The organism is Bacillus sp. WC2507 (genome assembly GCF_052656125.1).
In genome coordinates, this window is record NZ_JBQXPN010000001.1 from 2,112,217 (window position 1) to 2,342,902 (window position 230,686).

Annotated in this window: 222 protein-coding genes and 7 pseudogenes (2 of these 229 running past the window's edge); 164 read left to right on the plus strand and 65 right to left on the minus strand. The window is 34.7% G+C overall.

Annotated features, from left to right (window positions below; translation table 11 throughout):
• The 4 genes from ACUN28_RS11255 to ACUN28_RS11270 form a co-directional block, all read left to right on the plus strand.
• Positions 1 to 456 carry the 3' portion of a protein phosphatase 2C domain-containing protein gene (locus ACUN28_RS11255; RefSeq protein ID WP_016086797.1) on the plus strand. The gene continues 348 nt to the left of window position 1, outside the view, so the window shows 456 of its 804 coding nt (coding positions 349-804); its start codon lies beyond the left edge, outside the window; its stop codon occupies positions 454 to 456.
• Positions 457 to 470: 14 nt separating this feature from the next.
• Entirely contained in the window at positions 471 to 923 is a 453-nt protein-coding gene (locus tag ACUN28_RS11260; protein WP_016086798.1) for a peptidoglycan recognition protein family protein, read from the plus strand.
• Between the two features lie 17 nt (positions 924 to 940).
• Positions 941 to 1,192, plus strand: coding sequence for a DUF2164 domain-containing protein (locus ACUN28_RS11265; RefSeq protein WP_001983516.1), 252 nt, complete (start codon positions 941 to 943; stop codon positions 1,190 to 1,192).
• Positions 1,193 to 1,674: 482 nt separating this feature from the next.
• Positions 1,675 to 3,153, plus strand: a complete 1,479-nt coding sequence (locus ACUN28_RS11270; RefSeq protein ID WP_016086799.1) for a DUF4822 domain-containing protein — start codon at positions 1,675 to 1,677, stop codon at positions 3,151 to 3,153.
• A gap of 212 nt (positions 3,154 to 3,365) precedes the next feature.
• On the opposite strand, the gene ACUN28_RS11275 is transcribed toward ACUN28_RS11270, so the two are convergent.
• Together ACUN28_RS11275 and ACUN28_RS11280 are read right to left on the minus strand one after the other, a co-directional pair.
• Positions 3,366 to 3,569: a CsbD family protein gene (locus tag ACUN28_RS11275; RefSeq protein WP_016086800.1), complete on the minus strand. Its 204-nt coding sequence runs from the start codon at positions 3,567 to 3,569 to the stop codon at positions 3,366 to 3,368.
• Between the two features lie 171 nt (positions 3,570 to 3,740).
• Positions 3,741 to 4,496, minus strand: a complete 756-nt coding sequence (locus ACUN28_RS11280; protein ID WP_223267304.1) for a GNAT family N-acetyltransferase — start codon at positions 4,494 to 4,496, stop codon at positions 3,741 to 3,743.
• A 209-nt stretch (positions 4,497 to 4,705) separates the two neighbouring features.
• On the opposite strand from ACUN28_RS11280, the gene ACUN28_RS11285 reads away from it, so the two are divergent.
• The 8 genes from ACUN28_RS11285 (at position 4,706) to ACUN28_RS11320 (ending at position 12,760) form a co-directional block, all read left to right on the plus strand.
• A complete protein-coding gene (locus tag ACUN28_RS11285; protein ID WP_016086802.1) occupies positions 4,706 to 4,909 on the plus strand; it encodes a hypothetical protein in 204 nt (67 codons plus the stop codon).
• A gap of 452 nt (positions 4,910 to 5,361) precedes the next feature.
• Positions 5,362 to 6,150 (plus strand): helix-turn-helix domain-containing protein, encoded by a 789-nt coding sequence (locus ACUN28_RS11290; RefSeq protein WP_016086803.1) that lies wholly within the window; start codon positions 5,362 to 5,364, stop codon positions 6,148 to 6,150.
• Between the two features lie 45 nt (positions 6,151 to 6,195).
• Entirely contained in the window at positions 6,196 to 7,047 is an 852-nt protein-coding gene (locus ACUN28_RS11295; protein WP_016086804.1) for an ABC transporter ATP-binding protein, read from the plus strand.
• Positions 7,048 to 7,698 carry an ABC-2 transporter permease gene (locus ACUN28_RS11300; RefSeq protein WP_016086805.1) on the plus strand — a complete coding sequence of 217 codons (651 nt, stop codon included), beginning with the start codon at positions 7,048 to 7,050 and terminating at the stop codon, positions 7,696 to 7,698.
• 136 nt (positions 7,699 to 7,834) lie between these two features.
• A complete protein-coding gene (locus ACUN28_RS11305; RefSeq protein WP_002167835.1) occupies positions 7,835 to 9,448 on the plus strand; it encodes a long-chain fatty acid--CoA ligase in 1,614 nt (537 codons plus the stop codon).
• A gap of 123 nt (positions 9,449 to 9,571) precedes the next feature.
• Positions 9,572 to 10,147 carry a biotin transporter BioY gene (locus ACUN28_RS11310; protein WP_016086806.1) on the plus strand — a complete coding sequence of 192 codons (576 nt, stop codon included), beginning with the start codon at positions 9,572 to 9,574 and terminating at the stop codon, positions 10,145 to 10,147.
• A gap of 65 nt (positions 10,148 to 10,212) precedes the next feature.
• Complete coding sequence (locus ACUN28_RS11315) at positions 10,213 to 11,676, plus strand: acyl-CoA synthetase (protein WP_016086807.1); 1,464 nt, start codon at positions 10,213 to 10,215, stop codon at positions 11,674 to 11,676.
• Positions 11,669 to 12,760: an acetyl-CoA C-acyltransferase gene (locus ACUN28_RS11320; protein ID WP_016086808.1), complete on the plus strand. Its 1,092-nt coding sequence runs from the start codon at positions 11,669 to 11,671 to the stop codon at positions 12,758 to 12,760. The genes ACUN28_RS11315 and ACUN28_RS11320 overlap by 8 nt, the downstream gene beginning before the upstream one ends.
• 7 nt (positions 12,761 to 12,767) lie before the next feature.
• On the opposite strand, the gene ACUN28_RS11325 is transcribed toward ACUN28_RS11320, so the two are convergent.
• Positions 12,768 to 13,349 (minus strand): DUF6434 domain-containing protein, encoded by a 582-nt coding sequence (locus ACUN28_RS11325; RefSeq protein ID WP_016086809.1) that lies wholly within the window; start codon positions 13,347 to 13,349, stop codon positions 12,768 to 12,770.
• 104 nt (positions 13,350 to 13,453) lie between these two features.
• Between ACUN28_RS11325 and ACUN28_RS11330 the strand changes: the two genes are divergently transcribed.
• A complete protein-coding gene (locus ACUN28_RS11330; protein WP_016086810.1) occupies positions 13,454 to 13,897 on the plus strand; it encodes an NUDIX hydrolase in 444 nt (147 codons plus the stop codon).
• 44 nt (positions 13,898 to 13,941) lie between these two features.
• On the opposite strand, the gene ACUN28_RS11335 is transcribed toward ACUN28_RS11330, so the two are convergent.
• Positions 13,942 to 15,144 (minus strand): alanyl-tRNA editing protein, encoded by a 1,203-nt coding sequence (locus ACUN28_RS11335; protein WP_016086811.1) that lies wholly within the window; start codon positions 15,142 to 15,144, stop codon positions 13,942 to 13,944.
• 137 nt (positions 15,145 to 15,281) lie between these two features.
• On the opposite strand from ACUN28_RS11335, the gene ACUN28_RS11340 reads away from it, so the two are divergent.
• Both ACUN28_RS11340 and ACUN28_RS11345 read left to right on the plus strand, forming a co-directional pair.
• Positions 15,282 to 15,689 (plus strand): hypothetical protein, encoded by a 408-nt coding sequence (locus tag ACUN28_RS11340; protein WP_000965133.1) that lies wholly within the window; start codon positions 15,282 to 15,284, stop codon positions 15,687 to 15,689.
• A gap of 67 nt (positions 15,690 to 15,756) precedes the next feature.
• The gene (locus ACUN28_RS11345) at positions 15,757 to 16,995 is read left to right on the plus strand and encodes an MDR family MFS transporter (protein ID WP_016086812.1); all 1,239 of its coding nucleotides are present in this window, start codon (positions 15,757 to 15,759) and stop codon (positions 16,993 to 16,995) included.
• Between the two features lie 93 nt (positions 16,996 to 17,088).
• On the opposite strand, the gene ACUN28_RS11350 is transcribed toward ACUN28_RS11345, so the two are convergent.
• Together ACUN28_RS11350 and ACUN28_RS11355 are read right to left on the minus strand one after the other, a co-directional pair.
• Positions 17,089 to 17,475: an Hsp20/alpha crystallin family protein gene (locus tag ACUN28_RS11350; RefSeq protein WP_016086813.1), complete on the minus strand. Its 387-nt coding sequence runs from the start codon at positions 17,473 to 17,475 to the stop codon at positions 17,089 to 17,091.
• A gap of 124 nt (positions 17,476 to 17,599) precedes the next feature.
• Positions 17,600 to 17,722, minus strand: a complete 123-nt coding sequence (locus tag ACUN28_RS11355; protein ID WP_016086814.1) for a small acid-soluble spore protein P — start codon at positions 17,720 to 17,722, stop codon at positions 17,600 to 17,602.
• Between the two features lie 121 nt (positions 17,723 to 17,843).
• On the opposite strand from ACUN28_RS11355, the gene ACUN28_RS11360 reads away from it, so the two are divergent.
• Positions 17,844 to 18,107: a hypothetical protein gene (locus ACUN28_RS11360; protein ID WP_001146292.1), complete on the plus strand. Its 264-nt coding sequence runs from the start codon at positions 17,844 to 17,846 to the stop codon at positions 18,105 to 18,107.
• Between the two features lie 46 nt (positions 18,108 to 18,153).
• Positions 18,154 to 18,879 carry a polysaccharide deacetylase family sporulation protein PdaB gene (gene pdaB / locus ACUN28_RS11365; RefSeq protein WP_098405149.1) on the plus strand — a complete coding sequence of 242 codons (726 nt, stop codon included), beginning with the start codon at positions 18,154 to 18,156 and terminating at the stop codon, positions 18,877 to 18,879.
• A 41-nt stretch (positions 18,880 to 18,920) separates the two neighbouring features.
• Here pdaB and sspO read toward each other — a convergent pair whose 3' ends face one another.
• Positions 18,921 to 19,070: a small acid-soluble spore protein O gene (gene sspO / locus ACUN28_RS11370; protein ID WP_016086816.1), complete on the minus strand. Its 150-nt coding sequence runs from the start codon at positions 19,068 to 19,070 to the stop codon at positions 18,921 to 18,923.
• A 291-nt stretch (positions 19,071 to 19,361) separates the two neighbouring features.
• On the opposite strand from sspO, the gene acnA reads away from it, so the two are divergent.
• The gene (gene acnA / locus ACUN28_RS11375; protein ID WP_016086817.1) at positions 19,362 to 22,085 is read left to right on the plus strand and encodes an aconitate hydratase AcnA; all 2,724 of its coding nucleotides are present in this window, start codon (positions 19,362 to 19,364) and stop codon (positions 22,083 to 22,085) included.
• Between the two features lie 117 nt (positions 22,086 to 22,202).
• Positions 22,203 to 23,851: pseudogene (locus ACUN28_RS11380) on the plus strand (ABC transporter ATP-binding protein).
• A gap of 23 nt (positions 23,852 to 23,874) precedes the next feature.
• Here ACUN28_RS11380 and ACUN28_RS11385 read toward each other — a convergent pair.
• On the minus strand, positions 23,875 to 24,132 hold the full coding sequence (locus ACUN28_RS11385) for a hypothetical protein (RefSeq protein ID WP_016086819.1): 258 nt from the start codon (positions 24,130 to 24,132) through the stop codon (positions 23,875 to 23,877).
• A gap of 249 nt (positions 24,133 to 24,381) precedes the next feature.
• Here ACUN28_RS11385 and ACUN28_RS11390 point away from each other — a divergent pair, with 249 nt between their 5' ends.
• From ACUN28_RS11390 to sspN, 4 genes are all read left to right on the plus strand, one after another.
• Positions 24,382 to 24,957, plus strand: a complete 576-nt coding sequence (locus ACUN28_RS11390) for a redoxin domain-containing protein (RefSeq protein ID WP_445423377.1) — start codon at positions 24,382 to 24,384, stop codon at positions 24,955 to 24,957.
• Between the two features lie 117 nt (positions 24,958 to 25,074).
• On the plus strand, positions 25,075 to 26,022 hold the full coding sequence (locus tag ACUN28_RS11395; protein ID WP_016086821.1) for a 3'-5' exonuclease: 948 nt from the start codon (positions 25,075 to 25,077) through the stop codon (positions 26,020 to 26,022).
• Positions 26,023 to 26,161: 139 nt separating this feature from the next.
• A complete protein-coding gene (locus ACUN28_RS11400; RefSeq protein WP_001254697.1) occupies positions 26,162 to 26,305 on the plus strand; it encodes an FbpB family small basic protein in 144 nt (47 codons plus the stop codon).
• Positions 26,306 to 26,348: 43 nt separating this feature from the next.
• Complete coding sequence (sspN, locus tag ACUN28_RS11405) at positions 26,349 to 26,483, plus strand: acid-soluble spore protein SspN (RefSeq protein WP_000527988.1); 135 nt, start codon at positions 26,349 to 26,351, stop codon at positions 26,481 to 26,483.
• Positions 26,484 to 26,578: 95 nt separating this feature from the next.
• On the opposite strand, the gene ACUN28_RS11410 is transcribed toward sspN, so the two are convergent.
• On the minus strand, positions 26,579 to 27,871 hold the full coding sequence (locus tag ACUN28_RS11410) for a glycosyl hydrolase family 18 protein (RefSeq protein WP_000614842.1): 1,293 nt from the start codon (positions 27,869 to 27,871) through the stop codon (positions 26,579 to 26,581).
• 317 nt (positions 27,872 to 28,188) lie between these two features.
• Here ACUN28_RS11410 and ACUN28_RS11415 point away from each other — a divergent pair, with 317 nt between their 5' ends.
• Together ACUN28_RS11415 and ACUN28_RS11420 are read left to right on the plus strand one after the other, a co-directional pair.
• Positions 28,189 to 29,307, plus strand: coding sequence for an RNA-guided endonuclease InsQ/TnpB family protein (locus ACUN28_RS11415; protein WP_033660107.1), 1,119 nt, complete (start codon positions 28,189 to 28,191; stop codon positions 29,305 to 29,307).
• A gap of 164 nt (positions 29,308 to 29,471) precedes the next feature.
• The gene (locus ACUN28_RS11420; protein ID WP_016086823.1) at positions 29,472 to 29,891 is read left to right on the plus strand and encodes an acyl-CoA thioesterase; all 420 of its coding nucleotides are present in this window, start codon (positions 29,472 to 29,474) and stop codon (positions 29,889 to 29,891) included.
• A 28-nt stretch (positions 29,892 to 29,919) separates the two neighbouring features.
• On the opposite strand, the gene ACUN28_RS11425 is transcribed toward ACUN28_RS11420, so the two are convergent.
• Positions 29,920 to 30,210: a HesB/YadR/YfhF family protein gene (locus tag ACUN28_RS11425; protein WP_001054451.1), complete on the minus strand. Its 291-nt coding sequence runs from the start codon at positions 30,208 to 30,210 to the stop codon at positions 29,920 to 29,922.
• Between the two features lie 108 nt (positions 30,211 to 30,318).
• Positions 30,319 to 30,915 (minus strand): glycerol-3-phosphate 1-O-acyltransferase PlsY, encoded by a 597-nt coding sequence (plsY, locus tag ACUN28_RS11430; protein ID WP_016086824.1) that lies wholly within the window; start codon positions 30,913 to 30,915, stop codon positions 30,319 to 30,321.
• Between the two features lie 225 nt (positions 30,916 to 31,140).
• Here plsY and ACUN28_RS11435 point away from each other — a divergent pair, with 225 nt between their 5' ends.
• The 8 genes from ACUN28_RS11435 to ACUN28_RS11470 all read left to right on the plus strand — a co-directional run bounded on the left by ACUN28_RS11435 (position 31,141) and on the right by ACUN28_RS11470 (position 42,106).
• A complete protein-coding gene (locus ACUN28_RS11435) occupies positions 31,141 to 32,997 on the plus strand; it encodes an anaerobic ribonucleoside triphosphate reductase (protein WP_016086825.1) in 1,857 nt (618 codons plus the stop codon).
• The gene (nrdG, locus tag ACUN28_RS11440; protein WP_016086826.1) at positions 32,994 to 33,446 is read left to right on the plus strand and encodes an anaerobic ribonucleoside-triphosphate reductase activating protein; all 453 of its coding nucleotides are present in this window, start codon (positions 32,994 to 32,996) and stop codon (positions 33,444 to 33,446) included. The genes ACUN28_RS11435 and nrdG overlap by 4 nt, the downstream gene beginning before the upstream one ends.
• Positions 33,447 to 33,464: 18 nt before the next feature.
• On the plus strand, positions 33,465 to 34,142 hold the full coding sequence (locus ACUN28_RS11445; protein ID WP_001044675.1) for a response regulator transcription factor: 678 nt from the start codon (positions 33,465 to 33,467) through the stop codon (positions 34,140 to 34,142).
• A gap of 203 nt (positions 34,143 to 34,345) precedes the next feature.
• Complete coding sequence (locus tag ACUN28_RS11450; protein ID WP_016086827.1) at positions 34,346 to 35,587, plus strand: S1C family serine protease; 1,242 nt, start codon at positions 34,346 to 34,348, stop codon at positions 35,585 to 35,587.
• A 79-nt stretch (positions 35,588 to 35,666) separates the two neighbouring features.
• Positions 35,667 to 36,080, plus strand: a complete 414-nt coding sequence (locus tag ACUN28_RS11455) for a CoA-binding protein (protein ID WP_016086828.1) — start codon at positions 35,667 to 35,669, stop codon at positions 36,078 to 36,080.
• 374 nt (positions 36,081 to 36,454) lie between these two features.
• Complete coding sequence (gene parE / locus ACUN28_RS11460; RefSeq protein WP_001062208.1) at positions 36,455 to 38,419, plus strand: DNA topoisomerase IV subunit B; 1,965 nt, start codon at positions 36,455 to 36,457, stop codon at positions 38,417 to 38,419.
• 1 nt (position 38,420) lies between these two features.
• Positions 38,421 to 40,844: a DNA topoisomerase IV subunit A gene (gene parC, locus ACUN28_RS11465; protein ID WP_016086829.1), complete on the plus strand. Its 2,424-nt coding sequence runs from the start codon at positions 38,421 to 38,423 to the stop codon at positions 40,842 to 40,844.
• 230 nt (positions 40,845 to 41,074) lie between these two features.
• Entirely contained in the window at positions 41,075 to 42,106 is a 1,032-nt protein-coding gene (locus ACUN28_RS11470; protein WP_016086830.1) for an oxidoreductase, read from the plus strand.
• A gap of 58 nt (positions 42,107 to 42,164) precedes the next feature.
• Here ACUN28_RS11470 and ACUN28_RS11475 read toward each other — a convergent pair whose 3' ends face one another.
• Positions 42,165 to 42,608: a VOC family protein gene (locus ACUN28_RS11475; RefSeq protein ID WP_016086831.1), complete on the minus strand. Its 444-nt coding sequence runs from the start codon at positions 42,606 to 42,608 to the stop codon at positions 42,165 to 42,167.
• An 82-nt stretch (positions 42,609 to 42,690) separates the two neighbouring features.
• Between ACUN28_RS11475 and ACUN28_RS11480 the strand changes: the two genes are divergently transcribed.
• Positions 42,691 to 43,635 (plus strand): helix-turn-helix transcriptional regulator, encoded by a 945-nt coding sequence (locus ACUN28_RS11480; RefSeq protein WP_016086832.1) that lies wholly within the window; start codon positions 42,691 to 42,693, stop codon positions 43,633 to 43,635.
• A 94-nt stretch (positions 43,636 to 43,729) separates the two neighbouring features.
• Here ACUN28_RS11480 and ACUN28_RS11485 read toward each other — a convergent pair whose 3' ends face one another.
• The gene (locus ACUN28_RS11485) at positions 43,730 to 44,323 is read right to left on the minus strand and encodes a TetR/AcrR family transcriptional regulator (protein WP_016086833.1); all 594 of its coding nucleotides are present in this window, start codon (positions 44,321 to 44,323) and stop codon (positions 43,730 to 43,732) included.
• A gap of 164 nt (positions 44,324 to 44,487) precedes the next feature.
• Here ACUN28_RS11485 and ACUN28_RS11490 point away from each other — a divergent pair, with 164 nt between their 5' ends.
• The 10 genes from ACUN28_RS11490 to ACUN28_RS11535 all read left to right on the plus strand — a co-directional run bounded on the left by ACUN28_RS11490 (position 44,488) and on the right by ACUN28_RS11535 (position 56,310).
• Positions 44,488 to 45,381 carry an ABC transporter ATP-binding protein gene (locus ACUN28_RS11490; protein WP_016086834.1) on the plus strand — a complete coding sequence of 298 codons (894 nt, stop codon included), beginning with the start codon at positions 44,488 to 44,490 and terminating at the stop codon, positions 45,379 to 45,381.
• The gene (locus ACUN28_RS11495) at positions 45,374 to 46,180 is read left to right on the plus strand and encodes an ABC transporter permease subunit (RefSeq protein ID WP_016086835.1); all 807 of its coding nucleotides are present in this window, start codon (positions 45,374 to 45,376) and stop codon (positions 46,178 to 46,180) included. The genes ACUN28_RS11490 and ACUN28_RS11495 overlap by 8 nt, the downstream gene beginning before the upstream one ends.
• A 49-nt stretch (positions 46,181 to 46,229) precedes the next feature.
• The gene (locus ACUN28_RS11500; RefSeq protein WP_016086836.1) at positions 46,230 to 46,601 is read left to right on the plus strand and encodes a VOC family protein; all 372 of its coding nucleotides are present in this window, start codon (positions 46,230 to 46,232) and stop codon (positions 46,599 to 46,601) included.
• Between the two features lie 127 nt (positions 46,602 to 46,728).
• A complete protein-coding gene (locus ACUN28_RS11505; RefSeq protein WP_016086837.1) occupies positions 46,729 to 47,262 on the plus strand; it encodes an RNA polymerase sigma factor in 534 nt (177 codons plus the stop codon).
• A 12-nt stretch (positions 47,263 to 47,274) separates the two neighbouring features.
• Positions 47,275 to 48,273 (plus strand): hypothetical protein, encoded by a 999-nt coding sequence (locus ACUN28_RS11510; protein ID WP_016086838.1) that lies wholly within the window; start codon positions 47,275 to 47,277, stop codon positions 48,271 to 48,273.
• A gap of 17 nt (positions 48,274 to 48,290) precedes the next feature.
• Positions 48,291 to 49,328 (plus strand): LCP family protein, encoded by a 1,038-nt coding sequence (locus ACUN28_RS11515; protein WP_016086839.1) that lies wholly within the window; start codon positions 48,291 to 48,293, stop codon positions 49,326 to 49,328.
• Positions 49,329 to 49,675: 347 nt separating this feature from the next.
• The gene (locus ACUN28_RS11520; RefSeq protein WP_016086840.1) at positions 49,676 to 51,388 is read left to right on the plus strand and encodes a peptide ABC transporter substrate-binding protein; all 1,713 of its coding nucleotides are present in this window, start codon (positions 49,676 to 49,678) and stop codon (positions 51,386 to 51,388) included.
• A 373-nt stretch (positions 51,389 to 51,761) separates the two neighbouring features.
• On the plus strand, positions 51,762 to 53,468 hold the full coding sequence (locus tag ACUN28_RS11525) for a peptide ABC transporter substrate-binding protein (protein ID WP_000728453.1): 1,707 nt from the start codon (positions 51,762 to 51,764) through the stop codon (positions 53,466 to 53,468).
• A 303-nt stretch (positions 53,469 to 53,771) separates the two neighbouring features.
• Positions 53,772 to 55,478, plus strand: coding sequence for a peptide ABC transporter substrate-binding protein (locus ACUN28_RS11530; protein WP_016086841.1), 1,707 nt, complete (start codon positions 53,772 to 53,774; stop codon positions 55,476 to 55,478).
• 112 nt (positions 55,479 to 55,590) lie between these two features.
• On the plus strand, positions 55,591 to 56,310 hold the full coding sequence (locus tag ACUN28_RS11535) for a class I SAM-dependent methyltransferase (protein WP_016086842.1): 720 nt from the start codon (positions 55,591 to 55,593) through the stop codon (positions 56,308 to 56,310).
• Between the two features lie 40 nt (positions 56,311 to 56,350).
• Here the strand turns inward: ACUN28_RS11535 and ACUN28_RS11540 are convergent, their stop codons facing one another.
• A complete protein-coding gene (locus tag ACUN28_RS11540) occupies positions 56,351 to 56,746 on the minus strand; it encodes a hypothetical protein (protein WP_016086843.1) in 396 nt (131 codons plus the stop codon).
• Between the two features lie 136 nt (positions 56,747 to 56,882).
• Between ACUN28_RS11540 and ACUN28_RS11545 the strand changes: the two genes are divergently transcribed.
• From ACUN28_RS11545 to ACUN28_RS11570, 6 genes are all read left to right on the plus strand, one after another.
• Complete coding sequence (locus tag ACUN28_RS11545) at positions 56,883 to 57,218, plus strand: hypothetical protein (RefSeq protein ID WP_016086844.1); 336 nt, start codon at positions 56,883 to 56,885, stop codon at positions 57,216 to 57,218.
• 71 nt (positions 57,219 to 57,289) lie between these two features.
• A complete protein-coding gene (locus ACUN28_RS11550) occupies positions 57,290 to 57,628 on the plus strand; it encodes a VOC family protein (RefSeq protein ID WP_016086845.1) in 339 nt (112 codons plus the stop codon).
• A gap of 257 nt (positions 57,629 to 57,885) precedes the next feature.
• Complete coding sequence (locus tag ACUN28_RS11555) at positions 57,886 to 59,985, plus strand: vWA domain-containing protein (RefSeq protein WP_016086846.1); 2,100 nt, start codon at positions 57,886 to 57,888, stop codon at positions 59,983 to 59,985.
• Between the two features lie 76 nt (positions 59,986 to 60,061).
• Positions 60,062 to 63,424 carry a tubulin-like doman-containing protein gene (locus ACUN28_RS11560; RefSeq protein ID WP_016086847.1) on the plus strand — a complete coding sequence of 1,121 codons (3,363 nt, stop codon included), beginning with the start codon at positions 60,062 to 60,064 and terminating at the stop codon, positions 63,422 to 63,424.
• A gap of 57 nt (positions 63,425 to 63,481) precedes the next feature.
• A complete protein-coding gene (locus ACUN28_RS11565) occupies positions 63,482 to 63,622 on the plus strand; it encodes a hypothetical protein (RefSeq protein ID WP_016086848.1) in 141 nt (46 codons plus the stop codon).
• 494 nt (positions 63,623 to 64,116) lie between these two features.
• The gene (locus ACUN28_RS11570) at positions 64,117 to 65,499 is read left to right on the plus strand and encodes an APC family permease (protein WP_016086849.1); all 1,383 of its coding nucleotides are present in this window, start codon (positions 64,117 to 64,119) and stop codon (positions 65,497 to 65,499) included.
• A 74-nt stretch (positions 65,500 to 65,573) separates the two neighbouring features.
• Here the strand turns inward: ACUN28_RS11570 and gerSC are convergent, their stop codons facing one another.
• The 3 genes from gerSC to gerSA are packed head-to-tail and all read right to left on the minus strand — an operon-like array spanning position 65,574 to position 69,343.
• Positions 65,574 to 66,710 carry a spore germination protein GerSC gene (gene gerSC / locus ACUN28_RS11575; protein ID WP_016086850.1) on the minus strand — a complete coding sequence of 379 codons (1,137 nt, stop codon included), beginning with the start codon at positions 66,708 to 66,710 and terminating at the stop codon, positions 65,574 to 65,576.
• Positions 66,711 to 67,808, minus strand: coding sequence for an endospore germination permease (locus ACUN28_RS11580; RefSeq protein WP_016086851.1), 1,098 nt, complete (start codon positions 67,806 to 67,808; stop codon positions 66,711 to 66,713).
• Positions 67,805 to 69,343: a spore germination protein GerSA gene (gene gerSA / locus ACUN28_RS11585; RefSeq protein ID WP_016086852.1), complete on the minus strand. Its 1,539-nt coding sequence runs from the start codon at positions 69,341 to 69,343 to the stop codon at positions 67,805 to 67,807. Before gerSA ends, ACUN28_RS11580 begins: the two co-directional genes overlap by 4 nt.
• Positions 69,344 to 69,710: 367 nt before the next feature.
• Here gerSA and fdhF point away from each other — a divergent pair, with 367 nt between their 5' ends.
• The 17 genes from fdhF to ACUN28_RS11670 all read left to right on the plus strand — a co-directional run bounded on the left by fdhF (position 69,711) and on the right by ACUN28_RS11670 (position 85,188).
• Positions 69,711 to 72,650 (plus strand): formate dehydrogenase subunit alpha, encoded by a 2,940-nt coding sequence (fdhF, locus tag ACUN28_RS11590; protein ID WP_016086853.1) that lies wholly within the window; start codon positions 69,711 to 69,713, stop codon positions 72,648 to 72,650.
• Between the two features lie 12 nt (positions 72,651 to 72,662).
• Positions 72,663 to 73,145 carry a DUF1641 domain-containing protein gene (locus ACUN28_RS11595; RefSeq protein ID WP_000729894.1) on the plus strand — a complete coding sequence of 161 codons (483 nt, stop codon included), beginning with the start codon at positions 72,663 to 72,665 and terminating at the stop codon, positions 73,143 to 73,145.
• A gap of 115 nt (positions 73,146 to 73,260) precedes the next feature.
• Entirely contained in the window at positions 73,261 to 73,605 is a 345-nt protein-coding gene (locus ACUN28_RS11600) for a DUF2294 domain-containing protein (RefSeq protein ID WP_000039582.1), read from the plus strand.
• Positions 73,606 to 73,621: 16 nt separating this feature from the next.
• Positions 73,622 to 74,419, plus strand: coding sequence for a formate dehydrogenase accessory sulfurtransferase FdhD (gene fdhD / locus ACUN28_RS11605; RefSeq protein WP_016086854.1), 798 nt, complete (start codon positions 73,622 to 73,624; stop codon positions 74,417 to 74,419).
• Between the two features lie 20 nt (positions 74,420 to 74,439).
• Positions 74,440 to 75,456: a GTP 3',8-cyclase MoaA gene (gene moaA / locus ACUN28_RS11610; protein ID WP_016086855.1), complete on the plus strand. Its 1,017-nt coding sequence runs from the start codon at positions 74,440 to 74,442 to the stop codon at positions 75,454 to 75,456.
• Between the two features lie 200 nt (positions 75,457 to 75,656).
• Entirely contained in the window at positions 75,657 to 76,445 is a 789-nt protein-coding gene (locus ACUN28_RS11615) for a formate/nitrite transporter family protein (RefSeq protein WP_016086856.1), read from the plus strand.
• A 15-nt stretch (positions 76,446 to 76,460) separates the two neighbouring features.
• On the plus strand, positions 76,461 to 77,477 hold the full coding sequence (locus ACUN28_RS11620) for a molybdopterin-synthase adenylyltransferase MoeB (RefSeq protein ID WP_016086857.1): 1,017 nt from the start codon (positions 76,461 to 76,463) through the stop codon (positions 77,475 to 77,477).
• Between the two features lie 18 nt (positions 77,478 to 77,495).
• On the plus strand, positions 77,496 to 78,803 hold the full coding sequence (gene moeA, locus ACUN28_RS11625; RefSeq protein ID WP_016086858.1) for a molybdopterin molybdotransferase MoeA: 1,308 nt from the start codon (positions 77,496 to 77,498) through the stop codon (positions 78,801 to 78,803).
• Positions 78,784 to 79,248 (plus strand): molybdopterin synthase catalytic subunit MoaE, encoded by a 465-nt coding sequence (moaE, locus tag ACUN28_RS11630; RefSeq protein WP_016086859.1) that lies wholly within the window; start codon positions 78,784 to 78,786, stop codon positions 79,246 to 79,248. The genes moeA and moaE overlap by 20 nt, the downstream gene beginning before the upstream one ends.
• Before the next feature lie 4 nt (positions 79,249 to 79,252).
• Positions 79,253 to 79,489 carry a molybdopterin converting factor subunit 1 gene (gene moaD, locus ACUN28_RS11635; protein ID WP_016086860.1) on the plus strand — a complete coding sequence of 79 codons (237 nt, stop codon included), beginning with the start codon at positions 79,253 to 79,255 and terminating at the stop codon, positions 79,487 to 79,489.
• Between the two features lie 72 nt (positions 79,490 to 79,561).
• Positions 79,562 to 80,611, plus strand: coding sequence for a P-loop NTPase (locus ACUN28_RS11640; protein ID WP_016086861.1), 1,050 nt, complete (start codon positions 79,562 to 79,564; stop codon positions 80,609 to 80,611).
• Between the two features lie 13 nt (positions 80,612 to 80,624).
• Positions 80,625 to 80,849, plus strand: a complete 225-nt coding sequence (locus ACUN28_RS11645) for a hypothetical protein (RefSeq protein WP_016086862.1) — start codon at positions 80,625 to 80,627, stop codon at positions 80,847 to 80,849.
• Between the two features lie 41 nt (positions 80,850 to 80,890).
• Positions 80,891 to 81,289, plus strand: a complete 399-nt coding sequence (locus tag ACUN28_RS11650; protein ID WP_016136791.1) for a hypothetical protein — start codon at positions 80,891 to 80,893, stop codon at positions 81,287 to 81,289.
• 159 nt (positions 81,290 to 81,448) lie between these two features.
• Complete coding sequence (locus ACUN28_RS11655; protein ID WP_016086864.1) at positions 81,449 to 81,697, plus strand: DUF1294 domain-containing protein; 249 nt, start codon at positions 81,449 to 81,451, stop codon at positions 81,695 to 81,697.
• A gap of 91 nt (positions 81,698 to 81,788) precedes the next feature.
• Complete coding sequence (gene rarD, locus ACUN28_RS11660; RefSeq protein WP_016086865.1) at positions 81,789 to 82,730, plus strand: EamA family transporter RarD; 942 nt, start codon at positions 81,789 to 81,791, stop codon at positions 82,728 to 82,730.
• A 79-nt stretch (positions 82,731 to 82,809) separates the two neighbouring features.
• Complete coding sequence (locus ACUN28_RS11665) at positions 82,810 to 83,235, plus strand: divergent PAP2 family protein (RefSeq protein ID WP_016086866.1); 426 nt, start codon at positions 82,810 to 82,812, stop codon at positions 83,233 to 83,235.
• A gap of 99 nt (positions 83,236 to 83,334) precedes the next feature.
• Entirely contained in the window at positions 83,335 to 85,188 is a 1,854-nt protein-coding gene (locus ACUN28_RS11670) for a terpene cyclase/mutase family protein (protein WP_016086867.1), read from the plus strand.
• A 72-nt stretch (positions 85,189 to 85,260) separates the two neighbouring features.
• Here the strand turns inward: ACUN28_RS11670 and ACUN28_RS11675 are convergent, their stop codons facing one another.
• A complete protein-coding gene (locus ACUN28_RS11675) occupies positions 85,261 to 85,410 on the minus strand; it encodes a YfhD family protein (protein ID WP_016086868.1) in 150 nt (49 codons plus the stop codon).
• A gap of 133 nt (positions 85,411 to 85,543) precedes the next feature.
• On the opposite strand from ACUN28_RS11675, the gene fabG reads away from it, so the two are divergent.
• Positions 85,544 to 86,284: a 3-oxoacyl-ACP reductase FabG gene (gene fabG, locus ACUN28_RS11680; protein WP_016086869.1), complete on the plus strand. Its 741-nt coding sequence runs from the start codon at positions 85,544 to 85,546 to the stop codon at positions 86,282 to 86,284.
• Between the two features lie 51 nt (positions 86,285 to 86,335).
• Here fabG and dhaS read toward each other — a convergent pair whose 3' ends face one another.
• Positions 86,336 to 87,820, minus strand: a complete 1,485-nt coding sequence (dhaS, locus tag ACUN28_RS11685) for an aldehyde dehydrogenase DhaS (protein WP_016086870.1) — start codon at positions 87,818 to 87,820, stop codon at positions 86,336 to 86,338.
• A gap of 272 nt (positions 87,821 to 88,092) precedes the next feature.
• Between dhaS and ACUN28_RS11690 the strand changes: the two genes are divergently transcribed.
• From ACUN28_RS11690 to ACUN28_RS11715, 6 genes are all read left to right on the plus strand, one after another.
• Positions 88,093 to 88,371 carry a YhdT family protein gene (locus ACUN28_RS11690; protein WP_016086871.1) on the plus strand — a complete coding sequence of 93 codons (279 nt, stop codon included), beginning with the start codon at positions 88,093 to 88,095 and terminating at the stop codon, positions 88,369 to 88,371.
• 3 nt (positions 88,372 to 88,374) lie between these two features.
• Complete coding sequence (gene panF, locus ACUN28_RS11695) at positions 88,375 to 89,814, plus strand: sodium/pantothenate symporter (RefSeq protein ID WP_016086872.1); 1,440 nt, start codon at positions 88,375 to 88,377, stop codon at positions 89,812 to 89,814.
• Between the two features lie 118 nt (positions 89,815 to 89,932).
• On the plus strand, positions 89,933 to 90,865 hold the full coding sequence (locus ACUN28_RS11700) for a nucleoside hydrolase (RefSeq protein ID WP_016086873.1): 933 nt from the start codon (positions 89,933 to 89,935) through the stop codon (positions 90,863 to 90,865).
• Between the two features lie 117 nt (positions 90,866 to 90,982).
• The gene (locus ACUN28_RS11705; RefSeq protein ID WP_016086874.1) at positions 90,983 to 92,092 is read left to right on the plus strand and encodes a serine hydrolase; all 1,110 of its coding nucleotides are present in this window, start codon (positions 90,983 to 90,985) and stop codon (positions 92,090 to 92,092) included.
• A gap of 101 nt (positions 92,093 to 92,193) precedes the next feature.
• Positions 92,194 to 93,702: an argininosuccinate lyase gene (argH, locus tag ACUN28_RS11710; protein WP_016086875.1), complete on the plus strand. Its 1,509-nt coding sequence runs from the start codon at positions 92,194 to 92,196 to the stop codon at positions 93,700 to 93,702.
• Between the two features lie 66 nt (positions 93,703 to 93,768).
• Positions 93,769 to 94,602 (plus strand): GNAT family N-acetyltransferase, encoded by an 834-nt coding sequence (locus ACUN28_RS11715; protein ID WP_016086876.1) that lies wholly within the window; start codon positions 93,769 to 93,771, stop codon positions 94,600 to 94,602.
• Positions 94,603 to 94,637: 35 nt separating this feature from the next.
• Here the strand turns inward: ACUN28_RS11715 and ACUN28_RS11720 are convergent, their stop codons facing one another.
• Positions 94,638 to 95,387, minus strand: coding sequence for a (S)-benzoin forming benzil reductase (locus tag ACUN28_RS11720; RefSeq protein ID WP_016086877.1), 750 nt, complete (start codon positions 95,385 to 95,387; stop codon positions 94,638 to 94,640).
• Between the two features lie 116 nt (positions 95,388 to 95,503).
• Here ACUN28_RS11720 and ACUN28_RS11725 point away from each other — a divergent pair, with 116 nt between their 5' ends.
• Positions 95,504 to 102,976 carry a DUF7507 domain-containing protein gene (locus ACUN28_RS11725; RefSeq protein ID WP_016136790.1) on the plus strand — a complete coding sequence of 2,491 codons (7,473 nt, stop codon included), beginning with the start codon at positions 95,504 to 95,506 and terminating at the stop codon, positions 102,974 to 102,976.
• A 51-nt stretch (positions 102,977 to 103,027) separates the two neighbouring features.
• Here ACUN28_RS11725 and ACUN28_RS11730 read toward each other — a convergent pair whose 3' ends face one another.
• Entirely contained in the window at positions 103,028 to 103,585 is a 558-nt protein-coding gene (locus tag ACUN28_RS11730; protein WP_016086879.1) for a CatB-related O-acetyltransferase, read from the minus strand.
• A 139-nt stretch (positions 103,586 to 103,724) separates the two neighbouring features.
• On the opposite strand from ACUN28_RS11730, the gene ACUN28_RS11735 reads away from it, so the two are divergent.
• The 3 genes from ACUN28_RS11735 to ACUN28_RS11745 all read left to right on the plus strand — a co-directional run bounded on the left by ACUN28_RS11735 (position 103,725) and on the right by ACUN28_RS11745 (position 105,165).
• Positions 103,725 to 104,066, plus strand: coding sequence for an ASCH domain-containing protein (locus tag ACUN28_RS11735; protein ID WP_016086880.1), 342 nt, complete (start codon positions 103,725 to 103,727; stop codon positions 104,064 to 104,066).
• Positions 104,063 to 104,458 carry an NUDIX hydrolase gene (locus tag ACUN28_RS11740; protein WP_016086881.1) on the plus strand — a complete coding sequence of 132 codons (396 nt, stop codon included), beginning with the start codon at positions 104,063 to 104,065 and terminating at the stop codon, positions 104,456 to 104,458. Before ACUN28_RS11735 ends, ACUN28_RS11740 begins: the two co-directional genes overlap by 4 nt.
• A gap of 86 nt (positions 104,459 to 104,544) precedes the next feature.
• Positions 104,545 to 105,165, plus strand: a complete 621-nt coding sequence (locus ACUN28_RS11745; RefSeq protein WP_016086882.1) for an acetate uptake transporter — start codon at positions 104,545 to 104,547, stop codon at positions 105,163 to 105,165.
• 724 nt (positions 105,166 to 105,889) lie between these two features.
• On the opposite strand, the gene ACUN28_RS11750 is transcribed toward ACUN28_RS11745, so the two are convergent.
• The 3 genes from ACUN28_RS11750 to ACUN28_RS11760 form a co-directional block, all read right to left on the minus strand.
• Positions 105,890 to 106,165 carry a hypothetical protein gene (locus ACUN28_RS11750; protein WP_001176332.1) on the minus strand — a complete coding sequence of 92 codons (276 nt, stop codon included), beginning with the start codon at positions 106,163 to 106,165 and terminating at the stop codon, positions 105,890 to 105,892.
• Positions 106,166 to 106,311: 146 nt separating this feature from the next.
• The gene (locus tag ACUN28_RS11755; RefSeq protein ID WP_445423379.1) at positions 106,312 to 106,842 is read right to left on the minus strand and encodes a hypothetical protein; all 531 of its coding nucleotides are present in this window, start codon (positions 106,840 to 106,842) and stop codon (positions 106,312 to 106,314) included.
• A gap of 609 nt (positions 106,843 to 107,451) precedes the next feature.
• Positions 107,452 to 108,513 carry a toll/interleukin-1 receptor domain-containing protein gene (locus ACUN28_RS11760; RefSeq protein ID WP_445423380.1) on the minus strand — a complete coding sequence of 354 codons (1,062 nt, stop codon included), beginning with the start codon at positions 108,511 to 108,513 and terminating at the stop codon, positions 107,452 to 107,454.
• Between the two features lie 534 nt (positions 108,514 to 109,047).
• On the opposite strand from ACUN28_RS11760, the gene ACUN28_RS11765 reads away from it, so the two are divergent.
• On the plus strand, positions 109,048 to 109,815 hold the full coding sequence (locus tag ACUN28_RS11765) for a hypothetical protein (protein WP_445423381.1): 768 nt from the start codon (positions 109,048 to 109,050) through the stop codon (positions 109,813 to 109,815).
• Positions 109,816 to 110,224: 409 nt separating this feature from the next.
• Here the strand turns inward: ACUN28_RS11765 and ACUN28_RS11770 are convergent, their stop codons facing one another.
• Positions 110,225 to 110,371 (minus strand): hypothetical protein, encoded by a 147-nt coding sequence (locus ACUN28_RS11770; RefSeq protein WP_445423382.1) that lies wholly within the window; start codon positions 110,369 to 110,371, stop codon positions 110,225 to 110,227.
• 337 nt (positions 110,372 to 110,708) lie between these two features.
• Between ACUN28_RS11770 and ACUN28_RS11775 the strand changes: the two genes are divergently transcribed.
• The 3 genes from ACUN28_RS11775 (at position 110,709) to ACUN28_RS11785 (ending at position 114,970) form a co-directional block, all read left to right on the plus strand.
• The gene (locus tag ACUN28_RS11775) at positions 110,709 to 111,101 is read left to right on the plus strand and encodes a hypothetical protein (protein WP_445423383.1); all 393 of its coding nucleotides are present in this window, start codon (positions 110,709 to 110,711) and stop codon (positions 111,099 to 111,101) included.
• A gap of 465 nt (positions 111,102 to 111,566) precedes the next feature.
• Complete coding sequence (locus ACUN28_RS11780; RefSeq protein ID WP_445423384.1) at positions 111,567 to 113,984, plus strand: ATP-binding protein; 2,418 nt, start codon at positions 111,567 to 111,569, stop codon at positions 113,982 to 113,984.
• A 20-nt stretch (positions 113,985 to 114,004) separates the two neighbouring features.
• Complete coding sequence (locus ACUN28_RS11785) at positions 114,005 to 114,970, plus strand: toll/interleukin-1 receptor domain-containing protein (protein WP_445423385.1); 966 nt, start codon at positions 114,005 to 114,007, stop codon at positions 114,968 to 114,970.
• A 541-nt stretch (positions 114,971 to 115,511) separates the two neighbouring features.
• Here ACUN28_RS11785 and ACUN28_RS11790 read toward each other — a convergent pair.
• The 5 genes from ACUN28_RS11790 to ACUN28_RS11810 all read right to left on the minus strand — a co-directional run bounded on the left by ACUN28_RS11790 (position 115,512) and on the right by ACUN28_RS11810 (position 121,753).
• Complete coding sequence (locus ACUN28_RS11790; protein WP_445423386.1) at positions 115,512 to 116,666, minus strand: zinc-ribbon domain-containing protein; 1,155 nt, start codon at positions 116,664 to 116,666, stop codon at positions 115,512 to 115,514.
• Positions 116,667 to 117,150: 484 nt separating this feature from the next.
• Complete coding sequence (locus tag ACUN28_RS11795; protein ID WP_061183427.1) at positions 117,151 to 117,633, minus strand: hypothetical protein; 483 nt, start codon at positions 117,631 to 117,633, stop codon at positions 117,151 to 117,153.
• Positions 117,602 to 119,779 (minus strand): site-specific integrase, encoded by a 2,178-nt coding sequence (locus ACUN28_RS11800; protein WP_445423387.1) that lies wholly within the window; start codon positions 119,777 to 119,779, stop codon positions 117,602 to 117,604. Before ACUN28_RS11800 ends, ACUN28_RS11795 begins: the two co-directional genes overlap by 32 nt.
• A 29-nt stretch (positions 119,780 to 119,808) precedes the next feature.
• Positions 119,809 to 121,194, minus strand: a complete 1,386-nt coding sequence (locus ACUN28_RS11805; RefSeq protein ID WP_445423388.1) for a tyrosine-type recombinase/integrase — start codon at positions 121,192 to 121,194, stop codon at positions 119,809 to 119,811.
• Positions 121,195 to 121,210: 16 nt separating this feature from the next.
• Positions 121,211 to 121,753 carry a helix-turn-helix transcriptional regulator gene (locus ACUN28_RS11810; protein WP_445423389.1) on the minus strand — a complete coding sequence of 181 codons (543 nt, stop codon included), beginning with the start codon at positions 121,751 to 121,753 and terminating at the stop codon, positions 121,211 to 121,213.
• Positions 121,754 to 122,203: 450 nt separating this feature from the next.
• On the opposite strand from ACUN28_RS11810, the gene ACUN28_RS11815 reads away from it, so the two are divergent.
• From ACUN28_RS11815 to ACUN28_RS11835, 5 genes are all read left to right on the plus strand, one after another.
• On the plus strand, positions 122,204 to 122,647 hold the full coding sequence (locus tag ACUN28_RS11815; RefSeq protein WP_001062763.1) for a flavodoxin: 444 nt from the start codon (positions 122,204 to 122,206) through the stop codon (positions 122,645 to 122,647).
• Between the two features lie 16 nt (positions 122,648 to 122,663).
• Positions 122,664 to 123,563, plus strand: coding sequence for a WD40/YVTN/BNR-like repeat-containing protein (locus tag ACUN28_RS11820; protein ID WP_016086883.1), 900 nt, complete (start codon positions 122,664 to 122,666; stop codon positions 123,561 to 123,563).
• Positions 123,564 to 123,779: 216 nt separating this feature from the next.
• Positions 123,780 to 123,980, plus strand: a complete 201-nt coding sequence (gene cspB / locus ACUN28_RS11825; RefSeq protein WP_001179148.1) for a cold shock-like protein CspB — start codon at positions 123,780 to 123,782, stop codon at positions 123,978 to 123,980.
• A gap of 188 nt (positions 123,981 to 124,168) precedes the next feature.
• The gene (locus ACUN28_RS11830) at positions 124,169 to 125,014 is read left to right on the plus strand and encodes an exonuclease (RefSeq protein WP_016086884.1); all 846 of its coding nucleotides are present in this window, start codon (positions 124,169 to 124,171) and stop codon (positions 125,012 to 125,014) included.
• 353 nt (positions 125,015 to 125,367) lie between these two features.
• Complete coding sequence (locus ACUN28_RS11835) at positions 125,368 to 125,715, plus strand: hypothetical protein (protein ID WP_016086886.1); 348 nt, start codon at positions 125,368 to 125,370, stop codon at positions 125,713 to 125,715.
• Positions 125,716 to 125,914: 199 nt separating this feature from the next.
• Here ACUN28_RS11835 and ACUN28_RS11840 read toward each other — a convergent pair whose 3' ends face one another.
• Together ACUN28_RS11840 and ACUN28_RS11845 are read right to left on the minus strand one after the other, a co-directional pair.
• Positions 125,915 to 127,006, minus strand: a complete 1,092-nt coding sequence (locus tag ACUN28_RS11840) for a DUF3900 domain-containing protein (protein ID WP_000345048.1) — start codon at positions 127,004 to 127,006, stop codon at positions 125,915 to 125,917.
• A gap of 117 nt (positions 127,007 to 127,123) precedes the next feature.
• A complete protein-coding gene (locus tag ACUN28_RS11845) occupies positions 127,124 to 127,465 on the minus strand; it encodes a hypothetical protein (protein WP_116329409.1) in 342 nt (113 codons plus the stop codon).
• A 364-nt stretch (positions 127,466 to 127,829) separates the two neighbouring features.
• On the opposite strand from ACUN28_RS11845, the gene ACUN28_RS11850 reads away from it, so the two are divergent.
• Both ACUN28_RS11850 and ACUN28_RS11855 read left to right on the plus strand, forming a co-directional pair.
• A complete protein-coding gene (locus ACUN28_RS11850; protein WP_016086888.1) occupies positions 127,830 to 128,741 on the plus strand; it encodes a VanW family protein in 912 nt (303 codons plus the stop codon).
• A 189-nt stretch (positions 128,742 to 128,930) separates the two neighbouring features.
• Positions 128,931 to 129,839: a VOC family protein gene (locus ACUN28_RS11855; RefSeq protein WP_016086889.1), complete on the plus strand. Its 909-nt coding sequence runs from the start codon at positions 128,931 to 128,933 to the stop codon at positions 129,837 to 129,839.
• A gap of 21 nt (positions 129,840 to 129,860) precedes the next feature.
• Here the strand turns inward: ACUN28_RS11855 and ACUN28_RS11860 are convergent, their stop codons facing one another.
• Positions 129,861 to 130,778 (minus strand): hypothetical protein, encoded by a 918-nt coding sequence (locus ACUN28_RS11860; RefSeq protein WP_016086890.1) that lies wholly within the window; start codon positions 130,776 to 130,778, stop codon positions 129,861 to 129,863.
• Positions 130,775 to 131,293 carry a GNAT family N-acetyltransferase gene (locus ACUN28_RS11865; protein WP_016086891.1) on the minus strand — a complete coding sequence of 173 codons (519 nt, stop codon included), beginning with the start codon at positions 131,291 to 131,293 and terminating at the stop codon, positions 130,775 to 130,777. Before ACUN28_RS11865 ends, ACUN28_RS11860 begins: the two co-directional genes overlap by 4 nt.
• A 290-nt stretch (positions 131,294 to 131,583) precedes the next feature.
• Between ACUN28_RS11865 and ACUN28_RS11870 the strand changes: the two genes are divergently transcribed.
• The 3 genes and pseudogenes from ACUN28_RS11870 to ACUN28_RS11880 form a co-directional block, all read left to right on the plus strand.
• On the plus strand, positions 131,584 to 132,261 hold the full coding sequence (locus ACUN28_RS11870) for an MgtC/SapB family protein (RefSeq protein WP_016086892.1): 678 nt from the start codon (positions 131,584 to 131,586) through the stop codon (positions 132,259 to 132,261).
• 204 nt (positions 132,262 to 132,465) lie between these two features.
• Entirely contained in the window at positions 132,466 to 135,381 is a 2,916-nt protein-coding gene (gene colA / locus ACUN28_RS11875; RefSeq protein WP_016086893.1) for a collagenase ColA, read from the plus strand.
• A 15-nt stretch (positions 135,382 to 135,396) separates the two neighbouring features.
• Positions 135,397 to 135,588: pseudogene (locus ACUN28_RS11880) on the plus strand (beta-channel forming cytolysin); the annotation flags it as partial.
• A gap of 252 nt (positions 135,589 to 135,840) precedes the next feature.
• Here the strand turns inward: ACUN28_RS11880 and ACUN28_RS11885 are convergent.
• A complete protein-coding gene (locus ACUN28_RS11885) occupies positions 135,841 to 137,094 on the minus strand; it encodes a sensor histidine kinase (protein WP_016086894.1) in 1,254 nt (417 codons plus the stop codon).
• A gap of 636 nt (positions 137,095 to 137,730) precedes the next feature.
• On the opposite strand from ACUN28_RS11885, the gene ACUN28_RS11890 reads away from it, so the two are divergent.
• The 4 genes from ACUN28_RS11890 to hlyIIR all read left to right on the plus strand — a co-directional run bounded on the left by ACUN28_RS11890 (position 137,731) and on the right by hlyIIR (position 142,575).
• Positions 137,731 to 138,171, plus strand: a complete 441-nt coding sequence (locus ACUN28_RS11890; protein WP_016086895.1) for a hypothetical protein — start codon at positions 137,731 to 137,733, stop codon at positions 138,169 to 138,171.
• Positions 138,172 to 138,729: 558 nt separating this feature from the next.
• A complete protein-coding gene (locus ACUN28_RS11895; protein WP_016086896.1) occupies positions 138,730 to 139,965 on the plus strand; it encodes an N-acetylmuramoyl-L-alanine amidase in 1,236 nt (411 codons plus the stop codon).
• A gap of 301 nt (positions 139,966 to 140,266) precedes the next feature.
• Positions 140,267 to 141,505, plus strand: coding sequence for a hemolysin II HlyII (gene hlyII, locus ACUN28_RS11900; protein WP_016086897.1), 1,239 nt, complete (start codon positions 140,267 to 140,269; stop codon positions 141,503 to 141,505).
• A gap of 464 nt (positions 141,506 to 141,969) precedes the next feature.
• The gene (gene hlyIIR / locus ACUN28_RS11905; protein WP_016086898.1) at positions 141,970 to 142,575 is read left to right on the plus strand and encodes a hemolysin II regulator HlyIIR; all 606 of its coding nucleotides are present in this window, start codon (positions 141,970 to 141,972) and stop codon (positions 142,573 to 142,575) included.
• A gap of 467 nt (positions 142,576 to 143,042) precedes the next feature.
• On the opposite strand, the gene ACUN28_RS11910 is transcribed toward hlyIIR, so the two are convergent.
• Positions 143,043 to 143,549 carry a GNAT family N-acetyltransferase gene (locus ACUN28_RS11910; RefSeq protein ID WP_016086899.1) on the minus strand — a complete coding sequence of 169 codons (507 nt, stop codon included), beginning with the start codon at positions 143,547 to 143,549 and terminating at the stop codon, positions 143,043 to 143,045.
• A 255-nt stretch (positions 143,550 to 143,804) separates the two neighbouring features.
• On the opposite strand from ACUN28_RS11910, the gene ACUN28_RS11915 reads away from it, so the two are divergent.
• The 6 genes from ACUN28_RS11915 (at position 143,805) to ACUN28_RS11940 (ending at position 148,397) form a co-directional block, all read left to right on the plus strand.
• Entirely contained in the window at positions 143,805 to 144,203 is a 399-nt protein-coding gene (locus ACUN28_RS11915) for a DUF2871 family protein (protein ID WP_000737904.1), read from the plus strand.
• Between the two features lie 171 nt (positions 144,204 to 144,374).
• Positions 144,375 to 145,766, plus strand: coding sequence for an FAD-binding oxidoreductase (locus ACUN28_RS11920; RefSeq protein ID WP_016086900.1), 1,392 nt, complete (start codon positions 144,375 to 144,377; stop codon positions 145,764 to 145,766).
• Between the two features lie 4 nt (positions 145,767 to 145,770).
• Positions 145,771 to 146,739, plus strand: coding sequence for a bile acid:sodium symporter family protein (locus tag ACUN28_RS11925; protein WP_016086901.1), 969 nt, complete (start codon positions 145,771 to 145,773; stop codon positions 146,737 to 146,739).
• Positions 146,740 to 146,751: 12 nt separating this feature from the next.
• Positions 146,752 to 147,099 (plus strand): DUF4260 domain-containing protein, encoded by a 348-nt coding sequence (locus tag ACUN28_RS11930; protein ID WP_016086902.1) that lies wholly within the window; start codon positions 146,752 to 146,754, stop codon positions 147,097 to 147,099.
• A 23-nt stretch (positions 147,100 to 147,122) separates the two neighbouring features.
• Complete coding sequence (locus tag ACUN28_RS11935; protein ID WP_016086903.1) at positions 147,123 to 147,650, plus strand: GrpB family protein; 528 nt, start codon at positions 147,123 to 147,125, stop codon at positions 147,648 to 147,650.
• 141 nt (positions 147,651 to 147,791) lie between these two features.
• Positions 147,792 to 148,397, plus strand: coding sequence for an FMN-binding negative transcriptional regulator (locus ACUN28_RS11940; RefSeq protein ID WP_016086904.1), 606 nt, complete (start codon positions 147,792 to 147,794; stop codon positions 148,395 to 148,397).
• A 197-nt stretch (positions 148,398 to 148,594) separates the two neighbouring features.
• Here the strand turns inward: ACUN28_RS11940 and ACUN28_RS11945 are convergent, their stop codons facing one another.
• From ACUN28_RS11945 to ACUN28_RS11965, 5 genes are all read right to left on the minus strand, one after another.
• Complete coding sequence (locus tag ACUN28_RS11945) at positions 148,595 to 148,729, minus strand: hypothetical protein (RefSeq protein ID WP_016086905.1); 135 nt, start codon at positions 148,727 to 148,729, stop codon at positions 148,595 to 148,597.
• Complete coding sequence (locus ACUN28_RS11950; protein ID WP_000495320.1) at positions 148,726 to 149,838, minus strand: Rap family tetratricopeptide repeat protein; 1,113 nt, start codon at positions 149,836 to 149,838, stop codon at positions 148,726 to 148,728. The genes ACUN28_RS11945 and ACUN28_RS11950 overlap by 4 nt, the downstream gene beginning before the upstream one ends.
• Before the next feature lie 303 nt (positions 149,839 to 150,141).
• Positions 150,142 to 151,608 carry a protein adenylyltransferase SelO gene (locus tag ACUN28_RS11955; RefSeq protein ID WP_016086906.1) on the minus strand — a complete coding sequence of 489 codons (1,467 nt, stop codon included), beginning with the start codon at positions 151,606 to 151,608 and terminating at the stop codon, positions 150,142 to 150,144.
• Between the two features lie 176 nt (positions 151,609 to 151,784).
• The gene (locus tag ACUN28_RS11960) at positions 151,785 to 152,783 is read right to left on the minus strand and encodes an NADP-dependent oxidoreductase (RefSeq protein ID WP_016086907.1); all 999 of its coding nucleotides are present in this window, start codon (positions 152,781 to 152,783) and stop codon (positions 151,785 to 151,787) included.
• 18 nt (positions 152,784 to 152,801) lie between these two features.
• Entirely contained in the window at positions 152,802 to 153,146 is a 345-nt protein-coding gene (locus tag ACUN28_RS11965; RefSeq protein WP_016086908.1) for an ArsR/SmtB family transcription factor, read from the minus strand.
• A gap of 517 nt (positions 153,147 to 153,663) precedes the next feature.
• Between ACUN28_RS11965 and ACUN28_RS11970 the strand changes: the two genes are divergently transcribed.
• From ACUN28_RS11970 to ACUN28_RS11990, 5 genes and pseudogenes are all read left to right on the plus strand, one after another.
• Entirely contained in the window at positions 153,664 to 155,283 is a 1,620-nt protein-coding gene (locus tag ACUN28_RS11970; protein WP_016086909.1) for an FAD-dependent oxidoreductase, read from the plus strand.
• Positions 155,284 to 155,505: 222 nt separating this feature from the next.
• Positions 155,506 to 155,853, plus strand: a pseudogene (locus ACUN28_RS11975) (type VII secretion protein); the annotation flags it as partial.
• A 15-nt stretch (positions 155,854 to 155,868) separates the two neighbouring features.
• Positions 155,869 to 156,522 carry a hypothetical protein gene (locus ACUN28_RS11980; RefSeq protein WP_016086910.1) on the plus strand — a complete coding sequence of 218 codons (654 nt, stop codon included), beginning with the start codon at positions 155,869 to 155,871 and terminating at the stop codon, positions 156,520 to 156,522.
• Positions 156,497 to 157,297: a hypothetical protein gene (locus ACUN28_RS11985; RefSeq protein ID WP_016086911.1), complete on the plus strand. Its 801-nt coding sequence runs from the start codon at positions 156,497 to 156,499 to the stop codon at positions 157,295 to 157,297. The genes ACUN28_RS11980 and ACUN28_RS11985 overlap by 26 nt, the downstream gene beginning before the upstream one ends.
• A 71-nt stretch (positions 157,298 to 157,368) precedes the next feature.
• Positions 157,369 to 157,713, plus strand: a pseudogene (locus ACUN28_RS11990) (glycerophosphodiester phosphodiesterase family protein); the annotation flags it as partial.
• A gap of 50 nt (positions 157,714 to 157,763) precedes the next feature.
• Here the strand turns inward: ACUN28_RS11990 and ACUN28_RS11995 are convergent.
• From ACUN28_RS11995 to ACUN28_RS12005, 3 genes and pseudogenes are all read right to left on the minus strand, one after another.
• A pseudogene (locus ACUN28_RS11995) lies at positions 157,764 to 158,425 on the minus strand (YdcF family protein).
• 93 nt (positions 158,426 to 158,518) lie between these two features.
• Positions 158,519 to 159,028: a DUF3916 domain-containing protein gene (locus ACUN28_RS12000; RefSeq protein ID WP_016086914.1), complete on the minus strand. Its 510-nt coding sequence runs from the start codon at positions 159,026 to 159,028 to the stop codon at positions 158,519 to 158,521.
• Positions 159,029 to 159,030: 2 nt separating this feature from the next.
• Positions 159,031 to 159,873: a LysR family transcriptional regulator gene (locus tag ACUN28_RS12005; protein ID WP_016086915.1), complete on the minus strand. Its 843-nt coding sequence runs from the start codon at positions 159,871 to 159,873 to the stop codon at positions 159,031 to 159,033.
• Positions 159,874 to 159,982: 109 nt separating this feature from the next.
• Here ACUN28_RS12005 and ACUN28_RS12010 point away from each other — a divergent pair, with 109 nt between their 5' ends.
• Positions 159,983 to 161,191 carry an MFS transporter gene (locus ACUN28_RS12010; protein WP_016086916.1) on the plus strand — a complete coding sequence of 403 codons (1,209 nt, stop codon included), beginning with the start codon at positions 159,983 to 159,985 and terminating at the stop codon, positions 161,189 to 161,191.
• A gap of 110 nt (positions 161,192 to 161,301) precedes the next feature.
• On the opposite strand, the gene ACUN28_RS12015 is transcribed toward ACUN28_RS12010, so the two are convergent.
• Entirely contained in the window at positions 161,302 to 161,532 is a 231-nt protein-coding gene (locus ACUN28_RS12015; protein ID WP_016086917.1) for a hypothetical protein, read from the minus strand.
• Positions 161,533 to 161,794: 262 nt separating this feature from the next.
• Between ACUN28_RS12015 and ACUN28_RS12020 the strand changes: the two genes are divergently transcribed.
• The 8 genes from ACUN28_RS12020 to ACUN28_RS12055 all read left to right on the plus strand — a co-directional run bounded on the left by ACUN28_RS12020 (position 161,795) and on the right by ACUN28_RS12055 (position 171,165).
• Complete coding sequence (locus tag ACUN28_RS12020) at positions 161,795 to 162,922, plus strand: serine hydrolase domain-containing protein (protein WP_016086918.1); 1,128 nt, start codon at positions 161,795 to 161,797, stop codon at positions 162,920 to 162,922.
• Positions 162,923 to 163,181: 259 nt separating this feature from the next.
• A complete protein-coding gene (locus ACUN28_RS12025) occupies positions 163,182 to 164,339 on the plus strand; it encodes an agmatine deiminase family protein (protein ID WP_016086919.1) in 1,158 nt (385 codons plus the stop codon).
• A gap of 233 nt (positions 164,340 to 164,572) precedes the next feature.
• Positions 164,573 to 164,992, plus strand: a complete 420-nt coding sequence (psiE, locus tag ACUN28_RS12030) for a phosphate-starvation-inducible protein PsiE (protein ID WP_016086920.1) — start codon at positions 164,573 to 164,575, stop codon at positions 164,990 to 164,992.
• Positions 164,993 to 165,170: 178 nt separating this feature from the next.
• Positions 165,171 to 166,103, plus strand: coding sequence for a bestrophin family protein (locus ACUN28_RS12035; RefSeq protein ID WP_016086921.1), 933 nt, complete (start codon positions 165,171 to 165,173; stop codon positions 166,101 to 166,103).
• Positions 166,104 to 166,358: 255 nt separating this feature from the next.
• Positions 166,359 to 167,336, plus strand: a complete 978-nt coding sequence (locus ACUN28_RS12040) for an agmatine deiminase family protein (protein WP_016086922.1) — start codon at positions 166,359 to 166,361, stop codon at positions 167,334 to 167,336.
• Between the two features lie 38 nt (positions 167,337 to 167,374).
• On the plus strand, positions 167,375 to 168,196 hold the full coding sequence (locus ACUN28_RS12045; protein WP_016086923.1) for a MerR family transcriptional regulator: 822 nt from the start codon (positions 167,375 to 167,377) through the stop codon (positions 168,194 to 168,196).
• A gap of 81 nt (positions 168,197 to 168,277) precedes the next feature.
• Complete coding sequence (locus ACUN28_RS12050) at positions 168,278 to 170,020, plus strand: amidohydrolase (protein ID WP_016086924.1); 1,743 nt, start codon at positions 168,278 to 168,280, stop codon at positions 170,018 to 170,020.
• Between the two features lie 107 nt (positions 170,021 to 170,127).
• Positions 170,128 to 171,165 (plus strand): agmatine deiminase family protein, encoded by a 1,038-nt coding sequence (locus tag ACUN28_RS12055; RefSeq protein ID WP_016086925.1) that lies wholly within the window; start codon positions 170,128 to 170,130, stop codon positions 171,163 to 171,165.
• A 48-nt stretch (positions 171,166 to 171,213) separates the two neighbouring features.
• Here ACUN28_RS12055 and pepF read toward each other — a convergent pair whose 3' ends face one another.
• From pepF to ACUN28_RS12070, 3 genes are all read right to left on the minus strand, one after another.
• Positions 171,214 to 173,001: an oligoendopeptidase F gene (gene pepF / locus ACUN28_RS12060; RefSeq protein ID WP_016086926.1), complete on the minus strand. Its 1,788-nt coding sequence runs from the start codon at positions 172,999 to 173,001 to the stop codon at positions 171,214 to 171,216.
• A gap of 136 nt (positions 173,002 to 173,137) precedes the next feature.
• Positions 173,138 to 174,495 (minus strand): IS3 family transposase gene (locus ACUN28_RS12065; RefSeq protein ID WP_154214472.1). Its coding sequence is split into 2 segments (ribosomal slippage): positions 173,138 to 174,039 and positions 174,039 to 174,495, totalling 1,359 coding nucleotides; the frame shifts between segments, so codons are not numbered across the junction.
• A gap of 75 nt (positions 174,496 to 174,570) precedes the next feature.
• Positions 174,571 to 175,362, minus strand: a complete 792-nt coding sequence (locus tag ACUN28_RS12070; protein WP_016086927.1) for an arylamine N-acetyltransferase family protein — start codon at positions 175,360 to 175,362, stop codon at positions 174,571 to 174,573.
• A 203-nt stretch (positions 175,363 to 175,565) separates the two neighbouring features.
• On the opposite strand from ACUN28_RS12070, the gene amyS reads away from it, so the two are divergent.
• From amyS to ACUN28_RS12100, 6 genes are all read left to right on the plus strand, one after another.
• A complete protein-coding gene (gene amyS, locus ACUN28_RS12075) occupies positions 175,566 to 177,107 on the plus strand; it encodes an alpha-amylase (protein WP_033659740.1) in 1,542 nt (513 codons plus the stop codon).
• Between the two features lie 494 nt (positions 177,108 to 177,601).
• On the plus strand, positions 177,602 to 179,503 hold the full coding sequence (locus ACUN28_RS12080; RefSeq protein WP_016086929.1) for an endonuclease MutS2: 1,902 nt from the start codon (positions 177,602 to 177,604) through the stop codon (positions 179,501 to 179,503).
• Positions 179,504 to 179,509: 6 nt separating this feature from the next.
• The gene (locus ACUN28_RS12085; protein WP_016086930.1) at positions 179,510 to 180,034 is read left to right on the plus strand and encodes a GNAT family N-acetyltransferase; all 525 of its coding nucleotides are present in this window, start codon (positions 179,510 to 179,512) and stop codon (positions 180,032 to 180,034) included.
• Between the two features lie 161 nt (positions 180,035 to 180,195).
• A complete protein-coding gene (locus ACUN28_RS12090) occupies positions 180,196 to 180,906 on the plus strand; it encodes a histidine phosphatase family protein (protein ID WP_033660106.1) in 711 nt (236 codons plus the stop codon).
• Between the two features lie 259 nt (positions 180,907 to 181,165).
• On the plus strand, positions 181,166 to 181,867 hold the full coding sequence (locus tag ACUN28_RS12095) for a hypothetical protein (RefSeq protein WP_016086932.1): 702 nt from the start codon (positions 181,166 to 181,168) through the stop codon (positions 181,865 to 181,867).
• A 163-nt stretch (positions 181,868 to 182,030) separates the two neighbouring features.
• Positions 182,031 to 182,288, plus strand: coding sequence for a hypothetical protein (locus ACUN28_RS12100; RefSeq protein ID WP_016086933.1), 258 nt, complete (start codon positions 182,031 to 182,033; stop codon positions 182,286 to 182,288).
• 100 nt (positions 182,289 to 182,388) lie between these two features.
• Here ACUN28_RS12100 and ACUN28_RS12105 read toward each other — a convergent pair whose 3' ends face one another.
• Complete coding sequence (locus ACUN28_RS12105) at positions 182,389 to 183,354, minus strand: quinone oxidoreductase family protein (protein WP_016086934.1); 966 nt, start codon at positions 183,352 to 183,354, stop codon at positions 182,389 to 182,391.
• Positions 183,355 to 183,476: 122 nt separating this feature from the next.
• Here ACUN28_RS12105 and ACUN28_RS12110 point away from each other — a divergent pair, with 122 nt between their 5' ends.
• The 3 genes from ACUN28_RS12110 (at position 183,477) to ACUN28_RS12120 (ending at position 185,681) form a co-directional block, all read left to right on the plus strand.
• Complete coding sequence (locus tag ACUN28_RS12110; protein ID WP_016086935.1) at positions 183,477 to 184,370, plus strand: LysR family transcriptional regulator; 894 nt, start codon at positions 183,477 to 183,479, stop codon at positions 184,368 to 184,370.
• A 304-nt stretch (positions 184,371 to 184,674) separates the two neighbouring features.
• Complete coding sequence (locus ACUN28_RS12115; RefSeq protein ID WP_016086936.1) at positions 184,675 to 185,187, plus strand: DUF2690 domain-containing protein; 513 nt, start codon at positions 184,675 to 184,677, stop codon at positions 185,185 to 185,187.
• A gap of 17 nt (positions 185,188 to 185,204) precedes the next feature.
• Complete coding sequence (locus tag ACUN28_RS12120; protein ID WP_016086937.1) at positions 185,205 to 185,681, plus strand: DUF2690 domain-containing protein; 477 nt, start codon at positions 185,205 to 185,207, stop codon at positions 185,679 to 185,681.
• 261 nt (positions 185,682 to 185,942) lie between these two features.
• Here ACUN28_RS12120 and ACUN28_RS12125 read toward each other — a convergent pair whose 3' ends face one another.
• Positions 185,943 to 186,479, minus strand: coding sequence for a GNAT family N-acetyltransferase (locus tag ACUN28_RS12125; protein ID WP_016086938.1), 537 nt, complete (start codon positions 186,477 to 186,479; stop codon positions 185,943 to 185,945).
• 204 nt (positions 186,480 to 186,683) lie between these two features.
• Positions 186,684 to 187,172, minus strand: a complete 489-nt coding sequence (locus tag ACUN28_RS12130) for a DinB family protein (protein WP_016086939.1) — start codon at positions 187,170 to 187,172, stop codon at positions 186,684 to 186,686.
• A 205-nt stretch (positions 187,173 to 187,377) separates the two neighbouring features.
• Between ACUN28_RS12130 and ACUN28_RS12135 the strand changes: the two genes are divergently transcribed.
• Positions 187,378 to 187,833, plus strand: coding sequence for a DinB family protein (locus ACUN28_RS12135; protein WP_016086940.1), 456 nt, complete (start codon positions 187,378 to 187,380; stop codon positions 187,831 to 187,833).
• A 310-nt stretch (positions 187,834 to 188,143) separates the two neighbouring features.
• A complete protein-coding gene (locus tag ACUN28_RS12140) occupies positions 188,144 to 189,181 on the plus strand; it encodes a DUF4003 domain-containing protein (RefSeq protein ID WP_016086941.1) in 1,038 nt (345 codons plus the stop codon).
• A gap of 134 nt (positions 189,182 to 189,315) precedes the next feature.
• Here ACUN28_RS12140 and ACUN28_RS12145 read toward each other — a convergent pair whose 3' ends face one another.
• Complete coding sequence (locus ACUN28_RS12145) at positions 189,316 to 190,080, minus strand: DUF817 domain-containing protein (protein WP_016086942.1); 765 nt, start codon at positions 190,078 to 190,080, stop codon at positions 189,316 to 189,318.
• A 276-nt stretch (positions 190,081 to 190,356) separates the two neighbouring features.
• On the opposite strand from ACUN28_RS12145, the gene ACUN28_RS12150 reads away from it, so the two are divergent.
• The 5 genes and pseudogenes from ACUN28_RS12150 (at position 190,357) to ACUN28_RS12170 (ending at position 194,435) form a co-directional block, all read left to right on the plus strand.
• Entirely contained in the window at positions 190,357 to 191,391 is a 1,035-nt protein-coding gene (locus ACUN28_RS12150) for a FecCD family ABC transporter permease (protein ID WP_016086943.1), read from the plus strand.
• The gene (locus tag ACUN28_RS12155) at positions 191,392 to 192,408 is read left to right on the plus strand and encodes a FecCD family ABC transporter permease (protein WP_016086944.1); all 1,017 of its coding nucleotides are present in this window, start codon (positions 191,392 to 191,394) and stop codon (positions 192,406 to 192,408) included.
• Positions 192,409 to 192,429: 21 nt separating this feature from the next.
• Positions 192,430 to 193,338 (plus strand): iron-hydroxamate ABC transporter substrate-binding protein, encoded by a 909-nt coding sequence (locus tag ACUN28_RS12160; RefSeq protein ID WP_016086945.1) that lies wholly within the window; start codon positions 192,430 to 192,432, stop codon positions 193,336 to 193,338.
• Positions 193,339 to 193,554: 216 nt separating this feature from the next.
• Positions 193,555 to 194,110 (plus strand): annotated as a pseudogene (locus ACUN28_RS12165) (GNAT family N-acetyltransferase).
• Between the two features lie 97 nt (positions 194,111 to 194,207).
• The gene (locus ACUN28_RS12170; RefSeq protein WP_001047523.1) at positions 194,208 to 194,435 is read left to right on the plus strand and encodes a hypothetical protein; all 228 of its coding nucleotides are present in this window, start codon (positions 194,208 to 194,210) and stop codon (positions 194,433 to 194,435) included.
• 72 nt (positions 194,436 to 194,507) lie between these two features.
• Here ACUN28_RS12170 and ACUN28_RS12175 read toward each other — a convergent pair whose 3' ends face one another.
• Positions 194,508 to 195,833 carry an ArsB/NhaD family transporter gene (locus tag ACUN28_RS12175; protein WP_016086947.1) on the minus strand — a complete coding sequence of 442 codons (1,326 nt, stop codon included), beginning with the start codon at positions 195,831 to 195,833 and terminating at the stop codon, positions 194,508 to 194,510.
• Positions 195,834 to 196,084: 251 nt separating this feature from the next.
• Here ACUN28_RS12175 and ACUN28_RS12180 point away from each other — a divergent pair, with 251 nt between their 5' ends.
• Both ACUN28_RS12180 and bshB2 read left to right on the plus strand, forming a co-directional pair.
• Complete coding sequence (locus ACUN28_RS12180) at positions 196,085 to 196,435, plus strand: YojF family protein (RefSeq protein WP_000407039.1); 351 nt, start codon at positions 196,085 to 196,087, stop codon at positions 196,433 to 196,435.
• 15 nt (positions 196,436 to 196,450) lie between these two features.
• On the plus strand, positions 196,451 to 197,113 hold the full coding sequence (bshB2, locus tag ACUN28_RS12185; protein WP_000439469.1) for a bacillithiol biosynthesis deacetylase BshB2: 663 nt from the start codon (positions 196,451 to 196,453) through the stop codon (positions 197,111 to 197,113).
• A 104-nt stretch (positions 197,114 to 197,217) separates the two neighbouring features.
• Here the strand turns inward: bshB2 and ACUN28_RS12190 are convergent, their stop codons facing one another.
• Together ACUN28_RS12190 and ACUN28_RS12195 are read right to left on the minus strand one after the other, a co-directional pair.
• On the minus strand, positions 197,218 to 197,646 hold the full coding sequence (locus tag ACUN28_RS12190; protein ID WP_016086948.1) for a cytidine deaminase: 429 nt from the start codon (positions 197,644 to 197,646) through the stop codon (positions 197,218 to 197,220).
• A gap of 106 nt (positions 197,647 to 197,752) precedes the next feature.
• Complete coding sequence (locus ACUN28_RS12195) at positions 197,753 to 198,304, minus strand: DUF5823 family protein (RefSeq protein ID WP_016086949.1); 552 nt, start codon at positions 198,302 to 198,304, stop codon at positions 197,753 to 197,755.
• 365 nt (positions 198,305 to 198,669) lie between these two features.
• On the opposite strand from ACUN28_RS12195, the gene ACUN28_RS12200 reads away from it, so the two are divergent.
• Positions 198,670 to 199,869, plus strand: coding sequence for a multidrug effflux MFS transporter (locus ACUN28_RS12200; RefSeq protein ID WP_016086950.1), 1,200 nt, complete (start codon positions 198,670 to 198,672; stop codon positions 199,867 to 199,869).
• Positions 199,870 to 200,447: 578 nt separating this feature from the next.
• Positions 200,448 to 201,839, plus strand: coding sequence for an amino acid permease (locus ACUN28_RS12205; RefSeq protein WP_016086951.1), 1,392 nt, complete (start codon positions 200,448 to 200,450; stop codon positions 201,837 to 201,839).
• A gap of 47 nt (positions 201,840 to 201,886) precedes the next feature.
• Here ACUN28_RS12205 and ACUN28_RS12210 read toward each other — a convergent pair whose 3' ends face one another.
• Positions 201,887 to 202,906 (minus strand): zinc-binding alcohol dehydrogenase family protein, encoded by a 1,020-nt coding sequence (locus ACUN28_RS12210; RefSeq protein ID WP_016086952.1) that lies wholly within the window; start codon positions 202,904 to 202,906, stop codon positions 201,887 to 201,889.
• 185 nt (positions 202,907 to 203,091) lie between these two features.
• On the opposite strand from ACUN28_RS12210, the gene aiiA reads away from it, so the two are divergent.
• Complete coding sequence (gene aiiA / locus ACUN28_RS12215; protein ID WP_016086953.1) at positions 203,092 to 203,844, plus strand: quorum-quenching N-acyl homoserine lactonase AiiA; 753 nt, start codon at positions 203,092 to 203,094, stop codon at positions 203,842 to 203,844.
• A 40-nt stretch (positions 203,845 to 203,884) separates the two neighbouring features.
• Here the strand turns inward: aiiA and ACUN28_RS12220 are convergent, their stop codons facing one another.
• From ACUN28_RS12220 to ACUN28_RS12230, 3 genes are all read right to left on the minus strand, one after another.
• The gene (locus tag ACUN28_RS12220) at positions 203,885 to 204,379 is read right to left on the minus strand and encodes a hypothetical protein (RefSeq protein WP_116329303.1); all 495 of its coding nucleotides are present in this window, start codon (positions 204,377 to 204,379) and stop codon (positions 203,885 to 203,887) included.
• An 89-nt stretch (positions 204,380 to 204,468) separates the two neighbouring features.
• The gene (locus tag ACUN28_RS12225; RefSeq protein WP_016086955.1) at positions 204,469 to 204,933 is read right to left on the minus strand and encodes a DMT family transporter; all 465 of its coding nucleotides are present in this window, start codon (positions 204,931 to 204,933) and stop codon (positions 204,469 to 204,471) included.
• 13 nt (positions 204,934 to 204,946) lie between these two features.
• On the minus strand, positions 204,947 to 205,393 hold the full coding sequence (locus ACUN28_RS12230; RefSeq protein WP_223267296.1) for a DMT family transporter: 447 nt from the start codon (positions 205,391 to 205,393) through the stop codon (positions 204,947 to 204,949).
• A gap of 109 nt (positions 205,394 to 205,502) precedes the next feature.
• Between ACUN28_RS12230 and ACUN28_RS12235 the strand changes: the two genes are divergently transcribed.
• The 3 genes from ACUN28_RS12235 to ACUN28_RS12245 all read left to right on the plus strand — a co-directional run bounded on the left by ACUN28_RS12235 (position 205,503) and on the right by ACUN28_RS12245 (position 207,200).
• Positions 205,503 to 206,195 carry a cyclic nucleotide-binding domain-containing protein gene (locus tag ACUN28_RS12235; protein ID WP_016086957.1) on the plus strand — a complete coding sequence of 231 codons (693 nt, stop codon included), beginning with the start codon at positions 205,503 to 205,505 and terminating at the stop codon, positions 206,193 to 206,195.
• Positions 206,196 to 206,208: 13 nt separating this feature from the next.
• Positions 206,209 to 206,562 carry a glyoxalase superfamily protein gene (locus ACUN28_RS12240; RefSeq protein ID WP_016086958.1) on the plus strand — a complete coding sequence of 118 codons (354 nt, stop codon included), beginning with the start codon at positions 206,209 to 206,211 and terminating at the stop codon, positions 206,560 to 206,562.
• A 389-nt stretch (positions 206,563 to 206,951) separates the two neighbouring features.
• Positions 206,952 to 207,200 (plus strand): hypothetical protein, encoded by a 249-nt coding sequence (locus ACUN28_RS12245; RefSeq protein WP_033660105.1) that lies wholly within the window; start codon positions 206,952 to 206,954, stop codon positions 207,198 to 207,200.
• Positions 207,201 to 207,236: 36 nt separating this feature from the next.
• Here the strand turns inward: ACUN28_RS12245 and ACUN28_RS12250 are convergent, their stop codons facing one another.
• Together ACUN28_RS12250 and ACUN28_RS12255 are read right to left on the minus strand one after the other, a co-directional pair.
• Positions 207,237 to 208,274, minus strand: a complete 1,038-nt coding sequence (locus tag ACUN28_RS12250; RefSeq protein ID WP_016086960.1) for a serine hydrolase domain-containing protein — start codon at positions 208,272 to 208,274, stop codon at positions 207,237 to 207,239.
• A gap of 111 nt (positions 208,275 to 208,385) precedes the next feature.
• A complete protein-coding gene (locus tag ACUN28_RS12255) occupies positions 208,386 to 208,580 on the minus strand; it encodes a hypothetical protein (protein ID WP_000819667.1) in 195 nt (64 codons plus the stop codon).
• A gap of 133 nt (positions 208,581 to 208,713) precedes the next feature.
• On the opposite strand from ACUN28_RS12255, the gene ACUN28_RS12260 reads away from it, so the two are divergent.
• Entirely contained in the window at positions 208,714 to 208,995 is a 282-nt protein-coding gene (locus ACUN28_RS12260) for a hypothetical protein (protein WP_016086961.1), read from the plus strand.
• Positions 208,996 to 209,024: 29 nt separating this feature from the next.
• On the opposite strand, the gene ACUN28_RS12265 is transcribed toward ACUN28_RS12260, so the two are convergent.
• On the minus strand, positions 209,025 to 209,315 hold the full coding sequence (locus ACUN28_RS12265) for a DUF3784 domain-containing protein (protein WP_016086962.1): 291 nt from the start codon (positions 209,313 to 209,315) through the stop codon (positions 209,025 to 209,027).
• Positions 209,316 to 209,511: 196 nt separating this feature from the next.
• Here ACUN28_RS12265 and bla2 point away from each other — a divergent pair, with 196 nt between their 5' ends.
• The 6 genes from bla2 to ACUN28_RS12295 all read left to right on the plus strand — a co-directional run bounded on the left by bla2 (position 209,512) and on the right by ACUN28_RS12295 (position 215,186).
• On the plus strand, positions 209,512 to 210,282 hold the full coding sequence (bla2, locus tag ACUN28_RS12270) for a BcII family subclass B1 metallo-beta-lactamase (RefSeq protein WP_016086963.1): 771 nt from the start codon (positions 209,512 to 209,514) through the stop codon (positions 210,280 to 210,282).
• Positions 210,283 to 210,899: 617 nt separating this feature from the next.
• On the plus strand, positions 210,900 to 212,186 hold the full coding sequence (hcp, locus tag ACUN28_RS12275) for a hydroxylamine reductase (RefSeq protein ID WP_033660177.1): 1,287 nt from the start codon (positions 210,900 to 210,902) through the stop codon (positions 212,184 to 212,186).
• 595 nt (positions 212,187 to 212,781) lie between these two features.
• Complete coding sequence (locus ACUN28_RS12280; RefSeq protein ID WP_000429486.1) at positions 212,782 to 213,102, plus strand: PadR family transcriptional regulator; 321 nt, start codon at positions 212,782 to 212,784, stop codon at positions 213,100 to 213,102.
• Between the two features lie 75 nt (positions 213,103 to 213,177).
• Complete coding sequence (locus tag ACUN28_RS12285; RefSeq protein ID WP_000891990.1) at positions 213,178 to 213,519, plus strand: DUF1048 domain-containing protein; 342 nt, start codon at positions 213,178 to 213,180, stop codon at positions 213,517 to 213,519.
• A 155-nt stretch (positions 213,520 to 213,674) separates the two neighbouring features.
• A complete protein-coding gene (locus ACUN28_RS12290) occupies positions 213,675 to 214,436 on the plus strand; it encodes an ABC transporter ATP-binding protein (RefSeq protein ID WP_016086965.1) in 762 nt (253 codons plus the stop codon).
• Positions 214,437 to 215,186 (plus strand): ABC transporter permease, encoded by a 750-nt coding sequence (locus tag ACUN28_RS12295; protein WP_016086966.1) that lies wholly within the window; start codon positions 214,437 to 214,439, stop codon positions 215,184 to 215,186. It abuts the gene before it with no gap.
• Positions 215,187 to 215,337: 151 nt separating this feature from the next.
• Here ACUN28_RS12295 and ACUN28_RS12300 read toward each other — a convergent pair whose 3' ends face one another.
• Positions 215,338 to 216,297 (minus strand): helix-turn-helix transcriptional regulator, encoded by a 960-nt coding sequence (locus ACUN28_RS12300; protein ID WP_016086967.1) that lies wholly within the window; start codon positions 216,295 to 216,297, stop codon positions 215,338 to 215,340.
• A gap of 109 nt (positions 216,298 to 216,406) precedes the next feature.
• On the opposite strand from ACUN28_RS12300, the gene ACUN28_RS12305 reads away from it, so the two are divergent.
• The 9 genes and pseudogenes from ACUN28_RS12305 to ACUN28_RS12345 all read left to right on the plus strand — a co-directional run bounded on the left by ACUN28_RS12305 (position 216,407) and on the right by ACUN28_RS12345 (position 223,518).
• Positions 216,407 to 216,886, plus strand: a complete 480-nt coding sequence (locus ACUN28_RS12305; protein ID WP_033659876.1) for a GyrI-like domain-containing protein — start codon at positions 216,407 to 216,409, stop codon at positions 216,884 to 216,886.
• Between the two features lie 146 nt (positions 216,887 to 217,032).
• Complete coding sequence (locus tag ACUN28_RS12310; protein ID WP_016086969.1) at positions 217,033 to 217,290, plus strand: DUF3963 domain-containing protein; 258 nt, start codon at positions 217,033 to 217,035, stop codon at positions 217,288 to 217,290.
• A 151-nt stretch (positions 217,291 to 217,441) separates the two neighbouring features.
• Positions 217,442 to 218,075 (plus strand): annotated as a pseudogene (locus ACUN28_RS12315) (LysE family translocator).
• Between the two features lie 183 nt (positions 218,076 to 218,258).
• On the plus strand, positions 218,259 to 218,858 hold the full coding sequence (locus ACUN28_RS12320) for a TetR/AcrR family transcriptional regulator (RefSeq protein ID WP_016086971.1): 600 nt from the start codon (positions 218,259 to 218,261) through the stop codon (positions 218,856 to 218,858).
• 4 nt (positions 218,859 to 218,862) lie between these two features.
• On the plus strand, positions 218,863 to 219,408 hold the full coding sequence (locus ACUN28_RS12325; protein WP_016086972.1) for a hypothetical protein: 546 nt from the start codon (positions 218,863 to 218,865) through the stop codon (positions 219,406 to 219,408).
• A 580-nt stretch (positions 219,409 to 219,988) separates the two neighbouring features.
• Positions 219,989 to 220,711: an RNA polymerase sigma factor SigI gene (gene sigI, locus ACUN28_RS12330; RefSeq protein ID WP_016086973.1), complete on the plus strand. Its 723-nt coding sequence runs from the start codon at positions 219,989 to 219,991 to the stop codon at positions 220,709 to 220,711.
• A complete protein-coding gene (locus ACUN28_RS12335) occupies positions 220,704 to 222,050 on the plus strand; it encodes an anti-sigma-I factor RsgI family protein (protein WP_116329301.1) in 1,347 nt (448 codons plus the stop codon). Before sigI ends, ACUN28_RS12335 begins: the two co-directional genes overlap by 8 nt.
• Before the next feature lie 210 nt (positions 222,051 to 222,260).
• Positions 222,261 to 222,527, plus strand: coding sequence for an ArsR/SmtB family transcription factor (locus ACUN28_RS12340; RefSeq protein WP_016086975.1), 267 nt, complete (start codon positions 222,261 to 222,263; stop codon positions 222,525 to 222,527).
• Between the two features lie 190 nt (positions 222,528 to 222,717).
• On the plus strand, positions 222,718 to 223,518 hold the full coding sequence (locus ACUN28_RS12345; RefSeq protein WP_016086976.1) for a hypothetical protein: 801 nt from the start codon (positions 222,718 to 222,720) through the stop codon (positions 223,516 to 223,518).
• Between the two features lie 192 nt (positions 223,519 to 223,710).
• On the opposite strand, the gene ACUN28_RS12350 is transcribed toward ACUN28_RS12345, so the two are convergent.
• A complete protein-coding gene (locus ACUN28_RS12350; protein WP_016086977.1) occupies positions 223,711 to 224,034 on the minus strand; it encodes a winged helix-turn-helix transcriptional regulator in 324 nt (107 codons plus the stop codon).
• A 124-nt stretch (positions 224,035 to 224,158) separates the two neighbouring features.
• Here ACUN28_RS12350 and ACUN28_RS12355 point away from each other — a divergent pair, with 124 nt between their 5' ends.
• The 7 genes from ACUN28_RS12355 to ACUN28_RS12385 all read left to right on the plus strand — a co-directional run bounded on the left by ACUN28_RS12355 (position 224,159) and on the right by ACUN28_RS12385 (position 230,151).
• Positions 224,159 to 224,692, plus strand: coding sequence for an NAD(P)H-dependent oxidoreductase (locus tag ACUN28_RS12355; RefSeq protein WP_016135036.1), 534 nt, complete (start codon positions 224,159 to 224,161; stop codon positions 224,690 to 224,692).
• Positions 224,693 to 224,825: 133 nt separating this feature from the next.
• Positions 224,826 to 226,328, plus strand: a complete 1,503-nt coding sequence (locus tag ACUN28_RS12360; protein ID WP_016086979.1) for a class I adenylate-forming enzyme family protein — start codon at positions 224,826 to 224,828, stop codon at positions 226,326 to 226,328.
• Positions 226,329 to 226,494: 166 nt separating this feature from the next.
• Positions 226,495 to 227,043 carry a GNAT family N-acetyltransferase gene (locus ACUN28_RS12365; RefSeq protein ID WP_016086980.1) on the plus strand — a complete coding sequence of 183 codons (549 nt, stop codon included), beginning with the start codon at positions 226,495 to 226,497 and terminating at the stop codon, positions 227,041 to 227,043.
• A gap of 159 nt (positions 227,044 to 227,202) precedes the next feature.
• Positions 227,203 to 227,766, plus strand: coding sequence for a GNAT family N-acetyltransferase (locus ACUN28_RS12370; RefSeq protein WP_016086981.1), 564 nt, complete (start codon positions 227,203 to 227,205; stop codon positions 227,764 to 227,766).
• Positions 227,763 to 228,467 (plus strand): SDR family NAD(P)-dependent oxidoreductase, encoded by a 705-nt coding sequence (locus tag ACUN28_RS12375; RefSeq protein ID WP_016086982.1) that lies wholly within the window; start codon positions 227,763 to 227,765, stop codon positions 228,465 to 228,467. Before ACUN28_RS12370 ends, ACUN28_RS12375 begins: the two co-directional genes overlap by 4 nt.
• Entirely contained in the window at positions 228,464 to 229,240 is a 777-nt protein-coding gene (locus ACUN28_RS12380) for a GNAT family N-acetyltransferase (RefSeq protein ID WP_016086983.1), read from the plus strand. The genes ACUN28_RS12375 and ACUN28_RS12380 overlap by 4 nt, the downstream gene beginning before the upstream one ends.
• A gap of 11 nt (positions 229,241 to 229,251) precedes the next feature.
• Positions 229,252 to 230,151, plus strand: a complete 900-nt coding sequence (locus tag ACUN28_RS12385) for a PhzF family phenazine biosynthesis protein (protein WP_016086984.1) — start codon at positions 229,252 to 229,254, stop codon at positions 230,149 to 230,151.
• A gap of 33 nt (positions 230,152 to 230,184) precedes the next feature.
• Here the strand turns inward: ACUN28_RS12385 and ACUN28_RS12390 are convergent, their stop codons facing one another.
• Positions 230,185 to 230,394 carry a hypothetical protein gene (locus tag ACUN28_RS12390; RefSeq protein WP_016086985.1) on the minus strand — a complete coding sequence of 70 codons (210 nt, stop codon included), beginning with the start codon at positions 230,392 to 230,394 and terminating at the stop codon, positions 230,185 to 230,187.
• Positions 230,395 to 230,569: 175 nt separating this feature from the next.
• Between ACUN28_RS12390 and ACUN28_RS12395 the strand changes: the two genes are divergently transcribed.
• A protein-coding gene (locus tag ACUN28_RS12395) for a phosphotransferase (protein WP_016086986.1) crosses the window boundary here: on the plus strand, positions 230,570 to 230,686 show its 5' end (the start). The gene runs 732 nt beyond the window's last position; only the first 117 of its 849 coding nucleotides appear in the window; it begins with the start codon at positions 230,570 to 230,572; its stop codon lies off the right edge, out of view.

The window sequence follows — 230,686 nt, forward strand, 5'->3', positions numbered from 1 at the left end:
CAGTTAGGGGACTGTATGATTGTCGCAATACTTCAAAATGGAACGATGCAAGCATTAACGCGAGATACGGTCGAAGGAATTAGTAAACGAGCAAAAAAGAAGAGAGAAGAAGATCGTAAAAAGGGGTTATCTGTACCAGAAGAACATATTTTTCAAGATGTGCGAGAACAGTTAAAATACAATCGTTATCTTGCAAATATACAGGGCGGGTATTCCGTTGCAAATGGAATGAAAGAAGCGGTACATTATTTACAACATGGTGAATTACATATAGAGGAAGTGAGCGGGATTTTTATTTGTTCAGACGGATTATTCCATCCAGATTGGCCACTCGAACAAACTGTTGCATATATAAGAAATACTAGTATAAGCGAATATGTAGCAATTATTGAAGAGTTGGAAGGGGAAAAGAGAATAAGACCAGATGATAAAACAATTGTGATGATTGACTTTTAAGGGAGGATGTTCAAATGGAAATTAAATGTGCAAATTTAACATTTCAAGATGAATTAGTTCCTTTAGAAAAAGTAAATAAATTGATTATCCACCATACATCCGAAGATGGATGGGATGTGTATAAAACACATGAATTTCATCAAAAAGTAAGAGGATGGAGCGGGATCGGTTACAATTATTTTATTGAAGAAGATGGAACTGTAGTCGAAGGGCGAGGTATACATATTGGAGCACATGCGAAAGATAATAATAGGGATACAATTGGAATATGTATGACGGGTAATTTTGATAAATATGATCCAACTACCGCACAAATGAATGCATTATATTCTTTATGTAAAATGTTTATGAAGCAGTTTGCTATAGAGAAAAGGAATATACTTGGCCATAGAGAGCTAGAAGGGGTTACAAAAACTTGTCCAGGAAATCGCTTTTCTATGGTAGAGTTAAGAAACGTATTATCTTAAATATAGAGGAGTAACGAATGATGATGAATATAAAAATACCAAATGATAAAAAAGAAGAGCTTGTAGCACAAATTCAGCAATTTTTTGTTGAAGAAGATTTAGATGAAATTGGACGTTTCCAAGCAGAGCGTTTAATAGAAGAAATGATAAAATTAGTAGGACCATTTGCATACAATCAAGCAATTGGAGATGCTAGAAAACTTGTAACTGAAAAATTATCAAATATTGAAGAAGATTTGTATGTGCTAGAGAAGAGCGAAGGGAAGTAAAAAGAGCCATTTTGGTCGTCTTCCGTCAATTATAAAATAAGTATTATGCCACGGCTTTTTTCCGATGTTTTGTTTGGAAAAGGCCGTGAAGTTGTTTTTGGACGTATAAAATAAGCCTTTTCTTTTTTGTCACAAGGAACCTAGAATTAAAAAACGTTATTCTTTCTTAGCAAGCTAGATGAGAAAGAATAACGTTTTTTTAGATTGAGATTAAAAATATATTATCTTAATTTTATCTTTTTTTAATAATTTATTTATGGGCAATTTATAGTTGCTATTTATAATTCCTATATATAGCAGCTATGAATACTATGAAAAAGAACTTTGGAGGTGTAATACTTCGTATCAAAGTTGGGGGAATTGAAAATTTGTATACAATTAGCTGTAATCAAAATTTAAAACATGAATTACTCACATAGAATCTTCTTTTGGAAGATAAGTGGTGTGATTTTTTGTTAAATGAAGGAAGGGATTGGGAAGCTATGAATAAAACAATTTTAAAAACATGTATCATATCAGCAGTTTTAGGTGGAGTTCTATTAACTGAAAAAGGTGGAGAAGTGAAAGCAGAAGGGATTACACCACAAACGAATCATACTGGTGTATTTAAAGATGTTCCAAAGGGGCACTGGGCATATGAGGCGATTCATCAATTAACAGGTGAGAAAATCATTTTTGGCTATGAGGATGGGAGATTTGGTTTTGGAGATAACGTAACACGCGAACAAGTCGCAGCTTTAATGTATCGTTATTTTAATGTGGCAGAAAACAAAAATTATCAGAACCCATATGGGGACGTAAGCGAAGATTCGACAAGCTATATAAAGGAAATCTTGTCTTTAACAGAAATGGGTGTTTTTACGGGTGACGAGCATGGGAACTTTAGGCCAAAGGCATCCTTAACACGTGCAGAAATGGCACAGGTTCTTACAAATGCATTTCATTTAAAGGCAAAGAGTGATCACACTTTTAATGACGTATCAATGAACTCATGGGCAAGAAACGCAATTAGTGCTGTTCAAACAAATAATATTGCAAAAGGAGTAGGAGGAGGGAAATTTGCTCCAAGTATGGATGTGACGCGTGAACAGTACGCACAATTTTTATACAATGCAATACAAGAAACTAAACACACTAAACAAACGAAAGGGCAATTACTAGCTAGCATACTTGGTGAAACAAACTGGAAAGGGACAAAAGTCTATGACAAAGATCATAATGATTTAACGAAAGAAAATCAAAATTTCATCGGGCTTGCAAAATATGATGCTAAAACTGCAAGGTATGAATTTTTCAATGCAAATACAGGAGAGAGTCGTAATGATAGCGGTACCTTCTTTATAACCAACGATGGAAAGAAAAGAGTGTTAATTTCTGAAACGCAAAATTATCAAGCGGTTGTTGAATTAACGCAATTAGACAAGGAGAAATTTACATATAAAAGAATGGGGAAAGATGCAAAAGGGAATGATGTAGAAGTGTTTGTTGAACATGTTCCTTATCATGAAAAAGAGCTGTCTTTCACGCGACCTGATAAAAATTTAGAGAGCTCGACGGGAAAAATAGTTACAGACGTTGATGGAGATGAAATTTTATCTAGTACACTATGGAACGGAACGGTGGTATTAGACGAACAGGGTAATAATGTAACAAAATATAACTCAAACTTAATCAGTCTAGCAAAATATAATAAAAATACAAATAAATACGAGTTTTTCAATGTGAATACAGGAGAAAGTCGTGGAGACTATGGTTTCTTTGATGTTGTACATGGTAATAAAATAAGAGCTCACGTTTCGTTAGGGAATAATAAATATGGTGCGGTCCTTGAACTTACAGAGTTAAATAAAGATAAATTTACGTATACAAGAATCGGGAAAGATGCGAATGGAAAAGATATAAAAATCTTTGTTGAGCATGAACCGTATACAGGTGACCTAAAACCAAATTTCACAAATTAATCTTTTACTCTAGTAAAGGCACTATGTTAGTAAGAAAAAGCCTGAGCGATTAGGTAATTATACAGTAGAAGTAAAATAGTTATTTAACGACAAATAGATGCCTTGAGGCATCTATTTGTCGTTTTAAAATGATTTTATGTGCAAATATAAAATACAAATTCTTTTTTCTCGGATCTAGTAACTCCCTACTTGCACCACCATACATCTTTGTTTTATTTATTCTCTTTATATTCATGTACTTTTTCTTTCACATTACCAACCGTATCTTTAGCAGTGCCTTTCACCTTATCCCATTTTCCTTCAGCTTGTAATTTCTTATTGTCAGTTACTTTCCCGACAACTTCTTTTACTTCACCCTTTACCTTATCAATAGCACCTTCTACTTTTTCTTTTAAACCATGATCATGTTTAGTCATACATTTCTCCTCCTTGTAGTTTGATTAGAATTCTCTTTTCATATTGCAAGTTGAATGATGTATCTAGTAATAGCGTAACAAATCTAGTTTAAATATTCAAATGATTAATGGGATAGAAAAGGAATTGTCATAGAATGTATAAGATTGCAATGGAAGGAGAAAGAATGTTAATTATATGTCTTTTGCAGTCCATATTGACTTTGTATAAGCAATTTTCATATGGGCACGTTCCATATTATTTTGACTGCCACTACCAAAGCGAGCTTGTCCAACTATTAAATGACAGTTTGTCGCTATAGCTTTTTCTATTCGTTTTTGAATTAATGCAGTATGACAGCCTTTACGCTGAAATTCTGGCAAAGTAGCAGAAGCAGCTAATGAAGCAATTCCATTATTTATATACAGGACACCAATGCTCGCAGGAGTATTTTGAACTTCTGCTATGAAAAAATGCCATCCTGGTTTATTGTAAAGAATTTCGTTATTTTGGCGCACGCCATCTTTTGTAAATGACGGCATTTGAAATCCACGTACATAAATATCTGCAAAAATATCAAACTCATTTTCTTTTAGTTGGCGTACTGAAATGTTAGAAGGAAGAAGGGATGGATCTTCTCTCGGTATACTATATAAAGCGGTATGGAAGCTAGATTGGTAAAATCCTTTTTGAGATAAGTATTGAAATAATTCAGCTGTACCTTGAGCGGGTGTAATTTCAAAACGACAAGGAATTGGTAGCGATTGATAATAAGAGATGATTTCATCTATCTCATCTGTATTTGTAAATGTAATCCCTTTTACTGTGTTAAAAGCAGGACCAGCAATTATTTTTGATGAAAAGGCAGTGGCGCTCCCGAATTTTTTCATTTGTACTTGCATTGGATTTCCGCTTATTGCTTGCAGTAGCGCTAATCTAGAAGAAAGCATATGTATTTCTGCGTTTTCAATTTCTTATGCTGTATTAACTGTCATAATTGTACTCATAAAATTCCTCCGTCAATAAATATATTTCATAGTACATATACGATGTTTGTTCTGAGATTCCTGTTGAAATGTAAGAGAATAAGAGGTTTTTTGGAAGGGAAATGGAAGTGAGCTGTCGAAGGGAGTGGAAACAGATTAAAGGTGGTGCTCTCATGGAACAGAAAGACGTGCAGACATGCTCTAATTGTGGTTCTCATAACATAGGAGAAGGGGAGTTTGTCGGTTATGCACAAATACGGAAAAAGGAGACGATGTTCACGTCTTCACCAGTAGATGCTTATATTTGTACAGATTGCGGGAATATCATTTTATTAAAAGTACGACATTATGAAAAGTTTAAGCAGAAGCCGTTATGATTATGGAGAAGTGTTTTTATTAGGAAAGTTAATAAGGAGTAATATTTTACATATATGTGAGTGTGCCTTATATAAGGAGATGACAACTTATACTGTGTGGGATGCTTATTAATCGTTGTATGACATACAAAAATGTATAGAAGAAGTTGTGAATCAATATGAGGAAGAAAAATTAGTCTTCTTGGAATATTTTATATCGAAAACTCCTTTAAATGAATAAGGGAGTTTTTTGTTTTTTTTATAACAACAATTACCTTTAATTGTTATAATTGGTTATTAGGAGAGGTGTTTTATTAACGCCATAATCATAGAAGAAAACTAGCTAAATCGTATAGAAAACGGCTAAATAACACAATCGCAACCGTAAGTTGACAAAGTGCAACCGCAGGAAGATAGAGATAAGGGCAATGTTTACATACAATTTAGGTAAGAAAACAAAGGAGGACACACATATGGGATTTGGTGAGAAGCTTTTTAAATTAAGAAAGGAAAAGGGCCTTTCTCAAGAAGCATTAGCTGAGAAATTAAACACAACAAGGCAAGCAGTTAGTAAATGGGAAAACGGTCAAGGTTTTCCTGAAACTGAAAAGTTAATACTGATTGGAAATGTATTTGAAGTATCACTTGATTATTTATTAAAGGAAACTGCTGAGCAAAATAATGAAAATGTGGATGGTTATTACGTAAGTCAGGAAATGGCAGAAGGGTATATAGTGTATGGACAAAAAATTTCTAAATATATTGCGTTAGGATTTAGTTTGCTCATTTTATCTACAATACCGTATTTATTATTTAAAGAAAATGCAACAATGTCGACATTTCTTGTTATTATCATTGCTGTCCTTGGAATTGGAGCAATGATGGTACCTGTAACGATAGAAGAGAGTCGATACAATGTATTGAAAAAGGAAGAACTACTATTTGATCAAAACTTTCTAAAAGAATTGACAAAAAGATATGTGATTATTAAGAAGAAGTATGCTGCAGTGATGATTGTTGGATTTTGTTTTATAGCCGCAGGAGCAATACCGTTTTTGTTTGAGAAAAAGCATATCACTTCAGGAGAATTGGTGAAGTATTATCCGTACTGTGTTGTACTTATTGCAATTGGGGTCTATCTTTTTGTTCGTGTTGTAGGAGTGTGGGAGATGTATCGAATTTTAGTAGAAAATAAAGAATATAGCAATCGTATTATTTTTAAACTAAAAAAGAAAGTGAGAGATAAAGTGGATAATTTTTAATAGGAGAAAATCAATTTTATTAAAAGTTAAGATGGGAGTGAAATGATGTCAAACATTCTAGAAATTAAAAATTTAAGTAAATCATTTGGAAGCAAAGTTGTTTTAAAAGATGTTACATTCAATGTGCCATCAGGGGCAATTGTTGGATTTATTGGTGACAATGGGGCAGGTAAATCAACAACATTTAAAACAGTACTAGAATTAATTTCTAAAGATAGCGGTACAGTAAAAATATTTGGTGAAGAAAATATAAATAAAGATGCCAAGAATAAGGGGAAGATTGGAGTCGTATTTGATGCTATGAATCTACCGGCTCATCTTACAATAAAACAACTACATAAGGTTTTTGAAAAGATGTTTGAATCTTGGGATAGAGAAAATTTTTACCGATTAGTTCATTCTTTCTCTTTACCTACTAATGAAAAAGTAGGTAGATTTTCCCGTGGAATGTCGATGAAACTATCTATAGCTGTTGCATTGTCGCATAATGCAAAATTATTAATTCTAGATGAAGCGACAGGAGGTCTTGATCCTTCATCTAGGGAGGAGGTGTTAGAGGAATTAAAAAGTTTTGTGAGTAAAAGTAATGGTGGTATATTACTTTCTTCTCATATTATGAGTGATGTAGAAAAAATCGCTAGCCATCTTATCGTTATAAAAGATGGAGAAATTTTATTGAATGAAGAAAAGGATAAGATTTTGGACAATTATGCCATTGTAGATGTTAATGAGGAACAACTAACTTTAATCAACAAAGATATAGTTGTGGTGAAAAGGAATAATGGTTCTTATTTCAATGTACTTGTATCAGATGTGCATAAACTACCAAATGGGATTGCTCATAGAACCATTTCAATAGAAGAAATAAGTGTTTTATTAACGAGGAGTGAAAAATAAATGAAAGGTTTATTATTGACAAACTATTATCTAGTGTATCGAACTTTCTTTATGTTCATGGGAATAGCGATATTAGGAGCGGGATTTGTTTTTTATTTTGGTAATGCTTCAATGTACCGTTTAATTGCTACGTTTATTATCTTATTTGCTGCGATTCCTGCACTTGAAGTTATTAAATATGAGAGTAAGTCGGGGTATGAAAAATATGTACTTACTTTACCGGTTACTAGAAATAATATTGTACAAAGTCACTATCTTTTCTATTTTTTAGTTGTAATTATTGGTACTTTATTATCGTATGGCATATTTTATGTACATGATTTAGTTTCAGATACACCATTTGATGATGGTATATTTAAGAGTGTTTCTTTAGGGACGTTCATCATTCTTAATGCCGGAGCAATAGCTTATCCGCTTCTCTATGTTTTTGGAGCAGAAAAATCTGATGCTATTACAATTGGAGGCGCATGTGGGGGACTTGTTACTTATTTTGGATTACAAAGTGTAATTGGATATCTAATAGAACAATTTCCAATATCAAATTTAAATTCATCTGTATACGTTTCAATTCTATATACAATATTTGGCGTTATCATATATATCTTTTCTTATTTCATTTCGGTATTTATATATCGTAAGAAGGAATTTTAATATATTTTCTCTTAGTATTTTCTGAATTATTTCCAAAGAAATAATTCAGAAAATACAGAAAAATGTCGTAATTTTTTGTAAAAGTCTGTTATAATAAACAAAAAATGAAAACGCTTTAAAGGGGGATATAACCAATATGATGATGAATGTACCGCTAACAATTAGTTCTATGATGGAAAGAGCAGAAAAACTGTTTTCAAAGAAAGAAATTGTTTCACGGACACATGATACAGTTACGACGTTAACGTATAAGCAGTTAGGTGAAAGGACGAGAAGGCTTTCCAGTGCGTTAAAAAAATTAGGAATTAAAGAAGGCGAGCGTATAGGAACGTTAGCGTGGAATCATCATCGACATGTGGAGGCATATTTTGCTATTCCTGGTATTGCTTCCGTTTTACACACAATTAATATTCGTTTATCTCCTCAACATATTTCATACATTATTCAGCACGCAGAAGATCGAATTCTACTTATAGATGAAGATCTCGTACCACTCGTTGAAAATATTCAATCACAATTATCAACTGTACAAGCCTACATTATTATGACTGATAAAGATGAACTTCCCAATACTACGCTAGAACCTGTATATCATTATGAAAAGCTATTAGAAGAAGGCGATCCAACTTTCCAATTTGTAAAAGATATTGACGAAAATACACCTGCTGGTATGTGTTATACGTCAGCGACTACAGGAAATCCAAAAGGTGTTGTATATACGCATCGTAGTACTGTACTGCATTGTATGGCACTCGGTTTAGCGGATACAGCTGCTTTATCGGAAAGTGATGCGGCGATGGCAATTGTACCGATGTTCCATGTGAATGCTTGGGGACTTCCTTTTGCTGCTACTTGGTTTGGAACTAAACAAGTTCTGCCAGGACCAATGTTTACTCCAAAAATTTTATTAGAGATGATTCAAGCTGAAAAAGTAACGATAGCAGCAGGTGTGCCGACAATTTGGCTCGGTGTATTACAAGAATTAGAAAATAATAGTTACGATTTATCTAGTATAACGAGAATATTATGCGGTGGTGCTGCTGCACCGAAAAGCGTTATTAAAGCATTTGAGCAAAAATATAATGTTCCTTTCGTACATGCATATGGTATGACTGAAACAAGCCCACTCGTAACACTTGCACGTTTAAAAAGTTATGAAACAGAATTATCATATGAAGAGCAATTAGAAATCCGCTCAAAACAAGGATATCTTGTCCCTGGTGTAGAGATGAAAGTAGTCGGTACAAATGGTGAAGTGAAGTGGGATGGTACTGAGATGGGAGAGTTATGTTTACGAGCACCTTGGATCGCTGAAAGCTATTATAACGATGATCGTACTGTCGAAGGATTCCGAGACGGTTGGTTATATACTGGTGATGTTGTTACAGTTGATGAGGAAGGCTGCGTGAAAATTGTTGATCGTACGAAAGATGTTATTAAAAGCGGGGGAGAATGGATTTCTTCAGTGGATCTTGAAAATGCTTTAATGGCACATGATGCTATATTTGAAGCGGCTGTCGTTGCAATTCCTCATCCGCAGTGGCAAGAACGCCCAGTTGCCTGCGTTGTTCAAAAGAAAAATAGTACGGTTACAAAAGAAGAAATATATGAGTTTTTAAAACCTCAGTTTGCGAAATGGTGGTTACCAGATGATATTGTATTTATGGAAGAAATACCGAAAACATCTGTTGGGAAGTTTTTAAAACAGGCACTGCGAAAAGAACTTGAGCATTTGCATAAAGAGAAATAATTGAATTTACATTTGTAAACCGATATGAAAAGCAAGTTGACAAAGTCTAGATAGAAAGATAATATAACTCCTATAATATGTTATCTGAAAAACATTTTAAGTTTACAAATAGGAGAAGCAAATATGAATACAAAAAACTTAGTTTTCGTCGCTTTATTTAGTTCAATTATGGGAGTGTTAGGATTAATACCCCCAATTGCTCTTGCTATTACACCAGTTCCGATTACATTACAATCACTCGGTGTTATGCTTGCTGGTGGATTGTTAGGATCACGTCTTGGTGCGTTAAGTCAGCTTATTTTCTTACTTATAGTTGGAGTTGGAGCACCATTACTTGCAGGTGGACGCGGGGGACCAGGTGTATTTGTTGGGCCAAGTGCAGGATATTTACTTGGTTATATCGTTGGAGCGTTTGTCATTGGTTATTTAATTGAGCGTTTACGTGAAGTTTCTATAATAAAGGTATTATGTATTAATATAATTGGTGGTATTTTCGTAGTTTATGTATTTGGTATTATTGTACAAGCTTTCGTTATGGATGTTTCTGTGTGGCAAACGATGAAGGTGAGTGTTGTGTTTTTACCAGGTGATTGCATAAAAGCGATTATAGCAGCAATTCTTGTAACAAAATTACATCGTTCATTGAAACATATTATTACGCCTGCTCTAAAGAGTGGGAAGTATACAAATGCGGGATAAGAAAGAGAAGAAACACGTTCATTGCGTGTTTCTTTTTATTATTTTGTAAAGAAAGGACATCTCATATGGGAATTACGAAAGAATATAAAAAGCATGCCTCTTTACAGCCAAATAAAATAGCAATAAAGGAAAATGATCGAGTTTTAACATATAAAGAGTGGTTTGAGTCAGTTTGTAAAGTAGCAAACTGGTTGAACGAAAAAGAATCGAAGAATAAAATGATAGCAATTTTATTAGAGAATCGTATGGAGTTTTTACAATTATTTGCTGGTGCTGCTATGGCTGGATGGGTTTGTGTGCCATTAGATATAAAGTGGAAACAGGATGAGCTCAAAGAAAGAATTGTAATTAGTAATCCGGATATGATTGTGACAGAGCGATATAAGGTAAATGATCTATCGGATGAAAAAGGAAGAGTAATTGAAATTGCTGAGTGGAAAAGAATGATAGAGAAATATCTTCCTGCATATTATCCTGTGGAAAATGTACAACATGCTCCGTTTTATATGGGATTTACATCAGGATCGACTGGAAAGGCAAAAGCATTTTTACGTGCACAACAATCGTGGGTTCATAGTTTTGATTGCAATATACATGACTTTCATATGAAAAAAGAAGATTCTATTTTAATAGCTGGGACGCTTGTTCATTCTCTTTTTTTATACGGTGCAATAAGTGCATTATATGTAGGGCAAACGGTGCATATAATGAAAAAGTTTATTCCAGATCAAGTGCTGGATAAGTTAGAAATGGAACACGTTTCGGTCATGTATACAGTTCCGACAATGCTAGAATCTTTATATAAAGAAAATAGAGTGATAGAAAATGGAATGAAAATTATTTCGTCAGGAGCGAAATGGGAAGCTGAAGCGAAAGAAAAAATAAAGATTATATTTCCTTATGCGCAAAAATATGAATTTTACGGTGCATCGGAACTAAGTTTTGTAACAGCACTTGTTGATGAAGAGAGCGATAGAAGGCCAAATTCAGTAGGAAAACCTTGTCACAATGTGCAAGTTCGAATATGTAACGAAGCAGGAGAAGAAGTACAGAAAGGCGAGATAGGAACTGTTTATGTGAAAAGTGATCAGTTTTTTATGGGCTACATATTGGATAAGGTTTTAGTTCCAGAGTTGACTGCGGATGGCTGGATGACAGTGCGAGATGTAGGTTATGAAGATGAAGAAGGCTTTATATACATAGTGGGTAGAGAGAAGAACATGATTTTATTTGGAGGAATTAATATTTTTCCAGAAGAAATAGAAAGTGTATTACATGAACACCCAGCTGTTGATGAAATAGTTGTAATTGGTGTGAAAGATAGTTACTGGGGTGAAAAACCTGTCGCCATCGTAAAAGGAAGTGCTACGAGGCAACAATTAAAAAGTTTTTGCTTACAACGATTATCCTCGTTTAAAATACCGAAAGAATGGCATTTTGTAGATGAAATACCGTATACAGATAGCGGGAAAATCGCTCGTATTGCAGCAAAAAATATGATTAAACACCGGGAGAAGATATATGAATAGAGCGGTTATTGTAGAAGCAAAAAGGACACCTATTGGTAAGAAGAATGGGATGTTTAAAGATTATGAAGTTCAGCAATTAGTAACGCCGCTTCTTACGTTTTTAAGTAAAGGAATTGAGAGAGAAATAGACGATGTTATATTAGGGAATGTTGTTGGGCCGGGAGGGAATGTTGCGAGATTATCTGCTTTAGAAGCAGGACTTGGCTATCATATTCCTGGTGTAACGATTGACCGGCAATGTGGTGCCGGATTGGAAGCGATTCGCACCGCGTGTCATTTCATTCAAGGCGGGGCAGGTAATTGTTATATTGCAGGAGGAGTAGAGAGTACAAGTACATCACCTTTTCAAAATAGAGCGCGATTTTCACCAGAAACAATTGGAGATCCTAATATGGGAGTAGCGGCTGAATATGTTGCAGAGCGTTATAATCTAACGCGAGAAATGCAGGACGAGTATGCTTGTCTTAGTTATAAACGGACACTGCAAGCATTAGAAAATGGATATTTACAAGATGAAATATTTTCGTTTAATGGATCCTTAGACGAAGCTATAAAACGAGAAATGAAGTATGAAAGAATGATTAAAAGAACAAAGCCTGCATTTTTACAAAATGGTACAGTAACGGCAGGCAATTCGTGCGGTGTAAATGATGGGGCATGTGCCGTTCTTGTAATGGAAGAGGGGCAAGCCCGAAAATTAGGATACAAGCCTGTTCTTCGTTTCGTTCGTAGTGCTGTAGTTGGAGTGGATCCAAATCTTCCCGGGACGGGTCCGATATTTGCGGTGAACAAATTATTAAACGAAATGAATATGAAAGTAGAGGACATTGATTATTTTGAAATAAATGAAGCATTTGCTTCAAAGGTTGTTGCTTGTGCAAAGGAGTTACAAATTCCTTTCGAAAAATTAAATGTAAATGGTGGTGCAATTGCGCTCGGTCATCCGTACGGTGCATCTGGATCTATGCTTGTGACACGTTTGTTTTATCAAGCACAAAGAGAGCATATGAAATATGGAATTGCGACGTTAGGAATTGGTGGTGGAATAGGGCTTGCGCTATTATTTGAGAAAGTAGAAGACTAGAAAGGGACTAGTTTTCTACTTTTTGAGGAACATAAGCGTTGCTACCGGGTTTTACTTTTATTTCATTCCAAGCAGCGATAGCGTCAGCTTTTGATTTTCCTTTATTATTTGGATCTTCAAAAAAGTCGCGAGTGAAACGATTGTATTCAAACTGCGCGCTGATAGTTGTTTTGTATGTAGGATCTTTTTTTCGTTTGTTTTCTTCATACCAAAACGTTATCGCGTCTTCATATGTTTTTCCGACATTCTCTTTAAAAAACTTTTGAAGAGCTACTGTAAAGCGGAAGTTTGCTCCGATTTTTTCTTTGAAAAAGGCACGAACATCTTCGCTACAGCGGTGATTGTTAGTAATAATCGTTTGAAGAGAAAGGTCTTTATAAGAGAGGGAAGCTTTACTCACCTTTTGACCAGAGCTGTATTTTAATGTTTTACCAGTAGTTAAATAATGTGAGATACGCTCGGTTATTTCAATCTTAGAGCCACTAGCTGGCAAACCATGCTCACGACAAAATGTTTGGAGTTCTGCTTTTAACCAATAATAGTTTTGGAAATCTTCAAGTGATATAGACTTTGTTAGAGATGGACGCATAGATGTACCAACTACTTTCTTCCATAATTTTCTTTAATTATAAAACGTATGTTCTTTTTGTGGAAGGGTTAATTTGTAAATATAACGGGAAGAGGAGATTATATATGGAAAATGTAATGCAAGTTCGTGTTACGGGAATTTTAATTGAAGATGAGAAGGTATTGCTAGTAAAGCAAAAAGTGGCTAACCGCAATTGGTCTTTACCTGGGGGAAGGGTAGAGAATGGTGAAACGTTAGAAGAAGCGATGATTCGAGAAATGAGAGAAGAAACAGGGTTAGAAGTTAAAATTAAGAAGCTACTCTATGTTTGTGATAAACCAGATGCTAGCCCATCTTTATTACATATTACGTTTTTGCTTGAAAGGATTGAAGGTGAAATTATGCTACCTTCTAACGAGTTTGATCATAATCCGATTCATGATGTGCAAATGGTACCGATTAAAGAATTAAGTCACTATGGTTTTTCTGAATCTTTTATAAAACTGGTAAGTGAGGGGTTTGCAAATGCAGGGAGTTATCAAGGGTTGAAACAAAATATAGGCCTGTAAATATAGTTGAAGGATAGCAGTTAGCTATCCTTCATAAACATGTTTTATACTGCGGACTGTAAAGAAGACACAAGTTGATTTAAAAACTCGTCCCCAGTCATAACCGCTTTTCCGCCGCCGCGCGCACTCTTTTTATTTCCGCCGCCTTTTCCTTCAATTGCAGGAAGAGCATCTTTTAAAAGTGCGTTCATATCAAGCGTGACTGTTTTTCCGCAAGCGAGGATGTATTGTAGTTTGTCATCATTTTCAATGACGAAATATGTAAGGGCATGCTCTTGTTGTTCTGTAATAATAGCAGAAAGCTTTGCGATTTCTTGCATAGAACGATTTGTAAATACTTTAGAAATAAGTATGCCAGCATGTATTTCTGCAGGTTGTTGCAGTAGTTCATTTGCCTCTGCATATAATAATTTTTCATTCATTGTTTGTATTGCTTTTTCGTTTTCTTTTTGAGAAGTAAGAAGGTGTGCTACTTTTGCCGGAATATCACTTTCGCTACTGTTTAATTGTTTAGAGACATCCTTTATAATTTGTTGCTGTTGATCCATTAATTTAAGTGTGCGCCAACCAGCGATAAACGTTAATCGTATGCCACCTTTATTGCGCTCCCATCCTAATACTTGAATAGGCCCAACTTCACCTGTACGTTTCGGATGCGTTCCGCCACAGCCGTTGTAGTCGAAGTTTTCAATTATAACAACACGTATATTTTCTGTTATAGTCGGTTCTTTACGAAGGGGTAAAGTTTTCGCTTTTTCTAAGTTCATCCACTCGATGCGGATGGGATGGTTTTCAAAAACAATTTTGTTTGCAATTTGTATCGCTTTTTCGACCGTTTCTGCATGCAGATTTTCTGTTTCTAAATCAATTGTTACCGTTTCTTTTCCAAGATGGAATCCGATCGTAGGTATGTTAAAATGATCCCAAGAAGCAGCAGATAAAATGTGCTGAGCTGCATGCTGCTGCATATGATCAAAACGGCGCTCCCAATTGATTTTACCGTCTACTTCTTCTGTATGTAATTTTTCTGCAATGAAGTGACGAATTTCTCCATTTATCTCTTCTACATTAATTACATCGATATCATTTAATGTGCCAGTATCATACGGTTGTCCGCCACCTGTCGGATAAAATGCTGTTTCGTTTAAAACAACGTATAAGTTACCGTCTTTATCATAATCTTGCTTTAAAATTTTAGTAGTAAAGCCTTGCTTATAAGCGTCAGTGTAATATAATTTTTTCTCCAATTTCCTTTCCCCTTTCGTGTTCACTAGTTTCATTGTAAAGCATTTGAAATTAGTTTCCTAATATTTCAGAAGAAAGAAACTATTTTTAGAATTTTCTTGCTATAATAAGAAAAAGAAAATGCGGGGGTGGGATGAATATGTTATATGAAAACGGCGTAGATAAACTGCTTAGTTTAAGTAAAAATATTTCTGAATTGTATCGAGAATTAAATGAAATGACCCGGATTTTAACGGATTGTAATCGAGAAAGTGTGAAGTTTGATCGGTTATATGTAAAAGAGTTACTGTGGAAGAAAGAAGATGTAATAGAGAAATATGACCAGCTACTTGTGCAACTTTGTATAAATGAATGCTTTGATTTGAAAAGTGTCATTACAGGGGAATATAAGTATACATATGAAGAAGTAGAAAACATCGTTTTACAATTTAATGAGAAATATAATGTCGCAATTTTAATTAAAGATGTTTGTAAAGAATTACAGTTTACATATGGCATAGATATGGACATAACGAGAACAGCTCGGGTATCAACAGCTCAAGTATAAAAAGGGAAAAGAAAGCAGATCCTTTGCTTTCTTTTTTTATGTGAGAATTGGGAGAGAAGGTTTGAAGATGAAGGGGAAGTTGCAAAATATTCATCCGTTAGGAATGACAATTATAATAGGGACTTTATTTGCGAGGTTCGCTACGTCAATGAGCATTCCTTTTTTAGCAATTTATTTAACAACTGTTAAAGGTGTATCAGCTGGAATGACGGGTGCTATTATCGGAACGAGTGCACTTGTTGGAGTTTTTGCTAGTTTTATTGGGGGGAATTTATCGGATCGATTCGGCCGAAATATGATTATAATATGGTCCATGATTGTTTGGGTGTTTGTATTTATAGGCTTTTCGTTTGCAAATCATGTTTTAAGTTTCTTTTTATTAAATGCTTTGAATGGATTATGTAGGTCCTTTTTTGAACCTACGTCAAGAGCATTATTATCAGATTTAACGAAACCAGAGTATCGTTTACTCGTATATAACTTACGTTACGGTGCAATAAATGTTGGAGTAGCGATTGGTCCACTTGTCGGATTACAGATTGGAAGCGCAAAATCTACAATTCCTTTTTTAGTCGCAGCTGGAGTATATATTCTATATACAGCTATATTAGCATTCCAATTTAAGAAGTATCCAATTGAAAAAAAGAAAGTAAAGATAGAAAAGCCTGTCACCATGTTAAATGCAGTTCGTATATTGCGGAAGGATGTCGTATTTTTAGTTGCTGTAGTCGGTATTATTTTGAGTAATTGTGGCTTTTCACACTTAACGACAACAGTATCTCAATATTTTGCAAATGCACATATATTTCAAGATGGAGTGAAATTGTTTTCGTATATGTTAGCTTTAAATGCGATTGTTGTAGTAGTAATTCAATACCCTGTTATTCAAATGTGTAAAAAGTATACACCGTTAGTATCCATTATGACTGGAACTTTATTTGTGAGCGGAGGATTGTTTGGATTTGGAATAGTAGAATCTACACTAGGTGCTGCCATGTGTACAATTATTTTTACAATTGGAGAAGTTCTCATGTTTTCAATGACGGATGTGTTTATAGATGATATAGCTGTTTCGCATTTAAAAGGAACATATTTTGGAGCGATGGGATTTTCAGGAATTGGAGCAGTAATTGGTCCTTGGTTCGGGGGAGTACTTCTCGATTACTACGGGTATCAAAATGGGTTTGTAGTGTTTTCAGCGTTAGCTATATTTTCAACTGTAGCATTTCCCGTACTTTTAGTTACAAAAGGTTTATTGAAAAAAAGGTATGATAGAAATTGTAATTTAGAAATACATGCGAAATAAAATAAACCCCAGCAGATGACTGGGGCTTATTTTTGTATTTATCCCGCTATTTGCGAGCAGTAAAACTCCTATTGATTAAAGTTTTACTTTATTTTAATTCTCAATTTGAAAAAGAACTTTTTTTTCATGCTCATTAGCAACTTCATTTTTTGAAATATGAATGGCTAAAAATCCATTTTCTGAGCAGGCTAGCATCTTCTTATAAATGATATTAGCGGGTAAAGGAATAGTCCGCTGTAAAGAAGTGTTTTTGTGAAGTATGCAAATGTTTAGGCCTGTCTCCATCTTTTTAATGACTACGTTTTGTTCAGTTATATTTGGTACATCTGTTTCCAAAATGTATTCTTGTTCAGTTTCACAAAGATCAATATGAATTTGATTTGGGAAACTAAAGTTACTACAAGAATCAGAACAAAATTGATCCATCCATTCCTCGAAACCATCAACATGAAAAAGACAATCCTTCTTTTTCTTGCCCATGTAAGACACCCTCCGTAAAATCTCAATTCATACTATGTTATGCATGAATGAAGTAGGGGTGAAGAATAAATGGAAAAATATAAATATTGTATGTGGTAAAGGTAGCTAGTGTGATTGTTTTGGTTTACATATCATGATGCGCATGATTTTTTTGGCGTGAATGGTTACGGTTTTTTACTTTATGAGATCCGCTTAATGGTTCAGGTTGTCCCTTTTTTTCTTTCGTTTCACGATTGTTTTTTCCCATTGTATGTGACACCTCCTCTTTCTCTTTAGAATGAGAGAAGTTTGCAAATTTATACGAGAATGTTTTTAGAAAAAAAGGTAAAGATAAATGGGACTAACTATTATGGAAAGGGGATTATATAATGCCATATCATAAAGATAAACAACAAGCTTTTCAAGCAGCGCAGCAAGGAGTCACACAAGCAGAACATGCATTTAACAACATTGTAAAAAATGATCCAAACTACGGTCATGATTTAAAAGAGTTACGCCAAGAGGTTCAGGAGGCGTATGAACAGATTCAAAATGCGTTAGAAGTAGCTTCAGAAACACAACGCCCACAACTTGAGCAATACGAAAATAATCTCCAAAACATTATGCGAAATGTAGATCAATTAGAAAAGTAAATGAGGTCGTTGTGTATTCGACAACCTTATTACTTTGACGAACGTTATGCTAAAACAGAAAATTTTTCTATTCGTTCTTTCTTTATTATGCGCAGTACATATATTTCAAGTTGAAAAAGTGGAAGCGAAAATGTTGCTCAGAAAAGAGCTAGAACCAACTGGCTATGTAACATGGGAAGTACCTAATAATGAAAAGATTATTGCCATTACATTTGATGATGGACCAGATCCAACTTATACACCACAAATTTTAAATTTATTACGTCAATATAAAGCAGAAGCGACATTTTTTATGATTGGATTTCGAGTTCAGCGTAATCCGTATTTGGTGAAACAAGTTTTAAAAGAGGGACATGAAATTGGAAATCATACGATGAATCATTTGTATGCGAGTAATTCATCAGATGAAAAATTAGAAAATGATATTTTAGATGGAAAGAAATATTTTAAAAAATGGGTGAAAGAACCTTTGCTATTCCGTCCTCCTGGCGGATATATTAACGATGCTGTATTTAAAACAGCGAAAGAAGCTGGTTATCAAACTGTTCTATGGTCGTGGCATCAAGACCCACGTGATTGGGCAAATCCAGGGGTTGAATCTATTGTAAATCATGTAGTGAAAAATGCTAAAAGTGGAGATATCGTATTGTTACATGATGGAGGGAATGATCGTAGTCAAACAGTAGCAGCGCTAGCGAAAATTTTACCTGAGCTGAAAAAGCAAGGATATCGATTTGTAACGGTTTCAGAATTATTACGTTATAAACATTAGAAAAAATCCCAAAAGGAAAATGGACCTTTTGGGATTTTTCGTTACTGGTTCTTTTTGCGTTTCTTATTATTTTGTCGTTCTGCTGGAGTTAAAGGGTCGTTTGCAAATTCTTCATTGTAACCAGTTCCTTGTCCTTGTGCAGGTGCCGCATTCATTCCTGAAATAGTATGATTTGCTTTTCTTTTACCCATTTCATTTCACCTCTATAATATTTTTTGTATGTTGAATGATGAGCAGTTCATAGTATGTATGAACTGTAAGTAAAGCGCTAATAGAGCACTTTACTTTATGGTAATAGTATTCATAAGGAGCATGAACACTATTCAAATTTAGAAACATAAAGAAAACTTATGATAATCTATAAGTTTCTTATTATTTACTTATTTAGAAAGTTGTAATAAGATATTATCGTAAGGTATTGAAAAGTTTGTCTACATTTTATATTCAGACAACTTAGTCACGTTTAACAGGGGGGAAACATAATGGTCAAACATAATCCATTTCAATCACGTGCAACTTTTGAAGTAGATGGAAAAACGTATCATTATTATGATTTGAAAGCGCTTGAAAACGCAGGGGTTGGCAACGTATCTCAATTACCATATTCCGTGAAAGTTTTACTTGAATCAGTACTACGTCAAGTAGACGGACGTGTAATTACAGAAGAACATGTTACAAATTTAGCGAAATGGGGAACGAAAGATGTGCAAGATATCGATGTTCCATTTAAACCATCTCGTGTAATTTTACAAGATTTCACTGGTGTTCCAGCTGTTGTAGATTTGGCTTCGCTTCGTAAAGCAATGGCAGACATGGGCGGAGATCCTGATAAAATTAATCCAGAAATTACTGTAGACCTTGTAATTGACCACTCTGTACAGGTTGATAGAGCGGGTACGGCAGACGCGCTTGCATTCAACATGGACTTAGAGTTTAAACGTAATGAAGAACGTTATAAATTTTTAAGCTGGGCACAAAAATCATTTGATAACTATCGTGCAGTTCCACCAGCTACAGGTATTGTACACCAAGTAAACCTTGAATATTTAGCACCGGTTGTTCACGCTGTGAAAAATGCTGAAGGTGACTTAGTTGCATACCCAGATTCATTAGTTGGAACAGACTCACATACAACAATGATTAACGGTATCGGCGTTCTTGGATGGGGCGTTGGTGGTATTGAAGCAGAAGCAGGAATGCTTGGACAGCCTTCATACTTCCCAGTACCTGAAGTAATCGGTGTGAAATTAACTGGTACACTTCCAAGTGGTACGACAGCAACTGACGTTGCATTAAAAGTAACACAAGTATTACGTCAAAAAGGTGTAGTGGGTAAATTCGTTGAGTTCTTCGGTAATGGACTAAAGAGCATGCCTTTAGCTGACCGTGCAACAATTTCAAACATGGCACCAGAATACGGCGCAACTTGTGGATTCTTCCCAATTGACGATATTTCATTAGAATACTTACGTTTAACAGGTAGAGATGAAGAGCAAATTCGCATTGTTGAAGAATATTGTAAAGCGAACGGTTTATTCTATACAGCAGACAGCAAAGATCCAATTTACACTGATCTTGTTGAAATTGATTTAAATACAATTGAATCTAACCTTTCTGGACCGAAACGCCCACAAGATTTAATTCCACTTTCAGATATGAAAGATGCGTTCCACAAAGCTGTTGTAGCACCAGTTGGAACACAAGGACTTGGATTTAATGAGCAGGAGTTCGATAAAGAAGTGAAGGTTACATTAGAAGATAAAGAAGTAACGATGAAAACAGGTGCAATTGCAATCGCTGCAATTACAAGCTGTACAAATACATCAAACCCATACGTATTAATTGGGGCAGGTCTAGTTGCGAAGAAAGCAATTGAAAAAGGGCTTGTAGTACCTGAGTACGTAAAAACATCATTAGCGCCAGGATCTAAAGTTGTTACTGAATACTTAGATAAATCAGGTTTAACAACATATTTAGATCAATTAGGCTTCCAAACAGTTGGTTACGGTTGTACGACTTGTATCGGTAACTCTGGTCCGTTAGCCGAGGAATTAGAAGAAGCAATCGCAGCAAATGATTTATTAGTAACATCTGTTTTATCTGGTAACCGTAACTTTGAAGGTCGTATTCATCCGCTTGTAAAAGCGAACTACTTGGCATCACCACCACTTGTTGTGGCATATGCACTTGCAGGTACTGTTGATATTGACCTGAAAAATGATGAAATCGGTAAAGATGCAAATGGCAATGCTGTTTACTTCAACGATATTTGGCCATCAGCTAAAGAAATTGAAGATGTAGTTCAAAACGTTGTTACATCTGAACTGTTCAAGAAAGAATATGCACAAGTATTTAACAGCAATGAGCGCTGGAATGAAATCCAAACTTCAAATGAAGCTCTATATACTTGGGATAATGATTCAACATACATTCAAAATCCACCGTTCTTCGAAGGATTATCTAAAGAGCCAGGTGAAGTTGAAACGTTATCAGGTTTACGCATAGTTGGTAAATTTGGAGATTCTGTAACGACAGACCATATTTCACCAGCAGGTTCAATTGGTAAGCATACACCAGCTGGACGCTACTTATTAGAAAACGGCGTACAACCAGTTGACTTTAACTCTTACGGTTCTCGTCGTGGTAACCACGAAGTTATGATGCGTGGTACATTCGCGAACATCCGTATTAAAAACCAAATCGCACCAGGAACAGAAGGCGGATACACAACATATTGGCCAACTGGTGAAGTAACGTCAATCTATGATGCTGCTATGAAATATAAAGAAGATGGCACAGGCCTTCTAGTAGTTGCTGGTAAAGATTACGGTATGGGAAGTTCTCGTGACTGGGCTGCGAAAGGTACAAACTTATTAGGTATTAAAGCAGTAATCGCAGAAAGCTTCGAGCGTATTCATCGTAGTAACCTAGTATTAATGGGTGTATTACCACTTCAATTTAAAGACGGCGAAAGTGCTGAAACATTAGGTCTTGTTGGTAACGAGTCATTTGAAATTCAAATTGACAAAACAGTTAGACCACGCGATCTTGTAAAAGTAGTTGCAATTGATGTAGATGGCAACGAAAAACAATTTGAAGTAGTAGCTCGTTTCGATAGTGAAGTTGAAATTGACTACTACCGTCACGGTGGTATTCTGCAAATGGTTCTTCGTGAGAAAATTGAAGAATCTAAAGTGTCGAACTAAATAATTGAAATGAACGATAAGGAAGCTAACAACTGTTAGCTTCCTTATTTTATGGAAAGGGATGAAACCATTTGGTTTCATCCCTTTCTTTTTACTATAAGAAGTGGAGGAAACGTCATGAAAGAATATAAAAAAATATTGTTACCGTTACAGAAAGAAAAAATGTTAGTAATAGCAGCTGTATGCAGTGGACTCTTTGCGGCTATTTTAAACTTATCCGTCCACTATTCATGGGGCTAATTGTAGATAACCTGATTCAACGGGAGTTAAAGGGAGCGTATCTTTATATTACTTTGTTTGCAGTTAGCCGCTTGTTGATGTGGGTGAACAATCTTTCATTTGATTATGTAAGTTCAAAAACGAGTCAGCGAATATTACGAGAGAAGCGTATAGATGTATTGCGTCATTTTTTCTCTTTACCGTTTGAAGAGAGTGAGAAAATCAAACAAGGAGAGTTAGAGACGTTAGTTGTGTCTGATATTCCAAACTGGGTCAGATTATATGGATCTATATTAATAGAATATATACACGCCATTGCACAATTTATAGGTGCGTTCATAGCACTACAACATATAGATATAAAGTTTATATTGTGGGTAACTCCGTTTTTGTTTTTAAGTGCAACAGTTCCGATCTTGATGGGGAAAAAGGTAAGGAATATTGCAAGCATTGCTCAAAAGAATCAATCAAGTGTTGTAGAGATGGTGTCACAGTTTGTAAAAGGAGCACAAGATTTACGGAGTTTACAAAAAGAAAAATGGACCATTCGGTTATTCAAGGGAGTAACAGCACAATCTTATAAAACAGAAGTAAAGAAGACGATGATGCAACATTGTATTGGAGTAGTTGGAACAGTGATTGAAACAGGAGCATATATCGTTGTTCTCATTCTAGGTGCGCAAAAAATTATGAAGGGGGAAATGGAAGTTGGCGCACTTGTTGCCGTGTTAGCCACAATTGAAATGCTCTTTTTTCCCGTCCGTTACGTGGGCGATTTATTAATGATGACACAAGTTGCAACCGCCTCGGCAAATAGAGTTTTTTCTTTTTTAGATAAACGAGTTGCAAATAGTAATCGAGAAAGAGCGATGGGGATGACAATAACAAATGTTTCATTTCAGGAGAGTGATGAAGAGAAATGCAGAATGAATAAAATTGATTTGCAAATTAATCCTGGTGAACTCGTTATGATTGTAGGAGAAAGTGGTGCAGGAAAAACAACGCTTTTAAAATTAATAACAGGTTTGTATAAACCATCTAACGGTAGCATTGTTTATTATGGTAATGAGGCTCGTATGACTACAGTGTGGCAAGAACCTCGTTTCTTTCGGACGACAGTAAAAGAGAATATGTATTTCGGGGAAGAGTATTTAGAAAATCAATTAGAAAAAAATATTGAACTTGTAAATGTGAAACCGATTATTAGAGATTTACCTGAAAGGATTGAAACTGTATTACATAAAAGCGGTGAAGAGTTTTCAGGAGGGGAAAGAAAACGACTTGCATTATTGCGAGCAATTGGTTTAAATCCGAATCTTATTATTTTAGATGAACCGACTGCGGGATTAGATCCGAGCAATCAAGAAACGGTTTGGAATATGATAGAAGGGTTAGGAAGAGATGTAACGAGAATTGTGGCAACGCATGATGTAGAGAAAGCAATACTAGCAGATCGTGTTGTCATAATGAGAGAAGGAAGTATGGTTGCATGTGGAAGTCCTGAAAAATTAATAAATAGTCATTCGTTTTTACAGAGATGTGAATAAAGATAAGAGCATTGCTCTTATCTTTATTCAGCGTCATTAATTTGATACTCGATAGATTCTGAATGATTCAGATCAACATTAAAAGTAGCAGTCATAAGGAAAGTTGCAATTCCAAGGATTACGAAAAGGACGAATGAGACTAGAGAGATGTAGAGACAACTACGCCCTACTTTCTTTTTTTCAAGATCTTTACTAAAGAGTGAAATGATCCATGTAATAATACCGATTGGGTATAAAAGAAAACTAAGAATATATAATGTGATTTTTTCGAATGAATTCATAAACAATCCCCCTTTTGTTGTAGGTTTATCACTACGAGAGTAAAAAGGTGAATAGGTCCATAAGAAGATAAAACACTGCATCTGTTTTTCTAATTATATGATAAAAAGGAAAAAACTTCACTTTAAATAAGAATATTCTAATTATTTCGTCTGTGAATATTTCCAAGCTTGTCCGTATAAGCTAAAATAAGGTATATAGTATTTTGGTGATTAAGTTATAAGAAGATAAATACGTTAGGGTGATATAAAATGTGGTGGAAGCTTACGATTATTGTAGTGTTACTTTGTTTAGCGGGATATGCAGCTTATGAACAGTTTGGTAAAAACGATCAGGCGGTACAAGGGAAGCAAGAAAAAAGTGAAGCCGCTATGAAAGAGATGATTGCAAGTAATGGTATTGAAATAGGGAAGAGTGCGCCAGACTTTGAATTAACGAAGTTAGATGGAACGAATGTAAAGTTATCAGATTTAAAAGGAAAGAAAGTGATTTTAAACTTTTGGGCAACGTGGTGTGGACCTTGCCAGCAAGAAATGCCTGATATGGAGGCTTTCTATAAAGAACATAAAGAAAATGTAGAAATTTTAGCAATAAATTATACACCTTCAGAAAAAGGTGGGGGAGTAGAAAAGGTAAGCAATTTTGCTAAGGAAAAAGGAATTACTTTTCCTATTTTATTGGACAAGAACATTGATGTAACAACAGCGTATAAAGTCATTACGATCCCAACTTCGTATTTTATAGATACAAAAGGTGTCATTCAAGATAAGTTTATTGGGCCGATGACGCAAAAAGAGATGGAGAAACGGATTGCTAAATTAAAATAACAGTGAAAAGGTAGAGATGGAATATAATCATTTCTGCCTTTTCTTTTTCACGTAGTGAAAGCTTCATGATATGATAAAAGAAATATAAACGTTGAGAGATAAAGGAGTGTATTTGGAGTGGGGAATATATCCTTACCGTTAGATTATGTTGTAATTGACTTTGAAACAACAGGATTTAACCCTTATAATGACAAAATCATTCAAATGGCAGCAGTGAAATATCGTAATCATGAACTAGTAGATCAATTTGTTTCCTATGTGAATCCAGAGCGTTCAATTCCGGACCGAATAACGAGCTTAACAGGTATTACAAATTATCGTGTTTCAGATGCACCGACAATTGAAGAAGTGTTACCTTTATTTTTAGCATTTTTACATACAAATGTAATTGTCGCTCATAATGCATCTTTTGATATGCGTTTTTTGAAAAGTAATGTGAATATGCTTGGGTTACCGGAACCTAAAAACAAAGTGATTGATACTGTGTTTTTAGCAAAGAAATATATGAAGCACGCGCCTAATCATAAACTTGAAACGTTAAAGAGCATGCTTGGAATTCGTTTAAGTTCTCATAATGCATTTGATGATTGTATTACGTGTGCAGCTGTTTATCAAAAGTGTGCAGCTATTGAAGAAGAAGGACAGAGAAAAGTAAATAAGGTCTCACTTGATGAAATCGTAGTATACGAAGCGGTGAAAGAAATGCTTGCACGTAATAAACGTAATGTAGAATGGCTACGTTGTATGAACGTAGGAAGTTATTTAGATATAAAAGCTTTTTATCCGGTTATGAGAGTAAAGGTAACAGGACGAAAGAAATATGTATTAACAGATATATTAGAAGATGATGTGAAAGAAATATGTACAAGCTTAAAATGTGAACCAGCGTTAAAAAGTGAAGTTGGTAATACGAGAATTATGTTGAATAGCTTAGAGGATGTCTTGAAATTAGAAAGTTATATTTTAGAACAGTATGATTTCGTACTGCAAGCGCTACGTGATTATAAACAAAGTGAAATGAATGCAGATGAAAAGATAAAAGAATATTTGAATATTATGGTATAAAAAACTCCGTGTACGATTTAGTGTACACGGAGTTTTTTTATGAGTACTAAAACATAAAATTTTCTTGCAAATCTGATTAAAGAGTTTTTCGTTTGCTCATACTATGTAATAAGAAAGCGAAGGAGAGAGGGTGAACAGCATGAGAAGAAGTCGCCGTAAATCATTTGACGAACTTGTGAAAGAAAATAAACAACAATTATTAAGCGATCGTGATGCAATCGATCGTATTGAAGAGCGTATTGAAAAGCGTTATGAAATGAAACTTTTTAAGCAGGCTGAATAATTCTTAACACTAGTACGATACTAGTGTTAAGGAGGCGATAGCAATGGGTAATCCGAAAAAGAATTCAAAAGACTTTGCACCGAACCAAATTGGAACGCAATCGAAAAAAGCTGGTGGCAATAAAGGAAAACAAATGCAAGATCAAACTGGTAAGCAACCGATTGTTGATAACGGCTAAAAAGAAGAATGTTATCATTCTTCTTTTTTGTGAAGTAATGGAAGTGAAAATGAAAAGTAGATTTTTAACAGTGATACAAAAAGGGCTGACTTATGTCAGCCCTTTTTCGTAATCGTAAAGTTTTCAACGAGTAAACGCCAATTTTGTGGGAATGGTAAACCAATTTTCCAATAACTAATACCGCCTATACCTTGTTCTTTCATTAAATTGAATTTACTTTGAACAGACCGTGAATCTTCAAACCAAACTTCGTGTTGTACACCGTTTTCGTCAAAGTAATTAAAATGAGGAGCTTGGGCTGTGAAATCATAGCGGATAGGAACATTGTATTTACGGGCTAGTGCAACAGCTGCGACAGAACTAATTGCTTTTGCAGGTGGGTTACCTTGTTTGAACGGAAGTTTCCAATCGAATCCGTATAAGTTTTGCCCCATCATAATTTTTTGTGGAGGCATTTGAGATTTTGCGTATTGAAGTACTTCTTTTACAGGACCGATAGGAGAAATCGCCATCGGTGGACCACCTTGCCAACCCCAGTCGTATGTCATAATGACGACGAAATCAACAATTTGTCCTTGTGCTTTATAATCGTGAGCTTCGAAAAATTTTCCCTTTTGATTTGAACTTGTTTTCGGTACAAGCGTTGTACTCAATGTATACCCGCTAGGTAAGCGTGTTTTTACAGTTCGTAAAAAACGATTATACGCTTCACGATCTTCAGGTGCCACACTCTCGAAATCAAAATGAATGTCTCGCATGCCATATTTTTCAGCTGTTTGCAAAATGTTAGTAATAAATTTGTTTTGAATCGTTGCATCGCGTAAAATGACTGATGTCAAATCGGCACTGAAATTTCCATTTTCAATATTTGTAATAACTAGCATAGGGATGGTATTACCTTGCGTTGCAATATTAGCAATTTTAGCTGTTTCAGTCGGTTCTTTTAATGTGCCATCTCTTTTTGCCTCGAAGCTGAAGTATGCTAAGTATGTTAAAAATGGATTAATAGCACGCGTAGCATTAACTAAACTTTCTTTTATCGGTATTGTTGAAGGTTGTAAATAAGCGATGGATTCTACTGCTCTTTTTGTCCCTTTCGGTATATATAATTGCTGTCCGACATGGAGAATGGATTTTAATGAAAGGTTATTAACTTTAGCTAAACTAGCGAGAGGAACGTTATATGTTTGAGAAATTCGATACAGGCTATCGCCGGGCTGTACATAATAATTATTCCCTTTCGTATTAACGATAAGTGCCTGACCAACAACGAGTGTTTCGGCTGGATTTAGTCCATTGTCTTTTACTATTTCGTCAGGTGTGGATCCATATTTTGATGCCAAGCTATATACGCTATCACCGCTACGCACAGTTACAATTTGAATCATATGCTTGCCCCTTTCGGTAAAAGATTCACTGTTTTTATTTTATTTTTGATGTCACTGTATTATGATTAAATGTATGCAAGGTAGCAGAATTGAAAGAAGGGAAGAAACAGTTAGTGTATATCTACAAAAATATATAATTAGTGATAAAATATTTGTAGATGAAAAATTGTCGCCGGGGTAAAGTAGTTTCATGGGATGAAAAATATGAAAGTATATTCAATTGGTGATTTTGCAAAAAAGGCAGGTAGGATAGAACAAACTAATTGCCATCTTCAAGGGAAAATAAGCTAAGAAGATGGTTAAGGGGTTGCTGGAAAATGATGCTTGCGAAGAAAGTGAGAATCAAGCCGAATAAAGAACAAGAATTGCAACTTTGGAAATCTGTTGGTACGGCAAGATGGGCTTATAATTGGACACTGGCGAAGCAAGAAGAGAATTACAAGAATGGCGGAAAGTTCATATCAGACGGTTTTTTACGGAAAGAATTAACTGTATTAAAGCAGACTGAAGAATATGCTTGGTTGTACGATGTTTCAAATAATATAGCCAAACAAGCGATTAAAGATGCTTGTGAAGCATATAAGCGATTTTTCAAGGGACTGGCTGATAAACCACGATTCAAAAGCAGAAGGAAAGCAAACCTCTCTTTTTACAATGATAATGTCAAGTTAAAAGTAAAAGAAAAACAAGTTTTGATTGAGAAAGTTGGTTGGGTAAAAACATCCGAAAAGTTACCTGTAGGGGTTAAGTACTCTAATCCACGCATTAGCTTTGACGGTAAGTATTGGTATTTGTCTGTCGGTATTGAACAGGAGTTTACAAAAGAGAAGTTAACGGCTGTTTCGTTAGGAATAGATATTGGAATCAAAGAATTAGCATATTGTTCTGATGGGCAGAGGAAGAACAATATCAACAAAACAAAAATGGTAAGACAGGCAGAGAAACGCCTTCGTAGGTTGCAACGTCAAGTTTCTCGTAAATATGAAATGAATAAGGAGGGAAACCGTTTTGTCAAAACAAGCAACATTATAAAAATCGAGAAAGAGATACGACAACTACATAGAAGGTTATCAAATATCAGAAAGAATCATCTTCATCAATCCACGAGCGAAATTGTGAAAACCAAGCCATTTCGCATTGTGATGGAGACGTTGCATATGAACGGTCTGCTGAAGAATAGACACCTAGCTAAAGCGATTGCGAAGCAGTGTTTATATGAGTTCAAAAGACAAATTCAATACAAGTGTGAAAAATATGGTATTGAATTTGTAGAAGCTGATACATGGTATCCTTCTTCAAAAATGTGTTCCAGTTGTGGAAGCATCAACAAAGAACTAAAACTTTCTGACCGTGTATACAAATGCACTTGTGGTCACGAAATGGATAGGGATTTAAATGCGGCTATCAATTTGTCACGGTATGAATTAGCCAGTTAACATCTAAAAAAGTTACGGCTAATATGTAGGATTCGTTGTATCCGAATTTACGCCCTCGGAGTGTTACATCAAACGAAAGTAGCTTCTGTGAAATCGGACACGTAGAACAGGGAAATAAACAAAATTTATAGATTTTTATAAGTTTATGGCAACGGCGAATACATATGTTTGTAGCAGAACATGAAGTTGAAATCCGTTATGCGGAAACAGATCAAATGGGTGTTGTTTACCATTCAAATTATTTGGTGTGGCTTGAACTAGGTCGCACGAAACTTATACAAGATTTAGGATTTTCATATGTTGAAATGGAGAGAGAGGGAATTATTTCTCCTGTGTTAGACTTGCAAATTTCATATCGTAAAGCGATGCGTTACGGAGAAAAAGCGATCGTAAAAACATGGGTTGATACAGTGAGCCCACTTCGCGTTGTGTATGGATATGAAATTTATAATGGTGATGGAGAACTTTGTATTACTGCAAGTACGACGAATATTTGTGCGAAAAAAGAAGGTTTCCGCCCTGTATCATTTAAAAAGTTATATCCTGAGTGGTATGCGAAATATGAGGAAATTAAGAAAAAATAAAAAAAGTGTGGCAGAAGCCACGCTTTTTTTATTTTTCATAATTAAATTGAGGGAAATCATCACCGTCGTTAAGTGTAACAGATAAATTATGTCCATCGAAGAACCACTCATCATCGCCTTCAATAAAGAAGTTAATACCTTCTTCTTGAGTCTGAACAGCAGGATGTGCAGGATCATCTTTACGAATACCTAAAGAAAGTCCTTTTTGTACAGTACTGCAACCGCCGTATTGTACGAAAAGGCGTAGTGTTTCACCCGATTGTAAGTTTAATTCGTTTTTATACCATTGTGCTGCTTCTTTTGTTACGGAAAGATTCATGTATAGTTCCTCCAAATTATGTTGCTTTTTCTTTAGTATAAAAAATAACGCAAAAAGACGCTATTAATATGCTTCACGTTTTCTTTTTGCGTTATGTGGGTTACGATCTTATTTTTGCTTTTTTGAAAAGTTTGCTTTCGGTTCAGTTTTATTTATAATTCGTCCAATATTTGCACGGTGTTTATAAATAACCATACCTGCTAATAAACACATCGCAATAATGAAGATTTTATCCCCGCTAACAATTGATGCGATAACGGCAACGACAGCTGTTACCATAGAAGAAAGTGATACGTATCTTGTTGTAAATAAAAGGCTGAAAAAGACAACAGCTAATATTGCAAAAACAACTGGTGAGTAGCATAATAGCACGCCAGCAGAAGTTGCAACTGCTTTACCACCACGGAATTTCGCGAAAATCGGATACACATGTCCAAGAACAGCTGCTAACCCGAACCAGAGTGGGTGAACGTCTAACCCGAAAATAATCGGTAGACTTGTTGCTAATGTACCTTTTAAAATGTCAGCAATTGTAACGATAAAACCTGCTTTTTTCCCTAGTGTGCGGAATGTATTTGTTCCGCCTAAATTACCGCTGCCATGCTCACGAATGTCGATTCCATAACCGATTTTTCCAACGACTAGTGCAAATGGAATCGAGCCAAGTAAGTAGGAAACGATAAATAAAAGATATGTAGTAACCATAAGTTCAGTCTCCTTTATTCAAATGTGTTGATAAAGGGTAAAAAGAGTTTTTCCCGTATATTGTACCATACATTTGTAAAGAGCACATTTCTTTTTTGTAAATGAAAAATTCATTATTTCGTGAAAAAAATTTCACAGGAATGTTACATTTCTCACAGAAACAACAAGACTATATGTAGTAACATTTTAATCACAAGACAACAACATATTGGTGGAGGGTTATAAATGTTACAACAAAATACACGTGGAGAAGAATTAATGAAAGTTTTCGAGACAATTGTCCACGGCAATGAACAAGATTTAATGCAAGAAAATGCAAATGTAGATGGCCGCTCTCCAATGGGAGTAATGGGAACGTTCGCATCAGAGAGTGCGAAATATTATGCAGTTGAAAATTTATTGTCAGATCAAGTGAAAAAAGCGATAAATCAAAATATATTATATCCACATGACTTAGATTTTTATGCGACAGGAACGACGACTTGTTCACAAATTCCATTAGCGCAAATGCTTGCTAATGGTTTTCATACTGGACATGGACATATGAGACAACCGCAAGACATTAAAAGTGCGTTGGCTCTTTCGTCTATTATTTTTCAAGCGAATCAAAATATGCAGCACGGTGGTCAATCGTTTGCACTATTTGATATTGATTTAGCTCCGTATGTGAGAAAAACAGTAGAGAGACATAAGAAACGATTACAGTCATATCCGCTTACGAAAGAACAAATAGAAGAATTTGCATGGAAAGAAACGGAAAATGATGCGTATCAGGCGTGTGAGGCTTTCGTTCATAATTCAAATAGTATGCACAGTAGGGGCGGGGGACAAGTACCGTTTATTTCTATTAATTATGGAACAGACACATCAAAAGAGGGACGATTACTAGTTAGACAGCTTTTAAAAGCGACACAAGCTGGTCTTGGTAAAGGGGAAACACCAATTTTTCCTATTCAAATTTTTAAAATGAAAAAAGGTGTGAACTTTGAAGAATCTGATCCGAACTATGATTTATTTGAATTAGCGTTAGAGACAACGGCTGAACGATTATTCCCTAATTTTTCATTTTTAGATGCGCCATTTAATGCAGTGCATTATGATGGACGACCGGAAAGTGAAGTATGTTACATGGGATGCCGTACCCGTGTTATGTCTAACATACATGGAGAAGAAACAGCGATTGGAAGAGGCAATTTATCATTTACGTCTATCAACTTAGTGAAATTAGCATTAATTAGTGGTTCAAAAGAAGCATTTTTTGAAGCATTAAATTATTACTTAGATTTAGGAATTAAGCAATTATTAGAGAGATTTGAGTATCAATGTACGAAGCGAGCGAGAGATTTTCGATTTCTCTATTCACAAGGTGTATGGCGTGGTGGGGAAAAGTTACAGCCTGAAGATTCTGTAGCATCCATTTTAAAACAAGGGACGTTAAGTCTTGGTTTTATCGGTCTTGCGGAGTGTTTAGTAGCTTTAACAGGAAAGCATCATGGAGAAGATGAAGAAGCATGGAAACTTGGGTATGAAATTATTTCCTTTATGAGAGAGAGAATGGATAAAGCGACAGAAGAATATGAACTGAATTTCTCAGTAATTGCAACTCCTGCAGAAGGGTTATCAGGGAAGTTTGTGAAAAAAGATAGGGAAGAATTTGGTGTGATTAGCGGTATAACGAACCATAATTATTATACGAATTCATTCCATATTCCAGTTTACTATAACATTCAAGCGATAAAAAAAATTCGTTTAGAAGGGCCTTTTCACGCTCTATGTAACGGAGGCCATATTACGTATATTGAGCTAGACGGAGCAGCTATGCATAACAAAAAAGCATTAAAGCAAATTGTACAAGCGATGGCAGAGAATGGCGTTGGATACGGTTCAATTAATCATCCGGTTGACCGTTGTAAGTGCTGCAGTTATCACGGAGTTATCGGAAATGAATGCCCAAGCTGCGGAAATGGAGACGAGGCTAATATAGAAAGAATCCGCCGTATAACAGGTTATCTTGTAGGGGATATGTCGAAGTGGAATAGTGCGAAACGTAGTGAAGAGATGGATCGGGTGAAGCATAAATGAAAGTGATGAACATCATTCATGATAGTGTAGTCGATGGGGAAGGGTTGCGGACAGTCGTGTTTTTTGCGGGCTGTCCGCATCGTTGTTTCGGTTGCCATAATCCGGAATCGTGGAATATTTGTAATGGAACTGAAATGACAGTAGAAGAAATTGTGAACGAGATTGCAAGTAATCCATTAACTGATGTAACATTTTCAGGTGGAGATCCATTTTTCCAAGCTGCTGAAGTGAAAAAAGTAGCAAAAGCTGTGAAAGACTTGAAAAAAAATCTATGGATGTATACAGGTTATACGTTAGAAGAGATACAGAGTTCTCAAAATAATGATATGATAGAGTTGTTACATTATGGGGATGTTTTAGTCGATGGAAGATTTGAAATCGAGAAAAAAGATTTAACACTTCCATTTCGCGGAAGCTCCAATCAACGTATTATTCGATTGAAAGAGTAAAAAGGCGGGATAGATGATATGAATAAAACAGTATTACTTGTTGAAGATGAAAGAAGACTACGTGAAATCGTTAGTGATTATTTTCGTAATGAAGGCTTTGAAGTAATCGAAGCAGAAGACGGAAAAATAGCGTTAGAATTATTTGCAGAGCATGAAATTGATTTAATTATGTTAGATATTATGTTACCAGAAATAGATGGATGGTCTGTTTGTAGACGAATTAGAAAAGAATCAGCAGTACCAATTATTATGCTAACAGCCCGTTCGGATGAGGATGATACATTACTAGGGTTCGAATTAGGTGCAGATGAATATGTAACAAAGCCTTTCAGTCCGAAAGTGTTAGTAGCTCGCGCGAAGACGTTATTGAAACGTGCGGATGGTGTGGTAGGAGTAGCGGAAGAAAATGCTATGTCTTTAGCGGGAATAGAAGTAAATCGTTTGTCTAGAACTGTTTTAGTCGATGGAGAAGAAATTATATTGACACATAAGGAATTTGAACTTCTTGTTTATTTAATGGAGAACAAAGGAATTGTGTTGTCACGTCAACATTTATTAGATCAGTTATGGGGATATGATTACTACGGTGATGACCGAACGGTTGATACTCATATTAAAAAACTGCGAAATAAGCTAGGAGATAAAGCGAAGCATATCGGTACTGTTATTCGAGTGGGTTACAAATTTGAAGAATAACCTTTAAATTACTATGCACTTTGGCTTTGGGATATAGCGAATTTATACTCTCTTTTGTAGGTGGAATGTACAAAAAATACTTTTCTTGTCTACAATGATAGATAAGAGTATTTTTTTAATTGGATTTCACGATGAGTTCACAAGAAGGACACAGGCTGTGACTATACTGAAAGTACGAATTCACCAGAGAGGGGAAATAAAACATGGGATATTACGACGGACCGAATTTAAATGAAGAGCATAGCGAAACGAGAGAAATGAAAAAATCTGGTAGTAAAAAAGGATATTTTTTCACAGGTTTAGTTGGAGCAGTAGTCGGGGCTGTCACAATTAGTTTTGCGGCACCATATATGCCATGGGCTCAAAATAATGGAGCGGCTGTATCATCATTCAGTTCGGATTCAAAAGTTGAAGGTACTGTAGTTCCTGTGGTCAATAAAGCAAAAAATGAAACTGATTTACCTGGTATGATTGAAGGCGCGAAAGATGTTGTTGTAGGTGTTATTAATATGCAACAAAGTATAGATCCGTTTGCAATGCAACCGACGGGTCAAGAACAACAAGCTGGTTCAGGATCAGGTGTTATTTATAAAAAATCAGGAAATAAAGCATATATTGTAACAAACAACCATGTAGTAGATGGTGCAAATAAACTTGCTGTAAAACTAAGTGATGGTAAAAAGGTAGATGCAAAACTAGTAGGGAAAGATCCTTGGTTAGATTTAGCTGTTGTTGAAATTGATGGGGCTAATGTAAATAAAGTTGCAACGTTAGGTGATTCTAGTAAAATCCGTGCTGGTGAAAAAGCAATTGCAATCGGTAACCCACTAGGGTTTGATGGAAGTGTAACGGAAGGGATTATTAGTAGTAAAGAGCGTGAAATTCCAGTAGATATCGATGGCGATAAACGTGCAGATTGGAATGCTCAAGTTATTCAAACAGATGCAGCAATTAACCCAGGTAATAGTGGTGGTGCGTTGTTTAACCAAAATGGTGAAATAATTGGGATTAATTCAAGTAAAATTGCACAACAAGAAGTTGAAGGAATTGGATTTGCTATTCCAATTAATATTGCAAAGCCAGTTATTGAATCGCTTGAAAAAGACGGAGTGGTGAAACGTCCAGCTCTTGGAGTAGGTGTCGTTTCATTAGAAGATGTGCAAGCTTATGCAGTAAATCAATTGAAAGTACCGAAAGAAGTAACAAACGGCGTTGTATTAGGTAAAATTTACCCAATATCACCTGCAGAAAAAGCTGGTTTAGAGCAATATGATATTGTAGTATCATTAGATGATCAAAAAGTAGAAAATTCACTTCAATTCCGTAAATATTTATATGAAAAGAAAAAAGTAGGCGAGAAAGTAGAAGTTACATTCTATCGTAACGGTCAAAAAATGACGAAAACAGCTACTTTAGCAGATAATTCAGCTACAAAGAATCAATAATTGAAATAAAAGAAAGTCTCTTTCATATTGAAAGAGACTTTCTTTATCGGCTATACTAAAGGAATAGGAGGGATAAATTATGACAATTGAAAACCCAACTCGTACGGAAATTGGTGAAGTATTAAAGAAAAGCAAAACGATTGCAGTTGTTGGATTATCGGATAAACCAGGACGTACATCGTATATGGTTTCAAAAGCAATGCAAGATGCAGGGTATCGCATTATTCCAGTAAACCCAACAGTAGATGAGGTGCTTGGAGAAAAAGCAATTTCTTCACTAAAGGATATTAAGGAACATGTTGATATTGTAAATGTATTCCGCCGTTCAGAATTTTTAATGGATGTTGCGAAAGAGTTTGTAGAGATTGATGCAGATGTTTTTTGGGCACAATTAGGAGTACAAGATGAAGATACATATAAACTTTTAAAAGAAAAAGGCTATACTGTAATAATGGATCGTTGTATTAAAGTAGAACATGCGATGACAAAATAGTATAGAATTAAAGGTAGAAAGATTGATTCAGCCCTCATTAGTAGGTAAGTAGGGCCGATGAACGAGGTGTTCATCATGAGATTTTTTAAAGGCTGTTTTTGGGGATTATTACTCGTTATCCCATTTTGGATATTGATCATTTGGATCATGATAAAGGCTTGGAATGTGTAATCTTGGCATACATATCCATTTCTCGTTGACAAACGATTATTTTTCTGAAATAGTAGCCTAGAGGAATCCTTGTGAAAAAACAAGGATTTTTCTATTGAAAATGGTATATAAAAGAGATAAGATAACTTGCCAAAACTATAGTCGAGGCGTTATTCTATAATAGAAACATATGTTCTGATTTGATTAGGAAAGGGGCAAGGAGTTTGGCAAAGCATCAGTTCCAATATAATGAAGATGCAATTCAAGTGCTAGAAGGGCTTGAAGCCGTTCGAAAACGCCCGGGTATGTATATCGGGAGTACGGATAGCCGTGGATTGCATCATTTAGTATATGAAATAGTAGATAACTCCGTTGACGAAGCGTTAGCGGGATTTGGCGACGAAATTTCTGTCGTAATACATAAAGATAATAGTATTAGCGTTATAGATAAAGGGCGAGGAATGCCTACGGGAATGCATAAACTTGGGAAACCTACACCTGAAGTTATTTTAACTGTACTTCATGCTGGTGGTAAGTTTGGTCAAGGTGGTTACAAAACGAGTGGTGGTTTACACGGTGTTGGGGCATCAGTAGTAAACGCCTTATCTGAATGGTTAGTCGTAACGATTAAGCGTGACGGAAATATTTATGAACAACGCTTTGAAAATGGCGGTGTTCCTGTAACGACGCTTGAGAAAATCGGAAAGACGAAAGAATCTGGTACGACAATGCATTTCAAACCAGATACGACGATTTTCAGCACAACAAATTACAATTACGAAACATTATGTGAAAGATTACGTGAATCTGCATTCTTATTAAAAGGGATGAAAATCTCAATAAAAGATGAGCGAAATGATTTAGAAGATGTCTTTCATTATGAAACAGGAATCGAAGCTTTCGTTTCATACTTAAACGAAGAAAAAGATTCGATTCATCCAGTTGTATACTTCACTGGTGAACAAAACGGAATTGAAGCAGAGTTAGCATTCCAGTTTAACGATGGCTATTCAGAAAACATTCTTTCGTTTGTAAATAACGTACGTACAAAAGATGGAGGAACACACGAAGCTGGATTTAAAACAGCAATGACGCGTGTGTTCAATGAGTATGCTCGTAAAGTATCGTTATTAAAAGAAAAAGATAAAAACTTAGAAGGTACAGATATTCGTGAAGGGGTAGCGGCTATCGTTTCTGTACGTGTACCAGAAGAAGTACTTCAGTTTGAAGGCCAAACGAAAGGGAAACTAGGTACAAGTGAAGCTCGTTCTTCAATTGATGCAATTGTATCTGAGCATTTAGCTTACTTTTTAGAAGAAAATCCAGATGTTGCTACACTTCTTGTGAGAAAAGCAGTTAAAGCAGCGCAGGCACGTGAGGCTGCTCGTAAAGCGAGAGAAGAAGCACGTACTGGTAAAAAGAAAAAGAAATCAGAAGGTACATTAAGTGGTAAGTTAACACCTGCACAATCACGTAACCCACAGAAAAATGAACTGTATCTAGTAGAGGGTGACTCTGCCGGTGGTTCCGCGAAACAAGGTCGAGACCGACGTTTCCAAGCGGTATTACCGTTACGTGGTAAAGTAATCAATACAGAAAAAGCAAAACTAGCTGATATCTTTAAAAATGAAGAGATTAATACAATCATTTACGCTATTGGCGGTGGTGTAGGGAATGAATTCGCTGTTGAAGATATTAACTACGATAAAGTTGTAATTATGACCGATGCCGATACAGATGGTGCGCATATTCAAGTATTGTTACTAACGTTCTTCTACAGGTATATGAAACCACTTATCGAAGCTGGCAAAGTATTTATTGCACTCCCACCTTTATACAAAGTAAGTAAAGGAAAAGGTAAGAGTGAAGTGATTGAGTATGCATGGTCTGATGAAGAATTAGATGGTGTAACGAAAAAAGTCGGTAAAGGCTATATGTTGCAGCGTTATAAAGGACTTGGCGAAATGAATGCCGATCAATTATGGGAAACAACGATGAACCCTGAAACACGTACGTTAATTCGTGTGAAAATTGACGATGCATCAAGAGCTGAGCGCCGAGTTACGACATTGATGGGTGATAAGGTAGAACCACGTCGTAAATGGATTGAACGAAATGTACAATTTGGCATGCAAGAAGAAGGAAATATTTTAGAAAATGAAATGATTATGGAGACGGAGGTGGAATAACATGCAAGCAGAGAAGTTTCATGACCTCCCGCTTGAAGACGTGTTAGGTGACCGCTTTGCACGTTATAGTAAATATATTATTCAAGACCGCGCACTTCCAGATGCGCGTGACGGTTTAAAACCGGTACAAAGACGTATTTTATATTCTATGTATGTAGAAGGAAATGTACATGATAAAGCGTTTCGTAAATCAGCTAAAACGGTTGGTAATGTTATCGGTAACTACCATCCGCACGGTGATTCCTCTGTATATGAGGCGATGGTACGTTTAAGTCAAACTTGGAAAGTACGTAATGTTTTAGTTGAAATGCATGGTAATAATGGTAGTGTTGATGGCGATCCAGCAGCGGCAATGCGTTATACAGAAGCGCGTTTATCACCAATCGCATCTGAGTTATTACGTGATCTTGATAAAGAAACAGTAGAATTTGTGTCAAACTTCGATGATACGAGTGAAGAACCAGTTGTATTACCGGCAATGTTTCCCAACTTATTAGTGAACGGATCGACAGGGATTTCAGCTGGTTATGCAACAGAAATTCCTCCACATCATCTTGGAGAAGTAATTGATGCGACCATGATGCGTATTGATAAGCCGAATAGTACGATTGATGATTTATTAACAGTTATGAAAGGACCGGATTTCCCGACAGGTGGTATTATTCAAGGGATTGATGGTATTAAAAAAGCGTACGAAACAGGGAAAGGTAAAATTATTATTCGGGGGAAAGCAGAAGTTGAAACGATTCGTGGTGGGAAGCAACAAATCGTTATTACAGAAATTCCGTATGAAGTAAATAAAGCAAACCTTGTTAAGAAAATGGATGAATTACGTCTAGATAAAAAACTAGATGGAATTGCTGAAGTACGTGATGAGACAGATCGTACAGGTCTTCGTATCGTTGTAGAGTTAAAAAAAGAAGTAAATGCTGAAGGTATTTTAAATTATTTATATAAGAATACAGATTTACAAATTCCATATAACTTTAATATGGTTGCGATAAATAATCGTCGTCCTACACTTATGACGTTACCAAAAATTTTGGATGCATATATTGGACACCAAAAAGAAGTTGTAACAAAGCGTTCTCAGTATGAATTACGAAAAGCGGAAAATCGTCAACATATTGTTGAAGGTTTAATGAAAGCATTATCAATTTTAGATCAAGTAATCGAAACGATTAGATCTTCTAAAGATAAGCGTAATGCGAAAGATAACTTAAGTGCTAAATTCGGCTTTACAGAAGCACAATCAGAAGCAATCGTTTCGTTGCAATTATATCGTTTAACAAATACAGATATTACAGCACTAGAAAAAGAAGCGGATGAATTAAGTACAAAAATTGCAGAATTACAGGCAATTTTACAAAGTGAAAAAAGACTTCTTCAAGTTATTAAAACAGATTTGAAGAGAGTAAAGAAAACATATAGTGATGATCGCCGTGCTATTATTGAAGAACAAATTGAGGAAATTAAAATCGATGTGGAAGTGATGATTCCTCAGGAAGATGTCATCGTTACTGTAACGAAAGAAGGATATGTGAAACGAACAGGTTGGCGTTCACATAATGCATCGAACGGAAAAGACTTCGGTATGAAAGAGGGTGACATCTTACTGGAGCGATTCGATACGAATACGACAGAAACAGTCCTCTTATTTACGAATAAAGGAAACTATATATATCTGCCAGTATATGAAATGCCAGAAATTCGTTGGAAAGATTTAGGTCAACACGTTGCGAATCTCGTTTCACTCGAGCGGGATGAAATGATTATTTGGGCGACCGTCGTACCGAATTTTGAAGAAGAAAAACGATTTATCGTATTTGTTACACGAAATGGTATGATTAAGAAAACAGAATTAAACCAATATAAAGTTCAGCGTTATTCAAGAGCGTTCGTCGCTGTGAATTTGAAAAAAGATGATTATGTTGTAGATATATTTGCAACAGATGGAACGAGTGATATTGTTCTAGCAACCTATGGTGCATATGCACTTATTTTCCATGAAGATGAAGTAAGTCCAGTCGGTGTAAGGGCCGCTGGTGTGAAAGCAATTAACTTAAAAGAAGATGATTATGTCGCTTCTGGTAAACCGTTAAATGGTGACAAAGATCAACTTATTCTCGTTACGCAGCGCGGTGCTGTAAAACGTCTAAAAGCATCAGAAATTGAGAAATCAACGAGGGCGAAGCGAGGTCTTGTTATTTTCAAAGAGTTAAAACGTAATCCATACCGTATTGTCGGTATTGAAATTGTTAGAGAAGATGAACTAGTTTACATGAAGACAGAGAAACACATCGTAGAAGAAATTGATCCGAAAGCGTATCGAAATAAAGACCGGTATAGTAACGGTAGTTTAGTGCTAGATGTTAACGATACAGGTGAAGTTATTGAAACGTGGACAAAAAAACGACCGGAATAAAAAAAGCATCTTGCTATGGATAATGGCAAGATGCTTTTTTCTAGGCAAATTATTATGTAAATAATAATAATCTTGTTATAATAACTGAATGAAATCGTTCTCATAAAGTGAAACTTTAATCAATCGGACTTTTACGAGCAGTTGATTCCTCAACTAAATTCTTTACTTTCGCTGAATTTTGAGGTAGGGGGTCTTACTGTCCGTTAAAGCGGGATAAATGGAGGGGCAACATGAAAAAAATAGGTGTAGGGATTGTAGGATTTGGATTTTCTAGTACAACATTTCACATTCCATTATTACAAACGATAGAAGAATATGATATTCGTGCTATTTTATCATCAAAAGAAGAACTCGTGAAACAAGCATTACCAAATGCTGAAGTTGTTGGCACAATTGAAGAATTAGTAAAACGTGCTGATATTGACTTAGTGGTGATTACTTCACCGAATACAACTCATTTTCCATATGTAAAAGAAGCCATTTTACATGGTAAGCATGTAGTTGTGGAGAAGCCATTCGTTGTTTCAATTGAAGAAGGCGAAGAACTAATTTCATTAGCAAAACAGCACAATGTGGTGTTAAGCGTATATCATAATCGCCGTTTTGATAATGATTTCTTAACGATAAAGAGATTGTTAGAAGAAAACAGAATAGGGAATCTATACGCATATGAAGCACATTTCGATCGTTTTCGTCCACATGTACGTGATCGCTGGAGAGAAAAGAATTTACCAGGATCAGGTATATTATATGATTTAGGATCGCATTTAATTGACCAAGCATTATCATTATTTGGGAAACCAGATGCGATAAGTGCAGATGTAATCAAACAACGACCAGGTGCAGAAATTGATGATTACTTCCATGTTATACTCCACTACGGTGTTAAACGTGTCACTTTACATAGTAGCAGTTACGTAAAGCAAGCAGGTCCACACTTTACACTGCATGGAGATAAAGGTTCTATCGTGAAATACGGTATGGATTCACAGGAAGAACAATTAAAAAATGGAATGAAGCCAGGCGATAACGGTTATGGAGTAGACGCTGAAGAGAATTTTGCTACTTTAGATACGGAAGAAAAGCTAGAGCGTATTTCGACAGAAGTTGGCTGTTATGACATGTATTATAAAGGTGTAAGAGATAGTATTGTAAACGGTGAGAAACCACCTGTAACAGCACAAGAAGGCTTGGAAGTTATTCGACTTATTCAATTAGCGATTGAAAGTAGTGAAACGGGTAGAGTCATCAATGTAAAATAAAAAAAGACACGAATTTCGTGTCTTTTTTTATTAGGCATATGTGAATATGACTAATTATTTAGTTTAATCGCTTGTCATACATTAACTGAATTTGTATACCGTAAGGATCTTCAATAATCCCATATGCTTCACTAAATATATTTTTTTCTAACGGAGAGATTATTTTCACATGCTTATTAGAAATTAAATTATTATAAAATCTTTGTATTTCTTCTAAATTAGCGCTTTGAATGCAAAGCGACATGTTATTTCCAACGTTATAACGTTCATTAGGCTTCATTGTATCTTCTGCTATCATTAGCTTTGTATTCCCGATTTGTAAAACAGAGTGAGCAATATAATCTTTATTTTCACTTGTAATTTTAAAAGAACGATCTCTTTTGGCCAATTCTTCATACGTAACAACCATTAGCTTCTTTGCTTCTAAATTACGTGTATAAAAGTTAATTGCCTCCTTTGCTTGCCCATTCATTGAAAGAAAAATAGCTATTTCTAATGTCATAAATTTATAACTCCTTTATTAGTTAATAATTATAATATAGACTAAAAAGGTTTCAATACATGACACCTTTCAGGAGGGGAATATGAAAAAAACGGAACGAATAAATGACATGCTTATTTTCTTAAATAATAAAAGATATTTTAATTTAAAAGATTTAATGGCTAGATATGATATTTCTAAAAGTACTGCTTTACGAGATATTCAATCATTGGAAGAAATAGGTGTGCCAATATATTCTGAATTAGGTAGAAATGGAAGTTATAAAATTATAGAAAATAGTGTGTTATCACCAATTTATTTTAGTGTGGATGAAATGTATGCGTTATACTTTTCGGTTCTTACATTAAATGGATACAAGACAAAACCATTCAATATAGAAAGTATTGCTCTTGAAAATAAATTTAAACATGTATTACCTGATAATGTGCGTAAAAATATTTCAATTATGGAACGAACGCTTTCTTTTGAAGTAACAAATCATAGTAATTTTAGTCCGTTCTTAAAAGAAATTTTACAAGGGATTTTTGCTGAGCAAGTTTATCATTTAACATATTTAAAAAAAGATGAGGAGAAAGTATTAGTCGCCCAATTTATTCGAATAGAATCTAAATTTGGCCAGTGGTATGCTAAAATCTTTAATTTTGAGACAAATAATGTTCAAATACTTAGATGTGATAAAATTCTTTCTATTGTGGAAACAAGCAATACGAATTCAAAAAATCTTGAAGAATTACTAAGTTACCTTACTACTTTTCACAGAAAGCCTGATGCAATTGATTTTCGTGTCATCGTTAATCAAAAAGGAAAAGATATTTTCGATAAAGAGAATTATCCTTCCATGAGGATACAAAAAGAAAATGAAAACTATACTATAACAGGCTATTTTAACAAGCAAGAATTTGATTTTATTTCAAGTTATTTTCTGAATTTCGGTGAAACGATTATTTCAATTCAGCCTGTTATGCTAAAAGAGTTAATCTACAATAAGGTGTTATCTATTAAGCAGCATTTAACTTTTTTAAGTTAAAGTTTGTTTTAGTCGTTTTTTTGACATGAAAAAGCCCTCGAGATTTCAATATCCAAAGGGCTTTTTGTTGATTTTATTTGTTCTGTAGGAAAAATTATTTTTCTGGGACGGACAGTCCATAAAAGAACATCGTAACGATATCTTGTATATGTTTTTCACGATCTCCTTCAAGAAGCTGTGCCCCGAAATCATCACCTAATTTAGTAAACATTTGAATGTAAAGTAACATCATTTCTTTAGTAAGATGAGGATTAATTTCATTATTGCGCTGTGCTTGTTCTAATATTTCTAAATACCATGGCAGTATTTTTTCATTTTGATAACTATAAATAAACTCTCGGAGAATTTCATCTCTTTGCATCATTTGTAGTAACATATCAGGCTGAAATAACCCGCCAGTATTCATTTTTCTTACAATCATTTTTTGCATCATATCATGAAAGGGTAATTTTTCTTCAGCAAGCTCTTTATAATATTGAAATTCAGATATGATAAATTCTTGTATAAGCTCCCTAAATAACGCATCTTTACTTCCAAAATGATTATAAATGGTAACTTGAGAAACGTTAGCTTTTTTTGCAATATGTTCTATTTTCACTTCATTAAATCCACGTTCTGAAAATAATTTAAAGGCCGCATCTTTAATGGCACGTTTTTTCTTTTCTTTCACTTTTTCAAATCCGTTCAATACAATCACCTCAATAAAAATATACAAGAAAATATAGGTGAAAACAATATTTTTGAAATATGGACATATAAATATTTCAAAAAGTTGTTGCGAATATGAAAGATGAGGAGTACAATGATTTTGAAATATCACATATTAAATATTTCAAAAAATGAGGTGGAATTATGATTTCAGTTCAAAATGTCACAAAACAGTTTTCAAATGGAAAAGGTTTGTTTCATATAACCTTTGATGTAAAAGAAGGAGAAGTTTTTGGCTACTTAGGACCAAATGGTGCCGGGAAATCCACAACAATTCGTAATTTAATGGGATTTATAAAACCGACAGATGGAAAATCATCAATTTTCGGATTAGATTGTTGGAATGAAGCAGCGAAAATTCAAAGACAAGTCGGATATTTACCGGGAGAAATTTCTTTTATTGAAGGAATGAACGGATTAGAGTTTTTAAAGTTAATGCAAGGAATGCGTGGGCTAAAGGATACGAAAAGACGTGATGAACTAATAGAACGTCTGCAATTCGATGTGAAAACACCGATTCGAAAAATGTCTAAAGGAATGAAGCAAAAAGTAGGAATTGTTGCTGCTTTTATGCATGATCCGGAAGTGTTAATTTTAGATGAACCGACATCGGGACTCGATCCACTTATGCAGCAAGTGTTTATAGATTTAATATTAGAGGAAAAGCAAAGAGGAAAAACGATTCTTATGTCTTCACATATATTCACGGAGATTGAGCGTACATGTGACCGAGTAGCGATTATTAAAGATGGGCGCCTTGTAACAGTTGAAAATATTCATGATTTACAAAGCATGAGACGACAAGTGATAGATGTAACAGTATCGTCGCAAGAAGAAATTGAGTCTCTTACAAAGTGTGATTTGCAATTTGAAGCGGTGAAAGGTAGAGAAGCATCGATTATTGTACAAGGAAACTATCAAACGGTTTTACAAACACTTTCAAACTATAATGTAACGGCACTTCAAACGAGAGCAATGGATTTAGAACATTTATTTATGCATTATTACGATAAGAAAGAAGGGGTAAAGCATGAATAAGCAATTGTTTTTAGCTAGTTTGAAAGAGACACAAAAAAGTATTTTGAGTTACGCAACTGGTGCAGCTCTTTATTTATGGTTATTAATTTGGATATTCCCTTCAATGGTATCAGCGAAAGGGTTAAATGAATTAATAAGTGCTATGCCTGATAGTGTGAAAAAAATTGTTGGTATGGAAAGTCCAATTCAAAATGTGATGGATTTTTTAGCTGGTGAGTACTATAGTCTATTGTTTATTATCATATTAACAATTTTTTGCGTTACAGTTGCGACACATTTAATGGCACGGCATGTAGATAAAGGAGCGATGGCATATTTATTAGCGACACCTGTATCTAGAGTACAAATTGCAATCACGCAAGCTGCTGTTCTCATATTGGGACTACTGATTATTGTATCTGTTACGTATGTAGCGGGTATAGTAGGTGCAGAATGGTTTTTACAAGATAATAACTTAAATAAAGAACTATTTTTGAAGATAAATATAGTCGGGGGGCTCATATTTTTAGTTGTTAGTGCGTATTCGTTTTTCTTTTCTTGTATATGTAATGACGAAAGAAAGGCACTGAGCTACTCAGCAAGTTTAACTATCTTATTTTTCGCATTAGATATGGTAGGTAAATTAAGTGATAAGTTAGAGTGGATGAAAAGTCTATCGTTATTTACACTGTTTCGTCCAAAAGAAATTGCTGAAGGAACGTATAATATATGGCCGGTAAGTATAGGTTTAACTGCTGGAACTCTTTGTATTTTCATCGTAGCGATTGTGGTGTTTAGGAAGAGGGATTTACCGTTATAGAGTAGAAAGTCCACTATATGAGTGGACTTTTTTGATGAGGAGGAAACGAATGAATCATTTGTTCTGGGTTCAGTTATATGTAAATGATATTGAAAAATCAATATTGTTTTATGAACAAATAATTGGTTTAAAGTTGTATAAAAGAAGTATGCATGCAGCACGATTCAATCACGATCAGTTTTCTCTATTACTAGCTAATGATTATACATTGAATGAAAATCACTATTTTTACAATCGAAAAGAAATGAAGGGAAATGGCTTTGAACTAATTATCGTTGTCGACCGACTTGAAGATGTATATGAACGTTGTAAAGAGAAGGGATGCAAGATACAAGAAGAGATTCAAACATATTCATGGGAGATGAGAGGATTTAAAGTTGTAGATCCAGATGGATATTTCTTAAGGATTACGTCTGAGTAAAGGTGAACATGAAGAATGTTTACCTTTTTTTATGAAAATATTCAAAAAAATGAACCTTTTTCTAGGCTCATCCGTCTAATACATGTAAAGTTAAATTTGAAGTGAGGATGAAACAGGAGGAGCAATTGTGAAAGTAATCCCTTTATATAAAATGATTATAAAAGAAGAAACCGATGTTTCTTTAGCGAAAAAAGGTGATCATGAAGCGTTTATGGCGCTTATACATACAGAAAAAGTGAAGATGTACCGAATAGCAAAGGCTATGTTACGTGATGAGACAAATATAGAGGATGCGATACAGACGACAATTTTAAAAGCCTATGAAAATATAAAAAAATTAAAGAAAGAAGAGTTTTTTCAAACTTGGTTAATTCGAATTTTAATGAATGAGTGTAACAATATTATTAGAGCGTATAAAAATATAATTGTGACAGAAGAGAATGATTACAATATGAGCGCGTGTGATCAGTATGAAGATATAGATTTGTGTAATGCGATTCAATCGTTACATGAAGAATTAAGAGCTGTTACGGTGCTGTATTACTATGAAGATATGAATCAAGATAGCATTGCGAAGCTTTTAGAAATACCAAAAGGAACAGTGAAATCGAGATTGTCGCGCGCGAGGGAACAACTACAGAAACGATTAAAGATGGAATAGGGGGTGCAAAGGATGGATGATGAAAAATTATTTGATGAGAAATTAAAAAAGAGAATAAAAGAAGAGAATGTTATAGTGCCGCCAGAGTTAAATGAAAAGATTAATGGTACACTACATAATCTTCCGGTAAAAAAGAAAGGTTACAGAGTTTATATGGTGGTTATAAGTGCTGCTGTTCTAGCGCTTTCTATTGTGTCTATGTCGGAGTTTTCTGATCAAATTTTTGCTCAAAACGGCGGAGTATTTGAATATGTAAAGAAAAAGGCGTTTTCGGATTATGAAAATGAAGAGGAAATGAAATCGAACGTAAATTATCCAGAGAAAGAAAAGATTCATGAAAAGATGCTAGATTCCATTGATCATTTTAAAAATATTTCAGGACAATTTGAGGAATATTCTAGTTCGTCAAGAATTGCTACAACATACAAATATACGATTGATACGGAGGAACAAAGAGGTATCTCTTCGAAAGAAGATAAGCTATCGAAAAAACGAACACTTATATATAACGAGGGCAAGAAAAAAGAATTTGATGATGAGAAGTATACATATAAAGAGACAAAATGGAGCTCGAAAGAAAGAAACAATGAACTATTAAAATTAAATCCTACGGAAAGGTTATTGAGAAAATCGGGTGAGAAAAAAAGATATGATGATGAATATGTGGGATTCGCGAAGTATAGTATTCAATCAGAATTTGCGGATCTATTAATTCGATATAAAGATTGGAATTATAAAGAAACGAAGTATCTTGGACTGGATTGCTACAAAATAGAAGGGACAATAAATATAGAAATGCCTGTAAGTACATCTGAAGATTTAAGAGGGAAATTTGAAATGGTTGTAGAGAAAAATACAGGGATTATGCTCAAGTTCCTTAGTTTCCACGAAGGTATGATTCAATATTCAATCACGACCGAATGGATACAAATAAACAAAGGATTGAAAGAGAATGCATTTCAAAAGGAAAGCGCTAATTATGAGAAATTGAAAAATATATTAGATGAATAGAAAACGGAGGAAACGATATGGAGAATCACTCTTCTTCAAGAGAAAAGAAAAATAAGCGAAAATATAAAAAGACAACAATAATAAGTGTATTGTTAGCAATATTACTATTTGGCGGAGTTGGATATGGTACTTACGTATATATGAAAACTTCTAATCTCGTACAAAAATCAAATGTTAATTTAGCACGTGGTGAAAAATCAAAATTACGTGAGGAAACTGTAAAACCGATCACCAATAATGTTTCACTTTTAATTATGGGAATTGATGAAAATCCAGAACGACAAAAGGAGTATAATGGTGCATTTCATACAGATGCACTACTGTTAGCTACTTTTAATAAAGATGATAAGACTGTGAAATTAACGAGCATACCACGTGATACATACACATATGTACCAGTAGAAAAGAAAAAAGATAAAATAACGCATGCATATGGAAGTGGTTTCGTTAAAAATGGTAAAGATGGAGGACCGCAAGCTTCAGTGGAAGCGGTAGAAAAATTGTTACAAGTGCCTGTTGATTATTTTGTGAAGTTTAATTTTAATGCATTTACTAAAATTGTGGATGGATTAGATGGGATTGAAGTAAATGTCCCAGTTGAATTTACAGAGCAAAATAGTAAAGATGAACCTGACGCAATCCATTTGAAAAAAGGACTACAAACATTAACAGGGGAAGAAGCACTTGCACTGGCAAGAACGCGTCATATTGATAGTGATGCAATGAGAGGTCAGCGTCAACAGCTTGTTATTGAAGCGATGTTAAGTAAATTAAAAAGTGTAGGATCAATTACGAAGCTAGAAAAAATAGTTGAGGCAGTTGACGGCGATTTTAAAACAAACTTAGTAATGGATGATATTTTATCTTTTTATAAATACGGTTTAAACGGTTCAGTTGAAAAAATACAATTAGCTGGTGATGATTTATACTTACCTAACGGTCCAAATGGGAATCGTGTATATTATTATAACCCTAATAAAAAAGATCTACAGAGTTTGAGTAATACTCTTAGAACACATCTAGGATTAAGTGAAAAGCAGATTGAGGAGAATTAAAGCAGGCATAATGTCTGCTTTTTTATTTTTGTAGAAAAGAGCTTTGTTACGATATACATTATTTATTAACAATAATTTACAAGTGTTTTATAGTGGAAGGATATAAAGGTTATTAAATCAATGCATAGAATTCAATGAGATATAGTGTTTCAAAAGATTATGGAATTTTTATGAATATTACTGTAAAAAAATAATTTTTTAAAAATTTTCAATAATAACACTTTACAAAACTCAAAAAATTAGTAGAATAATAGTTAATAAGAATCTTCTGATAAATATATAAAGAAAAACAGAATTATCAGAAAATTCTTAAATGAGAGCGTTAAGAATTAGGGAGGGTACAGAAAGTGAAAAAGAAAAAAATCAAAAAATTAACAGCAGTTGTAGCACCAGTTTTAGCAATGAGTATGGCATTAACAGCATGTTCTACATCAGGTGGAGATAAGAAGACAAGCACAAACTCTAGCTCTGGCGGAGATAGCAAATCAGAAGAAAAATTAGCAGCGAAACAAGTACTAAATCGTACTGAAACAAATGAGATTCCGACAATGGATACTTCTAAAAATACCGATACATTAGGTTCTCAAATTTTAGGGAACACAATGGAAGGTTTATATCGATTAGATAAAGATAACAAACCAATCCCAGCTGCGGCAGAGTCAAGCACGAAGAGTGAGGATGGTAAAAAATATACATTCAAATTACGTAAAGATGCAAAATGGTCAAATGGTGATCCTGTAACAGCGAAAGATTTCGTATATGCATGGCAACGTCTATTAGACCCAAAAACAGCTGCTGAGTATGCATTCATTGCATTCCCAATTAAAAATGCAGAAGCCGTTAATAAAGGGGAAAAACCTGTAACAGAACTAGGAGTAAAGGCAGTAGACGACCTTACTTTTGAAGTTGAATTAGAACAAGCAGTACCATACTTCTTAAACTTAGTAGCATTCCCATCGTACTATCCATTAAATGAGAAGTTCGTAAAAGAAAAAGGGGATAAATACGGTTTAGAGTCTGATACAACAGTATATAACGGACCGTTCGTTCTTACTGATTGGAAGCACGAGCAAGGCTGGAAACTAAAGAAAAACGATCAATATTGGGATAAAAAGACTGTAAAATTAGATGAAATTAACTATAGTGTAGTAAAAGAAGTAGCTACAAGAGTAAACTTATATGATACAAATGCAATTGATTTCGCGCTATTAACAGGTGAATTCGTTGATAAGTATAGAAGCAACAAAGAAGAGTTTGGCACATACTCACAAGTAAGTACTTACTTCTTACGTATGAACCAAAAACGTGGTGGACAAGATACACCGTTAAAGAGCCAAAAATTACGTGAAGCAATCGCATTATCAATCGATAAAAAGAATTTAGCAAACGTTATTTTAAATGATGGATCTAAGCCTGCGGACTTCTTAGTACCAAAAGGATTAGCAACTGGACCAGACGGTAAAGACTTCCAAGAAACATTTAAAAACGGTATCAAACCAGATGCGAAAAAAGCAGCAGCTGCATGGGATGAAGCGAAAAAAGAACTTGGAAAAGACCAAGTTACAATTGAGCTATTAAACTATGACACTGGTAATGCGAAAAAAGTTGGGGAATATGTAAAAGACCAAATCGAGAAAAACTTAAAAGGTGTAACAGTTAACATTAAACTTCAGCCATTCAAACAAAAACTGAAATTAGAAACAGAGCAAGAGTATGATTTATCATATGCTGGTTGGGGACCTGACTACGCTGATCCAATGACATTCTTAGATATGTTCCAGTCTAATCATTCTCATAACCAAATGAGCTTCGCTGATTCAAAATATGATGATATGATCAAAAAAGCTGGTGGAGAATTAATGGGTGACGCGAAGAAACGTTGGGAAGAGCTAGGAAAAGCTGAGAAATTACTTCTTGAGCAAGATGTAGCACTTGTACCTTTATACCAACGTGGTGATGCATACGTTCAAAAACCAAATGCAAAAGGCATCGTTCACCATAACATTAGCCCAGAGTATAGCTTCAAGTGGGCATATATGACTGAAAAAGATGGAAAATAATTTTTAAGCAGTGAGGCTATATTTAAGTGGATGTATATAAGTTTCTTAGCTTATTTTGTAGTGAGAATCTCGTTGTCCACAATAGAAAGATAAAATGATAGAGCATTCCAAAAGTAGACTATTTACTTTTGGAATGCTCTTTTATTATGGGGTTAAATGTAAATGAACCCATAGATATAAATAATTTGTATAGTAACAATTGTGAAAAATACCTTTTACTATCACAAAAAAATAATTTTTAGAATATTTTAAAAATAACTTTACAAAAACAGAAAAGTTAGTAGAATATTAATTAATAAGAATTTTCTGATAACTAGTTATTAGAAAATCTCTCAAAATTAGTTTCGTACATATAATTGGGGAGGGTACAAAAATGAAGAAAAAGATGAAAAAGTTCACGGCGGTTGTAGCGCCAGTTTTAGCGATGAGTATGGCGTTGACAGCGTGTTCTGGATCTGGTGGGGAGAAGAAAACAACTACGACGTCTAATGGTGGTGGGGAAGAGAACAAATCCGAAATTAAATACGCAGCAAAACAAGTATTAAATCGTACAGAGAATCAAGAAATTCCGACGATGGATACGTCTAAATCTACTGATACGTTAGGGTCACAAATTTTAGGGAACACGATGGAAGGATTATATCGTCTTGATAAAGATAATAAGCCAATCCCAGCTGCTGCAGAATCTAGTACGAAAAGCGAGGATGGCAAAAAATATACATTTAAATTACGTAAAGATGCAAAATGGTCAAATGGTGATCCTGTAACAGCGAAAGATTTCGTATTTGCATGGCAGCGCTTACTCGATAAAAATACAGCGTCAGAATACGCATTTATTGCTTACTATATTAAAAACGCAGAAGCAATTAATAAAGGTGAAAAACCTCTAACAGATTTGGGGGCAAAAGCAGTAGATGATTATACACTAGAGGTAGAATTGGAAAAGCCAGTACCATATTTCTTGAATTTACTAGCATTCCCGTCATACTATCCGTTAAATGAAAAATTCGTAAAAGAAAAAGGCGATAAGTACGGTTTAGAAGCAGATACAACGGTGTATAACGGGCCGTTCGTGATGTCTTCATGGAAACATGAACAAGGATGGCAGCTAAAGAAAAATGATAAGTATTGGGATAAGAAGACTGTAAAATTAGAAGAAATTAACTATAGTGTAGTGAAAGAAGTTGCGACGAAAGTAAACTTATATGATACAGGGTCAATTGATTTCACACTACTATCAGGAGAGTTTGTAGATAAATATAAATCGAACAAAGAAGAATATGGCGAGTATGCAGAATCAAGTACATTCTTCTTACGTTTAAATCAAAAGCGTAACGGACAAGATACGCCGTTAAAGAGCAAAAAGCTTCGTGAAGCAATTGCATTATCGGTTGATAAAAAAGGACTGGCAAACGTTATTTTAAATAATGGTTCAAAAGCAACAGATCAATTAGTACCAAAAGGACTTGCGACAGGACCAGACGGTAAAGATTACCAAGATACATTTAAAAATGGTCTGAAATATGATCCGAAAAAAGGTGCAGCAGCTTGGGAAGCAGCGAAAAAAGAACTTGGAAAAGATCAAGTTACAATTGAATTACTAAGCTATGATGATGGAACTGCGAAAAAGATTGCTGATTATGTTAAAGATCAAATTGAGAAGAATTTAAAAGGTGTAACAATTAATACAAAAATTCAGCCGTTCAAACAAAAATTAAAATTAGAGACTGCACAAGATTATGAAATTTCTTATGCAGGTTGGAGTCCAGACTATGCGGATCCAATGACATTTATTGATATGTTTGAATCGAAGAGCCCATATAACCAAATGAGTTATTCAAATGCAAAATACGACGAAATGGTACAAAAAGCAGGTAATGAATTAATGGGTGATGCGAAGAAGCGTTGGGAAACGTTAGGGAAAGCAGAAAAATTATTCCTTGAAGAAGATGCTGGACTAGTTCCTTTATATCAAACAGGAAGAGCGTATGTAATGAAACCGAATGTAAAAGGAATTGTGAAACATAACATCAGTCCGGAATATAGCTTTAAGTGGGCGTATGTAACGGAAGAGAAATAAGAAAAAAGAGCGTTTGAAAAATATATTATTTATTTTTTTAAACGCTCTTTTACTATTCAATTAAATTTAAATAGATAGAGAAGAATAAGAGAAGTGGTACTTACATATAGTAGATGGGGGAGAATTCGTATAGTAGTAATAGATTGTAATTAATTTAAAAAAATTAATTATTATGAATGTTCCTTAAAAACTTTACAAATTGTGAAAAAATAGTAGGATGATAATTAGTAATAATTTTCTGATAATTTAAATTAGAAATCTCTCAAAGTTAGTTTCGTACATATAATTGGGGAGGGTACAAGAATGAAGAAAAAGATGAAAAAGTTTACGGCGGTTGTAGCGCCAGTTTTAGCGATGAGTATGGCGTTAACAGCGTGTTCTGGATCTTCTGGTGGGGAGAAGAAAACGACAACGACATCTAATAATGGTGGAGAAGAGAAGAAATCTGATATTAAATATGCGGCAAAGCAAGTGTTAAATCGTACAGAAACGAATGAAATTCCGACGATGGATACTTCCAAAAATACAGATACACTTGGCTCACAAATTTTAGGGAATACAATGGAAGGTTTATATCGCCTTGATAAAGATAATAAGCCAATCCCAGCTGTAGCAGAATCTAGCACAAAAAGTGAGGATGGTAAAAAATATACATTCAAATTACGGAAAGATGCAAAATGGTCAAACGGTGATGCTGTAACAGCGAAAGATTTCGTATTTGCATGGCAACGTCTAGTAGATCCAAAAACAGCTGCTGAGTATGCATTTATTGCTTACTATCTGAAAAATGCAGAAGCGATTAATCAAGGGAAAGCAGAAGTTGCTACATTAGGTGTAAAAGCGGTAGATGATTATACGCTTGAAGTGGAACTAGAAAGACCGGTACCGTATTTCTTAAACTTAATGGCATTTGCGTCATACTATCCATTAAATGAAAAGTTTGTAAAAGAAAAAGGGAATAAATTTGGTTTAGAGTCTGATACAACAGTATATAACGGACCGTTCGTTCTTACTGATTGGAAACATGAGCAAGGCTGGAAATTAAAGAAAAATGAGCAGTATTGGGATAAAAAGACTGTCAAACTAGAAGAAATTAACTATAGCGTAGTAAAAGAACCAGCTACTAGAGTAAATTTATACGATACAGGAGCGATTGATTTCGCCCTTTTATCAGGAGAATTTGTTGATAAGTATAGAAATAATAAAGAAGAGTTTGGGGCATATTCGGAAACAAGTACGTTCTACTTACGTCTAAATCAAAAGCGTGGTGGGCAAGATACACCGTTAAAGAGTAAAAAATTACGTGAAGCAATTGCATTATCAATTGATAAGAAAGCTTTAACGAATGTTATTTTAAATGATGGTTCAAAACCAGTGGACTATTTAGTAGCAAAAGGTTTGGCGAGTGGACCAGACGGTAAAGATTTCGCAGAAACGTTCAAGAATGGTTTAAAACAAGATTCCAAAAAGGCAGCGGCAGCTTGGGAAGAAGCGAAAAAAGAACTTGGAAAAGATCAAGTGACAATTGAACTGTTAAATTATGATACTGGTAATGCGAAAAAAGTTGGGGAGTATGTAAAAGATCAAGTTGAAAAAAACCTAAAAGGCGTGACAGTAAATATTAAACTGCAACCATTTAAGCAAAAGTTGAAATTAGAATCAGACCAAGATTATGATTTTTCATATGGTGGCTGGAATCCAGATTATGCGGATCCAATGACGTATCTTGATATGTTTGAAACGACAAACTCTCAGAACCAGATGAGCTACTCAAATTCAAAATATGATGACATTATTACTAAAAGTAAGACAGAATGGATGGCTGATGCAAAAAAACGTTGGACAGAGTTAGGAAAGGCTGAAAAAATATTACTTGAAGATGATGTAGCGCTTGTCCCTTTATATCAAAATGCTCGATCATATGTAATGAAACCAAATATAAAGGGAATTGTGAAACATAATATTAGTCCGGAATATAGCTTTAAATGGGCGTATGTAGAAGAGAAATAAAAAAGATAAAAGCATTTTCAAGTTGCGGTATTGCACTTGGAAATGCTTTTTTATGTGCACTATTTATTGATGGGTGAATATATGTATTATAGAAAATTTAAAGGAGAATTCTATGAAACGAAATACTTACATCGATTTCCTAGCTTATTACGGAATAGGAAGTGCCCATCCTGGTGGTTTTACGTTAACAAAACAATTGTTAGCACAATTGCCTTTTAGACAGGGGGCGAATGTCCTTGAGATAGGTTGCGGCACAGGGAAAACAGCGGCGTATATGACAAAAGAATGTGGTTATAAAGTAACAGCAGTTGAAAAGAATGAAATTATGATTCAAAAGGCGAAAGATAGATGGTCATTTGAAGGATTAGACATTCAATTAATTGAAGGAAATGCAGAGCAATTACCTTGTTTGTATGACTCATTTGAGTTCGTACTCGGAGAATCGATACTCGCTTTTACAGAGAAAGAAAGGGTTATCTCGGAGTGTTATCGTGTATTACAGAAGGACGGAAAGCTTGTTGTGATTGAAATGATTATTGATAGACACATTGAGAAGAGTGAAGAAGAAACGATTTCCAGGTTATATGGGATGAAAGAATTATTAACTGAGATTGAGTGGGTACAATTATTTCAGAAAGCAAACTTTAAGCGGGTTACAATTGCTGGTGGTGGTACAATTGCGGAAACGATCTCTGGCTATATAGAAGAGCCGGAATGGAATGTATCATCATATATTCCAAATGAATTATATGATGCGTGGGTACAGCATGAAAGTGTAAGGCTTATGTATCAACATGTTTTAGGACACCGCATATTTATATGTGAAAAATAAAGCAAAAGAGTTGGCTAAAGGTAGTCAACTCTTTACTATGTTAAATGAAAAATAATGCAGCTAAAGTAATTCCGAAAATGAAACCAAATCCGAGTTCAACACCCCAACCGCCGTCGCCCCAGCCGCCGCAACCACCACAACCACGACCGCCACATCCACAGCTACTAAAACCACCGCCGCAACCACCACCGCAACCAAATCCGCAACTATCACATCTGCTAAGGCCGCCGCAAAGATCACAACCACCGTTTGCATATGCGTCGTAGTATCCGAATCCAGTGTCAAAAGATGAGCGCTGTTGCACTGGTTCAATCCATACAGAGCTATTTGTCACATCAATTATTTTCCCTAAATGAATGCGGCCATCACGATCTTCAATGCGAACGACTTTACCGAAATAACGTTGGCATGTATCATAACATTTTTGTCTATGCATGTTCTTTCCTCCTTCCCCATTACAGTAATACGATATGTAAAGGGGACAAGTGCGGCTTGTACGAATGCCCTATCTATCATAATTGTTATAGGAAAGGGGAAATATAGGAAGAGGATATAGCAAGGAGGAAAAGGCAATGAAATCTACAGATCAGTTTCAGACATACGAAGTACCGTGGGAAGAATTTATTGAAGCGTTGCGAGAGGAAATGAAGAAGCAAGTAGGGGCAGATATTATTGATACAGTAGTTTGTAATTTAGAAGATGGTTTTGAAGTGTATACATATGTGCAGGGGGATTTGGATTATGAATATAAGGAAGCGCTTGAAAGGAAATACGGGAGTGATGCAAAGACTCCTAATTTGTTAACGATTATGTTATTAGCTAGTATTTATAGCGCGAGTGAGGAGAATATACGCTTGCATGCGGATCATAAAGATAATCCGATTGTTGAAGTGTATGTGAAGCAATGAAACACGCTGTGAAAGGCGTGTTTTTTATTTTTATGATAAAATGTTAGAAAATTAAGAAAGAAGGTGATCGGTTGGGAATTAAACATCTTAATTTAACAGTTGCAGATGTAGTAGCTGCGAGAGAGTTTTTAGAAAAGTATTTTGGCTTAACTTGTAGCGGAACAAGGGGAAATGGCTTTGCGGTTATGCGTGATAATGGTGGGTTTATATTAACGTTAATGAAAGGGAAAGACGTACATTATCCGCAAACATTTCATGTAGGGTTTCCTCAAGAAAGCGAAGAACAAGTAAATAAGATGAATCAAAGATTGAAGGAGGATGGATTTTTGGTCGAACCTCCTAAACGTGCACATGCGTATACATTTTACGTTGAAGCACCTGGTGGATTTACAATAGAAGTGATGTGTTAAGTCAAAAATCAAACTTTTTGTTAAGTGTTTTTAAAATAAAAAGTAGGAAAAGTCTGTATTAAGTGTAGAGCTTAAACAGGCTTTTTTACTTGTATTATCGGATAGAAAACGCTAGAAGGAATAATATTCAGCGTATATAACTGTTTACATAATAAAGTTATAGTGTGTTAGTTGTCCTAAAATACAAGTCATATATCTTGTTTCCTCTCATAAATTTAAACATAGGAATTTGTCTACAAAGGTGGCGAAGCCTCATCATGAAAATTCGAATTTGTGCCACATTCATGTTGTTTCTATTTATTTGGTTACATCCTTTTTGGACTTTTGCAAAAGGAGAGGAGGCAAAGGAAAGGGTCGTTTCACTTGTATATGATGATTCGGGCAGCATGAGAAATAACGATCGCTGGAAATATGCCAATTACGCTTTGCAAAGTTTAGTTGCGCTATTAGATGAAAAAGATAAATTTTCTTACGTTCCAATGAGCAAGCCAAATGATCCATTAAACATTTCGTTAACGAAGGATAAGAGACAAACGGAAATTGAGGGAATTGGAGCATGGAAAACGTATTTAAATACTCCGTTTAGCGCAGTAGAAACGGCGATGCAATCTATAAAAAAGGAAGCCGATATAGATGGAAAACGTGAATTTTGGCTTATTGTCTTAACTGACGGGGCATTTAATGATTTAGAGAAAGATAAGGTTGGTGGAAAAGAACAAATTACACAGAAGTTAGCACAGTTTAAGAAAGAAATGGATGTAAAAAAGATATCGTTACATCCAATTTTAATTACGATGGAAGAGGATTTAGGGCAACAAGAGAAGGCGCAACTCAATACGTTTAAAGAAATATGGAAGAAAGAGATAAATGGAGTTACGATGCCATCTAGTGGAGAGGATGGTATTGTAAAAAGCGTCAATCAAGTGGCAGCATTAGTTGCAAATCGCGATCCGTTTTCCTCTGTTGAATCGATTGTAAAAACGAAAGTAGTAGGGAAAAAAGTAGAGATTACAACACCATTTCCATTAAAGCGTATGACGCTTGTACGACAATCGCCTTCTTTGTCTAATTATCAGGTCACACAAATTTCTAAACCATTACAATTACAATCTTCTTTTTCCATACATGCACCAGGAGAAGCGAAATTATTCGGAAATATAGTTCATATAAGTACGGAAAATGAGGAAGTTATTAAACCAGGAACTTATACGATAGAAGTGGACCAGGATATTGAGAAAGAAGGGTTACAAGTACTTGTTGAACCGGCGCTTAATTATATGGTTTCTACTTATGACAAAGAAGATCAGGATAGAAAAAACGTTGAGGAAATGTATGAAGGTGTGACAGCTGTTATTGAAGCAAAGCCTACTGAGTTGCCAGTTCAGTCTTCTTACTTCCAGGCAGAAGTAGAAATAGACGGAAAGCAATATGCGATGAAGTGGGACGATAAAAGACATGTGTTTTATTACGAAGCTAAGCTTACTAAAGGATTAGTACGCGGGAAAGTTCATATGAACATAAAAGGATTTTACAGACAGACGAAAGAATTTAAAGTCGAAGTAACGGAAAAACCAAAATTATCACTGCAAACTATTACGAAAGATTATGAAGAAAAAGTAACAAATTTAGAGAATAGTAAACCCTTTATTATACAACCACAGTTAGATGGTAAGCCGATGACAGAAGAGGCTGTAAAAAAACTAACAAAATCTACTGGTGTCACATCTAAACAATCAATCAACTATGAAATAAAACAACATGGTAATCAAATTTATATTTATCCTCGACCTCATTACTCCGACACATTCAATTTTACAGATACCGGCACCGTAGAAGCTACCATCACTATACAGGATTCAAAATTACAAGAAGTAAAGAAAAGTATTTCACTTCATATTCAAAATGCACCGTTTTATGAAAAATATGCGCTTATCTTTAAGTTTGTTATTCCTATCACTTTATTACTGTTAGTAGTAGGAATAATCGTTTTAGGGTGGATTGTTCGTCCAAGATTTCACCGGAAAGCACTATTGTATTACGAATGGGATCAAGAGGTAGCGAAAGATTGGTTATATCAATCTGAGCCAGAATTACTTAAAAATAAATGGTGGAAACATTATTTTGGTATCCCGTTTAGAGCGGAAAGGAAGACTGTACAATCCGTTACATTTATAGCAAAGAAAGGATCGAAATCGATATTGGTAGCGAAAGAGTCACAAGTAGTAGGAATGATTATTGATGGGATGTTTATAACACAGGATGAGGTTGGAATGGAACATAAGACACTGTATCCAAATGAACTTTTAGTAATTGATAGAGGGTATGGTAAAGAGATTTACAGGTACGAGTGTGAATAGTAGATAGGGCAAAGAAAGGGGGGGCTATAGTTTTCCCTCCTCTTTTCAAACAAGCAAGAATAGGAAGGTGGTTCACATGACGTTACAAGTTCCAACGATATTAATTGGTTTAGGTGGAATCGGTAGTACTGTGACACATCAAATATATGAAAGGTTACCTGAGGAGCGCCGAAAAAAGGTAGCGATGCACGTATTTGATACAGATGTGAATACATTAAGTAAATTTGATCATATTCGAAAGTTTAAGACACAAACGAGTTCTAGTAAAACGCCCAGAGAGTATATTGCGGGAGATCCAACGATTCCAGAGTGGTTTCCGATGGACCCGACTATACTTGATAAGCCACTGACAGAAGGGGCAGGGCAGTTACGTGTCATTTCCCGTTTAGCGTTACGTGCTGCGATGAAAGAAGATAAATTGACGTCCTTTTGGCAAGAAATTGAGAAGATTTTTCCGGTTACAAGTGATCAAACGGAATATGGTGTGCGTGTCATTATCGTAACATCACTAGCGGGCGGAACAGGTTCAGGGATGTTTCTGCAAATTGCATTATATTTACGTGAAATGCTTCGAAAAAAACTGCAGCATCATAACATTTTAATACGTGGTGCGTTTCTAATGCCGGATGTGTTAGTGAAGACGAGAACGGTTAGTGCGAAAGAGTTTGAAACGGTGCAAGCAAATGGTTATGCATCGTTAAAAGAATTACATGCCATTACACTCGGTTCTACTGGAGAATTATCAAAACGTGGCGGAGTGACGATTGAATTAGAATATCGACCTGATCAAGTAGATGAAGACGGAAGAACAAATCATACGATTAAACAACACCATTTACCGTACAATTATTGTTTCTTATACGATTACGAAAATTTACATGGACACCATCTGCATAATTTATCAGATTATATGGAGCAAATGGCAAATACGATTTATTTACAGTTATTTAGTCCGATGTCTGCAAATCATTTTGCGCAGGAAGATAATCAAATTCAGCAATTAGCAGAATCAAGCGGGAAAGGGCGATATTGCGGGGCAGGAACGGCAAAGATTATTTATCCATATGAGCACGTGTTAAAATATTGCGCTTTAAAATGGGCCGTGCAAGGTTTAGATGAATCGTGGCTTCATTTAGATCAATTGTTTCAAGAGAAGAAGCAAAGATATGACCAAGATGTAAAACGTGGGATGCAGCGTGAAAAGCCAGAGCGCGGGAAAAGTTATTTAGAAGACTTAGAACATCTTGCTACTCGTCCAGAACAAGCTCATATTTTCTATCGACAAATGTACAATGAAACGCGTGAAGGAGCAGAGGGTGGCAAGGTCGGTGTTGCAAAATCTAAACTGTTTTTAGAAGCTGTAGAAAGTTATGTCCAGCGTACGGTGCAAAAAGACGAGGAATTAAATCGTCTGCAGCATGAGTGTAAAATTTCGGCTGCGAAGCTGAAAATGATGGAGCAAATGAAAGGTGAAGTAGCAAGGGTGGATCATGCGGTTCGTTTATATGCGTATGCGATTCCAAGCCGTGTACATGAACATGTAACGACACTATTGTATGACATGATTGAATCGGACCGTTTTTCACCAAATGGTTCTGAGGGGCAGTCCTATCAATTAAATACATGGTTTTTAAAGAAAACAGATCCTGTTCATCCAGTATCAGCTCGTTTTATGTTGTATGAAATTCGAAAGCAGTTAGTAGAAAAAATGAATCGACTACATGAAAATAATGAACAAAAGCGTAATTTAATTCAAAACTACGATAAGAAATTTAATGTAAGTAATATTGATGGAACGGTAACAGCTGTGCGCCGAGTAGAAATCGCGCAGCAACAAGGCTGGTTTGGAAAAATGATTAATAATCAGCAACGTTTATTTAAAAAAGAATTTGAAGATATTGTAACGCAGTACGTACACAAATTAAACGAGTATCGTAAAGAAATGCTATTAGAACTCGTGTATCAATCGCTATATCAAGCAGTTAACAAAATGATTCAATACTGGGAAAGATTTTTTGATAATTTACATGAAACACGTGAAAACTTACTGTTTGAAATTCAAAAACGAAGCAAGGAATTTGAAGGGAAAACAAACCCAACGAATGTATACGTATTAGCTGAAGAGAAGCTGCAAGAAAAGATATGGCAAGATATGCAGCAACATTTAAATTTAGGTGTATTACCAAAAGATATATCTGCGGAAATTTATATGAGTCTATACGGGGAATATTGCCGAGATGCGAAAACAGAAGAGATTCAATCGAAAAAAGTAGAAGACTTTTATCGTGAGCACATATTAAGTTATTGCTACGATGAATTACAAATACGCTATCGTGATAAATTAGAGCTGAATATCGTTGAGGCGTTACGAAAAGAAGCGGATTATAAGAAGCGTGATCGTGATGAATACGTCCGTGAAAAAATTGAAGACCTCTTCCATTTAGCTAGCCCATTTGTGCCGAAAGTTTCCCATCATAGGGAATTACAATACTGGGGTATACATCCATCTTTAAAGAAAGAACTGCAAGAGGAATTAATTCAAGAAATGTTTAAGGAAAAGGATACAGTACATGAAGCCTTTTCGCCCTTTGAAGTAATCTGTTACCGAGCACATTATGGTTTATCGCTGCAAGACTTTCCTAAGCTTTCGTCGGGACATATTGCAAATGGATTTATGAATGATAAAGGTGATTATTTTCAGTCATACTATCGTCGTGTGAACAAGTTGAATAGTAAAAAATCTAGTTTAACGCCGCATTTAGATAAGTATTGGCACTTACCAGCCTTCATGCCAGACTTAAATGCAACGCAAACGAAATTAGATTACGATAAATGTAATCGCGCTCTTCTATACGCGTATATATATCGCTGGATTAGTTTAGTTGCTGTTGATGGCCAGTTCGTGTATCAATATAACGGCGTTGGACGTAGTTTCTTAATTCAGTCGATGGGGAAAAATATTTCAAGCGAAAGTTACAAATTGCACAGAGCGTTGCTTCATAATCCGTTCATTTATGAAAACATCTTATCTAGATTTGAAGAAGAACAAGAAAAGGCGATGATACAGGGTGGACATTTATATACACATCCATTTGTATTAGGTGCTCAAGATATTAGATGGCTTCGTAAAGAGCATGTCCATAATATTTTAGATATGATTTTAATGTATGACCGTGAAGCGAAATATGACCCAACGTTAGAAGAAACTTCTGATGAATTATTAAGATTATTCCTTGATGAAATTGAGTTATATTTCCAAAACTATTACGGTACAGGTGCCGATATGGTTGCAAAGAAAGAGAAAGAAATGTTTATTAAACAATTGTGGGATCGTTCGTACGCGAAAGGCTATGTAGATCCAAATAGTGCTCCTTATAAAAAGTGGCAAAATTTATTAAGTGTTCATGATGAAGAAGAAACGCCAAAAACGAATGTATAATGAATGAAAAGGGAATCCTTAAAAATGGCAATACAACTTTAGAAAAGAGGGATTCCGATGCCGTTTTTAGGAAGTGTATATCAAATATTTGGATTATATCCGGAAATTTATTATGGGATGATTTCAGCTGAGTTACAAGAAGAGGCTCAGAAGGAACAACTTAAAAATAGTAGTGCAGAAGCTGAAGTGGAAGAATAAAAAAAGTGCAGATGAAAATCTGCGCTTTTTTATTAGCTTTAAAATGATTGCATACCCTTAACTAAATTGTTATTTAAAAATAACAATTTAGTTAAGGGTATGATGACGTTGCTTAAATTCTATCTAATGAAAAAATGTATAAAAATCGATATGAAAAAGTAAGTATAAATATAAAGATAGGAAATAACAATGTTTTTGAGAAAATAATTACGTTTAAAAATACCATTTGATACATAATTAACCGTTCTTGTTTAATTAATTTTATTGTTGACAATATAATTAATTATATGATAAATTCATTCAGCGTTCTTAGTGGTGTGTTGCTGAATGGATTGTTTTAAAATTCACTACAGTTAAAAGAGATTGATTCTTCTGTCTTTTGTTAAATTATTTAGTTCATGGGGAGTGGATCATGTATATTTTTATTTTCTAAACAGAACAGTAATAAAGATTGTAATAAGTAAGAGATAAATTTGAAAAAGAGGTTTCAATGAATGAGTCTTTTAATAAAGAAAACAATGGATGAAGAAAAGAAAAAAGTATTGAATCAAACTTTAGGTGCCATTGACCTAACTCTTTTAGGGATTGGAGCAATTATTGGTACAGGAATTTTCGTATTAACAGGTATTGTAGCGGCGAAACATGCTGGCCCAGCGATTGTATTATCGTTTATATTAGCGTCGATTGTATGTGCGTGCGTAGCTTTCTGTTATGCTGAATTTGCATCTACAGTTCCAGTTTCGGGAAGTGTATATTCATATACATATATGACACTAGGTGAGATTTTTGCATTTATCGTCGGTTGGTGCGTTATGTTGGAGTACTTATTAGCGACTTCTGCGGTAGCGGCAGGATGGTCAGCGTATTTTCAGTCATTGCTACTAGGATTTAATATTCACATTCCTACAATTTTTGCTTCGGCACCTGGTATGGGGAAGGGTGGAATTATTGATTTACCAGCAGTTCTTATTATTTTAGTTGTTACATTTTTATTAAGTCGTGGTGCAAAAGAAAGTGCACGAATAAATAATATAATGGTTATTATTAAGTTGGCTGTTATTGTAGGATTTATTGTTGTAGGAACACAATATGTAAAGCCAGAGAATTGGCAACCATTTCTACCGTTTGGTCTTCACGGTGTGGTAGGAGGCGCTGCTACTGTATTTTTTGCTTTTTTAGGATTTGATGCAGTTGCAACAGCCGCAGAGGAAGTGAAGCGCCCACAACGTAACGTGCCAATTGGGTTACTTGTTTCCTTATTCATTTGTACCGTTCTATATGTAGGTGTTTCATTCGTGTTAACTGGAATGGTTCCGTTTACGGAATTAAATGTTGCGGATCCGGTTGCATATGCGTTGCGCACGGTAGGAGAAGATAGAATTGCTGGATTGTTATCGGTGGGAGCAATAGCAGGGCTAACAACAGTTCTGTTAGTAGCTATGTTTGCATTTGTTCGTGTATCTTACTCGATGAGTCGAGATGGATTGTTACCAAAAAGACTTTCAAGTGTGCATAAACGTTTACAAACTCCATTTTTTAATACGTGGGTTACAGGTATACTAGCAGCTTTATTAGCGGGATTAGTGGATTTGAATTTATTAGCTAATTTAGTGAATATGGGAACGATAACAGCATTTGTGTTTGTATCTATAGCTGTCATTGTATTAAGAAAGACACATCCTAATATGAAGAGGCCATTCCGTGCGCCCCTAGTACCTTTTTTACCTATCGTTTCAATAGTAAGTTGTATATATTTAGCTTTGAACCTTTCTAAGCTTACTTTAATTAGTTTTGTGGCATGGATTATAATAGGTGTTTTCATATATTTTGTATATGCTAAAAAACATAGTAATGTTAGAAATGGAAATAGAGTATAGTCTGTTGAAATAATATTTGTAATGGAAATGAAAACACGCTACTTATTCATATAAGAACAAGTAGCGTGTTTTTGCTATTTAATAATCCCATTTTCTAAAATTTTAATAGTAGGTGCTACTTTCACATTAGCTTTTGAAAAGGCACTCGGCCAATCATCTTCAACTTGTTTCCATTCTTTATATTGAAACGCTCTCGCATAATCACCAAATCCGAATGGATCAAGTTGCTGTTTTTGAATTTTGTGGATTAAATCGTTTAAATCTTCGTTTAGTTGTTTTGTAATAAGTGAAGTTAATTTCTTTCTATCTTTGTCTATATCCATGTTGAATGTAAGTTCAGATACGGCAATTTTTAAATCCATTTTAATATTAAATTTGAAGTGATTATCGCTATAGTCTGTATGAATATCACGATTCATACTAAGAACATTTATTGTTGCGAAATCGCCACCATCTGTATCTTTTAAATCACTATTACTTTCAACTTGAGTAGAAGGGATCTTCATTGTAAGAGAAACTGGTGTATTGGCCTTCTTTTGTAATAAAAGAAGGAGGGCGCTTTCATAACGATTTAATGACATTTTATAAATTCCGCGAGAAGTTAATAGCGCGGAACCGGTAACGATAACATCTTTTATACCTTTTTTTATTTCTGAAATAGCAGGTGTTATACCTTTATTAAACGTTTGCCTATGAAATTCATGGAATGTCGTAAACACAGTTCGATTGTATAGTTTGTTCGTATTAATTAAATCTGTTAAATATTCAGGAAGAGCAGGCTTATCTTTAAAATTATTATATATAACGGAAGATATTGGACCATCTACCGCAACCATGCGCATATTTCCAGTATTTTTAGGATCACGATACCAAACATCAAGGTAAGGCATAGCTCCTTCTTGTTTTAAAAATTTCGTGCTAAATAAAATGAGCTGTAACTTTTCTGTAGATACTAAACCGCCACTTGAACTATTAAACGTTGCTTTTGCTTCTCGAGGTGTACGTACTTTCGCTTCATGAGTTTCGTACTTTTTCTCTACATCTTCATTAAAAATAGGGTTTACGTGGTACACAATTAATTTTCCTTTTGCTTTTGCGTCAAAACCGTAAATTAATGAAATCGATTGTTTTTCTAAATCGAGCCGATCTCCACAGCCTGTTAAAAAGGTTATGAGAAAGCAAAGTATAGTGAAATGAATAAAGGGTCTCATTTAAGTTTTTCTCCTTTTCCAATGCTGATAAAGTGTCATATATAAGAGAAATACGACTGGGAATAGAAAAACGATAAAATAACTTGAAGTTCCCCAAAAATCCCGTAACGCACTTATTTGATAAGAGGAAGGGATATAAAAGAATAGAACGAAAATACACCCGAATAATAAAAACCAAATAGGTAATGAGCTCCCTTTTTTGTTAAGTAATTGATTGATTCCATCTGAAGCAGTAAAAATATAAGGAATGCAAGAGTCAAAAATAATAAAGAGATAAAATGACAAAAAGATAATTTCAAACCGTTCAAGGAATGAAAAGTGAAATGGTGTAACAAGAGAAAGCGTGGGCCATAAAAACTTTGTTATACCATCCGGACTAAAATAAACAAAAGAGACGAACGTGACTTGAAGATAAACAAATAGCGTAATCAAATTCGCAAGAATAATTCCTTTTTTGGCAGATGATTTATTACTGAGATAAGGAAAAAGGACGAATGCAAACTCAAATCCGAGAAACGCAATAATAGTTGATTTTACTGTGTTGAAAACGGGTAGCCATCCCTCTTTAAGGAGAGGAAGAAGATAAATCCAATGACCATCTTTAAGTGGGATAAATAATAGCAAAGGCATCCAGAGTGTAAAGAAGACAGTAAAAACAGCATAGCGGCTAATAATAAGAACACCTTTACATGCGAGCATAAGCATTGGAATAGATAGTAACATCATGATTAAAAACATGGGGGATCTAGGTAAAATCCAAATGTGAATAACGTATAAGAGGGAAAAAATTAAGGAAACAGCTGCAAGAACAGCATATAAAATCCAAAAAATCATTACTACTCTTCCTAGCCACTTCCCAAGATAACGAGTCAGCACATCAAGTAAAGTATATCCAGGATGCTTTTCCATAATTTTTACAATACATAGACTGACTAATGTAGTAATAGCGCATCCTATAATGATAGACATCCATCCATCTGTATTCGCCCCTTGTGCAACTTCACGTGGCAGTGTAAGAACACCGAATCCTACTTGAACACCACTAATCGTTAAAATGTATTGAAATAAACTAATCTCCCTCTTTGCACGCTTTGTCACTTATCTTCCTCCGTTTCTTTTATATCGCTTTGTCGATTCTCTTGTTTTAAGTCAAGGGATAGTGGGCGTTTCTTCATTATTTTCCATGGTAAACGTACAAGAATATCTTTTAAATCCGAAGCAAATAACGGAGAAAAAGGACTACCATAAGGAACACCGAGAGATTCCATAGAAAGTATATGAATAATAATGATTGCCATCCCAACCATAATGCCAATGACACCAAATAAAGAAGCGATTATCATCATTGGGAATCGAAGAAGTCGAATTCCTGCAGACATTTCCATGTTAGGGATGATGAAAGAAGCGACTGCAGTAATAGATACGACGATAACCATAACATTACTTACTATTCCTGCTTGAACTGCAGCTTGTCCAATGACAATCCCTCCTACGACGCCAATCGTTTGTCCAACGGGACCAGGAAGCCGAACTGCAGCTTCGCGGAGCATTTCAAGTACTAATTCCATCAAAAGTGCTTCTAATATAGGAGGAAAAGGAATTTTAGCCCGAGATTCGCCAATCGTTAACAATAATTTAAGTGGAATCACTTCATAATGAAAGGAAATCATAGCAATATAAAGAGCGGGAGCAAATATGGCAATAAATAACCCAGTAAAACGAAGAAGGCGTATAAAAGATGGAATCAATGGTCTAAAACTGTAATCATCAATCGTTTGAAAAAAGGATGAAAAGGTCATAGGCCCTATTAATACGCCTGGTGAACGATCTACAACAACAGCGATTCTCCCATCCAGAATATGATGTGCTGTTGTGTCAGGGCGTTCAGTTATTGATAATTGCGGAAAGAGAGTATAGGAATTATCTTCAACAAACCCTTCTAATTCACCGGTTGTAATAATCGCATCCACTTTGATTGATTCGATGCGGCATGCCATTTCTTGTACAATGTCTTCGTTTGCAATATCTGCAAGATAAAGTAAAAAAACTTTAGAGGTTGCTCGTTCACCAACGGTAAATTCCTTCACTTTCAATTCGCGATTTGGAATATATCGACGAATAAGCGCGATACTGTCGCTTGCCACTTCATTAAATCCTTCATGTGAACTTTTTATGGAGCTCTCTGTTATAGGTTCTTCAATGCTCCTTTTTGGTGCTGCTTGCGTATCAAGTTCTAAAGCAGATAGTTGCCCGTTTATAAATAAAATACTTTTGCCGTGTAAAAGAGATTGTTCAATGTCTGCCCACTGTTGAACTTTTTTAATATTTCCGATAGAAACAGAGGATTCCCAAAAATCTTCTTCATTCCATTCTTTAAATAAGAGAGGACGAAGAATGTTTACGTTAATAACAGTTTTGTCTACAAGTCCTTCCATATATATAAGTGCAGCTTCTTGGCCGTTTTTTAATGGGAAAGTGCGTGTTATTAATTCTGGAATCCCGCTAAACAGTTTGGACAAGTGCTTTAGGTTAAGTGGAAGAGAAGAAGAAATAGGTTTTTTTAATGTATAATCAGCTTGCTCTTGTACAGAAAAAGATTTTTCACCACGTATCCATTTATTAAAAGACCCCATTTATTCACTTTCTCCTTGTTGTGTTTTAGCTCGCTATTTGCAAGCTGATAATCGGTGGGGGATGAATGAAATCTCCACTGATTATAGTTTTGCTTTATATGGGTTATTATGGATAGTTCTATGAGGACATATGCGTATTTTAAATTTTATATTGTATATTTTAAAATTAAACGCTATAATTATAGTGTTAAAGATGGAATCGTGATATGACCTGTTATGAATCTATCGTTTTATTTATGAATAAATGGATTGGTATTTTAGCAAGATGTGCTAATAAACTACTCCACCATGATGATAGCGTGCCCAAAATGTGGTGCGTATATTTTCGTGGTGGAGTTTTTTTTATTCTCAAAAAGGGGGAAAGACCATGAATAACAACATGGTTCATATTACAATTGACGGAAAAAAGTATACAACGGAGCCTGGTTCAACGATATTGGGTGTTATTAATGAGAACGGGATTGAGCATCCGCAAATTTGTTACGTGCCAGAGGTGGATCCTATTCAAACATGTGACACTTGTATTGTAGAAGTTGACGGAAAGTTAATGCGCTCTTGTTCGGCAGTAGCGACGGAAGGTATGAACATTGAACTGGCTTCTGGTCGTGCGAAAGAAGCACAAACAGAGGCGATGGATCGGCTACTAGAAAATCATTTATTATACTGTACAGTATGTGACAACAACAATGGGAACTGTAAATTGCATAATACAGCGGAATTAATGGAGATTGAACATCAAAAATATCCTTACGAACCGAAAGTAGATGTAAGTGAAGTTGATATGACGCATCCATTTTATCGCTACGACCCTAATCAATGTATCGCATGTGGTCAATGTGTAGAGGTGTGTCAAAACTTACAAGTAAATGAAACATTATCTATCGACTGGGAAGCGGAACGCCCACGAGTTATTTGGGATGAAGGAGTAAATATTAATGATTCTTCATGCGTGAGCTGTGGTCAATGTGTAACCATTTGCCCTTGTAATGCTTTAATGGAGAAAACGATGCTCGGTGAAGCTGGATTTATGACGGGATTAAAACCAGATATTCTTGAACCGATGGTAGATTTAATTAAAGAAGTTGAGCCTGGATATAGCGGTATTTTTGCGGTATCAGAAGTGGAAGCGGCCATGCGTGATACTCGTACGAAAAAAACGAAAACAGTATGTACATTTTGTGGTGTAGGTTGTTCATTTGAAGTGTGGACGAAAGGGCGTAAGATTCTTAAAGTACAGCCTTCTTCTGATGCGCCAGTTAACGCAATTTCTACTTGTGTAAAAGGGAAATTCGGTTGGGATTTCGTAAATTCTAAAGAGCGAATTACGAAACCTTTAATTCGTAAAAATGGAACGTTTGTTGAATCTACATGGGAAGAAGCGTTGAATGTAGTTGCAAGTAAATTAGGATCTATTAAAGAAGAGTATGGTAAAGATGCTATCGGTTTTATTTCTTCATCTAAAATTACGAATGAAGACAATTACGTTATTCAAAAATTAGCTCGACAAGTATTTGAAACGAATAATATTGATAACTGTTCACGTTATTGTCAATCACCAGCGACAGACGGATTATTCCGTACAATTGGTATGGGCGGAGATGCTGGAACGATTAAAGATATCGCACAATCTGGCCTTGTTATTATTGTAGGTTGTAATCCGACAGAAGGTCATCCTGTTTTAGCTACACGTATTAAGCGTGCGCATAAATTACACGGACAAAAATTAATTGTGGCTGATCTTCGTAAAACAGAAATGGCAGAGCGTTCAGACGTCTTTATTAGCCCGAAACAAGGAACAGATCAAGTATGGCTAATGGCTGTTACGAAATATATGATTGATCAAGGTTGGCACGATCAACAATTTATTGATGAGAATGTAAACTTCTTTGAAGATTTCAAAGGTAGTCTTGCAGAATATACACTTGAATATGCAGAAGAAATGACTGGTATTTCAAAAGAAACACTTATTCAAATGGCTGAAATGATTCGTGCTGCAGACGGTACATGTATCCTTTGGGGTATGGGAGTAACGCAAAATACAGGTGGATCTGATACTTCCGCTGCAATTTCAAACTTACTTCTTGCAACAGGTAATTATCGTCGTCCAGGTGCTGGTGCATATCCGCTTCGAGGTCATAATAACGTACAAGGTGCTTGTGATATGGGTACTTTACCAGGATGGCTTCCTGGATATCAACACGTTACGAACGATATGGAACGTGCGAAATTTGAAATGGCTTACGGAGTGAAAATTAATAGTGAACCAGGTCTTAATAATATTGAAATGCTTCATGCAATTGACGCAGGGAAAATGAAGGCTATGTATCTTGTCGGAGAAGATATGGCTCTTGTAGACTCTAATGCGAACCATGTACATGAAGTGTTATCGAGCCTTGAGTTCTTCGTTGTGCAAGATGTTTTCTTATCTAAAACGGCTCAATATGCAGATGTTGTATTGCCAGCAGCACCGTCTCTTGAAAAAGAAGGTACTTTCACAAATACAGAGCGCCGTGTTCAAAGACTATATCAAGTGCTTCCTACGCTTGGAGATGCGAAGCCAGACTGGTGGATCGTGCAAGAAGTTGCGAATAAATTAGGTGCAAACTGGAGTTATAGTCATCCAAGTGAAATTTTTGCTGAAATGGCAAGTTTATCACCGCTATTTTCACAAGCAAACTATGAAGTACTTGAAGGATGGAATAGTTTCCATTGGGGAAGTTTTGATGGAGCGAATACACCACTACTTTTCCAAGATGGATTTAACTTCCCGGATAAAAAAGCTCGTTTTGCGATTGCTGACTGGGTACGTCCAGCTGAATTCCCAGCGGAGTTTGATCTTCACATTAATAACGGGCGTATGCTTGAGCATTTTCATGAAGGGAATATGACAAATAAATCAACAGGTATTCAAACGAAAGTGCCTGGTGTATTTGTTGAAATTTCTCCAGCACTTGCAAAAGAACGTGGAGTGAAAACAGGTTCATTAGTTCGTCTTATCTCTCCTTTTGGAGCATTAAAATTACGTGCACTCGTTACAGATCGTGTAAAAGCGAATGAGTTATATTTACCAATGAATTCTACAGATAATGAAACGGCAATTAATTTCTTAACAGGTCCTGCTGTGGACGTACGTACGAATACACCTGCTTATAAACAGACAAAAGTACGTATGGAAGTGCTAGAAGTTGATGGCGAAAATCCGATGCCGAAAGCGAACCCGCGTAATAAAAAACGTCACCCTCAAGCCGGTATTGAGGTACATCGTAAGTGGGCACGTCCAGGGTATGTGCATTTAACGGATAAGTAGGAGGAGAAAAATATGGCTGCACCTATAAAAATGATTCAAAAACAAGAGTTAACTGAGGAAGAGATAAAACAGCAAAAATTAGATGATTTAAAAGAGCTTCTAGCTAATAATGAAGAGGCTTTAAATCAAATGTTTAATATAGTAGGGGAATTGAATGACATCGGAATGCTAGAAGCTGCAAATTCTATGCTAAAGGCGAAAGAACCAATCGCAAAAATAGTTCTCGGTCAAGTGACTCGCGAGCCTGTTACAAATTTAATTAATAATATGATGGGTGCTGCAGGTGCTTTAACAGAACTTGATCCGGAACTTACGAAAAAGCTTATAGGTAGCTTATTAGTAGGGCTAGAAGAAGGTAATGAACACCTAGAGAGTAATAAAAAAGTAGGGGTATTCGATCTTATGAAAGTATTGAAAGATCCAGACATTAACCGTGCCATCGGATTTGGGCTTCATTTCTTAAAAGGTATGGGTAAAGGGTTAAAAGACGAATAAACTTCATGAAGTGAACCTTTTCGCCCAAATGTTTATACGAAATAGTTTGGGCGGAAGGAGCATTTTGGTAAAATATATAATGAAGTAAAATGAGGCTTTTGGGAGGTATAATTGTATGTCAAAAAAAGTACATGAATTTAACGATATGATACGAAAACTTCGAAAGGAACTTTTCGGAAAAGGGCCAGAAAGAATTCATACTGTATTTGCTGAAAATATGGCAATTGCAACACTTTATGGAAACTTAACACCTACTGAAAAATTCATTTCAAGTACGATGGACGGTGCGGAAATGGTTCATATGGCTAGAACGAAAATGATTCAAGAAGTGTATGCTGCAAATTCCCGTGAACATTTGGAGGAACTTGTTGGAGCGAAACTAGTGAATTTGTTTTCAGATATGAAAGTAGAAGAAGATATTGCGGTTTCGGTATTTGTTTTTGATAAAAATATAACGTGAGAGAAGGATACTGATCGTGAAACCGATACAGGTAGAAAGAGAAATCTTTCGTTATGAACAAGGGGCGTTTAAGCATATAGAGGACAGCATTGTAACAGAGTTTCCAGTCACGATTAAAATGAACGGACAGGAGTTTGTTACAATGGTTAGTACTCCAGAATATATAGAAGACATGGTAATAGGCTTCTTAGCATCTGAAGGAATCATCCGGAAGTATGAAGATATTGATGACATATGGGTACAAGAGAAAGAAGGATTTGTACATGTCACGACGACAAAAGTAAATCCGTATTACGAACAAATGCAAAATAAACGTTACATTACTTCATGCTGTGGTATGAGTAGACAAGGGTTTGTTTTTGCAAACGATGCATTAAGTGCAAAGAAAATGAATGGTATCCATGTACAAGTTGGTGTAGGAGATTGTTTTCGATTAATGGAAGACATGCAGCAATCTGCGGAGACGTTTCGTCATACAGGCGGCGTTCATAATGCATCTTTGTGTGACGTGAATGGTATTTTGTTAAGCCGAATGGATATCGGTAGGCATAATGCGCTAGATAAAATTTACGGTTATTGTTTAAAAAACAATATTTCTATAAAAGATAAAATCATTGTTTTTAGTGGTCGTATTTCTTCGGAAATATTATTGAAGGTTGCAAAAATTGGTTGTGAAATTATACTATCAAAATCAGCTCCAACTGAGTTGGCTTTGCAGCTAGCAGAAGAATTAGGTATTACTACGATAGGATTTATTCGGAATGAATCCTTAAATGTATATACGCATCCAGAGCGTGTTTTAAATATAAAATAAGTAAAAGCGAGGCAATAAATATGAAATCTGTCACATTAGACAAACTACAACGTCCTTTAAAGGATTTACGTATTTCTGTTACTGATCGCTGTAATTTTCGCTGTCGTTATTGTATGCCAGAAGAAATATTTGGTCCTGATTATTCGTTTTTGTCTAATGATAAAATTTTATCTTTTGATGAGATTGAAAGGATAACACGTATTTTCGTTTCTTTAGGTGTAAGAAAGTTACGAATTACAGGCGGAGAACCGTTACTTCGAAGAGGTCTTCCGCAGCTTATCGAGCGCCTTAATAAAATAGATGGTGTGGAGGATATCGGCTTAACAACCAATGGATCGTTACTTAAAAAGTTTGCTCCTGATTTATATAAGGCGGGTTTATCACGTGTGACAGTTAGCTTAGATTCCTTAGAAGAAGAGCGGTTTTTCTATTTGAATGGTAATAGAAGCAAAGTGCAAAGGGTTCTGGAAGGAATACAGGCTGCAGCTGAAGTTGGTATGAAAATTAAAATAAACATGGTCGTTCAAAAGGGGAAAAATGAACAGGACATCTTGCAGATGGCGCAATATTTTAAAGAAAATAAGCATATTCTTCGATTTATTGAGTATATGGACGTTGGAAATTATAACGGCTGGGAGTTAAAAGAGGTCGTCTCTAAACAAGAAATAGTAGATACGATTCATCAAGTTATGCCATTAGAACGGATAGAAGCGAATTATGCAGGTGAGGTTGCGACTCGCTATCGTTATATTGGAAGTGATGAAGAAATAGGTATTATTTCATCGGTAACAGATTCCTTTTGTTCGTCATGTACGAGAGCCCGTATTTCTGCGGAAGGAAAATTATATACGTGTTTGTTCGCTTCTAAAGGAAATGACTTGAGAGAACTGCTTCGATCTGGATACACTGACGAGGAAATAACATATATCGTACGCGATATATGGAACAACCGAGACGATCGTTATTCAGATGAACGCTTAAGTCATACAAGTAAAAAAAGAGCACCTAAAATTGAAATGTCACATATTGGTGGCTGATATATAAGAGTGACGCTATGATGAAATATATACAAAATGGAAAATGTGCAATGTTTGTAGATTTTCTATTTTATAGTAAAAGTGATGATTGATATCTCTGTAAAAGATGTGCAGAGAAATTAAGCAGCATTCAAAAACCCTTATTTTGAGAAGGTTTTTTGAAGCTGCTTTTTTATTTGGAGAAAATGGAGGAATTAGTAATGGCATTTCATAAACCGGAACAAATTGCTGAGCTTGTAATTGAGGCCGGTGTTCAAAAAGTAAGTCAGACGTTGCCAGCGATGCTTATTCTCGGTTTTTTAGGAGGAGCGTTTATTTCGCTAGGTTTTTTACTTAACATTCGCGTTTTAGGTAATTTACCTGAGCGCTGGGGGAGTTTAGTGAATGTTTTAGGAGGAGCAGTTTTTCCTGTTGGACTCATGCTTGTCGTATTAGCAGGAGGAGAATTAATTACCGGAAATATGATGTCACTGTCTATGGCGCTATATGCAAAGAAAATTACATTGGTCAGTGTGCTAAATAACTGGATTTGGATTACTTTCATGAATTTTGTAGGAGCTATTTTCGTAGCGTATTGTTTCGGTCATCTTGGCGGATTAACAGAGGGAGATTATTTAAATAAAACGGTAGCGATAGCGGAAGGGAAATTACATGAATCATTTGGGCGAACTTTAATTTTAGCAATTGGTTGTAATTGGCTCGTTTGTCTAGCGCTTTGGCTCGCTTATGGGACGAGTGATTTTGTCGGAAAAATAATCGGAATTTGGATTCCAATTATGGCATTTGTAGTGATTGGATTTCAGCAAGTGGTAGCAAATATGTTTGTCATCTCGGCAGTTATTTTTGCAGGTCATCTGACGTGGATGGATCTTGCTAGAAATTTTGTTCCTGTCTTTATCGGAAATGTAATAGGGGGAGCTGGATTTGTTGGATTTGCTTACTTTGCTTGTTATCAAAAACAACATGCTAATATGAAAAAGAGTTCTTGAGAGGAAGGGTGCGTAATGGCTGAGCGGTATTCACGACAACAGTTGTTCAAACCAATTGGGAATAAAGGACAAGAAAAAATTCGAAATAAACATGTGTTAATTGTAGGAGCAGGCGCATTAGGAAGTGCAAGTGCTGAAAGTTTCGTACGTGCAGGAATTGGAAAGTTGACGATTATTGATCGTGACTACGTTGAATGGAGTAATTTACAAAGGCAACAATTGTATTCTGAACAAGATGCGAGAGAGAAAATGCCAAAAGCAATTGCTGCTAAAAATCGGCTAGAGCAAATTAATTCGGAAGTACAAATACATGCTGTCGTAATGGATGCAATTGCAGGGAATATGGAAGATCTATTAAAAAATGTAGATGTAATAATTGATGCAACAGATAATTTCGATATTCGATTTGTAATAAATGACTTATCACAAAAACATAATATTCCGTGGGTATATGGTTCTTGCATTGGATCGTACGGTATGAGTTATACGGTTATTCCGCAAGAGACACCGTGTTTACATTGTGTGCTGAAGAACGTTCCTGTTGCAGGTGTGACATGTGATACCGCTGGAATTATTAGCCCGACTGTTCAAATCGTCGCAGCATATCAAGTGGCGGAAGCACTCAAAATTTTAGTAGAAGATTTTTCAGCAGTTAGAAAAACATTTTTCATGTTTGATATATGGAGTAATCAAAACCATTGTATAAAACTAGGGAAAATCAAAACAGACGATTGTCCTTCGTGCGGTTTGAATCGAACTTATCCTTATTTATCACACGAAAACCAAACGAAGGTAGCGGTTTTATGCGGAAGAAATACTGTTCAAATTAGACCGGTAGAAAATAGGAAGTATGATTTTGACGATATAGAAAACGTATTAAAAAAACTGGGGGAAGTAGATCGGAATCCGTATTTACTATCTTGCCAACTAGATGATTACCGCGTCGTTATTTTTCGAGATGGTCGTGTTTTCATTCATGGTACAAATGATATTTCGAAAGCGAAACAATTATATTATCGCGTATTCGGTTAATAGAAAGGGTTGTCAATAATGGAAAGAAGAGTGCCAATTACGGTTGAAGAAGCTGTTCGTAAAGTAATGGGATTTGCTCATAACGGCTTAAAGGAGCTACTACCTATTGAATTAGCTTACGGACGTATATTAGCGGAGGATTTAGTAGCTGACCATGATGTACCTTCATTCAATCGTTCACCGTATGACGGTTTTGCTATTAGAGCAGAAGATACGAATTTAGCAAGTTATGAAACGCCAATTGTATTTGAAGTAGTGGGGGGAATTGGCGCAGGATCGCTATTCGATGAGAAAGTAGGTCCGTTTCAAGCTGTTCGAATTATGACGGGAGCGCAAATTCCGAATGGGTGTGATGCGGTTGTTATGTTAGAACTGACTCGTCAATATGAGGAGGCTGGCAACAATTATATGGAATTGAAGCGATCATTCAAAGCAGGCGACAATATTTCTTTTCAAGGTGAAGATGCTCGTAAAGGAACGGTTCTTGCAAAGAAAGGATCATACATTAATCCAGGTATATCAGCGCTTCTTGCTACGTTCGGGTATAACGAGGTGCCAGTGGCGAGAAAGCCTGTAATTGGACTATTAGCGACTGGTAGTGAATTACTGGATGTAAATGATTCATTACAGCCAGGGAAAATCCGAAATAGTAATACGTATATGATATTGTCTCAAATTCGAAGAGCGGGCGGAAGAGTAAAATATTTTGGGAAGTTTAGCGATGATTTTCATACATGTTTCACAGCTGTAAAAGAAGCGTTAAGCCAAGTGGATATGCTCATTACAACAGGCGGTGTATCAGTTGGAGATTATGATTATTTACCAGCTATTTACGAAAAGTTAGGTGCATCGGTTCTTTTCAATAAAGTTGCAATGCGACCAGGAAGTGTTACGACTGTAGCGCAATTAAATGGCAAGTTATTATTTGGTTTATCAGGAAATCCATCAGCTTGTTACGTAGGGTTTGAATTATTTGTAAGGCCTTGTATTCGGACGTATATGTTTAGTGAAAAAGCACATGTAAAAAGAGAAAAAGCGTTATTAGGAGAAGACTTTCTAAAGCCAAATCCATTTACAAGGTTTGTACGAGCGAAACTGACATATAACGAAGGCCAGTTAATTGCTTATCCGTCAGGGTTTGATAAATCTAGCTCTGTTTCTTCATTAGCAGAATCGAATGCTTTTATCGTATTGCCAGGCGGGACAAGAGGGTATAAAAAAGATATGTTTGTGGATGTGTTTTTATTGGAAGATAACGAAGGTAGTGAATGGCCTTGGACATTTTGTAAAGTGAGAGGTGGTTCCAATGGGACAAGCGCTATTTGAGATTGTTGATATACCTATTGTAGTTGAAGAAGTAACGAATAAAGTCGCAAGAAGAGAAGCAGGTGCAATTACAACTTTTATTGGCACAGTGAGAGAGTTAACAAAAGGAAAACGAACGCTACATTTAGAGTATGAAGCATATAAACCGATGGCAGTAAAACAACTTATGAGAATTGGGGAAGAAATGAATGAAAAGTGGCCGGACGCAAAAGTAGCAATTACGCACCGAGTAGGATGGCTAGAAATCATGGATATTGCGGTAGTCATTGCAGTTTCATCACCGCATCGTAAAGTAGCTTATGAAGCGAATGAATACGCGATTGAACGTATAAAGCGAATCGTCCCAATATGGAAAAAAGAATTTTGGGAAGATGGAACGATGTGGATTGGAGATCAACTTGAAAATACACCTTATCCAGAAGGAAAACCGAAGAAGGAAGAATGAGAAGATGATTACAATTTTACTGTTCGCAAATTTGCGTGAGGAAGTCGGATTAGATCAATTAGTAATTTCCGAAAAACAAGGAATGACAGTTCAGCAATTAAAAGAATGGCTCAAAGCAAACCATTGTTTACAATCGCTTGATAGAGTGATGGTGGCTGTTAATGAAGAGTTTGTAACGAATGAAGAGATGATAAAAGCTGGAGATGTAGTTGCATTCATTCCGCCTGTTAGTGGAGGGTAATAAGTTTTTTCACCGGATGAAGAGCCAAGAAGATGTTGTATATAAATTAGAATACGAGAAGGGATGAGTTTTATGATTACTCAAGAACAAATAATGAATGCGTTAAAACATGTGGAGGATCCAGAGTTACACAAAAGTATTGTAGAATTAAATATGGTTAGAAATATACAAATGAATGGAACAGAGGTTAAACTTGAAGTAGTGCTAACGATTCAAGGTTGTCCGTTAAAAGCAAAAATTCAACAAGATGTGGAAGAGTCTCTTCAGGCAATTGGTGCATCTAAAGTAGATTTGATATTTGGTTCTATGACACAAGAAGAACGAGCTGCGCTAACAGAGAAGTTAAAGAAAAATAGTAGAACAGAAACTGGTATGCCGAGTATGCTTCGCCCTGACTCAGGGGTACGCTTTATTACTGTAACGAGCGGAAAAGGTGGAGTTGGAAAATCAACGGTGACAATTAATCTTGCTACTGCTTTAGCTCGTATGGGCAAAAAAGTGGGGATATTAGATGCAGATATATATGGTTTTAGCATCCCAGCTATGATGGAAACGACTCAAAAACCAACGATGATTGATCAAACAGCAATTCCAGTCGTGAGTCACGGTGTTAAAATCATGTCGATGGGATTTTTTACGGAAGGAAATAATCCGGTTATGTGGCGTGGGCCAATGTTAAATAAATGGATTCAAAATTTCCTTGCGAATACGCACTGGGGAGAATTAGATTATTTACTTCTTGATTTACCACCTGGTACAGGAGATGTTGCCATTGATGTTGCAGCAATGATCCCGCAGGCGAAAGAAATTATCGTTACAACACCACACAATGTAGCTTCATTCGTAGCATCTAGAGTAGGCGTAATGGCAAAACATACGAAACACGAGATTTTAGGTATTGTGGAAAATATGGCTTATTACGAAGAACAAGATGGATCGAAAAATTATCTGTTCGGAAAAGGGGGCGGCGAAATGTTAGCAGAACAATTGCAAACAGAAGTAATCGCACAAGTACCTTTTGCAAAACGTGAAGAAAATAACGGTTCATCTGTATATGATGAAGATTCTCTTGTTGGAGAAGTGTTTACATCGTTAGCAGAAGATATTATTTATAAAGGATAGAGGAGGGATTTTTATGGCTTGTAATATCGATCATTCTATGGAAGATGTAATGAATAAACTTGAAAGTCAGAAGAGTTTTTTACCGGAAGTGATTTTTAAAGAGTTAAAGAGATTTTTGCAACGTAATCATTCACAGGAAATATTAAATGATATCTTTCATCTTCTAAAAAAGTATGACTTAGTTAATGAAGAAGAAAGAGAGACGAGAAATGCGCAATTATTGCTCTTTATAAGATAAATACTCTTTGGCTTTGTTTTTTTACAGGAGGGGTGAATGTAATGGATATGAAAAAGATGATTGAAACGATAGAAGCAACAAAAGTGACTGAAGAAGAATTATCGATTTCTATTTTACATCAAAAGCTTGTGAAGTTATATAGTCAAAAAAATGTTGCTGATTATACAGAGTTATTAAAATATATTTTATCATTATCCGTGCAGATGGAGCTGAATCTCGTATTGAAATATTTTGGTGTGCGCCCGGTTGTTGCTGCGGATGAGCGTATGCAATTTCAAGAGATATTTAAATGCTTAGCTCAGAAAGAGGATAATGGGGAATGGTTTCTAAATTTTGTTTCTTTATATGTAGGGCTAATTGTAGTTCTTCAATTTGATGAGAAAGTAATTGAGAGAAGTTTTTTCGATAATATGGTAGTGGGTGAAGGGAATGAAATATAAGATCCTGCTCATAATATCTTTCTATATTAATTGCTTTAACTGCGATTTTAGTTGGTTATGTAAATATGAAGGTAACTAATTAATAAAAAGTGTTCTTCAGTTGTTTCCATCGTTTTTTCATGTTACCATTAAGCGAATTTTTCATAGGGAGAGAAAGCGATGAAATGGATTTATTTTATTATTATTAATGTTATAGCTTTTAGCCTTATGGGGCTTGATAAACGAAAAGCGAAGAAGAAACAGTGGAGAACGCCAGAAAGTACGTTGTTTTTATCAGCGGCAGCTGGGGGAGCAGTTGGTGCTTGGATCGGTATGTATATGTTTCACCATAAAACACATAAAAAGAAATTTGTTTTCGGTATACCGTTACTTGTCGTTATAACAGTATGTTTACTTTTTGCTGTATGAGAAATGTCGAAAGAATCGCAGATTGATTATTGGTAAAGTGAGCACGTGGGACCTTATAATGGAGAAAAATGAGAAGAGGAGAAAAAGGAAGATGGGGAGTCAATCAGCACAGCAAAAAAAAGGGATTATATATGCGGCTGGTGCTTATACGATGTGGGGAATTCTACCAATCTATTGGAAATGGGTTGAGGAAGTTCCGGCAGATGAAATATTAGCACACCGCATCGTTTGGGCGTTCGTTTTTATGTTACTTGTATTAGGTGTTACGAAGAGGTTTCGTCAGTTTATTGGAGAGTTCGTGAATCTTTTTAAACGACCTAAATTATTAATGTCATTAACAATAGCTTCAGTCTTGATTAGCGGAAACTGGTTTGTCTATATATGGGCCGTTAATCATAATCATGTCATTGAAGCAAGTCTTGGATATTATATTAATCCGCTTATTAGTATTTTACTTGGTACAGTTGTTTTAAAGGAAAAGTTAAACTTTTGGCAATATGTTGCAGTTGGTTTAGCTGGAGTAGGGGTTATCATTTTAACAGTGCGTTTCGGATCTATTCCGTGGGTCTCTTTATCACTTGCCTTTTCATTTGGATTATATGGATTAACGAAAAAATTGTTAAATTATGATGCGACAATTGGTCTTACGATGGAAACGATGTTAGTGACGCCGTTTGCAATGATTTATCTCGTTATGACTGGAGCGCATGGATTCGGTTCATTTGGATCTATTTCCATGTTATCAACGTTACTATTAATAGGAGCAGGCATTGTTACAGCATTACCACTTTTTTATTTTGCAAAAGGAGCACAACTTATTCCGCTTTATATGGTAGGGTTTTTACAATATATTGCACCGACGATTAGTTTAATTTTAGGTGTATTCGTATTTGGTGAACATTTCACATCTACTCATATGATGGCATTTTTCTGTATATGGGTTGCATTATTTGTATTCTCAGTAGCGAAAACAAAGTTTTTAGTGCAGAAACAACCGAAATTTATAAAAAATAAATCAGCAAAAGTATCATAATGCGTAGTATTTTCTACGCATTTTTCTTTATACTGATACTATATAGAATTTCCATTATAGCTAGTAGGGAGCTGAGAACGTGGAAACAATTTTACATAATGATCCGCTTATGGCCGCTGTAATTTCATGGTTTTTAGCACAATTAACGAAAGTAGTCTTTAAATTAGTCAAAACGGGTGAATTTGATTTTGCAAAGTTTTTCGCTTCAGGTGGGATGCCAAGTTCTCATGCTTCAACTGTTACAGCACTTGCGACAGGTGTTGGCGTAGTGGAAGGTGTGGAAAGTACCTTATTTGCTATTGCTGCTATCTTTGCAATAATTGTTATGTATGATGCTTCAGGGGTAAGACTTGCAGTAAGTAAACAGGCGAAAATATTGAATGAATTTTTTCACGGTAGACAAACAGAATATAAGAAATTAAATGAACTTGTCGGGCATACACCGTATGAAGTAGTAGTCGGTGCTTTAGTAGGGATAATTGTCGGAGTAGGATATTGTTTATGAGCAGAACATTTTATATGTTCTGCTTTTCTTTGTTTTCATACATATTCAGCTACCTTTTTGAATATCGTTATACGGATTTCGAAAGGGTGGGTGAGTAACTTGTTATTATATGAAAAAGTGCATGAAGAAATAGCGAGAAGAAAAACTGCGCTTCAAACGATGCAACGGCAAGATGGTACGTGGCGGTTTTGTTTTGAAGGGGCTCCATTAACAGATTGTCATATGATTTTTTTATTAAAATTATTAGGTAGAGATAAAGAGATAGAACCGTTTGTAAAAAGATTAGCATCACTTCAAACAAATGAAGGAACGTGGAAATTGTATGAAGATGAAGTGGGTGGTAATTTATCTGCTACAATTCAATCTTATGCTGCCCTACTTGCTTCGGAAACATATACAAAAGAAGATGCGAATATGAAGCGAGCGGAAATGTTTATAAATGAGCGCGGGGGGGTAGCGCGTGCTCATTTTATGACGAAGTTTTTATTAGCAATTCACGGAGAGTATGAATATCCTTCACTCTTTCATTTACCAACGCCAATCATGTTTCTACAGAATGATTCTCCCTTCAGTATATTTGAATTGAGTAGCTCAGCACGTATCCATTTAATTCCGATGATGCTGTGTTTAAATAAAAGATTTCGAGTAGGGAAAAAGTTATTGCCAAATTTAAATCATATTGCGGGCGGAGGCGGAGAATGGTTTCGGGAGGATCGGTCTCCGTTGTTTCAAACGTTATTAGGTGATATGAAACAAATCCTATCATATCCACTTTCGTTACATCATAAAGGATATGAGGAAGTAGAACGTTTTATGAAAAAGCGTATTGATGAAAATGGAACGTTATATAGTTACGCAACTGCCTCGTTTTATATGATTTATGCTTTACTCGCGTTAGGACATTCTCTTCAATCATCAATAATTCAAAATGCTATAACCGGGTTAACATCTTATATATGGAAGGTGGAAAGAGGGAGTCATTTGCAAAACTCTCCTTCAACTGTATGGGATACGGCTTTACTCAGCTATGCGTTACAGGAGGCCCACGTGCCGAAAGATAATAAGATGATTCAACATGCAGCAGCATATTTATTAAAAAAACAGCATACAAAAAAAGCGGATTGGAGCGTACATGCTCCGGCGCTTACTCCAGGAGGTTGGGGCTTTTCGGATGTGAATACGACTATTCCGGATGTTGATGATACAACAGCTGTGCTAAGGGCATTGGCACGAAGTAGAAGAAACGAAAATGTAGATAGTGCTTGGCAGAAAGGAATCAATTGGGTTAAAGGATTACAAAATAATAATGGTGGCTGGGGAGCGTTTGAAAAAGGTGTGACGAGCAATATATTAGCAAATTTACCAATCGAAAATGCAAGCGATATGATTACAGATCCTTCTACACCAGATATTACAGGGAGGGTGTTAGAGTTTTTTGGGACATATGCGCAAAATGAATTGTCTGAAAAACAAAAACAAAGTGCGGTAAATTGGTTAATGAATGTACAAGAGGAAAATGGATCGTGGTTTGGGAAATGGGGTATTTGTTATATATATGGTACGTGGGCTGTTATGACTGGTTTACGGTCACTAGGAATTCCATCTAGCAATCCTTCATTGAAACGAGCAGCTTTATGGCTTGAACATATACAGCATGAAGATGGTGGGTGGGGGGAATCTTGCCACAGTAGTGTGGAGAAAAGGTTTATTACTTTGCCATTCAGTACACCATCCCAAACAGCATGGGCGTTAGATGCTCTCATTTCTTATAATGATACAGAAACACCAGCTATTCGAAAAGGTATTTCATATTTGCTTGCGAATTCTAATGGTAATGAAAAATATCCTACCGGAACAGGTTTACCAGGTGGGTTTTATATTCGTTATCATAGCTATGCATATATATATCCACTACTTACTTTTGCACATTATATAAAAAAATATAGAAAATAAACCGAGAGATGTCTCTCGGTTTATTTTGTTGGGTAGTAGGTCCCTGTTGAAAAGAATAAGGTTATGCTTTCCTTATTTTTCGTTTGACTGGCGTTTTTGACGTGCATCAGCGGCATTTGCACGTGCGTTTGCTTCTAAGTCATTGTGGTCAGCGAGCTCACGAGAGAACTCAACATCAATGCCATCAGTAGCTTTGTTTTGTTTGAAATTTTTTTTGTTCATTCGACACAATCTCCTTGCACTTTATGCGACGTTGCAAAGTTAGTTTGACACAAATAGACTTTTTTATACAAAGAGGAATTGGAAAGGAAAAAGCCGAAATATACAGTATAAGTAATAGAAATGGGGGATAGGGATGGAATTTTTAAATGGGAAAACAGCTGTTGTAACAGGAGCTGCACAGGGAATTGGAAAAGAGATTGCAAGAGTTTATGCAAAACTAGGGGCTAAAGTATTAATTAGCGATGTAAATGAAGAGAAGCTACAAAAAACGACACGTGAGTTATCGGATGAAGGATATGAAGTGAGCTTATATCGATGTGATGTGAGTAATCAAAATGAAGCCAAGTCGTTAATTGAATATGCGGTTCAAAAATTCGGAACGTTACATATATTGGTAAATAACGCTGGGATTACAAGAGATGCAATGTTACATAAAATGGAGAAGTCTGCTTGGGAACAAGTATTACAAGTAAACTTAACTGGTGTTTTTTATTGTATGCAACCAGCACTTCTTTACATGAGACAACAAGGGTATGGACGCATTATTAATATATCTTCAATCAGTAGAGAAGGAAACATAGGTCAAGCAAATTATGCGGCTACAAAGGCAGGAGTTGTAGGTTTAACGAAAACAGCAGCGAAAGAAGTTGGGAGTTTCGGTATTACTTGTAATGCGATTTGTCCCGGGTTTATGGATACAGATATGACAAAAACGATACCAGATAAAGTGAAAGAAAAGATGGTTGGCGCGATTCCAGTTGGTAGAATTGGAACCCCGGAAGATATTGCGAACGCAGCGGCCTTTTTAGCATCAGAATACGCGTCCTATATTACAGGAGAAGTATTAAATGTGAGCGGGGGACTGCAAGTTTAAATGAATACATAATGAAAAAGAACCTGACCGGATAGGCCAGGTTCTTTTTCATTAGTTTAAGTTGAGCCAAACGCTCTTCACTTCTGTATAGTTATTTAATGCGTAAGATCCCATTTCACGACCAAGACCGGATTGTTTAAATCCTCCAAATGGAGATGCTGCATCAAAGACGTTGTAACAGTTTACCCATACTGTACCTGCACGTACTTTACTTGCAACATAGTGTGCTGTCTTAACATTTTCTGTCCATACACCAGCTGCCAATCCGAATTGTGATTTATTCGCACGTTCAATTACTTCATCAATATCGTTAAACGGTATTGCAGAAATAACTGGACCGAAAATTTCTTCTTTTGCGATCGTCATTTCATCATTTACATCAGCGAATACGGTAGGAGAAACAAAGTAACCGTGATCGAATGGATTACTTCCTCCGCAAAGTACTTCAGCGCCTTCTTCAATCCCTTTTTCAATGTAGCCCATTACACGTTTTTGTTGTTCTTCAGAAACGAGAGGACCAATTGTAGTATCTGGATTTAGGCCAGCACCTTGATTTAGTTTTTTAGAATAGAGGACGAGATCAGCCATGACATTATCATACATTTTCTTCGGAACAAATAAGCGTGATCCAGCAGAGCATACTTGTCCTTGGTTAAACATAACACCAGAAAGTGCACCAGGAATCGCGCGAGATAAATCAGCATCTGGCAAGATGATATTTGGTGATTTACCGCCTAACTCAAGTGTAACGCGTTTTAATGATTCGGATGCTTGTCTCATAATTTGTTTACCGACTGGAGTAGAACCAGTAAATGCAATTTTATCAACGAGTGGATGATTAACGAGAGCTTGTCCAGCTGATTCACCGAACCCAGGTACGATATTAATAACACCTTTCGGGAATCCAGCTTCTTCAATTAATTCAGCTAAGTATAGAGCGGATAGTGGAGTTTGTTCTGCAGGTTTTAAAACGATTGTACATCCTGTAGCAAGTGCCGCTCCCATTTTCCACATTGCCATAAGAAGAGGGAAGTTCCAAGGGATAATTTGACCAACAACACCAACCGCTTCATGGCGTGTATAGTTAAAGTAGTCACCGGAAACAGGAATTGTTTGACCAACGATTTTCGTCGCCCAGCCAGCATAATAGCGCATATGCTCAATTGCAAGTGGTATGTCTGCTGCCATTGTTTCACGGATTGGCTTTCCGTTATCTAACGTCTCAAGCTGTGCAAGCTCTTCTTTATGTTCTTCCATTAAATCAGCTAACTTGTACATAAGACGGCTACGCTCAGCAGTGCTCATACGAGACCAAGGACCTTCGTCAAAAGCCATGCGAGCTGCGACTACAGCTTTATGAATATCTTCGCGACCAGCTTCAGAAACGATGGCAAGTGTTTCGCCAGTTGCTGGGTTAGGTGTTTTAAATGTTTTACCGGAAGCGCTTTCAATGAAGGATCCATTCACATATAACTTTTTCGTACCTTGAAGAAACTTTTCTACCTTTTCATGAAGATTTACAGCTAGTTGACTCATAGTATAACCCCCTTGAAAATATAATGTAAACGCAGTACGAGACGGCGTTTATTCCGAAATCAAGGATGTAGGAACTAGATGGAAAGCCTCTAATTAAAATCATAATTAACAATTACTGAAAATTCAAATTTCATTTGTGTTACAATTGTAAAAAATATGTAATGTAAGAGAATCTTCTATATGATTATAAAAAATCCTGCTTGTTTTTGCTTTCTAGTAGGAAAAACTAGAAGAACAATGGTACAATAATACATCGTGAGAGGAGGGAGAAAATGAAGAATTATCATGATGATCCACGCTTTCGAATCGCCCATAGGGAAGCGTTAATTGGTCTTGGACTTGCTATTATTAATTTTATAATATGGTACGGATTTGCTTATGGGCTTGGTAGTAAAAATCCAAGTGAATATACATATATATTCGGTTTTCCAGCATGGTTTTTTTATAGCTGTATCGTTGGATTTGTCGTTATGGTTATTTTACTTAGTTTAGTTGTTCGTTTTGTATTTCAAGATATTTCACTCGATGAGGAAGAAAAAAGTGAGGAATAATAGATGAATTGGTATGTAATCATTCCAATGATAATTTCATTTATCGTTGTGTTTTTAATTGGTGTATATGCTTCAAGACGCGTACAAGCGACTGCTAATAATAAATTTTTACAAGAATATTTTCTTGGTGGGCGTGAACTTGGCGGTTTATTATTAGCGATGACAATGATTGCTACGTACGGTAGTGCTAGTAGCTTTATTGGTGGTCCAGGTATTGCGTACAATATGGGACTTGGATGGGTACTACTATCTGCAATTCAAGTTGTAACAGGGTATATCGTTTTAACGGTTATCGGTAAAAAGTTTGCAATTATCGCTAGGAAGATGGAAGCCATTACTCTTATCGATTATTTAAAGGGAAGATACAATAATAAAGCAGTTGTTATACTTTCAGCGTTATGTATTATTATCTTCTTATTTTCAGCAACAGTAGCTCAATGGGTCGGCGGTGGCCGATTAATTGAATCACTAACGGGTTTATCTTATACAACAGCACTATTTTTATTTACTTTTTCTGTACTTGTGTACGTATTAATTGGTGGATTTCGTGCAGTTGCGCTATCAGATACATTACTAGGTATTATCATGTTAGTTGGAACGACAATCATTTTAATTGCTACCGTCATTGCTGGTGGTGGAATTGAAAAGATTATGCAGGAACTTATTCAAATCAATCCGAATTTAATTACACCATTCGGAGCAGATGGTAGTTTAACGAAATCATATGTTACATCGTTTTGGATTTTAATTGGAATTGGCGTTGTCGGTTTACCGCAAATTAGTGTGCGTGCCATGTCTTATAAAAATTCAAAAGCTATGCATCAAGCGCTTATAATTGGAACGATTGTTGTAGGTACAATTATGATCGGTATGCATTTAACGGGTGTATTTGCAAGAGTCGTACTTCCGGGTATAACGGTACCAGATAAAGTAATGCCGCTACTCGCGATGGAAGTGTTGCCACCTTGGTTAGCGGGAGTTTTCTTGGCTGCACCAATGGCAGCGATTATGTCTACAGTAAACTCGCTATTGTTACTTGTAAGTTCGTCAATCATTAAAGATATATACGTAAATTACATAAATAAAGATGCGGCAGACAGTACGATTAGAAAAGGAAGTTTATGGATTACTGCTATCGTAGGACTGCTCGTTTATGCAGCAGCAATTAAACCACCAGATTTTTTAATATGGTTAAATTTATTTTCTTTCGGTGGATTAGAAGCAGCATTCATTTGGCCAATCGTATTAGGGTTATATTGGAGTAAAGGAAATGCAAGAGGAGCGCTTGCCTCTATTTTAGTTGGGGTAGGCTCATATATGTGCATTCATCTTCTCTATCCAAATCCGTTCGGTATACATACAGTTGTCTTCCCGATTTGTTTTGCGTTTATCGCTTATATCATTGGAAGTATGAGTGTTGTGAAGAAAAACAGTATAGGTTAGATGAAGAACGTAGTCCTTATAGGACTGCGTTTTTTCGTATAAATTTGTTCTTTTTTATTCTGTATACCTATTGCTATTCATAAATTAATAACAATTGAGGGGGATGGAGTTGAGGTCGATGAAAAAAATATTATTTTTAGGAGACCCGGGAATTGATGACTCTTTAGCAATTATGTATGGATTGTTGCATCCTGATATTGATATTGTCGGCGTAGTAACGGGATATGGAAATGTAACGCAAGAAAAGGCAACGAGTAATGCGGCATATTTATTGCAAATGGCAGGAAGGGAAGATATACCTGTTATTAATGGTGCGAAAATTCCTTTATCCGGAGATGTTATAACGTATTATCCAGAAATTCATGGAACAGACGGTTTAGGACCAATTAAACCTCCAAAAGCTTTTTCACCAAATATAAAACCTTTTTGTGCATTTTTTGATATTCTTGAAAAGTATAAAGGAGAATTAATCATTGTTGATGCGGGAAGGTCAACGACACTAGCGACAGCATTTATTTTAGAAAAGCCGATGATGAAGTATGTGAAAGAATATTATATAATGGGTGGTGCTTTTTTAATGCCCGGCAATGTGACACCAGTCGCAGAGGCGAATTTTCATGGTGATCCGATTGCGTCACAATTAGTGATGCAAAATGCCAAGAATGTGACATTAGTGCCACTGAACGTTACATCTGAAGCTATTATTACGCCGGAGATGGTAAAATATATTACGAAACACTCTAAAACGAGTTTTAATAAGTTAATTGAACCGATATTTACGTATTATTATAAAGCTTATAAAAAGTTAAACCCGAAAATAACAGGTAGTCCAGTACATGACGTTGTTACAATGATGGTTGCGGCGAATCCGTCTATTTTGGATTATGTGTACCGTCGTGTTGATGTAGATACAGTTGGAATTGCAAAGGGAGAGAGTATTGCTGATTTCCGTCCTCAACCTGACTCGAAAGCTTTAAAAAATTGGGTGCGAATTGGATGGTCATTACATTATAAAAAATTTCTCGAAGACTTCGTGAAAATTATGACGTAGACATAATGGGAGAATACAAGTTAAAATAATGGAGATGGTTACTAAAATAATCATCTCCATTATTTTGTTTGTAAGAGATAGATAGAGAAGAGTTACACAATAGGAGAGGAATTTTACTTGAAAAAAACTATAGTATGCGCAGTAATTGTGGGTATTTTCGTTTTGCTAATATCGGGTAATTTTTTAGTGAAAAAAGTGTGGAGTTCAAATAATGATGATGCGCAGTATATCGCATCCTTTATTGAAGAACATAAAGATGAAAAAAATAGTGCGCTTCTAGTAAAGAGAAATGATAAAGTTGTTTATTCTGTTAATCCAAATGTTGTATTGCCAGTTGCTAGTACGATGAAGTTAATTGTGGCGCTTGAATATACGAAACAAGTTACCGAAGGGAAAATTGATCCGTCTAGTTTCGTTTCCATTAATGATGTAAATCGCTATTATGTGCCGAATACAGATGGTGGTGCACAAGATAGATGGCAAAGGTATTTGCAAAAGACAGACAAGATAACAGAAGGAGCAGTTTCTTTAGAAGAAGTAGCAAAAGGAATGGTTAAGTTTAGTTCGAATGCAAATGCTGAATATTTGATGGAAGTGTTAGGATTAGATAATATTAATCGGAATTTACAAAGTTTATCGCTTCCAGCACATCAGCCGCTATTTCCGATTGTTTCATCTTTATACATCCCTGGATATTTGCATAAAGAACTACATGTTCCGAAATATAAAATAGAGAAAAAGTTAAAAGAAATGTCCCAAGAGCAATATCGTGAATATGCGATGATTATTCATGAACGCTTAAAAAAGAAGGGACCATTATTACAGAAGGAAATTCCTCTTTATTTAGAGGAACGTTACGATAAAATTTGGTCAGATCGTTTACCAGCAGCTTCTGCAAACGATTATATGGTACTGCTTCAAAAGGCAAATCATAAAGGTGGCCTGACAGAAGCCGAAGAAAAAGTGTGGGCTAATATCGTTGAAACAGATATGAGTGCTAAGAAATACCGTAAAACATTTAGACATGCAGGGCAAAAAAATGGCTATACGCCATGGACAGTTACAAAAGCAGTTTATGCGATGGATAAACGCGGGAACTGTACAGAAATAGTGTTCTTAGCAAATGATTTAAATGAGGACGACAGTGCAGAAATACGGAAACATTTAGCAAACTTACATTTTCAAGTGTTGCAAAGTGATAAGTATGATGCGACCTTTATTAAATAAACTCGGTGCAGAGAGCACCGAGTTTATTTTTATGTACAAGCACTTTTTCGCCATCACTGGGTATGATGGGTAGTAGTACTTAGGGGAGAGGGGAAAAGGTGATGAAACAAAGTAAAGAAGAATTTATAAAGAGTGAAGGCGCTGATTTCCCTGGGAAAACATATGTGAATTGCGTATTACAACATGTATTTGATTTTCAACGAAAGTACTTATTGAAAGATATGTTTCAAGTGCATAAAGCGCATATTGCGATGCTAACCGAAGAAAAGTTAATGAAACAGGAAGAAGCTAAAGTTATATTACACGCACTAAAAAAGATAGAGGGAATTCCAAAAGATCAATTGCTATATACAGAGCAGCATGAAGATCTCTTTTTTTTAGTGGAACATTTAATTTCTCAAGAGGCGAAATGTGATTTTGTCAGTAATATGCATATTGGTAGAAGTAGAAATGATATGGGTGTAACGATGTATCGCATGAGTTTAAGACAATATGTACTACGATTAATGGAACATCATTTGTTATTGCAAGAAAGTGTATTGCAACTCGCTGCTGATCATAAGGAAACGATTATGCCAGCTTATACGCATACACAACCAGCGCAGCCAACAACATTTGGTCATTATACGTTAGCGATTTATGATACGATGCAAAGAGATTTAGAACGAATGAAACGAACGTACAAACTTTTAAATCAGTCTCCAATGGGAGCCGCCGCTCTATCTACAACAAGTTTCCCAATTAAACGAGAGCGAGTTGCCTATTTACTTGGATTTACAAATGTAATCGAGAACTCATATGATGCTGTTGCTGGAGCGGATTATTTATTAGAAGTTAGCTCGTTACTTATGGTAATTATGACGAATACGAGTAGATGGATTCATGACTTCTTATTATTAGCGACGAAAGAATATGATGGTATTACTGTTGCAAAGCCATATGTACAAATTAGTAGTATTATGCCCCAAAAGCGAAATCCAGTTTCAATTGAACACGCCCGTGCGATTACGAGTAGTGCTTTAGGGGAAGCATTTACAGTATTTCAAATGATTCATAATACACCATTTGGTGATATTGTTGATACGGAAGATGATTTGCAGCCGTATTTATATAAAGGAATTGAAAAGACTATTCGTGTTTTTTGTATTATGAATGCAGTCATTCGAACGATGAAAGTAGAAGAAGAAACGTTGAAAAAACGTTCCTATAAACATGCAATTACGATAACTGATTTCGCAGATGTATTAACAAAAAACTATGACATTCCATTTCGGCAAGCTCATCATGCAGCAAGTGTTATTGCGAATATGTCATTGGAGCAGCAAAGGGAGTTGCATGAATTACATTTCAAAGATGTAAATATATACTTACAAGAAAAATTTAAAATACATTTGTCAGAAAAAGAGTGGGAAGAAATTGTATCACCAGAAGCTTTTATTCAAAAAAGAAAGGTATATGGTGGACCGAGTAAAAAAGAAATGGAGCGTATGATTAAAAATCGAAAAGAGTCATTTCGAAAAGAAGAAGAGGTATTTGAAAAGGAAAAAAAGAGAATTTTACAAGCTGAAAATGATTTAAATACGTTAACTTTGAATATTATTGAATCGTAAAAGAGGAATTTAATGAATTAATCGCCAATACTTAATGAAACTATAAATAGAGAGAAGAGATTGTCGATGATTCAATTACATGTATATGAAGAGATTCTTACTTTTAAAGAAGAGGTTATACCATTTTTAGAGAAGAATGAGCAGGAAAATAATCTCGTATTAGGTGTATTACAAATGGTCCAAGAACCGATATTTATGGGGGTAGCAAAACAAGAGGAAGAAATAGCAGTTGTATTTCTTCAAACAGAAGAAAAGAAACAAATAATTGTTGCTACGTCTGAAATTACGAAAGAGGCCATAGTGGAACTTGCAAAAAAATTAACGAAAGTATATCCAGATGTTCCTGGATTAATCGGTAATAAGAAAATTGTACAGAAATTAGCGCAAGAAATTGCGGTGTTAGAAAATAAGAAAACGAATGTTGCAATGGAGCAAGGTATATATGAATTAAAACAAGTAAAGAAAAAGTGGAACGGAGATGGAATCTTTCGAGAAGTAAGTAGTGATGAGCTAACGTTAATAGAACAGTGGATATATCAATTCTGCGAAGATGTGAATCTTCCTACTACGAAAGAAGAAGCGAAACAAACCGCCCATACATTAATTACTAATCGTCGTCTATTTGCTCTAGAAGTAGACGGAGAGCTTGTTTCTGTAGCTGCAAAAACGAGACCAACTACAAACAATATAACAGTTAATTTCGTATATACACCGAAAGAAGCGCGGAACAAAGGGTATGCATCTAGCTGTGTCGCTGCACTTAGCCAACGTATGTTAGACGAAGGTTACAAAACAACGACATTATATACGGACCTGGCAAATCCAACATCAAATAAAATTTATCAAGAGATTGGTTATGAACAAATTGCGGAGTCTGTACTCATATTTTTAGAGAAGTAGAACAAAAAGGCGTGCTATTTTAGCACGCCTTTTTGTTACTCATCAATCCGAATGACTTCACCTTGCGGGAAATTCTCAGTTTCTAGTAAGCTACGAATAGCTTTCGCAACGTATTCAGGTGATAGTAGTTTTCCTTCTTCTTTTAGTGCGATGAAGCGGTCTAAATTGATGAAGTCTTCTTTATTTGTGTCGCGAATTTGTGCTTGCATACTTGTATCAACAACACCAGGTGCAAAAGCGACGATTTTTACGGGATATTCTTTTTCTACTTCTTCGGTTGCTACGCACTGTGTAAACATATTTACGCCAGCTTTCGTCGTACAATAAGCGCCCCATCCAAAATAAGGATTTTTTCCTGCGCCAGATGAGATGTTTATAACACGTTTATCTACTTTCCAGCCTTTCGTATGTTTCATGAAAGTAGAGGTAAGAATCATCGGTGCAAGTAAGTTAATTTGAACGTTCGTAATGAATTGTTCGCTTTCTGCTTTTTCAATTGGTTTCATAGGTGCAAGTGTACCTGCATTATTAATTAAATGAATAGATGATACAGTATCTTCTTGAATAGATGAAAGGATTTTGTTAAATTTCGTTTCTAAATTATGTACATCTTGAAGATCTAAGGAGTGGAAAACACAATTGCTGTTATATTGTTCTGCGAGTTTCGTAAGCTCTTTATTTTCTTTTCTAGAAATAGAGATGATACTCGTATTTTCTTCTAACAATTGCGCGGCGATTGCCTCACCTAAACCTTGTGAAGTTCCTGTTACGATAACATAGCGCATAGTGTAGTAAGCTCCTCTCGTATGTGCGGAATTTTGTTGGACAAAGTACATTGCATAGTTTGTCTACATTTTATAGTATAGAGCACTTTTTACTATAAATGAAATGAGATGATTATGTGCCTTTTATGAATCGCTTTACTACAACAGTAACTGGTGCCGTCACGTTCACTGGGAACACATTAGGACTAAGTCCGACATCACCTGCGCCAGGCAATAACTTTGGTACGATTGATGTATTCACAACGGTGAATACATCACTACAAGTACCTGGATTCCCAGCAGGAACGACGAATGATTGGCCACTAAATTCTTCAAGTGCAATTTTGAACCTGCCAGCAGGAAGTAGTGTCTTATACGCAGAACTTGTGTGGGCTGGCACATACCGGACTGATACGGAGGATGTTACTGCGTTTTTAAATGATGATATCACCTTTATAACACCAGTGGGAACATTTTCTGTTACACCAGATCCCGCTACTGCGCAGCAAGGTTCAGTAGGGAAGCAGTTTTATTATAGTCGTTCTGCTAATGTAACGAACCTTGTTAGTGCAGCTGGGGCTGGCACATATACAACAGGTGCCGTGCCAGCTGCAAGAACTTCAGCTGATTCAACAATTAGTCGTTCGGCTGGCTGGACTCTTGAAGTGGTTTATCAAAATGCGAGTTTACCACTAAGGAATTTATCAGTTTATGCAGGACAAGAAATTATTGAGGCCTCATCACCACCAGTTGATGCTATTATTTCAGGTTTTGCAACGCCGTCTACGGGAACTGTTACAGGAAGAGTACTCGTAACTGCCCAAGAAGGTGATTCTAACATCGTTGGAGATCAACTTCGCTTTGGACCGAATGCAACTGCTACAGTTGCTTTATTCGGACCGAGAAATCCTGCAAATAATTTTTTTCAATCACAAATTTGTAATGACAGTGGGAATTTAGATACGAGCGGCACGTTTGGAAATTTGAATCAGCCGTTAGGAATCGCTTTAACAGTTCGAAGACAAGGGTGGGACGTTACGAATGTAGATGCCTCTTCATCATTAGTAAACAATCAAACGTCCGCGACTGTTCGTTTCGTTACAAATGGAGATGGATACGCAGCAGCTGGTTTTGGTGTTCAAATTGATGCAACAGGTCCAATTATAAACCCTGTTAAATCAGTCGATAAAACAGTTGCAGGGGTAGGAGATATTCTCACATATACGATCACCGTTCCGAATACAGGAACAGGAAGTGCAGAAAATGTGGTATTACAAGACAGTATTCCAAATGGAACAACATTTATAGCTGGTAGTGTAACAGTAGGTGGAGTAACACAGCCGAGTGCGAATCCAGTTAGTGGAATTAATTTAGGTACAATCCCTAACAATGCTCAAAGAATTGTTACATTTCAAGTGAGGGTCACAACATTCCCAAGTCCGAATCCTATTCCAAATCGTGCAATGGTATCTTACCAATTCCGTCCTTTTGTAGGAAGTCCACTTGTTACAAGCACATCTACTTCAAATACAGTACAGACGACGGTAAATCGAGCGAATTTAAGTTTGCAAAAATCTGTAGATTTACAGACCGCAACCATTAATGATGTATTAACGTACACAGTTAATGTGACTAATAATGGAAATGTTACTGCAAATAATATTGTTTTTGTTGATAGTATCCCTGCTGGAACAACATTTGTTCCGAATAGTGTTACGGTGAATGGAGTAGCACGTCCAGGAGCGAATCCAGCAAGTAGTATTAATCTTGGAAGTGTTAATGCTTCGCAAACGACTGTAGTGCGTTTTCAAGTTCGAGTAACATCTAATCCGCTTGTCAATCCAATTCCGAACCGCGCGAGTGTAACGTTTAACTTTACTCCAGTGCCTGGTCAAACACCAATTTCAGGTCAAGCGACAAGTAATACTGTATTTACTACTATTAATATAGCTGATATAAGAACGAGAAAAACAGTGGATAAAGCTTTTGCGACGGTTTCCGATATTCTTACGTACACCATTACAATTGAGAATATCGGAAATGTACTTGCGACAAATGTTATTTTTCAAGATCCGATCCCAATCGGAACGACTTTTATCGCAAATAGTGTGACTGTGGATGGGGTTTCACAACCTGGGGCAAATCCATCGACTGGGTTTACAGTAGCGAATATATCTCCCGGCGGAAGTAGGACAGTGACTTTTCAAGTACGAGTGACATCTACGCCATCAGGAGGTACGATTGCGAATCGTGGAAATGTATCTGCTAATTTCGTCGTTATTCCGAATCAGCCACCAGTAACGATTAATAGACAAACGAATACAGTGGTGACACAAATTAATACAGGCGGTTTAAATGTAATAAAAGAAGTGAATACAATGCAAGCGGCAGTAGGGGATACTTTAACATATACGATTGCGGTCCAAAATACAGGAAACGTTCCGTTAACAAATGTATTTTTCCAAGACGCTATTTCTTCCGCTGTTTCTTTCGTTGCAAATTCTGTAACAATTAATGGATTACCGCAAAGTGGATCGAATCCAAACACAGGATTTTCTCTTCCGAATATTCCTGCGGCTCAAACAGTTGTAGTCACATTTGATGTATTAATTGTACAGGATCCAGAAAATGAAGATATTTTAAATCAGGCAAATGTAACAGCAAGTTTTCAAGTGAATCCGAGTGAACCTCCAGTAACAATCAATGTTCCGAGTAATATTGTGAATACAACAGTACAATCAGGGAACTTTGAAGTTGTGAAATCGGTGAATACGGATGTTGCAACTGTAGGGGATGTTTTAGTATATACAATTGAAATAATAAATGCAGGTAGTGTACCAGCTACAAATGTGTTTTTCAAAGATTCAATTCCACAAGGGACATTATTTATTGAAAACAGTGTATTTGTTAATGGTGTTTTACAAGAAGGGGCAGATCCAGAACTTGGATTCCCATTAAATAATTTGCCTACTGGCGCGAATGTAATTGTTACGTTTGAAGTGTTAATTGATGAAATTCCCCAAGGAAATAATGTTGTAAATAATGCGAATGTCACTGGAGATTTCCTTGTAAATCCAACAGAGCCACCGATTACTGTAACAGTACCAAGTAATACTGTTATGACAGTCGTGAATTCTTCAGGGTTAAATGTAATGAAAAGTGTAAGCGCTACTGAAGCAGGAGTAGGAGATACGTTAACGTATACAGTTCGTATACAAAATAGTGGGACAGTAGCAGCAACAAATGTATCATTCCTTGATCCGATTCCATCTGGAACAACGTTTGTAGCGAATAGTGTAACAATAAACGGGGTTTCTCAACCGGGTTTAAACCCAACAACTGGATTTCCACTTGCTAATATTCCAGTAGGAGGGATGGTAACAGTTACCTTTCAAGTGACAATCACGAGTGTACCACCAAATAGAGTTCTTCCGAATAATGCGAATGTAACTGGGGATTTCCAAGTAAGTCCTCTCCAGCCCCCAATTACAATTGTAACGATTAGTAATATTGTTGTGACGCGAGTGAATGTAGGATCACTTAATGTAATGAAGAGTGTAAATACACCACAAGCAGGAGTAGGAGATACGTTAACGTATACGATTCTTATTCAAAATACAGGAACTGTTCCTGCAACGAATATTATTTTCCAAGATCCAATTCCGTCTGGTACTGCGTTTGTAGCAAATAGTGTGACGATAAATGGAGTTGTACAGCAAGGCGCGGATCCTATGGCAGGTTTCCCGGTACCAAATATTCCGGTCGGGCAAACGGCTACGATTACGTTTCAAGTTACAGTGACGAGTGTTCCGAGCGGTGGAAATGTTAGAAACCAATCGAACGTTACTGCAAGTTTTCTTATAAATCCAGCAAACCCTCCAATAACGACTGTTACAAATAGTAATTTTGTAGTGACGCAAGTAAACACAGCACAGTTAAATATACAAAAATCTGCATCTGTACAACAAGCAGCACTAGGAGAAACTTACACGTATTCTGTTGTCATTCGAAATAACGGCACAGTAACAGCAACGAATGTCTCTTTTATTGATCCAATTTCTCCAGAAACAACATTTGTTGCAAATAGTGTAACGATAAATGGAGCACCACAACCTGGGTTTGATCCAAATGTTGTTTTCCCGCTTCCTAATATTGCAGCTGGAACATCATTGACAGTAACATTTCAAGTTACGGTAGTTGCACCGTCTACACGTGGAGCAGTATTAAATACAGCATCTGCTACAGCCACTTTCTTATTAAATCCTTTACAACCACCTGTAACAACAACGAACTCAAGCAATACAACGGTAGTTACAATACCGTTACCTCCTCCCGGTGAAGTAACAGCAACAAAAACAGTTGACGTTGCAACTGGAGCGGTAGGGGATGTATTAACGTATACCGTGCTCATTTCAAACGTAGGAATTATACCAGTTACAGATGTGTTCTTCCAAGATGTCATACCAGAAGGAACGACATTTGTAGAAGATAGTGTAACGATAGGTGGGGTGCAGCAACTTGGGTTAAATCCAGAAATAGGATTTACAGTTACGCCATTATTAATTAATGGTGGAAGTATTGAGGTAACGTTCCAAGTGACGATTACAGAAATTCCAGATAATGAAGTCATATTAAATGATGCAGACGTTACATTTACTTCACAACCAAATCCGCAGGAACCACCGATTACGGAAACGATATTAACAAATTTAGTCGTTACGACAATTAATATAGCGTTTATTTTTCCATTGAAACTAGTAGATAAAGAAGTAGCGACTGTAGGAGAAATATTAACGTATGATGTATTGATTTTTAATTTCGGAACAGTGCCAGCGACGAATGTTCAATTTATCGATACGACTTCCGCGGGTGTAGCATTTGTGCCAGGAAGTGTAAGCATAAACGGGGTACCAGCACCAGGATTAGATCCTTTCATTGGTTTTACAGTTCCAGATATACCTGTAGATGATTTTGTACTTGTCACATATCAGGAAGTGGTTACAAGCATACCAGAAGGTGGAACGATTGTTAACTTTGTAGACGTTACAGCTACATTTGCTGTAAGTGAAACAGAACCACCGATTACGGAGACGACGACAAGTAACACGACATTAACAGAAATAAATGAACCTGGTTTGAATGTATTAAAATCAGTAAGTCAGCCAATTGTTGCAGTAGGCGATACAATCACATATACAACAGTAGTTCAAAATACAGGGACAGTGACAGCAACGAATGTTCAATATAGTGATGTACTACCTTCCTCTATAGCATTCGTGCCGAACAGTGTAACGATAGACGGTGTGTTACAACCTGGATTCAATCCGAATAATGGATTCCCGCTTCCAGATATAAATCCAGGGGGAAGTGTAGAAGTCACATTCCAAGTAACCGTTGTTAGTGTTCCATCAAACGGAACAATTGCTAATACGGCAAATGTTACGGGAAGTTTTATATTAGTGCCAGGAGAACCACCAGTGATAGTAAACCAACCGAGCAATACAACACTTACAACTGTAAATAGAGGACGATTTACTGTTATTAAACAAGTAAACCGGGCTGCTACCCTTGTTGGAGATGTATTAACGTATACAGTGCAAATAACGAATACAGGAACAGTAATAGCTAATGATGTTCAGTTTATTGATACGATTTCAGCTGGAGCATCATTTGTACCGAATAGTGTAACGATAAATGGAACTCCGCAACCAAACTTAAATCCGATTACTGGCTTTGGAGTAGGAGATATACCAGTTGGTGAAACAGTTATAGTGACGTTTCAAGCGACAGTTACAAACATACCGTCATCAGGAACAATTACGAACGTTGCAAATATAACAGGAAGCTTTACTTTAGTGCCAGGAGAGCCACCGGTTGTAATAATAGAGCCGAGTAATACGACGATAACAAGGATAAATAGAGGAAGATTCAGCGTTATAAAATCTGTAAATAAAGAAGCGACACGTGTAGGAGATACGTTAACGTATAGTGTGCAAGTTACAAATACGGGAACGGTAACAGCGACGAATGTTCAGTTTATCGATATTCCATCACCTAGTTTAGAATTCGTTCCTGGAAGTGTACAAATAAATGGAATTCCGCAAGTAGGTTTAGATCCATTTGTAGGCTTTTCATTACCTGATCTTGCAGTAGGGGATAGCGTATTAATTACATTTGAAGTAAATGTAATTGCAATTCCGCCTTCAAGTAGCATTATGAATACAGCGAGAATAACGGGTGATTTTGAATTGATTCCGGGGGAACCTCCGTTTACAATTACGAATTCAAGTAATACGACAGTCACACCAGTAAATAGAGGCAGTTTAGATATGCTGAAAGAAGTAGATCATTCAATTGTTGGAGTAGGGGAAACGGTAACGTATACTGTTCGTATATTAAATACTGGTACTGCTGACGCGATGAATGTTCAATTTATCGATGTGCTATCTCCGGAAGCTGTTTTTGTACCAAATAGTGTAACTGTAAATGGAGTAGCTCGTCCGGGAGTAAATCCACAGGTTGGATTTACGATTTTAGACATTCCAGTCGGTGAGACGGCGATTGTAACATATGAAGCTACAATTATAAGTTTTCCGGATGGTGGTACAGCAGTGAACGTTGCTGGCGCGTTAGCAGAGTATATTTTAGTACCAGGAGAGCCGCCAGTTACAGTGATGGATACGAGCAATACAGTTATAGTGACGGTAAATACTGCAATCTTATTTGTTGCAAAAGGAGCAAACTTTGAAGTAGCAATGGTAGGGGATGTTATCACTTACGGAATTGCCGTTATAAATGATAGTACAGTTCCTGTGACGAATATTGTTTTAACAGATATCATTGATCCGAATACGTTCTTTATAAACGGAACGGTAACCGTAAATGATGTACCTCTTCCGTTTGCCAATCCGAATACAGGTATTCCGTTAGGTGATTTTCAGCCAAATGATGCAGCGATTATTAACTTCCAAGTTGTAATAACAGGAGGGCAAATAAATAATTTAGTTACAAATACTGCTATAGCAAATGGGCTCGCAACTGTAAATCCGGATGAGCGGCCTGTAGTAGTTGAAGGCGATAGTAATACAGTTGTTATCCCATTTATTCCTCAAAATGTCTCAACGACAGTCGTAAAAACGGCAGATCTTCAAACAGCAACAATTGGAGATGTCATTACGTTTACGACAGTCATTACAAATACGGGTGATACTGTCATGCAAAATATTCGTTTTCAAGACACGTTAGATAGTAGTGTTCGATTTATCCCTGGAAGCGTAATAGTCGATAGTGTTCCATTACCAAATGTAAGTCCAGTATCAGGGTTTCTTATAGGAAATTTAAATCCGGGTGAAGCGCGGACAGTTTCGTTTCAAGTAGCAGTTCAGAGCGCACCAAGTGGTTCAGGAAATTATATTAACCAAGCGAGTATTCGCTTTGAACATCAAGTAGGTACAGTATTGCCACCTGTTACACAAATAATAGAAAGTAACATAGTAGTCATCCCATTTGTTCCAACGATAGAACAAATTTGCGAAACGAACTTTAATTGCTTAGATAAAATTCCATTTCAATGTTCTCCGTGTAATCAGTTACACGGACATAAAAAATAAAAACAAAAAGAGCATCCTGAAAGAATAGGATGCTCTTTTTGTGTGTATCGGTCATGTAGATTCATTTTCGGGAGAGGTAAAAAACTCGTTGATTTTGTTGGAGAGTAGAAATGGAATAGCTCCTTTTATAACAGAAATATCCCAATCCCACCATGCGAGATTCTCTAGTTTGTCAATCGTTTCTTGCGGGAAACGATATCGAATAAATTTTGCAGGATTACCAGCTACAATTGCATACGGAGGTATGTCTTTTGTAACAACACTCTTTGCCCCGATAATGGCTCCGTTACCAATTGTAACACCAGATAGAATGCAGGATTGATAACCAATCCATACATCATTGCCGACTACGATATCACCTTTTGAAGAAGGGTGACCAGTAATATGTGCTCCTTCATCAAAAAGTGCATTAAATGGGTAAGTCGTTATCCAGTCTGCACGATGTTCACCGCCAAGTATGAAAACGACTTCTTCTCCTAATGAACAAAACTTACCTATTTTTAAATTTGTTTCATCGTTCCAAGAAAAAATGGTTGGCCCTACTTTACTATAAGTATAATCACCAATATCATATTTATTATATTCAGGTTTTTGATTTAAATATAACATAACGAATTTAGCATCCTCTCTAAAGCAAGTAATGGATATGGAACATTATATGCAACTTGAAATAAGGCGAACTGTGTTGTATGACTTAGTAAGATGTAAGTATGTTAGTAGGGAAAATGAATAAAGGGGAGTGGAATGAATGAGATACGAAATGGGGTTATATAATAAACCTTTTCAGTCAATTCAATCAGAAAAAAAGGTATATGAAGTACGCTTATACGATACGAAGCGTCAACTTATAAAACAAGGCGATGAAATTGTATTTACGAACCTTACGACAGCAGAAACGATGGCTGTAAAAGTAACGGAAGTAAAGCGATACAAAAGCTTTAAAGAAATGTACGAGCAAATTGATAAAAAATTTTTGGATTGTGAAAATGATAGTTTAGAGGAGATGCTAGAAAGTACATACAAAATATATACGAAAGAACAAGAAAAAAAGTGGGGAACAGTTGCCATTGGTATTGAGGTAATAAAATGATAAGAAATCGCGGCGGGGCTATCATTGTGCAGGAAGGGAAAATTGCTCTAATAAAACGTATTCGAGAAGGTGAAACATATTATGTTTTTCCAGGCGGAGGAATTGAAGAAGGAGAAACACCTGAAGAAGCAACGAAGCGAGAAATTTATGAAGAATTAGGGGTACATATAAAAGTAGAGCATCTAATTGCAAAGGTGGAGTTTAAATGTACGGAGTATTATTTTAATGCCCATATTATAGATGGAGTTTTCGGAAGTGGTAAAGCTGAAGAATTCGAACTGAAAGATAGAGGGAGTTATATTCCGTTGTGGTTGCCGATACACGAGTTGGAAAAAGTGAATATAAAACCGTATGAAGTGGTAGGAAGTATATTCAATCATTATAAAATATAAGGTCTGACAACATACAAAAAAAACCATTGACATAGTCTTCTGATTTAAGTATTGTATTCGAGTATGTTTATAATCAGGAGGTTTATATGAGCAATCAAACTACTACACATCATGTGAAAATGACAACAGCAGATCCATCTGGAATTGGTCTATTTGGATTAGCGATGGTAACACTTGTAGCATCATCTCAAAAGTTAGGCTTAACAGATGGCGTTTCACTTGTATTACCGTGGGCAATCTTTTTAGGAGGGTTTGCACAAATCTTTGCTTGCATTCACGATGCAAAGCATAACAATACGTTCGGTACAACAGCATTCGGTGCGTACGGCCTATTTTGGCTAGGTGTTGGAATGACTTGGTTAATTCAACTTGGAGTATTTGGCGAAAAATTAGCACAAGCTGCAGATTCAAAACAGCTTGGTATAGCCTTTATCGGATATTTGATTTTCACAATCTTTATGACAATTGGTGCAATGGAAACACATAAAGTATTATTTATGATTTTCGTCCTTATTGATTTCTTATTTATTGGTCTTTCATTAAGTACTTTAGGTGTTATGCCGCACGCAATGCATAATTTAGCAGCATATTCTGAACTTCTTATTTCATTATTATCTTTCTATGGTTCAGCAGCAGCAGTGTTAAATACACACTTCGGAAAAGTTGTTTTACCAGTTGGAAAACCGTTTGGTATTTTTAAAAAGTAATAAAAAAGCACAGATGATTGTATATTTTACTGAAAGAAAATAAATATGAAGTTTAAAGCTAAATCTAGCAATGAATACATGTTGTTAAACAATTATATGATAATAAAATAGGAGTGGGGGATCCACTCCTATTATCACGACATGTTTTTTGTTTTTTATTACGACAATTAGTAATAAAAATCATAAAAAATAAGCGTATCCGGCAAAGTGTTGATACGCCTTAAAACTACATTATTAAACAACCTGCATCGTCGTGTAGTATATGGGGATCAAGCTAAAGTTTTATTACATCTCCAGAACGAAATTTTTAGGCTTTCTTGTAACGAAAAAGCTTATTTATCATTTCGGGGGGTGACCTGTTTTCTTAGGTTGATGACAATGTGGCGGTACCCCATGCCCATCAAGCTAAAGTTTTATTACACCCCCAGAACAAAATTTTTAGGCTTTCTTGTAACGAAAAAGCTTATTTATCGTTTTGGGGGTGACCTGTTTTCTTAGGCTGATGGCAATCGGGCGGTACCCTAATACTTCAGAAGGAAAAGAAGAGTTTGAATCCTTTAACGTACAGGGTGTTCCATATATCATTGTAAAAGATCATGAAAATAACACTCAAAAATTAATTCTTGGATTCAGTACTCAATCATTAGAAGAGGCTATTTTATAATAATCATCCAACAACATGAAAAAGAAACGAACATTTTTGTTCGTTTCTTTTTCATGGTATTTAATGCTCAAGAAAACTTATAACTGCATAAGTATATAGAACGACTAGAGCAAAGGCACATATTCCCATAATTATAATCGCTAGTGCGCTTTTCTCTTGTCTAAACCCTATAATTCCAAGAATAAATGCACTCAACATTGTTACCTTAAGCATTGTAGAAAGGTTGGGAATTGAATATCCACTCAACCAGGTAGAGAAACTTACAATTACGGAAAAAGAGAACAAAGTTAGAACAATTGATAATATATTAATGTGCTTCCCATACTTCAGTTGCATTTCACTACCCCCTTTTCTTTTCATTAGTGAATAATAGGTAGGTGACTATATTTTTATTTTATTCTAAACTTTCTTGAAAATCCACCATAAAAGAAGGGGTTGTCCCAAAAGTCGCTGAATAGTTACTTTTAGGCAACCTCTTTTCTTTATTTTTTACTTTCCTCTAGTTTAGAGATACTTGCTTCTTTTTCAGGTAACGTATCAACAAAATCCTTTTGAGATTTTAATAGGTCAGATTGTTGTATCCAAGCCATAAGATCATCTAAAGATTTACGGGCTTCTTTTACATCGCCAGTAATATCATTCATGTTCAACTTATTAAATGTAGCTAAAAATTCTTGTTGAATCTGACCTTGCAATGCATTGGCTTGCTTTGTTAATTCTTTATTTTCATCACTTTTTGCCTTTTGAACATTATTCATAGCTTTCCCGATTTCATGCTTATCAAAAGCATCTTGCGCTTTCTTTAAATTTTCGGTTTGTTCTAACTTACTTTTAATCTTCTTATCATCCTTCAACTTCAAAGCCTCTTGATAATTCTTTATAGCTTCGCTATATTTTTTATCCTTAATGTTCTTATCAGCTTTTGATGTATAATCTTCAAAGGAATTACTACTACAAGCTGCCAGTAGCAAGATGAATGCTAGAATCGACCCATAAAACTTAACATTTTTCATAGAACCTATGCCTCCTCTTCTATATACATATACTTATAATATTACAATTTCTGTAAAAACAAAAGAGATACATATGTTATCAATTTGATAAATATTCTATTGGAGGCATTATGTATCATTTATTATCTTTTTCGGTAGACTGAATATATTCAAAGAAATCCGGTGGTTCTTTCATTGCTTCTTTTTTTAATTTTTCAAGTTCTTCAGGTTCATGCGGAGACAATCTTTCTAGTAGGGGTACCCCCCATCACCATCAAGCTAAGAAATGCAAATACCTCAAAACGAAAAAATGAGCATTTTGTTACAAGTTAGTACAAAATTTCGTTCTGAGGGCACTATAAAATTTTAGCTTGATGGGCATGGGATTCTACCACATGCCCATTAACTAAAGAATTCAGAATTACCCAATAATGAAAAAATGAACCTTTTTTACAAGTTATCATAAAATTTTGGGTTTTGTGTCCTAAAAATGTATTAGAGTATGTTTTTCGCGAAATTTTGGTGGGGCCTTATTCAGTTTTTCTTTTCACTGTAAAAATGCCTCTTTAGATTAAGAAATCCAAAGAGGCAAAACATCGCGTCTTTATTTAAAAGCGACAATTGACTACATTAACGCTCCGAATGTGTTATTGATTCTCCAAGAACTTTTTCCCAAAATGGTGAATATTTAAGCCCCATAAGGATATCACCGTATTCATGTTCAAACCTTTCTTCAATTACATCTTTATTAGCTTTCATAACTTGTTCTAATTCATATAATGCTTCACTAGCTTTATTTATAAGTGAATGTTCAAAATTAGGTTCCCATCCTTCATCATCAAGTACGATGTAACCCTCATTTTCTAGCTTCTCTAATGAAGCATTGTCCGCCATCGCTCCAACGAAGCCCCTTCCATTCCCTATTGATTTTTTAAAATTATTGTACAAGATACTTGGTACAAGACTTGGCAACCTTTTTAATTTTTCTTTCATATTATCAACTGCATTCATGAATGTGTCCCATTCACTCATTTTTGCAAAATCTAGTTCCCTAACTTGTTCAGCATTTTTCATACGTCTAAGTACTTTATTTTCTTCTTTAATTTGTGTTATTTCATCTTCAACTTCGTTATATGCTTCCTTATACGAATTTAGCTGCTCTCTTAACGTTTTTACTAGCTCGGGTGTTATAACCTCTTTTTGTTCCATTGTAGAAATAAAAGGAATAACCGTTTCATTATAAAACGTTCTTGCTCGTTTAACAAAACGAGGTATACTAATTTTCCCTAAATCTCTATCAGACATTGCTTGTGCAATTCTTCCTAAATCATCTTCACTCTCTAATGTAATTGATTGTACCCATGAACGATAAGGAGTATCTGCCAATGCGTTATAATCTAAAGGTGGAATAATTACGGGTACTAGCGCGTGTTGATTAACCCAAGCTGCTCCTAACTCACATATACAAAATTTACTTTCTAAAAAGTTTGGTGTAATTATAGGAAGTACAATACTGGCATTGTGCATTGCTTCTCGAATTTCTTCAATCCAGTTTCCTCCTATCGTTAATTGTTCGTCCGAGGTGAGAAAGAAATCATCTCTTGTTAAATTAAATTGACTTTGTAGCATGTCCATAAATTTTATTGCTAAATCTCCGTCTTTAGTTGAATGGCTAATAAATATTTTCTTCAACTCAATCCCCTCCTATATAGGTTAATACATGATTTATAACTGTTTTTTAAAACTTCTTATATATCAATATATAAAATTATATCATTTTATAACAGATAGTATATATTTTAATATACACTCAAGTAATTTATTATGTAGGTGTTAAAAAAAGTTTTATAAAAAACTTGTATGAAGTATTAACATACACAATTTTTGTTAGTGCCACATGCCCATAAACTTAAGAATATAAAATAACACGACGGTTAAACTTTATTTTAAATTCACAGAGATATCTATTAGTTTTTAGTAGAAAAGGAGTGCAATTGTAAGATTTTTTCTTGGTGATAGACCTCTTTTCTGTTCTACTGAAGAATAGAAAAGAGGTGCACTGCGGAAGATGGGTGTGAATTGCATACTATTTCACATTCAATATACATGTCTATGTATTGAAAAGATAAGCAAAAAGTGCGAAATCTGTTAGATGCTGGGACATAACAAAGACTTAGAAAAATATATCAGTACTTACGATAAAGAAATTGATGGGAGGGAAGCCTTTTGTTTGAATATTTATCCGAAAAAAGAAGCTTCACTATAAAGCTGGGGCAGATTATTGCACATGAGATTGTTAAAAATGGAATAATGTCGAAAGAATCGAGAAGTATTTATGATTTAAATATGATGAATCGACATGATCTAGCAGCTGTTGCACTTCGAAAAATGCCAGAGCGATATCTTGTTGGAACATATACTAGGGATAAAATCATTAAAGATATGGCAATGTATATTGATGAACGTATTCCATCCGCGTATGCGAAGTGGGGCGCAGAAGATAGTTATAAAGCTCCCTCCAGAATTACTGTTAGTGCAGATAGTTATGGATTGATTTATCATTTTGAAGAAAATCGTAAAAAAAATAATAATGCTGTTTCTACTAAAAAACAGACTTTAAAATCTACTGAAATTGAAGTGAAAATAGAAACTGAGGTTACTAAAAGTACAGATGAGCAAGTAAAAGATGCTAATTTTGTACAATTAACTCAGTATTTAAGGAAAAGCGGTGTATTTGTGGAGAAGCAGGTGTTTTGGGCTATTTTGTTTGCTGTAAATGGAATGACCATCTACATGCAAACAAAGTCAGAAGCGATTAGAAGGGCAAGTAAATATTGTAATGTAACGCAAAATTCGATTAAAGAACACATTGATAGAATGGGAATAGTAAGTGAGAGAGCTTTAAAAACAAAAAGTAACTTTGGTAAAACAACGGCCAAAGCTGAAGCGATTTCTATTAATCAGCTAAAAAAGAGATTAGCAAGAGAGAAATGAAAACTACAAAAAATAAAAACGAGGGCGATTACGTGCGCACTCGTTTTTATTTTTCTAAAGACATTTAATTATTCTATTTCTTCGTGTTCATCAATACAGAAACCGATACTGTATGCTTGGAAATAGTAATATGTGGTGATATCCCTTTAATTATTTTTAGATTCAATATTACATATTAATTACCTCTCTGTCTTTATTCCTGTGCGGTCTTCAACACATCAATTAACTCTACGAGCTCAAGGAATACTTCAATCCCCTCGTTCAGTTCAGGACTGTCTTTATGACCAACTAGCTCTAGAGATTGTTCCTTACGTTTCAATATATTCTTTGTTTTTTTATAGTTATAATTAGTTTTAAAAAATTACATAGGATCATTTATTTCAAAAAAATCACCTAGCTTCTTTATATGCTATTCTATGTTACCCTTGCCGTTCAACATATCATAAAAAGCATTTTTACTAATTTCAGTTCTCTCAATTACAAATGAATTCATTAAGTCCCTAGCTTCAATGAATACTCTTATATTTTCACCTGCGATTTTATTAATTTCACTCATTTAATTGGTCCTCCGGTATACATTATTAACTGTATAAATCACTTATCATTTTGAAGCTTTTTTAACTCTAATTTATGTTTCTTTATGTAATATGATAATTATAATTGTAGTTCACTATTTTTGATATAGGATGGTATACTGACATTTTTAGTGAAATAGAAAATCCTAATAAAATTTAATGAGAACAACTAAGAAAAAAAGAATAGAAGAACTCCTGCAAATAATTGAGAAAGAGAAAACTCTTAGGAGTCTATTGCTCTCTCCTCATAGGGTTGTATAAATCCTATTTAATCGCACACTCCATTTCTATTCATTTTTTTATTTTATGGAGGTATTTATGAACATCATAGAAAAACAAGGAATTATTACAACTGGGTTTAATGAATTCCTTACTCAACGCAATTTCAATATATTAGAAGAAATTATAACTACACATTTTACCTTTTATTTTACAAATAATAGTATAAAAGAACCTGATAATATGGATAGGGGAAGATTTGAAGACTTCATGGCGAGATACTGGCTAATGATTCATACTAATAGATGGGTTATCAATAATCTAATTGAAAAGGAAGATTATATATTTGTTGAATACACTGAATATCTAACTTATAAAGAAGCGATGGTAGAATTCCTTCCAGAAAATCCAAATATAAGAGGAACCGGGAGTATGAAAATTCATTTTATGGATGGTAAAATAGAAAAATTATATTTGGAAGTAAATTCATAATTAAATAAGCTCTTTATCCAATTGTTAATTTAGTTTAATAAGTGGCTGGAAATTGGATTCCTGAATATACAGTAATGAAATACTATAAAAAGAAAATAAATAAGTGGTGTGGAGAAATAAAAATGTAGTTGTACAAAAAGCTAAGCACAGTAAAAAAATGTGAACATTTAGCTAAGCTTATTGATTAATAAAAAGATATGAATATCATAGGTTGTAAGATTTGTGTAGAATAGAATATACTGTTAATTTTTAATTTCATATGCAATTTAATTGATATAATAGACATAGATAAAAAATCTAATTCCAGGTATCAATAGCCAACTAAGGATTTCAAGATAAGTTATGGCAGATGGCACATAACTTATCTGAATCGAGCTTACTTGATACTATTAAAGTTAGTCTCCACAGGGATTGTATTTATTACATAGCAGTTCAAATAAATTTACATAGAAAGTAGGTCAGGTTTTGATAAATGATAAATATTTCGAAATTGCACTAAATGCAAGCACAAGTAAAGTATTGAATGAATTAAAAAGTATAAAAGAATCTTCAGAGGAAAAGAAAAATGAAATCCGGCGTAGATGGATATGGGAATTAATTCAAAACGCTTCTGATTGTACGCCTAGAGACAGTAAGATTAACATATCTTTAGAAATTACGGATAATAGAATTTCCTTCAGTCATGATGGAATGCCTTTTTCATATAAAAATCTACAATCGTTAATAACTCAGGTTTCTACAAAACAACAATCTGAAGAAAAATTGACAGGAAAATTCGGTACGGGATTTATGTCTACTTTTTTATTATCGGAGATTGTGGAAATTGAAGGAACTTTTATTCGTGAAAATGGAACCTGGGCTGATATGACATTTACCATTGACCGTACTGATAAAGACTATCTTGATATTAGAAAGAAAACAGAAAAAATGTTAAGTGAGTTAGAACTTTTAAATAGTAGTACTAACGCAGCTGTGGAGAAAATAAATAAAACAAAATTCATTTACAATCTGAATGGAACCTCTGAATCAATGGCAGCGGTACATCAAGGTGCAGAAGATTTACACACAACATTACCTTATCTTTTAGCATTTAACGAAAACATTCATTCCATAAAATATAATGGTGAGACATATGAAAGAGAACAAAGCATTCTTTTATCCACTACGCCGAACATCAATATTTTCGCATTAAAAACTGGAAGTGTGGATAAAGGTGATCAGAAGCATTTATTCTTTTTAACACAAAATAACGTATCAATCGCTTGTCCTGTGAAATGTGATTTCGAGAATGGTTTATTTTCTTTTCTAACTATTCCTGAGAACATGCCAAAGTTATTTTGCAACTTCCCATTAATCGGAAGTGAAGAATACGCCTTTCCTATCATTGTAAATTCTGATCTTTTTGACGTTGAAATAGATCGTGATGCAATAAGAGATGGTAATGAGGATAATAAAAAAATAATCGAAGAAGCAGTTTCTTTATATAAAAAATTAATAGATTATTGCACTGAAAATGTTAATACTAGAAATGAATTCAATATATGTTTACTAAAAAATCAGCAATATTCTGGTTTGCAAAAGTATTGCTATGATGAAATAAAGGGTTACATAGGGAAGAAGCCCCTTATACCGATGTACAATTCTTCTAATTATCACCAAAGAAAGTCCTATTTGAACGATTCAGGAAAATGTCATATTTGTATACCTCAAGCAAAAAAAGAAGAAAATGACATTCCGTTTTGGAATTTATTCACTGATGCAGGACACAATAATATACCTACATTAGAAACCTTCTTGGGCTGGAGAAAGGTTTTTGGTGGCAGCTACTATTTGAAAAATTTCAATTCGAAGTTCGAAGGGAAAAATATTATAAAATTTAATAATTTTTTAAATGAAGAAAAAAAGGCATGTGAGTGGTTAGATAGATTTTATTCGTTATGGGTTGATGATGAAGGTATGGAACAGGTCATTAAATCAGCGTTTGTACCCGCGCAAGATAAAAATTTTCATCCTATTAATAATCTCTTTTATGATTCAAATATCAACGACGTATTAAAAGGAGTTTTATTTGAGTTAGATTCTTCTTATAAAAAGAAGCTGTTGAACCGTAATATTTCTACATTTAATTCTTATTATCAAGAAAAACCTTTGAAACTAAAAGATACAGCGTCCTGCGCTAAGGCAATCGAAAGTAAAGTGATTGCCATTCTTTCAGAAGAGACTGTTGATCAAGCAAAGCGAACAAATGAAGTACAAGCTACTTTTAATCAACTAACCGACTTCTTTTTACGGGAACCTGAATTATCCGAAGAATTCTTATCTAAGCTTTTATCTAAAAGAATGCTGTTATCTTCACCTGAAGAAACTTTACGAAGAATGACAATTGCCGAAAAAGTTGAGCGACATGGGCTAGATATAGAAGGGTTGGATGAACTTTTAAACAACCAACAACAAATCAAAAACATTCTAGCAGACCCTCAATTAAATACAGAACAAATAAGGGAATTATTAAAGCATGTTGTAACATCAACACCAGAAATGCGAAAGCATTTCAAATTCTTATTAGAAAGAAGTATTTTAAATGTCTATAATTATTTAAAAAAATCTCCACAATATAACCTTCCAGAAACCTTGGAAGAATGGCAAGCTAAAAAATATACAGAGACGATATTCCCTATTATAAAAGATCAAAAGGAACTCACAATTGTCATTCGTCCAACTGATGGTGACCAAATTATTTTTTATGGTGAAGAAGAATTAGAAGTTCTTGATAGTACGGAGTATGAGTTGTGGACGGATAACGGTATTGAACAAAAGATTATAACATTGGGTGATCTGCTCAAAACAACTGGCATCATAAAGATTCCTCTTAGAAAATTATAAAAGTCAGAGGTGGAACAATATTGAGAACAAAAGATGAAATTATACAAGCTATAAGAAATGTCGACAGAAATAATAAAAAATATATACACCCAGTTTTAACTCCTGAAAAAGCGGCTAAATATATTTCTGCTTTTTCAAATGGAAATGGGGGGGATATTATTATTGGTATACATGATGATGGGCAAACACTAAGAGTTAAAAATTATTTAGTCCCCTTTCAAATAGAAAATGCACTAAAACTTTTAAATATTAATGTAAACTATGTATTTGAACCTTTTCATTATGAAGGCAAGAAACTTTGTTATATCTCTATTGACAAATCAATGGATTTAGTCAAAGTTAATGATATTCCTTATAAAATTAACCAGGATGGAGAGTTGGTAGAAATGAAAACAAAAACAGTATTTCTTTCTTATTGTCATGCTGATGCAGACCTTGCAAATATTGTTGAGGAAAGTTTAAATAAACATGTTGATATTAGCGTGAGTAGGGACATAAACGCAACTCAATACAGAGACGATTTGGATGAATTCATGAAGACAATTAGAAGTCATGACTTTGTTGTTTCAATTGTAACTAGTAAGTATTTAGAATCTTTAAACTGTATGTATGAAATTACAGAATTGATGAAGGACTCTAATTTTAATGATAAGTTATTATTCATTATTGTTAACCAAGATGACGCTAAATATTACAAGGAACAAAATATATATGATAATTTTGAAGCAGGTATTTATAATTTTAATAAGCGTTTATCATACATCAAGTACTGGAACGATAGAGGAGAGGAAATGGAGAAAAGCATTAGAAGTGCAGACCTTCCTTCAGAAATGATTGCCGAATTTGCACTCGAAAAAAGAAAATTGATGTCTATAATTCCTTCAACAAATAGCTTTATGAGCTTATTGCAAAATAAAATAGGCAGGACATTTAAAGATATTAAAAAAAATGATTTCAAAGAAATTTTAGATGTAATTAAAGATTGATTATCGCAGATACATCTCACTTTAAATTTTTGTTTACTAATATAATAAATTTTAATCAAACAATCAATCTGAGTTACAATATATCTCTGAAGCCACCGACATCATACGAACTATTGTAAATTTGACGTTTATAAAAAAGATGCAATGTTTAAAATAAAGTCATGCTAAAATACTTATTTTACAAGGCTTTAGAAATATTTTAATCAATCTTTTTTATAAAAACCCACATCATATAAAAGACCCCCCGCATTTTGATCAACCTTTGTTCAAAATGCGGGGGTTTCTACATATAAAAACAACCTTTGCAGCACACTTTTAATCAATCCTTTTTATAAACTTACATTTGATACTAGGTAACTTTTGATAATCCACTGTTTTTGTGATTTAACTCATAAAGTTGCATATCCATAACTTTGAATAAAATTATGATTTATAAGGTCTAATATTACAAACAATCTCATTTAAAATAATCCATAAACTTTTCTGAAGCAACTTATTATATATGTTAAATTCGTGGCTTGAATGAAATTTGCTCTTGTAATTAAATATGACCCGTGAAATCATGCTCTTTCTCTATTCCAAAACGTTTAATAGCGTCCTCTATCATTTCCCTAACTTCTATATCCGTTTTGTAGTATGGTATTTCCAAAATATGTATACCTGCTTTGTTTAACATTTGACGTTTGATATTATCACGTTTCACCGTTATTTTAAAGCCTTTTTCACCATCGAATATCTCAATCGGTCTATAATGTTGTATCCCATTATATTCAATAACAAGTGTCGGTTTGCCCTTGCTGTATAAAACAAAGTCCGGTCTTAATCTCGTATGTTTCTTGAATCCTATGTCTCCGAACGAAACTTGTGTATCAAATAAAACATTATGTGATTCTAAAATTTCGGTTACAAGTTTTTCACCTGTCGACTCATTACATTTTGGACAAGCTGAGCCTTTATTTACAACATTTAAAGGTGCGGCATCCCATTCGTGACCATACGCCTTGCAACGATGCGTTATTTTTGTCCTAGCATTTACGTATGTTCCTATAACCTTAATCTTATCACCGTGTATTTCAAAAACTTCCCTAACATATCTTTCATGTGTACGCTTCATTTTCCCACCACACACTATGCAACCTTTTCCCCCTAAAATATCTGTCGGCATTGGATTCCATTCGTGGCCACACTTACATTTATGTTTTGTTTTTTCACGCGCCCCTTTATACATTCCGATAACTCGGATATTATCACCATGAACATTATAAACGCATTGTATATAATCATCTTGCGTTTTGTTCTTACCTACACATTTTGGACAACCTCTTCCTTTTAAGATGTTTGTTGGTGCTGCGCTCCAAATATTTTTACATACGTTACATTGGTGATCTGTGGTATTTCTGGCACCATTGTATGTACCGATAACTGTGATATTATCACCATGAACTTTTAAAATCTCTGCTGCATATTGTTTTTTTGTCTTTTTTCGTTCTTTACTTAAGTTTTTATTTCTACATCTTGGACAACCACTACCTCTTAAAAGGTTTATAGGTCTTACAGTCCATTCATGCGAACATTTTCTACAACGATGCATTATCTTTTTAGCGTTTGTTTCATAGTTTTCGATAACCTCGAATTCGTCCCCACGTTTTTCTAGTAGTTCCTCAACATATTCCTCATGCGTTTTACTTTTTCCCATTTCAAATACTCCTATATTCCTGATAGAGAAGGACTATTTTTTATCCTTCTACTTCATAAAGGTTGTTATCTATACTTCATTTTATATTTAAATCAAATATATCACTATTTCATAATTACTTACATTATACGATAGTTATAGAGAATAACATTTTCCTACATTGTGGCGAATACAAAGGGTCAACTATAATTGAGGTAGCAATGAAATACGCTTTTTGTTGATATTCTTGTAATCTTTCAACGATGTTGTATAGGCTTGTTAATCTAATTCTTTAATGGTTGCTTGCTAAGTATTTTTGTGACTTTCCTCATAAAGTTGCCGCTAAATGAAGCATACGCTATTTTAGCTCTAATTCATGTTTCTTTATGCAATACATTAATTGTATTCGTAGTTCATTATTTTTTTAAATAATAAACTAAATACAACCTTTGTTTACTATTTTATTATGTGAGTACAACGACAAATTATTGTTTTAATTCAATTTTTATCCCTCGTATGTCTCAAATAACTTTTTCAAATACTCTAGATTTCCTTCTGATATATATTGCTCAGCTTCTATCAAGCGTGTTGCTAATTCAGCCTTTGTTAAACGCATATACTGTTTGTACACATTCTTTAAATTTCTGTCCGGCTTTAATTGCTCGAACTTATGAAAAGTATATTTTTCATTTTCCCGATAGGGGAGATGCCTTTCTAACTCTTTTTGTTTTTTCTTATAGCTCTTACTCTTTTCTTTATAATATGCATAGAGTTCTTCATGATTTCTAATAGTGTTAAAATGAATCCCTTTACCTTGTTCATCAAGTTCTTTTGTCTTTTTAGATACATTGTGTAAGGTAACTTCTTTTCTCTCCGTAAGGAGGGTATCTATTGCCTTTTTACCTAGTTCAAAAGAGTTAACCCTTCGTTTCTCGTAATCGCTTTCTAAACCACTTTTATGTTTTTTTAATGATGAGTCTTGGCTCATTCTTCTTATCCCTCCTATACTCCTCGATTAATGCTATTTCTTTCAATTCAACTTTCGCATCATGTACCGTTTTTTTCATTTTCAAAACTTCCAGTTTGTAACCTTTTTCCTGATAATAATCTTTCGTTTTTTCTGCCCATTCTAAATAATCAAGTAATTCATGTTTTTGTTCTGGTTCAGGTATTTTAGTAGCGCACCCTACACATGCAAGTTTTGTTGGACAAATCTTGTTAGTAACACATGTACCCCCAACGGTTTTACTAAATGGTCCGCTGATCTCTCTTTGACGCTCAAAAAGAGCTTGTATCTCTTCTGGTTGTCTTAAAACGGCTTTCATCATATCAGTTGTAGTAGCCATGGACGTATGAAAATCGGATACAATATCGGCTACTTGGCTTTGGGTAGGTTGAGAGTAATATTTTGTAACGTCTAAATCCTTTTGATTAAGAATCATTGCTACGACGTCAATCGGAAGGTCTTCTGCTTGTACGGCGTGGGTCGCAAAACCATGACGTAATAAGTGCGGTTTCAACTTTACCAACTTCTTGTCTTGTGTTTCATAAATCAATCCAAAACAGATGAAGTTTAAAACACATGAAAAAGCAAGGTTTCCAAAATGTTTACCATGAAACTGAAATAAGTAAGAGTGGTCTGGTAGCGATGCACCATGGTTCTTCAAATAACGAAAATCCACTATTGGAATTGAGCCTTTATAATGTTGATCTCTTAGGTAAAAAGCAACTTCTGCTATTAAATCAAAAGTATCTTTGGTCGTATAAAAAACTGCTGGCTCATCTCTTCCTTTCGGAATAACTCTAAACATGTACGATGTTTTTACTTCATTTGTTTCTGAATCAGTGATACTTCCCTGGTCTAAACAATCAATACCAAGATGAACTTGCGCCACTTCACCTAGCCTTGCACCTGAAGACGTAAATAGATCTAGTGCTGTCGCGCCAAAAAGAGCTGTAACATACAAAGTCTCAACGTTCATTAAAATGCCCTCGGCATATTCCTGAACGTTAGTTATAAAAGTCCCTTGTGCTAGAATACCTTTATGGCTGGACTGAAAAGGTTTATTAAGCTCTTTTGAATCGTGTTCCCTATATCCATACATCTCAAATATTTTCAACCTTTCATTTATTTGTTCTTTACTTAAAGATCGGTACCAATTTCCGATTAATTGATGTTCCAAAATAGGTAAAAACCAAAAGCCTTCAGTTTCTTCTACGGGTTTACTGGTTTCATCATCTAATATTTCTGCTTTTAAAAACTCGACGAAGTATTCGTTGTTTTCATCCGAAAAAGTATCTCTTCGCGCCTTTGCATTATTAATGGTTATGGAAGAATAATTTTTACTATGTTGAAGTACGAAAGACGGTTTATCCCATAATCGAAAGGAAAAAAGCTCCTTTGATCTATCTCTGCGTTCCTCGTTTTCAATATAAGAAAATTCAAAAGGAAGAGGATATCCGTTATCTTTTACAAATTCTACAACCTCAAGATATTTCTGTCGTAAACGTCTAACTTTGTTTAAACGAAACCCACCTTCGGCACGAATTTTTATAAATTCTTTGGAAATTGCGTCTGTTTCAGACTTCCTTCTACTTTTCACAGCCTCCCTTACTGTTGTGTTAATTTTAAAATCTTTACTATCCAGGTTTGTTTTAGGGAGTAAAAAAGGATCGAACACTTCTTGTTGCGCCCTTGTCAACTTGGTCGAATGCCACTTCTGCACACTTTTTGCAACGCTTTTATACTTAGTAAAGAAATCAATTCTCTTATTATCTGAATGGGAGGGAAGAATCTCCCCTCGTAGATAATCGGACAGATGTATATCTACATCAAAATCATTAAAACTTGCTAATTTGGATTCTTGAAAGAGTTGCTTGAGACCGATATGTGTCTTTCCAAAATTTGCGTGAATAGACCTAGGGTTTAAGTTTTGATTGGATATTACCATCAACCCTAGTGCTAAGTGATTTGTAAAAGGATAACCACAACAGTTGTTTTTGAAGTAACGCAATTGCATAGGGTTAACCTTGTCCCAAAAGTAGCCTCGTTTATCCTGATAGGACAGGATATTGTCATTAACTTTTCCTTTTAAATCTTGATACCATAGTTTGCTTTCTAATTCATCAATCACATTCCCACACCCTTAGGCTTATTTATAGATTAACTATTCAATTCATTAATAAAACCCATCAAATCATGTTGTTTTTCAGACATTTGAGCGATCTTATTTCGGGGTTCAACCGAAGGTTGTTTACCCCTCTTACGAGGTTTTAGCTTATTTAAATACTCCTCCTGATCCTTTTTCATTTTTTCTAGCAATCTATCATGCTGCTCTATCACATAATCTTTCTCATCAACATGATGTTCATAGACTTTTATTGTGTCTGCTTTGTCGCTCCAATTCATATAAATTCGTAATCGTTCTATTGCATTGTCCTGTTCTACTTTGTCCTTGTATTTTCCGCGAATCATCCGAATGCTACGGGTCACGAACCAATGACGTGTTTTATGAATGTTGATTTTTATTTCTGCTTTTTCCATGATGTTTACCCAATTTTTTAAAAAGGCATCATAAGTGTAGGGATTTCCATACTGATTAAGAAATATTGGGATGTCATCAGCTACGTCATTCATGTTTAAACCACTTTTATCAACTTTCTTTCTAGCACCATGGATATAACGATCAAGTAGTTTTAACGTGTCATTATCTACTTTCAAAAACTTTGTTCTTTTTCCATGGCTTCCCTTATTAAAGGTAGCAAACTCACCTTTATCGTACCTAGCACGATAATCTCCAAATGTAAGTTTGATAACTTCTGTTGCTCTTGCCCCAGTTTGAAATAGTATTGTTGTAATAATCTCATCTCTAAGCTTCCATTTACTGTCCTTCCCAGCCTTATAAATCATAAAGGGGAGGTAAGGATCATCAATAATCTGAGGTTTCCACTCGCCATTTATGACCTTAAAAAAGGAGTCGGTTAATCTTCGAGCTCCTTTAGGTAAAGGTTCTTCTGTACCTGCCTCTTTAGGCATTCTAGGTTTTCCTTCTCTAACACCCTCTATTTGCGTTTCATACTCGTCTAAAATAGCGTGTGCATCAATAAGTGGATTAGGGTAAAGGTACATTTTCATGTGTATCATGATTTTGTAGAAAGATTTTAAAGCACTTAACATCCTACTGACAGTATTAGGACTTTTATTTGTTAACTTTACATTGTAATACGTTTTGCTATCGTTTGTTGTAACCTTACAATGGGCTTTATGCATCAAAAAATCCTCTATGGCTATCCGTACAATATGAGGTTCATCATCCCAATTTACAGTTCTTCCTTGATAATTACTGTCAGTATGTAACCAGGTAAAAAAAGTATAGAGTGTTTTTAGATAGGATTCTGCGCTGCTATCCGATATTCTACCTAGCGCCTCTTTGTAAAAGACTGTAAGAGGCAAAAAAGGTCTATTATGTTTATCCAGCACAATCAATTTGAACTTCTTGCTTTTTACTCCTTCAGGGCATTTAACATGGTAATAGTAACTGCTTTTCATCTTAGTTCAACCACCTTTAATCTTGTTCCAGCCAATTGAACAATGAGATTTTTCCTGTCCGTTGTCCGTCTAAAATCCTTTCCTCATAGTCTCGTTGTGTTAAATCCACTAAACTCTTATTCTTTTCAATTGTAATTGGATCTGGTTTCCATTTCTTTGATTGAGCTGCTTTGAAAAACTTGAAGTAATCATCAATGGGTCTGCTTTGCTGACGCATAATAAGACAAATCTCAAGTGCACGTTCCAATGGTAAGGAGGTAAGATCTTTATGTAATTCTTCCGAAGGGGATTCTAGATTGGCTATTTGAAATGCCCATTTGATTAACTCAGACTTGTTGTAATTGATAGACATAGGCGTTGGTGTACTTTTACTCGGGTTAACTTTTTTTGGAGAGCCCTTTAGGGCTGCAACATCGCTTGCTGGTATTCTCCAACCTTCTTTACGGCTGTTTTGGATTGCACCTGGAAACATTCCATCTTTTATCTTTCTTTTTATAGTTTCCTCATTCTTGTAGCCCAAAAGTGATGTTACCTCTTTAACCGTAAAATACTTCTCCATATGAATCCTCCTTAAAAATGAGTGAACTCATTATCTTGTTAAACAGATTATATGTTTCATTTTATTTTACCTAATAAAGGAAGGTCAATAATTATTATCTGTATTTTCTAATTAATTCAAAGTGATAATAAAAGTGATGAAAAAAATTCAAATGTAGCGATAAAAGTTTCGATAAGTCTATAAAATGTAGTGATAAAATGAAGGGAAAACCATAAAAAATAGGCGTATCAAGGAAAGTGTTGATACGCCTTAAAACTACACTGTTAAACAACATGCGTCGTCGTGCAGTAATAATGATATTTATTTAATTAGCTTAGATTCAGTATTACATATTAGTCATCTGTGCTTTTTTGTATGGAATAAATAAAAATGAAAAATACAATTGAAATTGATTCTCATTATTAATATAATGAGAATGAGAATCATTTATTGTAAGAGGGGGATGCCGAAGTGGCGAAAATTTTAATAGCTTATGCAAGTATGTCAGGAAATACAGAGAGTATTGCTGATTTAATTAAAGTTAGTTTAGATGCCTTTGATCATGAAGTAGTATTGCAAGAAATGGAAGGCATGGATGCTGAAGAATTATTAGCCTATGATGGAATCATTTTAGGATCTTATACGTGGGGCGATGGTGAACTACCATTCGAAGCGGAAGATTTCCATGAGGACCTAGAAAATATAGATTTATCAGGAAAAAAAGTAGCAGTATTCGGATCAGGTGATACGGCGTATGAATTATTTTGTGAAGCGGTAACGATATTTGAAGAAAGGCTTGTAGAACGCGGTGCAGAGCTTGTACAAGAAGGATTGAAAATCGAACTAGCTCCAGAAGATGAAGAGGATGTTGAAAAATGCAGTAATTTTGCAATTGCATTTGCTGAGAAGTTCTAAGAATGGGAGTGTCAACGTGGAGACAATGTTAAGTGCGACCGCTATTACAAAGTTAAGAGATGGAAAGCTTATGTTAGCTACTACATATAATGGATTATTTATTGAACAAGATGGAGAATGGAAACAAATTTTAAATGGTTTTCAAAAACGAATCAGGGATTTACATAGCGAAGATAATGTAGTGTATGGTGTAGGTGACGAAGGGATTTTTATTCGTAGTATGAATGGTGGAGAGAACTGGACGGTTCAGCGTTTTCCAACAAAAGCAACGAGTTGGAATGTATGTAGTAATGTACAAGGAACTGTCATTGCTCATGGAGATAAAACGTTGTATCATTCTAATGATTTTGGTTCGACATGGGAAACCATTCATCCATTTCTTGAGTATGGTGGCGGGGCACCATCTATTCGATCGTTATTTTTATATAAACATTACTTATTTATCGGTACGAAAATACATGCTAAATATGGTGGTGTTTGGCTCTTTAATTTGGAGACACGTAAATTAAAGAGGATTAAAATCGTGATGAATCAGATGATTTCAGCGTTGACTTTACACAATTCTTATTTAGTAGCAGCCAGTGGATCGTGCAAGGGGATTAGTGGGAATATTTCTTTTTGTAAAATAGATGAAAGTATTGAGAGTGAAAAAACATATTGGCACACATGTGAAAGCGAGCAGAAAGCAAGTAGTTATTTAGACTTAAGTGTAGATCAACATGTGCTATATACAACGTCAACGCAAAATAAGGCGGGGATTAGTACTGTTTGTCGTGTACTTCTAGAAGAAGGAATTGTTACAGTATGTGACTCAGTTAAAGGGCATGGCTGGCGTATCGTTAACCAAAAAGAAGGCTATGTTGTAGCTGGATCAGGTGAATTAAAAGCGATGCAGTGGAAGAAAAAAGTTGTTTAGCAAAAAAAACTTTGCTTTTATTATATTGATATGATATATTATATTTAAACCATTTTACTTTTAATAATATAGAGATTTAAATGAGCTGTAACTTCCGAGGAGGATAGCAATGTTAAATCTCCTTAGGGGTTGCAGTTTTTTTATGTCTGAAGTATTATTGTAAAGTGGTTGAAAATGAATATGTACATATAGGTACATTGTAGGAGGATTTTTTACATGCAAAACGGTAAAGTAAAATGGTTTAACTCAGAAAAAGGTTTCGGTTTCATCGAAGTTGAAGGCGGAGAAGACGTATTCGTTCATTTCTCAGCTATCCAAGGCGACGGCTTCAAAACTTTAGAAGAAGGTCAAGAAGTTACTTTCGAAGTAGAACAAGGTAACCGTGGACCTCAAGCTACAAACGTTAACAAGAAGTAATTACGGAAAAAAGAAGGGCTTGCCCTTCTTTTTTTTTGCATTTTTATTGAATAACCTTCTATGTACATATCATAATGAGATTGAATTTTCGTTTTTAGACGAAGTATTACATGCATAAAGTGCATGAATAAATAAATACTGAAAATAAAGTATGTGTGTGAAAAGGAATGTAGAAAGAGGTAAATAAATTGGAAAACGTTACACATTTTATTGTGTTTGATATAGAGAGAAATTTCAGGCCGTATAAATCAGACGATCCGTCAGAGATAGTTGATATCGGGGCTGTAAAAATAGAAGCAAGTACAATGAAAGTAATCGGAGAATTTTCGGAGTTAGTAAAACCAGGTGCACGTCTTACTCGTCATACGACAAAATTAACGGGAATTACAAAGAAAGATTTAATTGGTGTGGAGAAATTCCCGCAAATTATAGAGAAATTTATTCAGTTTATCGGAGAAGACTCTCTATTTGTTTCGTGGGGAAGAGAAGATTATCGTTTTCTATCGCATGATTGTACGTTACACGGTGTAGAATGCCCATGTATGGAAAAAGAGAGAAAATTTGATTTACAGAAATTTGTTTTCCAAGCGTATGAAGAACTGTTTGAGAATACACCAAGTTTACAATTTGCAGTAGAACAGCTCGGCTTAACATGGGAAGGGAAGCAACACCGAGCTTTAGCAGATGCTGAAAATACAGCCAAGATACTTCTTAAAGTATATAGCGAGAGAGATATTCATAAACGGTACAAAAGACACGGTGAGCTTGAACTTGTAGAGAACGGAAAACTAACAGAAAAAGCGAAAAAAAAGATGCGAAAATGGGTATTTAAAGAAATGAGAAAAAATACAGAGCGTCCTTTCGTTTGGAGTACATTTGAAAGTAGTGACACTTGGGAAAATATAACGGAAAGATACTATATAAGTGAATCTACAATAGAACTATTGAAAAAGCATTTTCGTACGGCGGTGAGAAAGGCGGAAAGGCAGATTAGGTATTTGGCTGAGATGGAGGAGAATGTAGAGGTTAAATGACATTCTCCTCTACTTCTATCTACATAAATTTTACGTCATCATATTAAATAGGAATTAATTTGTTGGGATTGGGCCATTATAATTGCTTTGAAAATTAAGATGTGGTAAGAATTTTAAAATATATTAATAAGAGCCCATAGTAATGAAAGAGGGTAGAGTTAAATGGAAGCAATCTTTAACATTTTAACCGTCTTAGTTTTTTTGATAATATTTACTACACTATTAGCACTAATTACATTTCCTTTTATAGTAAAAAAAGAATTGGAAAACGCTTAATATATCTTTAAATCGTGGTGTATGAAAGATTAAAATCTAAGAGTAAGGTAAGAGTTTTATACAAGGGAGGTGTGATAGTGATAGACTTAGATATCAAAGATGTCACCGTACAGATGGAATTAAACGGAGTCTTTTGGAATGAGGATGGGATCGCTGAAATGACAGTGACTACAAAAGAAGAGCATTCTCTTCTTCTTCGTCTAGTAGTTGACTTAGAGAGTAAAACTATTAGGGCGACGAGTGCCGAAATAGTGAATGGATTCTGCCCTCTGTGCAAACAGAAAAGGGACGAATGTAGTGAACTGAATGACTTACAAAACAAAATGGATATTTTAGAAGAAGCTTACGATTGGGTGAGAGAGCATCCAGAATATCGTTTTCTATTATCTTTTTACGAGTATAATAAATTTGAGGTAGTGAAGTGAAATTTTCATTTTACCAATATACATAGTGACTACTCTAATGGAAATACAATTGTACAACAAGAAACGAATCTACTGGATCCTGTGACAAATGTCATCTTGGATTAAAAATAAACATATTTTTTTATATAACTGTCAACTATATTCCAAATAAAAGAGCGCTTATTAACAGCGCTCAGTAAAAATAATTACATGGAAGGATTTATTCAACTCCGTTCGGATCATAAGAATACTGCTGCTTATTCTCAATCCGCTCAATCACATCTTGCAATTCATCTGGCTTCAGAAATTCAATTGGAGAGAAGCCTTTCTCAAACGTAAGTGTATCAGCTTCAATCATTAATACGTATCGGTCATTTACCTTTGCGATATGTATTTGATCCCCGAAATCAGCAAGCAGGGCCTTTACAGAGATATGGTCTGCTTTTAGCTTTAATTCCACTTCAGGAGCGTGCTCGACGATTTGAGCGGTAGCTTCCATTACTTCTTCAGTTGAAAATTGTTCCATAATTTCGCGTTTCGGACTGGCAGCCCATACTTCCATTGCTTGGTCGAATTGTTCGCGTTCTTCCGTACCTTCTTCAAATACATCTTCAATTTGGTCGTATACCATGTCCATTACTTGTGTTTTCATAATTTCAGGCATAGAGCGTTCGTACTCGACGAATTTTAAGAAGTCTTCAAAGTAGCGGGCGTGTGATGCTTGATGGATTTTTAGCTCGCCGACTTCGACCATACCTTCTTCAGGCATGTACGGATATTGGATAGATTTCATGTTTTTTGTTGTGATAGCCATTTCAACGTTACGAATCAGTGTGGATTCATCGGAAATAGAAGCGACTTTCGGCTCGAAGTCACATTTCATAACGAAGACGAATGGATCATCAAAGTATTTGCGTAGTTTTGCTTGTGCAATTAAAAATACACCACCGCGTACAGCACTTGTGTCAAGATATGTATAAACGAGAGGTTCGCTCATATCTTTGAAGTTTTCTTTTGTTTCCGCAAAGCGAATGCGATTAAATAGGTTGTAATGAGGGTTTGAATCAAGTTCGTGCCCTTCTTCTACAATGAAGCGACCGATTTTTGTCGGAGCTTGTTCTGTTTTCGCATGACGTTCTACTTTTCGCTTTGAAATTTTTAATAATTCTCCATTCAAAAATTCTTTTAAGGAGCTATCTTCATACTCTTCAGCGTCTAATGTTTGAAAATGTTTGTAGCGCTTATCAACAGCTTCACCTTTTCCTTCTACTTGTACAACATAAAAGGAAAGATAATTTATTTCAAAATCCATATTTATCACCTTGTTTCATTTCATTAACTCTTATCAGTATAGAGATGGAAAAAACTTTCGTCAATTTATATAAGGAAGGGGAAGCCCCCTTCCTTCATATATTTTTTATTTTCGAAATTAAAATCCGTCTTCTAATGCTGAAAATGGAATGTTTAGTCTGTTTTCTATTGTGCGTAAACGTTGGTTTAAGCGGTTTAATCTACGTGTATGACGCTCAACCGTGTTTTCTAATTGACGTACTCTTTGCTCAAGCTCATTTACTCGTCTTTCTAATTGACGGTTTCCAGTACCAGGAAAAGAGATTGGAAGTTGGAATTGTCGATTTTGATCATATGGATTAACTTGTTCTACTGGATCCATATATTGTTGATATTGTGCTTGTAAATCATATTGAGGCTGATAAGCATTTTGGTTATATGGATCGTATGGATTGTAGGGGTACATAAAAACATCCTCCATTTCTTTAAATTAGGTTAATTCACCATAATGTATGTGCAAAAGCGGAGCGGCGGCACGGCAAATACCTATTTATGTTCAAGGGATGTTTCTTTATAAATAAGAATATGGAGTTTTTACATTTGTATTTCTTTTGTTTTATGGTATATACTGGATAAAAGAATGGGGTTACACAAAGGTTACAATTTTATCAAACTCAAACTTTTATGTAAATATGTATAGACATTTACAAAAGAAAAGAGTAATTTATATAGAGTAAAAAATAACTTGTAACATTTTATAAATATATTGTAAAATGATTGTAACAAAACATACATAAAAATGAAATAATACATAAAAGTAATACTGGGGAAAAGGGGAGAGTATATTGTTCCGTAAAGTAAAGGGTATATTAGTTGGGGTGTTATGTGTAGCTGTAGTGAGTGGTTGTGGTACAAAAGTAAGTGATGTTGCATTAGTAAGTGATATTGGTGGCCACACGGTAGAAGCTAAAGCAGAAGTACAAGATTCTATTAGTTTAGTGGATGGTCGTACAGGTACTGAAGTGAAAAAACTAGATTTATCGAGTTTAGGTTATTTTGAAGACGAAGCAAAATTTAAAAAATCGGTAACGAAGGTTGCTAGCGAGGTTGGGAAAAGTGTTGACAAAAAGATGGTTCCTTCACGTGTAGCACCTGATGGAAGTTGGCAAGAAGGAAAACCTTCTTATGAATTAATGGAAAAAGAATTAGTAGATAAATTATTAAACGTTGGTATGTGGGATTCTTCATATCAGTTACCTATTGCTGAGAAAAAGCCTACCGCAACATTAAGTGATGCGCAAGGAAGTGGTACGGTAATTGGTAGATATGAAACGAATTTAGGTGGCTCAACAGGTGGACGTATTGAGAATATTCGTTTGTCAGCAGCGAGCATAAATGGAGTTGTATTAGCAAAAGGAGACCGTTTCTCTTTCAATGCATTAATTGGTGATACAACTCCAGATAAAGGATATCAACTAGGAAAAGAAATTGTAGATGGTAAATTAGTAGATGGATATGGCGGTGGTGTTTGTCAAACATCATCAACATTATACAATGCAGCAGATCAAGCTGGTTTGAAAATGGTAGAGAGAACGACACATTCTAAAACGGTAGGTTATGTTCCACAAGGAAGAGATGCTACAATTGCATATCCATACTTAGACTTAGTGTTTGAAAACACGAATGATGCACCTGTGAAACTTTATATGGGCATTCAGGGCGGAAAGTTAGTTGCTGAAGTACATAAAATGAGATAAGAATAATAGTAGACTGTTTCGTAAAGTCACCTTTTCTGAAAGTTAGAAGAGGGGGCTTTTTTATTATGCAAATAAAAAAGATTATAAATTCTGACTTTTCTTATTTACATAGGGTGATTTTAGTTGTATCCTTCATAGTAACGGTTATATGTATTGGAAATATATAAGGATAAGGAGATGGAGTTATTCATGGTACAAATTCATCCGAAAACTCGTATTGGTCATGTTGAATTTAAAGTGGTAGATTTAGAGCGCCAAATTGCTTTTTATGAGAATGTAGTAGGCTTAGACGTAATTAAACAAGAGGGGAATAAAGCATATTTATCAGGAAAAGGTGGAAAGAACACGTTACTTGTTCTTGAAAAGTTAGAGGACGGGGTGCTGCAAGAGCCGCGTACGACTGGTATATATCATGTAGCCTTTTTAGTTCCGACTCGTGAGGCCTTTGCTTCGGCATTATTTGGGGTGGTTCGTAATAAGAATGTAATTGATAGCCCAGCTGAACAAGAAGGGCGTTATACATATTCAAATGAAATTTTACCAATTTCAAGGTTTAATAGTGCAAGTGATCATACGTATAGCGAAGCGTTTTATTTACAAGATTTAGAGGGAAATGGTATAGAAATTTATGCAGACCGTCCGCGTGATCAATGGGGAGAAGGACCAGGAGGAAGTACGCCACTTGATTTAAAAGAGCTAGCAACACTCGTTGATTATGAGTTTGATGGCTTACCAGCTGAAACGGTCGTTGGACACGTACATTTACGCATAGCGGATGTAGAGAAGTCTCATGAGTTTTATGTAGAAACAGTAGGATTTGAAGTGCAACAGCGTGAAGATGATTGCTTATTTATTTCTGCAGGAGGATATCATCATCATATAGGTGCAAATACGTGGAATGGTATACATAATCCGCACCCACCAGCACATGCAACTGGACTTAAAGTATATACAATTGTATTACCGCATAAAGAAGCGTTAGATGAAGTGAAAGAAAGGTTAATGGAAAAACAACATAAAGTAAACGAAAGTACAAATGGATTTACAGTAGTAGATCCTAGTGGTATTACTGTAAAGTTTGAAATAGAAACAGCATAAAAGAAGCCGGGAAGTGTATAATCACTTTCCGGCTTCTTTTTGATACGTAATCCAAGTAGCACAAGGATTAAAAAGAAAGGATTTTAATATTTCCATTGCGTATATACTTGTTGAATCAAATTCACCTTGAATGAAAGAGTAGCCGTGTTTATTTGCATACATAGCTTGTTTGAAAACGAGCAGTTTCAGTAAGGGTAAATCTTCTATAGTGTGAGTCCCACACCATCCTAGTTCTACCGTATTATCCTTTTCTGATGTATGGAGGAAAGAGTATGCCATAATTTGATGTTCTTCATCTATAATGAGAAAGCTCCCATCTAGTAGTACATCATCAGCCAAAAGCATCTCTTGCCAAGTTTCGAGAGAGAATGAGGCAACCGGATTTGCTAAGTGAGTATACTCGTAATTCGTTTTTACTAAGTGAGCTAGTTTTTCAAAGAAGCTATTATTGGATACGATATTTGATAACGTTTGTACATGATAATTTGAAGGAAGCATTGTATCGATAGGTATGATTTTTTGTACGTCTAATATCGGCAAAAATGTTCTTCGAATTTCCATAAAATTATCTTCTTCATAATAGGCTTTTAAATGAGCTGATGTTTCCCATACAGAGGTTTGCAATGGTAGTTTGAAGTTTTCTCGTTTTTGAATTTCGTTTAATAAAAATTGTTCAATGTGTAGCCCTGAATAGAAAGGATTCGTATATATTCGAAAGTATGTGCAGTATGGATGGAAGTTATTGCTCCAGGCGAAAAAGATGCCTACTACATCTTTTTTATAGTAGGCAATATATGCACATTTTGTTTTATTACCTCTTAATAAGTTAAATAGATAAGAATCTTCATTGTATAAATCAATAAGTTGTTTTACTTGTAGCTCATTACTTCTACTATATTTCTCTAGAACAAGATTGTTTTCATTGGATGGCTTCTTCATAGCTCAATCCAAAACCGTCTTACTACATTTCCATCTCCCTCAGTGAAATCATCATCACGAAGCCCGCCGTTATGTAAAATTGTTTTTTCTGAAGCTGTATTCACTTCATCGCAAACGACAAGTGCTTTCGTAATGTTTAATTCCTTCGCTTTTTCCAGTGATAACTCTAATAACTTCGTAGCATAACCTTTTCTTCTTTCGGAAGGGCGAATGCCATAACCGATATGACCGCCAGCGTTAAATAAATGTTCGGTTAAACTATGGCGTATATTAACAGCACCTACAATTTTATTTTCATCTGTAACGAGCCAATACGTAGAGTCTGGTACCCAAGATTTAGGAAGGTTTACTCCGTTATGTGCATCGAGTAATTCTTGAATCATAGTGGGGAAGTTAGAAGGGTCTTTTGAAATAACCCAGGGAATCATCGTTTCACCACTATTTTTCCATTCGTTATAAAAATCTAAGTATTCGTCTTGTAAATCGGTAGTAGGTGTAAGTAAAGAGACGTTCATTGTTGGTAAGCTCCTTTATTTATGTAGTATGTATAAAAAATTACGACACTAAATGAAAGCGTTTTCTAAACTTTCTCAACCTCATTTCATGTAATCGACCTTTGTTTTTTAAGAAAATTAGTGGAAGTTTAAAATTAGAAGCTATTCATTTTATGTTAATATTAAAAATATTAACATAAAACAGTCGGAATATTAAGATTATTTTGATGGAATTCCTTCATATTGATAAAAGGATGTGTGTGATAATTTTTGTTTTATCTATCTATAATGAATGAAAGGGGGAAGGGCTCGTGAGTGTAAATTTTGATTTGATTATACGAATCGGTGTTGCCGGTTTGTTAGGAGCAATAATCGGTATTGAAAGGGAAATTCGATCAAAAGAAGCTGGATTAAAGACTCATTTCCTCGTAGCGGTAGGGAGTGCTTTAATAATGGTCGTTTCAAAATATGCCTTTTCAGATATTATGAATGAAGAACATATGGCTCTTGATCCGAGCCGTATTGCAGCACAAGTTGTTAGTGGAGTAGGTTTTTTAGGTGCAGGTACAATTATTATTCAAAAACAGGCGGTAAAAGGTTTAACGACAGCGGCTGGTTTATGGGCTACAGCAGGAATTGGATTAGCAATTGGTGCTGGTATGTATGTGGTAGGAATTGGAGCGACGATTCTCGTTTTAATTGGTTTAGAGATTGTAAGTCGTATTTTTAAGGTGCAATTTTTATTTCCGCAAAATATAACGGTACAAATGTGTATAAATAAGCATGAAGCGGTACAACAAATATTAGAAACGCTACAAGTGAAAGGTATTCCAATACTTTCATATGAAGTGGAAGCTTTACAGCAAGGTACAGAAACTATTTATAAGGTAGGGATGCAACTGAAAAATATATCGTCAAAAGAAAAGAATGAGTTTATTCAGCATATGCAAACATTACCGGAAGTTACATTCATACAGTTAAAATCATAGTGTTGAAAACGAGGATAGATGTAGCAGGAATTTCGCTATTATCTATCTTTTTTTGATATAAAACGCACGTAAAGTCAAGTGTTAATTTTTACGCGGCATGGATACATGTGTGAACGTTACCTTATTTTTTCTCAATACAGAATAAATAATCAGAATAGTAAAATAATGGAGCGGGACACTAAAAAATGTAAGGTAGGGGAGAGTATGAAAGGCTATTCAAAAAAAATGTTAGTAGGGGTAAGTTTTGCTAGTTTAATGTTAGGTAGCTTGCAAGGAAACATATCGGCGGAAGATACTAAGGGAGGGCAAGTTTCTTATCGAAATGTGCTCAAAATGGAACCGGTTGGTGTACAACTTCCAGTGCAAGAGTTAGCTCATTCATCGAAAGTGCTAGAAAATAAATCTTTTGAGAAAAGGATACAATTTGCTGATTTATCGCAAAGACCACCTGAAGTAAAAAAGGAAAGTAAGCAATTAGCGGTAGCGAAAACTTATACAATTGCTGAATTAAATCAATTAAGCAATCAGCAGTTAGTAGATTTACTTGTAACAATCGATTGGGAGCAAATTACGGGATTATTTCAGTTTAATAAAGACAGCCTTGCATTCTATCAAAATGAAAGTAGGATGCAGGCGATTATTGATCGATTGAAGCAGCAAGGACAAGCTTATACAAAGGATGATTCAAAAGGGATTGAAACATTAGTAGAGGTATTGCGCTCTGGGTTTTATTTAGGGTTTTACCATACAGAATTAAGCAGATTAAATGAACGAAGCTATCATGACAAGTGTTTACCTGCATTGAAAACGATTGCTAACAACCCAAATTTCAAACTTGGTACATTAGAACAAAATAAAGTTGTATCATCATATGGAAAATTAATAGGAAACGCTTCTAGTGATGGGGAAACGATTTCATCGACTGCGAACATTTTCAAACAATATAATGATAATCTTTCTATATTTATAGATAATCGTTCAGCAGGTAATGCGGTGTACGATATTATGCAAGGGGTAGATTATGATATTCAATCGTATTTATATGACACGGGAAAAGCACCGAAAGATACACTATGGTATCAAAAAATAGATCGTTATATTAACGAATTAAGTAGATTCGCGTTAATAGGAACGGTTACAGAGAAAAACGGATGGCTTATTAATAATGGTATTTATTATACAGGTAGACTCGGTACATTCCATAGTACAGGGACGAAAGGGTTACAAGTTTTAACAGATGCGATGAAAACCTATTCGTATTTAGGTGAGCAATATTTCGTAGCAGCTGAGCAAATTACAACGAATTATGGCGGGAAAGATGCAAATGGGAACGTTGTCAATTTAGATCAAATAAGAGAAGAGGGTAAGAAAAAATATTTGCCGAAAACGTATACGTTTGATGATGGGGCAATTGTGTTAAAAGCTGGAGACAAAGTGACAGAAGAAAAAGTAAAACGTCTATATTGGGCGGCAAAAGAAGTGAAGGCACAATTCCATCGTACGGTTGAAAGTGATCAACCTTTAGAAAAGGGAAATCCTGATGATGTATTAACGATGGTTATTTATAATAGTCCAGCTGAATATCAATTTAACCGTCAATTGTACGGGTATGAAACGAATAACGGCGGTCTTTATATAGAAGGAACAGGTACGTTCTTTACTTATGAACGTACGCCAGAAGAAAGTATTTATAGTTTAGAAGAATTGTTCCGACACGAGTTTACACATTACTTACAAGGTAGATATGAAGTGCCAGGACTTTGGGGGCAAGGTAAGATTTATGAGAATGAGAGATTATCTTGGTTTGAAGAAGGGAATGCTGAGTTTTTTGCAGGTGCAACGAGAACAGATAATGTTGTACCGAGAAAGAGTATTATAGGCGGATTATCTTCAAATCCAGCGGAACGTTATACGGCAGAGCGAACGTTAAATGCAAAGTATGGAACGTGGGATTTCTATAATTATTCCTTTGCATTACAATCATATATGTACAATAAGAGATATGATATGTTTGACAAAATTCATGATCTTATTAGAAAAAATGATGTAACAGCATATGATGCATACCGCTCTGCTTTAAGTAAAGATGCGAATTTAAATAAAGAGTATCAAGATTATATGCAAATGTTAGTCGATAACCGTGAGAAATATAATGTTCCATTAGTATCAGATGATTATTTAGCAACTCACGCATCAAAACCAGTTTCAGATATTGCGGCAGAAATTACAGCAGAAGCAAAATTAAGTAATGTATCAGTTAAGAAAAATAAATCACAGTTCTTTAATACATTTACACTACAAGGAACGTATACAGGTACTGCTGCAAAAGGGGAATATGAAGACTGGAAAACAATTACACAAAATGTGAATGATACGTTAAAACGTTTAAGTGCAAAAGAATGGACAGGTTATAAAACTGTAACAGCTTACTTTGTAAATTACCGTGTGAATACATCAGGACAATTTGAGTATGATGTTGTGTTCCATGGGATTAATACAGAAGAAGGTGCTGTCAATAAAGCACCGGTCGCAGTTATAAATGGTCCATATAGTGGAAATATAAATGAAGCAATTTCATTTAAAAGCGATGGATCAAAAGATGAAGATGGGAAAATTTTTGCTTATAAATGGGAGTTCGGTGATGGTACTATAAGCAATGAACAAAATCCGACTCACGTGTATACAAAAGAAGGAACATATACGGCAAAATTAACAGTAACAGATGATAAAGGATTAACTAATACTGTTACAACGACTGTAACGGTTCAAAAGAAAGAAGATAACAGTGTAGAAAAAGAACCAAACAATTCATTCCAAACAGCAAATAAACTGCAATTAAATCAAGTTTTACGTGCTAGTTTAGGAAATGGTGATACGAGTGATTTCTTTGAAATAAATGTGGAAACTGCGAAAAATCTACAAATTAATGTGACGAAGGAAAATAATATCGGAGTAAACTGGGTTCTTTATTCGGAAGCAGATTTAAATAATTATGTTACGTATGCCCAGCAAGAGGGGAATAAGTTAGTAGGAAGTTATTACACGTATCCAGGAAAATATTATTTACATGTGTATCAGTATGGCGGGGGAACAGGGAATTATACGGTAGAAGTAAAATAGAAAAAGAGAAATTGTCTTTCAATGAATGGAAATCAATTTAAGCCTATATCACGTAATGCAGGTTACAATATCAGTTATGAAGTTAAAAATTGGTATCTTTATGAATAGTAAAAAGTTAATATTTCAAATGAAAAAATAACTGTAGGTAATGTATCTAATGATATTAAGAAATTAAGTATCAAGAGACCTTATCTTGAAGTTAAGTAGATATAATCAGTAAATGAGATACAATCTATGAATTATTATTTCATAGAGATGTGAGCAAAGTAATAAAATTTATGTGTGTTTGATTTAATTAAAGGACCAGAGTGTATCCATAAAAACAGATAAACTTTGGTCCGTATTACTTTTAATTTATTCACGAAATCAAGAGGATTAATAAGTCAAGTAGCAGCATTTTTGAAATTTATTTAATAAGTTAAGTAGTAAAAATTTTATCATGTAAATAATTCCGTCATATTAGCAGGGGATACTAATGGAAAATCGTGTACCTTGACCTAATTTACTCTCTATCTCTATATCACCATTTAATTCTTTAATAATACTATAAGCAATCATAGTACCAAGTCCAGTCCCTTTTTCTGTTGTTGAATAGAATGGCAAAGCAATCCGCTTTATTTGTTGAGAGGACATTCCAATCCCTGAATCAATAATATCGATTATAATATTATCTTTGATTTTCTGTATATTTATTTGTAATACTCCACCATTTATCATGGCCTCAATTCCATTTTGTATGATGTTGTTTAGACAGAGTCTGAATTTTTCGGGGTCTCCATTTATATAAAAGGAATCTGTACTATTTTGTTTTATTTCAACTTTGTATGATAGAGCAAGTGGTGAATTAGTGTCTTTCACTTGATTTAAAATATGATTAATGTCTATTTTCTCTTTTAGGGTGTTCTGTGGTTTTGTTAAAGATAAATAGTTATTAATCGTAGATTGTATTTGCTGCATTTCAATTAACATGATTTCTAAGTACTGATCCTGAGGTAGCTTAGAGGCATGTTTTTCATTTAACAATTGAGTGAATCCATGTACTGTGGTTAGTGGATTGTGGATTTCGTGTGCAATGGACGCCGCTAGTTCGCTAGCTATATAAAATTTTTCAGCCCGTTGCAGCTTTTCTTTCATTTTATATTTCTCAATCATTCCCTCTATTAAATACACTGATAATAATACTGTGAATATATTAATGATTATATAATTTAATAAAAATTCTATGAGAGTAGAGTCTATTTTATTACCTGTATGTATTTGAGTTACAATACCGCAGATAGAAAGTGAAGTTGTACATACTAAAATAAGAAGCAAGCTTAATAATATCTTTTTTTCTTTAACATACATAGGTAATAAGTAACGAAAGAGCATTGTTATAACAGAAATAATAGTAAAGATAATAAATGATGGAAGAACGCCATTTCCGCCTAAGTAAAATCGATAAGAAAGATATAAAATTCCTATAAAAACAATGTTTTTTGTATTTCCATATAGAAAAACGAATATGATAGGAATAAAACGTAAATCATAAATAAATCCAGCATGTAAATGAAAAGGAAAAGTCATGCAAAAAATAATAGCAATGGAGGAAAAGATAGCAATCAATATATTATTACATGTTATTTTTTCTTTAAATTCTAGCCAAAATACGTGGTAGCTAAGGATACAAATTATTATTATAAAGGTATTTAATAAAAGAGTAGATATTCCCATAGTTTTGCATCTCCGATAGTTTGTATATTGGATTATGTACGAGTTAAACTTAGATGTTTAGTATCAGTAGACTTTCTATCTAAAAAAGGAAGGGCACTTGAAAAAGTACTATTATATTACTCGTATTAGAATTGATAAGGAAGTTAGAAAAAATAATAGATAAAAAATCTACTTAGATATTTATGCATATGAAACTAGAAATTGACTTTTATATAGGTAAAATTGGGATTGAGTTACTAATAAAATAATGGGTTTTTAAGTGTGAATATTCTGTGAAAATAATATATCTTGTGAATCTTATTTTGTAGCCTTTGTTATATTAACATGGAATATATCAAATTATAAAGTGGAAATTTCAAAATTTTTCATTAGTATATTTTATCTAAAATGGAAACGATATTTATTTGAGTGCTTTGGTACTTAATTGTATGAATTCTTGTTAAAAAAGACTTTGAAATTTACATGTTCTTTTTTATGAATCATAACACTGTAGCTTTATCAATGTGAGTTCTTCAATAACCATTAAGGTATAAAGTTAAAATATATAGGTTTAAAGATATGAATTATTACATAAAAACGTATTTGAAAAAGAATGTATGATGGTAATAGATTACAAACATCAAGGGGGAACTTAAAATGAAGTTAAATAAATTAGTGCTTAGTTGTGGAGTAATTTCAGCATTAACACTTGGAGTGTTAGGGAATAATACTTATGCTGAAGAAGTACACAAAACGAATGATACAATTCATGTAGTTGAACATGTTTCTGCAGACTTATTATTAACTCAAACAATGGATTATAGTGGCGAGGCTGTAACTTCTTTTGTATATGATGGGAGTACTGATTTAAGCTTCTTTATGAAAAATAATGGTCAAAATACAATGGGATATAGTGTGAAAGGCCCAAATACAGAGCTAATTGTTGGTGGTTATATAAAACCTGGAGAACAACAAATTAATGTTACAAATGTACGGAATGCTTTGTCTCCATTACCGATCGGAACATATAAAATTTACGTTTCAAATGATGATGGTTCTAAGGGGCAATTCCAAGTTTCAGTAAAATCTATGAATTAAATTTAAAACGCTTTGTTTTTATGTTGATTGAATCTTTACTTATTGGAAAGAAACTAAATTGAATTGAGAATTACCGATAAAAATAAAAACGAGCATCTTATCTAATTGTGAGAGGATGCTCGTTTTTTGCTATTAAACAAAAAACAATTACTTCCAACCACTTATCAATACATTTTGATATTTCCATCGCTAATCTACTAGTTTGTGTCAACGAGAGAATGTCTACTATAAAAGATAATTATTTACATTGTTTAATAATTACTTAATATATTATTAAGTTGGTTACCTTACAAAAATGTAAGGTTATTTCAATTGACACTCATATATATAAGTAACTATACTAGTTACACAATGTTGGTGAATATATTTAATAGTTTCAATCTATAAGTGTATGTCTGAAGATTCTTTTCGGAATAATAGTTCGATTTAAATTTATTCATTTGTAATATAGTGTTAGTGCCAACGTAATCTATTCTTTATTCTAAGGGGTATTATTTAAAGATTAACTATAAATGATATATTTACTAACTTGTAATAAATTTTTAGAGGTGCTAAATTTTGAAGAACAAATTAATTGCTACAGGAATTCTTGCTGGAAGTCTACTATCTTATTCTTCTAGTATTTTTGCAGATACTCACAAATTCCCAGATGTTCCTGCATGGGCTGACAAATCAGTTACTTATTTAGTTGATAAGCAAGTATTGAGTGGTTATCCAGATGGAACTTTTGGTTCAAATGACACATTAGATAGAGCTTCTGCAGCAACCATTATGACAAAGGCTCTTGGTATACACATTGATTTTAATGCAAAACCATCCTTTAAAGATTCACAAAACCACTGGGGAACTCCTTATATTGCCGCAGCTGAAAAGGCAGGAATAATTAAAGGTGAAGGAAATGGAATATTTAATCCTTCTGGAAAAGTTACTCGTGCTGCTATGGCTACTATGCTAGTGAATGCATATAAACTACAAAATAAAAGCACTAACAATGGACAAAGTAAATTTGAAGATTTAAAGGGACATTGGGGTGAAAAGTTCGCAAATACCTTAATTGATTTAAAAATTTCAGTTGGTACAGATAATGGTTGGCAACCAAATAGATTCATAACACGTGCTGAAGCTGCACAACTAACCGCAAAAACAGATATGCTTCAATATAGTCAAAGTAATCCTTTAGAAAATAAAGCAATAATTATTGATCCCGGACATGGCGGCGAAGACCCTGGAAAAAACACAAAGGGATTACCTGAAAGTAAAATTGTACTAGACACTTCTTTACGTCTACAACAATTGCTTGAAAAACATACTCCATTTACAGTTTTACTAACTCGTGAATTTGATACTAGACCTGGACATGATCAAAAAAGCTCTTTACAGGAACGTGTTAAGTTTGCTAAGCAAAATCAGGGTGATATCTTTATAAGTATTCATGCAAATGCTTTTAACGGTAATGCAAAAGGGACAGAAACATACTACTATAAATCTTCTAAATCTGAAAAAACAAATTCTCATGTGGAAGAAAGTCGTGTTTTAGCTGAAAAAATTCAAACACGATTAGTAGACGCACTTCAAACACGTGATAGAGGTGTTAAACATGGAGATCTTCATGTTATAAGAGAAAATGACATGCCAGCTGTGTTAACGGAACTTGCTTTTATAGATAATGGTATCGATTACAGTAAGTTATCTACAGAAAACGGAAGGCAGATTGCAGCAGAAGCCATTTATGAGGGAATTTTAGATTATTATGAATGGAAAGGGAATAATGTATCTGAATATAGGTTGCAATAAGTAAATGAAAATATAGTAATTCTCGAAATAAAGAATTCTATAATTTTTTTGCACATTTTTAAACAAGAATTTTAAATATGTATTTAAAATTCTTGTTTAAATCGTTATTATGTGTTTTAATAATATTGATAATAGTTATCAGTAAAAAAGAGATGGAAATTAGCAAAACAAGTGTTGATAGTTATTGTCATAAAGATTAATAAATTTCTACATTGTAACGTTATGAACCTATCTCTAGTATTGAGAGCTAAAAATAATACGTTTATATCTTATAAATGTTTAAAAAGGAGTGGTTGTCTGTATGAAAAAAGCAAATGGAATAGCTAAAAGTGTTGCGGTAGCGTCCGTTATTATGTCTGGATCACTTGGTTTACAAGCAACATCTGCATTTGCAGATTCTAAAGGAACTGTAGAAAATCTTCAAAATGGTGGAAAAGTCTATAATAGTTTTAAAACTACTTATGACATGAAGCAGAATATCAAAAATTCAATAAAGGTTTCTTTTATTGAGGATCCTTACGCAGACAAAAAGATTGCAATTGTTACCACTGATGGTAGTAATATAGATGCTAAATATACAATTAATGGCGGATACTATAACGCAGGTTTAAAATGGCCATCGGCGTATCATACGGAAGCAGAAATAACAAGTGGTGATAGCGCTCAATTTCATAAAGCTGCCCCAGTTAATACAATGACTTCAGCAAAGGTTACTTCCGAGGTTGGGTATACACTTGGTGGAAGTGTTAAAGTTGGAGTAAATGATAAAGGACCCAATGCCGATGCGAGTATTACGGGTAGCTTTGCTTGGAAAGAAAGTGTATCTTACGATCAAGTAGACTATAAAACGGTATTAGAGACTCACACAGATAAAAAATTAAATTGGAAAGTAGGATTCCAATCATTTAATTACCCGGAGTGGGGAATTTATAATCGTGATTCATTTAATACTTTCTACGGTAATCAACTATTTATGAAATCACGTAGTTATAATGAAGGAATGAATAATTTTGTTTCAAAAGATACAGTACCAGCTTTAACAGGGTATGGTTTTTCTCCTAATGTAGTAGCGGTTATTACTGCTGATAAAACAGAATCTACATCAAATTTAAAAATAACAAATCGTAGAATTTCAGATCAGTACAATATTGAATGGGTAAGTTCAAAATGGTGGGGAACAAATAATAAAGATACATATAATGAGTTCTTTACAAACAACTATAAATTAGACTGGAAAAACCATCAAGTTACTCTTGATAACCAAAAAGCCCTTGAAGAACAAATGAGTAGTATCAACAATGTGAATAATCAACTTAACAAAGGAAAAGGGAAATTATCTTTTTCAATGAATGGAAGCCAACTCAAAGCGACATCTAGCAATGCTGGTTATGGTATCAGTTACGAAGATAAAAATTGGGGTATCTTTGTAAATGGTGAAAAGGTCTACACGTTTAATGAAAAAACAACTGTAGGCAATATCTCAAATGACATTAACAAATTAAACATCAAAGGACCTTATATTGAGATTAAACAAATCTAATGAGTAAATGAAGTACAATTGATGGATAATTATTTCATCAAAATATGAGTATAAAGATTTATTTTAAATCTGCATAATGTAATGAAAGGACCAAAGTTTATCTGTAAAAACAGATAAACTTTGGTCCTTATTATTTTTTGTTCATTCTTATACTCAATTAGAAAGGAGCGTGAAGTATTTGAAAGTTGTTCATGCTACACAGCGGGATGTCGTTTTAAGTATGGTGTTTATTTTTATTTCATTTTTAAATGAATTCTTTGTATGATGACCTAGGATAGGAGAGTTTCGGGAGATGTTTCTTTTTGAGGCTTACGTTGTGTGGTGAATAGTTTAAAGTAATCAAGACTTCATCGGTTGTTAAGTTAATACTTTAAATATATAATTAAATTTCATTAAAAAGATACTCTATTCAAAGTCCTTATTGGATTTTTGAAGTGAAATATATATTATTTGAGGTGTGTGAAATGGGGAAATCTCGAGAGCAGACGATGGAAAATATTTTGAAAGCTGCTAAGAAAAAATTTGGAGAGCGTGGTTATGAAGGTACGAGCATACAAGAAATTGCAAAAGAAGCGAAAGTGAATGTTGCTATGGCTTCTTACTATTTTAATGGGAAAGAAAACCTATATTATGAGGTGTTTAAGAAATATGGCCTTGCTAATGAGTTACCTAATTTTCTTGAGAAGAATCAATTTAATCCTATTAATGCTCTAAGAGAATATTTAACAGTCTTTACTACACATATAAAAGAAAATCCTGAAATTGGCACATTAGCATATGAGGAGATTATTAAGGAAAGTGCAAGATTAGAAAAGATTAAACCGTATTTTATAGGTAGTTTTGAACAGTTAAAAGAAATATTGCAGGAGGGGGAAAAACAAGGAGTATTTCATTTTTTCTCTATAAATCATACGATACATTGGATCACTTCTATTGTTTTATTTCCAAAGTTTAAAAAGTTCATTGATTCTTTAGGACCAAATGAAACGAATGATACAAATTATGAATGGATGCCAGAAGACTTGGTGAGCAGGATTATTTCTGCTTTAACAGATAAGCCTAACATGTAAATTATTCATTGTTTATGAATTTTAATTTTCCTATTAAAAAGCTTAATTTCTCAATGTATTGTAGAGGAATTAGGCTTTTTTGGACACTTCATTCTTAAATTGTTTTATGATTTATTGTTTATTACATTTGAAATGACTTTTAATGTGTATAAGCACGTGATAAGTAAATTAAATAAACAAAGGCCCTGTAAAAAATACAGGGCCGGATACAGGGTTAAGGGAACGCATAGTTTCTTAGTAATATAGTAGCATAAACTTTTCATGTGACTACATAAGAGTTTTGACAAATTTAAGAACAAGATAGAGAGTTTTTAAGAATAAATACAGTACTGAAAATCAGGATTGTGATTTAAATATTTGCGTGGTTATATGGTTAAAAAACAGATGAGTATTTTAATCATAATAACTTTTAGGAATGTATATTGAAGAAATATTTTTTGATTAGGTTAAAAGAGAACTCTGTCAATTTAATATACGTTATATCCAAATAACTTTAGATCTTCTCCAGATTCTGAAATAATCTTCTCAAATCGTAATCCTACTTTTTCTAAAAGCTTTCCTGAATTGATGTTATCGATAGTAGTAATTGCTACTATTCGTTTCAGTCCGAGCTGTTGTACACCGTATTCGATTACCGCAGAAGCTGACTCGTAGCCATACCCCTTTGAACGAAATTTCTCTAAAAAGGCAAAACCAATATCAACATCTTCTAATGAATCTCTTTTAATAAGGCCGCACATACCAAGTGGTGTGAGATCCTCTTTTTGTTCAACTAAATAAAGACCAAAGCCCACTTTATTATACATATCTACGGGTCCGTTTAAGATGTATTTTTGGGCATCTTCTAAATTTCTAATGCCTTTATCACCGATAAATTGAATCCATGCAGGATCATTTACTAGTTCAAGAATAAATGGAGCATCTTTAATTTCGAACCAGCGAAGAACGAGGCGTTCAGTTTCAAGAACTATCAATCTATTGCACCACCTTTAAAAGTTATAACAATTAGTATGGATTGTGTAATGCAAAAGTGCAACATATTTTAATGAGGCTTTGTTTGTTCACATAAAGTTCGTTTGTTTTGTATAAAAGGATATTTTATAATTAGATTTGATTGTAAAGAGTGAGATGCTTATACAATGACTCCTAGGTGACTAGGAGTTTTTACTATATAACTATCATTATTACTAAATATGACACACTACACATTCTACTCAAGGAGGTACATAATGAAGAAATTATATAATGCATCGTTTACGTATTTGATTATCGGTTTATTATCAGGAATTTTCGCTAGGGAGTATGGAAAGTATAAGGGGATTGTAGGATCTACTTTGTTAAATCTTTTGCATACACATACACTTGTACTTGGCTTTTTCTTCTTCTTAATTGCTTTAGGATTAGCAAAAGTATTCGCGTTTCATGAAGCGAAAAGTTTTAATAAGTGGTTTGTTGTACATAATATCGCATTAATTTTAATGTTAGGTTCATTGGCAGCAAGAGGGCTTCTTCAGTTAAATGGAGCGGACTTTAAAGGGTTAACTTATATTGTTGGTTTTTCTCATTCGTTGATGGCAGTTACTTTAATTTGGTTTATGTTGTTAATAAAGAAGTCGTTTAAAATATAGTTTTATAGAAAAGAACTTGCAATATTTATTGCGAGTTCTTTTTGTTTATTCGACAGTAGGAAACGAATTTTATATGTATAAAACTTGAATTATTTAATTTTTCGGATTATTATGTATAAAATAGTTAACATATTTTGTAATTCGAATGTATAGAAAGAAGGAGAGTGTACAATGGGCATAACGGTAGAGCGTTTAATAAATGAATTAAAGGGAGTACTTCCCGAAGATCGAGTAGTTGTAAATACGACAGTAAGAGAGTTACATAGTAAAGATGAATCTTATCATACTAGTAGTTTACCTGATGTAGTTGTTTTTCCGAAAACGACTGAAGAGGTTAGTAGAATAATGAAAGTGGCGGGTGAGCATAAAAAACCTGTCGTTCCTTTTGGGGTAGGCTCTAGTTTAGAAGGACACGTTATTCCATATGAAAAAGGAATTACAATGGATTTTTCTCTTATGAATAAAATACTCGAAATAAGAGAGAAAGATTTTCTTGTGAGAGTACAGCCGGGAGTGACTCGCTCTCAGCTTAATAAAGAATTGAAAAAGTATGGATTGTTTTTTAGTGTAGATCCAGGTGCAGATGCAACGTTAGGTGGAATGGCTGCTACAAATGCAAGCGGAACGACAGCGGTGAAGTATGGGGTAATGCGTGATCAAGTTCGTGATTTAGAAGTTGTTCTTGCTGATGGAGAAGTAATACATACCGGGAATTTAGCGGCGAAGTCATCATCGGGTTATCATTTAAATGGTATTTTCGTAGGTTCAGAAGGGACGCTTGGATGTTTTACGGAATTAACTGTAAAAGTATACGGTATACCAGAACATGTTATGGCCGCGAGAGCGTCGTTCCCGGCTATAAATGATGCAGTAGAAGCTGTTATTAACATACTACAAGCCGGTATTCCGATTGCGAGAATTGAACTCGTTGATGAACTATCTATGAAACAAGTCAATCATTATAGTGAAACAAGTTACAGAGAGGAACCTACATTATTTTTAGAGTTTCACGGTAATGAAGCAGGGCTAAAGCAAGATATTGAATTTACGAAGGAAATTGTTTTTGATCATAAATGCAAAGAAATTGCTTTTGAAACGGAAACTGCGGCGAGAAATAAATTGTGGGATGCACGGCATAATCTAGCATACTCTTACGTTCATAGTTATCCTGGCAAAAAACTTATGAGTACAGACGTATGTGTACCAATTTCAGAATTGGCTGGGGCAATTCAACATGCGAAAGAGACATTAGATAAGGTTGGCCTTGTTGGCGGTATTCTTGGCCATGTAGGAGATGGGAATTTCCACGTGCTCTTAATGGTTGATCCAAACGATAAAGAAGAAGTGGAAAAGGCAGACGAAATAAATGAAAGTATCGTTTTATATGCTCTTAAACGAGGGGGAACGTGTACGGGAGAACATGGCGTTGGAATCGGAAAACGGAAGTATCAAGAAGAAGAACATGGGGCGGCATTACTCGTAATGGAAAAAATAAAAAAAGCTCTCGATCCGCAAAACATTTTGAATCCGAATAAAGTTTTTCAGTTGAAGGATAGGGGATGATGGGGTGAAAGTACTAGAAGCGATAAGTAATATAGCTGGAAAGTATTTTGCATTTTGGGTTATTTGTATTGCAGCTATTGCATATTTCATTCCTGGACCATTTCTCGGGTTAACTAGTTACATAACAATTTTACTCGGGGTTGTAATGTTTGGGATGGGATTAACACTAAAAGCTGTTGATTTTAAAATCATTGCTACAAAACCATTGCCAGTTATTATCGGTGTATGTGCTCAGTTTATCATTATGCCACTTGTCGCATACGTACTAGCCTACGTTATGAATCTGCCAGCTGAGTTAGCAGCTGGATTAGTGTTACTCGGTTCAGTACCGGGTGGCACTGCATCAAATGTTATGGTTTATTTAGCAAAAGGGAACTTAGCGTTGTCTATTGCAATGACGTCATTATCAACGTTACTAGCACCAATTGCTACACCTCTTATTTTATTATTACTTGCGGGACAATGGATGCCAGTGAATGCTATTTCTATGTTTCTTTCTATCGTACAAGTTATTATCCTACCTATTATTTTAGGATTAGTAGTGAAGAAGTTTTTCCCTACAACTGTTACGAAAGGAATGACTGTTATTCCTTTAATATCAGTTGTAGCAATTATCATTATAGTTTCAGCGGTGGTTTCAGCGAATGTAAGTAGCATTACTTCTTCAGGTCTTCTTATCTTTATCGCCGTTATGCTTCATAATGCATTTGGTTTTTTATTCGGATATATAACAGCGTTCGTACTGAGACTAGACGAAGGGACAAGAAGAGCTATTTCAATAGAAGTAGGAATGCAAAATTCAGGCTTAGGTGTTGCGCTAGCAACAGCACATTTTGGACCAGCCGCTGCACTTCCAAGTGTATTAGCAGCAGTATGGCATAACATTGCAGGACCGATTTTAGCAACCATCTGGTCAAAAAATGCAAAGAATACTTTCAGTGATGAAAATGTATCGGTAAATATAGAAAAATAGGAATGATAAAGAATGCAAAAACGTATTGTACATTTTGAAGGACTTGTTGTTTTGTTAGCCACAATTTATGCGTATTCAATATATGAATTTAGTTGGATTATATTTTTTGTGTTCCTTTTAGCACCGGATTTATCAATGTTAGGGTATGGTATAAATAATTATGTAGGTGCTAAAATTTATAATATTTTTCACACATATATTATATCGATAGTAATAGCTATAATGGGTGTCTATTTTAAGGTAGATACTGTTACAATGATTGGCTTAATATGGACAGCACATATTGGGATGGATCGAATGTTTGGATATGGATTGAAATATGAGACGGATTTTAAAGATACTCATATTCAAAGGTTGTAAATTGTATTGGGAAGAGGGATATATTGAAACAGAGAATTACTATTGAAGAATATAACACCAAATGGGAAGGTGAATTTAATAAGCTACAAACTCTCATTAACGATGTAATGGAAGACAGCATTTTATCCATTGAACATGTTGGAAGTACATCTATTAAAGGACTTGCATCGAAGCCAATATTAGATATTGATATAGTAATAGAAGAGTACAAAATTTTTCCTGGAGTAGTAAAAAAGCTTGAAGCCATAGGATACTATCATCAAGTGGAATGGAGCTTTAAAGGAAGAGAGGCGTTTGGCAGAAAGGATGCTTTCGTTCCTTGGGGCGGGGAAAGTACAGTTTGGATGCAACATCATTTGTATGTATGTGACCAAGATAGCGAAGAGCTAAGAAAACATATAGCGTTTCGGGATTACCTTCGTGAACATGAAGATGTTGCTTTTGAATATGGACGTTTAAAGGAAGAGTTAGCAAGAGAATCGAAAAATCGATCCAGTTATAGTGAAGGTAAGACGGCATTTATTACAAGTATACTGGAGGAAATAAACTAAGGTCGCATTGAGTACATGCGGCCTATTCTTTTTAAATTGAAAGCTGCCATTATAAAATAATGACAAACTGTCCCTGTTGATTGATACGACTACTAAATATAATAGGAAATAAAAAAGAAAAGATCGGAAAAGAGGGAGCTTATGTACATACCAAAATATTTTGCAATACAAGATGAAGAGATGAAGTACGAAATAATTGAACAAAATAGTTTTGCCACATTATTTTCTCAACATAATGGGGAACCATATGCAACGCATTTACCGTTGTTATTAAATAGGGAGACTCTAACTTTACATGGCCATTTCGCACGTCCGAATGAACAGTGGAAAGATATTGGGAATCAGCAAGCACTAGTTATATTTCAAGGGCCGCATAGTTATATCTCTCCGTCATGGTATGAAACAAACAATGCAGTACCAACATGGAATTACGTTGCGGCGCATGTATATGGAGAGTTGGAAATAGTTGAGGATCAACAGGAATTATTAAAATCTCTTCAAGATTTAGTACATACATATGAAGAGCCGCAGAGTACCTACTCGCTAAATGAGGTAGATTCGAATTATATGGCAGGATTAAGTAAGGGAATAGTTGGATTCAAAATAAAGATAAATAAAATAGAAGGAAAAGCGAAGTTAAGTCAAAATCATTCTGTAGAGAGACGGAATGTAGTTGTGGAGGAACTTGAGAAAGTTGGTAGTGAGGGGAGTAGGGGGATTGCGGAGTTGATGAGAAGTTTTTTGTAATAAGTAAGAGGGGCGATGAAAGAATCTTTTAATTTTATCAAAAAAATATGGGTTTAATAATGAGGGAGTGAGTATATTAGTCAAAGCATTTAGAGTTGAATGTTATTAAATGAATTCCCACTAAAAAGAAAGCTGTGTTTATATAAGCTTCTTTTTTAGTGGGAATTGCAAAAGTATTTCATAAAATCTTATAAAAATCAACCACCACCGTCGCCTTCTGATAACATAACTCTTTGTATGTCAGAATTTTTAGATGAATTGTCACTTACTACATTAGTTGTTAAAGTTAATAGAGTGATAATTCCCATCAGACTCAATAGTATTTTTTTCATTTTAATGCTCCTTTCTCAAAAGATTTTTGTCTTGCTTGTAATGCTAAATAAAAATATTCACTTGCTTTAGAGTGTTGATTTTCTTCATGAAATTTAGTTGCTAGAGTTTCATAATACTCTTGAACATTATCATATAGCTCTTCGTTATTAAAATAAGAAATTCCTGCTAGAATTACTTTTTCTAACTCTTCAGCTGGTGAATTATTGTTCATTTCTCTTAAAATGAAATTACGATGTTGATATTCTTTTTGTTCTAATTTATTACAAATATTTATTCCTTTTTCAATTAGATCATGAGCGATATCAGGCTGATTTATTTTGTAATGTTCTTTTGCTTTAACATAGATAGCTTTATAGTGAGTTGGAGACTGTTCAACAACTTCCGAAAGATAACGAATAGCTAAAGCGGAGAGATTTTGTGTTGCATACATCCATCCTAAGTTGTGTCGAACCATTAAAATAAATCTTTTTTCGCTGATTTTTTGGAATTGATCCATTGCAGCTGTAAAGTGCTCTTCGGCTAGTTCCCATTCTTTTAAATATGTGCAGGCTAGGCCTAAAATGTTATCACAAAAAGCCGTATTCAGTTCATATCCAGATTGATTAGAAAACATATCTTTAGCTTTTGTTACTTCTTTGATAGCTTGAAGTGCTTGTTGATTATCGTAGTAAGAATACCCTAGTTTATAATAGAATTCCGCCTTTTCAAGTTCATCGGGAACATATTGAAGCGAAGCTTCGGCTTTATAATAATGCTCTTTTGCTAGTACATAGTTTCCGACTGCGTCAGAATGAATTGCTTTAAAGAAATGGTAGTAATATGATAAGAAATTATTTGTTGGGATTTCAAATGATTCAACTTGATTAAAACTAGCTTTAGATACACCTAAGTTATCAATTAAATAGTTATAACGAAAGTCTAATAAAGAATAATAAAGCAAAAGATTTTGATCTTGTCCAATCTCTTGAGAAGTAGTTTTTAATTCATTGATTTTAATATCTATTTGCTCTTTAAGGCGAGTTGCATTATTTATATGTCTAGATCGTATTTCTATGTACCATTCATTTAACAGTTGTGTGATTTGTTCACTTTTAGTGGATGTAAACATAAAAGCTCTTCATTTTTTGAATATTCTTATAAAATATAATAACAGAAATGATACTACTTAAAAGTGGAAATATTATTTCTCAACATTTGTTAAGTAAGTTTATTATTAGGGTAATCGGAATAATTGGTATTATGTTTTGTTTCATTTCGTAAAGAAAAGAGGAAATAGTTATTCTAAAATAGAAAAGATATTTTGTTAGGGGTACAAATTATAAGTTGGAGTATAATTCCTTCATTCGTCAATGGTGAATAAAATAAAAATGTGCCTTCAATAATTGAAAGCACATTAAAAGATATTACACAATCAAGTCCCACAAAAAGTACGATAAGGACGATTCGTCGGCGCAGGTGGAACACAGTATTCTTCTTGATCTGTAGCATACGCATAAGGATTTGATAGAGCTTCAAGAAGTTTCTCCATTACGCTATAGTCGCTATTTGTGACAGCTGCTTCTAGTGCTTCTTCTACGCGATGGTTCCTTGGGATGATGGATGGATTATTATTTTTCATCATTTCGTAGGCGTTTTCTTTCGATTCTTCTTGTTTTTCTAATCGAGATTGCCATAGTTTGTACCATTCTTTAAATTCTGGACTATCAAATAGAGCTGTATTTTCGATCGTATGAAGAGTTAATGAACGGAATGTATTTGTGTAATCTGCTTTATGTTTCTCCATCATTTTTAAAAGTTGCTCAATAAGTGATTGATCTTGTTCCTCACTGCTAAATAGTCCTAATTTCTTTTTCATTCCAATGAACCACTGGTTTTCATATTGTACGCTAAATTTTGAAATTTCGTCTTGAGCAATTTTTAATGCTTCTTCTTCATCTTCGTGTAGAATCGGTATTAAAGATTCAGCTAGTCGCGCGAGATCCCATGCGGCCATATATGGCTGATTTCCATATGCGTAGCGACCTTGTGTATCGATTGAGCTAAATACAGTTCCTTGGTCGTAATTGTCCATAAATGCACAAGGGCCGTAATCAATTGTTTCTCCACTAATCGTTATATTGTCAGTATTCATTACACCATGGATAAATCCAACAAGTTGCCATTTAGCGATGAGACTTGCTTGTTTCTTTATAACTTCTTGTAGTAATGCAGTATATCGGTTTTCATGAGCTTCAATTTCTGGATAATGCCTTTTTATTGTATAGTCAGCTAGTGATTGAAGATCCTCGGTAGAACCACGAGCTGCAGCATATTGAAATGTGCCGACGCGTATATGGCTGCTTGCTACTCTAGTTAAAATTGCTCCAGGTAACTTTGTTTCACGATATGTTGGCTCGCCTGTTGTGACAACTGCTAAACTGCGGGTAGTCGGAATATCAAGTGCATACATTGCTTCACTAATAATATATTCACGTAGCATTGGACCAAGTGCAGCACGACCATCACCGCGGCGTGAATACGGAGTAGGGCCAGAACCTTTCAGTTGAATGTCAAAACGTTTTCCTGAAGGTGTAATTTGTTCGCCAATTAAAAGAGCACGACCGTCGCCTAACATATTAAAATGTCCGAATTGATGACCCGCATATGCTTGAGCTAATGGATGAGCTCCTTCTGGGAGTGCATTACCAGCGAAAATAGCAATTTCAGCTTCCTTTTTCAATTCTTCAGGATTAAAGCCAAGAGATATTGCTAGTGAATGATTTAGTTTAACTAGCTCCGGTGAATTTACTGGAGTAGGGGGGATTTCTGTATAAAATGATTGTGGTAAAGTCTTATAACTATTATCTAAATTCCAACCAGCTTCATTATTTTTAGTCATTTTATCTCCTCCTTGTTTATTTTTTATTATGTATTTGTACGTATGTATTCTTTGTAAAGTTAGCTAAAAGTATAATATGATATTTCCCCTTGCAATCTATTGTAAGGACTTCATTGCCCTATGTCTATTTAACAGCAAATATAAAACTCCATTTTAAAAAAATGGAGTTTTTATTATTACTTAATTTTTACGATTATTTTTCCTTTTGCTCTTCCAGCCTCTGAATATTCCATTGCTTTTTGAGCATCTTCAAAAGGGAAAACTCGATCGATTACCGGTTTGATTTTTCCATCTTCAATATAATTTGCGATAGTACGTAATTGATCTCCGCTTGGTTTCATAAATAAAAATGAATATTGCGCATTATGCTTTTTTTCAAGTGCAGTAAGTTTTTTGCTTGCTAATGAAAATAAGAGTGTTTTAAAAAATCCAGAACCAAATTCTTTACCGAATCGAGCATTCGGCATACCTGAAACGGAAACAATGTTGCCACCGCTTTTTATAATGTTGAATGATTTTTCAAGTGTTGTACCGCCGATTGTATCAAAAACTGCATCATAATTTGTTAGTATATCTTCAAATTTTTCTGTTTTGTAATTAATAATTTCATCTGCGCCAAGAGATTTTACTAAATTCGCACCAGCTTCACTTGCAGTCGTTGTAACGGTAGCACCCATTATTTTTGCTAACTGAATTGCGAAAGTACCAACACCACCAGATCCAGCGTGAATTAAAATCTTTTGCCCTTTTTTTAGTTGCATGATGTCATGTAATGCTTGATATGACGTTAAGCCAACGAGAGGAATAGACGCCGCTTCCTCAAAACTTAAATTCTCTGGTTTTAAAGCTATATCATCCTCATGAATGGCTATATATTCCGCGAAAGTACCGATCTTATTTTTTCTTGGACGTGCATATATTTCATCGCCGACTTTAAAGTGAGTTACTTTTGATCCAACCTGCACGATGACACCGGAAAAGTCATTACCAAGGATTAGGGGCATTTCATATTTAAGTAACATCTTCACTTTTCCATCGCGTATTTTAAAGTCAATCGGGTTAATACTAGCTGCATGAATTTCTGCGAGCACTTCATGCTCATTTATTTCAGGAGTAGGTACCTCTGCCATACGCATTGGGACTTTTCCATACTTGTCAATTATCATTGCTTTCATTTCTTATCCCTCCAAATTTCAATAAAAGTTGTGCAATAGCTTTTCAATATCTAATACAAGATTTTTTAATAAACTTAATTTTGTACGTATATCAATATAATAAAAGTTTTTTGTACCTTCTTTTCGCATTAAAATAATACCGGCTTCTCGTAAAATTCTAAGGTGATGTGATACTGCTGGTCGAGAAAGGTGTGTTTGTTTCGTAATTTCTCCTACACGTAATCCGGTTTGACATTCCGTTTCCATGAGAACTAACAAAATAGCTTGACGTGTTTCATCGCCAATTGCCAATAATACTTTTTGAGAATCAACAAAATCTTTTTTTATAACATTTAATTGTTCTTGTTTATTCATTTCAATCACTATACCTCCTGGTAATGAGTCGAAAGGTTTAAGATGATGAACCATTACTTCGATACGGTAATGCTACATGATTGTTGAATGAGCTGCAATATTGGGAAAGAAAATCGAGACGAATGAATTTTTTATGTTGAAAATGATAGGGGGATAGAAAAAGATTACATACCAGAATGGATAAAGTTTTAAAAAAGAAAATGATTTAATAATACGTTGTTTCCAGATGAGGATGGTTAAGCCATTGGGCAAAAAATTAAGCGGTCGTAACCCTGTATAATTTTTAGGGTTACGACCGCTTATAATGTTTTCATTATTTTGGTGTCTACTAAAGCGAGTTCTTTCGTTTTACTTTTTCATACACGCATAATTCAAGCGGATTATATTTGTATGAAAAAGTAAAAGTAATTTGGGGCGTAATCTATCTATATGATAATTTAATATGAAATATAAGTCTATATCTTTGTTGCTTTTTTGATTATATTTATATCACTGAGCTCAGAACAATGATGTGGGGGATAAATATATGAAATCGAATGATGTACCAGTTTTAATTGTTGGAGGGGGATTATCGGGGTTAGCATCTGCGTTATTTCTTGCAAAACATAATATTGATTATTTACTTATTGAAAGGCATCTGTCTACTGCAATTCATCCAAAAGCAGGTGGAATCACTTTTCGTACGATGGAGTTATTTCGAGAATTGGGTTTAGAACAAAGAATTAGATCGGCGGGTAAAGCGTTAGAAAATTGCCGAGGAAGAATAGCGGTTCATACAATAGCTGAGGCGAGTAAGGAAGCGTTGGCAAAAATGAGGGCGACTCAGTATGGAAACGATGAAAAGTTACTTCAAAAGGTAGAAGAGATTAGTCCATCAAAACAAACTGCTTGTTATCAAATAATTTTAGAAGAGATGATGTTGCAAGAAGCGAAAACATTAGGCGGAGAATTATCCTTTTATCATCAATTAGTTTCTTATGAACAAAATGAGCACGAAGTAATAGCAACGATTCGGAATCGCGAAACGGAAGAAGAAAGTATTATTCATTGTGACTATGTAATTGCAGCTGATGGTGCAAAAAGTAAAATACGTGAGCAGCTAGGGATAAGTACGGAGGGAAGAGGTACAATCGGTGGCTATTATATGAATATTTATTTTGAAGCGGATTTAAGTGAGTTTATACAAGGAGATGCATTTGGTTTTTCTATGGTACTTCATCCGGAAGTTCTTGGTGCACTTATTCCAGTCGATAACGCAAGAAGATGGATTTATCATGTATCCTACGATCCATTAAAAGGAGAGGGGCCAGAGGATTTCACGATAGAACGTTGTAAACAAATTATTCAAACCGCAATAGGAAGTACAAATGTTAAGTCAGAAATAGTAAGTGTTTTACCGTGGGAGGCGACTGAAAGTACTGCTACAAAATTTCAAGATAATCGCATTTTTTTAGTTGGCGATTCTGCACATATTATGCCGCCAACTGGTGGGTTTGGTTCAAATACAGGGATACAAGATGCGCACAATCTAGCTTGGAAATTAGCGGCTGTTATAAAAGGGAAAGCACAACCAAAATTGTTAGAAACATATCATGAAGAGAGATACCCTGTTGCAAAATTAACGACAGATTATGCGAGTAGTTTACTGTTTCGTGCTGCTAATAGGGAGGAAGGTAATTTGAATATCATGGACGGTTTAGCTGTAACTGTTGGGTATCAATATAGTTCAGAGGCGATTATAGATGACTTAGTTACCCCGCATAGAATGGATATAGTACAGTTGAACGGAAGACCTGGAACGCGAGCACCACATTTTCTTGGAATGTATGAAGGGCAGAAGGTTTCTATACTAGACTTATTCGGTAATGATTTTGTATTACTTACTGGAGTAGAAAATGCTTCTTGGGCTGAACCAGCACATACTGTTTCAGCTAAATTAGGAGTAAATATAAAAGTGTATCGCGTTGGTTTAAGTGGAGACTTTATTGCTCAAGAAGATATTTTTAGCAAATTATATGGTATAGAGAATGACGGAGTTGTATTAATTAGACCAGATGGCTTCATAGGATGGCGTTCGGTAAAAGAGGTAGTAAATCCAGATGTAGTGCTTGGAGAGGTTATGGGTAATTTATTATGTGATGTTTAAGTAACTACGGAAGTATTGTCTTATATAGGACGATACTTTTATTTTTTTAGTTTGCAAAATAAAAATTGTGTAGTGAAGAGACATTATTATGATAAAAATATATGTGAATTAATTCCCTTTCCTTTTGTTGTTATTAGAATTTTTTTAGTTTTTAGTTATAAGTGTTGGTAATTACTAGATTGAATCATTTGTTTATTGTATTATATTTCCTAGAGATTACATACTACATTTCCTTTAGCCGAAGTAAAGCAAATAGACGATGTAAAAAGACATATTTTATCACCAAAAGAAATTCTTTAAGATTCATTGAAATTAAAAACAAATGCTTTAGGCTATGCATCAATTGGGATTGGCTCTACTGCTGTTAGTGAACGGACTGGTGCTGCAATAGGGGGACCAATTGGCACTATAGTTGTGGTTGGCATTTGGTTTGGTGCTTCTGTATTTTTAGGTATGTTAACTGATGGAATCAAATTTAACAAAGGTGATTGAAATCATGATGGTAAACAGGATTCGATAAAAGATAGAGTTAAATCTGGAATCGGAGCAGCTTTAGATAAAATTTTTTAGTTTTGGGAGATTAATATGGAAAAATACCACGGAAAAAGCACAGAACAAATTATTCGGAAATTGATGCCTGACAGTGTAAAATCGAGTGTCGTTATGGTGTGGGTAGTTATTAATTTTATGATTTTAACCCCATTTTTATTTCCTCCAACCTTTACTATATACTTATATATAATTTTACCTTTTCTTTTGACTGCTAATATATGGGGGGTATGGGTATTTTTTTGTAAACCAAATGAGCTAAGGTTGGTACACATTTTATATAATGGATTTATGGGAATAACTTTTTCTTTTGGAAGCTTTATAGTGATTCAAAAGATTGCATATACTTTTATTAAAATTGAAACGCCTCTATTTTTTATTGTTACTTTTGTGCTTTACATTTTTACAATTTATAAATTGATTTCTATTGGAATGAAAAGTTTTTTAAAGCGATTAAACAATGAAGAAAATGACAATATAAAAATTTCTCCAATTGTTTATTTTTCAGGATTGGGATATATTATTGGACAGATATGTATAGGTTCATTATCACAAAATGCTTTAGCGACGGTCTTAATTTTAGTCTTTTCTTTATTGGCTGTTGTGCTTAGTATATCTGGAGTGTATATATGGGTATATATTGATTTGAAGAGGAAGGAAATGGATGGGATGCATAATGGACAAATATAATGGCAACAACATAGTTGATTGCATGCGAATATTAATACCATTTGATATAAGGAATGTTGTAGGGGCGTTTATGTGGGTTTTCATGAATTTTCTTCTACTTATCATTTTATTTATATTTCCACCGTACAATATATACTCTTACGTAGCTTTACCATTTTATGTGATATGTAATCTATGGGGAATTTGGGTTTCTATTTATAAGCCTCGGCAGCCTCAATTGCAACATTTATTATATTCTGGATTTGTTTCATTAAGTATTTCATTTTGTAGTTTTATAGCTGTGCAAAAGTTAGCTTACGAATTCGTAGAAATAGAGTCCCCTTTATTTTTTATTTTATCGCTTATTGCATATAGTTTAATTGTTTATAAATCTGAATTATTTTGGATTAAATATTTTACAGCCCGCTTAAGGGGGACAACTAATCAAGATGTGAAAATTCCTAGAATTGTATTTTTTTCAAGTTTAGGTTATATGATCGGTCAAGTTAGTATTGGAATGTTGAGCCAAAAAGCTATGTCCATTTTATTAATCCTTCTCGCCTCATTTTTTTCCGTTGTGTTCTTAGCCCTAAGTACACATTTGTATTTTTACTTTGATTTTAGAAAACAAGGTATTACTTCGGGACATTTAAAGGAATTACATTCTCAAAAGAAGCCTAAACTGTCAAGGAAGGAAAGGAGACAATCCACGCCTACTTCAGGGCAGGTAAATATACCACATTCTCAAAAGAAACCTAAACTTGCAAGAAAGGGCATACGAAATATAATTAAGTAAAATCTAGATTTACGTAAATATCACGTCAAATGACAATTACTATAAAGAATCACAATAGAATTTTATTTCGTATGAATGAAAATATTCCATTAGTTCAACTACTTTGGTATTATCCGAATGAAAACAATGAGATTGTTGAATGGTCTGGCATTACACATGAGCCGAAAAGTGTAACGAATGAAGATTTTCAAGAAATTAAAAAGTATGCAGTCGGTATTGGGCCAAACTTACGTAATGACAACGGAGAACTAATTATTGATGAGTCATATATAAAAATGGCTCGGAAAAATAGACTGTTAATTCATCCGTATACAATTAATGAGAAACCAGATATGAGATTGTTAATTAAATGGGGTGCTACAGGAATGTTTACAAATTATTCAGATCGGTTACATAGTGTATTAAAAGAAAAATAAGTGAAATAGCATAAAAGGTATACCGGCGTTTTAGGTATACCTTTTTTCTATTATGCTAGATTATAGTAATAGGATACATATTCTTCTAGACCATGAACCTCTTTTTCAGGTGGCTCAATACCACCTTTTCTGCCGTAGCAAACATTTCTCAAGTATTCTCCAAAAATCATAGAGCGGCTTTTCTCATTTTCCATCCAATTATATCTATTAATTATAAACTCACCATCGAAACTGGTATCAAATGTATATGGGATACAAGTAATAGTTTTAGGTAAATGTTTTTTTAATACTCTATATTGCCGACCAGCGCCTAAGCTTTTGCATACAAATAGCAACCGGTTAATCTTTGTGAAATCAAAAATCTTTTTCGCTTCCATTACATTAGCGATAGAATGGAGGGAGTTTGTCTCGAAAATGATAGCATCTTTTGGTACACCATGTTCAATTACTTCTGCTTCTGACAAATTCCCATAATTCCAACTTGGATGTTTCATACCATGTAAACTAGTACCACCTGTAACGATAATTTGATTTCCTAAACCTTGTCGATAAGCTTCTAGAGGAGTTTGCCAATTGCCAGGATGAGAACCGCCGAAAACGAAAATTGCATCACATTTTTGTGGTGCTATTTCTTTTAAAAAAGTGATTTCTGTAATTTGATCGATTTTTTTTTCGTAAGGGTAGGGACATCAGGATATTTCGGGATTACCATTTGAAAACCTCCTATATAGTGAAATTCTAAATTCATTATATAGCGATTTTGTTAAATGAAAAAAGGGAAGCTTTTATTTTGAAAGTTCCCCTTTTAAGATAACTCTCCAACAAACAAAATCTGTTTTTCATAGATTGCACCCTCATCATAAATGATTTCTTGAAAGTGCAACCTTTGGAAAGTGGGATAAATTGAAATTCCCCATGTTTTCCAAAAATCAGGTTTATTTGAAAGAAGAATCCATTTTTGAAATTCACTATTTCTATTAAAAAAATTATGAAAGTAGTCATCATTTTTAAATATGATGATTTGAGAGCTCCATAAATTTTCTATAGAAATCAAAACAACAACTCGATATGTATGTGTATCGCTCGGTTTCATTTTTATTAAATGGTTTGCTTGATTTAATAAAGTTTGTATACACAATCGTTTTACTTTCCTAGGTGTTTTACGAGAATCGATAAAATCTTGCGAAACTGGTAAAGTCATATACCAATATTCATCGTTATAGAAAGCAGAAGGGAACGTTTTTGAATGTTCTTCAATTCGCTTTATCATCGTGTTAGTTTTACGCTTCATACCACGTATTTTCTTTTCACGCATTGTTAAATCATCTCCATAAATTTTTGTAATGCAGCTGAGTGAAATATATCTTTTCTAGTAATAAAAGTAGTAGGAACTTTTTTGAATCTATTTGGTAAAGGATTGAATGATACGTTATGTGCATGACCATTTAAAATAGATTTCAGCATAATTGCTACGCCCATGCCAGATTTTACACATGCAAGTATCGCTTCGATTGTTCCAAATTCTAATACTCGTTTAGGCGAGATCCCTTCTTCTTGAAGCCAGTCTTCTAATAACTTTCTATAATAGCAACCGTGACTAAAAGCGAGTAAATTCATGTCTTCTATGTCTTTAAGAGAGGATAAAGGTTTTTTACTAATGAGAACTAATTCTTCTTCACGAAATACACTTGTATGAAGTTCAGTATGCTGAGTAGAGCCAGCTATAAACGCTCCGTCTAGTTTTCGTTCTAATACAAGCCTAATTAGTTGTTTGGTCGTATTTGTTTCTAAAATCAATTCGACTTTTGGGTATTTCTCATAGTAAGCCGTTAATATAGAGGGGAGTCTTACCGCAGTTGTAGATTCTGTACATCCAATTTTTAAAGTGCCTTTTGGCTCGGTTCCATTACTTTGAACTGCTTTTATTGATTGATCCATTAAGTGGATAATTTGTTTGGCGTATGTTAATAAAATTTCACCGTTAGAGGTTAAAGTTACACCTTTTCCGTTTCGGTAAAATAAAGGCACACCTAATTCATTTTCTAGTTGTTTCATACGCATTGTTACGCCTGATTGTACATAGTTCAAATTTTTAGCTGCGTGAGAAATATTATTTTCCTTCGCAACTTCGTAAAATACAGTTAAATCTTTTATGTCCACGTATCATCCCTCCGAAAAGGTATCATTTTTTTTGATGGATTATATGATGAATCTTTATTTTATATGATATCAGAACTTTCATACAATGTAAGGGGATGGAGGGATTGTAATGTTAATGGAAAAGGGTGTGAATAGTACTTATAAGTGGATGATGTTAATTATTGCGACGATTGCTCAAACAACAGCGACACTTATAACGTATGGTGTAGGAGTTTTCGCTTTATTTTGGAAAGAAGAATATGCGCTTACGAATATGGAGAGTGGATTGTTAGTAAGTGTTGTAAATGTCGGACCATTATTTTGTATACTTTTTGTTGGGCGGCTACTTGATCAATATAATGAAAAATTGTTAATTTCTATAAGTTCATTTTTGCTAGGGAGTTCGCTTTTACTAACTAATGGGATAAGTGGATTTAATGGGTTGTTGTTTGTGCTTTTATTAATAGGAATGTTTTATAGTGTTTCTCAGCCAGGAGGAAGTAAAGTGATTTTAAAGTGGTTCCCAAAAGAAAATCGTGGATTAGCGATGGAAATAAGGCAAGCCGGTATACCGATTGGTGGTGCGTTAGCGGGAGCGCTAATCCCGTTTCTTACAATACAATATAATGTGGCTTACGCGATAAATAGTATTGCATGCATTTGTATAATTGGAGGACTATTATTTTTCGTATTTTATAAAGAACCATATGTTCAGGCGGAAGCAAGGAAAGAACATATTAAAATTTCTTTTTGGACTGAGCTAAAAGTAGTTATATGTAAAAAAGAGTTGTATCCAATTTATATAACTGGTATTGGCATGATTTCATTACAAATGGTGTTAGTTGGACACTTCATGAAATTTTTAGTAAGGGAACAATCAATTACATCTATTATAGCCGGAACAGTATTTTCAGTTATGTTTTTTTCTGGAATGATTGGCCGTATTGTATTAGCAGCTATTAGTGATGCGTTTTATAAGGGGAATCGGCGCATGCCTTTATTGATAGCGGTCTGTGCTTCTATCGGTTTGATTCTATTGTTAGTCATGAGTATACATACAGTAACGAGTGGAGTATTGTATGGTGTAAGTGCACTGTTAGGCTTCTTTTCAATTGGATGGTTTAGTCTTTTTATCGTCGAAGTTGCTGAATTGGCAAATGAAGAATCTGTTGGAATAACAGTTAGTTTGGCACTTACATTAAATCAAATTGCTATTATTGTTGCACCTGTTTTATTTGGTTATATTGTAGATAAAAAAGGGTATACGTATGCGTGGTTATGTATAGTGGTATTACTAAGTATCTCGGCAATGAGTTTATATAGTAAAAGCAAAAAATAAAAGAAAGTTAGCAATGTAAATTCTATATGAAGAAAATCTAAAGAAATGCCGAATGAGCGACATTTACTTTTTAATATGTTGTATAATCAAAAAGTAAATGAGATTCATTTTCAATAACGTTCATTTCCTCTTTTGAAATTGCCTGTAATTTTAGCCATTATTAGTTGTTTTTCTTTATCGTTATTTGCATGATGTATTTTGTTTAAAAATTTTTCAGCATCAGTACCTTTTAATATCGTTATTTGTTTTCTGTAATATTCGATTAAAACCATATTATTTTTTGTTACCCGATAATGAAACATCATATCATCTAAACGATTGCGTTTATCAATGTTTTTCATGTTTACCACTCCGTTCTTTATGATATGTAACAAATGTTACATAAGATGTTGAAATTATAGTAGGGTGCATACGATTGTAAGGTGGAAATTTTGCAAGAAAGAAATACAATAGAGAGTAGCCAAAAACTGAATATGAGAAAAAGGAATTTAGTTGACTTAGGTGAATAACAGATAGATAATGTTATGAAATATTTGAAAATTAAAAGATATAGAATAGAATGGATGCATGTTAAGTGAAACTAGATAAAAGAGGGTTCCTATTATGCTAAAGAAATGGTTAGTCGTTTTCTTTATTTTTGCTATTTTTTGTGGGAGTGTCGTTACACTAATCCATGCAAATAAAGGTAAGAAATATGATATAAAGGCATTTTCTAATCTAAATAGTAAGCAAAAGAGCGATATGCAAGAAGTTGATGCGAATGAGAAAAAGCGCTATGAAGTTGTAGCCGGAAAACTAGATCAATATTTAAAAGATAAAGGATTTAATGGGAGTGTTCTTGTAGCTAGTAAAGATCATGTGATTTTACGAAAAGGTTATGGATATGCGAATGTGAAAGATCAAGTAGTAACGACGCCAAGAACGAAATATCGTATTGGTTCTATTACGAAAACAGTAGTTGCGATATCTATTATGCAACTAAAAGAAAAAGGGAAATTAAACATTGAAGACAATGTAAATAAGTATATTCCTTCATTTCCGGCAGATAAAAACATTACGTTACGAAATTTGTTAACACATACGTCTGGGTTGCCAGATCAGGGACAAGGTAGGGTTGATGTGGCGTCACGATTAAAGTTAGTAACGTGGATTGGTGCACAAAAATTGCAATTTCCTGCAGGGACGGGGTGGAAATATACAGATTATAATTATATGGTGCTTGCGTATATTATAGAAAAGATATCGAATAAACCGCTCGCTGAATATGTGAAAGAAAATATTTTTACGCCTGTTGAAATGCATGAATCTGGAATGGGTGCAACTCTCCCTGAAGATATTTTCTTAGCAGAAGGTTATACGAAAAAAGATAATGAGTTAATAGCTGCACCTCGGTTAAAAATGAATTGGCTGTATGGGTGTGGTGAAATGTATACGACTGTTGAAGATATGAAAAGATTAGATGAGGCTATTATGGATGGAAAGTTGATTTCTAAACAAAGTGTATCAGATATGTTTACTGCATCACCTGTAAGAAAATATGGATTTAGTTTTTATACTAATCCAGATTATTATCATAATCATGGTGTATTAGCTGGTTGGAATACATTTAATAATTTTAACTGGGATAAACGAACGTTTGTAATATTATTCTCTAACGTACAAAATGGTATGAATGATACGTTTAATCAGGAGTTTAGGAAAATGGCGAATGATTTAATAGAAGGAAAATAATAATTTTAAAAATCGGTATTGATATGTAATTATCAATACCGATTTTTTTATTTAGCCATGTTCTATTTGCTGACTAAGTAGGTGATATTTGAATAAATCTATATAGGTAGTTAAATGATATTAATGTTATCTATTTGAATGAAATCTATGTGATTATATGTAAAAGAATAATTGGTAATTTTTACATAGCTGAAAAAGCTTGAGCTTCACACTATGTGAAGCTTTACATTATTGGAGGTAAGAACAGGAGGATGAAAAAGTGAAAAAAGCAGTAAAGTTTTGTTTAATAGCTACATTATCTACAACGATTATTAGTGGATGTTCTTTTGAAGGTGGTAATGAAAATGCAAAAGGGAAAGAGAGTGAAAAGGTAGAGGTACAGAAAAAAGTTGGAAAATATACGATGCCAGATGAAAAAGATAAACATGAAGGTACATGGTTACAATGGCCACATGAATACACATATGGTGAAGAGTATAAGCAGGAAGTGGAACCGATTTGGATTAAGATGGCAAGTGCATTAACTGAAGGTGAAAAAGTCCACATTGTTGCATACGATGAGGAGGAGAAAGAGCGCATTAATAAGCTTTTGATAGATAAAGGACTGAATATGGATAAAATTGATTTCTTTATCTCGCCTACTGATGATGTATGGGCAAGGGATAGTGGACCAATTTTTGTTTATGACAATAATAAAAATCTCAAAATATTAGATCCAGCATTTAATGGTTGGGGGAAGAAAACTCCTTATAAAAATGATGCTCGTATACGTGAGAATGTTAGTAAACAATCAGGGATTGAAAGAATTGATTGGGGAAAGTTTGTCCTTGAAGGTGGTGCAATTGAATTAGACAGTAATGGGACTGCTTTATTAACCCGGAGTGCTGTGACGAATAAAAATAGAAATCCTGATTTATCAGAAAAGGACATTGAAACATATATTAGTGATCTTGGGGTAACAAACTTTATTTGGTTAGACGGAGTGCCTAATTTAGATATTACTGACTTTCATATTGATGGATTTGCTAAATTCCATGGTAAATCTACGATTGTAACGATGAAAGAAGATGACCTAGCCGAATGGGGTTTGTCAAACAAAGATATGGATACATTGTTAGATGCAAAAAATGCTTTAGGAAAGAAATATAAGTATGAATACTTACCGCTTAGTAAAGATAAAGTTGCTTTAGAAAATGGAAAAACTCTCGATTATAAAGGATCGTATATCAATTATTATATTGGGAATACAGTAGTATTGGTTCCTAATTATAATGATCCGAATGATAAAATCGCAAACGATACGATTCAGAAGTTATACCCGGATCGTAAAGTAGTTGGCATTGATGTGAGAGAGCTTTATAAAAATGGTGGCATGATTCATTGTGTTACACAGCAGCAGCCTATTAGTTTGAAATGATGGATTGGAATTTATAATCTTTTGAACAAAATAGGTGAAATATTCCCTTCACTTATTTTGTTCAGCTGTATGATTTATAACAAGAGTGAAATACAAAATATTTTAATGTAATGATAAAAGGATTTTAAAGTCACTTTTTGTTAATGCTCGATTGGTTCAACAAATAATCAGTGTGGGATGGATACCTCCCACTAATTAAAGTTTCACTTTATATAAAAAGGAGAAAAAGGTTTGTGTTAAAGAATTTAAAAATAGTATTTTCGTTTTTCCCTATCGTTCTACAGTACATTATAAATGTAGCTTTGATCTGTTTGGGAATTGTTTTAAGTGTGTTTCTTATGAAAGAAGTCTTTCAATTTATACAAGAATTGAAATTGAGTGGTGAGGAATCAAGTTATCATTTAATTGATAGTATTGTCGTATTCTTTTTATATTTTGAATTCATCGTAATGATTATAAAGTATTTTCAAATGAATTTTCACTTTCCATTACGTTATTTTATATATATAGGTATTACGGCTATTGTTCGTCTCATTATTATAGACCATGATAGCCCAATGGATTCGTTGTTATATGCCTGCGCGATTCTTGTATTAATTAGTGCTTTATTCATTGCAAATTCTAAAATAATGCGTCGTGATTTAGAAGAGTGAACATTTGTTGTTTAAATCAAAAAAAGATGTTTTATCTTTTCGTAAAAAGGAGTAACCGTATTGAAAGAAATAATTTTAACCAGTTGTCTAATGATAGGGTTTATGATTCTATTATTCAATTGTATACTTTCATAATTTAAAAGGATAAAAAGTAAAAAAGGAAGAGGATTTTGTAAATATGGTACATTACAATAATCAAAATAGTTTACATCAAATATTTACATTAAAGGGGACAGTTATAAGAGATATTTTCCCGCAAATTTTATTATATATATGCGTTTCAACGATAGTAACTGTGATTCATTATTATTATGTAGAAATAAAAATGAATCAAACGCCTTGGGTAATTGTTGGAGGGGCTTTAGGTCTACTGTTAGTTTTTCGTACTAACACTGCTTATGATAGATATTGGGAAGGTAGAAAGTTATTTGGCACAATTGGTGCTTGTAGTAGAAATTTAGCAATTAGTTTTTTATGTTATTGGGAGTCTAAAGAGGAACATACGGATAAGGAAAAACTAAAATTTTTACATTTATTAATTGCTTTTCCCAAGTTAGCGAAAGGACATTTGAGAGACGAAAAAGATTTATCTGAAATAAAATCATTGCTTGATATTTGTTCTGAGAAGGAAAGAGAAATTTTGGCTGAGTCTATTCATTTACCGATTAGTATAGTTTTTATGTTAAAAACTATACTATCAAAAGGTTTGAAAACGGGTCAAATTCATCCAAATGCAATAATTAATATGGAAACTGATTTGAATAATCTGCTTACGGCTGTGGGGGGATGTGATCGTATCAAAACGACACCTATTCCTTTTGCCTATTTTGCGCATATAAAAATTTTATTGCTCATATTTTGCGGGACTTTACCGATTGGTCTTGTTGATAGTCTTGGCTGGGTTACAGTACTTGCAACTATGTTTATCAGTTTTGCGTTTATTGGTATTGAAGCGATAGGAGTTGAAATTGAGGATCCATTTGGTCAAGATCCAAACGATCTTCCGCTTGAAACAATTTGCATAGGGGTAGAGACGAATTTAGTGAATTTATATAATCAAAACGCTCTATTAGAGTTCGTGGATTTGAAACATGATAAAAAAATCATCTAATCCTTTATTGTGTATGACGATTGCATTTTTAATGTGGTCATGAAATACAGTGTTTTAAAATCTTGTCAAGAGTCAGTTTACGGCTTAACGACGGCTTTATATTTTTTATATAAATATATAATATTTCTCCGTGCTATAATCCATTCATGAAATGTGCACGTTTCAAAAATTGTACTGAAAAGAGAAATGAATTGGGGAAGAGTTGGATGATTGAAAACAGTTATTCAATCATTATTAAAAAGCGAGGTAAATAATATGGAACAAAAATATAATGGAATTATTTTTACTGCAATACCAGATAAATCGAATGAATATTATCGCCCATTTTATGAAGATCTAATTTATTTTAATGAATATTTAAATGAAAATAAAGCATTTACTGATCAACTTCTATCTTTATCTGTTGAGGAGCAAGGCTTTCATACAAGCTCTTTTGAGTATGATGATATTTGGCTAAGAGATGTTGCACCAGTTGTAACAAGTCATCTAGTTAAATTTAAATATCGCCCAAATTATTTACCGAAAGATCAAGGGCGATATTTAGATCAACAATTTAATAAATGGTTGAAAAAGAATGACTTTGAATATGTAAAATCTCCATTGATATTAGATGGTGGAAATTTGATTTGGAATAAAAAAGATACTGTTATATTAACAGAACGCATATTTGATGATAATTATGATTGGACGGAAGAAGAAATTATAGAGCAACTGGAATGGGATTTAGATGTGAGCCGAGTTATTATTATTCCTGCTGAAGAAGGAGATGTACTTGCACACGTAGACGGAATGGTTAAATTTATTGATGAACATACAATGTTTATTAGTGATTTTCTTGGGGATCGTGAATTTAGATATAGTGTTCAAGAGATTATTCAAGAGCAAATGCCAGAAGCTGAATTTATAGTTGTTCCGTCATCATATACAGAAAAGGGGCAATATGATCAAGAAATAGCATCGGCAAAAGGTTTATATATAAATATGTTAGAAACATGTGATACGCTTTACGTTCCTAAGTTTGGACTAGCTAAAGATAAAGAAGTATTACGATATATTCAACAGTATACGGAGAAGGAAGCTATTCAAATTCATGTGGGAGAAATATCGACAATGGGAGGCGCAATGAATTGTTTAACGTGGTACTGTCCACTTCATTTGTTACCTTCAAATATGAAGAGATTGAAAAATCAGAATGAGGATTTTTCAGTTAGGAAGATTTTTGATTGGTTTTAAAATAAGCTTATAAGAAAATGTATTCAAGGGGTAAGTATATGTATACAATTACTGAATTTTCGCGGATTTGTAAAATGAGTACACGGATGCTAAGACATTATGACAAAGAGGAGATATTAAAACCGGCATATGTGAACCCGGAAAATGGGTATAGATATTATGAACAAGGGCAGTTAGAAATAGCGTTAAAAATTAAAAGGCTAAGAGAGTATAAGTTCCCTCTACCGAAAATTAAAATAATTCTTCAGTCATCAGATCAAGATTCATTTATTAAACATATGCAAGCGCAAATTATAGAGTTGTCTCATGAGGTGAAACAAAATTTACAAGTTATTTCTGAAATGAATGAAATGGTAAGTATGAACAATGGTTTAAATATCGCTCGTCATAGAAGTTACGATATATTAATTGGAATGAGAAATGAAATAACGGTAATTGCTCAAAGATTACAAATAGATATAGAGGATATGGATGATTATTTTTATGACTTATATGAAAATATACAAAAGAATAACTTTCAAATAGTCGGTTCGCCCTCTACAGTCTTTTATGATGAAGAGTATATTCCAAATCATAGTGATATTGAATTAAGAATTCCGATTATGGATGAGGATAATAAAGGTGTATTACAAGAATGTGAAATAAACAAGCTAAATCAGCATCAAATTGTTACTACTATGCATTATGGTAGCTACGACTATATAGGTTATGCTTATATGGCATTAGAAGAGTGGATAGAAAGGAACGGTTATATAATAGATGGTCATCCATATGAAGTTTATATAAAAGGGCCTGAATGTGATTGTTTAGTAGAAGAGTATGTGACACAAATTTGTTTTTTAGTTACGAAAATAGAATGAGAATAAGGATTGACATTAACATTATGTCAATCCTTATTCTATATACGAAAGTAATTTATCATAATAAAAAGGGGAAAGAATATGAAAAGAAAAATTTTACTTATTTGTCTGATTCTAAGTATGGTATGGATTTCGGCATGTACTCCTGGAGTAGGAGAAGGGGAGAATGGTAGCGCTGTTCTACCTAATCAGTTACCTAAAAATGTAGTATTTAAAAATGGTACAATCTATACTTCAAATGGAAAGCAAGACATCGTAGAGGCTGTAGCCGTTAAAGAAGGGAAAATTACATTTGTTGGTTCAAACAAGGATGTAGAGGGATTTATAAATGAAGATACGAAAGTGGTGGATTTACAAGGGCGTTTTGTCCTCCCTGGTTTTGTGGACAATCATAATCATATATTTGAAGCGAAATCACCAGCAGCAGGGAATTGTAGTGTCTCACCAGATGCTTCGCTGCAAGAACAACGCTCGTATTTAAAAGCGTGTAAAAAAGATGTAAAGACAGGGGAATGGATAAGCGGAACTGGATTTAGTTTAGAAGAGCTGTTAAAAGATATGGACGAAAAATCAGAACAACAAACTCCATTACAAGTTCTAAATGAGTTATTTCCTAATAATCCAGTATTAATTATGGAAAGAACCTCTCATTCTGTATGGGTTAACTCAAAGGCACTCGAGTTAGCGGGAATAAATAAAGATACGAAAGATCCACAAGGCGGAAGAATCATTCGGGATCCAGAGACAGGAGAACCGTTTGGGATTCTTTATGATACAGCAGGAGATATCGTGATGGAAAAAGCATGGAATTCCCAGCCGAAACTCTTTGAAAAAAATTATGAAGGTTTGCTGGATGGATTAAATGAGGTTGCGAAGAATGGTATTACTACAGTTGGCGATGGCCGTCTTTATTGGAAGCGAGGCTGGTTAGACGTTTGGAATAAAGTAAATGACGAAAAAAAACTAACAACGCGAGTAGTACTTCGTCCATGGGTATATCCGAATTTAAATGAAGCAGAACAAATGGAGTATTTCAAAAAAATTAAGCGAAATGATATATCATCTCGAATGCTTATTAATCAAGTGAAAATGTATAGTGATGGAATTAGCATTAACAGTACAGCTAAAATACTAGAAAAATATAAATTTGAGTGGTTTAAGGGAACACCGTATGGTTTGAACTATATTCCGGAAGAAAAAATGAAATGGTGGTTGACGGAGCTTAATAAAATTGGTTACGGTGCACTCATTCACACAATTGGGGATGGTGGAGTAAGAGAGAGTTTAAATGCGATTGAAGCAGCGAAAAAAGAAGGAGCGAATCAGCCTTATACGCTTACGCACGTAGAAATGGTAGAAGATAGTGATATAAAACGCTTTGCTAAATTAGGTGTTAGCGCTGATTTCCAAGTAGGTCATGATTTTGCAGAAGATCCTAAACAAAGCTGGGCAAGTACGTATTTTTCAGATCAACAGATGAAACGAATTATGCCGTTAGGGCGAATTTGGAAAACAGGTGCAAATGTATCGCTTAGTAGCGATTGGGATGTAAACGAACTGAATCCACTTGTGACGATTTCAAATGCATTAAGTATTGATGAAAAGGGTTTATCTGATGTATATGCAGCTATTGATGCTTATACAATTAAGCCAGCAAAAGCATTAGGCCTTGATAATATCACTGGTTCGATTGAAGTAGGGAAATCGGCTGATATGGTATTACTAGATGAAGATATTACTAAAATGAGTGCTGATAAGATTCCGAATGCGAAAGTTTTGGTGACGGTTTTACAAGGAGAACTAGTGTATCACAAGGAGAAATAAAGAGTTGTTTTATGAAGGTGCTTCAAGAAAATGAAAATATTTCTGTTGACCTTAACACGATGTCAAAGTTTAGACTGAACTTACATTCGAAGAAGGGGTGAACAGGTATGACAAAAAGTTTATTTTATATGCCTGCTGAGTGGGAGAAACATGAGGGGACATGGCTCCAATGGCCTCATAATAAAACGCATAGAGGTGAAGGTTACAGAGCTAAGCTAGATGATATTTGGGTAGCGATGGCAAAGGAACTTCATTACGGAGAAACTGTGCATATTGTTGTATATGATGAGAAAGAAAAAGTACATGTCCAATCGAAGTTAATAGAAGCGAAAGTGGATATGGATAAAATTGATTTTTTAATTGAAAAAACGGATGATGTTTGGATAAGAGATAATGGGCCGATCTTTGTGAAAGATAAAGAGGGAAATCTCCGCCTAACACACTGGGTATTTAATGGTTGGGGGGATAAATATCCGTATGAAAACGATGCTATTATACCAACGAAAATAAGTGAAAGGTATAGTATTCCAAAAGTTGAATCTAGTGTCTGTATAGAGGGCGGGGGAATTGAGGTGAACGGAAACGGGACCTTAATGGCAGCGAAAACTTCTATTATAAATGAGAATCGAAATCCTACACGAAGTCAGAAAGAGATTGAAATAGAGTTGACCAAATATTTAGGAGTAACGAATTTTATATGGATAACCGGTATTCGCGGTGAGGATAATTATGATGAAGATACAGATTATCATATTGATGGGGCAGCACGTTTTGTAAATGAAAATACGATTCTTTATGAATATGATCCTTTCGGGGAAGGCGAGTCATATCTTTTGGAGGCGTACGAAAAGCATTATCAAGAATTGCTACAGGCAAGAAATATAGATGGAAAGCCATTTCAGCTCATACCAGTACCGGTGACAAGAAAAGTGGTAAAAGAAGCAGACTGTAAGGGCTCATATTTAAATTTTTATATTGGAAATGAAGTTGTATTAGTTCCTATATATGGCGATGAGCATGACAAGTTAGGGCTTCAAATCATTGAAGGGCAGTTTCCGGGAAGAAGAATTGTCGGCATTTATGTAAATGAACTGTTTGCATATGGTGGCATGATTCACTGTGTGACGCAGCAACATTTAGCATAAAGTGATGCAAATGAAAAAAGCATGCAGAGTATATACTCTGCATGCTTTTTATAATGCTGAAAACTCTTCAACAAGTGAGCTAAAACGATTTAGTGCACTTTCAATCGGTTCTGGTGTAGTTAAATCAACACCAGCTTTTTTCAGTAAGTTTAATGGATAGTCAGAACTTCCACCTTTAAGGAACTCAATATAATGTTTTTGAGCATTTGGATCACCGCTTAATAATTTGTCGGCAATTTGGATTGCAGAAGCGAATCCAGTTGCGTATTTGTACACGTAAAACGGACGGTAGAAATGAGGTATTCTAGCCCAGCCGTATTTTACTTCTTCGTCAAATACGAGGGAGTCACCATTATACTCTCTGAACAAGTTTTCATAAACTTCGCTAAAGACTTGGGCATTTAATGGTTTGCCTTGCTGTGCCATTTCATGTGTGATTTTTTCAAACTCAGCGAACATGATTTGTGTAAAGAAAGTGCCTTTAAATTTCTCGATGAAATGGTTTACTAAATGGTTGCGTACATCAGCATCTTTTGCTTCTTTTAATAAATGATGAATTAATAGCACTTCATTTACTGTAGAAGCGACTTCTGCGACAAAGATAGTATAGTGTGCAGAAATTCTTGGTTGGTATCCGTGTGAATAATGCGTATGCATACCGTGACCACATTCGTGAGTAAGAGTGAAAAGACTATTTAAATCATTGTGATGATTTAAAAGAATGAAAGGATGAACACCGTATACACCAAAGTTATAAGCGCCGGAACGTTTTCCTGGCGTTTCTCTCACGTCGATATAACGTTTATCTTTAAAGCTTTTTAATGTTTCGATATACTCTTCACCTAAAGGAGCTAGTGATTCAATCATTATGTCAAACGCTTTGTCATATGGAATGTCTTGTTTTACACCCGCTACTAAATCAACGCTCATGTCGTATTGGCGTAGTTCATCTACATTTAATTTTTCTTTTCGAAGTTCATTATAGGTATGTAGTGATTGAATGTTTTTCTTGGTCGTATCAATTAAATTTTCATAAACTTCTTTCGGGACCATGTCGCCAAATAACGATTTTTCTAAAGCTGATGGATAGTTTCTTAGCTTTGAAACAGTAGCATTATTTTTAATCGCAGCAGATAAAGTAGAAGAGATAGAATTCTTTAATTGAACGTATGGCTTGTAATAAGCTTTATAGGCTTCTTTACGTTTTTCGCGGTTCTCATCTTCAATTAACTTTGCATACATTCCGCGCGTTAAAGTAACTTTTTCTCCATCATCAGTCGTAATTTCACCAAATAGGATATCAGCATTATTTAACATACCAAAAGTATGCTGCGGGGAGGAGAGTGCTTCGCCCATTTGTGATAAAATCTCTTCCTGGTCCTTATTCAATACGTGTTTTTTATAACGGTATAATTCAAATAAGTCTTCTTTATAGTATTGTAAACCTTCTGCTTCTTCTATGTACGCGTGCAATGTGTTTTCATCTACGCTAAGTAAGAATGGGGAAAAGAAAGATTTAGCCGCACTTACTTTCACGTGTAATTGTGACACTTTATCGACAAGGGATTGAGCGTCAGTATCGCGTGTATCAAGATCAGATTGTAATCGTGCATAAGCGAACATTAAAGATATTATGCTAGAAATTTCTTCACTCTTTGTTAAATAAGCTAATAAGCTATTACCATCGTAAATATTTCCATTAAACTCGTGTAATTCTTTCGTTAATACTTCAATTTTATGAAAATCACTTTCCCAATCTTCAATTGTATGGTAAATATCCGTTAAATCCCACTTCTCTTTATCATCTACTTGTAGTCGATCTTTAAGTTCAGTCATAATCATTTCCTTTCTAAATATGTAGTTATATTCCTATATAACTATGAAATACAACAAATTGCAAAAAATCCCTGCTGAAAATTGAAAAGCCTTGCTAAAATGAAGTGACCCCTAAAAGTTAGGCACGGTTAGTTCATTAGGCAGCTTGATAAAAGTGAGTCCGGTATTGTACCGGACTCATTTTTAATTTTGCCTTTATCCGTTTGGTATTATAATAATCTATATATTTTTCTAATTCTATTTCGAAATGCTCTACACTTTCAAACTCTTTTATGTAGAGAAATTCAGACTTCATGATTCCAAAGAAATTCTCCATTACTGCGTTGTCGTAACAGTTGCCTTTACGAGACATACTTTGTACGATATCTCTTTCTTGTAATGCGTGACGGTACTGTTTCATTTGATAATGCCAACCTTGATCTGAATGCATCAATAGTTGGTGACTTTCAGGTAAACATTCTAATGCTGTCTCTAACATTTCTGAAACAAGTGAGTATGTTGGTCTAGAGCCAATTGTATAAGTAATGATTTCACCATTATACAAGTCCAATACAGGGGATACATAAAGTTTCTCACCGAATAATTTAAATTCCGTAATATCGGTTACCCATTTTTCATTTGGCGCATCTGCCGTAAAATTACGCTCTAAAATATGGGGTGCAATTTTACCAACCGTTCCTTTATAAGATTTATATTTTTTCATACGTACAAGGCATTTTAAACCTAACTCTTTCATAATTCGTTGCACCTTTTTATGATTCACTATTTGATTACGGTTGGCTAATTCATCACGAATACGACGATATCCATAACGACCTTCGTGTTCATCATAAATCGCTTTAATTTCTACTTTTAAATCCGCATCTGGATCGATTCTATCCATTTGTTTTACATAAAAGTAATATGTGCTTCGAGGGATACCCGCTAACTTTACTAATTCTTTCACTTGAAACTCATGCCTTAATTCATAGACTACTTGTGCCTTATCTTGTTTGGTGATTTTTCCTTGTTTTGAACTAAGGCATTCAACTTTTTTAAATACGCGTTTTCCATACGTAAGCGTTCTAATTCAGCTTGTAACGCTTCAACTGAACCTTCTGCCGGAATTTTTTTCGTATCCTGTTTTGTGTTTTTATTTTTCATGGATGGACGCCCCTTTTTCTTTGGTTCAAGGGCATCTAAGCCACCTAATTCAAATTGCTTCTTCCATTGATAAACCGTTGTAAAAGAAGGAATCATGAATATAGCCGCTGTATCCATTAACGATATACCCGATTGAGCCATAAAATTTAGTACGTTTAGTTTAAACTCTACGGTGTAATTTGTATAGACCTCGTGTAAACCTTCTTCTCCATGGAGTTCGTATAAGCGCAACCAGTATTGAAATTGCGCCTTTGTAATATGCATCTGTTTTGCATATTCTGCTTGAGAAATTGTTTTTGGATTAAATCCTTGAACGAGCTTTAACCTTGAATCCTTCGTAAATTTTGTCATAAAAAAACTGCACCTCCAATTGTTAGACTGTGTCTAACAATTGGGGTGCAGTTCAAAATGGCAAGGCTTAAAAAATCATAATGTAATTCCGAATTTTGAATGTAAAAGATTCTTATATTGCACATCTGTAACGTTTTCTTTCGTTTTTTTACCGTTTGTTGCTATTGTCAGACTATCCTTTGTTAAAGATGCATGTCCATTTTCAGTTAGTTTTACGATAAGAGGTACTTTGTTAAATGGTGAGCCCTCATGCTCAACAATAATTTTTTGTGCTGCATTTGCTTTTTCTTCAGCCACTTCTTCTATATAAAATGCATAGCCTAACGTCCAATCATCAGCAGAAGATTGATCCAAAAACTCATTGTTTTTACGCATCTCTAAAATATAGTTTCCCTTTTCGGTCATTTCTTTACGAATACGATAATCTCCTGTAACGGAGTGAATGACTTCACCTGAGAAAGGGACAGGTGCAAGAGGTAAGTATGATCCGAATCCAACCTCAATTAAATAAAATTCATTATGATGTGTTAAAACGGTTGCGATATGGCCAGAATCAACAGCCCATATAGAATTTGCAGCATTGTACACTGTTCCTGAAACGAGATGAACATCAAATCCAGCGTCTTTAAGGAAGTAATACATAGTAGGATTGAGTTCATAACAAAGACCACCACGGCTGTTTACTAAAATTTTCTCTTTCAAATTTTCTTTTGATATTTCTTTAAAATTCTTTTCGAGAATATTTAAGTTTTCAAAAGGAACAGTTTGTGCCATTGCGTACATAATGTTAGATAAATCTTCAAATGAAACTTTGTGTTTTTCTTCTATATGTAATCTTGCAAAAAATTGTTTTTGAAAGTCGGTCATAGAAATCCCTCCGTTATGCTTTTATAGGTAAATTGTAAACAATCTTGAATAGGATGTGAAATTAAAACTACGTTGAATATTTGAAGTGAGACTAAAAATAATGTGGGAGAGTGAGAGATTGCTACTTTACTAACAGTGGAACGAATATTATAATGATTCTGATAAACTATGCAAACGTTTTCTTGGGAGGGGATGGTGTACAGATGTTGAAAAGAATAACAATAGTCGGATTGTCAGTTTTTTTGTTTTTACCTGGTATATATGGGGAGAGTAAGGCGTATGCAGATACAGTTAACAATGGGACGTTAATGCAATATTTTGAGTGGTACGCTCCGAATGATGGGAATCATTGGAATCGTTTGCGTACTGATGTTGAAAATTTAGCTCAAAAAGGAATTACATCTGTTTGGATACCACCTGCATATAAAGGAACTACGCAAAATGACGTAGGATATGGAGCATATGATTTATATGATTTGGGGGAATTCAATCAAAAGGGAACAGTGCGGACGAAATATGGGACGAAAGCACAATTGAAATCTGCAATTGACGCTTTACATAAGAAAAACATCGATGTATACGGTGATGTAGTTATGAATCATAAAGGTGGGGCTGATTATACGGAAACTGTCACAGCAGTTGAGGTAGACCCGAGCAATCGAAATGTTGAAGTATCAGGTGATTATGAAATTAGTGCGTGGACGGGATTTAACTTTCTAGGGCGTGGAGATTCTTATTCTAATTTCAAATGGAAATGGTATCATTTTGACGGAACGGATTGGGATGAAGGAAGGAAATTAAACCGAATTTATAAATTTAGGGGCATAGGTAAATCGTGGGACTGGGAAGTGTCTAGCGAGAATGGGAATTATGATTATTTGATGTATGCGGATCTTGATTTTGATCATCCAGATGTTGCGAATGAAATGAAAAAATGGGGAACGTGGTATGCGAAGGAATTAAATTTAGATGGTTTTCGTTTAGATGCTGTTAAACATATTGATCATGAATATTTGCGCGATTGGGTAAATCATGTTAGACAGCAAACGGGGAAAGAGATGTTTACAGTAGCTGAATATTGGCAAAATGATATCCAGACTTTAAATAATTATTTAGCGAAGGTCAATTATAATCAATCTGTGTTCGATGCACCACTTCATTATAATTTTCATTATGCTTCAACAGGAAATGGAAATTATGATATGAGAAATATTTTAAAAGGAACGGTAGTTGCGAATCATCCTACACTTGCGGTTACTCTAGTTGAAAATCATGATTCACAGCCTGGTCAGTCATTGGAATCTGTAGTGAGCTCTTGGTTCAAACCGTTGGCATATGCATTTATTTTAACGCGTGCAGAGGGATATCCTTCTGTTTTCTATGGTGATTATTATGGTACAAAAGGAAATAGTAACTATGAAATTCCAGCGTTAAAGGAAAAAATTGATCCGATTTTGACGGCACGAAAAAACTTTGCATATGGTACGCAGCATGATTATTTTGACCATCCAGATGTGATTGGCTGGACAAGAGAAGGTGATAGTGTACATGCTAATTCTGGTTTAGCAACATTAATCTCTGATGGACCAGGAGGGTCAAAGTGGATGGATGTTGGAAAGAATAATGCAGGGGAAGTATGGTACGATATTACGGGTAATCAAACAAATACTGTAACAATTAATAAGGATGGTTGGGGACAGTTCCAAGTAAGTGGAGGGTCAGTTTCCATATATGTTCAGCGGTAGGTTTCCCCCTTCTTTTTTACATGCTGCATAGTTATAAAGGTATGACACCTTTACTTCTCACAAAACATATAGTATGATGATTTCAGTAAATTAGATTTCAATGACTATAATATAAATTAATGAGAGGTGCTTTTTTGTGAGTGCGGTAGGTACTAAATAGGAAAAATTTAATGAAATAAATCGGATAAGACCAGGGGATTTTTATGTATATCATACCCCTAATTTTGTCATGGATTTATTTCGATACCTATGAAGATACCTACAATACTTTATAAAGCGTGTAATAGGAGGATTGCCATCCGTTTTTTATGGTTTATTTCCTCATATGTTATTACACATGCCTTGTAAATGTAAAAGCTGCGGTATCCCCGCAGCTTTTTTGTATATATTTTTAATGTATAAAAATGGTAATTTAATAATGTAGAACTCATTGGAATCTAATGAGTAGGTATCTTCATTTATGATAAAAATCAATCATAGTGAGGAGAAACAAAATGAATACGATGACTTTTGAAAAGTTACAATATAACGAATTAAAGGATATAGTGAAATCTTATTGTGTAAGTGGATTAGGTAAGGAATTATTAAACAAATTAGAGCCGAGTACGAGTATAAAAGTAGTGAGGAATCGATTGAATGAAACGACAGAAGCACGAGCGATAGTAGATGCAGAAGGACATGTGCCTTTTTTTGGAATATCCAATATCGCGAGTACAATTCAAAAATTAGAAAAAGGGATGATTTTAGATCCAGAAGAATTAGTAAGTGTTTCAGACTTTTTACGTGGATGTAGAAAGATTAAAAAATTTATGTTAGATAAAGAATTTTTTGCGCCAGTATTAGCTTCTTATGCAAATTCAATGACTGAATTTAAAAGTATTGAAGAGGAAATTAACTTTTCGATTAAAGGAAATAGCATTGATGCAGCGGCGAGTAAAGAGTTAAAACGAATTCGAAATAGTATTGATTCCGTAGATGGGAAAATAAAAGAACGTTTAACGAAGTTTTTAAATAGTAGTACAAATAAGAAGTATATTCAGGAATTCTTTATTAGTAAGAAGGATGATAGGTATACGATTCCAATTAAATCTTCTTATAAAAATCAAGTTGCGGGAAGTATAGTTGAAGCGTCCGCTAAAGGTTCTACTGTATTTATAGAACCGCATACGGTTACAAAGTTAAATGCAGAACTCGCAAGTTTGAAAGCAGAAGAAGCGATGGAAGAGTATCAGATTTTAGCGACTTTATCAGGAATGGTAGTAGAAAATATTTATCATATAAAAATTAATATGGAATTGATTAGCCAATATGATATGGTATTTGCGAAAGCGAAGTTTAGTAAATCAATCGATGGAATAGAGCCGAAATTAAATGATCATGGCTACGTTCATTTAGTAAATTGTAAGCATCCGCTTTTAAGTGGGCAAGTTGTACCGTTAAACTTTAAAATCGGTCAAAACTATCGTAGTTTAATTATTACAGGACCAAATGCAGGCGGAAAAACGATTGTGCTAAAAACAATCGGACTACTAACATTAGCGACAATGTCAGGTCTGCATATTGCTGCAGATAAAGAAACAGAAATTGCTATTTTCGAAAATGTATTTGTAGATATTGGTGATAATCAAAGTATCGAAAACGCACTCAGTACATTTTCATCTCATATGAAAAATTTATCTGAGATTATGAGGATGTCAAATAATAATACGTTGCTACTATTTGATGAAATAGGAAGTGGGACTGAACCGAATGAAGGGGCAGCGCTTGCAATTTCTATTTTAGAGGAGTTTTATCTTGCGGGATGTATTACAGTTGCGAGTACGCATTACGGTGAAATTAAACGCTTCTCAGAAATGCACGATGATTTTATGAATGCAGCGATGCAATTTAATAGTGAGACGCTAGAACCACTTTATAAATTAGTAATCGGTAAATCAGGTGAAAGTAATGCACTTTGGATTGCAAATAAAATGAATGTAAGAGAACATGTACTAAAAAGAGCGAAAGAGTATATGGGGAATAAAGAATATCGTTTTGAAAAACTGAATGAAAGCAAAATTAGAAAACCGAAATTCGTGCAAGAAAAAAGCGAAAATCATTACGAGTATAAAATCGGCGATCGTGTAAACTTATTAGATTATGATGATTTTGGTATCATCTATAAGGAAATAGATAATTTTTATAACGTCGTTGTATATTATAATGGTGAATTCGTTGAAGTAAATGTAAAACGTATTACTTTAGAGGTAGCAGCAAAAGAATTATACCCAGAGGGATACGATTTAAATACACTATTTGTCGATTATAAAGAAAGAAAAATGCAGCATGATATTGAGCGCGGATCGAAAAAAGCGCTTCGTAAAATTGAAAAAGAAATAAGAAAGAACAGAGGATAAGTTAAAATGGTAACGATTAGACAAGAACAACAAAATGATTATAGAAAAACAGAAGAAGTTGTACAACAAGCATTTTTAAATGAAGAATTTAGTGATAAAAAGGAACATGAACTTGTAATGCGTATTAGAGAATGTGACGCGTTTGTTCCTGAGTTATCTATCGTTGCGATAGATGAGGAAATAGTCGGTCACATTATGTTATCGAAAATCACGATAGAAAAGGATGGAGCTTCTGTAGATTCATTAGCGCTTGCGCCAGTATCAGTTGCTAGGGGGCATCAGAAAAAAGGGATTGGCGGAAAACTTATCAAAGCTGCTTTAGAAAAGGCGAAAGAACTTGGATACGGGTCAGTTGTAGTGTTAGGACATCCAGAATACTACCCGAAATTTGGTTTTAAGAAAGCAAGTGAATGGAATATACAGGCACCATTTGAAGTGCCAGATGAAGTGTTTATGGCGATGGAATTAAGGGAGAATGCACTGGAAAGTGTAGAAGGGATTGTACAATATTCGAGTGCTTTTGCTGAGTAGAAGTATCTGTTAAAAAATGTAATCATAAAAAACGCTATCTTTTTGTTGGGATATACAGAAAGGTAGCGTTTTTTTATTAAGAATATTTACTTACGTATATTTTGCTCAATGAATAATTAAGATGGTAAAATTGATATAGAAATGTAAAGGGAGAGAATATGATGAATAAGCGAGAAACCGATAGCAATGAGAATGTAGTTACGTTATATGTTACAAGACACGGTAAAACAATATTAAATACGAACCATCGCGCGCAAGGTTGGGCAGACTCTCCGTTAGTAGAAAAAGGTGTGGAAGTTGCCACAAATTTAGGAACAGGATTAAAAGATATTCATTTTACTACTGTGTATAGTAGTGATAGTGGTCGAGCGATTGAAACTGCTAATTTAGTATTAAAATATAGTGAGCAATCAAAATTGAAACTTGAGCAAAGAAAAGCTTTACGAGAATTAAATTTCGGTATTTTTGAAGGTGAAAAGCTTGAAAATATGTGGGAAACGATTGGAAAAGCTGCGGGCGTTACATCACCAGAAGAACTCATGAAGTTTTCTATTCAAGAAGTTATTGATCTTATTAGAGCAGCAGATCCTACGAAACAAGCGGAAGATTGGGAATTGTTTTCTACTCGTATAAAAACAGAGATTGATAGAATTAGTGAGGAAGCTGCTAAAAATGGCGGAGGCAACGTTTTAGTTGTAGTTCATGGACTTCTAATAACTGCATTAATAGAAATGGTAGATCATAGTAAAACAAAACTTGGAGTAGAAAATGCAAGTGTGACGAAAATTTTATATAAAGATGGGGAATACATCGTCGAGTCGGTTGGAGATATGAGTTATGTTGCAAAAGGGAAAGAAAGTGTGGAAATATAAAAACTTTCATATAGAAATAAGAAAAGGAAGGTAGAGAAATCTAGCTTCCTTTTCTTATTTTTCAGTATATCATTTGTTAATTGAAATTGGAATATTCCGTTAAAAGTGTGCCGTGAAAATTATTGTGATGGTATAGTTAGAGAGTAGGAATAACAAATTGTTTTGCAGCCTATTGAAGGGGTATTAGTCTAGTCTTACATTTTATCTTGAAATTTAAGTAAGTTTACGAGAAATAAAACATAGTAAGGAACGTGTGAATATGGATAGAATATATTTTGTGGACAACCCGTGGCCTAATGGTCATCGAATTGTTAATTTTAAGTGGAGTGCACATTTTAAATATGCAGAGGAAGAAGAGTTAAATGGTGTAGCTGGTTTGTATTTTGATTTGCATTTAGAGACTGCGGATTATGATGAGGAAGATTTGGATGAAGAAGATGAAGAAGATGAAGAGAATGAGGAAGAAGATGATTGGCACGCGAAGATTGTATGGAACAATTTCCATAGCTGTACTTTGTCATCAGAAGAATGGGATTTTAAAGGGTTTCGTGTAGGAAGTGATGAGGTGCCTTTTGATTTGGATATGCTAAATGGAAAGAGATTTGCAATTGATTTTTTATCCGAGGATGAGCAGAAGGACTTAGATTTAGAGTTAACTGCATTTGACATTTATTTACTTGGACATGATGCGTCAGCCTTTCATAATATTAAGTTTACTAGATTTGAAGGGCAGACATATCAAATTGAATGGAAAGGGAAATTGGCACTAGCGTATATTGGTGATTATGAATTTAAATATGATTTTCATACACTAATTTCCTCAACATCATTTAGTGGAATTAATATTCCTAATGACATAAATGATCATGAGGCGCATGTTTTGCTAAAAAGATTTGTTAGTAATCCAGTATTGTTTGAATTGCAACATGATAATGGGGATAGACGATTTGTATTGAAATAAAAATATATTGTTGTCTTTGCGAAATGTATGAGTAAAAGGCTACTGTATTCGAAATAGTTAACAACTTAAGTGTCGGAAAATGTAAAGAAAATGATACATAGTATGTGATTTATGCTCAGTTCTAAGAAGAAAAGAATATTAACAATTATATGGAGAAGTGATTATGTTGATTAAATTTGTTCATTTGTTATTTGGAAAACCGTGTGAAAAAGGTGATTCGTTCCAAACTAAGTTTCCACGTTTTATTTATTGGAGTGCAGTTGTATTTTATTTTTTTGGAATGATATTCTTTGGGATTTTTTCTTTTATTGATACTGTATTTATTGGATCGTTGATATCGGGAGGTTTGTTCTTTCCTTTAATATTTAGATTCATTTATTTTATAAACTTAAAAATGGGGGGCCTAGAAAGAGAAGTATAGACAGAAAAAATATAATTGAAAAGAAACGAAATTGAACATTAATAGCATTAAAAAAGGAAGCAAAGAAATACATTCTAGCTTCCTTTTTTAATTGGAACGATTATGGGATTAATAAAATCTTCCCTGTACTTTTTCTGCTCTCTAATAATTCATGGGCACGGGCACCGTCTTGTAAAAAGAATGTAGTAGGACTCGCGATGTTTAATTTTCCACTAGCGATCCAATCAAATAATTGAGTAGAGCGCTGCTTACGTTCTTCAAAAGTAGTAAGCACGTTCCACAGGTCTCCGCCAGTTAAAGTTTTTGAAGTATCCATAAGCATACGCGGATCAACGGGCGCAGGATTACCGCCAGCCATTCCGAAAAATACGACAGTACCACCAATTTTAGTAGCGTTAAAACTTTCCTCAAGTGTAGAGCCTACTGATTCATATACAACATTTACTCCAGCACCGTGAGTTATTTCAAGTACCTTGGTATGCCATGCGTCAGTATATAAAAATACTTGATTGGCACCAGCTAATGTAGCTATCTGTGCTTTTTCTTTTGATGACGTTAGGCCGATTACCTTTCCACCCAGTAGTTTAATCATTTGAATAAGAAGTTGCCCAACGCCACCAGCTGCGGCATGAACTAAAGCTATATCACCTTGTTTTATTTGATAGCTATCTTTCGTTAAATAATGTGCTGTTAGACCTTGTAATAAGACAGAAGCAACTGTTTCAAAAGAGATAGAATCTGGAAGCGGGATTGCTTTTTCAGATGGAACGGCAACTAATTCTGCATTTGCAAATGGAACGTCAGCAAATGCAATATGGTCTCCAGCATTGATAGTAGTAACGTCAGCTCCTACTTTTTCAACAATCCCAGCCCCTTCATAACCTAATATATAAGGTGGGTTGCCAGCGAGATGATAATCACCGCGGCGTCTATAAATATCAGCAAAATTTAAACCGATTGCTTTCGTACGGATAAGAATTTCATTTGGATTTATGATTGGATCGTGTATTTCTTTATATTGTAGTACATCTGGACTTCCAAACTGTTCGAAACAAAGTGCTTTCATATGGAATACCTCCATTATATTGTTTGTCGATGCTCTTTATCATACAATATAAATATCAATAGACAAAGAGGATTATTTCGATGAAATCAATCGGAAATACCGATTGAAAAGAGGGATGATAAATGGAGATAAAACAATTAATTACATTTAAAGTAGCGGCAGAGACTTTGAACTTTACCCAAACTGCGAAGAAATTAAACTTTGCTCAGTCGAGCGTGACAGCACAAATTAAAACGTTAGAAGCTGAGCTCGGTACGCCGTTATTTGAAAGATTAGGGAAACGTCTTTTTTTAACTGAAGCAGGAAGGAAGTTTCAATTATATGCTGATAAGATGATTGCACTCAGTAATGAAGCGAAAATGGCTGTGAAAGATGATGAAGAAATAGCAGGTACGTTAATAATCGGTGCGCAAGAAAGTCAATGTACATATAGGCTCCCATCTATATTAAAGAGGTTTAAAGCACAATTTCCACAAATCAAACTTATCTTTAAACCAGCGCATTCCAATAAAGATGCGAAGGAACAATTGATGGAGGGGAAAGTTGATCTTGCATTTATTTTGGATGAATGTAAAACGGAAGATGCTTTGCATGTGGAGCCACTTATGAAAGAAGAATTAAAAGTAGTAGCTGCTCCAGGGCATCGTTTACTCGAGCGACCTTCCGTTTCTATAAAAGATTTAGAGAAGGAAACTCTTTTGTTAACAGAACTAGGGTGCTCATACCGGACTTTATTTGAAGAGCTGTTTCGTACAGAAGATGTGTATCCAGCGAATAAGATTGAGTTTGTAAGTGTCGAGGCAATTAAACAATGTGTCATTGCGGATTTAGGTATAGCAGTTTTACCAGCAATAGTAGTAGAAAAAGATATACGAGAGGGAACGATAAAAGAGTTGCAACTAGAAAATACTATCTATCCAATTTTTACACAAATTGCTTGGCATAAAGATAAATGGATGACAGCGCCGTTACAACAATTTATTGATGTAACAAGGGAGTTTTTTACAACGGATTAAGTGGAGAAATATTTATTTTATATAAAAGAAAAAATGGCACTTTTGTATAGAGAGAACCGATGCTTGCATGTAACAAGTATCGGTTCTTTTATGTTTTAAATAAAGAATGCTATAAAATGTGTATTTCTCAACTTTTTTTCTTACAAGGATAAGTAAATTTCTTCGTATATTCCAATAACCATAAGGGAATTTACAACGTTTATTCGTTTCTGTAAGATGCCTCTAGGTGGAATGAAAGGAGGGGCGTACATAGGGGATAGATTGTCTTTATTATACGTACTTATATTGAGGGAGGAGATTTACAATGTTTAAAAAGTTCATGAAAGTATGTGTGTTAAGTATAGCTAGTGTAGGGGTATTATTTAGTTTTCAAGGAAGTACATTTGCAGCTACCGATCTTAGTAGTTATTATGACGGGAAAAATCCAGCAACAACGAAAGTATACGGAGGCAGTACAACGTGTGATGCAGATGGATTTAATGCAAAGTCTACAGCGGTGTACGAAGGTAGTAAAAAAGTAGGGACAGTATATTTACGTTACAGTAATAAATGTCACGCAGCATGGTCTAAGCTTGTTTTAGATCAACCAGCCCCTTCTGTTTCTGGAGGGATATATGCTTACGCTGTTATTAATAAATATAAAAACGGTGTATTTCAAAAATCAGTAGACTCTAATAGTGGTAATGGAGCAATTAAAACAGGTCAAACGAGTACGTATACAGGAATGGTATTTGATTTAACTGCTGATTTTGGTTATACAGCTGATGCTGAAGCGGTGACGATTAATAATGGTTACGGGAAAACTGGACGTTATTAATAAAGGAGTGGAATTCTATGAAACTTTTTAAAAATGTGGGCGCATTTCTTTTTCTATCTGTGTTCGTTTTAACAAGTATGTTTAGTACGACCAGTAGCGATAAAGCATATGCAGAAGACCATTCGTATGATGGGAAAAGTCCTTACTATAATAGTTGTGATCAATCAGCAGTAACGAAAGAAAAGAAGTGGATTGATTCAAATTCTTATGTAGAATTAAAATTTAGCACGACGTGTAAGACAGCATGGGCAAAAGTTACTGTAACCCGCCCAGCAGTTTATAATAATGAAGCTGATGCAAGGATTGTTAGAAAAACAGATGGAAAGGCATATACTTGCGGAAGTGCTGGGGGAAATGGTGTTGTAAATAAAGGGCAAACATCATGCTATACACCAATGGTATATGATTTAGATCCAAGAAAGGCACAAGCGCAAGGGAAACATGCTATTCCGAATAGTGATGCATATAATTATGCGGAGACAATTTGGTATTAATATAATACATGTGTTAAGAGCTGTTATTTGATATAAAAATGAAAGAGCCTTACTGCATTTTATCCCGCATTAACGGGCAGTAAGACCCCCACCTCAAAATTCAGCGAAAGCAAAGAAGTTAGATGGGGGATCAACTGCCCGTAAAAGCCCGATTGGTTCAACTAATAATCAGTGGGGGATGAACAAAGCCCCCACTGATTAAAGTTTCACTTTATTGTGGTAAGGTTCTTTAAAGTTGTTTAATAGTTTAAGAACAGTTATTTACAATGATATATCTTTATAATCACTTTTAAGTATTGCCATAATAATTTCATCCGAGTATGTATCGTTACAAAATAAAGATTGACGTAAGGTTCCTTCTTTTACAAACCCAACTTTTTCATAAGCTCTAATTCCGCGTAAATTATGGCTAAACACTTCTAACTGTAAACGATTTAATGATAGTTGTTCAAAAACAAAACTTAAAACTATTTTAATAGCTTGAGTTCCATAGCCTTTTCCTGTTAATGACATAGAAAGCATCGATATTCGGAAGCCTGCTCTTTTGTTACCCTCATCGATATCTAAAATCGACAACTCTCCAATCATTTCGTCATTGCTTTGTAAACAAATAGCAAAATCGTAGCGACTCGAATCATTATTTATATGAGCTATATGTGTCTTTATTTGTTCCAATGAAAAAGTAGGTTTGGTTCCAGTCATATAACGTATCTCTGTATCCATCGTACTTTCTAATATAATTGGGGCATCTAGTTCGCAAAGAGGTCTTAAATAAATTCTTTCACTCTCTAATCTCATTATAATTTTCTCCTTAAGTTTGGTGATAGAGTATATAAATATTTTTGCTCTACATGGAAGAAGAGTTTTATTTTGTGTATTGTTTGAAAAGTATGTGTCTTACTTTGATGTTACATGAATTTTATAATGATATGGTATACCTAAAACAAATAATAAAAGTTTTATACATAACAAAATGCATCCACAAGTTTTTTAATAGTCGAATTAACTAAGATCTGTATCAGGAGGAGTGTATCCAAGATGACGAGTCATTGATACAATTTGTCCTTTATGGTGAAACTCATGAGTCTCTGTATGAGTTAAAAGCCATAGCGGAGTTGTGCTCCAAGGCTCTTTTTGCCATTTCACTTCATTTGCTATATTTTCGAGCCACCGGTCATTGTATTCATCTAAAAAACGTATTACAACCTCATCTACTAACTTAAATCTATCACGGACTTTCTCGATATCTGCATGCTCAATTTCATAATCACTAGCAAATGGAAAATCTGCCCGTTTTTGCTTGAATGCGAATGATCCAAGCCAGTATCGGTAGCAATCGGCTACATGAATATGCGTCTTTATAATGCTACCGCTTCCGAAATTTGGAACAGTGCTATGTAATTTTTCTAGTGGGATTTCTCCCAAAAATGTAAATAGAGTTTCTCTTGTAGAGCTAATAAGATTATATTGTTGTTTTAACACATGTAACATGAAATTAACACTCCTCTTTTATTTACTAAACTATTTGTGTAGTAAGTAATTCTATATATACGAGAGGTGAACCTTTTTATTATTTTTACTAAGCATATTAGATGTATTTCTTCATTGTTTCTGATAGATTAAACAAGGTGAAACTTTAATACATTGAACATTTTTAGTTCATAATAAATTGTACATCAAGAAGGAGAACGATAAAATGAATAGACTAGTTGGTTTAAAACAATTTGAAATAACGCGCGGTGCATTACTTAAATTTATGGAAACGTTAGATGATAAAACTGCGGATACGCAGCCAGAGGGATTTAATAATACAATTCGTTGGCACATTGGTCATGTGTTAACAGCAGCGGAAACATTCATGTTTGGAAGAGAGTTTAAACAATTACCAACGGAATATCCAGGTATGTTTGGATATGGATCAAGACCGTCTAAATGGAAAACAGAAGGACCGTCATTAGAAGTATTAACGGCCCAATTAAAAGAACAAGCAAAACGTATTAACGAAATTCCAGCAGAAGCATTTGAAAATAAACTTCCAGAGCTATTCCTAGGATTGGAAACAGTAGGGGAGCTATACGGTATGATGCTTTATCATGAAGCAGATCATATTGGGCAAATGAAGGCGATGGAACGTATTATTAAGGCTCTTTAGTTTTTGGTAAAGTTTAATTGCATATAAAAAACGAAATTACAAATGTTTTGTCAAAATTGAGGTGTAAGTAGTTACAACCTTATTTTTCACAATACAGGTGTAATGTGAAATAATATATAAACAAAAAGGGTAGATAATTTATTATCTATCTTTTTTTGTTGTTGAACTTCTTGAAGGATTATGAACGCTTACCATCGTGATACTGATGAAGTAGGAATAGTTATTATTTTTTTTTTACATAATAGAAAAATATTGAAGATCATACAGAAATAAGGTTGCAAAATCCGTATGAAATAGGGTGTTCCTAAATATGGAATATACGTATAATAATAGAGAAGAACTAGAAATAGGGGTGAATACTATGATTACATTAGAACAAAAGTTGGAGCAATACACACATACATATACACAGTTAAAGGGAGAACTAAAATGGAAAACGAGTGATTCTCGAACAGGAATGATGATTGCTGCTATGTATGCAGGTAGTGATAAATTGCTTGATCTCGGACGTTTTTTAGAAATTAGTAGTTATATTAAGAATCAGGTAGGGATGTTTTCATACTTAAAGTCTTATCATCGCTTTGTGGTGGCCGCAACATTAGATATTCACTTTACAGATTACAAGGAAGCTTTTCGGAGGTTTTTAGATTTATATGAACAATTAGTCGCTGGTGGTTTTAGCCGAAGTATATTTACTTATCTCGCAGCAGCTGTGCTTTTAACAGAAGAAAATGAACAGCATGGCACGCACGTTCAGCGTTCGATGCAAGTATATAAACGCATGAAAGAGGATCATCTTTTTCTTACAGGTACTAACGATTATCCGCTCGCGGTTTTATTAGCAGGACAATCAGAGAATGTAGAAACACTTATGGACCGTGTAGAACGTCTGTATCAGAAACTAGCGAAAGCGGGTTTGCGTAAGGGGAATGATCTTCAATTTTTAAGTCACATTCTTTCACTAAAGAAGGATGTCCGTGAAGAAATGTTAGTTGCAACATGTACAAACATATGGAATTTGTTAAAACAAGAAAAGGTAAAAGTGAAACAGATGCATTATCCAGCTATCGGGCTACTAGCGTTACTTGAGGATGGAGAAAAAGAGATTCATTCTATTAAAGCATTTATTGAAAAATTGCAGGGAGAGAAATTGTTCCGTTGGCATACAGATACAAATATTCTTATTGCTATTCAGCTGTTCGTAAGTCAGAAAGGTGAGGAGAGTAAAGCTACCAACACAGGTTTACAAACTATGATAGAAGTCCTTATACAAGCACAACAAGCAGCTATGATGGCAACGATTGCCGCTTCATCTGCAGCAACATCTTCTGCTAGTAGTAGTTCATAATGTGCAACTGCTTATGCTGTTGTAAATTATGGTGAATTTATAACTCCTTTGATAAGGACGGTTTGAAAAATATTATTAAAAAAGCCCATCACTCTCTAATGATTGATGGGCTAACTGTTTTTACATAATCAGCATTATCTTTTTGATTCTTTCAAATGTTTGAGTTGCGTAACAATCATAATGCTAATAACAACGAGTAAAAACCATGAACTAATTTTGCTTAAGTGAACGAGATTCCATGCTTCCCGTTGATTTGGATATTGCCATGCTCCGAAAAATGTTGCGATGTTCTCTGCAATCCAAATAAAGAACCCGATAAGGAAAAAAGAGAGAACGAGTGGCATTTTATATGTAACGCCTCGTAATGAAAACTCCACAAATGTCCGAAAGAAAACGATGAATAGAAGTAAAGTTAATATCCATCTAAAGTCGTATGTAAAGTGGTGTGTGAAAAAATTGAAGTAAATCATTGCTCCTAGAGGTATTGCAAAAATAGCTTTCGGCCAATGATACATATGTAAATGCAATCTTCTCCACGCTTGGCATATGTAACTCGCGACACTTGCGTACATAAAGCCGCTGTAAAGTGGAACTCCAAAAATCTTTGAATACGCCTCTTCAGGATAACTCCATGAACCGAAATGTACTTTATATATTTCTAGTAAAAGGCCGATGAGGTGGAAGACGGTAATTACTTTTAATTCGTCTTTCGTCTCAAGTCCAGTTTTATACATAAACCACTGCATAAGAAGACATATGATGAGTATGAAATCGTAGCGGTATAACCCTGGGATAGAAATGATTTTTGAAAGGGCTAGTGTTAAGAAAATAACGACTGGGAATAAGCAAGATAATGTTTGCTCGTAAGTGAAGTGTAGTAGTTGTTTTATATATAACATTGTGTCACCTTCGATATTTTTATTTGAAAACTCAAAATAATGACTAAGTATACTACAATTTTAAAAATAAGCTAGTAGTCTATTTTGCGTGTATTTGTAAGTTTTGGAAGGGAATTGTAATAATTATTTTAATATTGTAGCAAAGTAAAAAAATAGTTTGCTATTTAAAAAGAGTGGAGATATAATATCCAAATGAAAATGATAATTATTATCAATAATAATTACAAATAAAAAATAATTATAAAAAACAACTGAATATAAAGGATGAAATGAAACATGTTACATAAGCCCGCTGTATATGCTAGCAATAATCGCTGGATACATATTAAGTTCATATGTTTCATGAGCTTAACAATTTTATGTTTAATTGGGTCTATATTTTTGGCCGTTGCATTTGGTGCAAAGGATATTCATTTGCAAACAGTATGGGCAGCGGTTTTTGATTATAATCCGAAATTAACGCAGCACCAAATTATTTATGAATTAAGGCTCCCAAGGGTAATAGGCGCAGCAGTTGTGGGAGCTGCTTTTGCGGTGGCTGGCGCTGTTATGCAAGGAGTAACACGAAATCCTTTAGCGGATGCAGGTGTGCTTGGCATAAATGCAGGTGCGATGTTTGTAGTAGCACTTAGTTTTGCCTTTTTCCCGCATATGCCGTATTCCTATTTGATGATTGTTTCCTTTATTGGAGCAGTCTTAAGTACAGTACTCATCTTTATTATCGGATCGGCAACATCAGGCGGATTAACACCGATGAGGTTAACGATTGCTGGAGCAGTTATGGCAGCGCTTTTGCATTCGTTAAGTTCAGGTGTTGCAATTTATTATGATTTAAGCCAAGATTTAGCGTTTTGGTACGCTGGTGGTGTTGCAGGAGTTAAGTGGGAACACTTGAAATTTTTAGTTCCTATTATTCTCATAACGATTGTTTTTGCGACAGTGTTAGGGCGATCTATTTCACTCATATCAATGGGGGATGATGTTGCTACGAATTTAGGAGTAAAAACGAACCGAACGAGAATACTAGGGATGATTATAGTAGTCATTCTTGCTGGTGTATCTGTTTCAGCTGTTGGCTCTATTGGGTTTGTAGGACTAGTTATCCCGCATATTGCTAGAAAATTAGTTGGTGTGAATTATCGACTCATTATTCCTATGTCAGCATTTTTAGGAGCTATGTTATTAGTTTTAGCTGACTTAGGGGCAAGAACAGTAAACCCTCCTAAAGAACTTGCGATAGGAATTATGGTAGCTCTTGTTGGAGTTCCGTTCTTCCTCTATATAGCACGTAAAGTTGGGAGGGGGCTATAAGTGAAGGATCTTTTGAACACAGATAAAAAGAGAGCCATTACTGTAACTACAATTTTTGGTTGTATGAGTATCGCTGTCATTTTAATTAGTTTAAATACAGGGACACTGAGCATAGCGCCACTTAAAGTAATTCAAACACTTTTCGGTTATGGTGATTTTGAGAGTGCAACCGTGCTATATGATTATCGTATGCCAAGAATTATAATTACAATGTTAGCCGGTATTGGCCTTGGGATTTCCGGTGCGATTTTGCAAGGGTTATCACGTAATGCACTTGCAGACCCTGGTATTTTAGGATTACATGCAGGTGCATCTTTCGGGCTAATTATATTCGTTACTTTCTTTCATTCTATTAATGAGAATGCATCAATTTTAATACCGTTATTTACATTTGGCGGGGGAGTACTAGCTGCATTTTTAATTATTATACTTGCGAGTGACCGGTCAAAAGGTTTACTTCCTATTAGACTTATTCTCGTTGGTATTGCTGTTTCAGCTGGATTTAGTGCGATTTCGTTATTTTTCTCTCTCAAGTTAAATGATGAGACGTATACATTCGCTTCTAGATGGTTAGTTGGTAATGTGTGGGGAAGGGATTGGATTCATGTCCTTGCATTATTACCTTGGATTTTCATACTAACTCCATATGCATGGCTAAAATCTAAAACGTTAAATGCATTGTCACTAGGTGATAGTGTGGCAGCAGGACTTGGTGTTTCAGTTCAAAAGGAACGGTTATTACTTTTAGCTACAGCGGTTGGATTATCTTGTGCAAGTGTATCGATGGCAGGAGGGATTGGTTTTATCGGTTTAGTTGCTCCGCATATTGCAAGAAAGTTAGTAGGTACTACCTATCAGCATTTCCTTCCGCTAGCTGGCATTATTGGAATGATTATTTTAGTACTCGCAGATACGATAGGTCGCTCTATATTTGAGCCAAACTCTATTCCAGCTGGTGTAGTAGTGGCGGCTTTAGGAGCACCGTATTTTCTTTATTTACTTACAAAAACAAAATAAATACTTCAAAGAGGAGAACATATGAAAAAGAAACTTACTATTTTATTTAGCATGATGTGTATTTTAGTATTAGCAGCATGTGGTCAAACGAAATCCAATGAAGAGGCAACGAAAAAAACGGAAAAAAGTAATGATCCAAAAATCGCTTCTATGTCTATTCACTTAACGAATAATTTACTTGCATTAGGAATTACACCAGTAGGTTCTGTTATTGGTGGAGATTTAAAAGATTTCTTACCACACGCAAAAGAGCAGTTGAAAGATACGAAGAAACTTGGTGTTGTAACAGATCCAAACATGGAAGCGTTACTTCAATTAAAGCCAACTGACATTTATGTTGATGAAAAATACGCGGGCAAAGATTTAGCGAAATACGAAAAAATTGCAAAAACACATTCTTTCAACTTAGATGAAGGTACGTGGAGAGATCAGTTAAAACAAGTTGGTAAACTTGTAAACCGTGAGAAAGAAGCGGATACATATATTCAAGATTACGAAGAGCAATCAAAACGAGTAAAAAGTTTAATAGATAAAGAGTTAGGTAATAACGAAAAAGTAATGGCAATTCGCGTTACTGCAAAAGAATTACGAGTATTTAGTACGAAAAGACCGATGGGACCAATTTTATTCCAAGACTTAGGATTACAACCTGCAAATGGTGTAGAGAAAATTGATGGAAACCGTCCTTTCGAAGTCATTTCACAAGAAGTATTACCTGACTTTGATGCAGATGCTATTTTCGTTGTTGTAAATAGAGACGATAAGGCAAAAGCGGCATTTAAACAACTTCAAGAAACACCAATCTGGAAAGACTTAAAAGCAGTTAAAGGCAAGCACGTATACATTATCAATGACCAACCATGGCTTGACTATTCTGCTTTAGGTAACAAAATGGCAATGGACGAAGCGGAGAAAATGTTTACGAAATAATATAGTTTTGCTATTAAGAAAGGCCCTCTAAATTTTGGGGCCTTTTTGTTATTGTTAGAATAAATAAAAAATTATACAATGAATTTAATTGAATTCAAAGGAGATGTGCCAATGTCAGCGCTTATTGTAAGTATCCCGTTTATAAAGCAGTTTATGGAACAAGGGGATAAATAGGCTAAAATAAGTATCCCCGTTATTAAAAAGGGGGAGTTTGAAATGATGATGAATCTTTTTCAAAATAAAACGATTAAATTATCAGCTATTAGAGAAGCTGATGCTGAAGTAATGGCAATGTGGCAAGAAAATAGTGAGTATTTAAGAAATGTCGATACAGATGTAGCGTTTCTGCAATCGTTACAAGAAATAGCAAGTGATGGACTATTAAAGGGACGGAGATCGAATAGTGTATCTTTCATGTTGAGGACAGTTCAAGATGATCGTTTAATTGGTTTTGTTGCAATTCATGGCATAGAGTGGAATAACAGAACAGGGTTATTAGCAATTGGTATAGGAGATGCAAATGATAGAGGTAAGGGATATGGAAGAGAAGCAATCCATCTTATTTTAAAGTATGCTTTTTATGAATTGAATTTGCACCGCGTCGGTCTGGATGTTATTTCTTATAACAAAGCTGCTATTGAGTTGTATAAAAAGATGGGTTTTCAAATGGAAGGCTGTATGAGAGAAGCAGTGCAAAGAAAGAGATGGGAAGTGTTTTGATCGTATCATTATGGGGATATTGCGGAATGAATGGATAGAGCTGCAGGATTAGAGAATACATTCGATATTATATATAGTATGCAGGAGATGCAATGATAATTGGCGAAAATTTACAGTGTACTGATTGAATTTATAAGGAGTTATGCAAAATGAATTTAGAAAAAAGTAAACCAGTAAATGAAGAGGTCGCTGAATTAAAGGAACTAATTAAAGAATTACACGGAAGTGTACATCAACTTCAAAGTGAAGTGCAGCAACTAAGGCACGAAAGACCGGTTGTTGAAGTGAGGAAAGGTGTTCAATTATCGCCAGCAATCGTTGGACAAATTGGTGGTATGATATTAGGTGGATTAGCAATTATCGGTATATTTTGGTGATGGAAAAAAGGTTTGCAGCATAGTGCTGCAAACCTTTTTTATTTGACGATATAATTTCATGCAATACAATTTCTACATTAAATAACGTAAATATATGTAAGCATGTGATAATAATAGCGCAATGATTGTTAACGGTAAACCAATTTTTAAGAAGTCCATATAGGAGAAAGCATGTCCTTCACGTTTTGCAATACCAGCAACGACTACGTTTGCTGATGCTCCGATTAATGTTCCGTTTCCTCCTAAGCAAGCTCCAAGAGATAACGCCCACCATAGTACTTCGATTTGCGGAGAATCGACAGATAGTCCGAGTCCTGTAGCTAAGTCTTGAATAAGAGGGATCATCGTTGCGACAAATGGGATGTTGTCGATTGTCGCAGATGCGATGCCAGATACCCATAAAATAAGTATAGCTGCGAATCCGATGTCACCGTTTGTTACGTCGATTACTTCTTTTGCAAGTGAAGAGATAAGTCCGATATCTATTAACCCACCAACGAGAACGAATAGTCCGGCGAAGAAGAAAATGGTTACCCATTCAACGTGGGCAAATACATCTTCAATATCATGTTCTTTCACGCCGATTAACATAAGAAGTGTAGCGCCTGTCATCGCGATAACCGCAGCGTCTACATGAATAATCGAATGAAGTACAAAGCCTAAAATAGTTAGTCCTAAAATCGAAATGGATTTTAAAAGGAGGCTTTGATCTTTAATATAATCTTTTTCATTTAATGCCATTAATTTTTTGATTTGCTCAGGTGTTGTTTTTAGTTTGTTACGATACAGGAAGTAAATAATGCCAAGTGTCACGATAGAGATAATGATTACGATTGGAGCTAAGTTTAGTAAAAAGGCATTAAAATCTAAATGCTTATTTGCTGATCCAATCATAATGTTAGGTGGATCACCGATTAATGTTGCTGTTCCGCCTATATTTGAAAATAGTACTTCTGAAATTAAATAAGGAACAGGGTTTACTTTTAAAATACGTGTAATAGATAGTGTAACAGGTACGATTAATAATACGGTTGTTACGTTGTCCAAAAATGCTGAACCGACAGCAGTTAATAGGGATAGCAATAATAAAATGCGGATTGGTTTTCCGCCAGCTGCTTTTGCCGCTTTAATGGCCACAAATTCAAAGACGCCTGATTGACTCGTAATATGTACGAGAATCATCATCCCAATTAAAAGGGTGATCGTTTCCCATTGAATATGTGATGTGAAAGCGGTATGTAAATCTACAATTCCAAAAATAATCATAATAGCAGCACCGAATAGTGCAATTACAGCACGATTCAATTTCTCAGAAATAATAAATCCGTACGTGACTAAAAATACGGCAATTGCAAAATAATATTGCCAATTTGCTACTTCATGTGCTGATTGTTCCAATCATGTCACCTTCTTTAAAGTATGTATTCAATTGTAAACATGCATCCTTCTGCATAATTTATATTGTAGCAAATTCAAAAAAGAAAGAAAACTATTTAACAAAGTGAAGGAAAAAATGTGTTTTTTACATATGATATAAAAAAATAAAGAAACACAGTGCAAATTATTAGGAAAAGTGAGAGTTGTCCTCTAATATAGAGATAGCAATTTACATTATTTTTGCGTAAAATGGTTTAAAGAGGTGAATTCCGATGGAAATAGTAAAAGATAGTTCTCTTATTCAAAATGAAATTGAACGTTTTGTAAATAAAGATGTATATATTCATTTAGAAACGACGAACGGAGCGTATGCGTCACACTTTAATGAAAAGATGATGACAGTTGGAGCATTCATTCGAAATGCAATTATTCGCTTTGAACGCGGGAAGATTACTGGAACAAACCCATACCGAGTTGGTCTAAAGATGGATCATGGCTGGGTATATGCAGAAGGTATTACGCACTGGGAAGTAGACGATAAAGAGCGTTTATTACTAGCAGGGCACGATAATCAAGGTCGCTTAGCGGTAGCGCTTGAGTTAAGCTTAACGCCATTTAAGTAAGAAGGAGGGAAACTTATGGAGAGACATGTACTTGTTGTATTTCCGCATCCAGATGATGAAGCATTTGCTGCAGGAGGAACAATTCGCTTATTAACAGATCAAGGAGTACCTGTAACGTATGCGTGTGGTACTTTAGGACAAATGGGACGTAACATGGGGAAAAATGTATTCGCTAATCGTGAAACGATTCCAAATATTCGTGAAAAAGAATTAAAAGATGCATGTGAAGCGATGGGAATTCAAGATTTAAGAATGCTTGGTTTCCATGATAAAACGTTAGAATTTGAAGATGTTGATTTCGTTGCAGATAAAATTGAAGCAATCATTCAAGAAGTAAATCCATCTCGAATTATTACATTTTATCCAGAGCACGGCGTACATCCAGATCATGATGCATTTGGCCGCGCTGTAGTTCGCGCTGTATCACGTATGTCAAAAGAAGAACGTCCAGTTATTCATGCGGTTGCGATTACGAAAAATCGCGAAGCTGTACTAGGTGAGCCGGATGTTGTAAATAATATTAGTGAAGTATTTGAACATAAATTAGCTGCACTAGGTGCGCACCGTTCGCAAACAGAAGCGATGCTAGAAGAAACGCATGCAAAAATCAAAAACAAAGATGCTGCAACATTAAAATGGTTGCAACTTGAACAATTCTGGACTTATAAATGGGAGTAGGCTAGAAGGATATCTTCTAGTAGCTCTTACATAGAAAAAAGCACCGTCATTTGTGACGGTGCTTTTTTCTTTATTCTCCTGCTATTTGCAAGCAGCCTTCACTTTTATCTCGTACTCCATTCTTTTGCAAATTCATCATGATATGCTTCGCTCCAATGGTATGGCTGCAATTCTTTTAATGGTTTGAAAATAATATCTTGTTTCGAATTTGTAATGGCGCATAGTACTTCTGGTCCCCAATAAAATAAACGTTCTTGGCATACACCACAAGGTGATAATACTTTTAATTCTGAATGCTCATTTTCCCTTGCAAGACAAATCGAATGTGTAACTTTCTTATGAAATTTATGTGCTTCTAAAATAGCACCTGTTTCCATACAAAGTTCTGTTGAAGCGTTTATTACATCAGGGGCCACACTTGTATAAATGGATCCATCTTCTACACGAATTGCTGCAGCTCCGCCCCAATTATGCGGATATCTTTGGTCAATTAAATTTTTCACTGCATCATATAATTGTTGTTCAACGCTCAAGTGTATTTCCTCATTTCTACGTAATTTTTGATTTAATGACTGTTATTTTTTTAGTAATACCGTTAAAAAAGAATAGACACTCAATTTCAAACTATAAATGCAAGAATTACTTTTCATCTGCATACTTTTCCTCTAAGGCAATTAATAGAGGAATTGATATAGTTACAAGAATGATTAAAGTGGTTATAAAGGATTTAGAAAGAGAAAAAGAACCTTCGATTAAAGGTGATAAAAACTTGAATGAAAGTATACTTGTTATTAAGGAAACTACTAAAAAGCTAAAAAGAGACACATTTTTATTTTTGATAGATGTTTCTATAAAATCTTTAAGACAGCTTATGACGACAAATATAGTTAATATAATAAGAGAAATAAAATAATGTGTTACATTTGTCATACTAATAGTAGGATCGTCTATTATGTAAGCAAGTAACTTAGATACTAACATACCTCCAAATAATAAAATAATAAAAGCAAGTAATCCTTCCGATGTATAAGTGCTGAAATTATCTTTCTTGTTAAAGAGTTTATAATTCAGAGTAGATTGGCTTATTTGAATTAGGAATAGGATAAGAATCCACACATAATATACAATTGGTAATTCTCCTGAGAATAGCGCAATCAGGAAATTTATTACTGTCCTTAAAATTTCAATCACTATAAAAGTCCTCCTGTTTGTAAGCTTTGCGATATTAAAAATATGCTAGTCTATCATTTAATAATTAGATCTATCAATTCGAACTATTCCTAATTATTCCATAAAAAGGTGTTGGCATCAAGTTACCCTTCTAACAAAATCTCCAAGACTCAACACTAGAAAAAGAAACGCAATATGTAATATAATTGAAAAAGTATATTTTAAAATCAATGTTAATATTACCCTCCTATAAGTATTAACATACGTAATTGAGGTGTTTTCTTTGTTGTTTTATGATCGAATTTCTATAATGGCCCCTCCTGTTCCGTAGCTAAGGAAAGTCTTTTTATTTCTGAGATTTTCAAAGTTATAGGAGGGTATGAAAAATGAAAAAAGTCTCAGTACCATCACTTTTGTTAATGATCATTCTTGTAGCATTTCCGCAAATTAGTGAAACGATTTACACACCGTCTTTACCTGATATTTCAAAGGCGTTACATGTAAGTAATAATGAGGTACAGTTAACACTTAGTGTGTATTTTGCTGGATTTGCTTTAGGTGTATTTTTTATTGGATGGTTATCCGATATAATCGGTCGTCGCCCGGCAATGTTATTTGGAATTGTAATATATGGTGTAGGAAGTTTCTTATGCTTTATTGCAAATTCCATTGAAGTTTTATTGCTAAGTCGTTTTATTCAAGCGTTTGGAGCAAGTGCTGGCTCAGTTGTGACGCAAACGATTCTTCGTGAAAGTGTAGAAGGGCATAAGAGGCATGTGATGTTTGCTCAAATCTCGGCAGTCATTGCTTTTACACCAGCGATAGGACCATTAATTGGTGGCTTTCTTGATCAAATGTTTGGATTTAAAATCGTATTTTTAAGTTTAGTAGTTATGAGTATCGGAATTTTTCTGTATACGTTTGTTTCTCTTCCGGAAACAAAAACGGACTCAGTAACGAATAAAATAAATGTGTTTTCTGTTTTAAAACGATTGATTACAAATCCGAAAGTAGTAACATATGGTCTATTAATTGGAGGAGCGAATGGTGTTTTATTTAGCTACTATGCAGAAGCGCCGTTTATCTTTATTGAATACTTTCAGTTATCGCCTAGTATGTATGGATTTTTAGGAATTGTTGTTGCTTCCGCTTCTATTATTGGGGCGAAAGTTTCAAAGCGGTTACTTGCCACATATAAACCAGAGAAAATTATATATATTGGTTGTCTTGTAATGACAGGGGGAGCAGCCGCTTTATCTATTATTACTTCAGTTGGATCAAATCCAAACATAATATATATGACTGGATTTTTATTGGCGATGTTTATATTGCTATTAGGAATTGGGATAGCGTTACCGAATTGTCTTAGCTTAGCGTTAGTAGATTTTCAAGATGTCATTGGCACAGCCGGAGCTTTGTTTAGCTTAGGGTACTATGTAATTGTAACGATGACAATTTTGGGAATGAGTCAACTTCATACGGGCTCGTTACTCGTGATGCCACTTTATTTTCTGGTTATTGTAGTTATCATGATGGTGTTTACTAAGGTATTTATTTTAGGGAAACAAACTTCAAATACGATTTAAATATGAAATGGTAAAAGGGTCTCGTTAAAAATGAGACTCTTTTATATTTTATCCCGCTGTTTTGAGGCAGGAAGATTACTGCCTCAAAATTGGGCTGGACTAAAGAAGTTAGTAGTTTATTAATATATTAAATTTCTGGTTGGTATATGAATCGGACGTGTGGGAAATTAAGTTATCAACTATAAAGGTTGAAGTACATGAGATGTGAAACCGAGGAAGAAATACTCTCCTCGGTTATTTATACTGTAATAATATTCATACCGGAATCATATTGAATAGATGTATTTTATTGTTAATTTAGTTAAAAATTAATCAGACTTATGTATAATAATTTATTGAAAAAATAATTGAACTTTTCAGATAAATGAATTAATATAAGGTAAGTAATTTTAAGATTTATAGAATATTGGAAGATGAAAGGTTTTGAGAATTTTGTAAGAGGCAAAAAACGATTTTAGGATAGCTTTAAAGCTAGTGTAAAATGACGTTTGCTTCATCATTTTCAGGGCCGAAAGGAATTAGGGGAAAGCATCTTGTTTTAAAATGCGGCTATGAATCATCTAAGAGGGGGAAATGAAGTGGCAAACAAGGAATTGAAAAGGGGCTTAGAAGCACGTCATATTCAAATGATTGCTTTAGGTGGAACGATTGGTGTTGGTTTGTTTATGGGGTCGGCCAGCACGATTAAATGGACAGGTCCGTCAGTCATGCTTGCTTATGCAATTGCAGGTATTTTTATCTTCTTCATCATGCGTGCGATGGGTGAAATGTTGTATATGGAGCCGAGTACAGGTTCATTTGCGACGTTCGGTCATAAGTATATTCATCCGTTAGCTGGTTATATGACAGCGTGGAGTAACTGGTTCCAGTGGGTTATCGTTGGGATGTCAGAAATTATTGCGGTTGGAGCATATATGCAATATTGGTTCCCGGACTTACCAGCTTGGATACCAGGTGTAATCGCAATGGTTATTCTTGGCGCAGCTAATTTAATTTCTGTTAAGTCATTTGGTGAATTTGAATTTTGGTTTGCGATGATTAAAATCGTTACAATTCTATTAATGATTATTGCGGGATTTGGACTTATTTTCTTTGGAATTGGTAACGGCGGAGAAGCGATTGGTATATCTAACCTTTGGTCAAATGGCGGTTTCTTTACAGGTGGTTTTTCAGGATTCTTCTTTGCTTTATCACTTGTAGTTGGTGCATACCAAGGTGTGGAATTAATCGGTATTACTGCTGGTGAAGCGAAAAATCCGAAGAAGACACTTACAAGAGCAATTCAAAGTACAATTTGGCGTATTTTAATTTTCTATATTGGTGCTATTTTCGTTATTGTAACTGTGTATCCGTGGGATCAATTAAGTACAATTGGTAGTCCGTTCGTAGCAACTTTTGCGAAGGTTGGTATTACGGCAGCAGCTGGACTGATTAACTTCGTTGTTATTACAGCAGCAATGTCGGGTTGTAATAGTGGTATTTATAGTGCGGGCCGTATGCTTTATACGTTAGGTGTAAATGGACAAGCACCGAAGTATTTCACGAAACTTTCTGGAAATGGTGTGCCTTTATTCGGTACAGTTGGTGTAATTATCGGTTTAGCGGTCGGTGTTGTATTAAGTTATATCGCACCGAAAAACTTATTCGTATATGTATATAGTGCGAGCGTACTTCCTGGTATGGTACCATGGTTCGTCATTTTAATTAGTCAAATTAATTTTAGAAAAGCAAAAGGGGCAGAGATGAAAGATCATCCGTTCAAAATGCCATTTGCTCCTGTTACAAACTATTTAACAATTGCCTTTTTAATTATGGTATTAATTGGAATGTGGTTTAATGATGATACTCGTATTTCACTAGTTGTAGGTATTGTGTTCTTAGCTATTGTAACAATTAGTTTCTATGCTTTCGGAATAGGGAAACGAGCTCCGTTAGACGTTCAAAAGGATCAAGAGATTTCAAGTAAATAAAGGTGAAAAAAGTCCGATTTCCAAATAAGAAATCGGACTTTTTGTTATTAAAATTTCTCTAAAACGATTTTCCCAATTGTACGCCCACTTTCAAGTAGTGCGTGTGCTTTCTTTACGTTTTCAGCGTTAATTGGTGTTAATGTTTCATTTAGAGTAGTCTTTAAAATGCCTTCATCTAATAGTTCGCTTACTTTATTTAATAGTTCGTGCTGCGTAATCATATCACCAGTTTCATACATCGCTTTTGTAAACATAAATTCCCAAACGAATGTAGCACTTTTACTTTTTAAAATACCCATCTCAAGAGGGTGTTCATTTTCTACGATAGAGCAAATTTTTCCTTGTGGTTTAATGAGGTCGCATATTGCTTGCCAATGTTGATCTGTATTGTTTAAGCAAAAAATATAATCTACATCTTTTAGCCCGAACTCTAATATTTGCTCTTGTAAAGGTTGGTGATGGTTAATGATATAATCGGCACCGAATTTTTCAACCCAGTGTATCGTTTCATTGCGGGATGCAGTTGTGATAACATTCAGTCCAGCCCATTTTGCTAATTGAATTGCAATCGAGCCAACACCGCCAGCTCCGCCGATAATTAAAATATTTTTAAATGTATTCTTATCTTTCTTATTATAATCAATGCCCAAGCGTTCGAATAAACCTTCCCAAGCTGTAATAGCTGTTAACGGAAGTGCTGCAGATTCAGCATCACTTAACGTTTTTGGTTTTTTACCAACGATTCTTTCATCAACTAGGTGGTATTCACTATATGTACCTTGTCTCGTAATACTTCCAGCGTAAAATACTTCGTCGCCTTCTTTAAATAACGTACAACCTTCGCCTGTTTGCACGACAACACCACTAGCATCCCAGCCAAGTATTTTCGCTACATCTTCTTTTTTATCTTTCGGAGAGCGAACTTTTGTATCAACTGGATTAACGGAAATAGCGTTAATTTTAACAAGTATATCTCTTCCTGTCGCAACAGGTCTTTCCACTTCAATATCAATTAAACTGTTTTCTTCTTCAATAGGTAAGTATTCATGTAAACCAATTGCTTTCATTTCTATTCCCTCCATTAAAGTAAGAGTCATTTACTCTTTTATTATAGATGGTGAAATACCATTATGTAAAAAAGTACACTCTTTTTTTTATGCTGGTATGAAAGTGTGGAAGGAGTTTATTTCTAAAAAGCAGAATGTTTAAATGTGTTACCTTATTTCAAATTAAATGTAAAGGTGGATACATAATGACAGTAAAGAAGCTTTATTTCCTTACAGCTGGTCGGTGTATGTTAGATCATTCTTCAGTTAATAGTACGCTCACACCAGGAAATTTATTGAACTTACCTGTATGGTGTTATCTTTTGGAGACAGAAGAGGGGCCTATTTTAGTAGATACAGGTATGCCAGAAAGTGCAGTTAATAATGAAGGTCTTTTTAACGGTACATTTGTCGAAGGGCAGGTTTTACCGAAAATGACTGAAGAAGATAGAATCGTGAATATTTTAAAACGGGTTGGTTATGAGCCGGAAGACCTTCTTTATATTATTAGTTCTCACTTGCATTTTGATCATGCAGGAGGAAATGGCGCTTTTATAAATACACCAATCATTGTACAGCGTGCTGAATATGAGGCGGCGCAGCATAGCAAAGAATATTTGAAAGAATGTATATTGCCGAATTTAAACTACAAAATCATTGAAGGCGATTATGAAGTCGTATCAGGAGTTCAATTATTGCATACACCAGGCCATACTCCAGGGCATCAATCGCTATTAATTGAGACAGAAAAATCCGGTCCTGTATTATTAACGATTGATGCATCTTATACGAAAGAGAATTTTGAAGAGGAAGTGCCGTTTGCTGGATTTGATCCAGAATTAGCTTTATCTTCAATTAAACGTTTAAAAGAAATTGTGATAAAAGAGAAGCCGATTGTTTTCTTTGGGCATGATATAGAGCAGGAAAAGGGATGTAAAGTGTTCCCGGAATATATATAGTGCAAAAAGTCATGGGCGAATGAGCTCATGACTTTTTCGTTTAAATAATTTTTTTGAATAAGTTATAAACTTTTTTTGAACTATCTTCATTTAATTGATAGTACGTAAGGTTTACATCATCGGGAGTATCTTGCTGAGCAATCATCACTTCACTACTGTGATGATCAACTACCCATATGAAATATTTTTTATAAGTTCCATCCTCGAAAGTAATCCACATATCACAATCTATTAAATCTGATCCTTCTTCATCTAATGTTAATTTGCCTTTTTTTGCGGTATCCATACTGTTAATAAACGTTTTTAATTCATCTGTTTTTGTGAGAAAGATATCCTTTTTTGTTTTAATTGACTCGACATGTATATCTTTTATTTCCTGTTTTCCTAAAAAGACAGGGGGCTCATTTTGGCCTCTTTGAGTTGAAATGATAGTAGCTTTCTTCTTTGGTTTACTTGCTGTATAGAAATCTTGAATAGATTTCCCAGAGCTGAAAAACCATGCGATTCCAAAAATAATCAATGCACTACCTAGCAGTAAAATGATTTTTTTAATAGAATATTCTCCTCTCTATCACTTCATATGAAGAGCTTTTCTATTAATATATGATAGGGAAGCGTAAAGTATTATAGTTGAACTTGGTTATTCTGCACAGTTTTAACAGGGCGATCTACGAGTAAATTGTAAGTGAGTCCGATTAGTACGAAAATGCCACCGACAACCTTTCCCATAGAGAGTTCGTGTGACAAGATGAAATCAATGATAGTCCCCGCAAATAATTGTCCAATAAAGATGAGTAACGTTAAATAAAATGCTGATATTTTAGGCGTAATATAGTTCGATAACGAGATGACGATAACGCCTACTAATCCGCCTAAGTAAACAGCGATAGGAATAGATTGTAATGTATGCATTGGAATATACAATGAATCTGAACTGAAAAGTAAAAATAACATAGAGAAAAATAATCCAGTAATATAATTAAAAAACGTGCCTTCCCAATTTCCAATCTTTGCTGCTAAATTTGCGTTAATAATTCTAGCAACAACGATAGAAACACCAGCTAAAATAGCGATAGTAATATATAACATTTTTTTGCCCCCATTAATAAATTGTCATGATTATAATTCCAGAAGAGATGAAACATAATCCAATTAGTTTTTTCTTTTCAAACTTTGAAACTTTCATTCCTAATAAGCCAAAATGATCAATAACGATGGAAGCAATAGATTGACCGAATAAACTTAATGCGATTGTAATAGAGGCACCAAGGACGGAGAAACTTATATTATTAAAAAGAACAGTGAATACCCCAATCGCTCCAGCGCTATATAAAAAAAGTGGAATACTTTTATCGAAATGAATTTTATTTTTGTTTATGATTAAAACGAAAATAACTGCAATTAAACCGACAAGATGAATGACAACGCTTGCTGTATACTTGCCAATTAATTCAGATAAAATCCCATTCAATGGCAGCATAACGGCGATGAGCACACCAATAAAGACAGAAAGAAAGTTATACAATGTAATATCCCCTTTAATTTTTATATTTGTAATGACTGTATCACGCTGAAATTGTGTATTACTATGACATATGTCATAGTGGAAGAAGAAAATTTTGATTACAATGGGGAGTAGTTGTAAAGGCGGGGGAACTATGAAGAAAGTATGTAATTCAATTAAATTAGTAAATTATATGAAACAAAATAATATTGATTCATTTTTTAGTAATGATATGAAACCGTATATGGAACTCATATTTTTTAAAAAGAATGAGTTTATTTGTAGAGAAAATGAAGAGATAGATTATTTATTTTTCTTCGTTGAAGGAAAAGCGAAAGCGTTTAATACATTAAGTAACGGGAAATCTGTATTACTATGCTTTTATGATAGTTTGCAGTTACTAGGAGATGTGGAGTTAATTCATTCTCAAAAGACTGCTTCAAACGTACAAGTAATGGCAGATTCATATTGTGTTGGTTTACCTTTAGGAAAAGTGCGAAATCAGCTATTTCATGATGCGAAATTTTTACGATGTATTTGCGGATCGTTAGCACATAAATTAAACCGACTTTCAAAAAATAGTACAATTAATTTACTATACCCACTTGAAAATAGACTTGCGAGTTACATGTTAGCAGCAGGGGAACGAGCGGTGCAGCATGGAAATAGAATTGTATTTAGTGGTAACTTAACAGAGACAGCTGAATTATTAGGAACGAGTTATCGACATCTATTACGTACATTAAATATTTTTTGTGATAAAGAGATTATAAAGAAAAACAATGGTTGCTTTGAAGTAGTGAACGTGGATGTTTTGAGGGAATTGGCGACAGATGTTTATAAATAGGAGAGGATTATAAATGATTACACCTATATTTAGAATTTTTGATATTGAAAAAGCAAAGCTATTTTACATAGATTTTTTAGGATTTAAACTGGATTGGGAACATCGGTATGAGGAGCATATGCCATTATATATGCAAATTTCGTTACAGGATTCTGTAATACATTTATCAGAACATCATGGGGATGCTTCGCCAGGCGGTGCGATTCGTGTGAAAATAGAGGATTTAAAAAGTTATTATGCTATTTTATCAAATAAAGATTATGCTTATTCAAAACCTGATATAGAGAGCACACCGTGGGATACAATGGAATTAACTGTGATTGATCCATTTTCAAATAGAATTATATTTTATGAGGAAAAGGTTTAGTATTAGCATTACTAAACCTCTATTAGATTGAACTGGTGAGTGAATGGCTTGGCGAATAAAATAATGAACTACTCTTAGAGATATGGAGCAAAAAAATAGATCAGTAGCAGCAACTACTGATCATCCATATGTACATGAATTAGGAGAGGTCAAACATTTATTAACTTTATTATAATAGATTTTCATGAGAATAAAAACTGAAAATTCTAATTTTATGTTGAGAAAGTTTTTTGTATCGAAATATATAAAAGAATAGGGATTTTTAGTAAAAGGAAATATGATATTTATATTTTAATAAATTATGATATAGTTGATAAAGAATAGATTACCTAAAATGTAATTTTATTACATAGTGATTGCATTTTGGATTAAGGAAGGGGGAAATGATTGTGAAGTTTGATGATCAACGCCTACTAGGAGCCCGATTAGGATCGGTACTTGTAACAGAGGAAAATCAATATTTAGTAATTAAGAAAAAAGATCATTATGCACTATTAAATATACATAATTTAGAATGCACACATGTTGAAGTGCAGCTAGAACATATTGAAGAATTGTTGCGGGAAGATTTCCAAGAAAGTATAACGGAGATTATTGCGCCGGAACATATAAAAATTGTTGCGAAAAATGTTATATAGAGAAAGAAGCTGGGAGGAACAGCTTCTTTATTTTCATTATAAGGATAATGTTTTTAAAATGTCACCAATAATCCCTTCCATTTGATGAACACCTAAGTCAGCATTCGTCATAATAACAGCACCATTACCTCGGTATGGATAGCATACCATCATACACTGAAACCCCACGCCCCAGCCAAGTGAATACATTTGTAAGTCTTCGTTAGAATCATCTAGAAAAACACCTAGTCCAGTCCATTTTGAGCAACCTTGAGGAGAAATCATATCTTGTACTGTTATTTGAGAAAGTTTTAGTTTGCCCTTTCCTTGTAAGGAATGAATGATTTCAATTACTAAAGTTGATAAGTCAGTGGGTGTTGTCCAAATGCCTGAAGCAGCTGCGAATGGATAAAATGGATACTTCTCATTTGTAATGGTGCCATCTTTATTATGCCCGCAAGCAAAGAGCTCCATTTTATTTATATCTTCAGGAGAGAATACCGTACTATTCTTTAGTTGGAGTGGCTGAAAGATATATTCTTCAAGTAAAAGGGTGAATGGTTTTCCAGTTATATCTTCAAGTAGTAGTTCAATAATACAAAAGTTTGCATCAGAGTAGTGAAATTCGCTTTCTGGTTTATAAGCTATTTCTATCGGTACTGGACAATATGATGTTTTACCGGCAAGGAGTTCAGACATGTTTGGTTGCCCTTGTGCAAGTAGATAATGTTCAAAGCTATTAGGAGGATCAATGATTCCAGATTGGTGACATAACAAGTTTCGCAATGTGACCTTTTTTTGTGAAGTAAATAGATTGGTAGGGATGTTCCAAGATGTGAGTCTATCATTTACGTCTTCATCTAAATGTACGATTTCTTGATCTGATAATGTTAGTACAAGAATTGCGGTGATGAATTTGCTAATAGAACAAGAATTGAATATGGAATCTGTAGTAACAGTTCTATTAGTTCCAGATTCAAGTGTTCCGCAGGCAGTTGCTTCATCTAGTTTACCATCACGTATAACGGCAAGGCTTAAACCTGCAACGGAATATTGGTTCATTTTCTCGTATATAGTGTTACTTTTTAAGTTCATAGTGACTCCTTTCTTATGAAAGACAGAATATTAGTTCTATTATACAGTAGTTAATAGAGAGAATGAGAGAAAAAGAAAAAACTTCATCTTTTATCGATGAAGTTCTTTTAGTTAATTCGAAGTGAATGCTTTAAAAAATTTATCTCGGTACATGTACATAAGCCATGAGGTTGTTAGTAAAGAGATAATGATTTCTTTGTTTTGAATTGGCGCATTGAAAACAAGCCAGCCAACGATATCAAATAATAAATGTAGTGCCATTGAAAGAACTACAAATTGTAGTAGCGTATTTAAAAATCTTTTCATGAAGTGCCCCCCTAAAATAAAAGGTTTTATCAACAGTGTTGTATATTACTATTATACATTAAATGTGTCCTGTGGTAAAATTTACATAAGTTAGTGAAATAAAACCAATGAAAGCTAATGAGGAGGAATAGTCATGGAATTTTGGGTGATCATACCGATAGCAGTCTTTGGATTTATTTATATTGCTGAAAAATTAAATAGAATCGAAAAGAAAAATGATGCCCGTTTAAAGAGGATGGAAGATAGATTACAGCTAATTTCGAAAGAAATGGGAATTGTAGATAGAGAACCTGAAATTAATAAAGAGTTGCGTCAGCTTACGGAAGAAGGTAAAACAGTTACAGCAGTTAAGAGAGTAAGAGAAGCTTTTGGTTTTTCCTTACTAGAGGCGAAGCAATATGTCGATAAATTATAAAAAAGATCATCCGATTGGGTGATCTTTTTTCACTGTACCATGCGTGTATTTACATAAGCAGCGATTATAACGTGGCCAATTATAATGATAGGAAATACGATTTTTACATTAGGAGTAAGGAAGACGCTACCAATTGTAGCAATAACACCAGCAATTAAATTATAAAGACCAACTATTTTTGATAACTTTACTTTATTTGGTACACGGCGTTCATTGAATCCTGATAAGAGCCAAGTGTATTGTTTAACTCCGATGAAATAGGCTAGTGCAAATGAAATGATTGCTAGTATGAATAATGATGGAGAAGCGAAGAGAGCCATTGAAAACACCTCCGTTAAAGGACTGTAAATAAATTATAGTATGAATATTAACGTTTAACAAAATTAAAGCGTACAAAATTTTGTGCGCTTTTTATTAATGGTATGAAAAATATGGAAGAAAAGATGGAACAAACATTTGAAATGAATTGTCTATTATAGGTAATAACTATTTCGTTTGAAAGAAAGGGTGGAGAAAATGAAAAATACATTATTAAAATTAGGGGTATGTGTTAGTTTACTAGGAACAACTCAATTTGTTAGTGCAATTTCTTCTGTGAAAGCGGAACAAAAGCTAGAGCAAAACGTAATAAAAAATGAGACAGGAACCATTTCAATTTCTCAGTTAAACAAAAATGTATGGGTTCATACGGAGTTAGGTTATTTTAACGGGGAAGCAGTTCCTTCGAACGGTCTAGTTCTTACTACTTCTAAAGGGTTAGTACTTGTCGATTCTTCTTGGGATGATAAGTTAACGAAGGAATTAATAGAGATGGTAGAAAAGAAATTTAAGAAGCGCGTAACGGATGTTATTATTACACATGCGCACGCTGATCGAATTGGCGGAATAAAAACGTTGAAAGAAAGAGGCATTAAAGCGCATAGTACAGCATTGACTGCGGAACTAGCAAAGAAAAATGGATATGAAGAACCACTTGGAGATTTACAAACTATTACGAATTTGAAGTTTGGAAATATGAAAGTAGAAACGTTCTATCCAGGGAAAGGACATACAGAAGATAATATTGTCGTATGGTTACCACAATATAAAATTTTAGCTGGAGGCTGTATAGTGAAATCTGCGGAAGCTAAAGATTTAGGAAACGTCGCTGATGCCTATGTAAATGAATGGTCTACATCGATTGAGAATGTGCTGCAGCGATATAGAAATATAAATTCGGTAGTACCTGGTCATGGAGAAGTAGGAGACAGAGGATTACTTTTACATACAGTGGATTTGTTGAAATAAGAAACTTTTGGAATATAAAAGCGAGGAGAAACAATTTTCTCCTCGCTTTCTTCTAACTATATTTAAATGCTGAACCTGTCTATTACGCCTGCATACGTTACTGAGATTTTAATTCCAAGTATACAAATACCAGTACCGTCATAATTGCTATAACAACGTAAGTAACATCAAGCATTATAAGTGTCTTTAAAGTTTCAGTCATCCTCATTCACCCCTGGTATGAAAATATAACATAATCTCTTATCAATCAGATCAGAGATTATAAAGATAACAATGTAAATGAAATTTCTTAAGTATTTTCTATATAAATATATCATATAAATAATGTAAACAATGTTAAGATAATGTAAATGTATTGTAAATAAAGAACTTTCTCATAGAATCTTTAATCAAAAATAGCTAGTTAATAGTTCTCTAAATCTATTAACTAGCTATTTGAAAGTACCAACAAAGATGTGCATTTTTCAGTAATGTTTTTAGAGTCAATAAAAATATTATGTCAACAATATGAACTGTCACAAATTTTTATATATTATTGTGATTGATATCACATCCTTTTTTCCTAATGGGTATTATGCTTGATTTGTAAGGAATGATTGGGAGAGGGTGGGATGATCATGTTTTGTTATCAATGTGAACAAACGCCAACAGGCGGATGTAAAGTAATAGGTGTTTGCGGTAAAAATGAAACAATAGCAAGTTTACAAGATACGATTGTGTTTGGGCTAAAAGGAATTGCAGCTTATCGTACGCATGCTGCTCAGCTAGGGTATACGGATGCATTTGTAGATGCTACGACGCAAGAAGCACTGTATATGACATTAACAAATTCCAACTTTAATGAACAAGAACATATTGATATGGCTATGAAAGTAGGGAAATCGGCTTTACGAGTAATGGAGTTGTTAGATGAGGCGCATACGAATCACTTTGGTGTTCCAGAGCCCGTTCAAATTACACAAAACCATGTAGAAGGTAAAGCAATTGTAGTTACTGGTCATAATTTATTTGCGTTAGAAGAGTTATTAAAGCAAACAGAAGGAAAAGAAATTAATATTTATACGCATTCTGAAATGTTACCAGCACACGGTTATCCGCAGCTGAAAAAATATAAACATTTAAAAGGAAACATCGGTAAGGCATGGTATGATCAACGACGTCTTTTCGAAAAATTTACAGGTGCTATATTAGCGACAACGAACTGTGTTATGCCAATTAAAGGGTCATACTCTGATCGATTCTTTTCATATGATATTGCCGGTTTAGAGGGTGTACAAAAAATTGAAAATGATGATTTTGCACCATTGATTCAAAAAGCGCTTGAACTTCCAGAAGTACATATGGAGTCGGATGAGCAGTTAGTAACAGGGTTTCATCATAATACAGTATTATCATTAGCTCCGGAAATTATTAATGCAGTAAAAGAAGGAAAGATTAAGCGTTTCTTTGTCATCGCAGGTTGTGATGCTCCGGGAAAAGGCGGAGAATATTATCGTGAATTAGCAACGTCGCTTCCGCCAGAAACGGTTATTTTAACAACTTCTTGCGGGAAATTCCGTTTTAATGATGTGAGTTATGGTGTTGTACCTGGTACGGAGATTCCGCGTTACATTGATTTAGGACAATGCAATAATTCCATTTCTACAGTGAAAATAGCGGCCGCTTTAGCAGATGCTTTCCAATGTGAAGTGAATGAATTGCCAGTAAGTATTGTCTTATCATGGTTTGAACAAAAAGCGGTTGCTATTTTACTTGGGCTATTTAGTCTTGGAATTCAAGATATTCGTATCGGTCCAAAGGCGCCTGAATTTATTTCACCTGGCGTGCTTGATGTATTACAAGAAACATTCGGTTTAAAACTCATTACAACTGCAGCGGAAGATATGGATATGATGTTATCGTAACAAAAGAATAATTCTGTCTTTATTAATAAGAAGAGCTAGCCTATAGCGCCCCAAAACAAAAATGTAGAATATTTGTTTTGGGGTATTTTTTTCTTAGCGGGATAGGTATGTGGCGAAATTTCTTCCAAAAGAAAATTGGCTGTATCTAATAGGTAATAGTTGATTTTAGAAAAATATAAAAATCGAGTTGACATTTACGACTACTCAGTCATACAATGTAGTTGTAGTAGGTGATACTGAGTAGTGTTGTTTCTCAGAATATTTTCAGTAAATAATAGGTAATAGGGGATTTTAGAAAAATTTTGAAAATGAGTTGACATTTACGACTACTCAGTCATACAATGTAGTTGTAGTAGGTGATACTGAGTAGTGTTGTTTCTCAAAATATTTTCAGTAAACAATAGGTAATAGCGGATTTTAGAAAAAATTTGAAAATGAGTTGATATCTACCACTACTTAGTCATACAATGTAGTTGTAATAAGTAATACTGAATAGTATAGTTTTACTCAAAAGCTATTCAGTAAAAATTCGCCTTAGTACTCTGTAATACTGAATATAAGTCAGACAGAATAGGGGGTAAAGGAGGATCATAATATGGAAAATTTAACTGAAATGCTGAAAGGTTCACTGGAAGGGTGTGTGCTGGAAATCATTAGCCGCCGTGAAACGTATGGCTATGAGATTACCCGTCACCTGAATGATCTTGGGTTTACCGAAGTAGTAGAAGGAACGGTTTATACCATCCTCGTAAGATTAGAAAAGAAAAAGCTTGTGAATATTGAAAAGAAACCATCAGATATGGGACCGCCTCGTAAGTTTTATTCATTAAATGAGGATGGCCGTCAGGAGCTTGAATTGTTTTGGAAAAAATGGGATTTTGTATCTTCAAAAATTAACGTCTTGAAGTCAAACTAGCCTCATAATATAAAATGTTCCGGCTCATATTTGGAGAGTTTCTTGTTCTGCTTTATAAAAAAGGAGGAAAATAAGATGTTGGAAATGTTCAAAAAATTAATTGGTGATAAAAAAGAGTATAAAATGATGATGGCACGTGTTGGAGCACTGCCAGAGGACTATCAGTTTGTGTTTAAAAAAATTCAAAACTACATGTGGAATTTCTCAGCGGGTAATGGAATGGATATGCTGCACATACAATATGAATTAATCGATTTGTTTGAAGCTGGTGCAGCTGAAGGCAGACAAGTGCTAGACATTACTGGGGAAGATGTGGCATCCTTTGCTGACGAACTAGTGGCAAACGCTAAAACGTATGTCTCTAAGTATCGTGAGGATTTGAATGAAAGTATTATGAAGAAATTGAGAAAAAAATAAATGCAATAAGTAATACCGACTGATTAGCTGGTTACAAATGTGAACTGCCGCCATCGCTATTCAGTTATATTTTTAAACCAGTACTAAGTAATACAGATTATCAGTGGTACTAAATAGAGGGTGTAGGTAATCAATTTTTATAAGGGGGAAAAAGTATGAGCAAGACAGCAATTTCTGTAAAAGGGTTAAAAAAATCTTTTAAAGACAAGGAAGTTTTAAAAGGGGTGGATTTTGAGGTGCAGCGTGGCTCCATTTTCGCGCTGCTAGGCTCAAATGGAGCGGGAAAGACGACAATGGTCAACATCCTTTCGACGCTAATGAAACAAGATGATGGTGAAGTAAGTATTTGCGGATTTGATGTCCAGCGTCAACCAGATTATGTCCGTCAAAGCATCAGTTTGACAGGACAGTTCGCAGCTTTAGACGGCATGCTGACTGGAAGGGAAAACTTGATAATGATCGCTAGGTTACGTGGTGTTTCCAATCCCGCTCAAGTTGCTGACAATCTACTTGCACGATTTAGCCTGACTGATGCGGCAAACCAAAGGGCAGATCAGTATTCAGGCGGGATGAAGCGCCGGCTTGATATCGCGATGAGTTTGATTGGGGCGCCAGCAGTTATTTTTCTTGACGAACCAACGACTGGACTTGATCCGGAAGCGCGAATCGAAGTGTGGGATACAGTCAAGGAACTTGCCGGTAGCGGTACAACGATCTTGCTTACGACTCAGTACTTGGAGGAAGCAGAACAATTGGCAGACCGTATCGCTATTTTGCATGGCGGGAAAATTATTACGACAGGTACTCTTGCTGAACTAAAAGAGATGTTCCCACCAGCAAAAGTAGAGTATATAGAGAAGCAGCCGACATTGGAAGAGATTTTCCTTGCGATTATCGGTAAAAAGGAGGAGATGTAAATGAAAAGCAAAACAGGGGTATTACTAGGGCGCTTAATGCGTAACATTATGCGCAGTCCGGATACAATTATTACGGTAGCGATAACACCGATTATGATGATGCTATTGTTTGTTTATGTGTTTGGCGGCGCAATAAAAACAGGAACGGAAAACTACGTTAATTATTTATTGCCGGGAATTTTGCTCATGGCTATCGCATCCGGTGTAGCTTACACTTCCGTGCGACTATTTACGGATGTAAAGAGTGGACTGATGGCACGTTTCATTACGATGCCTATTAAGCGCTCATCGATATTGTGGGCTCACGTATTAACATCTCTTGTTGCTAATGTACTTACTATCGTGGTGGTTATTCTTGTTGCGCTCTTAATGGGCTTTCGTTCCAGTGCTAATATTCTAGATTGGCTTGCAGTAGCTGGGATACTAGGAATGTTTACGTTATCGCTAACATGGTTGGCTATTATTCCAGGGCTGAAAGCAAAGTCTATGGAAGGGGCGACTGCTTACTCGTACCCACTCGTTTTTCTTCCATTTATTAGTTCGGCCTTTGTACCTACCGAAACGATGCCAAAAATTGTTCGTGCGTTTGCTGAGAATCAGCCTGTAACTTCAATCGTGAATGCAATTCGTGCTCTATTATATGAAGGAACTGTTGGCAACGATATTTGGATTGCACTCGCTTGGTGCGTAGGGATCATGATTATCTCTTACTTTTTCGCAAGTAAAGCATTTAAACGTCAGTTAGGGTAAGTGAATTAAGTCATCCGAAATTATATATGTTTTAGAAAAAGCACGGGAATATTTTCCGTGCTTTTATTATTTGTTGCGCACTCATGGTAGAAAATATGGGACAACTGGTAACGAATCAAACTCAATATTGTGAGGTTTAACCGATTACTGCTTATGGGGAATATAAACATAATCGCTCTTGTAAATCTTTTAATACTTCATCGGGTATTTCTCTAATTGTAATATCCTTCCCTAGGAAAAGCAGCCAGTTTATTATCTCTGACAGTTCGTCGGGATTGTTAATATCGATAAATGTTTTTAAAATGGCTGTAGATTGGTAAGGATTTGTATAAGATATTGTAACTTTGAAAGGGTGGTATTTTTTGTACTGGGCAATCGCTTTTGGACCAAGTTCAAGTACAAGGTTAATTGCTTCGTCCTTCTTACTGAGTTTTTCTAAAATCTTTTTCTTATGTAATTTCTTTTTCGTCATGTACGGTTCAATATTGATGAGATCATCGACAGGAAACATCAGCTTCTTTTCTTCTTTTAAGTCAAACCCTTCAATAATCCAATGGCTTTTTTCTTGATAAAGGTGTAATAGGTAAATTGGATAAGACTTGATTTCTTCTTCTTTGACAGTAATCAATAAATGTCTATCCAAAAGAAGGATTTGAATGAGTTTTTCTAACATCGGATGGGGGAGGTCAGAAAGCTCAAGTAGATCGGGATTATGAGGGTTAGTCCCTTCAAAAAGCAAGAGTTGATTTAAAAGAACAAGGTCATCTTGCTGGGTTTCTGAAATGAGTCCTAGTAGCTTTTCCGCTAAAGATTGCCGACTCTTTAGATAGGGAAGTTGTTGATTTCTTGTAGCCATAAAGGCAATAAAAAGAGCTTTCACTTCATTATCAGTAAAGCGAACAACGGGCAGGATAGAATTATGCATGACAAAATATCCACCAGTTCTCCCGACTTCAGCGACAAGTGGCATACCCATAGCCTCAATATCTCTAATGTCTCTAATAGCTGTCGATCGTGAGATATTAAATTCTCGTATGATTTCAGAAATTGTAAAGTGGGAGCGATTGTTGATATAACGCATGATTGTATTAATCCGTTCAACTTTTTTCATTTGAGTCTCCTAAACAGTATCATTTTTTGACATGGTTTAAAGGTATTATAAACGTATCAGATGAAAAGATAAATCGTTTGATTAATAAAAAAAGAGGCAGGTTTTGCATATGAAAAATTATACTATAGAAGAAAAAGATAGCTTTATTGTGTTAGGTATTGGGACTGAAATTAAGAGCGAATATACAGACTTTGCTGGAATAAATAAAGAAAAAGAAGACTTTTGGTCGGCTGTTAAAGAAGATGGAAGGCTGGATACTTTAAAGGCTTTAGCTACAAATGATTATATTTTCTCTGTGAGCGAAGCGGTGAATAATAAGATGATGTATTATGCTGGTGTCATGACAGAAGCACAAATAGAAGAGGAATCAAGAGTGATCCAGTTTCCGAAGGGAGAATACTTAGTAGTGAAAGGGGAAGACAAAACGGCTGAAGAGCTAAGTAATAAGCTTACTGGCATCGCCTTCGGTCAGGCTTTACGAGAAGCAACGGATTTTGCTTATGTTGGCGGGCCAAATACAACAGTTGAGATGGGGCAAAGAAACGGCTTAGTATTTGGTGAAATGTGGATTCCAGTTGTTAGGAAGTAATGTGATAAAGGGTACGAATATGGAAAGTAGAGGTTAACAATCTTGGATTGTTAGCCTTTTTGAAGTGAATATCATATTCATATACTGCTACACAGTATGTTCTGATAAAATGGAATAAAAGGGAAATACTGTAAGGTGGTGACGGGTTGAATAAAAAAAGGATATTTGAGCTATTCATAGTAGCATTTGTTTTTCTATTCCTTCATGTAAGCACATTTACAAATGAGAAATTTAACGATAGATTGGGTGCTTTTACTTACATTGTTCTATTTCTTATCGTTTATATTTATGCTTTATTTATAGACCGGTATTTTGGTGATATACAAAAGTGGGTTCGAAATATCACATTTTGCTTTGCTTTATTAGTAGTGGCTTTAGTAGCTCTATGGATAGGTTATTTTTAGTCCTTACTTAAGAGAAAGAGAAATATGTGATTACACTACATTCGATCCGATCATATTACTTAGCTGCATCGGCTTATATTAATCTTTTCTCTCCTCAATCATGATAAAATGTACAATAGGAAATTTTATGTAAGATAAAGGTGGAAGGTTTATGGTCAGCTGGAGTACTTTGATAGCTTTTGCAATTGTTTCGCTTAGCATGGTTTGTTCACCTGGGCCTAATATGATTTATCTCATTTCCCGTTCCATTACGCAGGGACGTATGGCAGGATTTATTTCTCTCTTGGGCATTATGCTCGGATTTGTCATTTATATAATCGCAACAATGTTCGGACTTACAGTTCTATTCCTTGCAGTACCCGCTATCTACGAAGCAGTCAAGTGGACAGGTGCTGCTTATTTACTCTGGCTTGCCTGGAATTCGATAAAACCGGGTGCTACATCTATTATGGAACCTCGTACAATTCCTAATGAGCCACCACGGAAATTATTTTTGATGGGACTTATGACTAATCTTCTAAATCCAAAGATTGCTATTTTGTATGTGTCACTTTTACCTCAATTTGAAAATCCTGAGAAAGGATCGTTACTTCTACAAGGTGCAGTTTTAGGCCTTACGCAAATCACTGTTAGTTTTATAGTTAACCTTTTAATCGTATTTACAGCAAGTAAAATTGCAAAATGGTTTGGCACACGCCCGACGTGGCTACGAGTACAGCGTTGGCTTATGGCAAAGTGTCTTGACGGGGCTTGCTGTACGTCTTGCTTTTGAACGTAGACAGTAAGAGTATCTAAAAAATTTGAAGATTTTTTTTAATGTAACGGCAGAAATGCCGTCTTTTTTTATTTTAGGGGAATTTTATTTTGCATTGCTTGATAGCACTATAAAACCTAAAACAATATGATCATATTGTTTTAGGTACTTTTTTTATAATACGATCATATTATAAAAAGGGAGGAGGATATGAATGCCTAAAATAGTTGATCACATACAAAGGAAGAATCAAATCGCCACTGCTACTTGGCGTGTAATATTAGAAAAAGGTATTGATAAAGCTTCCATACAGCAAATCGCTGATGAAGCAAACATTTCGGTCGGGCTTGTTCAGCATCATTTTTCGTCTAAAAATGAATTAATTCATTATGCGATGAATTTAGTGTTGAATCGAATGAAAGAACGGGCAAATACGCGTACAAATGAATTTAAAGGAACGAAAGAAGAAGCACTTAGAAGATTAATGAAGTTTATTATTCCTATTAATAAAGAAGAAATGTTGGAAGGAAAGGTTTGGATTACATTTCTCGGTATATCCTTTAGTTCCCCGGAGCTTATTGAACTTCGGAAGAAAATGGATCACCATACGAGGTATCTTATGGGAATGATCCTAGATTTAATGATGGAGCTAGGCTACGTCAAACCAGGGTATAATAGAGAGTTTGAATTGGAGATACTGTACGGATTTATCGATGGGCTAGTAATTCATGTTCTTCAAACACCAGAATCATATTCAGAAGAAAAAGTAAATCAGCTTATTGAGTATTATTTAAAAGGAAAAAAGAGGGATTGATCGCATGAATAAAGTTTTTATTATTATTCTTGTAGTCGTTATCGTATTGATCATTAGGCAGCTTATCCCAAAGAAAGTAGATAGTTTTGATCTTCTTGGTATACCAATCATGGCTATCATTAGAACTTATATGGGTCTTCCAAATAAATTGGAATTTATAATAACAATTGAATTAATAAGCTTGCTTATATTAGGAGCGATAGTTGGTTTTTGGCAAGCTAAGAGAGTAAAAGTTTTTCATCATAATAATCAATTATGTAGTGTTGGTGGCTATTCGTATATTATTGGATGGATTATTATGCTTTTAGGGAGAATTGTAATTTTATTATTATTCAACCTTAATTCCCTCGTATCGACATTTCATGACGGGCAGGAACAATTTACAAGTGAAATAATTAAAGTTCTTTCTCATGCTGGAGATTGGTTAATATGGTCTACGATTCTTGCATCTTCCATCATGTATACGGTTACTTTATATAAGGATCACACGGACATCCAGAAATTTATACATGCTCGTTTTAAAGAAATACAACAACGGATAAAATATTAATTTAACTAATACGAATTGTAAAAGCATGTATTTGTTATAGAGCTGCCGACTATACCTATCAACTTAATAAAAAACGTTATTCTTTCTAATAGTTTAGCTTGTTTAGAAAGAATAACGTTTTTTATTTTTGAAATAAATATATATTTTATAAAAAAATATTTTTTGACCCCCATAAAACTATGTATTCCTCCGAATATATATAGTGAAAAAATAAATAGAAGAAAAATGACTATGAAAGAATATCGAAGTATTAATAAAATTACTAGATTAAGCGGGGCATCCGAAAGACAAGGATGAAATTACCAATCATATAGAGAAGAGTTATTCAAGGATTGCAGATAAAATAGAAAAAGAGCAAGCAAAACAAGTGAAAGAAAATAAGAAAGTAGATAAAAATAAAAACTTAACTTTAGTGCCGAGAGAAAAGGAAAATCATTAAGAAAACGTTGAAAAAGTTAGACTCGAAAAATATAACTAACAGCAAGAAGACAACCCAAATGAAAAGTACTAACAAAATGTGGTTAAATGGTCACTTGTTTAGTGGCCTTTTTGCTATTTGAAGGAGGCTGGGAGATTACTAGTGTTGAGTTTAGTAATGAAGATCCTAAGAAAACCGAAAATAGAAGATATCGTATATAACATACAAAACAACGGAGGAGATAAGGAAGCATTTATCGTACAGTATCAGCCTTTTATTAGAAAATCAATATCGTCTGTCTGTCGCCGATATATTACAGAACAGGATGATGAATATAGTATTGGACTGTTTGCGTTTAACGAAGCAATTGAACAGTATTCATATAAAAAAGGGAAATCTTTTCTAGCGTTTGCTGATCTTCTTATAAAAAGAGATGTAATTGACTATATACGTAAGGAGTCTAAGCATAACTTTGTCTTTTTAAAAGAAGATGAGCAAGAGGAAATGTTAGAAATGCAAGTATCGCTTACGGAGTATATGAAAGAGATGGAAAATAGTAACCGTAAGGAAGAAATTCTTCATTTTCAAAGTGTGTTAGCTGAGTTTAAAATCACATTTTCAGAGCTTGCGAAAGAATCTCCTAAGCATCGTGACACGCGTGAGCACTTAATAGAAATTGTAAAGATGATTATAAAAGAAGCTGAAATGATGGAAGAGCTGTTCCGAAAGAAAAAATTACCCCTAAAACATATTGAACCACGTGTTAGGGTAAGTCGTAAAACGTTGGAGCGACATAGAAAATACATTATTGCAATGTGTATTATCTTTGCAAACAACTATACATATATTCTTGATTACATAAGAGGGGAAAAGCATGATGAATAAAGGAATTGTGATGGATATAAAAAAGCATAACGTAGTTGTATTAACTCCAAATGGAGAGTTTATTATGTTTAAAAGAAAAGCGCACTCTTACATGATTGGGGAGGAAATCTCGTTTGATGAAGAAGAACAAAGGTCACCGCGTTTTACAATGCCGCCTTTTTTAAAGCCTGCATCAATATTTGTTACTTGTTTTCTATGTGTGCTCCTGTTTTTCTACAACCAACCGGAAGAAAAAGCTTTTGCTTACGTTTCAGTTGATATAAATCCAAGTTTAGAGGCGAGCGTAACGAAGGATCTTCGTGTTATAGATTTGCGGGCTTGTAATGATGATGGAAGGCGTATTTTAAAAGAATTGAAGCAATGGGAAAATAAACAATTGCAAGACGTAATACGTACGATTATAAAGCAAAGTCAAGAGGATAAATATTTAACGAATGATAAGCAAGTTATGCTAACAGCTGTTGCAAAGGACAAGTCGTTAGAACCGCAGTTGGAAAAGGCTATGCAGGAATTAAAGAAAGAGTATGAGATAAAACATATTACAGTCGAATATCAAAGCAGTACGATGCAAATGCGGGAGGATGCCAAGAAAGCAGGAGTTGGAACAGGCGTTTATATAAAACAAGAGAATGAGAAGGGAAAATCGCTTACGCCACCTGCACCGCCGTCTCATCAAGAACAACAAAAGTCATCTTCTGTAAAAGAAGAAAGCAACGAGAAGGGAGAGTATATAGAACAAAAGCAATCTAAGGAACAACAACCGAAGCAAATAAAAGAAAATAATCGAAATCAGCAAGAGAACAACGGAAGAGGATCGCAGCAAGGAAATAATCGAAATCAGCAAGAGAATAATGGTAGAGGGTCTCAAGGAAATAATGGACATAATCAAGAGAACAACGGAAGAGGGTCTCAAGGAAATAATGGACATAATCAAGAGAACAACGGAAGAGGTTCCCAAGGAAATAATGGGTATCAGCAAGAGAATAATGGTAGAGGGTCTCAAGGGAATAATGAGCATCAGCAAGAAAACAATGGCAGAGGGTCTCAAGGGAATAATGGGCATCAGCAAGAAAACAATGGTAGAGGATCGCAAGGGAATAATGGACATCAGCAAGGGAACAACGGAAGAGGATCGCAAGGGAATAATGGAAATGGGCAAGGAAACAACGGCAGAGAATCGCAAGGGAATAATGGAAATGGGCAAGGAAACAACGGCAGAGAATCGCAAGGGAATAATGGAAATGGGCAAGGAAACAACGGCAGAGAATCGCAAGGGAATAGTGAGAATCAGCAAGAGAATAACGGAAGAGGTTCGCAAGGAAATAATGGACATCAGTAAGAGAACAATGGAAGAGGGTCTCAGTAAGGAAAGTTCCTACCACATAATATCGAGTGAAAGAAAAATCTATAGAATATTGAACAGAGGGGGATTCTTTCCATCTGAAGAGATTTTTTAATATTTTTTTAAAATGACGGACACAAAATCGTATATCCTTTCGAATTATATATATGGATATCATTGATGTTTATATAAAAGGAGAGAAAAAATATGAAAGAAATGTATGAAGAAATCACTGAAGTATTGAAGGTATTGGCACATCCTGTCCGTTTATCATTAGTAAAAATAATGCTTGCAAAAGGCCCTATTAACGTAACGAAAATGTATGAAATGTTACAAATGCCTCAAAGTACAATTAGTCAACATTTATCTAAACTAAAAGCTACTAAAGTCGTTACAGGTACTCGGAAAGGGTTAGAAATTTATTATGAAGTAACGGATAAACGTACAAAAGAGATATTGTTAAGCTTAGCTTAAAGAGTGACTGTTTAGATTGTATAGTAATAAATAATTCCATATCAATATTGTTGTCTAGTAAAACTTTTGCCACTTCAAGATTGTTGTTTCCACTTCGTAGTGGAGAATAACAATCTTAGGATAGAGGATATCATTAATTTTTTGATATATTAAGAGATAGGAAAGACAAATAAGGGGTGGAAATAAAGAAATGGAATTATTTGATTACTATAAGCGAAAAGGGAAGTTTAAACTGTTAATTGGAACGGGTATTTTTATTCTTGCGTTATGCGCTGTATATGACGATTGGGGATATGTTAATTGGGGGCAGATTATCTTTTTTGTTATCGCTTCTTCTATCTTTTTTGGAATTGGATTTTGGCAGGTAAGAAAAGGGGATTTGATACAAAAGAATACGGTGAAAAGTAATATGACGTTTTGGGATGTGGAGACTTTTGTCGTATTAGAATTACCTAAGCGGAACAAGCAATATGGTTTATATCATCCTGATGGCGGATATGTTGCAGGAACAAAGATGGTTTCATCTAACATTCTTTTTTCAGTAATACCTTTTTTACATAATAAAGATGTTTATGGACTAGAAACGAGTAGCGGGGAAATTCTAGCCTATTTTCATACTGAAGTGGACGGGTATGATTGGGTAATCTATGATTCAAATTATAATCAGATAGGTATGTTTAAAGAAAAAATGATACAAGGATTTACTATGATACGTGGTACTTTGCTGACTGATAAAGCCACAAAATTGTCCGATGTAGAAGTTGAGTTTGATTTTATTCAAAGTACGCTTCGTACAATAGATGGGCGTACATTAGCAATCGGTAAGCAAGGATCTATGCCTATAGAATGGAGTGAAAGGTTCGTGGGTTTAAATGTACCTACTATTACATTAGGTTCTAATGCGTCTAATAATGAAAAAATTCTCGGTTTAGGGGCGCTCCTTTATAGCTTACGTACAATTGAAATTCGAAAAAATAGGGCGAGCGTTTAATGAGGGGAAGCAGTGTTTATATGCGGAACTTTATAGAAATTTCATTTTTCTAATTATATCTTTTTAGATTGATGGATGTGGGGTCACGTCCATCAATCTAAGAAAACAAGTTAGCCTAAAGACGATAAAAATAAGCTTTATAAAAATACAAAATATAAACGTAGAGGATTAAACAAAGTGTATAGTACTTTTCTAGTCATGTAACCTTTTCATTTGATGATCTTTTCCCCATTCACATAGTTCATCCATAATTTGCATTAAAGATTTCCCGTAGTCACTTATTGTGTATTCAACCTTTGGTGGTACTTCTTGATATACAGTACGATGGATAATCCCGTCAGCTTCAAGTTGCCGAAGTTGTTGTGTAAGAACTTTTTGTGTAATGTTTGGGATTTCTCGTCGGATTTCATTTGTTCGCATTTTTCCATCCATCAAAACACATAAAATATGAACTTTCCATTTTCCGCCGATTACATCGAGTGTCGTTGCAATTGGGCAGTCTTCATTTTGATTCATATAACACCTCCACAGGTACTTTAAGGTTCCTATAGCACTTTAAAGTACGTACTTTTCAATTATATGTAACTCGTTCATACTAATACGTAAAGGATTGAATAATTTCTAAGGGGGATGGAAGATGATGAAAACACTTGTAATTGTAGCACATCCTGATATTGAAAAATCAAAAATTAACAAAAGATGGATTGAAGAACTTGAGAAATATTCGGATGAAATTACGGTGCATGAATTATATAAAGTGGCACCAAATTGGGAGTTTAATGTGGAAGAGGAACAAAAGCTGTTAGTAGAGCACGACCGATATATATTTCAATTTCCGCTCTATTGGTATAGCTCACCACCTTTATTGAAAAAATGGTTTGACGATGTATTAACATATGGATTTGCTTACGGATCAAAAGGGGATAAAGTGAAAGGGAAAGAGTTTGGTGTAGCTATTTCTATAGGGGGATTAGAAAAAGACTATGAAAATAGTGGAATCACAATGGGTGAATTAACGAAACCATTTCAAGCTACGTGCTTATATACAGACATGAAATTTATACCTTCATTTTATTTATATGGTGCCGAATATAAATTAAGTGATGAAGAGATTGATAAAAGTGCACCGGAGTATGTGCGCTATGTGATGAATAAGGAGTATTCTAATGTATAAGAGGAAATAGCCATTTACTTGTTAAGTAGATGGCTATTTTTATTGGATTTATATTCACTAAGTGTAATCTTTAGTAAATTAATAGTTAATCTGGTAAAATAAAAAACCTAACATATATAAAGGGGAGTTTTACTTGAGAACGATGCAAAAATTATTACAAAAAAGAGCAATGCAATCACCAAATTTGGAAGCGCTTGTAGGGGGAGAGAAAAGGTATTCGTTTCAGCAATATAATGAACGAGTAAATCAGCTTGCACACTATTTGTTACATAAAGGTGTACAAAGAGGAGATCGTATTGGAATACTATGCAAAAATAATCATCCATTTCCAAGCGTTATGATGGCAAGTTTAAAAATTGGAGCTGTATGTATTCCGCTAAATCATCAGCTTACTGCTTATGAATTAGAAACGATTGTAAAGGAAGCAAAATTAAAAGTATTAGTTATTGATGAAGAATTTAATGAAGTTGTATTAAAAATTGATGCTGTTAAGGAAATTCCTTATGTAATTAAAACGACAGAAGAAGGTTTTGGTTTATTTGAACTTAAATTACAAGAACAGCCAAATACAGAGCCGAATGTAGAAGTTCATGAAGAGGATGATGCGATTTATTTATTTACTTCAGGAACGACTGGACAGGCAAAAGCGTGTGTGATTGGGCATAAAAACTTACATCACTATTTTGCTGAGATTGCAGGACAAAGAGAAATACCAGCGGGTGAACGCTTTTTATCCGTGCATCCATTATTTCATATGAGTGGCGTGCTTTCTATTTTAAATTGTATTTATCATGGCGTTACGATGATCTTCTTAGCAGATTCGAATCCTAGTCTGATTTGGGATACGATTGAAGAAGAGAAAATTACTACGATGCTTGCATTCCCGGCTGTTTATAGCTACATGCTTGATGAGTTAAATAAAAAAGAACGTAACATTTCGACTTTTAAAGTAGCGCAAAGCGGTGGTACAAAAGTACCAGAAACACTCATTCAAAAATATATGGAAAAAGGAATATACATGGTACAAGGTTATGGGAGTACAGAAGGTTGGGTTGTAACTTCATGGCATCCAATGATGGGAAAAGAAAAGATGTCTTCTGTAGGGAAAACTTTGAAACATGTAGAGCTGAAAATAGTTCATCCAGAAACAGGTGATGAACTAACAACAAATGAAGTTGGCGAAATTCATGTAAGAAGTCCATACATGTTTAAAGGGTATTGGAATAATGAAAAGGCGACAAAGAAGGTAGTAAAAGATAATTGGTTTAACATGGGCGATGCTGGCATGATAGATGACGACGGATTCCTGCATATTATGGGAAGATATAAAGACGTTATCATACGCGGTGGTGACAACGTATATCCAGATCAAGTAGAAGATGTTATTCATGAAATACATGGTGTTCTAGAAGTTGCAGTAGTTGGGGTTCCGGATGACTTTTGGGGTGAGGTTCCGACTGCGTACATTGTAAAAGATATGCAAACGTCTTTAATGGAAGAAGAAATTATACAGCATTGTAAAGAAAAACTAGCAAGTTATAAAATACCCAAAGTTGTATTTATGGAAGAATTACCGAAAAATGCTTTAGGGAAAGTGTTGAAGAGGGAATTAAGAGAAGATGTATTTGTAAAATAAAAGCGATTAGATGATGATGAATCCAGTTATGTACAAAGCATAACTGGGTTTTTTCTTTATAATTCTGTTAGTGAATATTGAGGGTATTTGGAACTTTTTGTGTGTTTTTTGGTGTAATATTGAAAATAAAGGAATTTAATTGATTTCAGTGCAAGGGGGAGAAAATATGGCTATAAAATTAGAAACTGAGCATTTATGTATAGAACCTTTTACCAATGATGATGTATGTAGAATTAAAGAATTGGCTAATGACAAGGAATTAGCCAATATTCTTGGGCTTCCACATCCATATAAATTGGAGTTCGCGCAAGATTGGGTTGATATGCAGCCAGAACTTATAAGGCAAGGAATCGAATATCCTTTAGGGATTGTTTCTAAAGAATCAAGAAAAATTGTAGGTACAATTACACTAAGAATTAACAAGGGTAATAATAGAGGTGAGCTTGGTTATTGGATTGGTAAGAATTATTGGGGGAAAGGCCTTGCAACTGAGGCTGTAAACAGAATGATTCATTTTGGCTTTATCGAATTAGGTCTAAACAAAATTTGGGCATCTGCCATTTCAAGAAACAGATCATCGATTAAGGTGTTAGAGAAGTCAGGTTTACGTAAAGAAGGTACATTGAGACAGAATAGACTTTTATTAAATACATATGAAGATGTGGATGTTTATGGAATATTAAAGACAGAATACAACGTTTTAAATCACAGATAAGATTGGCTGTATAATGACAAAAGGAAACCCTTCAGAACAGGGTTTCCTTTTATATTTTAATAGAATCTTGGTTATCAAAAACATAATAATTTACTAGATTTTGTATTTTGTGTAAGATAATAAAGAATATTCAATTAACAAAAAGAGGAAGAGATATAAATGAAGCTGCCGCTATTACAAATAGAGACAGAGAGACTAATGATCCGTCCGTTCAAAAATGATGATTATGAAAGTTGGTTAGATGGATTTCATAAGAGACTTCCATCTCAGTATAAATACGATGATGGTTATCATGATATGTCGTCTTCAACAAAAGAATGGTTCACGGAATGGATAAGAGGCTTTGATGAAGCAGCACATCGAGATGAGATGTATGTATTAGGTGTTTTTCGTAAAGAAGACGGGGCTAGTATTGGAAAGCTAGAGCTTATAAAAATTTTACGTATGGACTACCAATGGGCGATGATGGGATATTCTATACATAATCAATACTGGAAAAATGGATACGGCATGGAAAGTGTGAAAGCTGCGTTATCGTTATTTTATAATAGTCTTCATTTTCATAGAATTGAATTACATATACATGTTGATAATGAGCCATCCGTTCGTCTTGCGGAACGAGCAGGATTTTCTTTTGAATGCAAGAGAGAGGCGTTTTCTTTAGAGAATGATAAGTGGATGGATTTTCTTATTTATTTTAAAAATAAGGAGATGAATATATGAGAGTGTTTATTACAGGTGGAAATCGCGGATTAGGGTTACAGTTAGTAAAAGTATTTCATGAAAATGGGCATATCGTTTATCCGCTAGTTAGAACTGAGGTTGCGGTAACGCAATTGAAGCAAATGTTTAGTTGTAGATGTTTTCCTGTATTAGCAGACTTATCGATTGATGAGAGTACGGAGCAAATTAAAAACCAGCTTGAGAAATATACAGAGTATATGGATCTAGTAATAAATAACGCAGGAATTACTGGGAAGGAGACTGAGATTTTACATACAAATTCAGAAGAGTTAACGGACTTATTTAATATTCATTGCTTAGGTGTAATTCGAGCTGTAAAAGGTACATATGTGGCTTTAACTAAATCGGATCATCCGAGAATAATAAATGTGTCCTCTCGATTAGGTTCATTGCATAAAATGGCGAACAAAGAGTTTCCGCAAGGTCAGTTCTCATATTCCTATCGAATTGCTAAAGCTGCACAAAATATGTTAACACTCTGCTTACAACAAGAGTTTAAGAATAAAGGAATTCGTGTAACGGCAATTCACCCTGGGAAATTAAAGACTGATATTGGTGCTTTTGATGCGAATATGACCCCGGCTGAAGGAGCAAAAAATATATATGATTGGGTAATAGATTCAAATGAGGATGTTTCAGGGAAGTTTATTGAGCCTGGTGTGGGTGAATTAAAGTGGTGATATACGATCTTGCAATCATTCAGAATCTATTTGGCTCTTCTAAAAAAGTATTAAATGGCTTACCAAATGCAGTAACAATTGAAGAAATAGAAGAAGACGTTTTGTATAACGTACAAACATATAAAGAAAAGGTAAGTAGATTTGAAGAAGTTTGTTTTAACTGGGAGTTAAAAAGAGCGAGTATTGTATTAAACAAAAGGTTTAGTAGTTATAACTCAAGTGTGAGAGTGTTACTTGATGCAGGTTTTTCTTTGTATGCCGCAAAGATAGAAGTATGTAGAGAATTGAACAATATAGAGGAGCTTGAAAGACAATATACATATCGATCAATAGCCGAAGGAACGTTATCGGAAAAAGAATTTAAATATATTTGGGAACAATGTATGTCGGGTTCAAGGAATCAAACTTCAATTTTAACTATCGATGAGCATTTTTATTCAGTGCAAACAGAGTTAGGTAAGGGCTGGGAAAAGTCATGTATTGTTTTTTATGATAAAAATGAGCCAATTGGTATGTCCATACCGCATATAGAGCGTGGAACAGAAAGTGAAGGACGATTATTTTACTTTGGAGTAATGCCTTATTATCGCGGGAAAGGAATGGCTTCCCAACTGCATCTTCAATCTTTACATATGTTAAAGGAAATGGGGGCTACTTATTACATCGGAAGCACACATACTTCAAATGAAAAGATGCAGAGGATATTTTGGAGAAATAATTGTTCGTTGAAAACGGAGATAGAGCTTTATTATAAAATATTTACTGTGGGTTAGGAGCTAGGTAAATGAAAAACATAAACGTATTTCATTACGATGCATTTACAAATAAACAAAATATGGGCAATCCGGCAGGCATTGTATTAGATGCAGATGGATTAACGGAAGAGGAAATGCAGCGTATTGCTGAAAAAGTTGGATTTAACGGAACCTCTTTCGTTCTTTATTCAGAAGTAGCAGATATAAGAATGCGCTACTTTACACCTGGTTTTGAAATGGATTTATGTGGCCATGGGACAGTTGGGACGATATATGCATTGCGTGAAAGAGGTTTATTAGAAGAGAAAACAAACCTTACGATTGAAACGAAGGCTGGGGTTTTACCAATACAGATTGGTGTAAATGAAAAGGGAGAAACCTTTATTAAAATGAGGCAGGCAGTACCTAAGTTTAAAGATTTTACAGGTTCAAAAGAAGAATTAGCTCATAGTATTGGTTTAAACGTAAACGATTTAGATGTAAGTTTACCGATTGTATATGGAAGTACGGGGAATTGGACTGTAATTGTACCGATTAAAAATCTAGATGCATGTGAAAGAATGAAACCTAATACTGATGCATTCCCATCAGTATTAAAAGAAATACCTAATGCTTCTATTCATCCAGTTTGTCTAGAAACTTATGATGAAAAGGTACAAATGCATGGCCGTCATTTCTCATCAGCTTATGCTGGAACGATTGAGGATCCAGTGACAGGAACAGCTTCGGGTGTAATGGGAGCTTATTATGCGACGTATTTGGATAAAAACTTTGATCATGAATTGGAGTTAATCGTTGAGCAAGGACAGGAAATAAATAAGGATGGTCGTGTAACAGTTTATGTAACGAAACATGTAGAAAATGATAATTTACAAATTGATATTGCTGGAACAGCGGTATATGTGAAAGAGTTTGAAGTTTTAATATAAAAAAAGAAAGCCCGGCATACATCCGGACTTTTATTATCTGTTCAATACTTCAATATACGAAGCATCTCCAGTTGTTCTTAAAGCAGAGCGAAAATTGTTATTTTCTAACGTTTCAGCAACTTGTTGTAACTGCTTTGCATCATCATGATGGATAAGCAAGCTGTCGGCACCGCTTTCTTCTATATGAATGTGTTCGACATTTCCGATTGCATCATGTACAGCTTTTAAAAATTCAGGTTTCATGGTGTCCTCCTATATGTATGTAACGTTGTTGTTAGTATTTCCTTATTTTTGAAATATAAAAGTAAATGAATTTTTGTTATATTAAGATTTCGGAAGGGGTTTCCTATTCGTTTGTCAAATAATAGTAAAGTTGTCTTTTGAATTGAGGAAATCTTCGGGATTGAAGGGTGAGGGAATGGACATTTCAATAATTGCTGCACAACTAGTTAAGGAGAACGTGATTTCACATTATCCAAATAGCATAAAAGTGTTGAACGGAGGAACGACAAGTACGGTATATTTATTGGACGGA

Coding starts and splice junctions, on each gene's coding strand:
- acnA (WP_016086817.1), top strand. CDS start 19,362: ATGGTCAAACATAATCCATTTCAATCACGTGCAACTTTTGAAGTAGAT.
- moaE (WP_016086859.1), top strand. CDS start 78,784: ATGGGACAAGCGCTATTTGAGATTGTTGATATACCTATTGTAGTTGAA.
- ACUN28_RS11595 (WP_000729894.1), top strand. CDS start 72,663: ATGGCTGCACCTATAAAAATGATTCAAAAACAAGAGTTAACTGAGGAA.
- ACUN28_RS12280 (WP_000429486.1), top strand. CDS start 212,782: ATGGAAAATTTAACTGAAATGCTGAAAGGTTCACTGGAAGGGTGTGTG.
- ACUN28_RS12325 (WP_016086972.1), top strand. CDS start 218,863: ATGAATAAAGTTTTTATTATTATTCTTGTAGTCGTTATCGTATTGATC.
- ACUN28_RS12100 (WP_016086933.1), top strand. CDS start 182,031: ATGTTGATTAAATTTGTTCATTTGTTATTTGGAAAACCGTGTGAAAAA.
- ACUN28_RS12150 (WP_016086943.1), top strand. CDS start 190,357: ATGTTACATAAGCCCGCTGTATATGCTAGCAATAATCGCTGGATACAT.
- ACUN28_RS11475 (WP_016086831.1), bottom strand. CDS start 42,608: ATGACATTAGAAATAGCTATTTTTCTTTCAATGAATGGGCAAGCAAAG.
- ACUN28_RS12160 (WP_016086945.1), top strand. CDS start 192,430: ATGAAAAAGAAACTTACTATTTTATTTAGCATGATGTGTATTTTAGTA.
- ACUN28_RS11310 (WP_016086806.1), top strand. CDS start 9,572: ATGAATACAAAAAACTTAGTTTTCGTCGCTTTATTTAGTTCAATTATG.
- moeA (WP_016086858.1), top strand. CDS start 77,496: ATGGAAAGAAGAGTGCCAATTACGGTTGAAGAAGCTGTTCGTAAAGTA.
- ACUN28_RS11690 (WP_016086871.1), top strand. CDS start 88,093: ATGAAGAATTATCATGATGATCCACGCTTTCGAATCGCCCATAGGGAA.
- ACUN28_RS11555 (WP_016086846.1), top strand. CDS start 57,886: ATGAAAATTCGAATTTGTGCCACATTCATGTTGTTTCTATTTATTTGG.
- ACUN28_RS11735 (WP_016086880.1), top strand. CDS start 103,725: ATGAGATACGAAATGGGGTTATATAATAAACCTTTTCAGTCAATTCAA.
- ACUN28_RS12180 (WP_000407039.1), top strand. CDS start 196,085: ATGGAAATAGTAAAAGATAGTTCTCTTATTCAAAATGAAATTGAACGT.
- ACUN28_RS11355 (WP_016086814.1), bottom strand. CDS start 17,722: ATGGGAAAAAACAATCGTGAAACGAAAGAAAAAAAGGGACAACCTGAA.
- ACUN28_RS11915 (WP_000737904.1), top strand. CDS start 143,805: ATGAAGAAATTATATAATGCATCGTTTACGTATTTGATTATCGGTTTA.
- ACUN28_RS12055 (WP_016086925.1), top strand. CDS start 170,128: ATGACAAAAAGTTTATTTTATATGCCTGCTGAGTGGGAGAAACATGAG.
- ACUN28_RS12130 (WP_016086939.1), bottom strand. CDS start 187,172: ATGTTACATGTGTTAAAACAACAATATAATCTTATTAGCTCTACAAGA.
- ACUN28_RS12385 (WP_016086984.1), top strand. CDS start 229,252: ATGAAAAACATAAACGTATTTCATTACGATGCATTTACAAATAAACAA.
- ACUN28_RS11540 (WP_016086843.1), bottom strand. CDS start 56,746: ATGCATAGACAAAAATGTTATGATACATGCCAACGTTATTTCGGTAAA.
- ACUN28_RS12375 (WP_016086982.1), top strand. CDS start 227,763: ATGAGAGTGTTTATTACAGGTGGAAATCGCGGATTAGGGTTACAGTTA.
- ACUN28_RS11400 (WP_001254697.1), top strand. CDS start 26,162: ATGAGAAGAAGTCGCCGTAAATCATTTGACGAACTTGTGAAAGAAAAT.
- ACUN28_RS11425 (WP_001054451.1), bottom strand. CDS start 30,210: ATGAATCTTTCCGTAACAAAAGAAGCAGCACAATGGTATAAAAACGAA.
- ACUN28_RS11600 (WP_000039582.1), top strand. CDS start 73,261: ATGTCAAAAAAAGTACATGAATTTAACGATATGATACGAAAACTTCGA.
- ACUN28_RS12010 (WP_016086916.1), top strand. CDS start 159,983: ATGTTAATGGAAAAGGGTGTGAATAGTACTTATAAGTGGATGATGTTA.
- fdhF (WP_016086853.1), top strand. CDS start 69,711: ATGAATAACAACATGGTTCATATTACAATTGACGGAAAAAAGTATACA.
- colA (WP_016086893.1), top strand. CDS start 132,466: ATGAAAGGCTATTCAAAAAAAATGTTAGTAGGGGTAAGTTTTGCTAGT.
- ACUN28_RS11455 (WP_016086828.1), top strand. CDS start 35,667: ATGACAATTGAAAACCCAACTCGTACGGAAATTGGTGAAGTATTAAAG.
- bshB2 (WP_000439469.1), top strand. CDS start 196,451: ATGGAGAGACATGTACTTGTTGTATTTCCGCATCCAGATGATGAAGCA.
- ACUN28_RS11865 (WP_016086891.1), bottom strand. CDS start 131,293: ATGAACGTCTCTTTACTTACACCTACTACCGATTTACAAGACGAATAC.
- ACUN28_RS11480 (WP_016086832.1), top strand. CDS start 42,691: ATGAAAAAAACGGAACGAATAAATGACATGCTTATTTTCTTAAATAAT.
- ACUN28_RS11920 (WP_016086900.1), top strand. CDS start 144,375: ATGGGCATAACGGTAGAGCGTTTAATAAATGAATTAAAGGGAGTACTT.
- ACUN28_RS11340 (WP_000965133.1), top strand. CDS start 15,282: ATGTTATATGAAAACGGCGTAGATAAACTGCTTAGTTTAAGTAAAAAT.
- ACUN28_RS12260 (WP_016086961.1), top strand. CDS start 208,714: ATGGAATTTTGGGTGATCATACCGATAGCAGTCTTTGGATTTATTTAT.
- ACUN28_RS11350 (WP_016086813.1), bottom strand. CDS start 17,475: ATGGGCAAGAAAAAGAAGGATTGTCTTTTTCATGTTGATGGTTTCGAG.
- ACUN28_RS12170 (WP_001047523.1), top strand. CDS start 194,208: ATGAATTTAGAAAAAAGTAAACCAGTAAATGAAGAGGTCGCTGAATTA.
- gerSA (WP_016086852.1), bottom strand. CDS start 69,343: ATGGGGTCTTTTAATAAATGGATACGTGGTGAAAAATCTTTTTCTGTA.
- ACUN28_RS11280 (WP_223267304.1), bottom strand. CDS start 4,496: ATGCTTTCTTCTAGATTAGCGCTACTGCAAGCAATAAGCGGAAATCCA.
- parC (WP_016086829.1), top strand. CDS start 38,421: ATGCAAGCAGAGAAGTTTCATGACCTCCCGCTTGAAGACGTGTTAGGT.
- ACUN28_RS11490 (WP_016086834.1), top strand. CDS start 44,488: ATGATTTCAGTTCAAAATGTCACAAAACAGTTTTCAAATGGAAAAGGT.
- ACUN28_RS12140 (WP_016086941.1), top strand. CDS start 188,144: ATGGAATATACGTATAATAATAGAGAAGAACTAGAAATAGGGGTGAAT.
- hlyIIR (WP_016086898.1), top strand. CDS start 141,970: ATGGGGAAATCTCGAGAGCAGACGATGGAAAATATTTTGAAAGCTGCT.
- ACUN28_RS12225 (WP_016086955.1), bottom strand. CDS start 204,933: ATGTTATATATTACTATCGCTATTTTAGCTGGTGTTTCTATCGTTGTT.
- ACUN28_RS12295 (WP_016086966.1), top strand. CDS start 214,437: ATGAAAAGCAAAACAGGGGTATTACTAGGGCGCTTAATGCGTAACATT.
- ACUN28_RS11645 (WP_016086862.1), top strand. CDS start 80,625: ATGGCTTGTAATATCGATCATTCTATGGAAGATGTAATGAATAAACTT.
- ACUN28_RS12335 (WP_116329301.1), top strand. CDS start 220,704: ATGAATAAAGGAATTGTGATGGATATAAAAAAGCATAACGTAGTTGTA.
- ACUN28_RS11295 (WP_016086804.1), top strand. CDS start 6,196: ATGTCAAACATTCTAGAAATTAAAAATTTAAGTAAATCATTTGGAAGC.
- ACUN28_RS12235 (WP_016086957.1), top strand. CDS start 205,503: ATGAAGAAAGTATGTAATTCAATTAAATTAGTAAATTATATGAAACAA.
- panF (WP_016086872.1), top strand. CDS start 88,375: ATGAATTGGTATGTAATCATTCCAATGATAATTTCATTTATCGTTGTG.
- ACUN28_RS12105 (WP_016086934.1), bottom strand. CDS start 183,354: ATGAAAGCACTTTGTTTCGAACAGTTTGGAAGTCCAGATGTACTACAA.
- ACUN28_RS11305 (WP_002167835.1), top strand. CDS start 7,835: ATGATGATGAATGTACCGCTAACAATTAGTTCTATGATGGAAAGAGCA.
- ACUN28_RS12120 (WP_016086937.1), top strand. CDS start 185,205: ATGAAACTTTTTAAAAATGTGGGCGCATTTCTTTTTCTATCTGTGTTC.
- ACUN28_RS11360 (WP_001146292.1), top strand. CDS start 17,844: ATGCCATATCATAAAGATAAACAACAAGCTTTTCAAGCAGCGCAGCAA.
- ACUN28_RS11470 (WP_016086830.1), top strand. CDS start 41,075: ATGAAAAAAATAGGTGTAGGGATTGTAGGATTTGGATTTTCTAGTACA.
- ACUN28_RS12370 (WP_016086981.1), top strand. CDS start 227,203: ATGAAGCTGCCGCTATTACAAATAGAGACAGAGAGACTAATGATCCGT.
- ACUN28_RS11675 (WP_016086868.1), bottom strand. CDS start 85,410: ATGAACAAAAAAAATTTCAAACAAAACAAAGCTACTGATGGCATTGAT.
- ACUN28_RS12080 (WP_016086929.1), top strand. CDS start 177,602: ATGAATACGATGACTTTTGAAAAGTTACAATATAACGAATTAAAGGAT.
- ACUN28_RS11950 (WP_000495320.1), bottom strand. CDS start 149,838: ATGTTTACATCCACTAAAAGTGAACAAATCACACAACTGTTAAATGAA.
- sspN (WP_000527988.1), top strand. CDS start 26,349: ATGGGTAATCCGAAAAAGAATTCAAAAGACTTTGCACCGAACCAAATT.
- ACUN28_RS12390 (WP_016086985.1), bottom strand. CDS start 230,394: ATGAAACCTGAATTTTTAAAAGCTGTACATGATGCAATCGGAAATGTC.
- ACUN28_RS11285 (WP_016086802.1), top strand. CDS start 4,706: ATGGAACAGAAAGACGTGCAGACATGCTCTAATTGTGGTTCTCATAAC.
- ACUN28_RS12085 (WP_016086930.1), top strand. CDS start 179,510: ATGGTAACGATTAGACAAGAACAACAAAATGATTATAGAAAAACAGAA.
- ACUN28_RS12240 (WP_016086958.1), top strand. CDS start 206,209: ATGATTACACCTATATTTAGAATTTTTGATATTGAAAAAGCAAAGCTA.
- ACUN28_RS11750 (WP_001176332.1), bottom strand. CDS start 106,165: ATGCAACTGAAGTATGGGAAGCACATTAATATATTATCAATTGTTCTA.
- ACUN28_RS11290 (WP_016086803.1), top strand. CDS start 5,362: ATGGGATTTGGTGAGAAGCTTTTTAAATTAAGAAAGGAAAAGGGCCTT.
- ACUN28_RS11715 (WP_016086876.1), top strand. CDS start 93,769: ATGATTCAATTACATGTATATGAAGAGATTCTTACTTTTAAAGAAGAG.
- ACUN28_RS11315 (WP_016086807.1), top strand. CDS start 10,213: ATGGGAATTACGAAAGAATATAAAAAGCATGCCTCTTTACAGCCAAAT.
- ACUN28_RS12300 (WP_016086967.1), bottom strand. CDS start 216,297: ATGAAAAAAGTTGAACGGATTAATACAATCATGCGTTATATCAACAAT.
- hlyII (WP_016086897.1), top strand. CDS start 140,267: ATGAAAAAAGCAAATGGAATAGCTAAAAGTGTTGCGGTAGCGTCCGTT.
- ACUN28_RS11420 (WP_016086823.1), top strand. CDS start 29,472: ATGTTTGTAGCAGAACATGAAGTTGAAATCCGTTATGCGGAAACAGAT.
- ACUN28_RS11970 (WP_016086909.1), top strand. CDS start 153,664: ATGAAATCGAATGATGTACCAGTTTTAATTGTTGGAGGGGGATTATCG.
- ACUN28_RS11570 (WP_016086849.1), top strand. CDS start 64,117: ATGAGTCTTTTAATAAAGAAAACAATGGATGAAGAAAAGAAAAAAGTA.
- ACUN28_RS11775 (WP_445423383.1), top strand. CDS start 110,709: ATGAACATCATAGAAAAACAAGGAATTATTACAACTGGGTTTAATGAA.
- ACUN28_RS11980 (WP_016086910.1), top strand. CDS start 155,869: ATGGAAAAATACCACGGAAAAAGCACAGAACAAATTATTCGGAAATTG.
- ACUN28_RS11960 (WP_016086907.1), bottom strand. CDS start 152,783: ATGAAAGCAATGATAATTGACAAGTATGGAAAAGTCCCAATGCGTATG.
- amyS (WP_033659740.1), top strand. CDS start 175,566: ATGTTGAAAAGAATAACAATAGTCGGATTGTCAGTTTTTTTGTTTTTA.
- ACUN28_RS11300 (WP_016086805.1), top strand. CDS start 7,048: ATGAAAGGTTTATTATTGACAAACTATTATCTAGTGTATCGAACTTTC.
- ACUN28_RS12045 (WP_016086923.1), top strand. CDS start 167,375: ATGTATACAATTACTGAATTTTCGCGGATTTGTAAAATGAGTACACGG.
- ACUN28_RS11525 (WP_000728453.1), top strand. CDS start 51,762: ATGAAGAAAAAGATGAAAAAGTTCACGGCGGTTGTAGCGCCAGTTTTA.
- ACUN28_RS11500 (WP_016086836.1), top strand. CDS start 46,230: ATGAATCATTTGTTCTGGGTTCAGTTATATGTAAATGATATTGAAAAA.
- ACUN28_RS12290 (WP_016086965.1), top strand. CDS start 213,675: ATGAGCAAGACAGCAATTTCTGTAAAAGGGTTAAAAAAATCTTTTAAA.
- ACUN28_RS11545 (WP_016086844.1), top strand. CDS start 56,883: ATGAAATCTACAGATCAGTTTCAGACATACGAAGTACCGTGGGAAGAA.
- ACUN28_RS11325 (WP_016086809.1), bottom strand. CDS start 13,349: ATGCGTCCATCTCTAACAAAGTCTATATCACTTGAAGATTTCCAAAAC.
- ACUN28_RS11655 (WP_016086864.1), top strand. CDS start 81,449: ATGAAATGGATTTATTTTATTATTATTAATGTTATAGCTTTTAGCCTT.
- bla2 (WP_016086963.1), top strand. CDS start 209,512: ATGAAAAATACATTATTAAAATTAGGGGTATGTGTTAGTTTACTAGGA.
- ACUN28_RS12070 (WP_016086927.1), bottom strand. CDS start 175,362: ATGACCGACTTTCAAAAACAATTTTTTGCAAGATTACATATAGAAGAA.
- rarD (WP_016086865.1), top strand. CDS start 81,789: ATGGGGAGTCAATCAGCACAGCAAAAAAAAGGGATTATATATGCGGCT.
- ACUN28_RS11390 (WP_445423377.1), top strand. CDS start 24,382: ATGTGGTGGAAGCTTACGATTATTGTAGTGTTACTTTGTTTAGCGGGA.
- ACUN28_RS11450 (WP_016086827.1), top strand. CDS start 34,346: ATGGGATATTACGACGGACCGAATTTAAATGAAGAGCATAGCGAAACG.
- ACUN28_RS12000 (WP_016086914.1), bottom strand. CDS start 159,028: ATGCGTGAAAAGAAAATACGTGGTATGAAGCGTAAAACTAACACGATG.
- moaA (WP_016086855.1), top strand. CDS start 74,440: ATGAAATCTGTCACATTAGACAAACTACAACGTCCTTTAAAGGATTTA.
- ACUN28_RS11855 (WP_016086889.1), top strand. CDS start 128,931: ATGGTACAAATTCATCCGAAAACTCGTATTGGTCATGTTGAATTTAAA.
- ACUN28_RS11320 (WP_016086808.1), top strand. CDS start 11,669: ATGAATAGAGCGGTTATTGTAGAAGCAAAAAGGACACCTATTGGTAAG.
- ACUN28_RS12305 (WP_033659876.1), top strand. CDS start 216,407: ATGAAAAATTATACTATAGAAGAAAAAGATAGCTTTATTGTGTTAGGT.
- cspB (WP_001179148.1), top strand. CDS start 123,780: ATGCAAAACGGTAAAGTAAAATGGTTTAACTCAGAAAAAGGTTTCGGT.
- sspO (WP_016086816.1), bottom strand. CDS start 19,070: ATGGGTAAAAGAAAAGCAAATCATACTATTTCAGGAATGAATGCGGCA.
- ACUN28_RS12040 (WP_016086922.1), top strand. CDS start 166,359: ATGGAACAAAAATATAATGGAATTATTTTTACTGCAATACCAGATAAA.
- pepF (WP_016086926.1), bottom strand. CDS start 173,001: ATGACTGAACTTAAAGATCGACTACAAGTAGATGATAAAGAGAAGTGG.
- argH (WP_016086875.1), top strand. CDS start 92,194: ATGAAACAAAGTAAAGAAGAATTTATAAAGAGTGAAGGCGCTGATTTC.
- ACUN28_RS11565 (WP_016086848.1), top strand. CDS start 63,482: ATGCCGTTTTTAGGAAGTGTATATCAAATATTTGGATTATATCCGGAA.
- ACUN28_RS11790 (WP_445423386.1), bottom strand. CDS start 116,666: ATGGGAAAAAGTAAAACGCATGAGGAATATGTTGAGGAACTACTAGAA.
- ACUN28_RS11510 (WP_016086838.1), top strand. CDS start 47,275: ATGGATGATGAAAAATTATTTGATGAGAAATTAAAAAAGAGAATAAAA.
- ACUN28_RS11410 (WP_000614842.1), bottom strand. CDS start 27,871: ATGATTCAAATTGTAACTGTGCGTAGCGGTGATAGCGTATATAGCTTG.
- ACUN28_RS11940 (WP_016086904.1), top strand. CDS start 147,792: ATGTACATACCAAAATATTTTGCAATACAAGATGAAGAGATGAAGTAC.
- ACUN28_RS12365 (WP_016086980.1), top strand. CDS start 226,495: ATGGCTATAAAATTAGAAACTGAGCATTTATGTATAGAACCTTTTACC.
- ACUN28_RS12095 (WP_016086932.1), top strand. CDS start 181,166: ATGGATAGAATATATTTTGTGGACAACCCGTGGCCTAATGGTCATCGA.
- hcp (WP_033660177.1), top strand. CDS start 210,900: ATGTTTTGTTATCAATGTGAACAAACGCCAACAGGCGGATGTAAAGTA.
- ACUN28_RS11270 (WP_016086799.1), top strand. CDS start 1,675: ATGAATAAAACAATTTTAAAAACATGTATCATATCAGCAGTTTTAGGT.
- ACUN28_RS11985 (WP_016086911.1), top strand. CDS start 156,497: ATGGGATGCATAATGGACAAATATAATGGCAACAACATAGTTGATTGC.
- ACUN28_RS11265 (WP_001983516.1), top strand. CDS start 941: ATGATGATGAATATAAAAATACCAAATGATAAAAAAGAAGAGCTTGTA.
- ACUN28_RS11945 (WP_016086905.1), bottom strand. CDS start 148,729: ATGAAAAAAATACTATTGAGTCTGATGGGAATTATCACTCTATTAACT.
- ACUN28_RS12115 (WP_016086936.1), top strand. CDS start 184,675: ATGTTTAAAAAGTTCATGAAAGTATGTGTGTTAAGTATAGCTAGTGTA.
- ACUN28_RS11535 (WP_016086842.1), top strand. CDS start 55,591: ATGAAACGAAATACTTACATCGATTTCCTAGCTTATTACGGAATAGGA.
- ACUN28_RS11720 (WP_016086877.1), bottom strand. CDS start 95,387: ATGCGCTATGTTATCGTAACAGGAACTTCACAAGGTTTAGGTGAGGCA.
- ACUN28_RS11385 (WP_016086819.1), bottom strand. CDS start 24,132: ATGAATTCATTCGAAAAAATCACATTATATATTCTTAGTTTTCTTTTA.
- ACUN28_RS11275 (WP_016086800.1), bottom strand. CDS start 3,569: ATGACTAAACATGATCATGGTTTAAAAGAAAAAGTAGAAGGTGCTATT.
- ACUN28_RS11530 (WP_016086841.1), top strand. CDS start 53,772: ATGAAGAAAAAGATGAAAAAGTTTACGGCGGTTGTAGCGCCAGTTTTA.
- ACUN28_RS11415 (WP_033660107.1), top strand. CDS start 28,189: ATGATGCTTGCGAAGAAAGTGAGAATCAAGCCGAATAAAGAACAAGAA.
- ACUN28_RS12320 (WP_016086971.1), top strand. CDS start 218,259: ATGCCTAAAATAGTTGATCACATACAAAGGAAGAATCAAATCGCCACT.
- ACUN28_RS11840 (WP_000345048.1), bottom strand. CDS start 127,006: ATGGATTTTGAAATAAATTATCTTTCCTTTTATGTTGTACAAGTAGAA.
- ACUN28_RS11860 (WP_016086890.1), bottom strand. CDS start 130,778: ATGAAGAAGCCATCCAATGAAAACAATCTTGTTCTAGAGAAATATAGT.
- ACUN28_RS11890 (WP_016086895.1), top strand. CDS start 137,731: ATGAAGTTAAATAAATTAGTGCTTAGTTGTGGAGTAATTTCAGCATTA.
- ACUN28_RS12020 (WP_016086918.1), top strand. CDS start 161,795: ATGCTAAAGAAATGGTTAGTCGTTTTCTTTATTTTTGCTATTTTTTGT.
- ACUN28_RS12340 (WP_016086975.1), top strand. CDS start 222,261: ATGAAAGAAATGTATGAAGAAATCACTGAAGTATTGAAGGTATTGGCA.
- ACUN28_RS12090 (WP_033660106.1), top strand. CDS start 180,196: ATGAATAAGCGAGAAACCGATAGCAATGAGAATGTAGTTACGTTATAT.
- ACUN28_RS12135 (WP_016086940.1), top strand. CDS start 187,378: ATGAATAGACTAGTTGGTTTAAAACAATTTGAAATAACGCGCGGTGCA.
- ACUN28_RS11740 (WP_016086881.1), top strand. CDS start 104,063: ATGATAAGAAATCGCGGCGGGGCTATCATTGTGCAGGAAGGGAAAATT.
- gerSC (WP_016086850.1), bottom strand. CDS start 66,710: ATGAGACCCTTTATTCATTTCACTATACTTTGCTTTCTCATAACCTTT.
- ACUN28_RS11445 (WP_001044675.1), top strand. CDS start 33,465: ATGAATAAAACAGTATTACTTGTTGAAGATGAAAGAAGACTACGTGAA.
- pdaB (WP_098405149.1), top strand. CDS start 18,154: ATGCTAAAACAGAAAATTTTTCTATTCGTTCTTTCTTTATTATGCGCA.
- ACUN28_RS12200 (WP_016086950.1), top strand. CDS start 198,670: ATGAAAAAAGTCTCAGTACCATCACTTTTGTTAATGATCATTCTTGTA.
- ACUN28_RS12125 (WP_016086938.1), bottom strand. CDS start 186,479: ATGAGATTAGAGAGTGAAAGAATTTATTTAAGACCTCTTTGCGAACTA.
- moaD (WP_016086860.1), top strand. CDS start 79,253: ATGATTACAATTTTACTGTTCGCAAATTTGCGTGAGGAAGTCGGATTA.
- ACUN28_RS11650 (WP_016136791.1), top strand. CDS start 80,891: ATGGATATGAAAAAGATGATTGAAACGATAGAAGCAACAAAAGTGACT.
- plsY (WP_016086824.1), bottom strand. CDS start 30,915: ATGGTTACTACATATCTTTTATTTATCGTTTCCTACTTACTTGGCTCG.
- ACUN28_RS12250 (WP_016086960.1), bottom strand. CDS start 208,274: ATGAACTTAAAAAGTAACACTATATACGAGAAAATGAACCAATATTCC.
- nrdG (WP_016086826.1), top strand. CDS start 32,994: ATGAAAGTGATGAACATCATTCATGATAGTGTAGTCGATGGGGAAGGG.
- ACUN28_RS11700 (WP_016086873.1), top strand. CDS start 89,933: ATGAAAAAAATATTATTTTTAGGAGACCCGGGAATTGATGACTCTTTA.
- ACUN28_RS11810 (WP_445423389.1), bottom strand. CDS start 121,753: ATGGAGAAGTATTTTACGGTTAAAGAGGTAACATCACTTTTGGGCTAC.
- ACUN28_RS11620 (WP_016086857.1), top strand. CDS start 76,461: ATGGCTGAGCGGTATTCACGACAACAGTTGTTCAAACCAATTGGGAAT.
- ACUN28_RS11345 (WP_016086812.1), top strand. CDS start 15,757: ATGAAGGGGAAGTTGCAAAATATTCATCCGTTAGGAATGACAATTATA.
- ACUN28_RS12110 (WP_016086935.1), top strand. CDS start 183,477: ATGGAGATAAAACAATTAATTACATTTAAAGTAGCGGCAGAGACTTTG.
- ACUN28_RS11745 (WP_016086882.1), top strand. CDS start 104,545: ATGAGCAATCAAACTACTACACATCATGTGAAAATGACAACAGCAGAT.
- ACUN28_RS12015 (WP_016086917.1), bottom strand. CDS start 161,532: ATGAAAAACATTGATAAACGCAATCGTTTAGATGATATGATGTTTCAT.
- ACUN28_RS11495 (WP_016086835.1), top strand. CDS start 45,374: ATGAATAAGCAATTGTTTTTAGCTAGTTTGAAAGAGACACAAAAAAGT.
- fabG (WP_016086869.1), top strand. CDS start 85,544: ATGGAATTTTTAAATGGGAAAACAGCTGTTGTAACAGGAGCTGCACAG.
- ACUN28_RS11515 (WP_016086839.1), top strand. CDS start 48,291: ATGGAGAATCACTCTTCTTCAAGAGAAAAGAAAAATAAGCGAAAATAT.
- ACUN28_RS11930 (WP_016086902.1), top strand. CDS start 146,752: ATGCAAAAACGTATTGTACATTTTGAAGGACTTGTTGTTTTGTTAGCC.
- ACUN28_RS11615 (WP_016086856.1), top strand. CDS start 75,657: ATGGCATTTCATAAACCGGAACAAATTGCTGAGCTTGTAATTGAGGCC.
- ACUN28_RS12035 (WP_016086921.1), top strand. CDS start 165,171: ATGGTACATTACAATAATCAAAATAGTTTACATCAAATATTTACATTA.
- ACUN28_RS12265 (WP_016086962.1), bottom strand. CDS start 209,315: ATGGCTCTCTTCGCTTCTCCATCATTATTCATACTAGCAATCATTTCA.
- ACUN28_RS11260 (WP_016086798.1), top strand. CDS start 471: ATGGAAATTAAATGTGCAAATTTAACATTTCAAGATGAATTAGTTCCT.
- ACUN28_RS11730 (WP_016086879.1), bottom strand. CDS start 103,585: ATGTTATATTTAAATCAAAAACCTGAATATAATAAATATGATATTGGT.
- ACUN28_RS11330 (WP_016086810.1), top strand. CDS start 13,454: ATGGAAAATGTAATGCAAGTTCGTGTTACGGGAATTTTAATTGAAGAT.
- ACUN28_RS12345 (WP_016086976.1), top strand. CDS start 222,718: ATGGAATTATTTGATTACTATAAGCGAAAAGGGAAGTTTAAACTGTTA.
- ACUN28_RS11755 (WP_445423379.1), bottom strand. CDS start 106,842: ATGAAAAATGTTAAGTTTTATGGGTCGATTCTAGCATTCATCTTGCTA.
- ACUN28_RS11845 (WP_116329409.1), bottom strand. CDS start 127,465: ATGGAGGATGTTTTTATGTACCCCTACAATCCATACGATCCATATAAC.
- ACUN28_RS11955 (WP_016086906.1), bottom strand. CDS start 151,608: ATGACTAAAAATAATGAAGCTGGTTGGAATTTAGATAATAGTTATAAG.
- ACUN28_RS12255 (WP_000819667.1), bottom strand. CDS start 208,580: ATGAAAAGATTTTTAAATACGCTACTACAATTTGTAGTTCTTTCAATG.
- ACUN28_RS11640 (WP_016086861.1), top strand. CDS start 79,562: ATGATTACTCAAGAACAAATAATGAATGCGTTAAAACATGTGGAGGAT.
- ACUN28_RS11560 (WP_016086847.1), top strand. CDS start 60,062: ATGACGTTACAAGTTCCAACGATATTAATTGGTTTAGGTGGAATCGGT.
- ACUN28_RS12350 (WP_016086977.1), bottom strand. CDS start 224,034: ATGAATCAAAATGAAGACTGCCCAATTGCAACGACACTCGATGTAATC.
- ACUN28_RS12210 (WP_016086952.1), bottom strand. CDS start 202,906: ATGAAAGCAATTGGTTTACATGAATACTTACCTATTGAAGAAGAAAAC.
- ACUN28_RS11885 (WP_016086894.1), bottom strand. CDS start 137,094: ATGGGAATATCTACTCTTTTATTAAATACCTTTATAATAATAATTTGT.
- ACUN28_RS11435 (WP_016086825.1), top strand. CDS start 31,141: ATGTTACAACAAAATACACGTGGAGAAGAATTAATGAAAGTTTTCGAG.
- ACUN28_RS11795 (WP_061183427.1), bottom strand. CDS start 117,633: ATGAGCCAAGACTCATCATTAAAAAAACATAAAAGTGGTTTAGAAAGC.
- ACUN28_RS12285 (WP_000891990.1), top strand. CDS start 213,178: ATGTTGGAAATGTTCAAAAAATTAATTGGTGATAAAAAAGAGTATAAA.
- ACUN28_RS11805 (WP_445423388.1), bottom strand. CDS start 121,194: ATGAAAAGCAGTTACTATTACCATGTTAAATGCCCTGAAGGAGTAAAA.
- dhaS (WP_016086870.1), bottom strand. CDS start 87,820: ATGAGTCAACTAGCTGTAAATCTTCATGAAAAGGTAGAAAAGTTTCTT.
- ACUN28_RS12355 (WP_016135036.1), top strand. CDS start 224,159: ATGAAAACACTTGTAATTGTAGCACATCCTGATATTGAAAAATCAAAA.
- aiiA (WP_016086953.1), top strand. CDS start 203,092: ATGACAGTAAAGAAGCTTTATTTCCTTACAGCTGGTCGGTGTATGTTA.
- ACUN28_RS12050 (WP_016086924.1), top strand. CDS start 168,278: ATGAAAAGAAAAATTTTACTTATTTGTCTGATTCTAAGTATGGTATGG.
- ACUN28_RS11770 (WP_445423382.1), bottom strand. CDS start 110,371: ATGAGTGAAATTAATAAAATCGCAGGTGAAAATATAAGAGTATTCATT.
- ACUN28_RS12145 (WP_016086942.1), bottom strand. CDS start 190,080: ATGTTATATATAAAACAACTACTACACTTCACTTACGAGCAAACATTA.